Origin of the sequence: Rheinheimera mangrovi (genome assembly GCF_003990335.1) — a bacterium.
GTDB lineage: Bacteria > Pseudomonadota > Gammaproteobacteria > Enterobacterales > Alteromonadaceae > Pararheinheimera > Pararheinheimera mangrovi.
The window spans coordinates 1,011,954-1,242,639 of sequence record NZ_CP034683.1 but is presented as its reverse complement, the minus strand read 5'-3'; the positions used below and the strand labels follow the sequence as shown (position 1 = coordinate 1,242,639).

General features: G+C 46.9%; 187 protein-coding genes and 1 other RNA gene (1 of these 188 running past the window's edge). 84 read left to right on the top strand and 104 right to left on the bottom strand.

The window, feature by feature from the left end; genetic code table 11:
- Window positions 1-37: 37 nt before the first annotated feature.
- Window positions 38-988 carry a carbohydrate kinase family protein gene (locus EK374_RS05635; protein ID WP_127020942.1) on the bottom strand — a complete coding sequence of 317 codons (951 nt, stop codon included), beginning with the start codon at window positions 986-988 and terminating at the stop codon, window positions 38-40.
- Between the two features lie 194 nt (window positions 989-1,182).
- Here EK374_RS05635 and EK374_RS05630 point away from each other — a divergent pair, with 194 nt between their 5' ends.
- Window positions 1,183-3,108, top strand: a complete 1,926-nt coding sequence (locus EK374_RS05630) for an amylosucrase (RefSeq protein WP_127020940.1) — start codon at window positions 1,183-1,185, stop codon at window positions 3,106-3,108.
- Window positions 3,109-3,225: 117 nt separating this feature from the next.
- On the opposite strand, the gene EK374_RS05625 is transcribed toward EK374_RS05630, so the two are convergent.
- Window positions 3,226-4,167, bottom strand: a complete 942-nt coding sequence (locus tag EK374_RS05625; RefSeq protein WP_127020938.1) for a LysR family transcriptional regulator — start codon at window positions 4,165-4,167, stop codon at window positions 3,226-3,228.
- A 116-nt stretch (window positions 4,168-4,283) separates the two neighbouring features.
- On the opposite strand from EK374_RS05625, the gene EK374_RS05620 reads away from it, so the two are divergent.
- A complete protein-coding gene (locus EK374_RS05620; protein WP_127020936.1) occupies window positions 4,284-5,486 on the top strand; it encodes an MFS transporter in 1,203 nt (400 codons plus the stop codon).
- 153 nt (window positions 5,487-5,639) lie between these two features.
- Window positions 5,640-6,524, top strand: a complete 885-nt coding sequence (locus EK374_RS05615) for a sugar phosphate isomerase/epimerase family protein (protein ID WP_127020934.1) — start codon at window positions 5,640-5,642, stop codon at window positions 6,522-6,524.
- Window positions 6,525-6,584: 60 nt separating this feature from the next.
- Here EK374_RS05615 and EK374_RS05610 read toward each other — a convergent pair whose 3' ends face one another.
- From EK374_RS05610 to EK374_RS05580, 7 genes are all read right to left on the bottom strand, one after another.
- On the bottom strand, window positions 6,585-7,343 hold the full coding sequence (locus EK374_RS05610; RefSeq protein WP_127026456.1) for a 3-keto-disaccharide hydrolase: 759 nt from the start codon (window positions 7,341-7,343) through the stop codon (window positions 6,585-6,587).
- A 65-nt stretch (window positions 7,344-7,408) separates the two neighbouring features.
- A complete protein-coding gene (locus tag EK374_RS05605; RefSeq protein WP_127020932.1) occupies window positions 7,409-7,957 on the bottom strand; it encodes a gluconate 2-dehydrogenase subunit 3 family protein in 549 nt (182 codons plus the stop codon).
- Between the two features lies 1 nt (window position 7,958).
- Window positions 7,959-9,650: a GMC oxidoreductase gene (locus EK374_RS05600; protein WP_127020931.1), complete on the bottom strand. Its 1,692-nt coding sequence runs from the start codon at window positions 9,648-9,650 to the stop codon at window positions 7,959-7,961.
- Between the two features lie 109 nt (window positions 9,651-9,759).
- Window positions 9,760-10,662 (bottom strand): hydroxypyruvate isomerase family protein, encoded by a 903-nt coding sequence (locus EK374_RS05595; protein WP_127020929.1) that lies wholly within the window; start codon window positions 10,660-10,662, stop codon window positions 9,760-9,762.
- Window positions 10,659-11,891, bottom strand: coding sequence for a nucleoside permease (locus EK374_RS05590; RefSeq protein WP_127020927.1), 1,233 nt, complete (start codon window positions 11,889-11,891; stop codon window positions 10,659-10,661). The genes EK374_RS05595 and EK374_RS05590 overlap by 4 nt, the downstream gene beginning before the upstream one ends.
- A gap of 51 nt (window positions 11,892-11,942) precedes the next feature.
- Window positions 11,943-13,001, bottom strand: a complete 1,059-nt coding sequence (locus EK374_RS05585) for a sugar phosphate isomerase/epimerase family protein (RefSeq protein ID WP_127020925.1) — start codon at window positions 12,999-13,001, stop codon at window positions 11,943-11,945.
- Between the two features lie 67 nt (window positions 13,002-13,068).
- A complete protein-coding gene (locus EK374_RS05580; protein WP_127020923.1) occupies window positions 13,069-14,235 on the bottom strand; it encodes a Gfo/Idh/MocA family protein in 1,167 nt (388 codons plus the stop codon).
- A 363-nt stretch (window positions 14,236-14,598) separates the two neighbouring features.
- On the opposite strand from EK374_RS05580, the gene EK374_RS05575 reads away from it, so the two are divergent.
- The 6 genes from EK374_RS05575 (at window position 14,599) to EK374_RS05550 (ending at window position 25,043) form a co-directional block, all read left to right on the top strand.
- Window positions 14,599-15,612 carry a LacI family DNA-binding transcriptional regulator gene (locus EK374_RS05575; RefSeq protein ID WP_127020921.1) on the top strand — a complete coding sequence of 338 codons (1,014 nt, stop codon included), beginning with the start codon at window positions 14,599-14,601 and terminating at the stop codon, window positions 15,610-15,612.
- A 32-nt stretch (window positions 15,613-15,644) separates the two neighbouring features.
- The gene (locus EK374_RS05570; protein ID WP_127020919.1) at window positions 15,645-16,538 is read left to right on the top strand and encodes a sugar phosphate isomerase/epimerase family protein; all 894 of its coding nucleotides are present in this window, start codon (window positions 15,645-15,647) and stop codon (window positions 16,536-16,538) included.
- Window positions 16,539-16,924: 386 nt separating this feature from the next.
- Complete coding sequence (locus EK374_RS05565) at window positions 16,925-19,825, top strand: TonB-dependent receptor (protein WP_127020917.1); 2,901 nt, start codon at window positions 16,925-16,927, stop codon at window positions 19,823-19,825.
- Window positions 19,826-20,022: 197 nt separating this feature from the next.
- Window positions 20,023-21,513 (top strand): tryptophan halogenase family protein, encoded by a 1,491-nt coding sequence (locus EK374_RS05560; RefSeq protein ID WP_127020915.1) that lies wholly within the window; start codon window positions 20,023-20,025, stop codon window positions 21,511-21,513.
- 1 nt (window position 21,514) lies between these two features.
- Window positions 21,515-23,020: a tryptophan halogenase family protein gene (locus EK374_RS05555; RefSeq protein WP_127020913.1), complete on the top strand. Its 1,506-nt coding sequence runs from the start codon at window positions 21,515-21,517 to the stop codon at window positions 23,018-23,020.
- Between the two features lies 1 nt (window position 23,021).
- Entirely contained in the window at window positions 23,022-25,043 is a 2,022-nt protein-coding gene (locus EK374_RS05550) for a glycoside hydrolase family 97 protein (protein WP_127020911.1), read from the top strand.
- 69 nt (window positions 25,044-25,112) lie between these two features.
- Here the strand turns inward: EK374_RS05550 and EK374_RS05545 are convergent, their stop codons facing one another.
- A complete protein-coding gene (locus tag EK374_RS05545; RefSeq protein ID WP_206099292.1) occupies window positions 25,113-26,378 on the bottom strand; it encodes an MFS transporter in 1,266 nt (421 codons plus the stop codon).
- Between the two features lie 563 nt (window positions 26,379-26,941).
- On the opposite strand from EK374_RS05545, the gene EK374_RS05540 reads away from it, so the two are divergent.
- Complete coding sequence (locus EK374_RS05540) at window positions 26,942-27,781, top strand: DUF5677 domain-containing protein (RefSeq protein WP_127020909.1); 840 nt, start codon at window positions 26,942-26,944, stop codon at window positions 27,779-27,781.
- Window positions 27,782-28,285: 504 nt separating this feature from the next.
- On the opposite strand, the gene EK374_RS05535 is transcribed toward EK374_RS05540, so the two are convergent.
- From EK374_RS05535 to EK374_RS05495, 9 genes are all read right to left on the bottom strand, one after another.
- Window positions 28,286-29,101, bottom strand: a complete 816-nt coding sequence (locus tag EK374_RS05535) for a c-type cytochrome (RefSeq protein WP_127020907.1) — start codon at window positions 29,099-29,101, stop codon at window positions 28,286-28,288.
- Between the two features lie 72 nt (window positions 29,102-29,173).
- The gene (locus EK374_RS05530; RefSeq protein ID WP_127020905.1) at window positions 29,174-30,028 is read right to left on the bottom strand and encodes an endonuclease/exonuclease/phosphatase family protein; all 855 of its coding nucleotides are present in this window, start codon (window positions 30,026-30,028) and stop codon (window positions 29,174-29,176) included.
- Window positions 30,029-30,069: 41 nt separating this feature from the next.
- Complete coding sequence (locus EK374_RS05525; protein WP_164731936.1) at window positions 30,070-31,122, bottom strand: LacI family DNA-binding transcriptional regulator; 1,053 nt, start codon at window positions 31,120-31,122, stop codon at window positions 30,070-30,072.
- 26 nt (window positions 31,123-31,148) lie between these two features.
- Complete coding sequence (locus tag EK374_RS05520) at window positions 31,149-32,450, bottom strand: sensor histidine kinase (RefSeq protein ID WP_233280340.1); 1,302 nt, start codon at window positions 32,448-32,450, stop codon at window positions 31,149-31,151.
- 6 nt (window positions 32,451-32,456) lie between these two features.
- Window positions 32,457-33,791, bottom strand: a complete 1,335-nt coding sequence (locus tag EK374_RS05515) for a sigma-54-dependent transcriptional regulator (protein WP_127020901.1) — start codon at window positions 33,789-33,791, stop codon at window positions 32,457-32,459.
- Window positions 33,792-34,026: 235 nt separating this feature from the next.
- A complete protein-coding gene (locus tag EK374_RS05510; protein ID WP_127020899.1) occupies window positions 34,027-35,208 on the bottom strand; it encodes an ABC transporter permease in 1,182 nt (393 codons plus the stop codon).
- A 10-nt stretch (window positions 35,209-35,218) separates the two neighbouring features.
- Complete coding sequence (locus tag EK374_RS05505; RefSeq protein WP_127020897.1) at window positions 35,219-36,535, bottom strand: ABC transporter permease; 1,317 nt, start codon at window positions 36,533-36,535, stop codon at window positions 35,219-35,221.
- Between the two features lies 1 nt (window position 36,536).
- Window positions 36,537-37,247: an ABC transporter ATP-binding protein gene (locus EK374_RS05500; RefSeq protein WP_127020895.1), complete on the bottom strand. Its 711-nt coding sequence runs from the start codon at window positions 37,245-37,247 to the stop codon at window positions 36,537-36,539.
- 44 nt (window positions 37,248-37,291) lie between these two features.
- On the bottom strand, window positions 37,292-38,560 hold the full coding sequence (locus EK374_RS05495; protein WP_127020893.1) for an efflux RND transporter periplasmic adaptor subunit: 1,269 nt from the start codon (window positions 38,558-38,560) through the stop codon (window positions 37,292-37,294).
- A gap of 185 nt (window positions 38,561-38,745) precedes the next feature.
- Between EK374_RS05495 and EK374_RS05490 the strand changes: the two genes are divergently transcribed.
- Window positions 38,746-39,042, top strand: coding sequence for a YciI-like protein (locus tag EK374_RS05490; RefSeq protein ID WP_127020891.1), 297 nt, complete (start codon window positions 38,746-38,748; stop codon window positions 39,040-39,042).
- Here the strand turns inward: EK374_RS05490 and EK374_RS05485 are convergent, their stop codons facing one another.
- From EK374_RS05485 to EK374_RS05475, 3 genes are all read right to left on the bottom strand, one after another.
- Window positions 39,043-39,384, bottom strand: a complete 342-nt coding sequence (locus EK374_RS05485; RefSeq protein ID WP_127020889.1) for a YdbL family protein — start codon at window positions 39,382-39,384, stop codon at window positions 39,043-39,045.
- A gap of 12 nt (window positions 39,385-39,396) precedes the next feature.
- On the bottom strand, window positions 39,397-39,558 hold the full coding sequence (locus EK374_RS05480) for a YnbE family lipoprotein (RefSeq protein ID WP_233280339.1): 162 nt from the start codon (window positions 39,556-39,558) through the stop codon (window positions 39,397-39,399).
- An 86-nt stretch (window positions 39,559-39,644) separates the two neighbouring features.
- Window positions 39,645-41,630 (bottom strand): intermembrane phospholipid transport protein YdbH family protein, encoded by a 1,986-nt coding sequence (locus EK374_RS05475; RefSeq protein WP_127020885.1) that lies wholly within the window; start codon window positions 41,628-41,630, stop codon window positions 39,645-39,647.
- A 223-nt stretch (window positions 41,631-41,853) separates the two neighbouring features.
- On the opposite strand from EK374_RS05475, the gene EK374_RS05470 reads away from it, so the two are divergent.
- The 3 genes from EK374_RS05470 (at window position 41,854) to EK374_RS05460 (ending at window position 49,445) form a co-directional block, all read left to right on the top strand.
- Entirely contained in the window at window positions 41,854-44,706 is a 2,853-nt protein-coding gene (locus EK374_RS05470; protein WP_127020883.1) for a M16 family metallopeptidase, read from the top strand.
- Window positions 44,707-45,180: 474 nt separating this feature from the next.
- Window positions 45,181-46,299: an efflux RND transporter periplasmic adaptor subunit gene (locus tag EK374_RS05465; RefSeq protein ID WP_127020881.1), complete on the top strand. Its 1,119-nt coding sequence runs from the start codon at window positions 45,181-45,183 to the stop codon at window positions 46,297-46,299.
- 41 nt (window positions 46,300-46,340) lie between these two features.
- Window positions 46,341-49,445 carry an efflux RND transporter permease subunit gene (locus tag EK374_RS05460; protein ID WP_127020879.1) on the top strand — a complete coding sequence of 1,035 codons (3,105 nt, stop codon included), beginning with the start codon at window positions 46,341-46,343 and terminating at the stop codon, window positions 49,443-49,445.
- A 65-nt stretch (window positions 49,446-49,510) separates the two neighbouring features.
- Here the strand turns inward: EK374_RS05460 and EK374_RS20740 are convergent, their stop codons facing one another.
- Window positions 49,511-50,230 carry a hypothetical protein gene (locus tag EK374_RS20740; RefSeq protein ID WP_206099291.1) on the bottom strand — a complete coding sequence of 240 codons (720 nt, stop codon included), beginning with the start codon at window positions 50,228-50,230 and terminating at the stop codon, window positions 49,511-49,513.
- Window positions 50,231-50,373: 143 nt separating this feature from the next.
- Between EK374_RS20740 and EK374_RS05445 the strand changes: the two genes are divergently transcribed.
- From EK374_RS05445 to EK374_RS05435, 3 genes are read left to right on the top strand one after another with little or no spacing between them, the layout of a single operon-like run.
- A complete protein-coding gene (locus EK374_RS05445) occupies window positions 50,374-53,160 on the top strand; it encodes an Ig-like domain-containing protein (RefSeq protein WP_127020875.1) in 2,787 nt (928 codons plus the stop codon).
- A 20-nt stretch (window positions 53,161-53,180) separates the two neighbouring features.
- A complete protein-coding gene (locus tag EK374_RS05440) occupies window positions 53,181-55,895 on the top strand; it encodes a TonB-dependent receptor plug domain-containing protein (RefSeq protein ID WP_127020873.1) in 2,715 nt (904 codons plus the stop codon).
- Window positions 55,882-57,000 (top strand): cytochrome-c peroxidase, encoded by a 1,119-nt coding sequence (locus EK374_RS05435; protein ID WP_127020871.1) that lies wholly within the window; start codon window positions 55,882-55,884, stop codon window positions 56,998-57,000. The genes EK374_RS05440 and EK374_RS05435 overlap by 14 nt, the downstream gene beginning before the upstream one ends.
- A gap of 29 nt (window positions 57,001-57,029) precedes the next feature.
- Here EK374_RS05435 and EK374_RS05430 read toward each other — a convergent pair whose 3' ends face one another.
- From EK374_RS05430 to EK374_RS05410, 5 genes are all read right to left on the bottom strand, one after another.
- Window positions 57,030-58,892 carry a putative bifunctional diguanylate cyclase/phosphodiesterase gene (locus EK374_RS05430; RefSeq protein ID WP_127020869.1) on the bottom strand — a complete coding sequence of 621 codons (1,863 nt, stop codon included), beginning with the start codon at window positions 58,890-58,892 and terminating at the stop codon, window positions 57,030-57,032.
- A gap of 160 nt (window positions 58,893-59,052) precedes the next feature.
- On the bottom strand, window positions 59,053-61,881 hold the full coding sequence (locus EK374_RS05425; RefSeq protein WP_127020867.1) for a TonB-dependent receptor: 2,829 nt from the start codon (window positions 61,879-61,881) through the stop codon (window positions 59,053-59,055).
- A 339-nt stretch (window positions 61,882-62,220) separates the two neighbouring features.
- Window positions 62,221-63,849, bottom strand: a complete 1,629-nt coding sequence (locus tag EK374_RS05420; RefSeq protein WP_127020865.1) for a M28 family metallopeptidase — start codon at window positions 63,847-63,849, stop codon at window positions 62,221-62,223.
- A 62-nt stretch (window positions 63,850-63,911) separates the two neighbouring features.
- Complete coding sequence (locus EK374_RS05415) at window positions 63,912-65,615, bottom strand: M28 family metallopeptidase (protein ID WP_127020863.1); 1,704 nt, start codon at window positions 65,613-65,615, stop codon at window positions 63,912-63,914.
- A 181-nt stretch (window positions 65,616-65,796) separates the two neighbouring features.
- Window positions 65,797-66,414 (bottom strand): hypothetical protein, encoded by a 618-nt coding sequence (locus EK374_RS05410; protein WP_206099290.1) that lies wholly within the window; start codon window positions 66,412-66,414, stop codon window positions 65,797-65,799.
- An 83-nt stretch (window positions 66,415-66,497) separates the two neighbouring features.
- Between EK374_RS05410 and EK374_RS05405 the strand changes: the two genes are divergently transcribed.
- From EK374_RS05405 to EK374_RS05395, 3 genes are all read left to right on the top strand, one after another.
- Window positions 66,498-66,764 (top strand): DUF3081 family protein, encoded by a 267-nt coding sequence (locus EK374_RS05405; protein ID WP_127020861.1) that lies wholly within the window; start codon window positions 66,498-66,500, stop codon window positions 66,762-66,764.
- Window positions 66,765-66,869: 105 nt separating this feature from the next.
- A complete protein-coding gene (locus tag EK374_RS05400) occupies window positions 66,870-68,807 on the top strand; it encodes an alpha-amylase family glycosyl hydrolase (RefSeq protein ID WP_127020859.1) in 1,938 nt (645 codons plus the stop codon).
- Window positions 68,808-69,182: 375 nt separating this feature from the next.
- Window positions 69,183-69,479, top strand: coding sequence for a hypothetical protein (locus EK374_RS05395; protein ID WP_127020857.1), 297 nt, complete (start codon window positions 69,183-69,185; stop codon window positions 69,477-69,479).
- 41 nt (window positions 69,480-69,520) lie between these two features.
- Here EK374_RS05395 and EK374_RS20860 read toward each other — a convergent pair whose 3' ends face one another.
- The 5 genes from EK374_RS20860 to EK374_RS05370 form a co-directional block, all read right to left on the bottom strand.
- The gene (locus EK374_RS20860) at window positions 69,521-69,733 is read right to left on the bottom strand and encodes a DUF6429 family protein (protein ID WP_456095384.1); all 213 of its coding nucleotides are present in this window, start codon (window positions 69,731-69,733) and stop codon (window positions 69,521-69,523) included.
- A gap of 322 nt (window positions 69,734-70,055) precedes the next feature.
- Window positions 70,056-71,693, bottom strand: a complete 1,638-nt coding sequence (locus tag EK374_RS05385; protein WP_127020855.1) for a methyl-accepting chemotaxis protein — start codon at window positions 71,691-71,693, stop codon at window positions 70,056-70,058.
- Between the two features lie 153 nt (window positions 71,694-71,846).
- Window positions 71,847-72,578, bottom strand: coding sequence for a substrate-binding periplasmic protein (locus tag EK374_RS05380; protein WP_127020853.1), 732 nt, complete (start codon window positions 72,576-72,578; stop codon window positions 71,847-71,849).
- Between the two features lie 18 nt (window positions 72,579-72,596).
- Window positions 72,597-74,711, bottom strand: a complete 2,115-nt coding sequence (locus EK374_RS05375) for a methyl-accepting chemotaxis protein (protein ID WP_127020851.1) — start codon at window positions 74,709-74,711, stop codon at window positions 72,597-72,599.
- Window positions 74,712-74,720: 9 nt separating this feature from the next.
- Window positions 74,721-75,416: a TorF family putative porin gene (locus EK374_RS05370; RefSeq protein WP_127020849.1), complete on the bottom strand. Its 696-nt coding sequence runs from the start codon at window positions 75,414-75,416 to the stop codon at window positions 74,721-74,723.
- A 212-nt stretch (window positions 75,417-75,628) separates the two neighbouring features.
- On the opposite strand from EK374_RS05370, the gene ppnP reads away from it, so the two are divergent.
- The 5 genes from ppnP to EK374_RS05345 all read left to right on the top strand — a co-directional run bounded on the left by ppnP (window position 75,629) and on the right by EK374_RS05345 (window position 82,089).
- Entirely contained in the window at window positions 75,629-75,910 is a 282-nt protein-coding gene (ppnP, locus tag EK374_RS05365) for a pyrimidine/purine nucleoside phosphorylase (protein WP_127020847.1), read from the top strand.
- Between the two features lie 46 nt (window positions 75,911-75,956).
- A complete protein-coding gene (locus EK374_RS05360) occupies window positions 75,957-77,768 on the top strand; it encodes an ABCB family ABC transporter ATP-binding protein/permease (protein WP_127020845.1) in 1,812 nt (603 codons plus the stop codon).
- A gap of 111 nt (window positions 77,769-77,879) precedes the next feature.
- Window positions 77,880-79,232 (top strand): DUF4397 domain-containing protein, encoded by a 1,353-nt coding sequence (locus EK374_RS05355; RefSeq protein WP_127020843.1) that lies wholly within the window; start codon window positions 77,880-77,882, stop codon window positions 79,230-79,232.
- A gap of 221 nt (window positions 79,233-79,453) precedes the next feature.
- Window positions 79,454-80,527 carry a calcium/sodium antiporter gene (locus tag EK374_RS05350; RefSeq protein WP_127020841.1) on the top strand — a complete coding sequence of 358 codons (1,074 nt, stop codon included), beginning with the start codon at window positions 79,454-79,456 and terminating at the stop codon, window positions 80,525-80,527.
- Window positions 80,528-80,760: 233 nt separating this feature from the next.
- On the top strand, window positions 80,761-82,089 hold the full coding sequence (locus tag EK374_RS05345; protein WP_127020839.1) for a hemolysin family protein: 1,329 nt from the start codon (window positions 80,761-80,763) through the stop codon (window positions 82,087-82,089).
- Between the two features lie 90 nt (window positions 82,090-82,179).
- On the opposite strand, the gene EK374_RS05340 is transcribed toward EK374_RS05345, so the two are convergent.
- The 4 genes from EK374_RS05340 to EK374_RS05325 all read right to left on the bottom strand — a co-directional run bounded on the left by EK374_RS05340 (window position 82,180) and on the right by EK374_RS05325 (window position 84,318).
- Window positions 82,180-82,380: a hypothetical protein gene (locus tag EK374_RS05340; RefSeq protein ID WP_127020837.1), complete on the bottom strand. Its 201-nt coding sequence runs from the start codon at window positions 82,378-82,380 to the stop codon at window positions 82,180-82,182.
- A 126-nt stretch (window positions 82,381-82,506) separates the two neighbouring features.
- Window positions 82,507-83,328: an SDR family oxidoreductase gene (locus tag EK374_RS05335; protein ID WP_127020835.1), complete on the bottom strand. Its 822-nt coding sequence runs from the start codon at window positions 83,326-83,328 to the stop codon at window positions 82,507-82,509.
- Window positions 83,325-84,119, bottom strand: a complete 795-nt coding sequence (map, locus tag EK374_RS05330) for a type I methionyl aminopeptidase (RefSeq protein ID WP_127020833.1) — start codon at window positions 84,117-84,119, stop codon at window positions 83,325-83,327. The genes EK374_RS05335 and map overlap by 4 nt, the downstream gene beginning before the upstream one ends.
- A complete protein-coding gene (locus EK374_RS05325; RefSeq protein WP_127020831.1) occupies window positions 84,088-84,318 on the bottom strand; it encodes a ParD-like family protein in 231 nt (76 codons plus the stop codon). Before EK374_RS05325 ends, map begins: the two co-directional genes overlap by 32 nt.
- Before the next feature lie 175 nt (window positions 84,319-84,493).
- Here EK374_RS05325 and EK374_RS05320 point away from each other — a divergent pair, with 175 nt between their 5' ends.
- Complete coding sequence (locus EK374_RS05320; RefSeq protein WP_127020829.1) at window positions 84,494-85,708, top strand: methyl-accepting chemotaxis protein; 1,215 nt, start codon at window positions 84,494-84,496, stop codon at window positions 85,706-85,708.
- Here EK374_RS05320 and nhaR read toward each other — a convergent pair.
- Window positions 85,705-86,616, bottom strand: coding sequence for a transcriptional activator NhaR (nhaR, locus tag EK374_RS05315; protein ID WP_127020827.1), 912 nt, complete (start codon window positions 86,614-86,616; stop codon window positions 85,705-85,707). The two genes, EK374_RS05320 and nhaR, sit on opposite strands and share 4 nt — an antisense overlap.
- Before the next feature lie 264 nt (window positions 86,617-86,880).
- Here nhaR and EK374_RS05310 point away from each other — a divergent pair, with 264 nt between their 5' ends.
- Window positions 86,881-87,234 (top strand): DUF4144 family protein, encoded by a 354-nt coding sequence (locus EK374_RS05310; protein ID WP_127020825.1) that lies wholly within the window; start codon window positions 86,881-86,883, stop codon window positions 87,232-87,234.
- A gap of 52 nt (window positions 87,235-87,286) precedes the next feature.
- On the opposite strand, the gene EK374_RS05305 is transcribed toward EK374_RS05310, so the two are convergent.
- Window positions 87,287-88,858, bottom strand: a complete 1,572-nt coding sequence (locus tag EK374_RS05305) for an ATP-binding protein (RefSeq protein ID WP_127020823.1) — start codon at window positions 88,856-88,858, stop codon at window positions 87,287-87,289.
- A gap of 61 nt (window positions 88,859-88,919) precedes the next feature.
- Window positions 88,920-89,285 (bottom strand): DUF3703 domain-containing protein, encoded by a 366-nt coding sequence (locus EK374_RS05300; protein WP_127020821.1) that lies wholly within the window; start codon window positions 89,283-89,285, stop codon window positions 88,920-88,922.
- 159 nt (window positions 89,286-89,444) lie between these two features.
- Between EK374_RS05300 and EK374_RS05295 the strand changes: the two genes are divergently transcribed.
- The 5 genes from EK374_RS05295 (at window position 89,445) to EK374_RS05275 (ending at window position 95,448) form a co-directional block, all read left to right on the top strand.
- On the top strand, window positions 89,445-89,852 hold the full coding sequence (locus tag EK374_RS05295; RefSeq protein WP_127020819.1) for a hypothetical protein: 408 nt from the start codon (window positions 89,445-89,447) through the stop codon (window positions 89,850-89,852).
- Between the two features lie 83 nt (window positions 89,853-89,935).
- Window positions 89,936-90,502, top strand: coding sequence for a hypothetical protein (locus EK374_RS05290; protein WP_127020817.1), 567 nt, complete (start codon window positions 89,936-89,938; stop codon window positions 90,500-90,502).
- Window positions 90,486-91,874: a TolC family protein gene (locus tag EK374_RS05285; RefSeq protein WP_164731826.1), complete on the top strand. Its 1,389-nt coding sequence runs from the start codon at window positions 90,486-90,488 to the stop codon at window positions 91,872-91,874. Before EK374_RS05290 ends, EK374_RS05285 begins: the two co-directional genes overlap by 17 nt.
- A 12-nt stretch (window positions 91,875-91,886) precedes the next feature.
- Window positions 91,887-93,272, top strand: a complete 1,386-nt coding sequence (locus tag EK374_RS05280) for a multicopper oxidase family protein (protein ID WP_127020813.1) — start codon at window positions 91,887-91,889, stop codon at window positions 93,270-93,272.
- Between the two features lie 394 nt (window positions 93,273-93,666).
- The gene (locus EK374_RS05275; RefSeq protein WP_127020811.1) at window positions 93,667-95,448 is read left to right on the top strand and encodes a S8 family peptidase; all 1,782 of its coding nucleotides are present in this window, start codon (window positions 93,667-93,669) and stop codon (window positions 95,446-95,448) included.
- Window positions 95,449-95,513: 65 nt separating this feature from the next.
- On the opposite strand, the gene cueR is transcribed toward EK374_RS05275, so the two are convergent.
- Together cueR and EK374_RS05265 are read right to left on the bottom strand one after the other, a co-directional pair.
- On the bottom strand, window positions 95,514-95,915 hold the full coding sequence (gene cueR / locus EK374_RS05270; protein ID WP_233280338.1) for a Cu(I)-responsive transcriptional regulator: 402 nt from the start codon (window positions 95,913-95,915) through the stop codon (window positions 95,514-95,516).
- Between the two features lies 1 nt (window position 95,916).
- Window positions 95,917-98,094 carry a heavy metal translocating P-type ATPase gene (locus tag EK374_RS05265; protein WP_127020809.1) on the bottom strand — a complete coding sequence of 726 codons (2,178 nt, stop codon included), beginning with the start codon at window positions 98,092-98,094 and terminating at the stop codon, window positions 95,917-95,919.
- 165 nt (window positions 98,095-98,259) lie between these two features.
- Here EK374_RS05265 and EK374_RS05260 point away from each other — a divergent pair, with 165 nt between their 5' ends.
- Window positions 98,260-98,460 carry a heavy-metal-associated domain-containing protein gene (locus tag EK374_RS05260; protein ID WP_127020807.1) on the top strand — a complete coding sequence of 67 codons (201 nt, stop codon included), beginning with the start codon at window positions 98,260-98,262 and terminating at the stop codon, window positions 98,458-98,460.
- A gap of 28 nt (window positions 98,461-98,488) precedes the next feature.
- On the opposite strand, the gene EK374_RS05255 is transcribed toward EK374_RS05260, so the two are convergent.
- The gene (locus EK374_RS05255; RefSeq protein WP_127020805.1) at window positions 98,489-99,298 is read right to left on the bottom strand and encodes an NAD-dependent epimerase/dehydratase family protein; all 810 of its coding nucleotides are present in this window, start codon (window positions 99,296-99,298) and stop codon (window positions 98,489-98,491) included.
- A 243-nt stretch (window positions 99,299-99,541) separates the two neighbouring features.
- On the opposite strand from EK374_RS05255, the gene EK374_RS05250 reads away from it, so the two are divergent.
- From EK374_RS05250 to EK374_RS05210, 9 genes are all read left to right on the top strand, one after another.
- Window positions 99,542-101,092 carry a cytochrome ubiquinol oxidase subunit I gene (locus EK374_RS05250; protein ID WP_206099289.1) on the top strand — a complete coding sequence of 517 codons (1,551 nt, stop codon included), beginning with the start codon at window positions 99,542-99,544 and terminating at the stop codon, window positions 101,090-101,092.
- A 1-nt stretch (window position 101,093) separates the two neighbouring features.
- The gene (cydB, locus tag EK374_RS05245; RefSeq protein ID WP_127020801.1) at window positions 101,094-102,230 is read left to right on the top strand and encodes a cytochrome d ubiquinol oxidase subunit II; all 1,137 of its coding nucleotides are present in this window, start codon (window positions 101,094-101,096) and stop codon (window positions 102,228-102,230) included.
- An 11-nt stretch (window positions 102,231-102,241) separates the two neighbouring features.
- Window positions 102,242-102,358, top strand: coding sequence for a cytochrome bd-I oxidase subunit CydX (gene cydX / locus EK374_RS05240; RefSeq protein ID WP_053425345.1), 117 nt, complete (start codon window positions 102,242-102,244; stop codon window positions 102,356-102,358).
- Window positions 102,359-102,375: 17 nt separating this feature from the next.
- Complete coding sequence (gene cydD / locus EK374_RS05235) at window positions 102,376-104,094, top strand: thiol reductant ABC exporter subunit CydD (protein ID WP_164731825.1); 1,719 nt, start codon at window positions 102,376-102,378, stop codon at window positions 104,092-104,094.
- Window positions 104,091-105,725 (top strand): amino acid ABC transporter ATP-binding/permease protein, encoded by a 1,635-nt coding sequence (locus EK374_RS05230; protein ID WP_164731824.1) that lies wholly within the window; start codon window positions 104,091-104,093, stop codon window positions 105,723-105,725. The genes cydD and EK374_RS05230 overlap by 4 nt, the downstream gene beginning before the upstream one ends.
- Window positions 105,726-106,059: 334 nt before the next feature.
- Window positions 106,060-107,193, top strand: a complete 1,134-nt coding sequence (locus tag EK374_RS05225) for a porin (RefSeq protein ID WP_127020795.1) — start codon at window positions 106,060-106,062, stop codon at window positions 107,191-107,193.
- A gap of 11 nt (window positions 107,194-107,204) precedes the next feature.
- On the top strand, window positions 107,205-107,618 hold the full coding sequence (locus EK374_RS05220) for a type 2 periplasmic-binding domain-containing protein (RefSeq protein WP_127020793.1): 414 nt from the start codon (window positions 107,205-107,207) through the stop codon (window positions 107,616-107,618).
- A gap of 64 nt (window positions 107,619-107,682) precedes the next feature.
- Window positions 107,683-109,296, top strand: a complete 1,614-nt coding sequence (locus EK374_RS05215; protein ID WP_127020791.1) for a methyl-accepting chemotaxis protein — start codon at window positions 107,683-107,685, stop codon at window positions 109,294-109,296.
- A gap of 154 nt (window positions 109,297-109,450) precedes the next feature.
- Window positions 109,451-110,041 carry a hypothetical protein gene (locus EK374_RS05210; protein WP_127020789.1) on the top strand — a complete coding sequence of 197 codons (591 nt, stop codon included), beginning with the start codon at window positions 109,451-109,453 and terminating at the stop codon, window positions 110,039-110,041.
- A 1-nt stretch (window position 110,042) separates the two neighbouring features.
- Here EK374_RS05210 and EK374_RS05205 read toward each other — a convergent pair whose 3' ends face one another.
- Both EK374_RS05205 and EK374_RS05200 read right to left on the bottom strand, forming a co-directional pair.
- Window positions 110,043-111,926, bottom strand: a complete 1,884-nt coding sequence (locus EK374_RS05205; RefSeq protein WP_127020787.1) for a family 43 glycosylhydrolase — start codon at window positions 111,924-111,926, stop codon at window positions 110,043-110,045.
- A 118-nt stretch (window positions 111,927-112,044) separates the two neighbouring features.
- The gene (locus EK374_RS05200) at window positions 112,045-113,079 is read right to left on the bottom strand and encodes an arabinan endo-1,5-alpha-L-arabinosidase (RefSeq protein ID WP_127020785.1); all 1,035 of its coding nucleotides are present in this window, start codon (window positions 113,077-113,079) and stop codon (window positions 112,045-112,047) included.
- A 324-nt stretch (window positions 113,080-113,403) separates the two neighbouring features.
- On the opposite strand from EK374_RS05200, the gene EK374_RS05195 reads away from it, so the two are divergent.
- The 3 genes from EK374_RS05195 to EK374_RS05185 are packed head-to-tail and all read left to right on the top strand — an operon-like array spanning window position 113,404 to window position 118,174.
- Window positions 113,404-114,789, top strand: a complete 1,386-nt coding sequence (locus EK374_RS05195) for an MFS transporter (protein ID WP_127020783.1) — start codon at window positions 113,404-113,406, stop codon at window positions 114,787-114,789.
- Window positions 114,790-114,834: 45 nt separating this feature from the next.
- On the top strand, window positions 114,835-115,782 hold the full coding sequence (locus tag EK374_RS05190) for a glycoside hydrolase family 43 protein (RefSeq protein ID WP_127020781.1): 948 nt from the start codon (window positions 114,835-114,837) through the stop codon (window positions 115,780-115,782).
- A gap of 55 nt (window positions 115,783-115,837) precedes the next feature.
- Entirely contained in the window at window positions 115,838-118,174 is a 2,337-nt protein-coding gene (locus EK374_RS05185) for a beta-L-arabinofuranosidase domain-containing protein (protein WP_127020779.1), read from the top strand.
- A 1-nt stretch (window position 118,175) separates the two neighbouring features.
- On the opposite strand, the gene EK374_RS05180 is transcribed toward EK374_RS05185, so the two are convergent.
- Window positions 118,176-119,336: an FAD-dependent oxidoreductase gene (locus tag EK374_RS05180; RefSeq protein ID WP_127020777.1), complete on the bottom strand. Its 1,161-nt coding sequence runs from the start codon at window positions 119,334-119,336 to the stop codon at window positions 118,176-118,178.
- A gap of 154 nt (window positions 119,337-119,490) precedes the next feature.
- Between EK374_RS05180 and EK374_RS05175 the strand changes: the two genes are divergently transcribed.
- From EK374_RS05175 to EK374_RS05145, 7 genes are all read left to right on the top strand, one after another.
- Window positions 119,491-120,135: a peroxiredoxin-like family protein gene (locus EK374_RS05175; RefSeq protein ID WP_127020775.1), complete on the top strand. Its 645-nt coding sequence runs from the start codon at window positions 119,491-119,493 to the stop codon at window positions 120,133-120,135.
- A 255-nt stretch (window positions 120,136-120,390) separates the two neighbouring features.
- Window positions 120,391-121,281, top strand: coding sequence for an N-carbamoylputrescine amidase (aguB, locus tag EK374_RS05170; protein ID WP_127020773.1), 891 nt, complete (start codon window positions 120,391-120,393; stop codon window positions 121,279-121,281).
- A 1-nt stretch (window position 121,282) separates the two neighbouring features.
- On the top strand, window positions 121,283-122,389 hold the full coding sequence (gene aguA / locus EK374_RS05165; RefSeq protein ID WP_127020771.1) for an agmatine deiminase: 1,107 nt from the start codon (window positions 121,283-121,285) through the stop codon (window positions 122,387-122,389).
- A gap of 248 nt (window positions 122,390-122,637) precedes the next feature.
- Entirely contained in the window at window positions 122,638-124,926 is a 2,289-nt protein-coding gene (locus tag EK374_RS05160; protein ID WP_127020769.1) for a S8 family serine peptidase, read from the top strand.
- An 18-nt stretch (window positions 124,927-124,944) separates the two neighbouring features.
- Entirely contained in the window at window positions 124,945-125,487 is a 543-nt protein-coding gene (locus EK374_RS05155) for a hypothetical protein (RefSeq protein ID WP_127020767.1), read from the top strand.
- A 162-nt stretch (window positions 125,488-125,649) separates the two neighbouring features.
- Entirely contained in the window at window positions 125,650-125,928 is a 279-nt protein-coding gene (locus EK374_RS05150) for a peptidylprolyl isomerase (protein WP_127020765.1), read from the top strand.
- A gap of 23 nt (window positions 125,929-125,951) precedes the next feature.
- Window positions 125,952-126,473, top strand: coding sequence for a GNAT family N-acetyltransferase (locus EK374_RS05145; protein WP_127020763.1), 522 nt, complete (start codon window positions 125,952-125,954; stop codon window positions 126,471-126,473).
- A gap of 57 nt (window positions 126,474-126,530) precedes the next feature.
- On the opposite strand, the gene EK374_RS05140 is transcribed toward EK374_RS05145, so the two are convergent.
- Entirely contained in the window at window positions 126,531-127,793 is a 1,263-nt protein-coding gene (locus tag EK374_RS05140) for a DEAD/DEAH box helicase (RefSeq protein ID WP_127020761.1), read from the bottom strand.
- Window positions 127,794-127,925: 132 nt separating this feature from the next.
- Between EK374_RS05140 and EK374_RS05135 the strand changes: the two genes are divergently transcribed.
- The gene (locus EK374_RS05135; protein ID WP_233280337.1) at window positions 127,926-128,246 is read left to right on the top strand and encodes a GIY-YIG nuclease family protein; all 321 of its coding nucleotides are present in this window, start codon (window positions 127,926-127,928) and stop codon (window positions 128,244-128,246) included.
- A 40-nt stretch (window positions 128,247-128,286) separates the two neighbouring features.
- Window positions 128,287-129,198: an AEC family transporter gene (locus EK374_RS05130; RefSeq protein WP_127020759.1), complete on the top strand. Its 912-nt coding sequence runs from the start codon at window positions 128,287-128,289 to the stop codon at window positions 129,196-129,198.
- On the opposite strand, the gene EK374_RS05125 is transcribed toward EK374_RS05130, so the two are convergent.
- On the bottom strand, window positions 129,155-129,655 hold the full coding sequence (locus EK374_RS05125) for an HPP family protein (protein ID WP_127020757.1): 501 nt from the start codon (window positions 129,653-129,655) through the stop codon (window positions 129,155-129,157). The genes EK374_RS05130 and EK374_RS05125 overlap by 44 nt on opposite strands.
- Before the next feature lie 104 nt (window positions 129,656-129,759).
- On the opposite strand from EK374_RS05125, the gene EK374_RS05120 reads away from it, so the two are divergent.
- Window positions 129,760-130,335, top strand: a complete 576-nt coding sequence (locus tag EK374_RS05120; protein WP_127020755.1) for a TetR/AcrR family transcriptional regulator — start codon at window positions 129,760-129,762, stop codon at window positions 130,333-130,335.
- On the opposite strand, the gene EK374_RS05115 is transcribed toward EK374_RS05120, so the two are convergent.
- Window positions 130,332-130,514 carry an Arc family DNA-binding protein gene (locus EK374_RS05115; protein ID WP_127020753.1) on the bottom strand — a complete coding sequence of 61 codons (183 nt, stop codon included), beginning with the start codon at window positions 130,512-130,514 and terminating at the stop codon, window positions 130,332-130,334. The two genes, EK374_RS05120 and EK374_RS05115, sit on opposite strands and share 4 nt — an antisense overlap.
- A 12-nt stretch (window positions 130,515-130,526) precedes the next feature.
- On the bottom strand, window positions 130,527-131,378 hold the full coding sequence (locus EK374_RS05110; protein WP_127020751.1) for an SPFH domain-containing protein: 852 nt from the start codon (window positions 131,376-131,378) through the stop codon (window positions 130,527-130,529).
- 167 nt (window positions 131,379-131,545) lie between these two features.
- Between EK374_RS05110 and EK374_RS05105 the strand changes: the two genes are divergently transcribed.
- Complete coding sequence (locus EK374_RS05105) at window positions 131,546-132,094, top strand: MerR family transcriptional regulator (protein ID WP_164731823.1); 549 nt, start codon at window positions 131,546-131,548, stop codon at window positions 132,092-132,094.
- Window positions 132,095-132,146: 52 nt separating this feature from the next.
- On the opposite strand, the gene tyrS is transcribed toward EK374_RS05105, so the two are convergent.
- The gene (gene tyrS, locus EK374_RS05100; protein WP_127020747.1) at window positions 132,147-133,349 is read right to left on the bottom strand and encodes a tyrosine--tRNA ligase; all 1,203 of its coding nucleotides are present in this window, start codon (window positions 133,347-133,349) and stop codon (window positions 132,147-132,149) included.
- A gap of 162 nt (window positions 133,350-133,511) precedes the next feature.
- Between tyrS and EK374_RS05095 the strand changes: the two genes are divergently transcribed.
- A complete protein-coding gene (locus EK374_RS05095; RefSeq protein WP_127020745.1) occupies window positions 133,512-134,819 on the top strand; it encodes a peptidoglycan DD-metalloendopeptidase family protein in 1,308 nt (435 codons plus the stop codon).
- A complete protein-coding gene (locus EK374_RS05090; protein ID WP_127020743.1) occupies window positions 134,819-135,916 on the top strand; it encodes an anhydro-N-acetylmuramic acid kinase in 1,098 nt (365 codons plus the stop codon). Before EK374_RS05095 ends, EK374_RS05090 begins: the two co-directional genes overlap by 1 nt.
- A 31-nt stretch (window positions 135,917-135,947) precedes the next feature.
- Here the strand turns inward: EK374_RS05090 and EK374_RS05085 are convergent, their stop codons facing one another.
- The 8 genes from EK374_RS05085 to hrcA form a co-directional block, all read right to left on the bottom strand.
- Window positions 135,948-137,078, bottom strand: coding sequence for a sodium ion-translocating decarboxylase subunit beta (locus EK374_RS05085; protein WP_127020741.1), 1,131 nt, complete (start codon window positions 137,076-137,078; stop codon window positions 135,948-135,950).
- Between the two features lie 9 nt (window positions 137,079-137,087).
- Window positions 137,088-138,878 (bottom strand): sodium-extruding oxaloacetate decarboxylase subunit alpha, encoded by a 1,791-nt coding sequence (oadA, locus tag EK374_RS05080; protein ID WP_127020739.1) that lies wholly within the window; start codon window positions 138,876-138,878, stop codon window positions 137,088-137,090.
- The gene (locus EK374_RS05075) at window positions 138,875-139,132 is read right to left on the bottom strand and encodes an OadG family protein (protein ID WP_127020737.1); all 258 of its coding nucleotides are present in this window, start codon (window positions 139,130-139,132) and stop codon (window positions 138,875-138,877) included. Before EK374_RS05075 ends, oadA begins: the two co-directional genes overlap by 4 nt.
- Window positions 139,133-139,354: 222 nt before the next feature.
- Window positions 139,355-139,918: an ABC-type transport auxiliary lipoprotein family protein gene (locus EK374_RS05070; RefSeq protein WP_127020735.1), complete on the bottom strand. Its 564-nt coding sequence runs from the start codon at window positions 139,916-139,918 to the stop codon at window positions 139,355-139,357.
- Complete coding sequence (gene pqiB, locus EK374_RS05065) at window positions 139,918-141,672, bottom strand: intermembrane transport protein PqiB (RefSeq protein ID WP_127020733.1); 1,755 nt, start codon at window positions 141,670-141,672, stop codon at window positions 139,918-139,920. The genes EK374_RS05070 and pqiB overlap by 1 nt, the downstream gene beginning before the upstream one ends.
- Window positions 141,665-142,945, bottom strand: coding sequence for a PqiA/YebS family transporter subunit (locus tag EK374_RS05060; protein WP_127020731.1), 1,281 nt, complete (start codon window positions 142,943-142,945; stop codon window positions 141,665-141,667). The genes pqiB and EK374_RS05060 overlap by 8 nt, the downstream gene beginning before the upstream one ends.
- 121 nt (window positions 142,946-143,066) lie before the next feature.
- On the bottom strand, window positions 143,067-143,636 hold the full coding sequence (grpE, locus tag EK374_RS05055; RefSeq protein WP_127020729.1) for a nucleotide exchange factor GrpE: 570 nt from the start codon (window positions 143,634-143,636) through the stop codon (window positions 143,067-143,069).
- Window positions 143,637-143,665: 29 nt separating this feature from the next.
- The gene (hrcA, locus tag EK374_RS05050) at window positions 143,666-144,691 is read right to left on the bottom strand and encodes a heat-inducible transcriptional repressor HrcA (RefSeq protein ID WP_127020727.1); all 1,026 of its coding nucleotides are present in this window, start codon (window positions 144,689-144,691) and stop codon (window positions 143,666-143,668) included.
- Window positions 144,692-144,870: 179 nt separating this feature from the next.
- Between hrcA and nadK the strand changes: the two genes are divergently transcribed.
- The 3 genes from nadK (at window position 144,871) to EK374_RS05035 (ending at window position 147,989) form a co-directional block, all read left to right on the top strand.
- Window positions 144,871-145,764, top strand: coding sequence for an NAD(+) kinase (gene nadK / locus EK374_RS05045; protein ID WP_127020725.1), 894 nt, complete (start codon window positions 144,871-144,873; stop codon window positions 145,762-145,764).
- Window positions 145,765-145,843: 79 nt separating this feature from the next.
- Window positions 145,844-147,511, top strand: coding sequence for a DNA repair protein RecN (recN, locus tag EK374_RS05040; RefSeq protein ID WP_127020723.1), 1,668 nt, complete (start codon window positions 145,844-145,846; stop codon window positions 147,509-147,511).
- 127 nt (window positions 147,512-147,638) lie between these two features.
- Window positions 147,639-147,989, top strand: a complete 351-nt coding sequence (locus tag EK374_RS05035) for an outer membrane protein assembly factor BamE (RefSeq protein ID WP_127020721.1) — start codon at window positions 147,639-147,641, stop codon at window positions 147,987-147,989.
- Between the two features lie 85 nt (window positions 147,990-148,074).
- Here EK374_RS05035 and EK374_RS05030 read toward each other — a convergent pair whose 3' ends face one another.
- Together EK374_RS05030 and EK374_RS05025 are read right to left on the bottom strand one after the other, a co-directional pair.
- A complete protein-coding gene (locus EK374_RS05030; RefSeq protein WP_127020719.1) occupies window positions 148,075-148,425 on the bottom strand; it encodes an RnfH family protein in 351 nt (116 codons plus the stop codon).
- The gene (locus EK374_RS05025) at window positions 148,418-148,861 is read right to left on the bottom strand and encodes an SRPBCC family protein (RefSeq protein ID WP_127020717.1); all 444 of its coding nucleotides are present in this window, start codon (window positions 148,859-148,861) and stop codon (window positions 148,418-148,420) included. Before EK374_RS05025 ends, EK374_RS05030 begins: the two co-directional genes overlap by 8 nt.
- A gap of 118 nt (window positions 148,862-148,979) precedes the next feature.
- Here EK374_RS05025 and smpB point away from each other — a divergent pair, with 118 nt between their 5' ends.
- From smpB to vapB, 7 genes are all read left to right on the top strand, one after another.
- Window positions 148,980-149,462 (top strand): SsrA-binding protein SmpB, encoded by a 483-nt coding sequence (smpB, locus tag EK374_RS05020; RefSeq protein ID WP_008897453.1) that lies wholly within the window; start codon window positions 148,980-148,982, stop codon window positions 149,460-149,462.
- A gap of 167 nt (window positions 149,463-149,629) precedes the next feature.
- Window positions 149,630-149,988: a transfer-messenger RNA gene (gene ssrA / locus EK374_RS05015) on the top strand.
- A 217-nt stretch (window positions 149,989-150,205) separates the two neighbouring features.
- Window positions 150,206-151,189, top strand: coding sequence for a tyrosine-type recombinase/integrase (locus EK374_RS05010; RefSeq protein ID WP_233280336.1), 984 nt, complete (start codon window positions 150,206-150,208; stop codon window positions 151,187-151,189).
- 60 nt (window positions 151,190-151,249) lie between these two features.
- A protein-coding gene (locus EK374_RS05005) for an IS3 family transposase (RefSeq protein ID WP_127019341.1) occupies window positions 151,250-152,397 on the top strand; the annotation gives its coding sequence in 2 pieces (ribosomal slippage) (window positions 151,250-151,487 and window positions 151,487-152,397; 1,149 coding nt in all).
- Window positions 152,398-153,111: 714 nt separating this feature from the next.
- Window positions 153,112-154,254, top strand: a complete 1,143-nt coding sequence (locus EK374_RS05000; protein ID WP_127020715.1) for a hypothetical protein — start codon at window positions 153,112-153,114, stop codon at window positions 154,252-154,254.
- Between the two features lie 764 nt (window positions 154,255-155,018).
- Entirely contained in the window at window positions 155,019-155,702 is a 684-nt protein-coding gene (locus EK374_RS04995; RefSeq protein WP_127020713.1) for a hypothetical protein, read from the top strand.
- 935 nt (window positions 155,703-156,637) lie between these two features.
- Entirely contained in the window at window positions 156,638-156,871 is a 234-nt protein-coding gene (vapB, locus tag EK374_RS04990; protein ID WP_127020711.1) for a type II toxin-antitoxin system VapB family antitoxin, read from the top strand.
- A gap of 87 nt (window positions 156,872-156,958) precedes the next feature.
- On the opposite strand, the gene EK374_RS04985 is transcribed toward vapB, so the two are convergent.
- Window positions 156,959-157,855, bottom strand: a complete 897-nt coding sequence (locus tag EK374_RS04985) for a carboxylesterase family protein (RefSeq protein ID WP_127020709.1) — start codon at window positions 157,853-157,855, stop codon at window positions 156,959-156,961.
- Window positions 157,856-158,079: 224 nt separating this feature from the next.
- Between EK374_RS04985 and EK374_RS04980 the strand changes: the two genes are divergently transcribed.
- Window positions 158,080-158,865, top strand: coding sequence for a dienelactone hydrolase family protein (locus EK374_RS04980; protein ID WP_127020707.1), 786 nt, complete (start codon window positions 158,080-158,082; stop codon window positions 158,863-158,865).
- 150 nt (window positions 158,866-159,015) lie between these two features.
- Window positions 159,016-162,870 carry a PAS domain S-box protein gene (locus EK374_RS04975; protein ID WP_127020705.1) on the top strand — a complete coding sequence of 1,285 codons (3,855 nt, stop codon included), beginning with the start codon at window positions 159,016-159,018 and terminating at the stop codon, window positions 162,868-162,870.
- On the opposite strand, the gene EK374_RS04970 is transcribed toward EK374_RS04975, so the two are convergent.
- From EK374_RS04970 to EK374_RS04960, 3 genes are all read right to left on the bottom strand, one after another.
- Window positions 162,867-164,543 carry a diguanylate cyclase gene (locus EK374_RS04970; RefSeq protein WP_127020703.1) on the bottom strand — a complete coding sequence of 559 codons (1,677 nt, stop codon included), beginning with the start codon at window positions 164,541-164,543 and terminating at the stop codon, window positions 162,867-162,869. The two genes, EK374_RS04975 and EK374_RS04970, sit on opposite strands and share 4 nt — an antisense overlap.
- Window positions 164,544-164,700: 157 nt before the next feature.
- Entirely contained in the window at window positions 164,701-165,960 is a 1,260-nt protein-coding gene (locus EK374_RS04965) for an ABC transporter permease (protein WP_127020701.1), read from the bottom strand.
- Entirely contained in the window at window positions 165,954-166,649 is a 696-nt protein-coding gene (locus tag EK374_RS04960; protein ID WP_127020699.1) for an ABC transporter ATP-binding protein, read from the bottom strand. The genes EK374_RS04965 and EK374_RS04960 overlap by 7 nt, the downstream gene beginning before the upstream one ends.
- Window positions 166,650-166,716: 67 nt before the next feature.
- Here EK374_RS04960 and EK374_RS04955 point away from each other — a divergent pair, with 67 nt between their 5' ends.
- Window positions 166,717-167,274 (top strand): DUF3299 domain-containing protein, encoded by a 558-nt coding sequence (locus EK374_RS04955; RefSeq protein ID WP_127020697.1) that lies wholly within the window; start codon window positions 166,717-166,719, stop codon window positions 167,272-167,274.
- A 70-nt stretch (window positions 167,275-167,344) separates the two neighbouring features.
- Here EK374_RS04955 and EK374_RS04950 read toward each other — a convergent pair whose 3' ends face one another.
- Window positions 167,345-167,917, bottom strand: a complete 573-nt coding sequence (locus tag EK374_RS04950; RefSeq protein ID WP_127020676.1) for a ZrgA family zinc uptake protein — start codon at window positions 167,915-167,917, stop codon at window positions 167,345-167,347.
- Between the two features lie 220 nt (window positions 167,918-168,137).
- Here EK374_RS04950 and EK374_RS04945 point away from each other — a divergent pair, with 220 nt between their 5' ends.
- The 4 genes from EK374_RS04945 to EK374_RS04930 are packed head-to-tail and all read left to right on the top strand — an operon-like array spanning window position 168,138 to window position 173,844.
- On the top strand, window positions 168,138-169,661 hold the full coding sequence (locus EK374_RS04945; RefSeq protein ID WP_127020674.1) for a cryptochrome/photolyase family protein: 1,524 nt from the start codon (window positions 168,138-168,140) through the stop codon (window positions 169,659-169,661).
- Window positions 169,658-171,001, top strand: coding sequence for an FAD-binding domain-containing protein (locus EK374_RS04940; RefSeq protein WP_127020672.1), 1,344 nt, complete (start codon window positions 169,658-169,660; stop codon window positions 170,999-171,001). Before EK374_RS04945 ends, EK374_RS04940 begins: the two co-directional genes overlap by 4 nt.
- Window positions 170,962-172,515, top strand: coding sequence for a cryptochrome/deoxyribodipyrimidine photo-lyase family protein (locus tag EK374_RS04935; RefSeq protein ID WP_233280335.1), 1,554 nt, complete (start codon window positions 170,962-170,964; stop codon window positions 172,513-172,515). The genes EK374_RS04940 and EK374_RS04935 overlap by 40 nt, the downstream gene beginning before the upstream one ends.
- A 60-nt stretch (window positions 172,516-172,575) precedes the next feature.
- Window positions 172,576-173,844, top strand: coding sequence for a pirin family protein (locus EK374_RS04930; protein ID WP_164731822.1), 1,269 nt, complete (start codon window positions 172,576-172,578; stop codon window positions 173,842-173,844).
- An 18-nt stretch (window positions 173,845-173,862) separates the two neighbouring features.
- Here EK374_RS04930 and EK374_RS04925 read toward each other — a convergent pair whose 3' ends face one another.
- Both EK374_RS04925 and EK374_RS04920 read right to left on the bottom strand, forming a co-directional pair.
- Window positions 173,863-174,771 (bottom strand): M28 family peptidase, encoded by a 909-nt coding sequence (locus tag EK374_RS04925; RefSeq protein WP_127020670.1) that lies wholly within the window; start codon window positions 174,769-174,771, stop codon window positions 173,863-173,865.
- Window positions 174,772-174,814: 43 nt separating this feature from the next.
- The gene (locus tag EK374_RS04920) at window positions 174,815-175,990 is read right to left on the bottom strand and encodes a tetratricopeptide repeat protein (protein ID WP_164731821.1); all 1,176 of its coding nucleotides are present in this window, start codon (window positions 175,988-175,990) and stop codon (window positions 174,815-174,817) included.
- 205 nt (window positions 175,991-176,195) lie between these two features.
- Between EK374_RS04920 and EK374_RS04915 the strand changes: the two genes are divergently transcribed.
- Window positions 176,196-176,891 (top strand): flagellar brake domain-containing protein, encoded by a 696-nt coding sequence (locus EK374_RS04915; protein ID WP_127020667.1) that lies wholly within the window; start codon window positions 176,196-176,198, stop codon window positions 176,889-176,891.
- A 37-nt stretch (window positions 176,892-176,928) separates the two neighbouring features.
- On the opposite strand, the gene metH is transcribed toward EK374_RS04915, so the two are convergent.
- The 6 genes from metH to EK374_RS04890 form a co-directional block, all read right to left on the bottom strand.
- Window positions 176,929-179,556: a methionine synthase gene (metH, locus tag EK374_RS04910; RefSeq protein ID WP_127020665.1), complete on the bottom strand. Its 2,628-nt coding sequence runs from the start codon at window positions 179,554-179,556 to the stop codon at window positions 176,929-176,931.
- Window positions 179,556-180,620 (bottom strand): homocysteine S-methyltransferase family protein, encoded by a 1,065-nt coding sequence (locus tag EK374_RS21050; RefSeq protein WP_127020663.1) that lies wholly within the window; start codon window positions 180,618-180,620, stop codon window positions 179,556-179,558. The genes metH and EK374_RS21050 overlap by 1 nt, the downstream gene beginning before the upstream one ends.
- A gap of 2 nt (window positions 180,621-180,622) precedes the next feature.
- Window positions 180,623-181,543, bottom strand: a complete 921-nt coding sequence (metA, locus tag EK374_RS04900) for a homoserine O-acetyltransferase MetA (protein WP_127020661.1) — start codon at window positions 181,541-181,543, stop codon at window positions 180,623-180,625.
- A 90-nt stretch (window positions 181,544-181,633) separates the two neighbouring features.
- Complete coding sequence (locus tag EK374_RS20660; RefSeq protein ID WP_164731820.1) at window positions 181,634-181,801, bottom strand: hypothetical protein; 168 nt, start codon at window positions 181,799-181,801, stop codon at window positions 181,634-181,636.
- A gap of 34 nt (window positions 181,802-181,835) precedes the next feature.
- Entirely contained in the window at window positions 181,836-182,894 is a 1,059-nt protein-coding gene (gene recA, locus EK374_RS04895; RefSeq protein WP_127020659.1) for a recombinase RecA, read from the bottom strand.
- A gap of 66 nt (window positions 182,895-182,960) precedes the next feature.
- On the bottom strand, window positions 182,961-183,452 hold the full coding sequence (locus EK374_RS04890) for a CinA family protein (protein ID WP_127020657.1): 492 nt from the start codon (window positions 183,450-183,452) through the stop codon (window positions 182,961-182,963).
- Between the two features lie 33 nt (window positions 183,453-183,485).
- Here EK374_RS04890 and mutS point away from each other — a divergent pair, with 33 nt between their 5' ends.
- Window positions 183,486-186,071: a DNA mismatch repair protein MutS gene (gene mutS / locus EK374_RS04885; RefSeq protein WP_127020655.1), complete on the top strand. Its 2,586-nt coding sequence runs from the start codon at window positions 183,486-183,488 to the stop codon at window positions 186,069-186,071.
- Window positions 186,072-186,215: 144 nt separating this feature from the next.
- The gene (locus EK374_RS04880; RefSeq protein ID WP_127020653.1) at window positions 186,216-188,063 is read left to right on the top strand and encodes an alkaline phosphatase D family protein; all 1,848 of its coding nucleotides are present in this window, start codon (window positions 186,216-186,218) and stop codon (window positions 188,061-188,063) included.
- 17 nt (window positions 188,064-188,080) lie between these two features.
- On the opposite strand, the gene EK374_RS04875 is transcribed toward EK374_RS04880, so the two are convergent.
- From EK374_RS04875 to xerD, 21 genes are all read right to left on the bottom strand, one after another.
- The gene (locus EK374_RS04875; protein WP_127020651.1) at window positions 188,081-188,962 is read right to left on the bottom strand and encodes a transglutaminase family protein; all 882 of its coding nucleotides are present in this window, start codon (window positions 188,960-188,962) and stop codon (window positions 188,081-188,083) included.
- Between the two features lie 62 nt (window positions 188,963-189,024).
- Complete coding sequence (locus tag EK374_RS04870) at window positions 189,025-191,532, bottom strand: circularly permuted type 2 ATP-grasp protein (RefSeq protein WP_127020649.1); 2,508 nt, start codon at window positions 191,530-191,532, stop codon at window positions 189,025-189,027.
- Window positions 191,532-192,491, bottom strand: a complete 960-nt coding sequence (locus EK374_RS04865; protein ID WP_127020647.1) for an alpha-E domain-containing protein — start codon at window positions 192,489-192,491, stop codon at window positions 191,532-191,534. Before EK374_RS04865 ends, EK374_RS04870 begins: the two co-directional genes overlap by 1 nt.
- Before the next feature lie 3 nt (window positions 192,492-192,494).
- Window positions 192,495-193,946 carry a circularly permuted type 2 ATP-grasp protein gene (locus tag EK374_RS04860; RefSeq protein WP_127020645.1) on the bottom strand — a complete coding sequence of 484 codons (1,452 nt, stop codon included), beginning with the start codon at window positions 193,944-193,946 and terminating at the stop codon, window positions 192,495-192,497.
- A gap of 245 nt (window positions 193,947-194,191) precedes the next feature.
- A complete protein-coding gene (gene rpoS / locus EK374_RS04855) occupies window positions 194,192-195,190 on the bottom strand; it encodes an RNA polymerase sigma factor RpoS (RefSeq protein WP_127020643.1) in 999 nt (332 codons plus the stop codon).
- A 97-nt stretch (window positions 195,191-195,287) separates the two neighbouring features.
- On the bottom strand, window positions 195,288-196,136 hold the full coding sequence (locus tag EK374_RS04850) for a peptidoglycan DD-metalloendopeptidase family protein (RefSeq protein WP_127020641.1): 849 nt from the start codon (window positions 196,134-196,136) through the stop codon (window positions 195,288-195,290).
- A 3-nt stretch (window positions 196,137-196,139) separates the two neighbouring features.
- Complete coding sequence (locus EK374_RS04845; protein ID WP_127020639.1) at window positions 196,140-196,718, bottom strand: YqaA family protein; 579 nt, start codon at window positions 196,716-196,718, stop codon at window positions 196,140-196,142.
- A 22-nt stretch (window positions 196,719-196,740) separates the two neighbouring features.
- On the bottom strand, window positions 196,741-197,379 hold the full coding sequence (locus tag EK374_RS04840; RefSeq protein ID WP_127020637.1) for a protein-L-isoaspartate(D-aspartate) O-methyltransferase: 639 nt from the start codon (window positions 197,377-197,379) through the stop codon (window positions 196,741-196,743).
- 3 nt (window positions 197,380-197,382) lie between these two features.
- Window positions 197,383-198,135, bottom strand: coding sequence for a 5'/3'-nucleotidase SurE (gene surE / locus EK374_RS04835; RefSeq protein ID WP_127020635.1), 753 nt, complete (start codon window positions 198,133-198,135; stop codon window positions 197,383-197,385).
- A 28-nt stretch (window positions 198,136-198,163) separates the two neighbouring features.
- Entirely contained in the window at window positions 198,164-199,216 is a 1,053-nt protein-coding gene (gene truD, locus EK374_RS04830; RefSeq protein ID WP_127020633.1) for a tRNA pseudouridine(13) synthase TruD, read from the bottom strand.
- The gene (ispF, locus tag EK374_RS04825) at window positions 199,216-199,695 is read right to left on the bottom strand and encodes a 2-C-methyl-D-erythritol 2,4-cyclodiphosphate synthase (RefSeq protein WP_127026447.1); all 480 of its coding nucleotides are present in this window, start codon (window positions 199,693-199,695) and stop codon (window positions 199,216-199,218) included. The genes truD and ispF overlap by 1 nt, the downstream gene beginning before the upstream one ends.
- Complete coding sequence (gene ispD / locus EK374_RS04820; RefSeq protein ID WP_127020631.1) at window positions 199,695-200,384, bottom strand: 2-C-methyl-D-erythritol 4-phosphate cytidylyltransferase; 690 nt, start codon at window positions 200,382-200,384, stop codon at window positions 199,695-199,697. Before ispD ends, ispF begins: the two co-directional genes overlap by 1 nt.
- Entirely contained in the window at window positions 200,381-200,665 is a 285-nt protein-coding gene (ftsB, locus tag EK374_RS04815) for a cell division protein FtsB (RefSeq protein ID WP_127020629.1), read from the bottom strand. Before ftsB ends, ispD begins: the two co-directional genes overlap by 4 nt.
- 93 nt (window positions 200,666-200,758) lie before the next feature.
- Window positions 200,759-201,403 carry a hypothetical protein gene (locus tag EK374_RS04810; protein WP_127020626.1) on the bottom strand — a complete coding sequence of 215 codons (645 nt, stop codon included), beginning with the start codon at window positions 201,401-201,403 and terminating at the stop codon, window positions 200,759-200,761.
- A 79-nt stretch (window positions 201,404-201,482) separates the two neighbouring features.
- Entirely contained in the window at window positions 201,483-202,778 is a 1,296-nt protein-coding gene (gene eno / locus EK374_RS04805; RefSeq protein ID WP_127020624.1) for a phosphopyruvate hydratase, read from the bottom strand.
- Between the two features lie 61 nt (window positions 202,779-202,839).
- Window positions 202,840-204,477 (bottom strand): CTP synthase, encoded by a 1,638-nt coding sequence (locus tag EK374_RS04800; RefSeq protein WP_127020622.1) that lies wholly within the window; start codon window positions 204,475-204,477, stop codon window positions 202,840-202,842.
- Window positions 204,478-204,672: 195 nt separating this feature from the next.
- Window positions 204,673-206,199 carry a lysine--tRNA ligase gene (gene lysS, locus EK374_RS04795; RefSeq protein WP_127020620.1) on the bottom strand — a complete coding sequence of 509 codons (1,527 nt, stop codon included), beginning with the start codon at window positions 206,197-206,199 and terminating at the stop codon, window positions 204,673-204,675.
- Between the two features lie 25 nt (window positions 206,200-206,224).
- A protein-coding gene (gene prfB / locus EK374_RS04790; RefSeq protein WP_164731818.1) for a peptide chain release factor 2 occupies window positions 206,225-207,323 on the bottom strand; the annotation gives its coding sequence in 2 pieces (ribosomal slippage) (window positions 206,225-207,247 and window positions 207,249-207,323; 1,098 coding nt in all).
- A 139-nt stretch (window positions 207,324-207,462) separates the two neighbouring features.
- Window positions 207,463-209,193: a single-stranded-DNA-specific exonuclease RecJ gene (recJ, locus tag EK374_RS04785; protein WP_206099288.1), complete on the bottom strand. Its 1,731-nt coding sequence runs from the start codon at window positions 209,191-209,193 to the stop codon at window positions 207,463-207,465.
- Between the two features lie 12 nt (window positions 209,194-209,205).
- On the bottom strand, window positions 209,206-209,913 hold the full coding sequence (gene dsbC, locus EK374_RS04780; RefSeq protein ID WP_127020616.1) for a bifunctional protein-disulfide isomerase/oxidoreductase DsbC: 708 nt from the start codon (window positions 209,911-209,913) through the stop codon (window positions 209,206-209,208).
- Window positions 209,914-209,933: 20 nt separating this feature from the next.
- A complete protein-coding gene (xerD, locus tag EK374_RS04775) occupies window positions 209,934-210,839 on the bottom strand; it encodes a site-specific tyrosine recombinase XerD (RefSeq protein WP_127020614.1) in 906 nt (301 codons plus the stop codon).
- Window positions 210,840-210,932: 93 nt separating this feature from the next.
- Here xerD and fldB point away from each other — a divergent pair, with 93 nt between their 5' ends.
- The gene (gene fldB / locus EK374_RS04770; protein ID WP_127020612.1) at window positions 210,933-211,469 is read left to right on the top strand and encodes a flavodoxin FldB; all 537 of its coding nucleotides are present in this window, start codon (window positions 210,933-210,935) and stop codon (window positions 211,467-211,469) included.
- Here fldB and EK374_RS04765 read toward each other — a convergent pair.
- The 3 genes from EK374_RS04765 to EK374_RS04755 form a co-directional block, all read right to left on the bottom strand.
- Window positions 211,466-212,209 carry a substrate-binding periplasmic protein gene (locus EK374_RS04765; RefSeq protein ID WP_233280334.1) on the bottom strand — a complete coding sequence of 248 codons (744 nt, stop codon included), beginning with the start codon at window positions 212,207-212,209 and terminating at the stop codon, window positions 211,466-211,468. The two genes, fldB and EK374_RS04765, sit on opposite strands and share 4 nt — an antisense overlap.
- 150 nt (window positions 212,210-212,359) lie before the next feature.
- Window positions 212,360-213,553, bottom strand: coding sequence for an amino acid aminotransferase (locus EK374_RS04760; protein ID WP_127020610.1), 1,194 nt, complete (start codon window positions 213,551-213,553; stop codon window positions 212,360-212,362).
- Window positions 213,554-213,605: 52 nt separating this feature from the next.
- Complete coding sequence (locus tag EK374_RS04755) at window positions 213,606-214,295, bottom strand: GAF domain-containing protein (protein ID WP_127020608.1); 690 nt, start codon at window positions 214,293-214,295, stop codon at window positions 213,606-213,608.
- Window positions 214,296-214,445: 150 nt separating this feature from the next.
- On the opposite strand from EK374_RS04755, the gene EK374_RS04750 reads away from it, so the two are divergent.
- Both EK374_RS04750 and EK374_RS04745 read left to right on the top strand, forming a co-directional pair.
- The gene (locus tag EK374_RS04750) at window positions 214,446-214,904 is read left to right on the top strand and encodes a translation initiation factor (protein ID WP_407691853.1); all 459 of its coding nucleotides are present in this window, start codon (window positions 214,446-214,448) and stop codon (window positions 214,902-214,904) included.
- Between the two features lie 39 nt (window positions 214,905-214,943).
- The gene (locus EK374_RS04745; protein ID WP_127020606.1) at window positions 214,944-215,741 is read left to right on the top strand and encodes a response regulator; all 798 of its coding nucleotides are present in this window, start codon (window positions 214,944-214,946) and stop codon (window positions 215,739-215,741) included.
- 39 nt (window positions 215,742-215,780) lie between these two features.
- Here the strand turns inward: EK374_RS04745 and EK374_RS04740 are convergent, their stop codons facing one another.
- The 4 genes from EK374_RS04740 to EK374_RS04725 all read right to left on the bottom strand — a co-directional run bounded on the left by EK374_RS04740 (window position 215,781) and on the right by EK374_RS04725 (window position 224,969).
- On the bottom strand, window positions 215,781-217,454 hold the full coding sequence (locus tag EK374_RS04740) for a M28 family metallopeptidase (protein ID WP_127020604.1): 1,674 nt from the start codon (window positions 217,452-217,454) through the stop codon (window positions 215,781-215,783).
- A 41-nt stretch (window positions 217,455-217,495) separates the two neighbouring features.
- Window positions 217,496-218,794 carry an amidohydrolase family protein gene (locus tag EK374_RS04735; protein WP_127020602.1) on the bottom strand — a complete coding sequence of 433 codons (1,299 nt, stop codon included), beginning with the start codon at window positions 218,792-218,794 and terminating at the stop codon, window positions 217,496-217,498.
- Window positions 218,795-218,805: 11 nt separating this feature from the next.
- Window positions 218,806-221,889 carry an amidohydrolase family protein gene (locus EK374_RS04730; RefSeq protein ID WP_127020600.1) on the bottom strand — a complete coding sequence of 1,028 codons (3,084 nt, stop codon included), beginning with the start codon at window positions 221,887-221,889 and terminating at the stop codon, window positions 218,806-218,808.
- Between the two features lie 86 nt (window positions 221,890-221,975).
- A complete protein-coding gene (locus EK374_RS04725) occupies window positions 221,976-224,969 on the bottom strand; it encodes an EAL domain-containing protein (protein ID WP_127020598.1) in 2,994 nt (997 codons plus the stop codon).
- Window positions 224,970-225,076: 107 nt separating this feature from the next.
- Here EK374_RS04725 and EK374_RS04720 point away from each other — a divergent pair, with 107 nt between their 5' ends.
- Complete coding sequence (locus EK374_RS04720; protein WP_127020595.1) at window positions 225,077-225,529, top strand: c-type cytochrome; 453 nt, start codon at window positions 225,077-225,079, stop codon at window positions 225,527-225,529.
- Between the two features lie 104 nt (window positions 225,530-225,633).
- Here EK374_RS04720 and EK374_RS04715 read toward each other — a convergent pair whose 3' ends face one another.
- Entirely contained in the window at window positions 225,634-226,275 is a 642-nt protein-coding gene (locus tag EK374_RS04715) for a cytochrome b/b6 domain-containing protein (protein WP_127020593.1), read from the bottom strand.
- 60 nt (window positions 226,276-226,335) lie between these two features.
- Between EK374_RS04715 and EK374_RS04710 the strand changes: the two genes are divergently transcribed.
- Together EK374_RS04710 and EK374_RS04705 are read left to right on the top strand one after the other, a co-directional pair.
- Window positions 226,336-228,687, top strand: coding sequence for a penicillin acylase family protein (locus tag EK374_RS04710; RefSeq protein ID WP_127020591.1), 2,352 nt, complete (start codon window positions 226,336-226,338; stop codon window positions 228,685-228,687).
- A gap of 168 nt (window positions 228,688-228,855) precedes the next feature.
- Window positions 228,856-230,022, top strand: a complete 1,167-nt coding sequence (locus tag EK374_RS04705; protein ID WP_206099286.1) for a chorismate mutase — start codon at window positions 228,856-228,858, stop codon at window positions 230,020-230,022.
- On the opposite strand, the gene EK374_RS04700 is transcribed toward EK374_RS04705, so the two are convergent.
- A protein-coding gene (locus EK374_RS04700) for an MBL fold metallo-hydrolase RNA specificity domain-containing protein (RefSeq protein WP_127020589.1) crosses the window boundary here: on the bottom strand, window positions 230,017-230,686 show its final stretch. It continues 737 nt past the right edge of the window; only the last 670 of its 1,407 coding nucleotides appear in the window; the start codon falls outside the window, past its right edge; the stop codon is at window positions 230,017-230,019. The genes EK374_RS04705 and EK374_RS04700 overlap by 6 nt on opposite strands.

Genomic DNA, 230,686 nt, shown 5'->3' with positions numbered 1-230,686 from the left:
CGAAAGTTAGCCCTTTTTATTTTCGAAGAAAACATCATTAGTCCCACTCTTGTGCTGTAGGTAAAGCAGCAAAAGCACCATATTTCTGACAAGTTAACGAGCCTGCCTTAATGGCTTTTTCAATCATTTGCCGGCGCAGTTCTTTGTGGTTGAGTACATTAGCAAAGTTGAGCCCCTGCGTCAGTTGCATAGCCACCTGATTCAACCAGGCGCCAACAAAAGCATCGCCTGCTGCGGTTGTATCCAACACAGGAACTGAGGAAACTGGCACAGAAAACGAATCTATGTTGCTGTAACTTTGTACTTCATTAGCACCAGCTGTCACTACCAGCCAGGCCGGGCGAAACGCCAGAATATGCTGCAACCAGTTCTCTGTACTTTGGCCATCGGCAAGATATTCCAGCTCGTCTTCACTTAATTTCACTAGATCAGCCATTTCCAGCAATTGGATCACCAACTCTCTGCAGGCTTTGCCTTCACTCCATAAGTTGTGACGTAAATTAGCGTCCACCGAAACCAGCCAGCCATGTTGTTGCGCCAGTCGTACCAAAGCAAAACTAGTTTGCGCTATATCAGGTTCGGTCAGACTGTTAGAGCATAAATGCAGAATGCCTTTTTGCAGCCAAAGATCGCTTGGGCAATGCTCTACTTTATAAAGTAAATCTGCGGCTGGCGGTCGGTAAAAAGAAAAACTGCGATCGCCGTGATCATTTAAAGCCACAAAAGCAAGAGCGGTTTTAGCATCCAGAGTTTGACGCACTGCGCTGCAATCGACACCGTAACTTTGCAGCTCCTGCAACAAAAAATCACCGAACATGTCCTTGCCCAACATGCCAATAAATTTGCTATGTCCGCCTAATCTGGCAACAGCTACAGCCACATTGGCAGGAGCACCACCAGCAAAACGATGAAACAAGCCAGGCTGGGCTTTGTCCTGCAAAAAGTCGATCAGTACTTCACCAAAACAACACACAGGTGTCTGCTTCATCTGCATTATTCCTTTTGAGTGAGACCAGAAAATATCATCACATTCTAAAACGTTTCAGTTCGATTCTAGCTATTTAACACCCCGGTGTAAATGTTCAACACAAAATTTAAACATTTCGCCGCTAAAAGCCTTGCCAAAATATGAAAAATGAAGTTTTATTAAGCATATCACACTGCAGTCGCGGAACAGTTCACATGCAAAAAACTACAGCACAGTTACTGGATAATCCAAAGCTGTTGCAATTTGAAAGCAAAAAAACACTTAAACGATTAAGTCAATCTTTAAAAGCTGCAGCAAAAGACAGCTGGCCAGAACTGCATAACAGGCTGGAACAGCAACTGCCCGCTTTGCTTGAGCTTTATCTGAGTTTATATGCTGATCATTACGACTGCTATTATCATCTGGAACAGCTTTTAAAACTGCTGGCTAAAAGTGCAGCTCAGCGTCCGGTTTATTTACGTAAGGAAGATGCTGAACCACAGAACTGGCACAAAGACGCCACTGTTTTAGGCGCAGCTTGTTATGTCGACTTATTTGCTAAAGACTTTCAGGGCCTTTCAGAACGTATTCCCTATTTAAAGCAAAGTGGCATTAACTATCTGCACCTGATGCCACTATTTAAAGCCCCGGAGCCAAACAGCGACGGTGGTTATGCCGTCTCTGATTATCGCAGCACCATGCCTCAACTTGGCTCGATGCAGCAGTTAGCCGATTTGATGCAGCAGTTACATCAACAAGGCATTAAGCCGGTATTGGATTTTGTTTTTAACCATACATCCGACGAACACCGCTGGGCGGAAAAAGCCAAAGCTGGTGATGCAGAGTACCGCGACTTCTACTTTTTCCTAACCGAACAGGAACGTGACCTGTTTGCACCAAGCTTACGTGAGATTTTCCCGGAAATTCGCCGTGGTAGCTTTACTCAGGATAAAGCCTCTGGTTTATGGGTCTGGACTACCTTTAACAGCTTTCAATGGGACTTAAACTACGCCAATCCGGCGGTATTTAATGCCATGGCGGAAGAAATGTTATTTCTGGCCAATCAGGGCGCTTCGGTACTGCGCTTGGATGCGCTGGCTTTTGTCTGGAAACAAGCAGGCACAAACTGCGAAAATCTGCCTAAAGCCCACACCTTAATCAAAGCTTTTAATGCTGTAGCCCGCATCGCGGCTCCGGCTTTGCAATTTAAATCTGAAGCTATAGTGCACCCGGATGAAGTGGTGAAATACATAGCGCCGGAGGAATGTCAGCTGTCGTACAACCCGCTGCTGATGGCACTGCTGTGGGATAGTTTAGCCACCCGCAAAACCAACTTATTAACTGCATCCTTAAGTAAACGTTTTGCAATTCACCCTCACTGCAGCTGGGTGAATTACATCCGTTGCCATGACGATATCGGCTGGACATTCGATGACAGTATTGCCTGGCAACTGGGTATTAATCCGGATCATCACCGCCAGTTTTTAAATCAGTTTTATACGGGTCAGTTCGAAGGCAGTTTTGCTGCTGGTGTGCCTTTTCAGCAAAACCCTGTCACAGGTGATTGCCGGGTAGCTGGTATGTTGTCATCGTTGGCTGGGGTGGAAAAAGCTGAAATAGACAAAAATCCACTGTATCTGGAGCATGCGCTACAGCGGATTTACCTGCTCAATTCAGTCATTTTAAGTATCGGCGGTTTGCCGCTGCTGTATATGGGTGACGAACTGGGCTTAAAAAACGATTACAGCTATGTGCTTGATCCTGCGAAAAAAGACGATAGCCGTTGGGTAAATAGAGTTGCGGTATCAGAATCTCAACTGGCACTGGCGAATACAGCAGACTCGTTATCTGGCCGTATTTATCAGCAATTACAGCACTTGATCCAAACCAGGGCACAGTTACCACTGCTAGGTTCAGGCAGCACAGAAATACTACGGGATGACAATCCACATCTGTTTTTATACCAACGTCAACTGGACGGAAAACGCCTGTTGGCTGTGGTGAATTTTTCTGAACATATGCAGCTTTGCAGCTCATTGGCAGGCCAGTTATGGTTCGACGAACTGACAGCTCAGAAGCTGCCAGCTGGTCAGTTGCAGCTTTTACCTTATCAGGTGCTGTGGTTAACACCAACACACTAAGAGCCGATTCCCTGATAACACCTCCCCGGGTGTTTGACTTTTGAAGCCCCTGCAAAGGGGCTATTTTTCTGGCTACAGCCTTTGTAATAGACAGCTCCTTTCGCCCAATACGACCCGCTATCCAGCCGTAGGTGCTCTGGTCCCGGCTATACCTGGCATAGCTTCACGGATCAGCTGTAAAAATTTACGAAGCCGGGCCGGATAATAACTGGCGTAAGGGTACATCAAATACACAGGTAAAGGCGCGGCACACCACTGGGGCAACAAATGCACCAGCTTGCCTTGGGTTATATCGTCCTGCACTATCCAGGCTGAGCAAACCCCTACTCCCAAACCGGATAAAATTGTGTTGCGCAGCGCAAACAAGCTGTCGGTGCTGAATTTTGGCTGAAACTCCAGCTGATGGCTGGCATTGAGCTGACTACTTTTTAACAGGATATGGCTGCGGTAAAAACTACTCAGCGCCAGCCAAGGCAAAGTGGCAAGCTGCTCTACCCTACTGATCTGTGGATAGCGAGCCAGCAGCTCTGGTGATGCAACAACAAAACGTGGCACCTCGGCTAATAAAACCGCCACCATAGAGGTATCGGTAATTTCTCCGACGTGAATAGCGCAGTCTATGCCATCGTGAATAAAGTTGGGCGAATGGTCATTCAACTGCCAGTCGACACTCATCTGTGGGTATTGATCCAAATAACGCACCAAAGGCTCAATCAACTGCTGTTGACCAAAAGCATGAGGCGCCCTTACTTTCAAAGTCCCGACAGGTTCATCTGACGCTTGTTTTAAATCGTCTTCCAGTTCATTCCAACAGTTGATCAGTGTTTTGGCATGTTGATAACAACGCTGGCCATCGTCCGTTAACTTCATTGCATGAGTAGTGCGCAGCAGCAGTTTTACCCCAAGCAGGCTTTCCAGCGTCTGTAAGCGCCGGCTGATGGTTGGTTGTGTCGTATGCAGCTGAGTAGCTGCTGCAGATAAGCTGCCGCTTTCCACTATACGCACAAAGCTTTGCATCAGGTCTATACGATCGATGCCAGAATTTTTAAAAGTGCTCATACGCTATACGTATATCAGTTTTACTTTGGCTGTGGCTACCACTTGTTATCCCTATGCTGAAAAATACTCGCTCAGAACAATATTCCTCCAGCAAATCTGGATTTTGAGGTTGAGTGATGTCAGCACAAGACGTATTACACAGCGCAGAAATAAAGCCCTTGTCCCGTCAGACTATTTTTACTCTGGCGACAGGCGCAGGTTTAAGCGTCGCGACTATTTATTACAATCAGCCGTTGCTTGGGTTGATGGCTCAGGACTTACAGGCCAGTGTCAGTCGCACTGGGTTTGTCCCCACTTTCACCCAAATAGGCTATGCGCTGGGGATTCTGCTGTTGGTGCCTTTAGGCGATAAATTCAACAGACGATACATTATTTTGCTCAAAAGCCTGTTGTTGAGCTTAGCCCTGTTGATTTGCTCGCTGATGCCAGCTGTTGAAGGTCTGCTACTGGCCAGCCTCGCTATAGGTATTCTGGCCACTATGGCACAGGATATAGTGCCTGCCACTGCAGCTTTAGCCCCAGCTGAACATAGAGGTCGAACTGTAGGCACAGTGATGACCGGATTATTAACCGGCATTTTATTGTCCAGAGTATTAAGTGGCACTGTTGGCGAGTATTACGGCTGGCGTTTTATGTACGAACTGGCAGCTCTGAGTATTCTGCTGATTGGTTTTCGGCTCTGGTGGTTATTGCCTGATTTTGCTGCCGACACCCAACTGAGTTATCCGGCGCTGTTGAAATCTATGGCCGGGCTCTGGACCAAATATACCAATTTGCGCCGTGCTGCTTTATCCCAGGGTTTATTGTCTGTCGCCTTCAGCGCTTTTTGGTCAACTTTGGCGGTGATGCTACACACAGACTTCCAATTTGGCAGCGCAGTGGCTGGTGCCTTTGGTTTAGCAGGAGCTGCAGGGGCTTTAGCTGCGCCTTTGGCTGGTGCTATCGCTGATAAACAGGGGCCGGAGCGTGTCACTCAATTTGCAGCGGCTTTGGTGGCTTTATCTTTCGCTGCTATGTTTTTACTACCACTTCTGCCAGTGATTGGCCAGATCGCCTTGATCCTGCTGAGCGCTATAGGTTTTGATTTAGGTGTACAGGCTGCACTTATCGCTAATCAAACTCTGGTGTATGGACTGGAGCCTCCGGCCCGAGGCCGCTTAAATGCGCTGTTGTTTACCTCTGTATTTATTGGTATGGCTGCAGGTTCAGCACTTGGCAGTACAGCACTTTCGCAGTTTGGCTGGACTGGCGTCATCAGCCTGGCCACTGCAGCTGCACTAGCCAGTTTACTGGTCAGATTAAAGGCTAAATCCGGTTAATTTTATGCATTGGGCTGCATTACTGCAGCCCATTTATTTCATCCAGTAGTTTAATCCGCCAAGAACCTGCCAACTAACGCATTTAGCATTGATCTATAAGCTAAAATCAAGCACTCTGAAACCGCTTCCAATGACAATAAAAAGGACAGGGTTATGCTTTTTTTAAAGAAAAAACTGACAAAAACCGCACAGGTACTCAGCCTGATTTTAGCAAGCACTGCGGCAGGCTTCAGCTATGCCGATACAGCGCCAGTTTCTGCCACAACACCTCAATTGAGTGTGCAGTTATGGTCAGTCAAAGATGCGATGCAAGCCGACTTTGAAGGCACACTAACTAAACTCGCCGCTATGGGTTTTGATGGTGTTGAGTTTGCAGGCTTTTTTGGCAAATATGCCAATGACCCTGCTGGTTTAAAAGCTTTTTTAAACACACTTGGCTTAAAAGCTTCAGGCGCTCATGTGCCTTTTGAAAAGCTTAGCCCGGAGCAACTTGACGCCACAGTGGCTTTTTACAAAGCCATAGATTGCCATTATTTAATTATTCCAATGGATCAGCGTGCTTTTACCGTCGAAGGTGCCAAAGCTGTGGCCGCTGATTTAGCCGCAGTGCAGGAAAAACTGACGCCACATGGCATGCATGTCGGTTATCACAACCACAAACCTGAAATGCTCGGTGAAATGGGCAAAACCCCATGGGATGTAATTGGCAAAAACACCAATAGCAAAGTGATTTTGCAGCAAGATGTCGGCTGGACTGAAGTAGCAGGCAAAGATCCGGTGGATTTTGTCAAAGCTTATCCGGGCCGTACTATCACCACTCACTACAAAGCTTCGGCGCCAGAGCCAGGTAATACTGAAGATCCAATTATTGGCAAAGACACAACTGACTGGAAAGCCTTAATCACCGCCAATAAAACTATAGGTGGCACTCAATGGCTGGTGGTGGAACAGGAATCTTACCCTCAAGGTATGACACCGATGCAAAGTGTGGAAGCTTCACTGAAAGGCTTGCAGGCTATTATTGCGGATATGAAGTAACAACAGGTTTTGCTCATAAAAAAGGCTGGTATCAACCAGCCTTTTGTCATAAAGACACAATTAGTCCAGCTTACGAACCCAGATATTGCGGAAACTGACACTGTCGCCATGATCCTGCAATTTCAGTGGCAAGCAGCCATGCGCTTTGACTTGCGGCGCACCTATCCATTCTGTGGTGCCAGCAATTTCAGTATGGTTTTGCAACAACACACCATTGTGCAGCACTGTGACATAACCAGGCGATAAGCGTTTTTCACCGTCAAAACGTGGCGCTTTGTAGATAATGTCGTATTCCTGCCACTCGCCCGACGGACGGGTTGCATTGGCTAATGGAATAGTCTGTTTGTAGACAGCACCAGCCTGACCATTGGGATAGGTTTTATTCTGGTAGGAATCTAAAATCTGGATTTCGTACATTTCCTGTAAAAAGATACCGCTGTTGTTACGCAGCTGGCCTTCTTTATCCATCCGGTCTTTACCAACACGCCATTCCAGATGCAGCTGAATATCGCAAAACGACTCCTTGCTGCGGATATCGCCGGTACCAGGTTTTACCGTTAACACACCGTCCGTCATAGTCCACTGAGCTGCGGCACCAGTATTGACTGAGGTCCACTGTGACAGGTTTTTATCCAGCAGTTGTATCGCATCTGAAGGCGCCTGGCCTTCTGCTGCAGTGACTACAGGCGGCACTGGAGTCCAGACTTCAGTTTTAGCAGCTAAGGCATGACGCTCGGCATCTGTTAACTTGCTCAGATCCGTGGCGGCCATCACAGCTGTGCTTAAGGATAAAGCGGCGCCAATCCATACATATTTCATCATAGTTACCTTTAAAAAAGGCGGACTAAGCCGCCTGATTAAACACAGGAAAAAGCGAAGCCGGATCAGGTCGCCCAGGCGCGATCGCCTTTTTTATACGGCATATTGCCGTCATAACGGCCTGGTACTGCGACATAACGCAGCACTTCAGTGGCTCCGACTTTAGAGGTGAAAAACACCATCAGTGTCAGCTGTTTTACCAAGATAAAATAATGAGGTGCCGGGCCTGAAGCTTGTTTGGCTTCCTGATCCAGCTTCGACAGTAATTCATGTTTCTGCGCCGCAGTCAGTTGCATAAAGTCTTTGCCAAACTGCTTTTTCGCTAAGGCTTTAATGCTTTTTAAGCCTTCAAAGAAAATAGTTTGTTGCGGCAAATCGTAACAATCAGCCACCATCACCGCCATTGCAGCACCACAGCCCGCCTCTTTGGCACCTGGCGTGTCGGTTTTTGGCAAAATGGTTTCGGCAATTTCATCCAAAAAGGCGATATCTGACTGGGTAAACAGTGCTTTACCCGCATCCGCTGATTTCTGATCTGCAGCCCATAAATCGCCGCCAACCATAGCCATACCGGTTGCGGCCGCTATCATTTTCAAAAGGTCGCGTCTGTCCATATTACAGGTCTCCTTTTTTCAGCGCGTCTACAGCATAAGCCGCAGCACGGGCTGTCAGCGCCATATAGGTTAAAGACGGGTTCACACAAGAAGCTGAGGTCATAGCAGCACCATCTGTGATAAAGACGTTGGGTGCATCCCACACCTGGTTAAAGCCATTCAATACCGAGGTCTTAGGATCGCGACCCATACGTGCAGTGCCCATTTCATGGATACCTTTGCCCGGATGGCATTCACCATTAAAACCCTGAACGTTTTTAGCGCCGCCAGCGGTAAGGATATCGATACCATCCTGCATCATATCTTTACGCATCTTGATTTCGTTGGCTTTCAGTTCAGCGTCCATTGCCAGCACTGGTAAACCCCATTTGTCTTTGACAGTACGGTCTAACGAAATTTTATTGCTGTGATCCGGTAAAATCTCACCAAAACCACTCATACCTATAGTCCAGGTACCAGGTTCAGCTAAAGCGTTTTTCAGATCGGCACCTATGCCCATCTCAGCCACGTTTCTTTGCCAGCCCTGACGACTGGCTGCGCCCTGATAACCAAAACCACGTAAATAATCACGTTTATCACCGCCCCAGTTACGGAAGCGTGGGATATAAAAACCTGTAGGACGACGGCCAAAATAGTATTTGTCGTCAAAACCTTCGATTTCACCAAAAGCACCAGCATTTAAGTGGTGGTCCATCACGTTGTGACCCAGCTCTCCGCTGCTGCTACCCAGACCACCTTCCCAGATATCCGTGGCTGAGTTCATCAGCACCCAGGTCGAGTTAAAGGCGGACGCATTCAGAAATACTATTTTGCTGGTGAACTCGTAAGTCTGCATAGTTTCGCTATCCAGCACTTCCACACCACGGGCGCGTTTTTTGTCTTTGTCATACAACACTTGAGTGACGATAGAAAATGGACGCACTGTTAAATTGCCGGTTTTCATCGCCACAGGCAAAGTCGAAGACTGAGTACTGAAATAAGCACCAAAAGGACAACCCAACCAGCATTTATTGCGGTATTGGCAATTAACGCGGTTTTGTTCAGGTTTAGGCTGCGAAATGTTGGCTGTACGGCCACAGATCAAATGTCGGGTGCCACCAAAAGCTTTTTTCAGTCGTTCAGACACAGACTGTTCCACTATGTTCAGAGGAAAAGCAGGCAGGTACTGACCATCAGGTAATACGTCCAGACCATCCCTATTGCCTGAAATACCAGCAAAACGCTCGACATAGTCATACCAGGGCGCCAGATCCTTGTAACGGATAGGCCAGTCGACCGCTATGCCTTCTTTTAAATTGGCTTCAAAATCAGCTTCGTTTAAGCGGTAACTCTGGCGACCCCATAACAAAGAGCGTCCGCCCATATGATAACCACGGAACCAGTCGAAGCGCTTTTTCTCGACATAAGGCGAATCCTGATCGCTGGCCCACATGCCGTAAGTGCTTTCGTTGAGCGGATAATCCCGCTTTAACACCGGATGCAGTTCCTTCATTTTTACTGTGGCTTTGTCGCGATGCGGGTAGTCCCAGGCCTCTTTAAAAGCATTGGTGTAATCTTTGATGTGTTCAATATCGCGGCCACGTTCTAACAATAAAACTTTCAGGCCTTTTTCGGTCAGCTCTTTGGCGGCCCAGCCACCGCTGATGCCAGACCCGACCACTATGGCGTCGTAATGATTCTGCGCAACTGTCATCTGTTGTCCCCTGTTGGGCGGGTTTTGTACCAGTCATCTCTGAATGACTTTAGCTACATGCCCTGTTTTCATTATGATTGGCGAAGCGGTCAGGCCGCTTCGTCTCGGTTTAAACGTCACAAATACGAATAGCCTGAGCCAATGACTGCGCCCTGCCTTCTTTGGTTTTTGGTGTTGGTACAAATTCCTGCGCCAGATAGCCGGTAAAGCCTATGTCACGAATAGCGCTCGCTATAGCAACATAGTTCAGCTCCTGCGAGTCATCAATTTCATGGCGGCCCGGCACGCCTGCAGTGTGATAGTGGCCAAAATATTGATGGTTATCTTTGATAGTGCGGATAATGTCACCTTCCATAATCTGCATATGGTAGATGTCATATAAAAGCTTAAAGTTCGGCGAGTTCAATCGTTTGCAAAGCTCAATAGCCCAGGCTGTGCCATCGGCCAGATAATCAGGGTGATCGACTTTGCTGTTAAACAGCTCCATTTGCAGCACCACACCCCGCTTTTCAGCATGAGGTAAAATCTGTTTTAAACCAGTGACTGCATTTTGTAAGGCGATTTCTCTGTCCATACCACGGGCATTGCCGCTAAAGCAGATCAGGTTTTTGTAGCCTGCCTCTGCCACTAAATCTATGTGTTTTAAGTAGCGTTTAATCAGCTCTGGGTGAAACTTAGGATCGGACCAGCCATCGACCAGATTCAGCTCTGCGCCATTGCACATGGAGCTGTCCACGCCATGTTTTTTCAACACAGGCCAGTCTTCAGGACCCACTAAGTCTATCGCATTAAAACCTAAAGACTTCACCAGCAAGCAAAGCTCTTCAATGGATAAGTCACCATAAGTCCAGCGGCTGACTGAATGACGGATATTGCCTTTCAGTGTGCCGGCTGTCGCAGGCGCCGCAGCTGCAGCACCTGACAGTAATAAACCTGAACCTAAGACCGAAGCACCAATAGCACCAGCAGCCAGTTGTTTTAACAACTCACGACGTGGAAGTTGTGGCTTCATGGCTGTTTGTCCTCGGCTTGCTGCAATGGCTCGTTTTTGAAAATCAGCGCAAACAGCACCAGCACAACACCAGCAAAAGCAGCTGGGAATAACCAGATGGAAGTCCAGTCTGTGGCTTCAGCACTGGTGTAAGCCTGAGTGATTTGACCTGCCACGCTAAAGCCTATCAGCATACCTATACCGTAAGTCGCTAAAGTGATCAGGCCCTGTGCAGCACTGCGAATTTTAACGCCCGCTTTGCTGTTGGTATAAATCTGGCCCGAGACAAAAAAGAAGTCATAACAAATACCATGCAGTGCTATACCAATGACCAGCAACCACACTCCTTGACCTGCATCACCATAAGCAAACAGCACATAACGTAAAACCCAGGCCGCCATGCCTAATAATAAGGTCCAGCGAATACCAAAACGATTCAGAAAGACAGGTAAAGCCAGCATAAATAACACTTCAGACACTTGCCCTAAGGTCATTTTACCTGTGGCGTTTTCAACACCAATTCCGGTCAGGAAAGGGTTGGCATTCTGGTAATAAAAAGCCAGCGGAATACAAATTAGCACTGAGGCTAAAAAGAACAAGGCGAAGTTACGGTCTTTCAGCAACGCTAACGCATCCAGCCCCAGCAACTCACCTAATTTTAATTGTTGGCCACGACCCGCAGGTGGTGTTGCAGGTAAAGTAAAGCTATATACACCCAACACCAAGGACGCCACAGCACACATCAGGAAGGTATTTTTCAGCGCGCCATCAGCTATAGCCTGCTGAGCATCCCAGCCAAAGGCATAACTGATCACCAAACCAGCAGCTATCCAGCCAATAGTGCCCCAAACCCGGATTTGACCAAACTCCAGTTCAGGTTGTTTTAATTGACCAAAAGAGACTGAGTTCACCAGTGCCAACGTTGGCATATAGGCCAGCATGTAGCCTAAAACCAGTGGATAAAAGGTTGTAAAATCAGCGGCCTGATACATCAGGTACATCAGCACAGCGCCTACCAGGTGCAAAATACCCAATAAACGTTCAGCGTTAAAAAAACGGTCGGCAATTAAACCTACGATAAAGGGCGCAATAATGGCCCCCCAGGATTGAGTCGAAAAGGCCATGCCTGTTTGTGGACCAGTGGCCTGCAGGTTCTGGCTTAAAAAAGTACCTAAAGTGACAAACCAGCCACCCCAGATAAAAAACTGTAAAAACATCATGCTGCACAAGCGTATTTTTATGCTGTTCATTCTATTCGTCTTCCCCGTTATGTAAGAGCGGTGCTTATTGTTTTTATGCGATTACGGCTTTAACCCCAAGATCCGACGATTACGCGCCTCGTCTGTTTTAGCGCCAGCGAAGTCATCAAAGGCTCTGCCAGCTTTTTCAATCAGGTGAGACGCGATAAATGGAGCCCCTTCGCGCGCGCCCTGGGTTGAATCTTTTAAACAACATTCCCATTCCAGCACGGCCCAACCATCGAAATCATATTGAGTTAACTTGCTGAAAATACTTTTAAAATCAACCTGACCGTCACCTAAAGAACGGAAACGTCCTGGTCTGTTGACCCAATCCTGATAGCCGCCATAGACACCGCTGCGACCATTAGGACGGAACTCAGCATCTTTGACATGAAACATTTTGATTCTGCTGTGATAGCGGTCGATAAAATCTAAATAGTCCAATTGTTGCAACACAAAATGACTTGGGTCGAACAAAATATTAGCGCGCGGATGGTTATTGGTGGCGGCTAAAAACATCTCAAAGGTAGCGCCGTCGTGTAAATCTTCTCCCGGGTGAATTTCATAACAGACATCCACACCAGCTTCGTCAAAGGCATCAAGAATTGGCAACCAGCGCTTGGCAAGTTCTGCAAAACCCTGCTCTACCAAACCCGCAGGACGTTGTGGCCATGGATAAACCAAATGCCACAATAAAGCGCCGGAAAAAGTAGCGTGAGCTTTTAGGCCTAAATTCTGACTGGCTTTGGCGGCAAGTTTCAGTTGTTGCACTGCCCATTCGGTGCGCTCTGCAGGTTTACCACGTAAAGCTTCGGGTGCAAAGTTATCAAACAGCTCGTCATAAGCAGGATGCACAGCGACAAGTTGGCCCTGTAAATGAGTCGACAGTTCAGTGATTTCAACACCAGCAGCGCGGCACTGAGCCTGAATATCGTCACAATAAGCCTGACTGGTCGCCGCTAATTCCAAATCAAAAAAGGCCGGATTATTAGTCGGCACCTGAATGCCTTTGTAGCCTAAATCTGCAGCCCATTTGGCCATGCTGACCACGTGGTTAAATGGTGCTTCGTCGCCCATAAACTGTGCCAAAAATATGGCAGGCCCTTTCATTTTACTCATCTGTAGTCCTAGAGCCAGCACACTGGCTAATCAAAAAATTGAACACTGCTTTGCACTCGCGAGCGGCTTAATCTATCGCAGGAATGGACAGCCATTTTTCTTCGCTGTGCTGACTGCTACTGACAGTTTCAATAAATGCCATACCCCGCATACCGGCTTTAATACCAGGCACACCAGTTGGAGTCCCTTTTTCTCCAGAGCGGATAGCTGCGGCAAAATCACGGTATAAATTACCCATAGCTTCCAGATAACCTTCAGGATGACCAGCAGGTAAACGACAACGACGTGAAGCTTCTGCACCTAAACCCGGCTGACCTGCTCCGGCACGCAATAGCTGCACAGGAGCGCCATGAGGTTTAACAAGCAGTGTATTAGGTTCCATCTGGTGCCATTCCAGCCCGCCTTTATCACCATAAATACGGATTTTTAGTGCGTTTTCTTCACCGGCACAAATTTGGCTTGCGAGTAGCACACCACTGGCACCGCCGTTTGTACGGAACAAAGCTGCACCATCATCATCAAGACGGCGGCCAGGCACATGGCTTTTGAGTTCAGCACAAAGCTCGGTGATATGCTGGCCACTGATAAATTCCGCCATACCAAAAGCATGGGTACCAATATCGGCCATACAACCACTGGCCCCTGCCTGAGCAGGATCAGTACGCCAGCTGGCCTGTTTGTTCTGACTGCTTTCTAAATCATCGGTCAGCCAGCCTTGTGGGTATTCAACAAAAATTTTACGAATAGTGCCCAAAGTACCGTTTTGTACCAACTCTTTGGCTTGCCACACCATAGGGTAACCAAGGTAGGTATGAGCCAGACCATATAGACTGTTGCTGGCAATTAGATCCACCGCCAGTTGCTGAGTTTCAGCTAGCGTGACACCAGCTGGTTTTTCACAAAACACATGAAAACCCGCAGCTATAGCAGCACGGCTGATAGGCACATGTAGCTGATTTGGCGTCACTATCACTAAAAGCTGCATCCGCTTATCTTCCGGCAATGCAGCTTCTTTTTGTAGTAACTCTTGCCAGCTGCTGTACAGACGATTCGGATCAACACACAAATCGTCACCAGTACGCTGATTATTGCCGGCATCACGGCTAAAAGCGCCGCATACCAGTTCAATCTGGCCATCTAAAGCTGCAGCATGACGATGTACAGCACCAATAAAGGCGCCTTCTCCGCCGCCGACCATACCCATACGGATTTTTTGCTTGCCTGGGGTTTTCATGGTTTTTCCTTGTGGTTTACAGACACAAACAGACAGTGACTGTAGAACAAAAATTTAAGCTGTAAAAAATGTAACGGATTACATTTTGTGTCGTCAATAGAAAATCCGTTGTTTGTCGCAAATCCTGCACTTTAATTACACAAAAGCTAAAAATGAGCGCACCAAATAAGAGCAATTGCACTAAACCGGATAAGTGCTTTTGTCAAAATCATCTTCACTTTTATAAAAAAGTACTTTATAAATGATATCGGTTACATCCGTATTGAAATAAAGCAACCCGCTGAAGATAAGCGGGTTAAACAGATGCACGGTGTTGAATATACAGATAAAATCCGGAGCAAATCCATAAAATGAAATGCATTCATGTCCAACATTCGTGACGTAGCACAGCTGGCTGGAGTATCAGTAGCCACAGTGTCTCGTGCTTTGCAGCAACCTGATTTGGTGTCGCTGAAAACCCGCACTAAAGTGCTGTCCGCGGTGAAACAGGTAGGTTACAAGCCCAATCTGATGGCTGTGAAATTTCGCTCAGGCAAAACCCGCAATCTGGTCGTGCTTGTGCCTACTGTCGCCAACGTGTTTTTTGCCAGGGTGATCAGTGGTATGCAACAAGCTGCTCACGACAAAGGTTATTCATTGCTGTTATGTAACACGCTAGCCGATGAAGAGATGGAACAAAGTTATGCCCGCATGGTGCATACCTCACAAGCGGACGGTTTAATTCAACTGAGGGCAAATAATCCTTTTGCCCAGTTGGAGATGAAAGCAGGCTCAGTGTTACCTATGGTCAATGCCTGTGAAGTATTAGATCGTATCGCCTGCCCTACGGTGTTATTGGACAACAGAGCTGCAGCCAGTGCTATGACCGAACATTTACTACAGCTGGGTCACAAGCGTATTGCAATGATAAAAGGCCCGGCCCGCAGTCCTTTGACCCGCGACAGGGTGGCGGGTTATCGTGATGCTTTAGATGCAGCTGGTGTCACTTTTGATGAAAGCTTGCTTTATCCTGGTGATTTTACTTTGCAGTCTGGCCATAAAGCTGCCACTGAACTGCTGAACTTACCCAATCCACCTACTGCCATGTTTTGTGAAAACGATGAAATGGCGATAGGCGCTATACAAGGCATAAAACAAAAAGGTTTTGCCGTACCTGGCGATATATCGGTAGCAGGCTTTGATGATATTTCATTTGCAGCCTTTGCCGATCCGCCACTGACCACCATAGCTCAGCCCGCTGAAGAGTTTGGTAGTACAGCAGTTACTTTATTAATAGATTTACTCGAAGGTCGTTTGGGTAAAGCACCTAAAGTCATTTTACCTTTTGACCTTATTCAACGTGCCAGCACAGGTCCTGCTCCGGCAGGGTTAGGCTGACCTTAATCACAGAGCCATCGCAGGAGCAAGCCATGCCATACGACCATTCGACCATAAAACAACAGCCGGAGTTGCTGGATCAGCAGCGGCGACAATTTCTGAAGCTCAGCGCTTTGGGCTTAGGCGTGGCAGGTTTAGGTATGGCATCCCTGCCATTATCTGCAGAACCTACAACCTCAACCGCTAGAGTAGTACCGGGTTTACAGCTCTATACGCTGCGGGATCTGATGGCTCAAAGTGTGGCCGACACTTTAAAACTGGTGGCTGGTGTAGGTTATACCCAGCTTGAATTTGCCGGTTATTACGAACAAAGCGCCACTGAGTTAAAAAAGATTATGGACAGCGAAGGACTCAATGCTCCATCCGCTCATGTCCCTCTGGATGTGATGCAAAAAGATCTGGATAAGGTGATTGAACAGGCTTTAATCATGGGGCACAGCTATCTGGTGTTACCTTATCTGATGGACACAGACCGAAAAACTATTGACCAATACAAAGCCTTAGCGGCGTTTTTAAACAAAGCAGGCGAGAAAATTCGCTCTGCTGGTATGCAACTGACTTATCACAACCACGACTTTGAGTTTGTGAAGTTGTCTGATCAAGTCCCTTACGATGTGCTGCTGAATGAGACAGACGCCAAACTGGTGCAAATGGAGCTGGATTTATACTGGGTGGTCAAAGCAGGCTTAAGCCCACTGGAGTTGTTCGCCAGACAACCTGGCCGTTTCCCACTCTGGCATGTCAAAGACATGGACAAAGCTGGTGGTTTTGCTGATGTCGGCAAAGGTGTGATTGATTTCAAACCTATTTTTGCCAAGGCACAAGCAGCTGGTTTACGCCACGCTTTTGTTGAGCGCGACCAAACCGACAACAGAATAGAAACTATTCGTCAGGGTTTTAGTGCTTTAGGTAAATTATTAAGCTGATGCCACCTTCACACTCATAAAAACAACCGGGCTTTTAGGCCCGGTTATTTTTTATCTGCATTTATTTTTTTACAGTCTTATCTGTCCTCTAGCTGATTATTTTCTGGTCAGACTTGACAGCAGTCAAATTCAGAAGTAAAACGATTAAGAGATGAATTAAAAAACGTCATCCAACGATTTAAAAAAGCAACTCTATAGCCTAACAGCCGACAGTTGCTTTTTTAAAAAGAATAAACTTAATCGATTAAGCTAGTTCGCCAAGTGGTCATCAAAATTGGACCAAAGGCACAGAGCCCTGAACGATTAATGCAACTAAAGCATAGATTACCGTACAGATAATAAAAAAAATTTTGATGCACCATAAATTGACAACAGGATAATTGGATATGAACAGACAAATATTTAAACCAGCTTTGTTATCTTTAGCCGTCTCCTCAGCTCTGTGCTCAGGGCAGGTATTGGCGCAGGACACAGACAAAACTGCTGATAAGGTCGAGGTTATTGAAGTTAAAGGTATTCGTGGCTCTTTAATCCGTGCTCAGGCGGAAAAGATGGGTAATTCATCTATAGTGGAATCCATCTCAGCTGAAGACATAGGTAAATTACCAGACTCATCTATCGCCGAATCTTTGTCGCGTTTACCAGGTTTGTCTGGTGAACGTGTTGGCGGCCGAACTTCAGGTATTTCAGTACGTGGCTTCAAGGAAGACTTTACAGGTACATCGCTGAACGGCCGTGAGCTGATTGGTATAGGCGATAACCGTGGTGTGGAATACGATTTATACCCGTCAGAAATTATGACTGGCGCCACCATCTTCAAAACCACTGACGCCACACTAATGGTACAAGGCATAGGCGGTACTGTAGATTTACGCACAGTGCGTCCGCTGCAAGCCAAAGAAACTTTAACCGTCAATGGCACTTATGAGGCCAATCAGAGCGACTCTGATAACCCTGAATTCGACAACAAAGGTAAACGCCTGGCTTTATCATTCGTTGAGAAGTTTGCTGACGACACCATAGGTCTGGCTTTTGCCGCTGCGACCACTGAATCCCCTAACAACCAACGTAAATACGGTGTATGGGGTTACAGTGAAAATGCTGACGGCCAAATACTGCCAACAGGTCTGGACACTCAATCCATCAGCACCGAATTAGAGCGTGACACTATCTCTGCCGTCTTAGAATTCCGTCCTAACGATAAGCTGGATATTACGCTCGATGCTTTGGATATCGACTACTCAGACTCAGGCGTATTACGTGGTTTTATCGAACCCTTCTCTTCCGCTAACGTAACAGGCTCAGGTGCTAATTCCACAGGCACTCAAATCAATGCCAATCCAGTACTGCGTACAGATCCACTGCAAAAAGACGGCAAGCTGCAGGTCTTTGGACTGAATCTGGAGTATCAACTGAATGACAACTGGTCTGTTGAATTAGATGTCGCGTCCAGTGAATCAGAAAAACACGATTCTCGTGGCGAGTCGTATTCAGGCTTGGCCCGCTCTGGTGCATTGGATTCTTCACAATTAGGTAGCCGTGATTTTGTCATGACTCCTGATGGTATTTTCTTTACCGGCTCTTCAGGCCTGGAAGCCTTTGCCGATCCAGCCTTGTTACAACTGACTGGTCCTCAGGTCTGGGGTGGTGGTATGGCGAATCTTGCCGACCAGTTTACCACTGGCGAATTACAGGCTAACGGCGAGCCATTCAGCTACTTTAATGCGCAGGACGGCTTCCTGAACTATGCCGACTTTACTGAAGAGTTAAAAACCTATCGCTTTGAAACTGTCGGTATTATCGATAGCCCCTTCTTTAACAAAGTGACTTTAGGTGTTAACTACAGCGACCGTTACAAAGATAAGGAAAACAAAGGCTTTTTCGCAACAGCTGAGTCTTATCCATTCTCCAGCGCTATACCTTCTGCCTATGTCTATGGTCTGGCAGATTTAACCTGGGCTGGCTTTGGTCAGGTAGTAGCTTATGATGGTTTTGCCCCTTACAGAGATGGCACCTACACCTTAAATGACGCGGGTTTATTAGAACCAGATCGTTTAGGTGATACCTACAGTGTCGATGAAGAAGTCAGCACTGTTTACGTAAAAGGTGATTTTGAAAACGAAGTTGGCGGTATTCCTTACACAGGTAATATTGGCTTGCAGTATGTCAAAACTGACCAATCATCCAGCGGTTATGTCGGCATAGTAGGTGCTAACTTCGCGGTCTGTGACGCTAACAACGACAAAGCCATAGATACAGATTGTAACGTTACACAAGGCTCCAGCTATAGCCATGTATTACCCAGCTTAAACATCAGCTTTGAAGTGGGTGACAACAAGTATGTTCGTGCTGCGGCCAATAAAACTATCAGTCGTGCCCGTATTGACCAAATGAAAGCTTCTGGTTTTGTGAAGTTCGACCAAAACATCGATTTAATTGCCATTCCTAACACAGTGGCCGATGTCGAAAAATACGGTACTCCCTGGTCTAAATTTGCCGGTAACCCATTGCTAAAACCACTGGAATCCAACAACTTTGACTTGTCCTTTGAAAACTACTTTGAAACTGACGGTTATGTTTCTATGGCATTGTTCTACAAAGATCTGGTGAACTGGACTCGTGACGGCAACAGCTTAATTAACTTCCGTAATGACGAAACCAACGGTGGCGCTGATTACTTTATCCCAGGCTTCCATGACCGTATTATCGATCAGGACGGCACTTATGGTCCTGCCGATATTGCCTACTCCACAGGTGATTTGGTGACACCACCAGATTATGGCTACTACTCTTTCTTCCAGGATGGCTTAAAAGGCAAAGTGAAAGGTCTGGAGTTCACAGCCAACACGCCATTGAGCATGGTACATGACAGTCTGGAAGGTTTTGGTATAGCCGCCTCAGCCACACTGATAGACGCAGAACTGGAAGACGGCAGCCGTATTCCAGGCCAGTCTGACCGCGTGTACTCCTTAACCGCCTACTATGAAATGGAAGGTTTTGAATTCAGGGTAGCAGCGACAGACCGCTCAGACTTCAGCACCTACCAACGTGGTGGCTCGAACAAAATTGAGACAGCTTCACGCAACGGTGTACGTTTAGTGGATGCCCAAATCAGCTATGACTTCACTCAAAGCCCATGGGATATGCTTGAAGGTCTGCGGGTGTCACTGCAAGGCACTAACCTGACCGACGTGGATGAAGAAACTGTGGATGGCAACGGCATTGTCACTACCCGCCGTCAGTTTGGCCCTTCTTATATGCTGAACTTTAACTACTCTTTCTATTAAGAGTAGCTAGACGATATAAGCCCCTGAACTATCTAATGATTGTCAGGGGCTTTTTTATAGCCATACTAGAGAAGTCCGATGACCAAACTCTGGCAATCCGAAATTACCGGATGCGACCAGAAGCGCACAAATGACAAAGTTGCAGCTGCACATAAAACGGGCAGACATAAAACAAAGATTTTTCCAAGGAATAGCGCATGCAAACAGCAGTTCAGAAACTGGTGATAGCAGGAGGTGGTACAGCTGGCTGGATGGCAGCGGCTCTGCTAAAAAAGGTCTTTGCCGATACACTGGTCATAGAACTGGTTGAATCCGAAGACATTGGCATTATTGGTGTGGGTGAAGCAACAATTCCGCCTATACAGATCTTTAATCAGTATCTGGGGCTGGACGAAAAAGAATTTCTGCGCGAAACCAAAGCAACGATCAAATTGGCGATCAAATTCGAAAACTGGCGGGTGCAAGGCGAAAGTTATTACCATACCTTTGGTGCACCGGGCGCCACAATGGGCGTGACCAATTTCCAGCACTATTGGCTTAGGGGCAAAGAGCTGGGTTTAGCGGAGTCCTTATGGGACTTTGACTTAAATTACCTTTGCTGCGAGCAAGGCAAATTTAACAAAATCAAAACCCCTAACCCTGTCTACGACATGCCTTATGCCTATCATTTTGACTCAGCCCTGTACGGCAAATACCTACGCAAACTGGCAGAACAGGCGGGCGTTGTCCGCACTGAAGGTTTGATAGAGCATGTAAGACAAAATCCTGAAACCGGCTTTGTTCAGGCTTTGCAGCTGAAAGATGGCCGTGAAATCGCAGGGGATTTATTTATCGACTGCACCGGCTTACGTGGCCTGTTAATTCGTAAGACTTTGGGTGTGCCCTATGAACACTGGGACCACTATTTACCCGCCAACAGCGCTTTGGCTGTGCCGACAGAACGTTTTGAGCAAACCCTGCCCTACACCCGCAGCATAGCGCACAGCGCAGGCTGGCAATGGCGCATTCCGCTGACGCACCGCAATGGCAACGGCATTGTTTATAGCTCCAACTATTTAAGCGACGACCAGGCCTATCAAACGCTGATGAATAATCTCGACTCCAAAGCTTTGGCTGAACCGAAAAAAATCAGCTTTGAAACAGGCCGTACTACAGAGCAATGGCATAAAAACGTGGTGGCTGTTGGCTTAGCCAGCGGTTTTCTGGAGCCACTGGAATCCACCAGTATTCATCTGATCCAATCAGCCATAGTGCGGCTGATGAAAATGTTCCCCAACCGCGGCATCAGCGAGGCGCAAGTGAAGGCGTACAACGCTGAATCCAAAGATGAATTTGAAACCATCCGCGACTTTATTATTCTGCATTATCACGTCAACCAACGCGACGACTCCGATTTTTGGCGGGATATGCGCCAGATGGCGATACCTCACCGGCTGGAGCAAAAGCTGGCCTTGTTTAAAGAAACAGCCGCTATTTTTAACGACGCCAATGATATTTTCCGCGACTCATCCTGGCTGCAGGTGATGTTAGGCCAGGGCATAGTGCCGACGGATTATCATGCAGCAGCCCGCTCTTACCCCAAAGAGCTGTTACTGGACATGATGCAAAACATCCGCAAGGCCAAGCAGCAACCCTTGCAAAAATTAACCGGCCACGACGAATTTTTGGATCTGTACACAAGGGCCTAAGATGCAGCAAAACCATTCCATACTGATTGCAGGTGGCGGCACAGCAGGCTGGATGACAGCCTGTTTAATGGCCCAAGCCTGGCCTGATGCACAGATTAGCCTGATTGAATCGCCTGATATCGGCATTATTGGTGTAGGTGAAGGTTCAACCCCCAGCCTGAAAGCTTTTTTCCATCAGCTAAATATCCCGGACAGCGAATGGATGAGCGCCTGCAACGCCACTTATAAAACCAATATTCGTTTTATCAACTGGAGCCCTGCGTCAGGCAACCAAAGTTATAGTCACCCTTTTATTTCGCAGCTCGATACTTTTAGTGAAAAAGCCTTTTACTCCAACTGCTTTAGCAGGCGTATGGGGTTGGATTTTGAAACCAGCCCGGACAAGTTTTTCTTTAATAGTTATCTGGCCAAGGCCGGAAAAGCCCCTATTACACCTGCGAATTTTCCGTTTCGCATTGAGTACGGCTACCACTTTGACTCGGCTTTGCTGGGCCAGTTTTTAAAAACGAAAGCGCTGCAACTTGGTGTGACGCATTGGCCACTGACCATAGAGAGCGTAACTCAAGAGCCGGATGGCCGCATTAAAGCGCTGATTTGTAATGATGGCCGCGTGTTGAGTGCCGACTTATTTGTCGACTGCACAGGCTTTAGCAGTCTGCTGATGCAAAAAACTCTGGCTGTGCCCTTTCAGTCCTTTGCCAGCAATTTGTTTAACGATGCGGCAGTGGTCTTGCCCACAGCAGCTTTAGCTGACTTGCCAGTCGAAACTACAGCCACAGCCTTGTCTAATGGCTGGGCCTGGCAAATTCCGTTGCAGCACAGAACAGGCAATGGTTATGTCTATAGCTCAGCCTTTATCAGTGCCGATCAGGCAGAGCTGGAGCTTCGCACTGAACTGGGGTTAGTAGATTCAAAAGTTCAGGCCCGGCATTTAAAGATGAAGGTGGGTCAGCTGCAGCAGCATTGGTACAAAAACTGTTTAGCCGTGGGCTTATCTCAGGGTTTTATTGAGCCTTTAGAAGCCACAGCTTTGCATCTGGTACAAACCTCGGTGCAGATTTTTATCGACCAGTACCAGTTCAGCCAAGCAACAGCCCTGCAACAACAGCACTACAACCAACAGATTTGCGAGCGATTTGAGCGGGTACGCGACTATATAGTGGCGCATTACAAACTCAACAGCCGCGACGATAGCGACTACTGGCGTGCCAACAGAGCCAATACCCAGCTATCGGATTCCTTGCTACAGATCCTCGACTGCTGGTATCGCCGGCATGATCTGGACCAGGAAATCAAACGCCAGCAATTAAGCTCACATTTTGGCACCAGTTCCTGGCATTGCCTGCTGTCGGGCTATGGCGTTTATCCGGCTTTGGTTGCAACGCAAGATCAGCTGGAAAAACGTCCGGATCCTTACCAGACCTTACAGCTGGACGCATTTTTTACCGCTTGCCAGCTGAATTTTATGCCGCAACACGACTTACTTACTATTTATCAAGGAACCTAATATGAAGTGGAGCATAGTTTTAATCCTGAGCTCTGTGCTTAGCCTGCAGGCTATAGCGAAAGAGCCTGCTGACGAGCAAAGCTGGCAGCTGCAATCGCCGGATCAGCAAATCAGTTTAAAGCTCAGTTTGTCGGATAAAAGCTTAAGTTACAGCGTCGACTATAAAAACAAAGCTGTGCTTAAGCCCTCCGCTTTAGGTTTTGCTTTTAAGGATCAGCCGCAGCTGCAAGCCAACTTAAAGGCCAACAAAGTGCAAAAACAAAGCCACAACAGCAGTTGGCAGCCGGTCTGGGGCCAGCGCGCCACCATAGTGGACAACTACAATGAAATCAGTCTGGATTTAAGCGAACAAGGCGACAAAGCCCGGCAAATGCAGCTGGTATTCCGGGTTTACAACGACGGCGTCGCCTTTCGCTATCTGCTGCCTAAACAGCCGCACCTAAACAAAGTGGTGATCAGCGACGAGCTGACCGAATTTGCCTTTGCCCGTAACTTTTCCGCCTGGTGGATCCAAGCTTATCAGGATCAGCGTTTTGAATACCAGTATCTGAATTCGGCGTTAAGCTCGGTCAATGTGGCCCATACGCCTTTAACTTTGCTGGATAACGGCATCGCCATTTCGGTGCATGAAGCGGCTTTAGTCAATTACGCTTCGATGACGCTGCGTCATATCACCGACAACCATATCACGCTCAAAGCCGACTTAGTGCCCTGGGCCAATGGCGATAAGGTCTACACCGAAACGCCTTTTCAAACGCCTTGGCGCACTATTCAAATTGCGGATTCTGAAGTGGCGTTGCTGAACTCAGATCTTATTCTGAATTTAAATGAGCCAGCCGCCAAAGACACAGATGTCAGCTATATCAAACCCGGCAAATACATGGGTATTTGGTGGGAAATGCATATAGGCGAAAAAGACTGGTCACCAGGCCCGAAACAAGGCGCCACCACAGAGCGCGCCATGCAATACATCGACTTTGCCAGCCAGCACAATATCGACAGCGTGTTGATAGAAGGCTGGAACAAAGGCTGGGAAGGCGACTGGTGGCAAAGGCCGCCCACTTTTAGTTTTACTGAAGCGGTCAAAGGTTTTGACATCGAAAAAGTAAATAACTACGCCAAAAGCAAAGGAGTGACTTTAGCTGGTCATCACGAAACAGCGGCTGGCATTAGCTACTACGAAAAACAGATGAAACAAGGTTTTGCTTATTACCAGAAGCTGGGCATTCCGTCAGTCAAAATGGGTTATGTCGGCACCCGAGTTGAGCAAAAAGAGTGGCATCATGGCCAGTTTATGGTGAATCATTTTCAAAAAGTGACAGAAACAGCAGCCCGCCACAAAGTGATGGTAAACGCCCATGAAACAGTAAAAGACACCGGCTTAAGCCGCACTTACCCCAACCTGATGACCCGTGAGTCGGTGCGCGGCATGGAATACAATGGCGGCAGCCCGGATACCGGTAACTTGCCCAACCATACAGTGATTATTCCTTTTACCCGAGGTTTATCCGGCCCTATCGACTTTACCCCTGGCATTTTTAACTTCGACTACCAAAAATACCGGCCCAACAACAGAGTGCCCAGCACTTTAGCCAATCAGCTCGCTTTGTATGTCACTTTGTACAGCCCGCTGCAAATGGTGGCGGATTTACCGGAAAACTATCAGGGCCACCCGGCTTTTGCCTTTATCGACGCTGTGCCCACCGACTGGCAGCAAAGCCAGGCGCTGCAAGGCAAAATAGGCCAGTATCTGGTGATAGCACGGCAGGATAAGCATTCTGACAACTGGTACTTAGGTGCCACCAGCAACGAAGAAGCCCGTACGCTGCAACAGCCGTTAAGCTTTCTAAAAGCTGGTGTGCGTTACCAGATGATTGCCTATACAGACGCCGCCGATTCGCACTGGGAAACCAAGCCGGAAGCCTATGCCATCAAACGCAGTGAAGTCACAGCCAAAGATACCATTCCCCTGGTAATGCAGCCTGGCGGCGGCGCAGCCATTGAGTTTATTCCACTGAAATAAAGTAAGCTCTGACACAGAAACGACAAAGGCAGCCAAGGCTGCCTTTGTTATATCTAAAATATTTATAGCTTAATCATGTCCAAGCGCTAAGCGTCTGGCCGCAGGCTGCACTAAGTGATTCCACCACAGCCCCAGCATCAGCAGACAAGCAAAACCAGTAGCCAGATAAAAACCATAACGCACATCGCCCAAAGCATCGCCGACTAAACCCATCAGTAAAGGCCCTAAGGCAGCCGCTAAGGCGGTAAAAGCCAGAATTAAACCTGCAGCTGCGCCATGCTGCTGCCGCGGGAAACAACTAATGCCTTTGGAATTCAGCGTTGGGTACATCATCGACATAAAAAGCCCTGACAGCGGCATTAGCCATAAGGCCAGAGCTACACCGTAAAACATACTTAGGGCAAAACAGACAAAAATGGCGCTGCCAAACCAGGCCAATAAAACTGTCCAGCTAAATCTCAGCAGTAACCATTCCGCCAGAAAACGGCCAGCGGTACGCAGAATAAAAAATACGGTAATGGCATGAGTGGCCAGCACAGTGTAATTGCCATCGTAACTTTGCAATAAGGTTGGCAACCAGACAAAAATAGCCACTTCGGTCGCCACATAACAGGCGATGGCCAGCGAAAAACCCAGCGCGTATTTGTCTTTCACCAACACCAGACTTTGCCAGATTGAGCTATGTTGCTGTGGCTGGTAAGCCGGATAATCCAGAAAGGACGCCATCATCAGCAACACGGCACAAATCAGCCCAGCCAGCAGATAAAGTTGAGTCCAATCGAGTGATGCAGCTAATAACAACCCCACTAAAGCCGGGCCAAAAATAGCACCTAAACCAAAAAAGCCTTCGACTCTGTTCATCAATCGGGTGTGGCTCTGACAGTCAGCACTAACATCGCCTACTAAGGCCAAAGCACCGGTTTTAAATAAACCAATACTCAAACCACTAACCCCCAACAGTAGCAGGTAATACAGAAAACTTTCGCCAAAAATAAAAGCCACACAAGCCACAGCGTACAAAGCCAAGCCCGCCAATATCACCTTTTTCCGGCCAAAACGGTCGGCATAGCGGCCCAAAAACAAACCGGACAAACCGATAAACAGCATGGGCACATAATGAAAGGCGGCGGCTTCGGTCAGGCTCAACTGAAACTGCGCTACGACCTGTGGAATAATGACGCCGACCGCATCTGTGGTCATGGCAAATACAAAAAACATCAGGCAGGTCATCCACTTCACCTGAGTAAAAGCGCTGGGCGACAGCGCTGCACTACTGATAGCTGGTGAACCAGCAGAAGTTGGTGAACTGGTATTTAAAGAGTGAACTTGTTGCATAGGTCTACCCTGTCGTGGTGCGCTTTAGCAGCGCTGTTTTTTATCAGGATCTTTGGTCTTATTCACCTTAGCGGTTTATACGGCAAGATCCATAAAAACCGGCGCGTTTTCACCCTCCCCAGGGCACTAGAACAACGTTTCCGGTTGGTCAGATTCTGTTCATCTGTTCCTGCGTTAAAACTACATCTTAATCGTTTAAGTGGCAATAAAAAACTTCAAGTATCAGGTAAATTTATTTCAGCTGGGTTTTGGTTGGAGTTGGTTTGTTTATAAGGAGTTTTGTTGAGGCTTGGTGGTGGGGCTTTTGAATGAAGGGGTGGTAGGAGCGAATAGCGGTTGCTCATCGGGTGGGAAATTTCAGTGTGCCACTACAGTCATGGTTTTCTCGATGGACATTGAGGTCTAGAGGTCATCAAGTTATCGAGAAAAGAACCCAATATCCATCTTTTTGTTCAGGATTTCATGGAGTTCGCCCAGTGGACGTCTAGCTGTACCTTAAAGTCTATGCTCCAAGTATTTAATCACACGATATACTAGAGACAAGTTTAGGGAGATATTCACAGATGAAACAATTTAATAAAAAGGGATTCCTTGCTTTGAGCTATCGAAGCAATCTAAAAAAGGTAAAGGAAGAAGTTGAGAAAACCCTTACAGAATTCTTAATAATAATAACAGAGAGGGGCTGGCAACTTCAGTTTGACCTCGAGATCGATCCATCTAACCTGACTCAACTACATTCCGTTACTTTGTATGCACGCATACTAAACTCAATTCAAGCCTCGCATCTACTAGCGGTATATGGTCTGGGAGCACAAAGCTCGAATCAATGTAGGGCAGGACTAGAGTGCCTATTTCAATTAGCTGCGTTAAACAACAACACAGCACTGATGGATGGACTTGTAAGCCAGAGTTTTAAGGATACGCTAACTTATCTAAACAGTTACAAAAGTTATCATTCCCAAAATCCGAATATTGGGCCTGACCGCATTAAAGCATTGGAGGATAAAATTGCTGAGCTGCAAGAACGTCAAAATGTTTTAAATTCCTTGTCTATTGAATCTATAGGAAAGTTAGAGAGGTTGGCAAAGGAGGCCAATATGCAATCTTGGTACGACTTGCTTTATAGACCTCTGAGCAAGGCCACACATTCATCACTGGGCAGTTTACAGGAGCACTTAAAAATCGCTGACGACTTTACACAGGCAAACTTTGTAAATCCCCAGAACTTCAAGCATTACTCGAGTAATACCTATTGTGGAATAAAGATTTTAAATCGCGCCATTGAGGAGGTTTACAAAGCCCTTGGTGAGAAACCTCCGTCCGAGGTGGTCGATTATAATAAGCAGCTTGAAGCACTTCGGTTTGACGAATTTATATTCGAGGACATCAGTTCCTTGAAATAGCCAATCTTCGTAGACCACTTTCGTAGACCTAACGAAACCAGAAACCCATCAAATATTGGATTTAAAGGCTTCCGACACTGAACAGCATAACCTCCCCCCAGCTCCACCATAATGTGAAATCCTAACCCTTATCCGGTTAAGATTTTTTTACTCGTTTCTTAAATGTTTCCAGTTGCACGCCGCCTGCCGGTTTCGGCAGTTGATAGGTGGGGGATTACCGGTTCTCGAAATTTTAGAGCCCCTTGGTTTATTGATTTTCAGTAATGTCTGATTTCAGTGAAAAGCGCTGATTAATCAAATTTCAGTGAATTTCCTCTTTTGGCACAAAACTGAACTTTGCCAAAGCGAGGATGGGCGTAGTGCTAAGCAGACCGTGTTTCGCAGGGATAGCGAAACGCGAGCCCCCAAGGACGGGTTTACGGCGTGTCTGCGTGGACTATGCCCATTCCGCTGCAACCTTACTTGCTACGCCAAAGTAGACTACTCAACTCGTCAACTAAGTCCCTAAGGCAACTGAACTTTATAGCTCTTCATATGCTTTAAATAAGCCACTAAGTGGTCAATATCTTCTGCGCTAAACTGCGGAAAAGTGGGCATTTTGCTTTTGTATCTGTAGCCGGAGGCGTTGGGGATAAAGGCTTTTAGGTGATCGTCAGTCCAGTATTCGGTAACGTTTTTCGGAGCGTTAAGCTCAGGGCCCAGCTCGCCACCTTGCAGGTTGATGGAATGGCAGCTGATGCAGCTTTGTTTAAACAGCAAAAAGCCCTGATATGCCGCTGAGTTTTGTGTTGCGTTGGTTGGATAGAGTTTGGGGTAACGTTGCTGGAAACTAACCAGCTCTAACTTTACTAATTGATAAGGCCAGGGTCTGGTTTTTTCCACCGCTTTGCCTTGTTTCCACACCAGATAAAAGGGTGCAGGTGACACCATAGCTTTGCCCTGGGCGACTAACGCAAAGTCAAAATCCTTTTTGCCGCTTTCAGCAAAGACCAATACAGCCTGATCATCCAGCAAAAACTCCAGTGGCATACTAGGGGCATAGCCGTCAGAGGCGGTTAACACCACTTCATCAGCTGCCTGACCGGACTTGTAACCTGCAGCTTTTAACAGCTGCAGTAAAGACACACCTGCAAAGCTTTTGTCGCTGTTATAGACAGGGTCAAACAGCTTGATCTGCTGCACTGGTACTTTTTGTTTAATCTCGGCCAGCGTCCAGCTTAGCTTCTGATCAGGCAGCTGAATGTCCAGGCTCTGAGCATAAAGCGCTGTAGATAAAACGCCACAAAACAAAAACAACACCGCTGCCAAACCTCTGTTCATAGCTGCTCCTGCCTTTTCTATTGATAACGGCCTGCTCTGCCTTTAAAAGATAATGTGCTGGATTTTCCGAGTTCAGTCTAGCTCTACTACAGCCACCAGCGCCTCATGATCCGAAGGATACATACCGTTGTATCTTCTGTTGTCCACCTGATAACTGCTGACCTGCAGGTTTTTACTTACAAAAATAAAATCTATGGTTTGGCTTGGGCTATTGGACTCGCGGCCAAAACCGTTAAAAGTACCGGCATTTTTGGATAGCTTTTGTTTAGCAACCAAAGCACTGTCGTTTAAGCTTTTGCTCAGCGCTTTGTAGGGCTCGCTGCCGGGCTCGACATTAAAATCGCCGGTCAGTAGCACTTTGCTGTTGGCTGCTAACTTTTCCGCCTCGGCTTTCAGTAACAAGGCACTTTGCAGCTGCGCCTGCTGGCCCATATGGTCAAAATGGGTATTCAAAAAATAAAAGCTTTGGCCGGATTTCAGCGTTTTAAACTGAGTTTTAGTAAAAGTGCGGTTTAAGGCGGCATCCCAGCCTTTGGAGACTTGTTCAGGCGTTTCCGATAACCATAAAGTTTTGGCTGATAACAGCTGCAGTTTGCCTTTACGGTAAAGAACAGCTGTACTTTCGCCCTTGGTTTTGCCATCGTCACGGCCTTTTGCATACCACTGGTACTGCGGCAACATAGCAATTAAATCATGCACCTGAAAGAGTTCAGCTTCCTGCAGGCCAATTAAATCCGGTTGCTGGGTTTGAATTAAATGCGCCAGCAGAAACTTACGCTCTGGCCAGTACTGAGGCGTACCTTCGGCTTCGCATAAACCACAACGAATGTTGTAGCTCATTAGTTTGAGTGATTCGGCATGCGCCCGTTGTGGCAAAACCAGTTGCGGCAAAACCAGCAGAGATAAAAGAAGCAGTAAAAGTTTCATACACTGAGCCTGTTTAAGCAAAAAGAAGCAACCAGACTAACCTAACAACTTTGCCGTATTATTAATTCAGATGGCATTAAAAGGTCAGCGCCTAACTCGCCCGACAACAAGATACGGGCTGCAGTGCGGCCTTTTTCATCGCTATGCTGGGCAATAGTGGTCAGGCTGGGATAAGCGCGTTCAGCTTCATCAATGCCGTCGAAACCAACCACCACTAAATCATCTGGAATATTGATGTCGAGCTCACGGGCCACTGCCATAGCAGCCAGGGCTATACGGTCGCTCATGCACAGCAGTACTTGAGGCCGTGGATATTGAGTTAAAGCTTCACGAGCTGCTATCAAAGCAAAATGGTGGGTATTGACCGGAATATGCCAGACGGCATCGGCAGGTAAATCGCGGCCTTGCTCCTGCACTGCGGCTAAATAACCATCTAAACGGCGGCGCGAAATAGCTTGTTCTGTGCTGTATAGCTCATGCGGCTGAATACGACAAACCCGGTCTGATTCTATTAAACGCAGCCCCAACACCGCCACTTTACCCGGCATTTTTTTCAAGGCGTGTTCGGCAATACGATGGGCAGCCGCATAGTTGTCGACGTTCACCGACATCACATGGTCCAGGTTGCAGTCCACTGTGATCAAAGGCTTACCACTTTTGATAATACGTTGCAGCTGTTCCGGGTTACTGGGCGCGCCATACAAAATAAAAGCATCGGGCACAGCTTCAGCGCTACTGCTGCTGGTATCGTGACGACCAGACAACAACAGCATGTCCATGCCCTGCTCTTGCAGCACCTCAGCCACACCTTTAATAAACTGGTTAGCAACAGGGTCGCTGACTGAATACTCCAGCGTGTCTGACAGCAATATGGCCACTATGCCGGAGCGACCAGTCCGCAAACTGCGGGCTGCAGCGTTTGGGCCGTCGTAACCTAACTCAGTGCATTGCTGCAAAATACGCTGGCGTAATTCAGGGGAAAGTTGGTCGGGTCTATTGTAGGCATTAGAGACAGTTGCGACCGATACACCTAAGTAGGAGGCGACAGTTTTTAAATTCAGTTTTTTTGGTTTTTCAGTTGCCGACACAGCCATAACACCCTGTTTTAGTTCAGGCTTTATCATGCCTGTTCAGCAGCGGAATTGCCAGCGCCTGAAGCCGGTAATGTAAGGCCTACCAAAAGCCCCGCGCCCTGATTTTGCAGGCTTAAACTACCACCATGGGCTTCAGCTATATCACGGCATAAGGTTAAGCCTATGCCAGAGCCATTCTCCTTGCTGGTGTAAAAAGGCACCATGGCATGAGCTAAAGCTTCGCTAGTCATACCGCCACCAGCGTCCTGCAAACGAATAAGCAACTGATCTGGCAGTTCGGTAAAACTAAGCTGAATTTGTTCTGGATCCGAGCCCGATTCATGGGCGTTTTTTAATAGATTTAACAGCAACTGCGACAACTGCAACGAGTCGGCCAACCAGACACGGCGTGGCAAATCACCTTCCAGTTCAAACTCATACTGATCCTGCAATTGGTTAATCAGCCGCGCCCATTGCACTGGAGCCAATACCGGCGTCGGTAGTTTGGCAAACTGAATATAAGACTGTAAAAACTGATTTAAATGCCGCTGACGCTCACTGATGGTCTGGAAAATTTGTTGCAACTGTTTGTGCTGCAGCTCCGTAGCGACCAACTGGCCTGAGTAAGCCAGTGAAGACAAAGGTGCCAGCGTATTATTTAATTCGTGCCCTATCACCCGCAGCAGTTTTTTCCAGGCTTTAACTTCTTCACGGTGAATTTCGCGAGTCATAGGTTTGAGCAAATACAGCTGATGTGGTTTTTGATTCAGCGAAAACGAACTTACCGACAAATGCCAAATCGATACAGGTTCGCCTAAATGCAGCAAACCTTGTTGCCCGCTTTGAATTGCCAAGGCCAGTTCAGGTAGTTTTGCCGTTAATTCAGCAAACAGCAGTCCTTCAAACTTCAGGCCCTGATGCAGTAAAACCCGGGCTGCCGGATTAGTCATCAGCACCCGACCAGTCTGATCTGTTAACACCATAGCACTGGGGCTGGATTGCAATACGGTATCGAGCAGTAATTCACGCTGATACAAAGTGGCGCGTTCCTGCCGCAATTGTGCCGACATTTGCTGCAATACTTCAGCTAAAGGTCTTAATTCACGCAGCAGCTGACGATTGGCGTCGACATTAAAACTACCATCCTGCAGGTTTTGCGCATGTAAATTCAGCGCTTCAATTTCCTGCAGTAAAGGGTTTAACGCCAGGTGCAGTACCAGCAAAATCAGCAGAGTAAAGCCAACAAAAATTCCGAACCAAAACGGTTCCGCCTTCAGATAAGACAAAAGGCCAAAAACCGGCACTAATAAAGCCAGCACCAGCACATAAACACGGCGGATCAGCTGCATAAGAAATTACACTGGTTCAATGCCATAAAACTCCATGCGCCTGTACAAGGCCTGACGGCTAATGCCCAATTGTTTAGCAGCTCTTGCTACTACCCCCTGAGCCTGTTGCAAGGCCTGTTCTATCTGCTCTTTGTCCAAATCATCCAGGGCTTTTTTCGCTGAGTTGTGCTCTTGTGGTAAAGCTAAATCAGCGGCGCTAATTTCATCGGCCAAAGTCAGCAATAAAGCGCGTTGACATAAATTTTGCAGTTCACGTACATTGCCAGGCCAGCTGTACTGCTGGAGTGCCTGTTCAGCAGCTTTGGTCAGGCTTTTTTGTCCTGCTAAAAAATGCCGCGCCAGAGGCACTATGTCATCCACTCTGTCTTTCAAAGCAGGCAAATGCAGCTGTACTACGTTGATGCGGTAATACAAATCCTGACGAAAACCACCTGCAGCTATGGCTTTGGTTAAATCGGCATTGGTGGCGCTGATAATACGGACATCCACTTTACGGGTCTGACTGGAGCCTAAACGCTCAAACTCACCGGTTTGTAATACCCGCAGTAACTTCATCTGGCCTGATAACGACAGGTTGCCAATTTCATCCAGAAATAAAGTGCCGCCATCTGCAGCTTCAAAACGGCCTATCCGGGTTTTGCTGGCACCGCTGTAAGCACCCGCTTCAGCACCGAACAGCTCAGCTTCCATTAAATCGGCAGGCAATGCGCCCATATTTACTTTAATTAAAGGCTGTTGTTTACGACTGGAATTGGCATGCAGCACCTGAGCTATACCCTCTTTGCCTGCGCCGTTTTCACCTGTGATCAGCACAGCGGCATTGCTGGGAGCCAGTTGCAAGGCCATTTGCAGCAGTTGTTCCATGGCTGTGCTGGCAAACACTAAGCCGCATAAGTCTTTACCGGCAAAAAGGCCTAACCTTTCCTGCTGCTTGCGCTCGGCTTTTAAGTTTTGTTCGGTCAGTTGTTTGATTTTCAGTGCGTTCGCCACTGTGGTTAATAAACGCTGGTCATCCCATGGTTTGGCGATATAGTCGGTAGCACCGGCTTTCACCAGCTCCACTACCATATCCAAATGAGTCCAGGCCGTCAGCAGCACCACCGGAATGGCCGGGTAATCAGAGCGCAGCTGATAAAACAGTGCTTTGCCCTGGGCACCACTCATTTCGCCTTGGGCAAAGTTCATATCCTGCAAAATCAGATCTATAGCTTGCTGCTGCAAAATGCTTTTGGCCAGAGCCGGATGCTGCGCAATAAACACCTGATAACCCTGCAACTGAAACAGGGTCATCAGGGCGGTGCACACCGCCTCGTTATCGTCGATGACCAGTATTTTTTTCATCTTATAACCTGAAGTCGGGATAATGAGTGTCGACATTTCAATTTAACAAATAAAATCAATGAGATAAACCATTCAACTTATGAAGATAACTCAGCATTTGACTGAACGTGCAAATTTTTGCGGATCTCAAGGCGCTCTTTCGTACGCCATAGTGAACTATGGCTAGAAAGAGCAACGCAGAGAGGCACAAAAAGATGCCTGTTCAGTGGCGCTGCTTATCCCGAGTTCAGGTTATTTACAGTGTCTTAGTTGCTGTTGCTGGTGAAATTCTGGTTGCTATTCTGGCAGGATACCATGTGGCCAGTGTGACACAAAGCAGCAATAAAACCAGTGTCAGCAGCGGCAGCCAGACTGGTACTGCAGGTATGCTAATCACTTTGGCCAGACTGATATTGAGAGCATAACAAACCAGAATACCAAAACCCGCACCTATGGCTGTGGTCAGCCAGCTTTCACTTAATACATCCAACAACACCCGCGCTTTACTGGCACCCAAAGCCCGTTTTATGCCTACTTCTTTTTGCATTTGCAGCGCGTGGAAATGGGCGTGGCTGTAGGCAGAAATCATAGCCACCAGCAGCATCAGACCACTTAATACGGCGAGTAAAGTGGCTAAACCAATTTCAGAGCGGAATACTTCATCACGATTTTCATCCATCCGCATTACAGTGCCAATATCCATCTCTGGTTCGGCATTTCTGATCACATCTGTGAGTTGCTGACGCACTGCTTCAGATTGACCAGGGGCGACACGGATGATCAGCTGATAGCCCATTTCCGCCCTTGCCATAGGCACAAAATTGATTGCGCCGAACAAAGGATCACTGGCATATCGTTGCGAATAAAAGTCAGACACTACGCCAACCACAGTGCCCTGATTGGTGGATTTTCCCACAGGGTTTTGCTCTGCAAACAGCTGCTTCGCCAGCTTTTCAGTCAGAATAATATTTTGAGTGCCTTTATCCAGCTCGGTCAGCTCTCTGCCTGCGACTAACTGAGTGCCAAGCACCTGAAAAATCTGACTACCCGTATTGTAATATGGCACTGAATCGACATTACTTTCGTCCTGACGGTCCGTTTCAAAGATATTGGAATTTGAGCCGCCCTGCCGTAAAGGGATCTGATTGGTGTATTCAGCAGCTTCAACACCTGGGATAAGTCGCACTGCGGCTAATTGCCGACTGATCACTTCGGATAATGCAGGCTCAACCCGCATCGCTGTACTGGTCGGTTTCACCCTCACAGTCAGAATTTGTTCCAGCGCTAAACCTGTTGGTTGATCCACCAAGTCTTTAGCTGCACTGGCCAACAGCAAGGAATTCACCACTAAACCTAAGGTGACAGCCAGCTGCAGCAGCAATAAAGCTGTCACCACTTTACGGCGTAATAAGGATTTAATAATTAAAAATACCGACATGATGATCTCCTTATTGTTTTAACTGCTGATTCAACGGGCTGAATGAGGTTTTTAAGGCTGGATACAAGGTCACCAGGTAGCTGATTAGCAGCACAAAGAGCGCCATGACGCCTAACATCTGCCAGTCCCAGCTAGCTAAAGCGCGGGTTCCTGGCAATAAGGAGTTAATGGTCCATAAGCCCAGCTGCGCAAAGAATAAAGCTGCGGCAAAAGCTAAAGCTGAACTTAATAACACATCCGCCATAATCTGGCTTTGTAACTGCCAGCGGCTGGCACCTAAAGCCCGGCGCAAACTGAATTCATATTGATTCGCCATATAACGGTTTAACGATAAGTGACCTGCGTTCACTACACAGACCAGCAAGAATAATGAAGCCACTAAAGCAAAAGCATCCAGTTGATCATTGGTTGCACGCAGTGCCTTCTGTACGTTCAGAATATTATCCAGCTTATTGCTTTCTGGACGCTGATGACGGCCAGCAGCTTTTTCGTCAGCCACCAGATTTTTCAGAAATTGTTGGTACTGCTGCACTTTTTCCGGGCTATCTAATTGCACCCAAAACTGCAGCTGATTAGCAAAATTGTTTCTGGCCATTTGTGGGTAAGTGGCCATATTGCCATCCCAGTCCACATCAAAATAAGAATTTTGAGTATTGGACTGAATTGCCAGATCGTAAGCAGTCTCTAATGGGATATAGATATCTTCAGCGGGTTCAGCAGAGCGACGACCATTGACGTCATACAAACGCGGCAACATAGCCCAGTCATTCAGCACGCCTATGACTTTATACAGCTTGTCATCAATCAGCATCTCCTGCCCTACCACATCAGTGCGGCTAAAAAACTTCAACGCGGTATTTTTGCTGATCACTACTTCCATTCGCGCTTTATTATCAGGCCAGGTTTCACCATGTAAAAAAGGCACATTAAACAGCTTAAAAAAATCACGCTGGGTAATACGCAATTCCACCTGACTGGGTGTAGCTTGCTGATTTTCTACAGTTTTAGCATAAGCATCGCTGGAAAACATCGCCGCTTCGGCTGAAGTAATACCGCTGCCACTCATCTTTTGCATATCCATGTAACTCATGACCCGGGGCGGATCAAAACAATCGGTGCAATCTCCTGGTACTGAGTTAATGCGAGCCATAAACAGAGTGGCGCTTTTTTCCGGAATAGGGTCGCGGTTCATCCAGTAATACAAAGTGGCATTACTGAAAAAAGTGCCTAACCCTAAACTTAAAATCAGTAAGGTTAAAGCATAAGGCAAAGGGGCTCTTTTAATGCTGTACCAGCTTAGCTTCAGGTTATGAATTAAGGCTTCCATCTTAAGCTCCTGCGACTAAAGGTTCGTACCCAAGAGGTTCATATAATGTCGCGTCATTCAGCTGTCCATCAACAATCTGAATATGACGGTTGGCACGACGGGCCTGATCCGGATCGTGTGTCACCATTAGAATGGTGCAACCTTGCTGGTTAATTTTTTCCAACAGCTCCATCACCTGACGCGCCATCAGTGAGTCCAGATTCCCTGTAGGTTCATCCGCCAGCAGAATGCGTGGCTCACCGGCAATAGCCCGGGCTATAGCGACACGTTGCTGCTGACCACCAGACAGCTGGCTTGGGTGATAATCACGGCGCGCCGCTAAACCCACAGTTTCCAGCGCCTGTTCCACCCGGCGTTTACGCTCAGCTGCACTAAAACCACGGTAACGCAGCGGCAGCTCGATATTGTCGAACAAGCTGAAATCTTTAATCAGGTTAAAGCCCTGAAAAATAAAACCTATTTTTTCATTGCGAAGTGCTGACAGTTCCCGGTCCGACAAGCCTTTGACAGAGCGGCCGTCCAGTAAATAATCGCCCTGATCAAAACTTTCTAAAGTGCCAAGCACATTCAGCAAGGTAGATTTACCGGAACCAGACGGGCCAGTTAAAGCGGCAAATTCGCCTTCGTTCACCTGCAGATTAATCTGACGCAGGGCATGAGTTTCAATTAAGTCGGTTCGGAAAATTTTGCTCAGGTTATTAATTTTAATCATGATTTTCTCCTTTAGGGCTCAAGCCCAAGATTCCTGTGAAAGCCTTAGTTCAGTTGAACTCTGTCTTGTTGCTTAAATTCATCCAGATTAGAAATGACCCATTGGTCACCTTCTTTGGCACCTTGTAATATTTCGACGTACTGCACGGACGATGCACCTAACACCACCGGGGTTTTCACCGCCAGATTATTCGTCACCTGATAAGCAATACGGCTGGCACCAGAGCCAACAAAGTCGCCACGTTTAATGCGAAGTACATTGTCTTTTTGCTCAATAATGACGCGGGCTGATAAACGCTGGTTTTGACGTAAGCTGGTGCTGTCGTTCTGAGAAAAACGGACACGGGCTGTGACTAAGTTGTCTTTGACTTCAGGCGCTATATGGCTCAGCTCACCTTTGAGTTGCTGATTGCCCAAATTCACTTCAACTAACATACCTACAGCTAAATCGCGGATATAACTTTCCTGCACCGACAGCTCGGCCTCGTAACGGCTTAAGTCGATAACAGTCAATAACCCAGTGCCCGCCACTACATGGCTTTGCTGCTCGACCAGCCAGTTGCCGACCTGACCCGTGACAGGTGCTTTAATTTGTAATGCCGCCAGTTTCCGATCCAGTTCAGCAACCACCAAAGCCTGACGAGCTAAGGCGGACTGACCAGACTTTTTTTCGAAACTCAATTTATCAGTGGCCAATGCGACCTTGCGTTTGGCATGATCAAATTCCAGCTCAGCCTGTAATAATTTGTCTTTGGCGACGTCGTAATCCAGTTGGCGAATCACCCCCATTTTGATCGATTGTTCAGCCCGGGCCAGCTCACGTTTCGCAGCCACTAAATTCACCTGAGCTGTGTTTTGCACTTGTTCCATATCCAGTTGCAGTTCACGGGCTAATAAAGCTGAACGCTCAAAATCGGATTCCATACTGGCGAGCAAAGCCCGTTGTTGTTCCAACTCGTTATCTAAAGCCGGACTGGAGACCACTGCCAGCAAATCGCCTAATTGCACAGCTTCACCAGGTTGCTTCAAGTACTGTACCTGGCCTGCTTCCTGACTAAATAAGGTTGGAGCATTGGCTGCTACGACCCTACCCTGCACTGATAAGTCGCGGGTAAAGCTGCCTCGTTCTACTATAGCCAGTTGCACCTGATCTTTTGGCAAGACTAAAGAAGCCTGAGCCGAGCTGGCCGCCATCAGGCTATAACTGATATAACTAACGCCTGCCATAAACAAAATTGCCACTACAGGGCGACGCCACTGCCTGGTTTTGTTCGGTTGGATTTGAATATCCTGATTTTCTGTACCCTGGATCATCACTGTTCTCCATCATCTGATTAACCAGATATAGCAGGGAACGTGCCATCGCAAAAAATTGGTGTAAGCTATTGTTTTATATTTAAATGATGAAAAACCACTGACTAATTAAAACTGTCCGCGGACAGATAAAGTGTCCGCACAAATCAAGCGGACAGCGGACATAAAGAAACGAAGGAGTAACAATGCATTATTTATTGCAGTATCAAACCTCAGCCGATTATCTGGAAAAACGGGTGTTGTTTCGTGCCGAACATTTGCAATTGGCCTGGTTGGCCGCAGAGCGCGGAGAATTGGTATTAGGCGGAGCAGTTGGCGAGCCCATCGAAAGCGCTCTGCTGCTGTTTAATGTTGCAGATCCGGCGCAGGTTCAAGCCTTTGCAGAATCGGATCCCTACGTGATTAACGGCTTGGTCAGCAGCTACCGTATCCTGCCATGGCATACAGTAGTGGGTGAGCAAGCCGCGAATCCGGTTCGTTAATTATTTTTTCTGCCACTGGCCGTTCAGATAAATAAACTGGCCGGGGTCGGTTTTTTCAATGGCTTTTTTACCTGCAATAGCTTCGACATCAGCTAACTGAATGCCGTTTTTAGCGGCCAGTTTTTGATACTCAGCTTTGCGGGCTTTGTTAATTAATTCCGCTATTTCTTTGGCTTGAGCTGATGAGCCCACTACGCCCAAGTAACCGTTTGGTTGTTCACCAACCAAGCCCTGAGTTTTTGCCGCGCCTAAGGCCGACATAGCTTGTTGTAAATCCATGGACATTACAGGCAAACTGATAGCAAATACAGCTGAAAGGGCTAATTTAGTTAAAGTTTTCATATCTTGGCTTCCTTAAAATAAACCGCTGGAATCACTGATTAATTCGTCCAGTTCTTTGTCCACTTTAATCAAAATTTCATGCTGAATTTTGACATTCAAATTGATATTAATGGGCTCATTTGGCATAGCCACCTGCACTGTGGGTGTACAGGCTGTGGTTACTAAAATGGCCAAACAAAGGCTCAGGCCTTGCTTTACAAGCCTCCCCTGACCTAGAGCCAGCGGCTGTGAACATGGTTTTTCCTGCCAATTTCGCATCATTACTCCTTGCGGGCGTCTTTGGCTTTTTGGGCGGCCAGACGCTGTTGAACCCGTTTTTTAACTACGTCGCTGACCTGACCACTTAACTGTAGGCTGGTGATCATAGCCGGTAAATTCTCTTCTAAATTAATACTGAAATTCACAGCCCGGCCTTTTTCGAAATCCGGGTTATTGCCTTCCAGTTTAAGCGCCAGTACTAACTGACCTTCTTTGCTGTAACTGATTCCAGCCGACAGCACTGAAAAATGAAAATTCTGCAGCGCCTGCATCACAATCTTCATGCCCTGATTCGATGCGGCCATGGCCTGGGCTTTCTCAGACTGATAGGCAATTTGGCCACCAGGCTCTAAAGCCGCCACAGAGCCCTGAGCGACCGTCAGCTTGCCTTGTTCTATGCTCAGAGGCAAAGTTCCGGACAGAGTTCCCTGCCCGGAGATATCGGCGCTTGGATGCTGCTTCAATAACTCTGCCAATTGCAGTTTATCCAGCTGCAGCAGCACTTTAGCATCTTTACTTAAATCAATCTGCTGCCCGGTGCCTCGAACCTGTCCGCCAAATAAAGCCAGTTGCAGCTGCTTCAGATCTAACTTCCCTTTGAACCAATCCGGTGCTGTTGTTTGGTACACCGCATTCAGCTCCAAAGGCCCCATCACCAAACCATGATTGACCTGTTGCAGCTTGAGATCACCAGTCTGAACTGTCCAGACCGCACCTTCGCTGAACAACTTCAGTGTGGTGGTTAAACCACTAAATACAGTTCTGTCGTAAATACCGCTCAAATCCCGCAGCACCAGTTCTGTTTGCTGTTTGGTCAGTGCCATGCTGCCAAGGTCAAACTCCAGCTGGCCTTTGCCTGAGGCTTTACCTTTTTGCAATGTCAGCAGTTCTGGCCAAAAAGGCCCAATTTGTAGCGGGTTTCCAGCCAGAAAAAACAGCTCTGGCAAGGCCCAGCTGACACTGATGTTTTGCTCCGCCAGTTGTACTTTATGCTCAAGCGCCAAAGATAAACTGTTCTCTAACCGACCTTCGATTTGTGCTTGATGCTGCTGGTACAAGGCCGAACCAGCCCAGTTCCAGTCCAGTGTCTTTAGCATCGGATGCTGCAGTTGCGTCAGCTCAAGTTTCAGATCGCTTTTCAGCTGTGCATTTGCCAATTGCGTTGGGTCCAGCTCCAGCTGCAGTGACTGCGCATTCACTACCAACTGTTGGATCTGCAGTTGTGGCTGCTGATAACCGGCTTTCAGATGCAGCGGATTTGTGGTTTCAAATTGCAGCTGATTGTTTTGCCAGACAGCGCGACCACTCAACTTTAGATCCAAATCAGACAGCTGATGCTGCTGCCACTGCAACTTGCTGCTTGTAAGGCTCAGTTCAAACTGTGGAATGTTCAGCTGTTCGGCTGTTGGTGTGATCAAAGCTTTGAGCGCCAACTTTGCATCACCCACACCTTCAATAAATACGGCTTGTTGATTTGCCAGTTGCAGCTGTATTTGCTGGTTTTGTTCGCTGTAGGTTAATGAACCTGTCAGTTGGCAGTCAGCCTTGTCAGTACCGCTGCTATTGCTGAGTTTAGTATTTAAACGGGCACAAGGCAGCGAGACTTCTAACTGTTCAAAGGACAACACCTTCGGCAACCAAAGCGGCAAAGTAGGCACTGACAAGGTCGCGTCAGGCTCTGCTGCTGTGGATGCCTCTAATTGTAAATCCAACTGAGCTTTAAGTGATGTAGCCACAACCCGGTCTAAAGGCCAGGGCAAGCCAGTCCAGCCGAGCTCCAGCTGTTCCAGTTGCACCTGCTGATGACCGGAAAACGGCAACTGTAAGGACAACAGCTCAACACGGGCCGAGCCCCATGACAAGTCCAGGCCTTGCCATTTGGGATTCAATTGAGTCCACCAGAATTGCAACTGGATAAAAGCGAACAAAGCGCCTGCCAGCAACAGTAACAACAGGTTCCACTTTAACCAGGAACTTGATTTCTTCACGCCTGACCCCGTCTTCGCCACGTCATGCCCTTTTTGCTTATTCAAACCTTAAGTCATCAGACTGAACAGTAAGTGAATTTTTACCCTAGTCTGGCGTTAAACTGCGCAGTGGGCCAGTACATTTGAACCTGCTCCAACGGCATTGTATCGTTTTGTTACATAGTTGTATCTTTTTAACCCAAAAGAAACGTGCTTTAATCAGGCGGTTAACAAGGAGGAACATATGAACAAATCTAAACTGGCAATTGCCGTCGCTTTTGCCGTGACCTTAGCAGCCTGTGGCACTCAGACTCAGACTCAAACCCAATCGAACTTACCTGCTGGTGTAAAACTAATAGAACAGTCAGCACCTTCGCAAGGTATTCATATCCCATACAAAAAGTATCAGTTGGACAATGGTTTAACTGTTATTGTTCATGAAGACAACTCAGACCCACTGGTGCATGTTGATGTCACTTATCACGTTGGTTCAGCCCGCGAAGAATTAGGTAAATCAGGTTTTGCCCACTTTTTTGAACACATGATGTTTCAGGGTTCAGAAAACGTTGGTGACGAACAGCACTTCAAAATTATTACAGAAGCTGGCGGTACTTTAAACGGCACCACCAACTCAGACCGCACTAACTACTTTGAAACAGTACCAGTGAATCAGGTCGAAAAAATGCTGTGGTTAGAAGCCGATCGTATGGGTTTTTTACTGGATGCAGTGACAGAGAAGAAATTTGAAGTACAACGCGAAACTGTGAAAAACGAACGCGGCCAGCGTGTCGACAACCAGCCGTACGGCCGCTTAAATGAGCGGGTATCTCAGGCTTTGTATCCTGATGGCCATCCGTATTCCTGGCCAGTGATTGGTTATATGGACGATTTAAACCGCGCTAACGTCAATGACGTAAAAGCCTTCTTCCTGCGTTGGTACGGCCCGAATAACGCAACTTTAACTGTAGGTGGTGCTGTCAAAGCCGAAGATATTTTACCTATGGTACAAAAATACTTTGGCTCTATTCCACGTGGTCCTGAAGTCACGGATGCAACCAAGTCCCTGGTGAAACTGCCGGAAACCCGTTATATATCAATGGAAGACAATGTGCATTTGCCGCTGGTGTATATCGCTTACCCAACAGCTTATGCCAATCACAAAGACGAAGCTGCTTTAGATATCTTGTCGGAAATTTTAGGTGGCGGTAATAATTCGCTGTTGTATAAAAATCTGGTGAAAAATCAGCTGGCCGTTCAGGCTTCCGTTTCACACCCGTGCCGCGAGTTGGCCTGTGAGTTTTCTTTGTATGCATTGGCTCACCCGGCTTCAGGTAAAAACCTGGCTGATATCGAGCAGATCATCCGTGCCAGTCTGACTGAGTTTGAACAACGCGGCGTGACAGACGACGACTTGTTAAAAGTAAAAGCCAAGATAGAAGCAGATAGCATTTTTGGCCTGCAAAGCGTAGCAGGAAAAGTCAGTCAACTGGCAGCCAGCCAAACCTTCCAGGGCAAACCAGACACCATTGGTGACGACATAGCCCGTTATAACGCAGTCACCAAAGAAGATGTAATGCGGGTATACAACACCTACATTAAAAATCAAAACTCAGTGGTGATGAGTGTAGTACCAAAGGGTAAGAAACAACTTATTGCCAAAGCTGATAACTTTACACCTGTAAAACATGATTTTGGTGGCCCGTCGACGACCAAAGCTGAAGATTTGCAAGTGCGTAAAGCGACAGATACTTTTGATCGCAGCAAACAACCTATGGCGGGTATGAACCCTGCAGTTGAATTGCCGGCAACATGGACTACAGATCTCGGTAACGGTATTAAAGTGCTGGGTAGTCAAAGTACTGAAACTCCAACCACCTCTTTATTGTTAAAAATTCCGGTGGGCCGTTATTACGAAACTGCTGATAAAGCGGGTATATCCGCAATGCTGGCTTCCATTCTGAATGAAAGTACTCAAAATTACAGCACAGAACAAATGAGTCTGGAGCTGGAAAAACTGGGTAGCAATATCAGCATTAGCTCAGGTGACAGTTACATTAATGTATTTGTTTCAAGCTTAAGTAAAAACCTGCCACAAACCTTAGTGCTGCTGGAAGAGAAATTACGTAGCCCTGCTTTTAAAGCTGAAGACTTCAACCGCCTGCAACAACAAACCCTGCAGGGTATTCAGCACAGCGCGACGAACCCAGCTTATATAGCAGCAACAACTTACAACAAAATGATGTACGACGGCAGTATTGCTGCGCTGCCAGGCGCCGGTACTCTGGACTCTGTCAGCAAGTTGACACTGGACGATGTGAAGAACTGGTATCAAACCTACTTCAAACCAGCAGGTGGTCAGTTGATTGTAGTGTCCGACTTAACACAGGACAAAGTGGCTACAGAGCTGAAAAACCAATTGTCTGACTGGCAAGGTAAAGGCCCGGATGTGCAGGTCAATACAGGTAAAATGACGGCCAAACCAGGCACTATTTATCTGTTGGATAAACCTGATGCGCCACAGTCAGAAATCCGCATTGGTAAGCGTTCACTGACACAAGATATCACCGGCGAATTTTATAAGGCTGGCCTGATGAACTTTGTATTGGGAGGTACTTTTAATAGTCGTATTAACCTTAATCTGCGTGAAGATAAAGGCTATACCTATGGTGCCCGCGCCAGCTTTAATGCCGACAAGTTTGCGGGTACTTACACCGCATCTGCCGCAGTACGTGCTGACGCAACAGCCGACTCTATCCGTCAATTTATCAATGAAATGAATACCTATCAGCAAAACGGTATTCAGGATGATGAGCTGGCCTTTATGCGCCTGGCTATTAATCAATCTGATGCATTGAAATACGAAACGCCTAACGCAAAATTAGGTTTTATGGCACAAATTCTGGAATTTGATTTAACTCCGGACTTTGTACGTGAACGTAATCAGATAGTTTCAACCATCAGCAAAGAGCAACTCAATGCTTTAGCCGCCAAACACCTGAATACCAAAGAAATGACAATTTTGGTGGTTGGCGATGCAAAAAGCTTAACGCCTGAACTGGAAAAACTGGGTTATCCGGTAGAAAAAATCAGCCTGTAATTCAGGCGAAACCTGATGAGGCCGCCGCCTGGCGGCCTCATTTTTAATTAGGTCTCTGAGCGCGTCCGTCAGCTCAATTGCTATTTGTTAAATTCCCTGCAATTTGGTTACAAATATTTCCGACTATCCCATAGGTGAAACCAGTTTTGCTCGTTACACTATAGCTGTCTTTTTTCTGAGCATTGTTGCTGTTCAAAACAGATAAAACCTACGGAAAAACAGACGCAGGCTTACACAAATCCAGGAGCTTCAGCTTCATCTTTCTTAAATTTTTATTAAGTTATGACTAATCGTCACAATTTTTAATAAAACGTGGCACACTAGCTTGCCCGCTAAACCTGATTGCGGCTGTTCAATAATAAAAAGCTCACTCGGGCTGACTTTTTCCGCACTGCGAATCCGAAAGTGCTGCTAAGTCGTATTCTCAAGACTGAAACTCTTGGGTCAATATTAACTTTTAATCTGGTTACTGTTATGAAAAGATTTAAATCCATACTATTCGCTATTCTTGGCTTGCTCTGTGTGTTTGCGTTACTTGCCGGGATAAAGTTTGACCAGATTTTGACCATGATCAAATCGGGCGAAACCTTTGTCCCTCCTCCTGCCTATGTCAGCACTTTTAGTGTCGAACAACAAAGCTGGCCCAATACCTATAATGCTATTGGCACAGTGCTGGCAGACGAAGGTATTGTGGTAGCTGCCGAAGTACCGGGCCGGGTGAAAAAAATAAGCTTTAGCAATGGCCAGCAAGTGAAAGCTGGTACTGTGTTGATTGAACAGGACGTGACAAACGAGCAAGCTCAGTTGCGTTCAGCCGAAGCCAGCTTCAAGTTGGCAAAAACCAGTTATGAGCGCTTAGTGCAGTTACGCCGCACCAACATTGCCACTCAAAGTGAATTAGACAACGCCAAACAACAACTCGACAGCGCTTTAGCTCAGGTCGACAACTTAAAAGCAACCTTACAGAAAAAAGTCATTCGCGCACCTTTTGATGGTCGTATTGGTATTCGTCAGGTTGACTTAGGTACAGATTTACAGGCTGGTACTGCCATAGTGTCATTACAAGCCACCAACAAAGTACGGGTAAACTTCCCCGTGCCGCAAAACTGGCTGACTCAGATCACTAAAGGTTTACCTGTTGAAGTGTCAGTAGGAGATGGTGCTGTAATAGTCAAAGGTGAAATCAGTGCTATTGGCGCCGAAATTAATACCAGTACCCGTAATGTCATAGTGCAGTCTATTTTAGACAACAGCACTAACGTGTTAATACCAGGTATGGCCGTATCGAGCACTGTGACCTTAACAGAGCCGCATCAGTTGCTGGTGGTGCCAAGCACAGCCATTATTTACGCTCCTTTTGGTGACACTGTATTTGTAGTGGAAAAAGATGACAAAGGCGGCTTAAAAGCCCGTCAGCAGTTTGTCCGCTTAGGCAAAGCCCGTGGTGATTTTGTTGAGGTGATCAATGGCCTTAAAGCCGGTGATCAGGTGGTAAGTGCAGGTGCATTTAAATTATTTAATGGCCAGTCTGTGGTACTGAGCAAAACTCAGCCACCAGAATTTAAAGCTGCGCCAACACCAGCTGATACCTGATTTGACGAACATCATCACCAGCCATTAACAATGAGCAGATTATGAATTTTACCGATATTTTTATTAAAAAGCCTGTGCTGGCCATAGTGGTCAGCCTGCTGATATTGCTGGCTGGTTTCCAGTCGATGAGCAATATGACGGTACGGCAGTACCCACGTTCAGATATAGCTGTGATAAGAATTACCACAGCTTATATAGGCGCAAATGCTGATTTAGTCCGTGGTTTTATTACCACGCCTATCGAACGAGCTATAGCCTCTGCCGGTGGTATCGACTACATCGAGTCGCAGAGCACTATGGGCGTATCGAGCGTTGTAGCGCATTTGCATCTGAACTATGACCCGCTCAAAGCCATGACGGAAATCAGCGCTAAGGTCAACCAGGTGCGTGGTGATTTGCCACCAGAAGCCGAAGTACCGGCTATTGCCATTGAAGCGGCTGACAGTCAGTTTGCCTCAGCTTATTTAAGCTTCAGCTCAGATATTCTGGAACAAAATCAAATCACTGAATTTTTAAGCCGCTCAGTGCAGCCGCGTTTAATTGCGATCAGTGGTGTACAAAAAGCCGATATTCTCGGTGGCCGCACCTTTGCAATGCGGGTCTGGTTAAAACCAGAGCGTATGGCCGCTTTAGGCATTACGGCTTCTGATATCCGTACAGCGCTGACCGACAATAATATTCAGGCCACTATAGGCCAAACCCGTGGTGCTTACACTCAGGTGAATTTACGCGCCAACACAGATATGAAAGGTGTGGACGAATTTAAGCGCATGATTTTACGTCAGAATAGCGACGGTATAGTGCGTTTATCTGATGTAGCCGATGTAGTTTTGGGTGCTGACGATTACAACACGAACGTCAACTACTCAGGTGAAACAGCGGTCTTTATGGGGGTGTTTGTTGCACCTAACGCCAACTCTTTAGATGTCATTAAAGCTGTCACCAAAGAGATGGAACAGATCAAAGCAGACTTGCCCAGCGGTTTAACAGGAGAAGTCTCCTACGATGCGACTAAATACATTGAAGCTGCCATTGACGATGTCATTAAGACGCTCGGTGAAACCTTGCTGATCATCATAGTGGTGATATTCCTGTTTTTAGGCTTCAGCCGTTCAGTGCTTATTCCTATTATCGCCATTCCGCTGTCTCTGATTGGCGCCATGTTTATTATGAAACTCTTTGGCTTCTCATTAAACCTGCTCACCTTGCTGTCGATCGTATTGTCTGTCGGTCTGGTGGTGGATGACGCCATTGTTATGGTAGAAAACATTGAACGTCATATTCAAAACGGCCTGAAGCCATTTAAAGCAGCCTTAGTGGCGGCCCGCGAATTGGGTGGCCCTATTATTGCGATGACAGTGACGCTGATTTCAGTCTATGTGCCTATAGGTTTACAAGGCGGTTTAACCGGTACTTTATTCCGCGAATTTGCCATTACACTGGCAGGTGCTGTAGCTATTTCTGCCATAGTGGCTATTACGCTATCGCCTATGATGGCCTCACGTATGTTAAAACCTCATACCAGTTTAAAAGCGCCACTGGATGGTATTTTCAACCGTTTCCAGCATTTTTACAGCCGTAAGCTGGAAAGCAGTTTAAATAACAGGCTTGGGGTCTATGTGTTCTGGTTTGGCATTATGCTGCTCTGTGTACCTTTGTACAACTATTCGCCGAAAGAGCTGGCACCAGTGGAAGATCAAGGTGTGATCTTTGGTATTGTTGACTCTCCTGCCAACTCGACTGTTGATCAATCGTCTTATTATGGCAAGTACGTTAACGAAGCTTTTATGTCAGTGCCTGAAACCGACTTTACCTTCCAAATCACCACTCCGACGGGCGGTTTTGGCGGTATGGTGACCAAACCCTGGGCAGAACGTGAACGCACCGTGTTTGAACTGATGCCGGAAGTACAACAAAAACTGACTGAAATTTCTGGCGTACGGATTTTACCTATCACTCCACCTTCGTTACCTGGTGGTGGTCAATTCCCGGTCGAGTTCGTAATTGCTTCTACGGCCGAATCCACGGAGATTTACGACTACGCGCTGAAACTGGAAAAAGTAATGCGCGAAAGCGGCATGTTCCCGTTCCAGGTGATTGATATGAAAGTAGATCAACCTGAGTATCAACTGAATATCGACCGCGATAAAGTGGCCGATTTAGGCCTGAATATGAAGGATGTAGTACAGGACTTAGGCACCTTGTTAGGCGGTGGTTATGTCAACCGCTTTAACATGGCCGGTCAAAGCTACAAAGTGGTGCCCCAAGTGAAACGTATAGAGCGTTTAACCCCTGATGATTTAACCAACCTCTATATCAAAGGTCCACAAGACCAGATGATACGGGTCGATCAAATTGCCAGCCTGACGCACAGCACTGTGCCACGCAGTATCAACCGTATGCAGCAACTGAACGCAGTGAAAATCAGTGGTGTGACTATTAAGCCACTGGATGAAACCTTAACCTTCCTTGAAACTGAAGCGAAAAAGTTACTGCCAAGTAATTATTCGGTTGATTACACAGGTGAATCCCGTCAGTTAAAACGTGAAGGCAACACCTTCCTGCCAGCTTTTACTTTGGCCGTGACTATGATTTTCCTGGTGCTGGCAGCTCAGTACAACAGCTTCCGTGACCCTATCGTCATCTTGTTAGGTTCGGTGCCTCTGGCTCTGTTTGGTGCGCTGGTGTTTACCTTCCTGAAAATTCCGGCACCAATGCCGTTTTACACCGACGGCTTTACCAGCACACTGAATATCTATTCGCAGGTGGGATTAGTCACGCTGATAGGTTTGATTGCGCGTAACGGTATTTTGGTGGTGGAATTTGCCAACAAGCTGCAGGAACAAGGCAAATCCAAACTGGAGGCTATTCGTGAAGCTTCAGTGCTGCGTTTACGCCCTGTAATGATGACCAGTATCGCCACTATCGCAGGCCACACTCCGCTGATCTTCGCCGAAGGTGCAGGTGCTGCGGCCCGTAACTCTATAGGTATAGTGCTGGTACTGGGCATGACTATTGGTACCTTTATGACGCTTTTCGTGTTGCCTTCTGTCTATATGCTGATTGCAAAAGATCATAGCCACGACAAGGTAATGGATGAAGACGATGATGCATTGGCAGAGCCAACAGCAAAAAATGCTCATTAATCAGCATTAAAAATTAAAGAAGGCCACCTTGTTGTGGCCTTTTTTGATCCCCCAAAGTCGTCAGCTCAGGAAGCGCTCAGTTCATTAATAATCATCAATTTAAAACGCGGATGCAGCTTAGGCTGCCAGTCTGCACGACCTGGATTGATAGATTTAACCCCCAATTGCTTTAGTACTGAGGAGTTAAAGGTCCAGCCGCGGTAACGCTGCTGTGTTGCAAGCCTGCGTAATTCAGGCTGCAGGCCCAGAGTTAATAAGGCTGGATCAACACCAAGTTGTTGATACAACAAAGCTTCTCTTTGACTCGCTTTTACAATCACCTGATCATAATGAGCTCTGAGTTTCTGCCATTGTTGTTGACGTTCTTCCCCTTTTAAATCTTTCACCATGCCGTCTATATCGGCATCAAGCCAGCGTGCAGATGCAGCATTACCATGCCAACCTAAAACTGCATTTTCTCCCAACCATTTGGTTTTTCCTGCGACAAAAACATAATTAGCACAAGAGGAAAAGCAAAAATCCGGTACTTCCACATCCAGCTGTTGCTGCAACACAAAGTCGGCTAAGTCCATCCCCAAATCGATGTTCCCACCACCACTTTGGATCACTAAACGCTTAGGTTTGCTCTTGGCTTGCTGATACAGCTGCATCAGATGGTTATTATCCTGAGCCGTAATTTGTCCTTTGTAATGAAGAGTGTCAGCCTCCAGCCACACCTTTGCATCAGCAGGAACTGACAGCGATAACACAGCTGCTACAACAGCTGCAGCTTTCCAACTTAACATGTACTTTACTCCCCGGACTTTAGTCTGACGCCTCTGAAAAGCTGCAATAAAATCAATCTTCACCCTCTAAAAACTTAATGATAATTGATCTCATTTAAAAATGCATTTATTATGCGCATCTTTTTCTTCCGGATGTCCTTGTTATGTATGAAGTTATCAGCCTGAGCTTGAGAAAAATCAGTGTAGTCGCCTTGGCTTTATCTGTGTTAACTGCCTGCGGTGGCGGAGATTCAAATTCAGCCCCTGCATTTGGCAATACTGAACTTAGGTTCACGCTAGATGAAGACACTAAGCTGACCGCCCAGGCAGAAGCAACGGATTCAGACGGCGACACTTTAACCTATATGCTTGAGTCTGCGGCCAATAACGGCGTATTTCAGCTACTACAAAATGGCCATTTCAGTTACAGCCCATTTGCTGACTTTCATGGCACTGACCACGTCAGATTGTCTGTCACTGATGGCAAAGACAGAGCTGTAGTTGATTTGACATTTACTATCCACAATGTAAATGACATTCCAAAAATACTCAGTACAAATGTGATAGTGAATAGCTCTGGTATCACCACTGGAAAAATAGAAGCTTTTGACCAGGATAGCGATGCTCTGACCTTTAGCCTTGCCAGTAGCCCGGAAAATGGCACTTTAGAGATCAACAGCTCTACCGGTGAATTTGTCTATACACCTGAAGTACTCAGCATGATTGATGGCTCTTTTCTGGTGGCGGTTACAGACGGCATTATCGAAACACCGGTAACACAGCAGATAGAACTCAGAGCCAGCTATATCACCAACGCAGATAAACTTAATTACTACTACAGCAGTAACAGTTCTCATCTGAAGAAAAGTGAAGACGTTATTGCTCAGTTACCAGACGATAATGCCAAAGACACTGCCAATACAGAGCTGGCCTCAGGCTATTTGATCGCAGGGTTCCAGTCCAAAGCTGAAGAAATCCTTGGTAATGCGATCTCTGAAGCAGGAGCCCAGGCTCTGGCTTACCGAAATGCATCCACTCATGCCGATGCAATCGGAAATACGGCACTGGGTAACCACTACCGGAGCCTTTCCTCACGGCTTTACACCCAAAAATTGCTGGAAAAAGGCATAGCCAATATCACCACAGCCGACGCTAGTTTTATGATGTCTTTGGCAAGATATTACCGACAGGCAGGTGCAGTAAGCGACTCAGCTGCATTGATGAGTCAACTCAAAAGCTTTGCTTTAGCCTCAAAAACCGAAGTTTATAGCACTATCTATGGTAATTTTCTGACTGCTTACCAGTTAAATACCAACGCCTTGATCGACAATTATCTGGCTGAGCCAACCGAAGCTCATCGGCTGGAGGCGTTGAGCGCTATTGAAGATTATGCCGAACTGGCAGAACAAACCAGTTATGAAATTCCAACCAGTGGTGCCTATAGAGGCCAAAAAGTGTATAGGTACCGCGCCTTACATTTATCCTATGTGGCCGAGCGTTTTCAACAAATAAACGCTGTAGAAAAAACCAAAGAGTACTTGGCTAAAACTCTGGCTATTTATGCAGACACCAATTACGACAACAACTACAGCTACAGCAAATCCGCTTATGCGACAGCCACATTGGGTTATTACAGCTTTCCACTGCAATCTTCCGCAGGCTTGTTTCAGTACCACTATCCGACCCTAAGCACAAACCTGCCATTATCACTTTTGCCTGCCACTGGTACTGCTACGGCCAATGCTAAAAATGACATTGCTTTGCATAAAGCATTACAAAAACTACAAGCAGGCAACGACACAGCAACAGTGCTGGCAGAGCTGAAAACCAGTTACAGCAGATTGCGTGATTATTACCCAGTGTTGTTTGAAAATGGTTCAGCCAATCCGGGTTTAGCATGGGATCTGTTTTATTCAGGACATCGCGACAAAGCGCTTGAACTGATGCAGTTAGCCTCAACGCTGCTGAATTCGGAAGAGTATTTTGCTGAGCGCTCCAGCGCCGCTTATATGTTGGGCAGTTATGGCTGTTATCGTCTGGTCAAGGCCTATCAGCAGATGGCAGCTGATGAATTAGCAAACCAACAGGCACTGCACTGTGAAAGCATAGCCACTCAGTATTTCCATCCGGACAAAAAACGGCTGGATATATCACAATCAATCCTTGGGTACCGTTATCTGATTTCAACAGCTCAATTGGCTGGCCGCACTGAAACAGCACAGAGCAGCGCTACGTTACTGACATCGCTACTGGCCTCTTTAACCGATACTCAACAGCGTTTTATCAGCTCGATCAATGCCGCCAGTTTACTGGCATCTGCAGGTTTTTATACTCAAGCTGGCGATCTGCAGGCCAAAGCCTATCAGGATCTGGATAGCTTACTGGCTGGCTCGCCCACTCAGGAGCAACTGAGTGAGTTACTCAAAGCTCTGCTGACTTACAGCGGCGATCTGTATAAAGCGACTGACATCGATACAACCTTTAACCAGCGTAACTATATCAGGGCTTTGCGCTACGCCTCAGCAACAGCTAAAACCGTGGATATTCCAGCTGCTTATCAGGCATTACAGCAAAGGGTTTCTGTGTTCAATGCCAAGATTGCCGAGCTTTCCATTAACGAACAGCAGGAACTGCATGAGAACCAGATTAAGTTAAATCTGGCGTCTGACTTGAGTGAACAAGCTTTGGCCATCATCCGGACCGATGCGGTAGCAGCTGCAGAAAAAGTAAGTCTCAACACCGAAGTCGCAACTCACTATGCACTGCAAAATCATTTCCCCGGCACTACGGTGGCAAACGTCGACACCGACAACGACGGTTTACCTAACTTCTTTCTGCTAAGTGCCACAGCTGAACAGATCCAGGCTTCAGGCCTGACTGCAGATAACGACGCGGATAATGATGGCATTGCCGATCCAGAAGATCTCAACCCCTTGGTTGCAACTCATTAACACTTAGAAAAGGGTTCTGTATGAACTATCGTTATAGCCCACTGGCGCTGCTGCCTTTATTCGCCTCTTGTTACGGCTATGCACAAAGCAGCACTGCAGATACACAGCAACTGATGCGCCACTACAAGCTAAAAGAAGCCGATATTGTGCTTTGCCAGAAACAAAGCAAAGTAGCAGCTGCAGTTCATCAGTGCCTGCAGCAAACTAAAGTGATGGAAAAAATTGAAGTCAAAGGACGGTATACCGGCCCGGAACAGCCTGAAATAGTCGGGCGTTATCATTTGGACCGCAATTTTATTCAGCGCAGTCCAAAATCCACAGGTGATATTAACGAGCTTATTGCCCTGATGCCTGGTGTACAGCTGTCAGAATCGGCCTATGCCTTAAATCAGGCCGCAGAAATTCAGGCAAAAGAGCTATCCATTTCCGGTGGCCAACCCTGGCAAACCGGCTTTTTCCTCGACGGTGTCAATTACAACAGCAGACTAGATCCAAGCGGAAGTTCAGGTGCTTTGTATGAAGCCAATGATGTAAGAGGCTCGGCCCAGGCTTTTACCCTGAACAGTCAGTTAGTAGAATCTATAGATGTCTATGACAGTAATATTCCAGCTAACTTTGGTGATTTCTCTGGTGGTGTGGTCGATGTGAAGTCGCGCTCAGCTTTTGATCAAAATCGCTTTGGCATCAGTTATCGCGGCACTCAAAGTGATTGGGGCAATTACAAACTGATCACAGGTAATAATGATAATGTCAGCCCAGCCAGCACCGGCGATGCGCCTGTGTTTGAAAAAAATAGCTACGGTGTATCAGCAAGCCATCAATTTAACAGTCAGCATGCGCTGCTTATCAATCTGAATTATCTGGAAAGTACGGTCAGTGAGTTGTCTTTAGGTGAGATGGTAGCGACACAAAGGGAAAACACCAACCTGCTGCTGAAGTACTCGCAGCGGGATTTGTGGCTGGACCGCGTCGATTTAACCGCCACCTACGCCCCTTACAAAAATCACAACATACAAACGAACGTCAAAGACAGCGAGTTTGTGGTCGAAGGTGGAGGTTTCAGCACAGCACTGCACCTGGCTAAAGACCTTAGATTAGGCCAGTGGTCTGGCAAACTGAGCTATAGCGGTAGCGAAAACAGCAGAGATGCCGCCGATCACTATTACGTCTGGCTGCAAGCCAAAGGCAAAGACTGGGGCAAGCTGGATCAAGTACAGAATTCCTCTGTCACGCCTGTATCTAAACAAGGAGGCCTTGGCGATCTGGATAAAACCCAAAACAATGCCCGCCTGGAAAGCAGCCTGCAGTTCAATGATTTGAGCTATCTAGGGCTGAACCATCGCTTGTTGCTTGGGATAGATATTGAGTCTGAGCAAATAAAACGTCAGCGTTTTTATGACAGTTATAACTACACAGCTGCCCGACAATATACCAGCACTCAAACACCATTGAACTGCAACGGTTACTTGTACGACTGCGTTGAACTTGAATTTGTCCGGCCACTGGCCGAGCTGGAGCAGGAACTAGGGCGGCCCTTAGATTTAAGCCTGGTTGAGGATATGCTGCTGTACAGCGAAAACGTCAGTAGCACACCTCAGTACTTTGAATCCAGACTAGTGTATCCTTCTGAACTCATTAATGAAAAAGTGCTGAAAAATGCGCTGTACCTGACCGACCAAATCGAGTCCGGCGATTGGGATTGGCATCTGGGTTTGCGCTACAGCACAGACAATTTTTTCAAAAATCAAAATCTGGCGCCCCGTCTGAGTGCTGGTTATCGCTTATTTGGCGATGCGGATTCTTTGCTGACTTTTGGTCTGAACCGCTACTACGACGCAGGTCTTCTAAGCTACAAAATTAAAGAGGCACAACTGCCTTATTATGTGCAGTACAGGCCTATCCGTAACGGTGCACTGCAAGGATGGCTGCGCTCGTCGGCCGACAGCAATACTCGTGTAAGGTACGATAATGTAAAAACACCTTATGACGATGAAGCCACCTTAGGCTTTAAGCAAAATACCGAACACTTTGGTACCTTTAGCATCAAAGCCCTAAAACGCTGGAAAAAAGATCAGCTAGCCGCGGCCTCAGATCCAGTGCGGGAAAGTGACGGCTATTTCTATAAGTATCAAAGCAATAGCGGCAGTGGTTACAGTAATAGGCTATCGCTGGCCTGGAGCAAGCAGTGGCACGATCATAGCTTCTGGTTGAATACCAGTTTCAGTAAAACTTTTAGCAGCACAAATGAGTTCGATGAAAATATCAACAATACAGCAGCAGATGAACTGGTGATTCTGGATGGCCAGCTGACCAGTCTGGATGCATTAAACAGAATTAATACCAATTTTGCCCGACCACTGGTGCTGAATTTTGGCTGGTCATCCGATTGGACAAACAAGCTTAACAGTAGCCTGACCGCAACCTATAAAGCCAGTTACACTGCAGCAGTAGGCACAGGGACTTACGACACCACAGGCAACACCAATTGGTTATGCCCTGAATGCAGCTCCGGCTCAGTATTGGTTCCTGTGTACAGCACAAAGCGACTGGACGGCACTACGCTGGTGAATTTGGCTGTTAACTATCAACTTTATCAATCTGCTACTGGCAATTTGGCACTAAGTGCCGATATCACCAATTTGTTTGACAGTCGCACGCATCAAATACTGCCTGGGGCCAACGGTGTAGAAATAGGACGCCAGTTCTGGATTGGAATTTCATATGACTATTATTAAAAACTCAGCTCACACGTTATTTATAGCTGCACTGCTTTACCCAGTGTTATCCATTGCCAGCACCGACACGATCAAGCTGCGGGCTTTATACAATCAGCCTGTAGCTCAGTGGCCACAAGCTCAACTGGACTCAGAGGTTACCAGGGCAGAGCTAGCGCCTTTGCCTGCCACAGCAAAACCACAAAGTCAGACTGAGCAATTAAAATATCAGCTGGGTGAGCAGCTGTTTTCTGATGTGATGTTGTCGGCCGATAACAGCATCAGCTGCGCCAGTTGTCACGATGCAAAACTACAGTTTTCTGATGCAAAAACCACAGCTGTAGGAGTTCAGGGCAAAACCGGTAATCGCAATACCCCGGCTTTGTTTAATCTTGAACTCTGGCATAGTTACTTTTGGGATGGCCGCACAGCAACCTTAAAAGCTCAGGCTTTGCAGCCCATCAGTAACCCTATAGAAATGGATCTTCCTATCGAAGATGCCGTCAGAAAGCTAAACGCGTCGAAGCACTACCGGACATTATTTTCGCAAGTGTATGACAGCCCTCTGATCGATGCTGAGCAGTTAGCTGATGCTTTGGCTTATTTTGAACTGCAGATCAAAGCCCCACGCACAGCCTACGACGAGTTCCTTGAAGCGGCTTACAGTAAGGACCCACATAAGCACAGTAAAAGCACCGCAGTATTAAACGATCAACAGTTGCTGGGTTTACATTTATTCCGCACCAAAGCCCGTTGTTTAAACTGCCATCAGGGGCCATTGCTGTCTGATAATAAATTCCATGTCACAGGCCTGCATTTTTACGGCAGACCTTTTGAGGATTTAGGACGTTATCTGGAAACCAAAGTCGCCAGTGATTCAGGTAAATTCCGCACCCCAGCTTTGCGCGCTGTGTTTCACACCGGCCCTTGGATGCACAATGGTTTATTTACCCAGTTTGAAGGTATTGTGGCGTTTTATAATAATGCAGGCCTTAAAGCCAGAATGCCGAAAAAAGGCCTGCAGCCCGGTGCTGCGCCCTTTCCAGAGCACTCACCTTTATTGCAAAAACTACAGTTAACCAAAGCAGAACAACAAGCTTTAACTGAGTTTTTAAAAATCCTCTAACTGACAGCGGTTGATCTCAACCGCTGTTCTCAAAGCAAAGTTGAGAACTCATCCGGCGACACAGCTTTTGACCAGAAGTAACCCTGAGCACAACTACAACCAGCCTGCTGCAGCAATAGCAGGCTTTGATTATCTTCCACCCCTTCAGCCACTGTGTGTAAACCTAAGCTGCTGGCCAGTTGAATAATGCCGTTCACTAAGGCCAGGTCTTTGTCATTTTGCCGGATACGGGCCACAAAGGAGCGGTCTATTTTTAAACTGCTCAGACTAAACTGGCTTAAATACCCCAGATTGGAATAACCAGTGCCAAAATCATCGATAGCAAAACGTACACCCAAAGCAGATAACTCATCGATTTGTTGCTTGACTAAGGTCCTGTCATCAATCAACACAGATTCTGTCAGCTCAAGCTCCAGCACCTGAGCGGCCAAACCTGTGTCTTGTAGTACCTGCATGACCACAGCAGGCAAATCGCCTTGCTTGAATTGCATTGCGGAGATATTAACGGCAATGCTTAATGCAAACCCAGACTTTTGCCAAAGCACAGCCTGAGCACAAGCCTGTTGTAAAACATAAAGTCCTAGTTCCTGAATTAAGCCCGTTTCCTCAGCAAGAGGAATAAACACATCAGGTGGAACTGGCCCTAACTCTGCATCAGTCCAGCGCAATAAAGCCTCAGCTCCACGAATGCTATTGTCTTTTAAATCATAGGTTGGCTGATAGGCAACAGTAAAAAGTTGCTGTTTAACAGCCACCCGCAAACGCATCATCAGGTTAAACTTGTTCAGCTGTTGTTGTTCCATATCAGAGTGATACCAACAGAATCTGTTACGGCCCATCTTTTTAGCCTGATACATAGCCGTATCTGCTTTTTTGCAAAGCTGATGAAAATCTGTACCGTCTGCAGGAGCTAAAGTGACACCAATAGAGGCAGATAACTGCACTTTTTGCTCTTGTACATAAAACTCCTGCTGACACAGCTGCAGCAATTGCCGGATCTGAAGTTCCAGCTCGGCCGGGTTTTGCCATTGCGTCAGGATCAGCACAAATTCATCACCACCAAAACGGCTCAATACGTCAGAATCTGAGCATTGCTGTTGCATCAGCTGCGCCAGTTGTTTCAGAACTTCATCACCGGCCTGATGGCCTAAAGCGTCGTTAATAGGTTTAAAGTTATCTAAATCGATAAACAACAAAGCCAATGGCCCATCAGGTTTAGTCGCTAAGGCGCGGTGGAATGATTGCTCACATTGCGCTCTGTTGACTAAGCCGGTTAACGGATCATGCTGAGCCAGACGCTGGATTTCCAGTTGCGAACGCAGCACCCGCTCATTTTCTTCTTTTAGCTGGCGCAGCACATCTTTGGTGTCTCTGGCAATAAGCCGCATACTTAAGCCGCTGACAATTAAAAGAATATTTAAAGAAATAAAAGAGTTAACACTGACTTCAGGAGTGTTGAAACTAATAAAACCATACAACGTAGCTAAGGACAAAGCGGAACAAAACAGCAAAATAAAACTAAACAGCAGCAGGTAAAATCGTCTGCCGCTGTACATAGCCGCGTAAGCCAGCACCAGCGGATAACCCAGCAGCATCAAATCAAACACGCCTAAATTAATACTAACCAGACTACAGATCATCAGGGTGAGCAGCCACAATAAGCTGCCAATAGCAAAATGGACTTTGCGTTGCTGCAACAATACCGCAATACAAGCCAGCCCCAAAGCTACGGTGAACAAGATAGCTGACGATTTTGGTCCTGAGACTAAAATGCCAGCCAGAGTTCCTGTTAAACAAATCCAGACTATTTGCTTCAGTCGATTCAGCTGGGCAGTTGTAAAAGCACTGATATCCGTGCTAACGGAAAAATCAAATAAGGTCCACTGCTTCATGCAACTCCAATTACCTGAGGTATAAAGTTTTATTAAGATCGGTTCATTAGAACAATCAGATTTTATTAAACCTTAAGTTTACCGCGAAAGCGAGAATCTGATAAAAATAAAACACCGGAACAAGTCCGGTGTTTTTGATCTGTAACAACTCACTGTTGTATTACATGCTGTAACGCACGCCCAGGGCGAAAGTACGGCTGTATAAGGCGGTACCAAAGTTACCTGTGGTTGCATCATTGCCATAGTAGCTCTGATACAGCTCGTTGGTCAGGTTGGTGCCGTCCAGCGTCAGCTCAAACTGTTCTGTCAGCTTGTAGCTTAATTGGAAGTCCATGCTGGCTTCGTCTTTACGACGCATTTCCAGCGGGTTAGCAAACAGAGCCGCTTCATAGTTAGCCAGGAACCCTTTACGCCATGCATAAGACAATCTCATATTCAGATCGTTTTTGTCATAGGCCAGCACTATGCTGTAAGACGAATCAGACACGCCAAACAGATCGGTGTCTCTGTAGCCGGTGATTTCGCCTTCACTATTGGTATCAGGTGTAGTTTGTTGCGACGACAAGCGGGTATAACTGGCCTGCACACCAAAACCATCCAATGCTTGTGGTAAATAGTCAGGGAACCAGACTAAACCAATTTCAGCACCTGACAACTCGCCATTAGAAGCGTTGTATGGCTGTGTTAATACGAATTTGTAAGGCGTTGGATCAGTTGCAGATTTTGGTGCTGTTACTGAACGGCGGAAGCCCACCACAAAACCATCAATATCACGTCTAAACACTGTGCCGTATAACGAGCTGGCATCAGCAAAATACCATTCCAGTGAAAAATCATAGTTTTGTGATTCAGTTGGTTTTAAGTCAGGGTTACCGCCACCCGCTGTACCATAACCAATACCTGTTACGTCTTCGTTGTAGATGATCAAAGGATTTAAATCACCAAAGCCCGGATAACGCAGTGTTTCAGTATAAGCCACACGTGCCTGGACATCGTCAGTTAACTGATAACGGGCAGACAAGCTTGGCAAAATTTTACGGGTTTTACTCTCGCCTGCAGTCGACGGCTGAACAGCACCTGGCGCGCTTTCCTGCCAAAACATTGAATCTGTGTCTATGCCAGTATAACGGGCACCAATTTCACCGTTTAACACACGGCCGGCCACTTCAGTTTCAAATTTGCTCTGCAAATACAAAGATAACGTAGTGGCGTCAATATCAAAAGAACGCTGTAAATTCAGCTTGTTCATGCCATACATTGTGCGGAATTGATCAGCATTATCACGAATATAGTGACCATTCGCCACAGCCCATGAGGTAGGTACGTTAGCTTCACCATCCATAAAACCACTGTTGATTGCAGCTAATCCGTCAACAGTGCCGACATTCACAGCGCCACCACAACAACGGTCCTGGCGACTAAAAGAGGTGGTCGCACCACGCTTGTCATAGCGCACACCAGTTTCCACTGTGGTAAAGAAACCATCCAGAGCGTAAGTTAAATCTGAAGTAAAAGTTACTGCGTCACCCACATCGCTGTTGGCATTGTCATACATGCTATCAGTCAGATAGGCTGACGGATCGGCCATACTGGATTCATCCACAGCGGCGGTTGCCGGATTGTCTTCAAAGTTGAAGCCAGGTATACCGCCGTTTTCGTTAAAATCGACATTCAGTTTGTAGTTATTGCCGGGACGTACAAAACGCATGGCAAAAAAGTCGCTGCTGTATTCACTATCCTGATACACCAGTTCAGACTTCAGCGTCATTTCATCAGACAATTCCCACTTGCCGCCAATAGCATGCAGATAACTGTCAGTTTTACCTGTAGATAAATCACCACTGGTAAAGACCCAAGGGTCATTCACTGAGCGGGATTTGACAATATTAGTACCAGGATGCAAAACCACGTTGGCAGAGGCTGCAGCCTGAGCTGGCGTCATGCCGCCATAACTGCCCCACCAGTCAGCAAAAGAGAACAGCAGACTGTTAAAACCTTCGTTCCGGAAACCGTTATAAAATGACTCAAACACATATTCCGATTTATCATTTGGCGCAAACTGCAAAGAGATATTGGCCGCAGGACGCTCACGTTTACCGTTGTAGTCGCTCTGGAAAATAGCATCTCGACCCAGGATATAAGGCGTAGCAACACCATTCACATTTAAAGTGGAACCACTGGCAGATGGCAAACCATTCAGCAAGCCAGGTTGCCAGATTGGATTTTCAGCCACACCAGGTTTATCAAGGAAAATACGCTCGTATGGCGTAAAAGGCGCTGTAGGATTAGCTGTCATAAAAGGCACCATAGCACCGGCTGTGACGCTTTGATCGCGGTATTTCATGCGGGAAAATGACAGGTTGACTAAAGCACCAAAGCGACCTGCATCCAACTCCCAGTTATTGCTGGCAAGCGCACTTAAAGTCGGGTTAGTTTCTTCATTTTGCTCGGTGTAAATACCACGGGCTGTGGCAATAAACTTAGCGCCGTCAAAATCAAAAGGTCTGTGCGTTTTTACATCGATGGAGCCTGCAATACCACTTTCAATCTGGCTGGCAGAACGGGTTTTGTAGACATCAACTTGTTTTAACAAACTGGCAGGAATGTCTTGTAATGCAACTGCTGTACCTGCGGCAGTAAATATATTACGGCCATTCACAGTCGTAGTAATGTCGCTTAAACCACGGATAGATACAGCTGATACTTCGCCTGAACCGCGGTTAGTCACCTGAACACCAGTGACTCGTTGCAGCGACTCGACGACATTGTTGTCCGGGAATTTACCTATGTCTTCCGCCACTATGGCATCGACAATTTGTTCGTTGTGACGTTTTACATCAAGCGCTTTATTCAAACTGCCTCTGATGCCTTTGACTTCAATAATTTCTACACTTGTTGCTTTGTTATCTTCTTGCGCTGCAGTAACTGGCTGGCTTAACAGAACTAAAGCCATAGACACCGCACTGCTTAAGACGGATCGCTTAAACATGAGCTTCTTCTCCCCTTGTCGTGGTTTTATTACACCTTCCCGGTCAAAACACAGCAGACCTTCGAGGCATTTTTTTATCATTTCTCAAATCATGCTATTGTATGATTATTACTCTGTCAACTAACAGACAAAGAAATAAATACGAGCTTCAATTTCCGGCAAAGCAAAAGAAATGTTCGGCAAAATGAGAAAAAAATCGGAGAAAATCAGGAAAAAGAGGCCAATATTCCTCTAGTGAGAAGCGGCCAACTTTAGTGCTATATTTTTAGGACTGGACCGAGTAACACAACAAAATTGCAGAAAAAAGCCAGCTCTAAGGCTGGCTTGCTTTGGGAAAATTTAAGGCTGCAGCGATTTATCCCGTATCGCTTTAAACTCTTTACCGGGCAACCAGTTAGGCCAGCTTTGGCTGTTCGCCACCTCTAAACCTACCTGATAAAACAGGAATAAATCCTGCTGTGAACCTCGTAAATCCCAGTTCGGATCAAACTCGTCGTTCACCTTGTGGTAGTAGTCCGTGACGTAGTTTTTGCGTTGCTGCAGGCCCCAGTCTTTACCATGGGCGACACTGTCGATACCACCACGGGCATACAGCATAGGTACGCCTTTTTTCGCCAGATTAAAGTGGTCTGAGCGGTAATAAAAACCATCCTGTGGTGTAGGTTCTGGTGCTATGTAGCGGTTTTGCGCTTTGGCATATTTAGCCAGAATAGGCTCCAGCTCTGAGCTGCCATAACCAAATACCATCACATCACGCATTGGGCCGTAGACATTCATAATGTCCATATTGATACCGGCTACGGTTTTATGGACCGGAAACAGGGGATGTTCAGCATACCAGCGTGAACCTAACAAACCTCGTTCTTCTGCGGTAACGGCCACAAAAGCGATGGAACGCTCTGGTGCAGGGCCTTGTTTAAATTTCTCAGCCAGCGCTAATAAACCGGCAATACCACCGGCATTATCCTGAGCACCGTTAAAAATTTTGTCATCACTGCGGCTGAAATCCAGACCAAAATGGTCCCAATGCGCCATATAAATTACAGCTTCATCCGGCTTTTTACTGCCAGGGATAAAACCAATCACGTTATTGGAGTCGATTTCGCGCAGGTTGTTTTTGATGCTGATACTGGCTTTGGCATTCAGTGGTATCGCCTTAAAATCAGGCTTTAATGCTTTGGCTTTCATCTCTTTTAAGCTACTGCCATTGGCGGCAAATAAACGCTCGGCAGCGTCCAGAGATAACCAGCCTTCCACCTGAGCTTTGTGCATGTTTTTATTGGCATTGGCCAGTTCAAACCGAATTGGGCTGGTGCCAGAGACCACATTCCAGCCATAACTGGCGGCTTCAGTTTCGTGCACTATCAACAGCATGGCTGCGCCCTGACGGGCTGCTTCTTCATATTTGTAAGTCCAGCGACCGTAGTAGGTCATGGCATTACCGGTAAAAAGTTTTTCGTCCTGAGTGGCAAAACCCGGATCGTTTACCAGCACCACCACTGTTTTGCCTTTTACATCTAAATCTTTGTAATCGTTCCAGTTGTATTCAGGCGCCACTATGCCGTAACCGGCAAATACCATCTCGCTGTTTTCGACCTTAATTTCTGGCTGCATGCGGGTTGACCAGGCCATCATGTCAGTTTTGTACACCAGATTAGCAGCGGTTTTATCGCCAGTTAAGGTCATGCTGGAAACCGCCACAGGATCAATTTGTACCACTGGCACAGCCTGACGGTAACTGCCTTCTTTGTATGCCGTTAAACCTAAACGTTTAAATTCAGTTTCAAGGTAAGCGACAGTGCGCTTTTCACCTTCAGTAGCCGGAGCACGGCCCTGCATTTCATCCGACGCTACTTTTTCAAAATAGCGGGCAAAATTAGCATTAAAGTCGGTTTGTACTAATGCCGGCTCAGCGGCACTGGCGGTAAAAACCAGACTCAAAGCCAGAGTGGTTACTAACTTATTCATAGATTTCCTTTTAAAAAAATAAGGCAGAGTCGATGCTCTGCCTTATGATCTTTGACTCACTTTTACTTAGAAGCCAATGAGGCATCCCGAATGGCGCGGAACTCGCGACCTTCAAACCAGTTTGGCCACTGATCTGAGTTGGCAAGTTCGTTACCTACCTGATAGAACACATTCATGTCCTGCTGCACACCCCGTAAATCCCAGCTGTCGTTAAATTCGTCAGCGGCTTTATGGTAACAGCACACGTTGTATTCTTTCTTCTGGGCTGCGCCCCACTCTTTGCCATGTTCAAAACTGTCGATGCCACCTTTAGCGTACAACATAGGCACGCCAACTTTGGCCAGATTGAAGTGGTCTGAGCGGTAGAAAGAACCATGCTCAGGGCTTGGCTCAGGCGCTACATAACGGCCTTGCTGTTCAGTGTATTTAGTCAGCAGGTTTTCCAGCTCTGAGTTGTTATGGCCCACTACCACCATATCTTTCATCGGGCCATAGACGTTCATCACATCCATATTGATACCAGCGACAGTTTTATTCAGCGGAAATACCGGATGAGCTGCATACCAGGCTGAACCTAATAAACCACGTTCCTCAGCCGTTACCGCCAGGAACGCCACTGAGCGTTTTGGCTTAGGTTGTTTGGCGAAATGTTCGGCTAAAGCAATCACAGCGGCAGTGCCGCTGGCGTTGTCTTGTGCACCGTTAAAGACTTTGTCTTTTGGATTAGAGAAATCCACGCCCAGGTGATCCCAGTGGCCCATATACAGCACCACTTCGTCTGGTTTTTCTGAGCCTTCGATGTAACCCATCACATTGTTTGACGTCAGTTCACTGATATTGTTTTTCACTGAAACCGAAGCTGTTACGCCCATAGGCACTGGTGCAAAGTCTTTGCTCAGTGCTTTTTGGCGCATGGTTTCAATGTCAGTGCCCATAGAGGCAAACAATTGCTGCGCCGACTCAGTAGTCAGCCAGCCTTCCACTTTGGATCTGTCCATATTTTTATTTGGATTAATCAGATCAAACTTAGTAGGCGAACCACCAGCTATCACCTGCCAGCCGTAAGAAGCGGGTTCAGTTTCGTGAATGATCAAAGCCATGGCCGCGCCCTGACGAGCAGCTTCTTCGTATTTGTATGTCCAGCGACCATAATAAGTCATGGCATTACCGGTAAAGAGATTTGGATCCTTAGTGGCAAAACCCGGATCGTTGACAAACATCACCACTGTTTTGCCTTTGACGTCCAGACCTTCGTAGTCGTTCCAGTCGTATTCTGGCGCTACTATGCCGTAACCGACAAAAACTAACTCGCTGTCTTTGACTTCAACCTGTTCAGTGACTTGCGTGGTCCAGGCCATCATTTGTTCTTTGTATTTCAGTTCAGCATTAAGCTTATCGCCCGCCAGTTTAAGGCCAGACACTTCTTTAGGGTCAATACGAACTAAAGACACAGGCTGTAAGTAGCTATCCCCATCAATACCTTTGAGCCCAATACGTTTAAATTGCTCGGAGATATAGTTAATGGTTTTTTCTTCGCCTGGAGTTGCAGGCATACGGCCCTGAAATTCATCAGAAGCCAGAGTTTTTAAGTAGTCTTTATAAGCTGAGTTAAACTCAGTCCCAGCCAAAGCTGTAGCTGCTTTGGCGGGTTCAACGGCTGCGTTGCTGGCTGTTTGTTCCTGTTCAGCTGGTTTAGAACAAGCTGTTAAGGTTAAAGCGGCCATCACGGTCAGCGTTGTGGCTGAAAACCAAAATTGTGGTCTCATAACACTCCCGATTTATTATTGTTTTGTATATTGATATAAACTGACTCTCTGATACTAACCAAGCGCGCTGCACCTGACCAGAGCTGTTATCGCAGCTTTTGCCCCATTAGCGGTGATTTTGCTGTTAATTGCGTAATTAATACCCAAGTGACCTCAAGATGCGAGTTTCAGCTTCTTGAAGTTACTTGGGTATACCAGCACCCCAGTTGGCTTTTGGTAAAGCGACAGCTTTGCTTAAGTCAAAATCCACCCGAAATTCACGGCCTTCGCGGGTTAAACGGTAGCTGAAACTTTCATTCGGGTATAAATACATATGCCAGGTATTGCCGACGGACTGTGGTGTTTTGGTTTTGATAAAGAGGTTTTTAGAATAATCATCCGCAGGAAAACTCTGAGCTTCAGTCCAGCCTGGTGTAGCTGTATGGCCACCGTACAGAGTAGACTCATCATCTGTGCCATCTTCATGCTTATGTTGGTGCTGCAACTGCAGGCCTGAATCAGTTTTGGTAATAATCCAGGTGCGGGAGCGGTTTTCACCAACGACAAAAGGCACCTGAATTTGAGTGTCGCTGCAATCGCGCACATGCATCACCATATCGCCACTAAAGGCCGGGCTGGGTTGGTTATCCACAGTAGTTTTGCCAGCAAAAGCTTTACCACAAAGGGCCTTTAACTGGTCAAAAAATTGCAGTTGTGCCGGGCTTGGTGCAGCAGAAACAGACCATGAAGCAAGACTGACGGTAATAGTAGCGGTTAAGGAAAGGGCGTTGATAAGTAATGTTTTTTTAGTTATTTGCATCCGTGGACTCCTTTTTTTCGTAACCGCACTATACCTTTATTAATCGCCATAACGCAAAACAGCGCGGCTACTCAGGAATACTTATGCAAAATTTAATAGACACAAAATTACTGATGAAAGTATTTAGTAAAGTAGAGCAACAAGGGGTGACTGTGGACACCCCTTTTGGTAAAGGCTTTGAGCTGGACGGCATGACCATTGCCAGTGGCTTTGACGGCTACGACTTGTATTTTGTGGCCGATGAAGTGACAGTCACATTAGGCTTTCACCAGAAATATCATATAGATGCTAAAGACGAAGAGCATATAGATCGCTTTATCCAGCGTTTAAAGCGGATAGAAGCTAACTAGCCAACAGACTCTTTAAATGGTCTGGTTATGAAAACGTATGCAGTAAAAAAGCCAGACAGAGTGGCTGTGTTAGCATAAGGAAAAACGATATGGAAACAGACGAAGATGCAATTTTCCTTTTACTCCACAGCGCCGCAGAAAAAAGCAGTGCTGCTCAGTGCCCTTGCTTTAGCCTTGTTGGCATCCTGTGGTAAAGCGCCAGTGCAAAACCTGACGCAATCAGTTGACGTAAAAAAAGCGGCAGAACAACCAGCGCCGGTAAAACCTCAAGCCGAACAAGCCGCAGGCAAAGTGGTGGTCTACCAGATGTTCACCCGCTTATTTGGCAATAGCAACAACAGCAATCAGCCCTGGGGCACCATTGAACAAAACGGTGTCGGCAAGTTTAACGATATCAACGAAGCGGCACTGAAAGGCATTAAAGAGCTGGGCGCAAGTTATGTTTGGTACACCGGTATTTTGCATCATGCAGTCATTAGAGATTACAGCGCTTATGGCATAAGCCAGGACGATCCAGATGTAGTCAAAGGCCGCGCCGGCTCTCCTTATGCAGTCAAAGACTATTACAGCGTCAACCCGGATTTAGCAGTAGACCCGGCCAAACGACTGCAGGAATTTCAGGCGCTGATCAACCGCACTCATGCAGAGGGTTTAAAGGTCATTATTGATATAGTGCCAAACCATGTGGCACGGCATTATCAGTCCTTAGATAAACCTGCTGGCATTGAAGATTTTGGCGCCAATGATGACACCAGCGTGGAATACAAACGCGACAACAACTTCTATTACGTGGTTGGCCAGCCGTTTCAGGTACCAGTGGCACAAAACGGGTATCAGCCTTTGGGCGGCGAATCGCATCCATTGAGCGACGGCAAATTTGCAGAAAACCCGGCGAAATGGACAGGCAATGGCTCACGTTTAGCTCAGCCTGACTTTAACGACTGGTATGAAACCGTCAAAGTAAACTACGGTGTTAAACCAGACGGCAGCTACGATTTTGATAGGTTACCTGCCGACTACGCCGATAAATCAGTACAAGAACACGCCGCCTTCTGGCAAGGCAAAGACGTACCCAACTCCTGGCTGAAATTCCGCGACATCGCTTTTTACTGGCTGGATAAAGGCGTAGACGGCTTCCGTTTTGATATGGCTGAAATGGTGCCGGTCGAATTCTGGAGCTTTTTAAACTCCAGCATTAAAAGCAAAAACCCTGATGCCTTTTTATTGGCAGAAGTCTATAACCCTGCTTTATACCGCGACTATATTCGCCTCGGCAAAATGGATTACCTGTACGACAAAGTGGAAATGTACGACAGCTTAAAGCTGGTGATGCAAGGCAAAGGCAGTACCGATGCTATTGCCAGCGTGCAAAAAGGCATGGCGGATATTGAACACCATATGCTGCACTTTTTAGAAAACCACGACGAGCAGCGCATTGCCGCGCCTGAATTTGCCGGTGACGCCAACAAAGCCAAACCCGCTATGGTGGTGTCCGCCTTGATCAGCAGCTCTCCTACTATGTTGTATTTTGGCCAGGAAGTCGGTGAAGCCGGTGCTTTAGATTCAGGTTTTGGTGACCCAAGCCGCACTAGTATTTTTGACTACGCAGGCGTCCCTGCTCATCAAAATTGGTTAAACGACGGTAAATACGATGGTGGCAAACTAACACCAGAACAAAAACAACTGCGCGAGTTTTACACCAAATTAATGACCTTATCGGCAACAGAAGCTGTCTTTAAAGGCGCTTATCAGGAGCTGCATACTGTGAACAAAGGCACAGCAGGTTACAGCGATAAAACCTATGCTTTCGCTCGTTTTAACGATAAAACCAAAGTGATAGTGGCCAGTAACTTTGCCAGCATAGCTACTAGCTTTGCGTTAAAACTACCCACAGATTTAGTACAACAATGGAAATTAAGCGGTAGCGGCTTTGAACTTAAAGATCTGTTATCTGAGCGTAAAGCCTCGTTAAAAGTGACAGGTGACCAAGCTTCAGTGCAAATCGACTTAGCGCCGCTGGAGTCTGTAGTGCTGAAGTTTTGATGTCGTGAGTTGGTCTTTATTTTCTGAGTGAAAGGCGCCGCTGGCGCCTTTTTTTATGTGAACTTGCGCAGTTCCCCCAAAAAACTAAATAGGTAAACCAGCGAGAAGTAAGCTTTGGGTGCAACCTAAAGTATCACTGATTACAAGATAAATGGGGACAACGCCTTCCCTCTCAATAAATTTGTACACATTTCAGATAAAACACTGGATCATTTTTAGGTAAATGCTATTTTAGGTACGGACAAATAAAATCAAGGATGGTCAATGCAGTGACAGCTCCCTCTTGGATTTTACTAAGTCAGGCACCTGTTTACGCCTGCGGCAGGTAAGCCTTACAGATGCAAACTGCGGGCTTATCAAATGAGGAACCAAATTATGGCTTCGTGCGATCCGTTTAGCGTTGACTTCCATGGCAGTGCCCAAGATTTATTCAACAAAATATCAACATTAATCCACCAACACGGCGGCAGTGTTTCAGGCGGTCCAAGTGGCGGCACTTTCTCAGTCCCAGTGCCAGTATTCGGCACTGTGGCAGGCACATTTTCTGTGTCGGGACAACGCTGCACTATCCACATCACGCAGCGTTCATTTTTTCTTGCTTGCGGCATTATTGAAAATTTCGTCAGGTCGAATATTCCGACTGTTGAAGCTACTGCTATTACCGCTTTTTGAACCAAGGTTGTGGCCTGCAAAGGCCACTTCTGTTTGCTGCTTTAAAGTTGTTTGCTGAACAGTGCTTTAAACAGCTGTTCTGACTTTTTTAACCCTTCGTCCGTAAGCACGACAGATTTTGTTTTGCTTATCGGGTCGAGAATAAAACCTTTTTCATGGAGTCGGTTTGTTACATTCCAATCCAGTTGTTTCCATGCCCGGCGCTGCTCATGCAAGGTCAGATGAAATAGTAAATGACACAGATTGCAATTCAAAACCAGAAATAGATCCCCACTCAAGTCAGGAAACAACTGCCTTCTGCCCTAGTATAGCCATAGTAATGAGCAGCCAATGGTAGAAGAGCAACGCCGCTAAGTGCAGCCAAACCTCCAGCTACTGCACAATCAGCACTAACTACTGTCCTGCAGTAAGCCCAACGCGAGAGCCGTTATAAAACAGAAAATCACTGCCTTTATCCTCCAGCTGCAACCAGCCTGATGTTTTACTCATGGTTGAATTCCTTTCTGTGTTAAAACTTTTTGCTGCACACTCAATACTTCTGTTTTTAATATGCTATCCGTACATCCCCGGTACAGGTCAGACTAATCGAAAATAATTCACATGGCCTGATAAACGTCTGGCGATTTGCTTGAGTTCAAGGCTGGATCGGGCGACCTGATCGGCAGAGCTGGCGGTGAGTTCTGTTGCGCCTTTAATTTGCATCACATTACGGTTAATGTCTTCTGCCACTATGCTTTGTTGCTCGGCTGCGCTGGCAATTTGTTCGTTCATTTGATTAAGAATGCCAACAAAACCTTTGATTTTACTAAAGGACTCCAAAGCACCAGCAGCAAAATTAGCTGTATGTTCTGCTTGTTTTTGACTGCCAGCCATAGCGCTGACCGTGGCTTGCACTCCTTCATGCAGGCGGCTAATCATAGCTTGGATCATTTGAGTCGAATCCTGAGTCCTGCTCGCTAAAGTTCGTACTTCATCGGCCACTACTGCAAACCCCCGGCCTTGTTCGCCTGCCCGCGCCGCTTCTATTGCTGCATTAAGAGCCAGTAAATTAGTTTGTTCAGCCACACCCCGTATCACCTCCACCACCTGACCTATTTCAGCGCTTTGAGCTGATAACTGCTGTATTATAGCCGTGGTCTGGCTGACGTCTGTGGACAAAGCTTCAATAGAGGCGATGGTTTTAGCCATCACTTCGTCGCTTAACTGCAGATTATTTTCAGTTTCATTGGTTTGTTGTGCTGCACTGACTGCATTTTGGGCAACATCGGCCACTGAGCTGCTCATTTCATTCATGGCGGTAGACACCATTTCTATTTCCTGATGCTGCAGAACAAGCTGCTCTGTGGTTTTTTCACTGCTGACGGCCAGCTCGTCGGCCGCCTGATCCAAGGCGCTGGATGCCAGCTTTAACTCGCCCACTATGCCGGATAACTGCGCAACCATAGTGCGTAAATGATGCAATAAACTTGAGCTATCCTGCCGCTTTAACTCGATCTGAATATCAAGCTCCCCGGCCGCAACTTTACGCACTATCATGGCGACATATTCGGGCTCACCACCTAAATGCCCCAGGGTATGACGTACCACCCAGGTGGCTGCAGCAATAGCGGCCAGTACAGCAATAAGAGTGAACAATCCCATCTGCCACACCTGCTCAGTGTAGAGCTGTTCAGAGGCAACAAATTCCGTTTCAGCCACCTTTAATTGCAAGTTCACCAGTTCGGTAATTTTCTCGCTAATCGGGTCAATGCTGCGATACAAAGGGCCATTATAGTTTTGCAGTTCACCGCTGACATCGCCTTGCTGTTGCTGCAAAAAAGCAACCAGTTGCCTGATATCTGCATCTGCATTCCTGAATAACACTGCAGCCTGGGTAGCCAACTGCTGCTCTTGATCTGTCAGCGTCGTAGCCATATAACTTTTCCATTCTGCAGCGATTTGTTGTTGGGCTGTTTGCACTTGCTCCAGCGCCTGTTCTGCAGTTAATAAACCGCTATGGGCTTTATTTACCGCATCAATCACTGATACTGCATATAAATCCGCAATATTTTTCAGGCCTTTCAGCGGCACAACCCTGTCAAGATACACGGTTTTCAGGCCCTGATTCATACTGTTCATCGCCAGCAAGCCTGTAGCGGCCAGCAGTAACATCAGCAACAACGGAATCGCAAAAGAGAGAGACAGGCGGGCAGCTAAACCAAAATTTTTTTTCATAAAACACTCCGATTCCGTTCAGGCGAATGATGGGCTTATATTTCAGACAACACAGTTCAGATGTGTCGGTTAAATTCCATAGTTGGCACAAGTCTAGAAGTTGTTTGCATTAGCGCAAGAGCTGACTAACTTTTGTAACAAATAAAACATTTATTACTGATAACAGTGATTGCCAAAAGGCGCAGATTTCACCTTCTGTAAATGTTGATTAAATTTCTCTATCAATAGCTGATGAGCAGGTTCACGTCTAAGCGCCAGATGTAAGGTTTTTAACTCAGTTAAACTGGAATTAAATTGCACTTTGTCTGTCGCCAGACGTTTTACCTCCGCATCATGCTCCAACAAATACGTTAAAACCCTAGGGTCTATCACGGCCAGATCCAAACGCCCTAATGCTACTTTGAGAACATTTTGCCGATCAGATAACGCCACCTGAGGTGTCAGTTGGCCTCTGCCAATCATCTGATCCACTACTGTTAAATTGACATAATCCTGCACTACGCCCAGCTGGAACTTGGCTAACACAGCTACACTCAGCTGGCCGAGTGGTTTAGCCGTGGCTTCAACAAAACCCAGTTCACTGACGCCTAAGCTATCGGACAAAATAAACTTTGGGTTTGGGGTTTGATATTCAGGGAAATAACCTGCGTATAAACCGCCCGTTTTTTCACTGGCGCGAATAGCTCTGGACCAAGGCAAGAACTCAGTTTGCAGGTCCTGTTGCATTGCAGCAAATACCTGCCTGAGCAGTACCGTGGTTTCACCTTGTTGCTCAAGCTGATGACCTGTGTAAGGCGGCCAGTCTAAACTGGCCAGCCGCAGAGGTTCAGCAACAGCAGCCCACACAGAAGGTGGCAGAGCCAGGACAAAAAACAACCACTTCATAACACCATTTGCCTCAACTTAGCAGCGCAACTGCGACAGCTGTGCATCCATAGCGCCGGTAATAGTGTCTATTTCTTTGCTGATCAACAGGTTTTGTTTAGCCAATTGATGCAACGCTTTCGTAGCGTCATCTATGGCTGTGATATTACGGTTAATTTCTTCACTAACCTGATTTTGCTCTTCCGCCGCTGAAGCCACCTGAAAAGCGTTGTCCGCTATACTGGAAATGCCTTGAGTGGCCATAGATAACTTCTCATACGAGCTTTCGGCTTCCTGCAAAGTACTGGTCACTTTGGCTGTATTGGTGTGAATTTGTTGTACGGCGGCAGCCACTTGTTGCTGCAAAGCATGGATCAGGTTTTTAATTTCATCGGTAGAGCTGTGAGTGCGGGCAGCCAACGAACGGACTTCATCGGCAACCACCGCAAAACCACGGCCTTGTTCCCCTGCCCGCGCTGCTTCAATAGCGGCATTTAGTGCCAGTAAGTTGGTTTGCTCTGCTATGGCCTGGATCACATCAATAATGCCGTTAATTTTCTGGCTGCTTTGCGCCACTTCATTCACGCCCTGACTGGTGTGGTTAAATTCAACAGACACAGCTTTAAAAGCTTCCACCGTATTTTGGAACAACTGATTGGCCGAGGTTAAAGCTTCCAGAGATTGCTGTGCACCTTGCGCTGTACTGCTGGCCAGATTGGCCACCTCATGGGCTGTTGCAGACATTTCATGCATAGCAGAAGCGACGTTCTGAATTTCACTGGCCTGAATACTGACCGAACTGTTGGTTTGATCTGTGGTTTTTACCATTTGCTCAGACTGGTGTTGCATTAACTTGGACGATTCTTTTAAGTTATTGATCATTGAACGCAATTTAGCTGTAAACAGGTTAAAACCATCGGCCATATCATTCAGTTCCTGATGTTGGCTTTGCTTTAACTGCCGGGTTAAATCGCCTTCAGAACCAGCCAGTTCTTTCATCAATACACTCATCTGTAGAATCGGAGCTGTTGCGGTTTTTAAGCCCAGGGCCATCAACACCACAAAAGCCAATAACAACACTATGCCTAAACCAATCATACTTTGTGTAGTTTGGGCTGAATCTTCATTCAGCTGATTCGCCAATTGAGTCGCCATGGCCAAAGCCGTGGCTTCAGGCACTGCCACTACAACTTTCCAACCCGATTCGGTGCTATCGAGTTTGATGGGTTTGGTGACCAGCATGGCGTCTTTGTATAAACTAACGCCAGCTTGTTGCTGCTGCAAATGCGCTGCTAAATCGGCATCCAAAGTTTTAATCGACTGGCCCAGTTTATCGGGAAATTTATTACTGGCGACCACCAGACCATATTTACTGATCAAATAAAGCTCAGCCTTACCGCCGTACAATAAATCGGCCTGAGCCTGCAACAAGGTTTGCAGTACAGGCAAGTTTAAATCAACTCCAGACACACCTCTGAACTGATCCTGCGTCACAACCGGATACACCAGCGAGGTTAAAAGAACCTGATTGCCTGGTGTAATTTCCCATAAATAAGGCTCCATCAAACAAGCTTTTTTAGTGTCACGACTACAGAGATACCACTCGGCCTCACGCACACCGTATTCGTTTTTGCTGTCTTTGTATTTCACCGCCGGGTCCGGAGTTTGTACAAATTTCAGCTGGTTTTGTTCACGAACCCAATAAATTTCCATAGTGCCGGTTTTAGAACTGTGATCATTGGCAATAGAAAACTGACTGTCGGCGCCATCGTAACCATTGGGTTCAAACTGGCCAAATAAAGATGAAATTCCTTTATTACTGCCCAGGATTTGCCCCGCCATAACTTTGACCTGATCGCGGCTATAAGGCGTCTGACCGCTGCCTAAGGCTGAACCAGACAAGATTGCAGCAAAGTTTTTAGCTGTATCAAAATTGCGATCAAGCACGTTACTTGTTTCCAGCGCTGTGCGCTGCGCTGCTTCTGTCAAAATTTGCTCAGCTAATGTACGCACCGACTGCGTTAGTTTGGTCACTGCTGATTCATTACTGCTGGTCATGGAATACCAGCCAATAAACGCCATACTGCTAATACTGATGGCAAGCAAAAGCGCGACACCAAAAGTAAGTTTAAATCGTAAAGAATTTAACTGCATAACGACCACCTAAAGCCAATTAAAGGTTTTTGCCACAGACAACGAGAAGGTGGGTTCACCTAAATCATCCAGTTCCAGATCGGTATCATCAAATGCAGCAGTCCATTTCGCCCCTAACCATTCGCTGATAAGCGCCACACGCCAATGATGGTAAGTGCCGTCGTTATCGCGCAGAAATTTGTTGGTGTCGGTTGATGTAGAGCGATCACCCGACAGTATTAAGGTCAGTCCTTCCGTCAGTTGAACAGTCTGCGTGAGCATCACTATGTAATGACCACCGCCAGCGCCAAAATAATCTTTGGCATACCAGTAACTTAGTTTGGTATTTTCATAAGACACTTTGATGTAAGCCTCAGGATAGTCAAAAGCACTACTGTCACTGCTGCCATAATAAGTGTAATGCGCCACCCCAAGATCCAGCGCCCAGTTGTTGCCTAAATCCGTGTAATAACCCGTATAAAAATCGATTTCACGATCGGTATTTTCAACAAAGCTGACATTAGAACCCCAGGTACCCAGATACCAACCAGAATCAGACACCCAGTCGAGGCTTGGTTGTAAGGCTGGATCATCCTCGGTCAGCGTAATACCGTTAAATAAATAGTTAGAAGATAAAGTGACAGTGGAGCTTAAATCGGCCAGAGCAACCGGGCTTACCCCCAGCATGAACAAGCCGGGAAGGACAAACTGTTTTGTGATCCGCATAAATACTCCAATGCTGATTAAAGTACAAATTCAATTACTTAGACTCCTTTCCATGACATCGCCTTAAAGGTATAGCACTGTTGTTAAAAAAAGCCCGCACCAGAACCAACATTCCCAATTTAGTTTTTAGACTTCTAAACACCCAGAAATCTCTTTATTTCAAAATAGAAATAGGGTTAACTGAAATCAGTATTTCAAAGGAGAAAAATCAGATGTTTAAAGTAAATAGTTATTTTGACGGAAAGGTGACATCCATCGCTTTTCAGGGTGAACAATTACCAGCGACAGTGGGAGTGATGGCACCGGGCGAGTATGAATTTGGCACCAGCCAACATGAAGTTTTAACTGTGATTAGTGGCGCATTAACCGTATTATTGCCGGGCCAGACTCAGTGGCAAACCTTTGCGCGCGGCGCAGTGTTTGAAGTACCGGCTCAGGCTAAGTTTCAGTTAAAAGTTGAAACTGATACAGCTTATCTTTGCACTTACAATTAAAGGCCGGACGCTTTCAACGCCAGGCCTATTCAGGAAAAACTGATTTATGCGTGGTATGGGAACAGCAGCCAAAAGAGCAGATGCAGCAAAACAGACTGAAGCTCTGAACCTTAAACAAACAGTGCACTACATGTGGCCCTATATCTGGGCCTTTAAAGGTAGGGTGCTATTGGCTTTAGCTGCTTTGCTTGCCGCCAAAGCAGCCACTTTGTATTTGCCTTACGCCCTCAAGCTTATAATCGACGATCTTGATCCCAGCATAAACTCAGCCATCAGCTTACCATTGGCTTTTCTATTGTTTTACGGTGCCTTACGGTTTGGCTCGGTCTTTTTTGGTGAAATAAGAGATGCTCTGTTTAGCCGTGTCACTGAACATGCCATGCGTAAAGTTGGTCTTCGGGTATTTAACCATCTGCACCAGTTAGAACTGAGTTTTCATTTAGACCGCCAAACCGGCGGTATCAGCCGGGATATAGAAAGAGGCACCAACGGCATCAGTTTTCTGATGCGGTTTTTAATGTTTAATATTGTACCTACCCTGCTGGAAATTCTGATGGTGGCGGTGATTTTTGCGCTGCTGTTTTCCTACTGGTATGCGGTACTTACTTTTATTGCTGTGGCTTTGTATGTGGCCTTCACTTTTTATGTCACAGAGTGGCGTAATAAATACATCCGCGAAGCCAATCAGGCCGATTCGGCCACCAACAGCAGAGCAGTGGACAGCCTGCTGAACTATGAGACAGTTAAATACTTTAATAACGAAGCTTATGAAGAGCGCACCTACGATCAGTTTTTAGCAAACTGGGAAAGCGCCAAGCTAAAAAACCGTATGTCTTTGTTAGCATTAAACTCAGGTCAGGCATTGATTATTGCCCTCGCTATTACGCTAATGATGTGGATGGCGGCCAAAGGCGTGCTCGACAAAGAGCTGACTTTGGGTGATTTGGCGATGGTGAATGCTTATATGCTGCAGCTATTTATCCCACTGAATTTCTTAGGCTTTGTTTACCGTGAAATCCGCCGATCTTTAACCGATCTGGAAAATATGCTCGGGCTTTTGAAAAAAGAAGCGCAGATCAAAGACAAAACCAATGCGCCAGAGCTGCAGTTACAGCAAGGCCGCATTGAGTTTAAGCAGGTGCATTTTAGTTATCAGCCTGGCCGCCCTATTCTGAATGGCTTAAGTTTTGTAGTAGAGCCAGGTCAGAAACTAGCGATTGTCGGCGCTTCAGGCGCAGGTAAAAGCACCATAGCCAGGCTTTTATACCGTTTTTACGACATTCAAAGCGGCAGCATTTGCATCGATGGTCAGGATTTGCGTGATGTCACTCAAAGCTCATTACGCCAGAGTATTGCCATAGTGCCGCAGGATACTGTGTTGTTTAATACCAGTATTAGGGAAAACATTCGTTACGGTAAACCGGATGCCAGCGAGGCAGAAGTCGATCAAGTGATTAAACTGGCTCATCTGGACAGCTTTATTCAAAGCTTGCCTCTAGGGGATCAAACCTTAGTGGGTGAGCGTGGTTTAAAAGTATCAGGCGGCGAAAAACAACGTATTGCTATAGCTCGCGTGCTGTTAAAAGGCTCCCCTATTCTGATTTTTGATGAAGCAACTTCAGCCTTGGATTCCCACTCAGAAGCCGCTATTTTAAAGGCATTGCGTGAACTGGCGAAACATCATACCTCTGTGGTTATTGCACATCGTCTGTCTACTATTACTGATGCCGACGCCATTTTAGTACTGCAACAAGGTGAAGTGGCCGAAGCAGGTACTCACCAGCAATTGCTGGCGCAACAAGGACTTTATGCACAGTTGTGGGCTAAACAACAAGAGGCTAAAACCAAAGCTGAGTAAAGCTGACATTAAGTTAGGTTAAGCAGAGTAAATGCCGGGTAAAGAGCTGAACCCGGTATTATTTTTTTGTTCTGATAACGGTATTTATCATCACAGGACAAGAAAACCACTATGTTGTTACGTCAGCTCATCATTCCTATTACCAGTCTTTTTGTATTGACTGCCTGCGGCGGCAGTTCATCAGAAGGCAACGACACCTACCCAAGCAGTTATCTGCAGTTTTACAATGGTTCTTCCAACAGCGCCACAACCACGCTCACCTTAACCGACAGTGATGAACTGGAGACTACCTTAGGAAGTGCGGCCTTTGGTGACGCCACTTCACTGACGACTGTTGCCACAGAAAGCTATGATCTGGCCTTCACTTACACCGACAATAGCGGTGACGTTCAAACTGTACTGGAAGATCAGGTCAGCATGCTGACCAGTCAGAAAACAGTGCTTTTTATGGTGGATGACTACGAAGCACCTCAAGTGCTGAACCTGAGTTTTCTGCGGGATGACGAGCTGGATGATCAGTTTAAAATCTACTTTGCGAACTTACTGGCCGAAAACAAAAGCATGGACTTGTACATCAGCAGCTCTACTGAAGACTTTGATGATGCTGATTTTGTTGCCACTGTAGGCCAACATGCCTTTAGTCAGGCCGTCACTTTTGATACTGGCAGCTACATTCTGTATTTAACCGATTCCGGCAGTAAGGACGTTGTTTTGCAAAGCCCTGTTTACGCCTTTAATTACGAAACAGAATATATTTTGGCCTTGCGTGACAATGCAGGCCCGCTAAAACGCAAAATCGCGCTGGATGTGATAGGCAATACCACTACTGTCTATTCACTGGAAGACGTAAACAGTAATGCCCAATTCCGTGTTTACAACAGCCTGAACGATTTGGACCCGGCACAGATTTATGCAGGCAGCACCAGCGGCACTCCGGTGTTTACTGATGTACCAGCTGACACTCTGACCTCCTATGTAGAAATTCCACATGGTGATTACCGAGTGACGTTAACGGCAAACGAAGGCGCCAGCCAAATCCCGAATGGTTTATTAACTTTAAATCAGGGGCAAAGCAAAAGTCTGGTGTTTTATCGTGATGAAAAGGATCAGCCAACCGTATTAGCCGTAACTGACAGCGCTACACCTCAGGTATACGATTTTGTGTTTAATGTAGTCAACGTAGTGACAGACTTTGACAACGTCAGTATTTATTTTGTACCTCCAGGCAAAACGATGGAAACCACAGCGTATTACATCAGCAGTATTAATGATGCTACCAGTGCCAGCATCACCTTACCTCTGGATAGCTATACAATTTTTTTGGTGCGTAAAGATTTAAACAACAACAAAACCCTGCTGGCTCAAACAGATGAAATTGAATTTATTCAAGGTAGTTCTTATCTGCTGGTCGCGGAAAAAGACCCGGACACTGAAACAGGTTATAAAATCAGTTTGCAGTATTAAACTGTAAATTGGTTTGATGACAAAGGCCCGTCTGAGCAACGGGCCTTTTTTATCAGCTTTTTTTCTGGTGTCCGTCTGGCCAACAGCCATTGGCGCTCATCCGCTGCTCTGCTACAACAGCTGCCAAACTTTTGGCAAGGCTTTCTCCGGCTTCGCCCTTCCCTGTTATTTGTTTTTCCTCTAAATTAGCACCCAGTTAAAATCATCAGATGGAGTAAAGCATGACCTGGGTTTTGTTGGTGGTCGGCCTGGTATTATTGGTCGTTGGCGCGGATTTATTGGTCAAGGGAGCTGCTCGTTTAGCAGGATCTTTTGGTGTTCCTGCTCTGGTTATAGGTTTAACTGTGGTGGCTTTTGGCACCAGTGCACCAGAATTAGCTGTCAGTGTAAAAGCAGCTTACTCAGGGCAAGCAGAACTGGCTATTGCCAATGCGGTAGGCAGCAATATTTTTAACGTGCTGTTTATTTTAGGCGCAGCAGCAATGATTTCACCTCTGATCATTTCGCGTCAGTTAATACGTCAAGATGTACCCATTATGGTTCTGGTGTCAGTCCTGGCGATGGGGATGACCTTTGATGGAGCCATTACACGACCAGAAGCGGCTATTCTGACCTTAGGCTTAGTTAGTTACACTTGGTTTTTGTTTCGTCAGGGTAAAGCTCAGGGTATGGACACCGCGGATGAAGAAGTCGAAGCCATGCTCAAAGCCAAAGTTCCAACCTGGCAAAACCTGTTGCTGTTGGTAGGCGGTTTAGTACTTCTGGTGTTAGGTTCACGTTTCCTGGTCGACAGCGCAGTAGAAATTGCCCGCGCCTTTGGTGTCAATGAGGCTGTGATAGGTTTGACTATTATTGCGGCTGGTACCTCATTACCAGAAGTGGTCACCTCTGTTGTGGCAACTGTTCGTGGTGAACGTGATATAGCTGTAGGTAACGTGGTTGGCAGCAACATATTTAACATTCTGTGTGTGCTGGGTATCTCTGGTCTGGTATCTCCTATCCCCCTGCTGGCTGGCCAACAAATGGCGATGGTCGATATTCCGGTGATGGTGGGCGTAGCAGTGCTTTGTGTACCACTGTTTTTCATCGGCTCAGTACTGAACCGTATCGAAGGCTTGCTCTTTATGCTGCTGTATATAGCTTACACCTGGTATCTGGTGGCGGTGGCGCTGAAAGAAGGCTATCTGCCAGACTTACAACAAGGTATTTTATATGGCCTGCTTCCAGTAGTGATACTTTATGTTGTTGTGTCTTTCATTCACGACAGATTAAAAAACAAACAAGTGACGAACTGATAAAGTCAGCTGCGATTGTAAAAGGCCCGACTGGGCCTTTTTTATTCGCTGCCATCCCTGGCGCTCACCCTTCGGGCCACGTCGCCGCACTCCAATGTTAAAAATTGCTCCGGGCATTTTTTTTGTCGAAGATGAAGCCTGTTGAAGCAAGTCATCAGCAGTCCTCGAACTACCTTGCAGCTTCAGGCAAGACGGGTATAATCCGCCGTAGTTCATAACCTCAATGAGACCCCATGGAAATCTTTATACTTGTTGGACTTATCGTATTGAATGGCATTTTTGCCATGTCTGAAATTGCTATTGTCACAGCAAAAAAATCCCGTTTAACGGCTCAGGCACAAAAAGGTAAATCCTCTGCCACCATTGCACTGAAATTATCAGAAGACCCTACTCAGTTTTTATCTACAGTGCAGATTGGTATTACTTCTATTGGTATCTTAAACGGTATCTTCGGTGAATCTATACTCGCGGAACCTTTCGCCTTGTGGCTGCAAAGCCTTGGCATGGCCCCTGAATTCAGCAGCATTTTTGCCACGGCTTTAGTGGTTGTAGTGGTGACCTATGTGTCTATCGTAGTGGGCGAACTGGTGCCTAAACGTATTGGCCAAATCAGTGCTGAGTCTATCGCCTGCTTAATGGCTAAACCTATGTTGCTGTTGGCCTTAGTCACTAAACCTTTTGTGTATTTATTGTCTGGATCAACCCACGCTCTGATGCGTTTATTTGGCTTTGCCCACAGCACAGAATCCAATGTCACCCATGAAGATATTCAGGCTATGTTGCTGGAAGGCTCAAGCTCAGGTGCCATTGAACATAACGAACATACAATGGTAAAAAACGTGTTCCGTCTGGATGAACGTTCTATTTCCTCTTTGATGGTGCCTCGGTCGGATATTATCTTTTTAGACACAGCCATCAGCATGGAAGATAACTTACATCGCGTCATGCAATCGCCACATTCACGTTTTCCTGTTTGCAGACAAAGTGCAGACGAGATTATTGGTATAGTTTCAGCCAAGCAGCTATTGGCGCAGTCTGTTGCTGGCCAATTGACGGACTTATCCCCCTTAGTGCAACCTTGCCACTATGTGCCGGACAGCTTAACTGGCATGGAATTGTTAGAGCATTTCCGCACAACAGCACGTCAGGTTGTATTTGTTGTCGATGAATACGGCGACTTAAAAGGTATGGTGACCCTACAGGATTTAATGGAAGCCTTAACGGGTGAGTTGAATCCGGATGATGGCGAAGATTTAATGGTCGTACAACGTGACGATGGTTCTTACCTGCTGGATGGCCTGTTACCTATTATTGATTTAAAAGACTGTTTAGGTTTGGATGAATTACCTGAAGAAAATCAGCGTAACTATCAGACGTTAAACGGCTTATTAATGCTGTTGATGGGTAAAATTCCGCAAACGGCTGACAAAGTACTGATCCATAACTGGCTGCTGGAAATAGTGGATATGGACGGTAAACGAGTCGACAAAGTACTGGCTATTCAGCTGAGCCCAGAGCAAATGGCAGAAATAAAAGCCGGTGTCGATGAGATGCACGACTAAGTCTGTGATTCACTTGCCGCGCCATTAATGATTTAGGGTATATCTCTCTGCCCAAAACAAAAACGCCACTTTTTAAGTGGCGTTTTTAGTTTAATCTTTACGGCTTTTATTTCGTAAAGCCAAAGGGTCGGCATCAAGACCAAAACCAAGCAGAGGCAAGAGTTCCGGTATTTCGTCTTCCGGTATGCCTACTTTGTGAAAATGCTTCACCACATACTGCACATCATGGCCTTGCTCTTTGAATTGTTGTGCAGTTTTTAAGTGCACAGTTCGCATAAAGTTGGATGTCATGACAGTCACTCCCTGAAGAAAAGCGACTGTCATAGTGGTGAAATATCCAGCAGCAGGCAAGAGATTTTTGATGAAAATTTAAACAATTTTTCGAATAAATCCTAAGCTATTGATCCAATTCAGAGATTACCTGGACAGCTTAAATTTGCGACTTAGTACTTTATCCAGCCATTTTTGTGGCAATAATCTTGCCAGTAAAGGCAGCGTAAAAGCACCATGCCCTATGCCTACCACACCGCTGCAATCGGCTTTATTCAGCTCCAGTACTAAACTTTTGGCAAAACTTGCTGCTGAAGTAGGCTGATTTTGGCTGGCATTGGCACGCAACATCACACCTTCACGCATTGGCCACCAAAGTGAGTCAGGCTTTAACAACTGCTCTGCTTCCTGTTTAGCTCTGCTGGCAAAACCTGTATCAATAGCTCCGGGTTGCACAGTTAAGACACGCACACCCAAAGGCGCCAGTTCCATCCGCAGCGCATCAGACAAACTATGCAAAGCTGCTTTAGATGCACAATAAACTCCGGCAAAAGGCGTGGTCAGCACACCAGATACGCTGCCTATATTGACGATCAGTCCTTTGTTTTGTAGCAGCAAAGGCAAACAAGCCTGAGTTAAATCCATCACCGCAAATACATTGACTTCAAACTGCTGACGTAAGCCTTTAGCCCCGGCATCCAGTACTGGCCCAATAGCGCCAAAACCAGCATTATTCACCAGAATATCTAAACGCCCGGCTTGTTGTTGCAACTGCAATACAGCTTGCTTCACTGAATCGGGGTTGGTCATTTCCAGCCTGATAGTCTCCAGCCCCAACTGCTGCAGCGCAGCTAAATCCGCCTCTTTTCGGGCTGTGGCAAACACCCGGTAACCTTGTTGTTTGGCCTCTAACGCCAAAGCTTTGCCTATACCACTGGAGCAGCCTGTGATCAGTATGGTTTTGCTCATGGCTGGCCAACCTGCGCAAAATGCAGCTCTTCAGGTCGCAGGGTCAACACCAGAAAACCTGTGTCAGTGACTGCCACTGTATGTTCCCACTGGGCTGATAACTTTTTATCTTTGGTCACCACAGTCCAGCCATCAGATTTTTGTTTTACACGCCTATCACCCTGATTAATCATCGGCTCTATGGTAAAAACCATGCCGGGTTTGAGGGTTAAACCTGTACCAGCTTTGCCATAATGCAAAATTTGCGGCTCTTCATGCATTTCACGACCTATGCCATGGCCACAGTACTCGCGCACCACCGAATAACCATGCTTCTCAGCGTATTGCTGCACTGCTGCGGCTATATCACCTAAACGGGCACCTGGTTTCACCTGATAAATGCCCTGCCATAGCGCCTGATAAGTCACATCCACCAAACGTTGTGCCAAGGGACTAACTTTACCCAGACAATACATCTTGCTGGAATCAGCAATAAATCCGTCTTTTTCCAGCGTAATGTCCAGGTTGACTATGTCGCCTTCCTTTAAAATATCTGTTTGTTTGGGCATTCCATGACACACCACCTCATTGATGGAGCTGTTCAGCACATACTGATAGTCATACTGACCTTTACTGGCTGGCCTTGATGCCAAAGGTCCGCGGATAAAGTCTTCCACTGCGTCGTTAATCTGCATGGTGCTGACACCGGGCTTTACCAGCTCATCCAGCATCAGAAAAACCTGCGCTAATAATTGGCCAGCTTTGTGTTGGATCTCCAGCTCAGCCGGGGTTTTCAGATGGATCGAGTTCATTCAGTAAGTCCTGCAAAGTAGTAGATTTGTTTTTCAGTAATTTACGACACAAGTCCTGGTAGCTTAATTGGGGATTCAGTTCTGCCAGCATGCCCACCCGGATCCAAAATTCAGCTTGCGCATTGATAGAACGCGCCATCACTTTGCTGGCTTCACGCAAGTCTTCATGCAGGTCGTCCGATATTTTTACTATGCCCATAGATACACTTTATATACGTTTCATATACTCATTCTATAAAAACAAACTGCCTGATGCACTTAAAAAAATATGAAAAACTGGTTATGGTATGACATAGAACAATAAACCACCTGTAAAGACGGTTTATAGTTCAACATCAGCAATTGGGTTTGGAACTTAGACTGAGAGTCAGGACATGAGCTTATTTAACGATATCTACAGTGCAATTGAGCGGCAGTTTTTCTACAGCCTGACATTAAAAATTGTTGGCAACATAGGATTTTTAACACTAATTTTCTGGCTGGCGATGTTTGCAGCCTACCCTACCGAAGGCCATGCAGGGCAAAGCTGGTGGTGGATTTTAGTGCTTGGTACCGGTGCTTTTGTGTTCACCATAGGTTATTTAATGCATTTAATAGTCAGGCCGGTTAAAGCTCTGGTCGATGCCTTGCAACAAGCCAATCAGGCGGGCAGCGATTTAAAAACCCGTTTACCGGCTTTTACTTTTGATGAATTCCGTACTTTGTCTGAGCAATATAATTTATTTGTAAATCAGTTATCCGGCATGCTGCGAGACATTCATCAGCAAGCCTCCAGCAATTTTGCAGTCAACCAGCAAGTAGCGGAAGCTGTACACAGCACCAGACAACAGTTGCAGGGTGCAGAACAAAGCAGCCAGCAAATCCGCTCACAAAGCGATCAGTCATTGCAACGTCTGGCCGAGATAGTGCAAAGCAACGATCAGGTGATAGTGGTTGCCAGCAGCACAGTGCACAACGCCAAAACAGCCAGCACTCAGCTTAATCAGCTCACCACACAACTGCATAAAATTGAACAGCTGTTGGCGAACTTTGGTGGCACTGTCACAGGCCTGCAGAAAAATGCTGAAAACGTGCGGCAGATTTTATTGATGGTGGAAAACTTCTCTGATCAAACCAACCTGCTGGCACTTAATGCGGCAATAGAAGCAGCGCGGGCTGGCGACGCTGGCCGTGGTTTTGCCGTGGTCGCCGACGAAGTTCGCACTCTGGCCGCTAAGGTCAATAGTGCCACAGGCCAGATCTCTGGTTTCCTGAATGAAATGGATGTATTAGTGCGCGATACCAAGAATGAGTCGGAGCAACTGCAAGAACAAGCAGGAGCTGCTCAGCAGCAAATACAACAAACCAGTGGCGATTTTAGCCAGTTGGAGCTGCAACTGAAAAATGCCCAGCAGCAGTTGAATCATATCCAACAACACGTGCAACAACTGGCGCATAGCTCAGAGCAAAATCATCATCACCTGACCGAAATAGAACAAGGCACCAATTTGGCTTATCAACAAATGGCAGCTATAGATCAAGCCACCGATCAGCTGCTGTCTGGTACCAAACGCACACAACAGCAGCTGCAACCATTTTCTGCAGCTTAACCCCCCACGCCCTTATCACTCGTCTGGCCATCCTGTTGCAGCGCTTTCACCAGCTGTAACACGGCCGGGTGAGTCAGTTTACGCTCAGGTGATATGGCATAAAAACGTTCTGTCACCCTGTGGATCACCCCTACTTTTAATAAGCGGTAGTTATTTAATAACTGAGTTTCCAGCAATAAAGGCGCAGCAAAAGCCCCAAGGCCTTGTTGAGCAAAAGCCTGCATCAGTGCACTGTCATCAAACTCAGCCACCACATCAGGTTGCACTTCCACTTCATTAAACCAGCCCATTAACTGCTGACGGATAATGGATTTTTTACCTTGTAATAAAAAAGGCTGATCGTGTAACGAACGCGGAAAATCTGCGCTTAACTGCTGTGCCAACGCTTCACAGGCATACACCGCCATTGGCGACTCTGTGACTAAATGGCTATAGGCTTTAACATGACTGCCAGGCTGAATGGGCTGATCGGACAACACCATATCAAGTTTATTGATGGCAAGCTCTGACAAAAGCCCGGCCTGCTCGCCTTCACGGCAAATCAGTTTAATCGGCAACTGCAAAATAGGTTTCAGCATTTCGTAAACAAAAGCTTTAGGCAAAACATCGGTAATGCCGACACTAAAACTTTGCCAGCTGCTGTGCTGACGGGTCAGTACGGCTTTGAGCTCATCCCCCAACTGAAAGATATCTGCGGCATAGCGCTGCACCACCACCCCCAATTCAGTGGGAACCAGCCGCTTACCCTGCCGGGAAAACAAAGCAGTACCGATACCATGTTCAAAAGCGCTGATTTGACCACTGATCGTTTGTGGTGTGATATGCAACAGCTCGCTGACACGGGCAATACTGCCGTGTTCTGCCACCAGATAAAAATAATAGAGTTGGTTGTAATTTACCGGAGTCATATGAATTCAATTATTTACGAACATATAGGCAGTTATATTCGAATTTTACTGACGAAGTAAAGGGCGTATAACGGTATCTGTTGTGAGGTTCCTGCAAAATTTCATAGTAACAGTTTAACCCATAGGCTCATCCGCGCCTTTTGCCCCTTGTTTTTGTTAGCAAGGGGCTTTTTTATGGCTACAACTTTGTTTACTGCACTCTATCACTCGCTGCACTCCACTCTTTTTACAGATACAATGGCACAACGACTTTGAAGAGCGCGAATGATGATCCACTACCCAGCCATTTTTAAATTCGCAGGTCAGGATGAGCTGATCTATATCGCCACCCAGAGTAGCTTTGAGCAGCACTATCAGCTGCAACAGCCCTATTTAACTCCTGACGATCTGCTGATTGATGCGACAGGTCAGGCCTATCTGCTGCAGCAATTTAAACGACATAACAGCACTTTACCCGCATCATCTTTACCTGTTTCAGCCAGGCAGTTTAATCAGCAGGAACTAACAGCTCTGGTACAGGCGCATTTTTTTGCATTAGCCCAAAGTTGTGTTGTAAAAATTCAGGCCGCTTCTATCGCAGCTTTGTTTTATCTTTTGGCAGAGATTGAGGACAACTAACCTTTCATACGGCAGCTTACGCTGCAGAGCTTTGCTGTTTATCGAGTCTTTCTTAGTCGGAGAGCGGAAAGTCACAATAAAATACAGTGCCTTGGCCTGGCACTGAGTGAAAGCCAATACTGCCGCCCATCGACTCAATAATGGCTTTGCTTATCGCCAAACCAAGGCCAGTACCTGAGCGAGCTTTGCTATCCGAACCATCGGCCTGAGCAAAACGCTGGAATATTTTTTCCTGGAACTGCAGTGGTATACCGTCGCCTTTGTCTTCCACCTGAAGGCGTATTTTGTTATCCAGCTGGGCGTAACTCAGAACCACAGCAGCACCGCTTTTTGAGTACTTGATCGCATTGGATAATAAATTACTCAACACTTGCTGCAGCCTGTGGCTATCGAGCTGCATCATGACAGGCTCGTTGTTCAGTGCACAAAGTTGCACTGAAAACTTATCGGCGTAGGGCTGATTTTGTGCAACTGCCTGCTGGCATTCCACAGCTAAATCACAAGGTTGCAGATAGAAATCCATTTTCCCTGCGCTGAGCTTTTCCATATCCAGCAAATCGTTGACCAGTAGCTGCAAGCGTTTACTATTTTGGCTGGCCACCTTCAGCATGGCTAAGGCTTTTTCAGGAACAGGTCCTAACACTTGATTGATCACCAGCTCCAAACCACCACTGATAGCCGTAATAGGTGTCCGCAATTCATGGCTGACGGTAGAAATAAAATCAGTTTTCATCTGCTCCAGCTGCTTTTGCTCACTGATATCGTGCATCAGTACTAAGGCCCCTAACACCTGACCAGAGCGAGTTTTAAGCTGTTCACCACGGCAACGCACCCAACGTGGAGGCTGGTTTTTACTTTTAATACAAATATCCTGACTGAGTACAGTTTCACCATGAAAAGCCCGAAGTAATGGAATTCGTTCAACAGGTAATACCGTCTTGCCGTCTGCTTCGTATAAATTGTAGTGATGGCTCCATAATTCAGCCTCGCAGTGCCGTACATCCACGCCATGCCATTCTCGCGCTACTTTGTTAAATTGTTCTAATTGCCCTTCACTGTCACAGGCTACTAATGCATCAGGAATGGAGTCGAGTAATAAATCTAATAATTGCAGCTTATGTTCAGTTTGCAGTTTGCGTTTATGCTCATTCAGCCTGTCCATCACCATTTGCGCCAGTTGGCGTAATAAGGTTTTGTCGTGCTCTGTCATTTTTCGAGGCACAGAGTCGATTATACATAAGGTGCCTAAGGCAAAACCTTGCTCATTGATCAGCGGACAACCGGCATAAAAACGAATATTTGGAATAGTGCACACCAGAGGATTGTCGGCAAAACGTTCGTCTTTTGAGGCGTCTTCGACAATAAAAACATCAGACTGCAAAATAGCATGAGCACAAAAGGCCAGTTTACGGTCCGTCTGACAAACTTCTAGTCCATGCTTACTTTTAAACCACTGCCGCTGCTCGTCAATCAAAGACACAAGCACAATAGGGACCTTAAAGATGCTGGCGGCTAAGGACGTGACAACATCAAAAGTACTGTCAGGTTCAGTATCCAGGATCTGTAATTTCAGCAGTGCTTTTAATCTGTCTTGTTCATTCTCGGGAACTGCGGCAACCTGCATCTGTGCACTCCTGTGCTGACAACATATTCTTTAACTAAAAACATACCACAGAATAATTAAATCAGCCCTTAAGGCCCTGATCTTTTGTGGTGGACAGAAAATGCTGTAAATCCTCAGGTACAGGCTGAGGTTGCAACACCGGATAATGACTGGAACCCGGGTTACCTGTAGGCAAACGTCCTGTTAAATGCCCCACAGGAGTCAGTAACAAACGCAGCACCTGCCCCCGAATTTCAGCCCAGTTTGATTGGTCAGCTGCAAGTTTTAACATCAACCAATGACTTTGCAGATGCAACATAAACTGCTGCTGTCCCAAAATATGCGCTCGCTCCAAATGCGACCAGGCACTTGACCATTGTTGCTGACGTCGGGCTTTTAAAGCCTGTTTTACTTCGGCATAAAATGCCTGCTCTGCAGTGAATGCCATTTTGCTTAGTTCCGGTCTCTGTAGTGATAGTTACAATGACTCGCCCGGGTCACTCCGTCAAGACTTTGTATTTTTGCTAAAAGCCGTCTTGAACTTGAGTTTTTAGAGGCTTTGTATTAGGGTAGCGCCACTGGTTTATCTGGCACACAGCGAAACGGCATGAACAGAAATCGCGGGAAAATATCCCGTCTGACATTACTGATGCTTATCGGCTTACTCCTTTTTAAGGGAGTGGCAGCAGCCGCTATGTTGTGTTGTGGCCCGGATCATTCAAGCAAGCACTCCCAAATGCCAGAACACCAGATGATGACAGAACACAGTCATCACAGTATGCCTGAGCATTCAGACCATCAACTGGTCCTGAATGATTCCGGCAACCTTACTGTGGATGATCACGAATTGTCCTGTCCCGGCTGTGCTGTCAGTTGTGCTGCGGCAGTACTGATGATCAATCCATCGGACTTTATCGCCGCCCCGCCACAAACTGAGCGGATCATCAGCTTTAATTCTTTAGTTTTACCTCTGACGCTCTCAGGTCTGGAACGACCACCCCGTTTATTCAGCTGAACATGGTAGTTACACCACAACAGCCAATTTGAATGCTGTGTCTGTGGTGTGTTTTTCAGCTTTATTAAACAGGTTATGATTTTATGCATCAGTTTATTTATCCGGCACTCGTCGCTGCCGCCGTGGTGTTTTCCGCTTCGGCGTTAGCCAGCGCAACAGAAGAGACAACAGTTCAGCCTCTTACTACTGTTACCTTGCAAAACAACACCACTGACTGGAAACAAGCCAACCAAAAAGTTGCAGAATTGGGTGGCTGGCAATACTACGCTAGTCAAGCCGCTGGCCATGGGGGCATGGACCATTCCAAGCATTCGATGCCGATGGATCACTCCAAGCACTCCGAGTCGATGGACCACTCAAAACATTCCGAAGCTATGGATCATTCCAAACATTCGATGCCTATGGATCACTCCAAGCATTCCGAAGCTATGGACCACTCCAAACATTCGATGCCTATGGATCATTCCAAACATGCCGAAGTTATGGACCATTCCAAGCATTCGATGCCTATGGATCACTCTAAGCATGCCGAGCCAATGGATCACTCCAAACACTCCAGGCCAATGGACCATTCCAAGCATTCCGAGCCAATGGATCACTCAAAGCACAAGAAGGTAAAAACAGGAGATGAAGATGAACATCATCACTAAGTTTTGTCCGCTGCTGGCAGCACTATTACTGAGTGCCTGTGCCGTCACCACAACACCAGAACAGCCTGAAATCTTAACCCAAACGGCTGCAGCGATGCAGGTTCAGTTGTCAGCCACAGATCCTACGGTAAGAGCAGAAGCAGACCAGGAAATAGCCCGGCTGCTGGCTGAACCTTTAACCGCAGAGAACGTTAGCCGTATTGCGGTATTAAACAATCCGGATTTTCTGGCTGCATTGGCCTCAGTGGCCATCAGCAAGGCAGAATTAACTCAGGCGGGCTTATTACCTAATCCAGGGTTAAGAGTGACCAGAAGCCGGGGAGAAGAAGGCTACAACACAGAGCTCGATTTTTCGCTGAATCTGTTTAAGTTGATTTTTTTAAGCAGGGACAAAGCCATTGCTGCGCAGCAAGCACAGCAACAACAGCAGCAAGTCGCATTACAGTTAATTAATCTGCTGACACAAAGCCGCGGCGCTTTTATTGAAGCGGTTACAGCGCAGCAGCGTTATGACTATCTGCTTACAGTGCAGGAAGCCATAGATGCGTCGGCTGAATTGGCTAATAGGATGTATCAGGTTGGCAATTACAGCGAACTGCAACAAGCACGTCAGTTGAAGTTTGCCGCAGAAATTCGCCTGCAACTGGCGCAAGCGAAACAACAACAGCAACAAAGCCGTGAGCAGCTTTATTTGCTGCTTGGTGTAGACCCAACGACAGACTTGCAGCTGCCAGCCTACTTGCCCGCTATCCCTGCCACATTGCCGTTGCAGGATAATCTGGAGCAGCAAGCTCTGGCACAACGACTGGATCTACAACAAGCCAAAGCCCGCTTAAGCCAATTGGAACTGCAATTAGGCCTCGAGAAAAACAGCCGTTTTGTCCGTGGTTTGTCTGCTGAGATTGCTGGCTCCATGCAACATAGCGAAGAACGCGAAGTAGCCCTGGGCTTTGAACTGCCTGTGTTTGATTCAGGTTCTGCCCGCATCAGCAAAGCTCAGGCTCAATACCAGCAAGCCTGGTGGCAAGCCAAAGCTTTGGAACAAAAGGCCCGCACAGAAGTCCGCCAGGCCTATACTTTACACCAAAGCTCCTACCAAATCGCCCGACACTATCAGGACCAGTTAGTGCCACTGGCGCAAAAAATTAATCAGCAAAACGTGCTGCGTTACAACGGCATGTTAATTGGCGTATTTGAACTGATAGCGGATACCCAGGCTCAGGTCGAAACAGTGACTGGACAAATGAATGCACAGCGCGATTTTTATCTGTCAGAACTGCAGCTGCAACAAAGCTTGTGGGGCAGTCCAACAGTACAGCCTGCAGCTGAATCTGAAACCGCAAACAACACAGCTGCTGCAGCTGGTCATTAACAGGAGAATGTGATGCTAACCCGTCGTGATTTATTAAAAAAAGTCGGTGCTATTACAGCTGCTGTAGGTGTAGCCGCAGTCAGCAGAAGCTCAATGGCCGCTTTGCCTGAACCTGTGATCCAGCAATCCGCTGACACTATGGACCCCTTGGTTCCCAATACTGGCCGGCCTTATAACCCTGTGGTTACATTAAACGGCTGGACTTTACCCTGGCGAATGAACAATGGCGTAAAGGAATTCCATTTAGTGGCAGAACCAGTAGTGCGTGAACTGGCTCCTGGTATGAAAGCGCATTTGTGGGGCTACAACGGTCAGTCACCAGGCCCTACTATTGAAGTGGTGGAAGGCGACAGAGTGCGGATTTTTGTCACCAATAAGTTGCCTGAACATACCTCAGTGCACTGGCATGGCCAGCGTTTACCTAATGGCATGGACGGAGTCTCAGGTTTAAATCAGCGCGCCATCCAGCCTGGTAAAACCTTTATGTATGAGTTTGTTGCCCGCCGTCCCGGTACATTTATGTACCATCCTCATGCTGATGAAATGGTGCAGATGGCCATGGGCATGATGGGCATGTGGATCACCCATCCAAAAGATGCACATCCTCATATTGACGAAGTAGACCGTGATTTCTGTTTCCTGCTCAATGCTTACGATATAGAACCGGGCAGTGCGACACCAAAAATTATGACCATGACCGACTTTAACCTCTGGACCTGGAACAGTCGCGTCTTCCCTGGCATAGATCCGCTAGTGGTGCGCAAAAATGACAAAGTGCGGATCCGGGTGGGTAATCTGACGATGACCAACCATCCTATTCATATCCATGGCCATGAGTTTACAGTCACGGGCACAGACGGTGGTCCTGTGCCCACTTCTGCGCGCTGGCCTGAAGTCACCACAGATGTGGCTGTAGGGCAGATGCGCCAGATTGAATTGCTGGCCGACGAAGAAGGTGACTGGGCCTTCCATTGCCATAAATCGCACCATACGATGAATGCGATGGGTCACGACGTACCGACCATGATTGGTGTGGATCACAGTGGACTGATGCAAAAGATCAACAAGCTGGTGCCGGAATATATGGTAATGGGCGAACGCGGCATGGCGGATATGACCGAAATGCAAATGCCTTTGCCTGCCAATACACTGCCGATGATGTCCGGTGATGGGCCTTTTGGCTCAGTTGAAATGGGCGGTATGTTCAGCGTCTTTAAAGTGCGCAAGGATCAGGCCCCGGGTGATTACAAAGATCCGGGCTGGTATCAACATCCTGCCGGTACTGTGGCGCAGGAATGGACAGGAGAAGTACCAGCAGCCAAGTCGGCAGCATCTGACAGCACTGAAAGTGCTGACACACTGAAAGTGAGAAAACCCAAGGCCCACTCTCATCATTAATACAGTTGGCGAAGCCTGCAAAAGGGCTTCGCCACTTCTAAAACCTCTCTGCATTGTCCAAAAAACGATCTGAAAAAACAGTTTTCTGACAAATAACCCGACAGTTTTTATAACATTTTGGCATAACTAATAACCTTATCAACAAATACACACTTGTTACCAAATGTAATCAAACCCAGCATTTTAGCCGCTCCCAGCATGCAACTTATCGCATTAAAACCAAATAAAACCGAAAAAATGAAAACAAAAGATTAAATTTGATAAATATACACCTATTTACATTAACATTTTATTGACCAATTATCGTACCGCCCACCCACTATATCAACTAAATAAGGGACAAGGGTATCCATGGATGAGGCAAATCCAGATAACAATAATTTGAGAGAATAAAATGCAACATAAAACATTTAACTTATCCAAAGTCTCATTGCTTACTTTGTCCGCACTGTCCTTATTAGCTACTGCAGCGCAAGCAGCACCAGAAAACACTGGTATCCGTTTAGAGGTGAACGAACCCAAAGCTGTCGAGCCACCTACCCGTTTTATCGTGAAATATAAAAATGCCGCGACTTTATCTGCTCAGGGTTTAACGAACACTGCGACAAATTCAGTCAATAAGTTAAAAGCCCATGCCGCAGCTGAATTATCCAGCCGTGCTGGTGAACCTATGAGCTTTGTCCGCTCTTTGGCTGTCGCAGACCGTCATGTAGTAAAAGCTGAACGTCGTCTGTCCAAAGCAGAAACGGCACGCACTATTGAGCTGTTGGCGCAGGATCCTTTAGTGGAGTCGGTTGAAGAAGACCGTATGTTAAAAATTGCCGCCACACCAAACGATACTCAGTACACCAGTCAATGGCATTACTATGAATCTACAGGTGGTTTACGTGCCAACACAGCCTGGGACAATGCCACTGGTGCTGGTGTAGTAGTAGCGGTATTAGATACAGGCTACCGTCCACATGCGGACTTAAACGCCAATATACTGCCTGGTTATGACATGATTTCTGACAGTTTTGTTGGCAACGATGGTAACGGCCGCGACAGCAATGCTCAGGATCCGGGTGATTGGATTTTAGCCAACGAATGTGGTGGCACGCACTCTGCTCAGGATTCTTCATGGCATGGTACACATGTCGCCGGTACAGTAGCAGCTGTGACTAACAATGGTTCAGGTGTTGCGGGCGTGGCTTACGGCGCTAAAGTAGTGCCGGTTCGTGTACTGGGTAAATGTGGTGGTTACACCTCAGATATAGCAGACGGTATTATCTGGGCTTCTGGTGGCACAGTGTCTGGTGTTCCTGCGAACGCCAACCCGGCTAAAGTGATCAATATGAGTTTAGGTGGTTCAGGAGCTTGTGACTCTACCACTCAGGCTGCTATTAACTCTGCCCGCTCTCGTGGCACAGTTATTGTGATAGCCTCAGGTAACGACAATGCAAACGCCAATAACTTCAACCCAGGTAACTGTGCCGGTGTAGTGAACGTAGCGTCGACGAACCGCAGCGGTGGCCGCGCTTATTATTCAAACTACGGTACTTCTATTGATGTCGCAGCACCTGGCGGTGCTATGAACTCGTCAAACGATCCAAACGGTATTCTGTCTACTTATAATACAGGTACTACAACACCGGGCTCAGACAGTTATGGTTACAGCCAAGGTACCTCAATGGCAGCCCCTCATGTGGCTGGTGTTGCGGCCTTAATAGCTCAGAAAAAACCTGGGGCTACGCCGGATGAAATTGAAAGCATCCTGAAAACAACCACCCGCTCTTTCCCAGCCAGCTGCAGCAATTGTGGTACTGGAATTGTTGATGCAGCTGCAGCTGTGGCAGCGGCTTCAGGCACCGGAGGTGGTACAGGCGGTGGAACAGGCGCAACTTCAACTGTAAACAATATTTCTGTGTCACGTAATTCCTGGAAATATTACACCCTGGTCGTGCCGGCTGGTATGAGTGTGTTGACAGTGAATACCTCAGGCGGTACTGGTGATGCCGATCTGTATGTACGCCGTGGTTCACAACCTACCACTTCTGCTTATGATTGCCGCCCATACCTGAACGGCAATACAGAAAGCTGTACTTTTAATAATCCTGTGGCCGCTACTTACCACATTGGTATCCGTGGTTACACCGCAGTGTCTGGTTTGACTCTGACAACCTCCTATCAGCCTTAATCCCTGGGTTTTTAGCGGAAGATCCCGGTCTGTGCCGGGATCTTCTTTTTACAGGAAGCAAACCTTTATTTTTGTAATCCATCCAGAATCGCACACTGGGGTTGATCGTCACCGCAACAACTGTCAGCTAATTGCTGTAAAACTTGCTGCATCTGCTGCAACTCCGTCACTTTCTGTTTAATTTCGTCCAGATGTTGTTCCGCCAGTTGTTTCACTTCTTTGCTGCTGCGGTTTGGATTTTGCCACAGGCCTAGCAAAGAACTTATTTGTGCTATCGAAAAGCCTAAAGTACGAGCCTGTTTAATAAAACCTAACTGTTGCAATTGCAGGCTGTTATACAACCTGTAGCCAGCATCTGTTCTGTTGGCTTTATGCAGCAAGCCTGCTTCTTCGTAATGACGAATCATCTTGGCGGACAGTCCGGTCTGCTTGGCCGCCTGGCCAATAGTCACTAAAGTAGCCATCATTTTACTCCTGTGCTTTCCAGCGCTGTAACAACAGAGCATTACTAATCACGAATAAACTGCTAGAGGCCATAGCTGCACCTGCAATCACCGGATTCAGATAACCTAAAGCGGCTAGCGGTATGCCTATGACATTAAAGATAAAAGCCCAAAACAGATTTTGCTGAATTTTGCGATAACTCAGTCTGGCAATCTGCAAGGCCGCACTGACCAACGAAGGTTTACTGCGCATCAGCGTCATGGCGGAGGCGCTCACCGCAACTTCAGTGCCGCTGGCCATAGCTATGCCTAAATTTGCCTGAGCTAAAGCTGGTGCGTCATTTATGCCATCACCTACCATAGCCACCTGATAGCCTTGTTGTTGCCAGCTGGCAATAGCAGCGGCTTTTTCACCGGGCAGCACTTCAGCTTTCCAGTCGGTTAACCCCAGTTGCTGGGCTATTAAAGCGGCACTCTCTTTGCTGTCGCCCGTTAACATAGCTACAGCTATAGCTTGTTGCTGTAACAACTTCACGGCCTGCACCGCATCAGCTTTTAACTCATCGGTAAAACAAAACAGCGCCAACAACTGATAACTCTCATCTGCTTGCTGCTCCGCCAGCCAGGACACTGAGGCTCCGCCGGTTTTAATCTGTCCGAGCGGCAAGTCTAATCCCAGCTGCTGCATCCAGTGGCTGCTACCGAGCACCAGACTACGACCTTGCACTTTACCTTGTACACCTTTGCCTGCGACTACGCGGAACTCTGTTGCTTCAACTGTTGCAACCTGATGCGATGCGGCATAAGCCAGTAAAGCTTTGGCCAGCGGATGCTCGCTGTTTTGCTGCAACGAGGCAGCCCATTGCAGCGTATCAGCTTCATCAGTAAAACGACTGACTTGCTGCAGCACCGGTTTGCCTTGGGTTAAAGTACCGGTTTTATCAAACACCACCAGGTTCACCGCCTTCGCCTGCTCTAAGGCAATAGCATCTTTAATCAGAATTCCTGAACGCGCAGCAGAACCTGTCCCTGCCATAATAGCAGCAGGTGTGGCCAGACCCAGAGCACAAGGACAGGCAATCACCAATACCGCAACCGCATTGAGAATACCTGTCACCCAATCTTCAGTCAGCAGCCCCCATCCCAACAAGGTCGCCAGAGCTATTAGTAAAACCACCGGCACAAAAACAGCGCTGATTTTATCTACTAATGCCTGGACAGGCGCTTTCGCCCCTTGCGCCTGTTCCACCAATTGAATAATGCGGGACAAGGTAGATTCAGCTCCTACAGCACTGGCTCTGATCTGCAATACACCATCCAGATTGACTGAGCCCCCTGTCACTTTATCTGCCAGTGTTTTACTGACCGGCACAGACTCGCCGCTGATCAGGGCTTCATCTACATGGCTTTGGCCTTGCTCAACCACAGCATCCACCGGAATTCGTTCGCCTGGCTTTACCAGCACCAGGTCCCCTTGTTGCACAGCTTCCGCTTTTACTTCAAGCCAAAGCCCGTTTTGCCACACAGTCGCGACTGCGGGTTTTAAATTTTCAAGCGCCCTTAAGGCGTCAGTAGTGCGTTTTTTTGCTCTGTGTTCCAGATACTTACCCAACAGCACCAGACTTAATACTGCACTGCTGCTTTCAAAATACAAATGAGGCGCGCCATGCCCTGCATGCTGTGCAGCAAAATCCCACCACAGATACAAGGACAAACCATAAGCTGCACTGGTACCAATGGCCACCAGCAAATCCATATTGCCGCTGCCTGCTTTAAGTGCAGCCCAGCCCGCTTTGTAAAAACGCGCGCCAAAATAGAACTGCACCGGAGTAGCCAACAACCATTGCCAGAAGGATGGCAACATCCAATCCAGCCAAAACAGCATGCCAATCATTGGCAGTACCAAAGGCAAAGTCAGCACTATGCTGGCAACAACAGGCCACCATTCCTGCTGATAAAAAGCAGGCTGAGCAACCTCAACTACCGGCTTTTCCTGCGGCAGACTAGCCTGATAGCCCGCCTTCTCCACAGCAGCCATCAATACCTCTGGCGACAGAGCAAGGCCGCTAATCGCTGCGGTTTCAGTGGCCAGATTGACGTTGACTTGCTCTACACCTGCCACTTTAGCTAAAGCTTTTTCAATACGGCCCACACAGGAAGCGCAGCTCATTCCGCTGATATTCAATTGGATCTGTTCAGACATACCATGACTCCAGTCAAAAAAGGGTAATACCCCGATAGCTTCAAAGCTAAAGCTTGCCCTTAGGGTAAGGTCAACTAAAAAGTTCAGCACTAACACTTGACCTTAACACAGGGGAAGCGTTCATCATGTTCGCAAGCTAACTCAACAGTAAAAAGGAAAAATAGTATGAAAGTACAACTAAAAGTCACAGGCATGAGCTGTAACCACTGCATCAGCATAGTGAATAAAGCAGTTGCACAGTTGCAGGCTGATGCCAAAGTGACAGTAGATTTAGCGCAGCAGCAGGTAGATGTTGAAAGCGATTTGGCAGCAGAGGATATTATTGCAGCGCTGGATGAAGCCGGTTACCCGGCTACAGAGCTATAACTTTATAGTTGCTTTGGTTTAGTAAAACTCAGCTACAAAAGGGCAAAGCAGCCAAAGCAGACTCAAACTGGTAGTGAAAGCCAGCAATAGTCTGAGATTTTGCGCTGCTCACTCTGCGACTTGGGGTTGCTGTACTTTTAGTTTCAAACACCGGAGCTGGTAAAGAGGCTAATTCACAGGCGGTCAGATAAAACTCCGCCTTGGAACAAAATTGTGGGCTGGATAAATTAAACAGCTCTGGCCATAACTGTTGCTGGACTATGGCAGAAACTGCAGCACAAATATCACTGCTATGTACCATATTTACAGCCACATCAGCGGCACCAGCCTGTTTACCAGATAAAAACCGCGCCGGATGGCGGCCAGGACCAATTAAACCTGCCAGACGTAAAGTACAGCAAGGCACGGCCACTCTTAATAATTGCTCGCCAACGGCCAGCAATTCGATACGCGGATCGGCCAGTTGTAACTGGCTTTGTTCGTTAACTTCACCTGACAAGCCTTCATAAATGCCTGAACTACTTAAATGGATACAGGCCGCTGCGCCCAATTGCTTCATCAAAGTAGCAAGCTGAGCCAATCCTCTGGTGTAACCCTCGCCATCTGAACGGCTGGCGGGAACTGTACAAATAATCAGCGCATCTTTAAATAACGATTCAAGCTCTGGGGTAGGCCGGATAGATTGGCCTAAATCCAACACAAAATGACCAAACTGTTCAGCGACGGCAGAAGATTTAGTTGTACTACGGCTACTAAGCCATAACTCATGCCCATCTGTTTTGAGCTGTGTCGCCAGTTGAGTTCCCAACCAGCCAGCACCTATCACTAATATTTTCATACCTGAGCCTTCACAATCCTGATGTTGATTTCGATAGTAACAGAATACCATTTGCGATTTTTATCAAATTCCCACTATTTACAACTTATTCATCAATTTTTATTGATCCCCGTCAACACAGCAGACAGACAAAAGGCGTAGCTTAGTGTTCACTCATGCTGACGTATGAGCTTTAGCTACTAACTGGTGCTTTAGCCAAAATAGCAGACCATCCCCACAGTTCCAGATGGAGGAGCAATCCGAATGGATGTTGTAGAACTTTCCAGATTACAGTTTGCCGCTACGGCAATGTATCACTTCTTGTTTGTGCCCTTGACTTTAGGTATGACCTTCCTGTTGGCTATTATGGAGTCAGTTTATGTGATGACGGGTAAAGAAATTTACCGCGATATGACTAAATTCTGGGGCAAATTATTTGCCATTAACTTTGCTTTAGGCGTCACCACAGGCATAGCGATGGAATTCCAGTTTGGCACCAACTGGTCTTATTATTCACATTATGTCGGTGACATCTTTGGTGCACCTTTGGCCATTGAAGGTCTGATGGCATTTTTCCTTGAATCCACTTTAGTGGGTTTGTTCTTTTTTGGTTGGGACAGACTCAGCAAAGTGCAACATCTGGCAGTAACCTGGCTGGTGGCTTTGGCCTCAAATTTATCAGCGCTCTGGATTTTAATTGCCAACGGCTGGATGCAACACCCTGTCGGCGCCGAATTTAATTTCGAAACCATGAGAATGGAAATGCTCAGCTTCAGCGAAGTGGTATTTAACCCTGTCGCTCAGGTGAAGTTTGTCCATACAGTGTCTGCAGGTTATGTCACAGGCGCTATGTTTGTGCTGGCAATTTCTGCCTGGTATATGCTCAAAGGCCGTGACCTGGCTTTTGCCCGCCGCAGTTTTGCCATAGCTTCAGCTTTTGGTTTAGCCAGCGCTTTGTCTGTCATAGTGTTAGGGGACGAGTCTGGTTATGAGCTGGGTGATGTACAAAAAGTAAAGCTGGCTGCTGTGGAAGCCGAATGGAAAACTCACAAAGCACCAGCAGATTTCACTGTATTTGGTATCCCGAACGAAGAGACTCAAAGCACGGACTACGCACTGAAAATCCCAGGAGCAATGGGTCTTATAGCGACCCGATCTTTGGATAAAGAAGTCACAGGTCTGGCTGAGTTAAAAGAAATCCATCGGCAGCGTATTCTCAATGGTCAGATAGCCTATGGTCTGCTGAAAAAACTGCGTGCCGGTGAAAAAACGCCGGAAAATATCGCAGCCTTTGATCTGGTAAAAAATGATCTGGGTTATGGCCTGTTGTTAATGGCCTACACTGACGATCCTGTTAATGCGACTGCAGAACAAGTGGAACAAGCCGTTCAAAACAGCATTCCTAAAGTAGCCCCACTGTTTTGGTCTTTCCGGGTGATGGTGGCAGCTGGTTTTATTATGCTGTTGGTGTTTGCCTTGTCCTTTTATCACAGTGCCAAGCGCACACCGGAAAAACCACGCTGGTTACTCAAAGCTGCGCTGTTTTCGTTACCTCTGCCATGGATTGCCTGTGAAGCGGGTTGGTTTGTTGCCGAATATGGCCGTCAGCCTTGGGCAGTAGGTGAAATATTGCCTACTCATTTAGCCGCTTCTCAGTTGAGTACCACAGAGATTTGGATCAGCTTATTGGCTATTACCGCGCTTTACACAGTGTTTCTGATCATCGAAGTCTGGTTGATGCAGCATTTTGCCCGTAAAGGCCCTGCGTCCATCCATACCGGCAAGTATCACGGCGAACAGGCCCGGGAGGTTTAACATGGATTATGAATTTTTACGCTTTATCTGGTGGTTATTGGTTGGTGTGTTGCTGATTGGTTTTGCCGTGACAGATGGTTTTGATATGGGGGTAGGTGCGCTGCTTAAAGTCATAGGCCGCGACGACACCGAGCGCCGTATTTTGATCAATGCAGTCGCCCCGCACTGGGATGGTAATCAGGTCTGGTTGATTACTGCTGGTGGCGCTTTGTTTGCCGCCTGGCCTCCTGTGTATGCCACAGCTTTCAGCGGTTTTTACCTGGCCATGATGCTGACATTAGCAGCACTATTCTTACGCCCTATCGGCTTTGATTATCGCTCTAAGCTGGATAATGCCAAATGGCGCAGTAACTGGGACTGGGCGTTAACGGCAGGTTCTGCCATACCTCCGATTATTTTTGGTGTGGCATTTGGCAACCTGCTGCAAGGTGTGCCTTTCCACTTTGATGAGCTACTGCGGATTTACTACACAGGTTCATTCTGGGCTTTATTAAACCCATTTGCTTTGTTAGTAGGTGTGCTAAGCCTGCTGATGTTTATTAATCAGGGGGCCTGTTATCTGCAAATGAAAACCGAAGCGCCACTGCGACAGCGCTCTGAAGCAGTGTCTTTAATCAGCGCTACTTTGGCAGCCGTATTATTTGTAGCGGCAGGTATCTGGCTGGCGTCTGCAGGTATGGGCTATAAAGTCACCAGTCTGATCGACAGCAACGCCATCAACAGTGCTGTCACCAAAACTGTGGAAGTCAGCAGTGGCGCCTGGTTTAGCAACTATGAGACTTACCCACTGTTGTGGATTTTCCCGCTGCTGGGTGTGGCGGCTTTCCTGGTATCTGCACTTTGCAGCAAACTGGCGAAAGGCTGGCAGGCTTTTGTCGCCTCTTCACTGGCCATGGCCGGGGTGATTATGACCTGCGGCGTGTCGATGTTTCCTTTTATTATGCCATCCAGCAGCATGCCCAACCACAGCCTGACGATGTGGGATGCAACCTCCAGTGAACTGACGTTAAAAATCATGTTTGTGGTGGCTTGTATTTTTGTACCCATTATTTTGTGCTACACAGCTTGGTGTTACTGGAAAATGTGGGGCCGTTTAAACCGCAACAGCATCAGCGCCAACACTCATTCATTGTATTAAGGAGCAGTTTTATGTGGTATTTCACCTGGATATTAGGCGTATTACTGGCCTGCTCTTTTGGCATTATCAATGCGATGTGGCTGGAGTTTAATGGTTACCCTGGCGAAGAGAACGAGCCATCAGAGTAAATAAGGATTTGATGCCTGTGCAGTCATTAAGGCAATTAGTCCTGTCAGAAAAAAACCGCTTGCACCTCGCAATAGCCCTGGGTGCAGCGGCCTCTTTACTGATGATCTGGCAGTGTTGGTTGCTGGCGACTTTATGTGATCTGGCTTTACACCAGCAGCAGATCCCGACGGATTTGTTGCTGCATATTTTAGTGCTGTGGCTGCTGCGCCCTATGCTGTTGGCAGCCAAAGATCTGCTTGGGCTCTCCGCCAGTCAGAACCTGCGCACATCCATTCGCCAGCAGTTGCTTGGCATCATTAGCCGGGCCGGGCCTCTGCGCCAGCGCATCGCCTCTGACGGCGATTTATCCACCCGTTTACTGGAGCAAGTTGACGCGCTTGACCCTTATATCAGCCGTTATTATCCGCAGCTTTATCTGGTGGTGCTTTGCCCTTTGTTTATCTCTGTTGCCGTTGCCAGTCAAAGTGTGCTGGCCGCCTTGCTGTTGTTAGCCACAGCCCCACTTATTCCACTTTTTATGATTTTACTCGGCAAAAAAGCTGCAAAAGCCAGCCAGCAGCAAGTGCAGGCTTTAGGTTTATTGGGTGGACGTTTTCTGGAGTTTTTACGTGGCGCCCAGCTTATTCGTCAATTACAAGCAGAACCGCTGGTATTAAACCGGCTTAACAACGCCTGTGAAGACTACAGAACCCGCACTATGTCAGTGTTAAGCAAAGCCTTTTTATCCGGTGCTGTACTGGAGTTGTTTGCTTCTTTGGCCATTGCACTGGTGGCCTTGTATTTGGGTTTAGGTTTACTTGGCGAGTTGCCATGGGCTAAAGCGCAAATTCCTGTGTCTTATCAACCGGCGCTGTTTATCTTACTGATGGCGCCTGAGTTTTATGCACCACTGCGGCAATTAGGCACAGATTATCATGCCAAAGCTCAGGCTGAAGCCGCTTTTGCCAGCCTGGCCCCGATTTGGGCTTTGCCTGTTTGTGCAGGCGGCGACACTCCAGCCCCAACAGAGCCGGTCTGTATTGAGTTCCGGCAAGTTAGCCTGCGGGGTTCAGAGCACAGAGCTGCATTAGTGACAGCTATTCAGGCGCAGATTTTACCAGCGCAACGTATTGCTGTAACAGGCCCAAGCGGCGCAGGCAAAACCAGTCTGCTTGAGTCTTTGTTAGGCTTTCAGCAACCGGATCAGGGCCAGATCAAGATAGGAGATCATGACTTAACCGACTTGAATTTAGCCCAGTGGCGGCAACAGCTGGTGTATTTATCTCAGCAAAGCCAGTGGCTGAAGGGGAGTTTGCGCAGCAATTTGCTACTTGCTAAAGCCTCTGCGACAGAAGCTGAACTCAAACTGGTATTACAGCAGGCTTTTTGTGCTGACTTTGTTTTTGCCTTACCTCAAGGTCTGGACACCCAACTTGCAGAAAGCGGTATTGGTTTATCAGGTGGGCAATTGCAACGCCTGGCACTGGCCAGAGCTTTATTAAAACAAAGCTGGTGTTGGTTATTGGATGAACCTGCGTCTATGTTGCCGCCAGCACAACAGCAGCTTTATTTTCAGCAATTAGAGCAGTTAAGCCGCGGCAAAACTCTGTTGCTCGCCACTCATCAATTGCAGCGGCTAGACTGGCTCGATCAGGTATGGCTTATAGTTCAGGGGCAGATTGTTGCCAAAGGCACTGTGGCAGAAATTCAGGCGCATCCGTTGTATCAGGTCAGTTATCAGCAGGAAAGCCAATGAAAGATCAACTGAAACTGTCGGCCTTAATGCGTCCACACTGGCGCTGGTGGTTACTTAGTCTGGCGTTAGGAGCTTTAACCCTGGCCAGTATTATGGGGTTATTAACTGTCTCCGGCTGGTTTATTACCGCCTCTGCGTTGGCAGGTTTACAGCTCGCCAGCGCTGCCAGTTTTAACTATTTTGGCCCAGCTGCCCTTATCCGTTTTTTTGCCATCAGCCGCACCGCCAGCCGTTACTTTGAGCGTTTAAGTTCGCATAACGCCATTTTGTTATTACTACAACAATTGCGGCTGTGGTTTATGCGACGTTTTTTAGCCAGCAGCCTCAAGCCTGATACCAAATCAGCCGATCTGTTACAGCGCCTGATCACCGACATAGATCGACTGGATCAATGGCCTTTGCGTGTGGTCGCTCCGGTGTTCTGGGCCTGCCTGATCAGCGCAGGCTGGCTCTGCGCTCTGTGGTTTTGGCAAGCAGAACTAGCTCAGGTTGCGTTAGTGTATTTGCTTGGTTTGCTGTTGATTCCCCTGCTTGGTTTTGTTTTGGGTTACCGCCGGGCCTGCCAGTTGGTAATACTAGCGTCACAACGTCGACAGGAATTGCTGGAGCCTTTATCAGCCCTTACTATGTTGCAACTGCATCAGGGCTGGGCAGCAGCAGAACAGCAATGGCAACAGACAGAACTTCATTACCAAAAGCTGCTCTGGCGCCAGCAAATACTGGACTTGTGCTGTCAGTTTTTACTAGTCAGCACTCTGGCGCTGATGAGTTTTCATTTGCTGATCACAGCTTTGCCTTTAGCAGCAGAACAGCACATTAGTATTGCCTCATTAGTGGCTATGTTGCTGTCGACTTTGGCCTTACCGGAAATTTGGTTACCTCTGGCTACTTTGTATCGACACCTGGCTGACAGCTTGATGGCAAAACAGCGATTGAATCAAATCCGGCCAGAGCCGGAGGCTGGTACTTTAACCTGTGTAAGTGGGCCTTTAACCCTTGACTTACAGCAACTGTCTGTTGCTTACCCAGGTGCTTTACAACAAACAACGCCAGTGAGTTACAGCTTAAAAGCCGGTGACCTACTGTGGCTGCAAGGACCATCCGGCGTAGGAAAATCTACTTTTCTCGCCACTGTAGCCGGCTGGCTGCCAGCTGTATCAGGTCGTGTTTTGCTCAATGGCACAGAGCTACAGCTTTATACCGACTCAACTCAGCGGGAACAGATCAGTATGCTGTCACAACAAGTCGGCTTATTTAATATGACTCTGGCCGCCAATTTACGGTTGGCAAAACCAAAAGCCAGTGACAAGGAATTGCTGCAAAGCTTAGCTGAGGCTCAATTAAGTGATTGGCTGGCCACTTTACCACTGGGACTTGAAACTGAACTTGGAGAATATGGTGTAGCAGTTTCAGGCGGACAAGCCAGACGTATTGCCTTAGCGCGCCTTTTACTGCAACAAAGTAGTGTGCTTTTACTTGATGAGCCCTTAGTCGGCTTAGACGCAAACACAGCAAACCAGCTTATTCAGACCCTTCGCCGTCGCTGTCAGCAGCAAATCCTGATTATCGCCAGTCATCAGCCTTTGGTTATCGACCAGGGTTGCCATCGAGTGCAGCTAAACTTGTTGTAAATCAAACAAAAATATCAACCAACTCTTTACCTTTGGCTATGTTTAAAGCCAGAGACTAGGTTTTATTACATCAAGTCATAACGAAAATTTGATAAATACGAAAAAATTAGTAATTAAATTCGGTGAGATGTATAATTCGAGCGACAAAATTGGATGACATTGTAAAAGGTACAACTTCAGGCCATTCAAATCTGACAGGGATATCCGACCAGCTGCAGGACCGTGCACAGTATAGAAAGCAAAAACTTAGTCAAGGCTGACTATTGATTTTTATAAGGCTAAACCCCTTTGGCCAGCAAAAAGTACAACACTAAAAAATCGATGAGGATACCCTATGTTAAAACGTAAAATACTGGCAGCCACCATTGCCGCAACCCTGTGTGGTACCAGCCATGCTGAAATCGACATCAATGGTTTTGCTTCGATCAAAGGCGGCATGGCGCTAAGTAACGACGACACTCTTTATGGCTACGACGATGATTTCAGCTTTAAAAACGAGAGTTTAGCCGCACTGCAGGTAAAGTCTGACTTAGGCGATAAACTGTCGGTGACAGCTCAGCTGTTAGGTCGTGGAGCTGATGACTGGGATGTTAAATTTGAGTGGGCATTTTTAAGTTATGATTTAACCGATACCTTGCGCGTCAATGCAGGCCGTTTAAGAACTCCATTTTATAAATACTCAGATTTTCGTGATGTAGGTTATGCCTATGACTGGTCACGCGTGCCACAAAGTGTCTACGGCTTAGGTTTCGATAATATCGAAGGTGCATCTTTGTACCACACCACCACTTTAGGTAACTTCGACTCATCGTTGCAGTTTATTGTCGGTAGTTACGACGGTGATGCTGCTATAGGCAGTTCAGCGGCAGATGCACAAATTGAAAATATTACCGGGATAGCCTGGGAATTAGGTCAGGATGGGTATTCATTCCGTCTGGCTTATCTGACAGGTAAAACCACGTTTTATGTCGATCAGTTGGATAGTCCTGCAGGCTTGTATGCGCAATTAACTGGCTTTGGTTTGGGTGCTTTGGCTAAAGATCTAGATATAGTGGATGAATCAAGTTCTTTTGCCGGCATTGGTTTTAACATCGACAAAAATGATTGGCTGGTGGTGTCTGAAATTACCAAAGCCACAGTAAACGACTCTTTTATCTCTGATCAGGAATCCTATTACATTTCTATTGGTCACCGCTTTGACACTATTACACCTTATGTGTCTTTTGAAAAAGAAGACAACAAAGCTAAAACTGAAATTTATGCTGGTGTACCAACGGCTTCACCTATCTTTGCTCCTGTTGCAGGCTTAGTAAACAGTCTGGAGACTGAACGCAACAGCATCAACGTCGGTGTGCGGTATGACTTCCACCCTTCTGCTGCTTTTAAAGCTCAATATACCAATGCAGACAATAAAACTGCTGATCGTAAAGACAGCGTACTGGTTGTTGGCGTAGATCTGGTGTTTTAAGGAATCAAATCATGTTAAAAAAGTTAATCTTCATTCCTGCCCTGACTCTGAGCTTTATGGCTTTTGCCAATGTTGCAGTAATAGTTCACCCATCCAATGCAGCAACCTTGTCGCAGGATGATATCAATAAAATTTTTACCGGCCGCGCCAAGAGTTTTACCGATGGCAAAGCAGCTGAGCCATTAAATCTGGCTGAGGCGGTAACAGTGCGTGCTGATTTTGACCAAAAAGCTTTGGGCCGTTCTTCCAGCCAGATGAAAGCCTATTGGTCTAAACTGATATTCACTGGCAAAGGAACACCGCCAAAAGAACTGGCATCAGAACAGGAAGTGCTGGACGCAGTGGCGAAAAACCCTGCAGCCATTGGTTATGTCAGTACAGGTGCTGTGACTGGTGCAGTCAAAGTGGCCTTAACACTGAACTAAAGCTTGTCCAGGCAGGTGATCTGATCACCTGCCTTTGTTGTAAGCCATACTCTGGATCCTACTTATGCTGAAATACCTGAGTTTATTGAAAAAAATCTGGCTTATTATTGCTATCGCAATTCTGGCTTTTTTAATAGTACTGACATCGTCCATTTATTTTGCTGCCCGCAATGCTGACAGCATCGTGCTGATTAAAGACAAAATGTATGACAGCTCTAAGCTTGCCTCGCAAATGGTGGTGGAATTTAATGCGGTCGAAGAATTCTTTACTCAATCCGTTTCTTTATCCGATCCAGACATACTCAGTACAGCCAAAGCGACTGAAGAACGAGTAGTCTCCAATCTGTCACAACTGAAAAAACTGGATACGACTAACCTGAAACAGCTAGAGACACTGGAACAGAATTTTAGTGCTTACGCCAAGGCGGCAGCAGAAATTGCTCAGTCCATGATTGACGGCACTTTAGATATAGGCGCAGCACAAAGCATTATTCAAAATAAAACAGCTTTGTATGAAACCGCAAAAAGCGGTTTTGTGGCCTACGAAAAGCAGACTGACCATAACTTTCAACAAATACTGGTCGATATGTCGGCTTCGTCTGAACGTTCTGTGCTGATTATTGTGTTATGCGGTACTGTCTTGTTAATTATTATGGCGGTTGTTGGTCATATGATAGGCCGGAACATCAGCAAAACAGCCAATAGTCTGGCCAGTTCACTGCAGGTATTGGCATCAGGTAAAGGCTCTTTGTCCAGCCGTCTGTCCATCGACTCTGAAGATGAATTTGGTGCTGTAGCCCGCAACTTCAATGAGTTTATCGCTCTACTGCAAAGCTCTTTTGTAGCTATTGCCCATCTGGTAGACCCTGTCAGCCGCACAGCCGATGAACTGGCTAAAGGCATGAGAGAGCTTGATGGCATGACCAGTCAGCAAAAAAATGATGCAGACACTGTGTCGCATTCGATGGAAGAAATGCAAAGTAGCGTCAAAGATATCAGCCAGTCAGCAAATGCAGCATCCGGCAGCGCTAATGATGCCAGCCGTTTAGCTAAACAGGGTTATGAAAAAACTACATCTTCAGTACAGGCCTCTAAAGATTTAGCCAGTGAAATTGCCCATACCAGCACAGTGATCACCGATCTGGCCAAACAAACTCAGGAAGTTGGTGGCATTTTAAAAAGCATTAATGATATTGCCGATCAGACCAATTTACTGGCATTAAATGCAGCTATTGAAGCAGCCAGAGCAGGTGAACAAGGCCGGGGTTTTGCTGTGGTTGCGGATGAAGTGCGTTTATTGTCGTCCCGTACCGCCTCTTCAGTCACTACTATTCGTGAATTGTTAGGCAAGCTGACGCAAAACGTCGACAGCGCAGTACGATTAATGGATCTGGCGGTAACTAAAGCCAATAACAGTGCAGTACTGACGGCTGAAGCAGGTAGCTCTATCGAGCTGATCAATCAGGAAATCGATAAAATTAATATGGTCAATGCGCAAATCGCTACAGCGACCGAGCAACAAACCATGGTGGCCAGTTTAGTGCTAGATAATACTCACCAGATGGCAGATTCATTCAGCCGTACTATTCAGGTTCAAAGTTCAGTGGCAGATATTTCTGATCAATTGCGCGCACTGGCTCAGGAACTGAACACAGTCTCTTCAAAATTCCGCGAGTAAGCAACACTGCTCCAACCAAGCATTTCTACTCCCCCCGGCGACGGGGGCCGGAGTCTATAGAATCTTCTGTTTGCTGTCGTAGTTAATTGATGCATAAAGATTGTTATAACTGCTATCTTATAGCCAGAACAGGTTCAGTCAGACAGGAGTGGGTATGCGTGTTTTTTCTTTTGTGGCCATGTTGGCATTCAGTCCTGCATTGCTGGCGGCAGATTTTCAGGTCGATGCTTATGTTTTAGGCGCCGCAAAAGCCAGCCTTAGTGCTGAGCTACAAAACGAAAAGACTGTAACTTTGTTTGAAGCTGCCGCAAAAGTAGAAACGCAGTGGACAGAGGACAAGTTAAGCGCCTTGCAACTGAACTATTATCAGGGCCCGGATTACACCCTATTGCAACAAAAAACCAGCCTACTTCTTACCCAGCTCAGCTCCAAATTTGGTGCTGTAGCCTGGGTGTCTTCGGAAACAGATGCGACGACAGTTCAAAGCACAGAGCAACATCTTGGCATAGTGGAGCAGGTGATGAAAACTGCGGATAAAATCAGCGCTGACTATAAAACCAGCCATTTAGCCAACACCAGACTGGTACTGGATTTTCAGCCAGAACCACAGCCGGACAACAGCCGTTTACATTTGCAAATCAGTTATTCATCCATTAGTTCTGAATACAGTCTGATGTTATTTGTCGATGAAAAAACAGCAGTGGAACGCACAGCCACTGCTGTAGTTAATCTGGAGGCCTTCTAGCTCAATCAGGGTTTCTGAGCTGAAATTGCTGACAGATAGCATCAGCTGCGGCCGGAGCCTGCTTCAGTGCTACTGCATCAAATAAACTGCAACCAGGTAAGTCGACAGCCTGTTTTGTATGAGCCGAGAATAGAGATACAGCGCCGTTTGTCAGTAGTTGCAGAGCCCACTGGCTGGATTTGGCGGAGCAACTGCCTAAAATCAGATCAGCACCAGCAGCTAAAGCATCCTGTTTGACCTGAACACAAAGCTCTGGGTTCTGACCGTTCTGCAGTTGCAGAAAACCTGCCTGCCCTACTTTCCAGTTCCATTGTTGGCATTGCTGTTGGCTCCAGCTTTGTTGTGTGATCAAAGTTCCATCCTGGCTTGCGCAACCAGCTGTGCTAAGCACTTTTCCACTTTGTCTGCTGCTTAGCACCGTCTTTCCTGTTGGCACCAATAACCAGTCCTGACATAAGCTGTTGCCGTCGGCTTTGCAGTTTGCTGGGGTCAAAGCTGTTTGATCTGCAGCGTTGAACAGCTGGGAATAGCCATCACTGCCAGCTTTTAACTGCCATTGCTGTTCCGGCTGATTTACCCAGGCAGACAGCTGATGATGTGCAGCTAAAAATGCCCCTGAAATTGTCGCCAGCCGGTAACGGCCTTTGGTTGTTGGGTCTAAAATCCACAGGCCTGTACCCTCGCAGGCCTGTTCTGTCAGCCCTTGTGCTGAAGGCGTCAGGCAAAGTCCTGTAGAACGGTTGAGCAACTGCCAGCTCACGCCTTCAGGCACCAGCGTCAGAGGACCATTTTCACCAGAAGGCGCAGCCACAGTTCGCCCCTCAGGCACCGGAGTACCAAAGTCCGGAGTACCATCAGCTTTATAGCTAAAAGGTTGAGCCCTGACCGAACGGGTCGCGCTGCAGCCGTCGGTTTCTTTATTATTGCCGTGATACACCAGCCAGTTTTCTGTGCCATCCGGTGAGGTAAAAAAGCCGTTATGGCCAGGGCCGAACACGCCATTGCCGCGCTCAAACACGGGCTGCTGTGCTTTAGTCCAGGACTTAGCGTCCATTGGATCCTCGCCTGTCAATTCCAGTAATCCCAGCTTGTAATCCGGCGTATCACAAAAACTGGCAGAATAAATGACAAAAGTACGGCCCTGGTGTTTCAACACTTCCGGGCCTTCATTGACCTTTCGGCCTGATTGCTCCCAAGGCAATGAAGGGCGGGACAACACCATACGTTCGCCCGTTAAAGTCCAGGGATTGGACATTTCACTGATCCAGTTGAGCTGTTCATCCCCCACCCACTCGGACCAGAGCAAATACAATTTGCCATTATGTTCCAGATAGTTACCGTCTATGTTCCAGCTATCAGGCATAGGTGAGCCTTTATACTGATAAGGCCCCATAGGATCGTCGCCCGCACTTTCCAACACCGACAAATGCTGACCGTCCAGATTTTCCTGCTTGCCCGAGGTGTACATCATGTACCAGCGTGGTCCATCAGGCCCCTGCAAACGATGAAATTCAAAAGCCCAGAAGTTACAGCAACTTTTGGCATTGGTTTCAGACCAGACATTCACCGGAGTAGCAGTGGCTAAACCCGCCAGAGTGGGTGATTTACGCATCACCAACTGAGAGGTCCAGGTGGTGGTGGTCAGGTAATAATTGCCTTGCCAGTACTCCAGCCAGGGATCAGCACCATTGGCAAATAATGGATTGGTAAAACTTTGATCTTCGACTTCGGTAACCACGGATGCGGCAGGCTGAACAGCAGGTGAAACCTTAACCTCGCCTTTGTGCAGCTCAGGCGAACAGGCGGCTAACAGGCTAAGTAAGCCGATAGCCAATGGGATCCGGTACCCTTTTAAGCCGGGTAAAGGCTTGATGTAAGAAGTCATAGCTAACCCTGTCTGTTTTTATTTATCGTTAAATTTATATTTGTATTACAATAAGACTTTTTGAGTCTAAAACGAAATTTTTTTTAAAACAACAGCAGCGTCGTTCTATCGGCAGAAGTTAGCGAACCAGCTCACTCTGATAACCCAACCAGTCTTTATCATTCACCAAAGGCCAGCCGTTGTTATCCCAGTCCAATGCAGTGATCTTCAACTTTTGCAGGCCTTTGTCAGCCATTTCATAGGCATGAAAGACCAAGTAATCTTTGCCATCCATTGCATAAACAGAGTTATGGCCTAAACCTGGCCAATCTTTATTGCCTTTTAATAAAACTGAACCGCCGCCCATAGCTAAATCTTTGCCCTCTTTATCCAGATAAGGCCCGGTTAAGGTTTGAGAACGCCCGACCACCATATGGTAAGTACTGTCTTTACCACGGCAACATTTTCCATAAGAAACAAAGAGATAATAAAACTGGCCTTTTTTGTAGATAAAAGGCGCCTCCAGCTCAGCAGGTCCTGGCTCGGCATCATCCAAAAATGCTGGTCGCTCTGCTTTGGCCAGCGTATGCCACTGTTCTGGCTGCGCTATACGAGTCAGGCTTTGACCCAGTTTCACCAATTTCAGCCCACCCCAAAAGGAGCCAAAACTCATCCAGGCCTGGCCTTGTTCATCCAGAATGATGGCAGGGTCTATCGCATTCCATAAGTCACGTTGTGGCACAGACTGCAGCACTATGCCCTGATCCACCCATCGATAATTTGGATCCTTCGGATCCAAAGTAGTGTTCACTGTGACCCCTATAGCCGAGGTGTTTTTACCAAAAGCGGAGATGGAGTAATACAGATAAAACTTGCCCTGATGCTGAAAAATATCCGGCGCCCAGATATGACCATCAAAGCCCGGGGATACCGACTTTGCCCAGGCCGGCTCACCTTCAAAAACACGACCGCCTAAACGCCAGTTTGTTAAATCGCTGGATTGATAAAAGGTGATGCCTGGACCTGTGCTGTATAAAAAATACTGGCCTTTTTCTTTCGCCAGTACCGGATCATGAATGCTGACTTGCTCAGCTTGTAATGGGTTTGTCAAAAGCATAGTGCCACTAAAAAGTGCCAACCTAAGTGCAACAGCTCTGAAACTCAGCTTGCTCATGTCGTCTATCCTGTTTTAGTTGAATTTGTATTACAAATAGCATAAGTTCAACTCAGCAAGCAATGAAATGCAGAAACACCACTGCGATTCGTTGTGCTGCCCACAGAGAATAAAACCATTAAATAACCATATAAAACAAATAGATAATTACTATTTCACGGCAATAAATATAGGCCTTTATTCCGGCTTGCCAGCTGAATTCATTAGTAATACTATAAGACTATAAATGATATAAAACAGGTTTTAGCATCGGGATCCACCATGGCTTTGCAGCCAGATGAGAAAAACTGAGCATAAAACTGATGTAAACCACAGGGGAGTCGAATGGCAGGTTATAAACTATCTGTTATGGAGAAAATTGGCTTTGGCGCCGGAGATATGGCCGTCAATGTCGTGATTTCTTCCATGATGCTAATCATCACTTTTTTTTACACCGATATCTTTGGCTTAAAAGCCGCAGACGTCGCCATTTTATTTCTGGTGGTGCGGTTGATTGACGCAGTGACAGACCCCTTGATGGGCATGCTCACCGATAAATTTACCACTCGCTGGGGACGCTACCGGCATTATTTCCTCTTTATGGCCATCCCTTTTGGTATCTCGGTGTTTTTGACCTTTTCGACACCTGATCTGGATTACAACGGCAAGCTGGTGTGGGCTTATGCCACTTACATCTTCGTTACCCTGATGTTTACCGCTGTCACTATCCCCTATATTTCCATTATTGGCGTCTTGACCGATTGTCCAAAAGAGCGTTTATCCGCCAATGGCTACCGTTTGTTTTTCGCCAAAATCGCCGCCTTTTTAGTCACCATCATAGTGCCGGTATTAGCAGCTCAGTGGGGCGAAGGCCAACTGGCGACAGGGTATCAGGCGGCTATGGGTTTGATGGGCGCTATGGCCAGCTTGTTGTTTTTATTTTGCTTTTTTAATACCACCGAACGATTACAGCATCAGGTAGAAACTAAACCTTTTTTCAGTCAGCTCAAACTTTTACTAAAAAATGATCAATGGCTGATTTTATGTGCGGTTTGTGTTACTGGCACTATTGGTTATGTCATTCGTGGCTCAGTGGCAGCCTATTACGCCAAGTACTATCTGGGTGGTGATGCCACTATGCTATCCGCCTTCTTATCGACCGGCGTAGTCGCCGCTATTCTTGCTATGGTGGCGTCCACCTGGATCACCAAACATCATTGCAAAGTAAAACTGTTCCGTACAAGCCAGATTGTAGTCGCTGTGCTAAGTGTGCTGCTGTTTGTACTGGTGAAACCCGGTGATATCTGGTTGGCTTTTGTGTTGTATTTCTTATTGTCTTTTGTGGTGGATTTGCATGCGCCTGTGTTCTGGTCAGCCATTGCCGAGGCCGTCGATTATGGTGAACACAAAACAGGCCAGCGTGTTTCAGGTTTAGCTTTTGGTGGTATTTCCTTTTGCCAGAAAGCAGGTATGGGCATAGCGGGTTTTGTGGTCGGTAGCCTACTAACCTTTTTTGATTATCAACCCGATCAGGTGCAAAGCGAATTCAGCTTATTGGGCATAGCGCTGATGCTATCGGTGATCCCAGGCTTTTTCCATTTGCTGATGGGCCTTTTGATGTACAAATACAAAATTACCGACAACTTTTACCAGGACATGGTGGCAGGCCAAATTGAGCCCCCAAAGCCTGAACAGGCATCAGCTGCGATTCAGTTGGTGAATGCTAAGTAAGTTTTTTCAGACAAAGTTCTTTATCAATAGCGCACTGGAGTTTTTATGCGATTGTTAACGCCGTTAATTGAGCAGCGGGCCGACCCCTGCATTTATCGTCATAGCGATGGATATTATTATTTTACCGCCTCAGTGCCAGCCTATGACAGAGTCGAGTTACGCCGTGCCCGTACTATCGAAGAGTTGCCGCAGGCAACTCCCATCACGGCCTGGTTAAAACCTGATACAGGGCCTTATTCAGAGCTTATTTGGGCACCGGAAATTCATTTCCGTCAGGGCGCCTGGTATATCTACTTTGCCGCAGCACCCAGCCGTGAGATTAAAAACAAGCTGTTTCAACACCGTATGTATGTAATTTGCTGCAAAGACGCCAACCCTGTTGAAGGGCAATGGCAGTTTTTAGGCCAGATTGATACCGGCATCGATACCTTTTGTCTGGATGCGACCACCTTTGAACACCAGGGCCAGCTGTATTATCTGTGGGCGCAAAAAGATAATCAGATCGAAGGCAACAGCAATTTATACATTGCCACTATGGACACACCGGACAAAATCAGCAGCAAGCCTGTATTGTTGAGTAAGCCGGAATTTGACTGGGAAATTCGTGGTTTTTGGGTAAATGAAGGCCCCAGCGTGTTGATCCGTCATGGCAAAGTCTTTATCAGCTACTCCGCCAGTGCCACAGATGAAAACTATGCCATGGGCTTATTGTGGGCCGATGAAAATGCCAACCTGATCGACCCACAAAGCTGGCATAAGTTAAAAGAGCCAGTACTGCAAAGCTGCTTTGAACATAAAGTCTATGGCCCGGGCCACAACAGCTTTACTGTATCCGCAGACGGAAAAACTGACCTACTGGTGTATCACGCCCGCACTTACACTGAAATAGTCGGCGATCCACTCTGGGATCCAAACCGCCATACCTACGTCAAAGCGCTGCGCTGGGACGACAACGGCATGCCGGTCTTTGGCCGCCCTTCTTTACAGGAATAAGCTCAGCAGTAATTACCAGGTCAGAGCCTTGGTTCTGACCTAAGAGGTGTCATTAATGCGACTATTACTCTCTGCATTTTTAATCTTTAGCGTCTATTTACAAGCCGCTGAAACACAAAAACTGACTACAGTACCACTAAGTTCAGTGCGCTTAACCGACGGCCCCTTTTTACATTCTGAGCAAACCAATCTGAAATACTTACTGGCGCTGGATGCTGACAAACTGCTGGCACCACTGCGCCGTGAAGCCGGTATTGAACAAAAAACAGAGTCCTATAGCAACTGGGAAAATACAGGTTTAGATGGGCATATGCTGGGGCATTATTTAACGGCTTTGGCTTTTATGTATAGCGCTACAGCCAATGAGCAGATCAAAAAGCGACTGGATTATCTGCTCACTGAACTTCAGAAAATCCAGCAAGCGCAACAAGGTTATTTAGGCGGCGTGCCCGGCAGCAAAACCTTGTGGCAACAAATTCAACAAGGCCAGATTGAAACCGATTTATTTAGCCTGAATCAACACTGGGTGCCTTTTTACAATATCCATAAAACCTTTGCTGGCTTGCGTGACATTTACCTGCAAACCGGCGATCAGCGTGCCAAAACCCTGTTGCTGAATTACGGCAACTGGCTGAAAAATCTGGTAAAAAACTTATCACCGCAACAAATCCAGCAAATGCTGCTGACCGAACATGGTGGCATGAACGAAGTGCTGGCCGATATGGCTGTCATCTATGGCGATGACAGCTACATGCAGTTGGCTAAAAGCTTTACCGAACTACGTATTCTTAACCCCTTAATGCAAGGTGAAGACAAGCTGACAGGCCTGCATGCCAATACCCAAATTCCTAAAGTGGTGGGTATAGCCCGTATTGCTGAATTGTCCGGTGATCAACACTGGCTCAAAGCGGCTGAATACTTCTGGTCTTTAGTGGTAGAGCAGCGCACTGTGGCTATAGGCGGCAATAGCGTGCGCGAGCATTTCCATCCCAAAGACGACTTCAACCCTATGCTGAATGAAGTGGAAGGGCCTGAGACCTGCAATACCTACAATATGCTGAAACTCTCTATGCTGCTGTACCGCCAGACAGGCCAAAGCAAATACCTGGATTATTATGAGCGGGGTTTGTGGAACCATATTCTGGCCAGCCAGCATCCGGAGCACGGCGGCTTTGTTTACTTCACGCCAATGCGGCCACAGCACTATCGGGTTTACTCCAAAGTGGATCAGGCCATGTGGTGTTGTGTTGGCTCAGGCATAGAAAGCCACAGTAAACATGGTGAATTTATTTACAGTCTGGATAAAAACGCCTTGCAGGTGAATTTGTGGATAGCCTCCAGCATTGACACTCCAGCAATAAAACTGCAGCAGCAGACCCTATTCCCGGATGAAAACAGCACTGAATTGGTATTTGACGCTCCAAGCAAATTGAACCTGCAGCTGCGTTATCCATCCTGGGCTGGTGCCATTAAAATCTGGCGCAATGGTAAAGCCGTTCTTGTCACAGCCAAAGCCGGTGAACATTTTTTGCTGACAGGCCCATGGCAACAAGGTGACAGAGTAAAACTTGAGCTGCAGATGACGTTGAGTCTGGAGCCTATGCCAGCCAAACCTGATTATTTTGCCGTTTTGTACGGCCCTATAGTGTTGGCCAGTCGCAGCACACCTTTTAAAAACGAACAGTTAAATTTTGTCGCGGATGACAGCAGAATGGGTCATATCGCCTCAGGCCTAAGCTGCCCGGTTTCTGCTGCGCCAATTTATATTGGCGAGCCAAAAAACTTCCATGCCAGTGTAAAGCGCCAGCCCAATCAAGCTTTGAGCTTCAACACTGGCCAGGGCTTTTTACAAGGTCAGCCAGAGCTTATTCCCTTTTTCCGACTGCATGACAGCAGATACCAAATCTACTTTCAGCACACCAGCCTTGAAGGTTGGCAACAACAAAAACAGGCACAAGATCAGCAAGATAAAGCCGCAGCTTTACTGGAGCAACAAACGCTGGATAAAGTCTATCCTGGCGAGCAGCAGCCAGAGTCGGATCATTTTTATTTGGGTGAACAAAGCGAAGCTGGTATCAATTCAGGCCGACACTGGCGGCACAGTAAAAGCTGGTTTAGTTATCAGTTAAGCCACAAGGGCCAACACAACCTGACCTTAAGGCTGGAGTATTTTGGCCTGGATACCGGCCGAGCCTTTGAGATCTGGCTGGATAATCACAAGCTGACCGATGTGGAGCTAAAAGATGGCCGAGGCCCGAACTGGTATCAGGTTGATTACCCTATCCCCAATGAGTTGCTGCCGAAAAATGCTGATCACTTCCGCGTCAAATTTGTCGCCAAGCCCGGCAGCATAGCAGGTGGACTTTATCAGGTACGTTTGCTGAAGTTGTAGCTTAACTGATACCAACCGCATAACGGCTGACCCAGTGTTTGAGTGGGCCAGCCTTTTCTGCTACAGCTAAACCGAGTTGACGTAAAAAACGCACAGGAGGCAGGCTGCTGCTAAAGCTTTGATAAAACAGATCCATAGCCGACATCATCAGTGCATTTTCACGCTGACGTGTGTTTTGGTACTGCTGTAATAACTCAGGATTTGCTAAATCTTTGCCTTGCGTAAAAGCCTTTTCCAGCAGCTCAGACAATAGCATGGCATCGGCAAAACCTAAATTCACGCCCTGACCTGCCAACGGATTAATACTATGAGCCGCATCCCCCACCAGCACCAGCCGTCCTTTGACATAGTCTTTGGCATGGACACGAGCTAACGGAAAACTGGCCACTTGTTCCACGGAAATTTTGCCCAGCTTGGCCGGAAAAGCCTGCTGAATTTGTTCCGCCAAAGCGGTTTTAGATAAGGCCGCCAGTTGTTTCACTTTATGATGATGGTCGTACCAAACCAAAGAGCCCTGCTTACCTAGCAAAGGCAAAAATGCCCTTGGGCCTGATTCATTAAATTGTTGCCAGGTGATGTCCTGCTGCTCGCACTCTGTGTTGACTGTAACCACTAAACAGCTTTGCTGATACTGCCAGCCCGACACACCAATTTGTGCTAACTGGCGCAGCTGCGACTGACCTCCATCTGCGGCTATCACCAGTTTAGCTTTTAACTCGCCAAATTCTGCGGTACTGACAGAAGCAAAGTCTGACTGCTGGGTAAAACCTGTCACAGTGGCTGGATAAAACAGTTGTAAGTTGACAGGAAAATTAGCCCAAAGCGCCTGCTGAATAAGATTGTTTTCAATAATATGGCCCAGATGGGTCAAAGCCACTTCATCGGCATGAAAAGTCAGACCGGCTTGTTCGCCTTCAAACGCCTGTAACCTTTTATAAGGGCATAAACGCCATTGCTGCAGTAAAGACCAGGCGCCTAACTCCGTCAGCCACTGTTCGCTGCGTCTGTTAATAGCGGATACCCGAAGATCAGGGCTACTTTGCGGATCAAAAGCGGCAACGGGCTGTTTTTCTATTAAGCCCACGTCTAGACCAGCACGGCTTAACTTCAGCGCCACTGAAGCGCCCACCATACCACCACCTACAATTAATACATCCAGCACAGACACCTCCTGCTCAACTCTGGTTATTCTATCCTGATTTTGTATCTTTACTTTGTGCTAAATCAGCAATTATTCGCCATTTATTCAGCAGCCGCTGAAAGATTATCCTGACAACTCCGGTATCTAAGTTCAAATCACTTAAGGAAAACCCCAAATGAAAATGCAGCATATTCTGTTACTTAGCCTCAGCCTGTTTAGCTTTAACCTGTTGGCAGAACCCCGTATTGCCCAAAGCCCTGAAGATATTAAGCCGCTGTTAAATGGCATGTCGGCCCCTCTGGTCAGCGTACAGGATTCCGAAGGCAAAGCTGTTGAACTTGGCGCGGTACTGAAACAACAAGACACTGTGCTGGTGTTTTACCGCGGCGGCTGGTGCCCTTATTGCAACCTGCAACTGGCGGCTTTGCGTGAGATAGAACCTAAGCTTGAAGCTTTAGGTTATCAGTTGATTGCAGTGACACCAGACAGTCCTGCTGCTATTCAGGCCAGTTTAAAAGACACCAAAGGCGCAGCTATTACTTATACCCTGCTGTCTGACAGTCAGTTCAATTTAAGTTCTGCTTTTGGTGTGGCGTATTATCTGGATGAAAAAACCAGCGCTACTTATCTAAATACCTACAAACTGAATCTAAATAAGGAAGCAAGCAGCGGCAAAGTAGTTCTGCCCGTGCCAGCTGTGTATATCCTGAATAAAGAGGGTTTAGTGCAATACAGCTACCAGCATATTAACTACAAAGTCCGCTTGCAGCCTGAATTGTTACTGTTGGCCGCGCGTCTGGCCAAGCAAGCCAACGAATAGCATTCACTAAAAACCCAATATTTTTGCATATCCACCCAAAGTTAATTCAGGGCAGCACCAACTGCCCTGAAACTCAAGCCCAATAGGGTAAAACTCATTGACGACAGCGCAAAAATACGGCATTTTGCGCGCCCTTGCAGCCCCTGCTTTTGATTGCCCTTGCGCATAAAACTGACTAGAGTAGCTGCATCTTTTTATTTGAATTCTGTTTTGAATTCTATTTTGAATTATAGCCCTGGCTTGAGGAGACTTTGCATGCGTAAGGTAACTGTGGCCGCCACCCAAATGATTGGTGGCTGGAATGTAGAAGAAAATATTGCCCGTGGTGAGCGCTTGGTCCGTGAAGCTGCTGAACAAGGCGCCCAGATCATCCTGCTGCAGGAACTGTTCGAGCGTAACTACTTCTGCCAGAAACAAAAGTATGAATATTTAGAGTTCGCCACTACTGTCGAAGACAACGCGGCTATTCAACATTTCAGCAAAATTGCCAAAGAACTGAAGGTGGTTCTTCCGATCAGTTTTTATGAAAAAGCCGGCAATTGCTTTTACAACACTGTGGCCGTGATTGATGCCGATGGCAGCAACTTAGGTTTATACCGTAAGAGCCATATTCCTGATGGCCCAGGTTACAGCGAAAAGTTCTATTTCACTCCGGGTGACACAGGCTTTAAAGTCTGGGATACCGCTTATGCCAAAATCGGTATCGGTATTTGCTGGGATCAGTGGTTCCCTGAATGTGCCCGCAGCATGGCATTAATGGGCGCAGAACTGTTGTTCTACCCTACGGCTATCGGCACAGAACCTCATGACGAGACCGTCAATTCACGCGAACACTGGCAACGCACTCAGCAGGGGCATGCCGCTGCAAACTTAGTGCCGCTGATCGCCTCCAACCGTATTGGTCGTGAAACCGAAGATGATTACGCTATCACCTTCTACGGCAGCTCTTTTATCGCCAACGAGTTTGGTGCCAAAGTTGAAGAAGCCGACGAAGTCAGCGAAGCCGTATTAGTACACACCTTCGATTTAGACGAAACCGCGAAAAACCGCCGCAACTGGGGCGTGTACCGCGACCGTCGTATCGACTTATATGGCGCACTGTTAACCAAAGACGGCAAAACCATTCCAACCGAAGGTAACAACTAAGATGGCTGTTACCTTAAACAGTACGCCTCGTGCCGATGGCTTTTTTATGCCAGCCGAATGGGCGACGCATAAACAAACCTGGATGGTATGGCCAGAGCGCACCGACAACTGGCGTTTAGGCGCCAAACCAGCACAGCAGGCCTTTTGTGCTGTGATTCGTGCCATAGCCCGTTTTGAGCCTGTGACTGTGCTGGCATCTGCCGCTCAGTTTGCCAATGCTCAGGCGCAGTTGAGTTTAGAACCAACCACTCACCCAATACGGGTGGTTGAAACCTCCACTGACGACGCCTGGTGCCGTGACACTGGCCCTACTTTTGTCACCAATGGCAAAGAAGTGCGGGCAGTCGACTGGACCTTTAATGCCTGGGGTGGTTTAAACGGCGGTTTGTATTTCCCTTGGCAAAGGGATGATCAGGTCGCGCAAAAGATAGCCAATATCGAAGGCACGCCACGTTACCGCACTGAAGGTTTTGTGCTGGAAGGCGGCGCTATTCATGTCGATGGCGAAGGTACCTTGCTGACCACTGAAGAGTGTTTGCTGAATAAAAACCGTAACCCGGATTTATCCCGCGAACAAATCGAACAGATGCTGTCGGACTATTTGAGTATCGACAAAGTGATTTGGCTCAAAGAAGGCATTTTTAACGACGAAACCGATGGTCACGTCGATAATATGTGCTGTTTTGTCGGCCCGGCCGAAGTGCTGCTGGCCTGGACAGACGACAAAAATGATCCTCAGTACGAACGTTCACGCGCTGCTTTAGAAGTGCTGGAAAACAGTACTGATGCCAAAGGCCGTAAGTTCACGGTGCACAAGCTGCCTGTGCCTGCGCCTATGCTGGCCAAAGCGGAAGAATACGCTACTGTGGATTTAACAGGTGCTGCTGTACCTCGTGAGTCTGAAGCCCGTTTAGCTGGTTCTTACATCAACTTCTATTTATGCAATGGTGGTTTGGTGTTGCCGGTGTTTGACGATGCCAATGATCAAGTCGCAATCGACATCTTATCGAAAATCTTTCCACAGCATCAGGTTGTGACTGTGCCTGGCCGGGAGATTTTATTAGGCGGTGGTAACGTGCACTGTATTACTCAGCAGCAGCCTCGCTAATTTACATTCGGTTCTAAAAACGGAGCATTAAGCTCCGTTTTTTTTCATAAAAAAACGAAAACATAAAAAATCACTGTAAAACCCCTTTAAAATCAGCGGCATCTCCCCAGCAAAAAAACACAAATAAATTACTAGTGTTTCATTTTGTTAACATGTTACGATAATTTGTAATTGGTTCAGGTCGCGCGCACGTCAGAACCAGTAAGCCTAAAATAAAAATTCGAAAACATGGAACAGAGAACAACACAATGTCTAAGCTAAAACATTCTGCTTTATCCGTTGCTGTGCTGGTTGCTCTTGCAGCCTGTGGTGGTGATGGAAATAAAAACATTGCTCCACAAGCAACAAATGTCTCATTGACTAACATAGAAGTAAGAGAATGGGTCCCGGTATCAGGAGCTTTTGCGGCAACTGATGCAAATCAGGATCCGTTAAGCCTGGCTACCATTTCAGAAAACGGTACTCCAGTATCAGCTGCTTCTGGCGTTTATACCCTGAGTAAAGGTACTTTAGCGGTCTCAGGTCTGAATTTTGTTTTCACACCAACTGCACCTGGCGAACAAGTGTTTTCTTATACTGTATCTGATGGTGAAGCCTCAGCTACTGCAACAGTCACCATTGCCGGCGCGAGTACTGATCCACTGGCATACCAGCAATGGCATTTAAAAAATACCGGCCAAAAAGCTTATTCAATGAGCGATTCATTGTATGAGACTTATGTGACCTTATTAGTTGAATTTGCAGGTCTGTCAGTAGAGCGGGCTACTGCAATTGTAGAATCGCTGAAGAATCCAGAAATCCTGGTTGCAGGCGAAGACATGAATGTCGCAGCAGCTTATGCAGCAGGCTCAACTGGCTCAAATACCATAGCTGTAGTTGTCGATTCTGGTCTTGAAATCAATCACGAAGATTTACAGGGCAATGTACTGCCAAATCGTTCCATCAATTTTGTACGAGGCGCGACAGACCCTACCAATCCAACCAGTAGATCTTTGTTAGGCGACCATGGCACCAGTGTTGCCGGATTAATAGCGGCACAAGGTTGGAATGGCTTAGGCGGACGTGGTGTAGCTCCTGACGCAAAACTGATTGGCATGAACTACCTGCAAGAACAAAGCAATCTGGCTTTTGTCTTAAGCCATGGCGCTCCTGGTAGCGGCATCACAGTTACAGAACCACTGGCAGTATTCAACCGCAGTTATGGCATGACCATTCCTGCTGCTGTAGCTTATTCTGAATTTGATGAAGGAGTGCAAGAGTTCAGTGCAACTGAACTGCGTTCAGGTTTAGGTGCAGTAAATATGAAATCCAGTGGTAACAGCTTCCTGGATGGCCGCGCCGATTATGATTCAGACTTGTGTGAAGTAAACGGTGCCAATGATTTAGGTTTAACCTGTTACAACGGTAACTTCGAACCTTCTCAGGCCACTCCTTATTACTTCAGTGTTGGCGCAGTAAACAGTGACGGTAAACATACCAGTTATTCTACTGCAGGCGCTAACTTGTTGGTGTCAGCTCCGGCTGGTGAATATGGTGAACTGGCACCAGCTATGGTGACCACAGATCAAATGACCTGTTTACGCGGCTACAGTGGTTTTCCTGCAGCTGACAGCTATGACAATGATTATTTCCAGGGATTTTTTGCGGGTTTCTTCCCCTTTAATAACCCTGGACACCCGGAAAATGCCAGCTGTAATTACACTTCTACCTTTAACGGCACATCGTCTGCAGCTCCAAATGCTTCAGGCGTAGTTGCGCTAATCGCATCAGCCAATCCGGCATTAAGCTACCGTGATATTCGCCACATTCTGGTGTCTACCAGCACTATGGTAGATAAAGACAATGCCCCGGTGGTATTGGACTTAGCTGATGGTGAATTTCAGGCCCATCAGGGTTGGGTAAAAAATGCGGCTGGTTTTAACTTCAACAACTACTATGGCTTTGGCCGCGTGAACGCAGGCGCAGCTGTTGCAATGGCTAAAAGTTACAAAACAAACCTGGCTGCAGCTGTCATTGCAGACTGGACTGGTGTAGGTTCTTATGCTGAAACACCAAGCTCTTTAGCTTTACCTGTGCCTGACAACAGTGTGACTGGCGCTACTGTCTCTATCGAAGTAGCTGATGCTATAGTGCTGGAAGGTGCTCAGCTGAAATTCTCTATTGCCAACCCTGAAATGGCTTTTGGCTTTAATACAGTAGATGGTTATTTCCAAACTACAGCAGGTATTGACTTAGCGATCGAGGTGACTTCTCCAGCCGGTACAAAGAGCGTGTTGTTATCATCAAAACAAGCGCTGATTTACCCGGCTCTGACGGAGGATTTATCAGAAATCCCAGGCTATATACTGCATGACTCAGTATTTTTGACCAATGCATTTTATGGTGAAAACGCCAAAGGTACCTGGACAGTCAAAGTACTGGATGCAGGTGCTTCAGACTATGCTTCAACTGGTGGTTTGCTAGGCGTAGATGGTTACGTCAACAACACTGAACCTTCTGTTATCGAAGGTGTAGCTATCCGTGTATTTGGCCGTTAATAGAGGAAGTGCAGAGTTATGAAAATTAAATTAACCTTAGCCGCTCTGGCCGTTATCGGTACTATGACGGCAGTGCAGGCTGCAGAAATAAATCCTGAACTGAAAAAATTTACTGCAGTGAAAACTGACACAAAAAAAGAAAGGCTGAATGAAAAAGCTGATTTTGGCGTATACAAATTACAGCCAGATCTGGTGCTGGTTCCGTCCAGTATCGCTAGCAGCGCGAATCAGGGTCTGCTGAACGGCCGAGCCATAGTGCAGCAAACAGCTATCACTACTGACGGAAAAGTGAAAGCTGATTCTGTGGTAAGGAACTTACTGACTGGTGAGTTCGGTGTGGTCACGGGCCGAATTTCTATACTTGCCAAAGATCAGGCTTCCTTACAGGAACTGCAACAGCAGTTTGGTCTGGGTCTGGTAAAAACAGTCAACAAACAAATTGCGATAGTGCAGGCACCTGCCGGAGCAGATTTGAGCGCTTTAATAAAGTCGCTCCGTGCATCTGGCTTGGTCAAAGAAGCCCGTCTGGATGTGATTGAGACGCTAAATAAGCCTAACTAATCAGGCCATCATATAAAAGCCCGCGGTTTTCAAACCCGCGGGCTTTTTTTATCCGTGCTTCCATACTAAATAGCCTTGAAGCCATAAAATAATTCCAGCACAGTTTTGCGTGGTTGGCGGAGGGGCTGTACAATGCCGCCACAGTATTTTAGAGATCTCATCATGGCCAAAGCCTGTGCCTGCCACATTCTGGTAAAAACTGCTGAAGAAGCAGAAAAATTAAAACAACTACTGGCCAAAGGTGCCAGTTTTCACGAGCTGGCCAAAAAGCATTCTCTTTGCCCTTCAGGTAAAAAAGGGGGCGATTTAGGTGAGTTTAAGCCAGGCCAGATGGTCAGAGCTTTTGATGAAGTGGTATTTAAAAAAGCCGTGCTGGAAGTGCATGGTCCAGTCAAAACTCAGTTTGGCTACCATCTGATTAAAACCCTGTACAGAAGCTGACAGAAGAAGCGACGGAGAGCCTGATGCGTTTTGTACACTGCAGTTATGACCAACATGCCGAAGCTATTCTGGCTATTTTTAACCACGCCATTTTAAATACTACGGCTTTGTATGAATACAAACCCCGCACTATGGCCACTATGCAACAATGGTTCGCCAACAAAATAGCAGGGAATTTTCCGGTGCTCGGCCTTCTGAATGAGCAGGATCAACTGGTAGCTTTTGGCAGTTATGGCACCTTCCGGGCTTTTCCGGCTTTTAAATATTCAGTAGAGCACTCAGTCTATGTAGCGCCAGACCAGCAAGGTAAAGGGTATGGTGCTTTGATGCTGCAAAAAATTATAGAGCAAGCTCAACTTGAGAATTATCACCTGCTGATTGGTGGTATAGATGCGGCCAACGAAGCAAGCATTGCCTTGCATACTAAACATGGTTTTCGCCACAGCGGTACTATCACTCAGGCTGGCTTTAAGTTTGGTCGTTATCTGGATTTAGCCTTTTATCAGCTGACATTGGCAACACCGCTTGAGCCCAAAGACGATTAATCGTCGATAACGGAAAGGCAGCCTGCGCTGCCTTTTTAATAATGGCTTTCTGCAAAATTACTTTTTATTCAACAGCTGCGAACGTAACTTCGCTTTCTCTTTTGCCAGCTGTTTATTACGGCTTGCCACTTTTTGTACCCGCACTTCTTCTGCATCGGCTTTTTTACTGCTGTGATTCATTTTCGGGTCGTGTTCATAACCAGGAACAACTTGCTGGGTAATCACTTGTTTCGTCAGCTTTTCAATAGCTTGTAGCATGACCAGATCATCTGGCGTAATTAAACTGATCGCCATACCCGAATTGCCGGCCCGGCCTGTGCGGCCGATACGGTGTACATAATCTTCAGCTACCTGAGGCAAGTCGTAGTTCACTACAATAGGCAGTTCTTCAATATCTAAACCGCGGGCCGCTATATCAGTGGCAACCAATACACTTAATCTGTTGTTTTTAAAATCATCCAGCGCTTTAGTGCGGGCGCCCTGACTTTTATCGCCATGAATAGCACCGGCTTCTATGCCATCCAGCCGCAACTGCTTAGCTAAACGGTCTGCACCATGTTTAGTACGGCTGAAAATCAGTACTTGTTTCCATTGGCGTGAGCCAATCAGATAAGACAACATCTCGCGTTTGCGCTGCGAGTCCACCCTATAAGCCAGTTGCTCTACTTTATCTGCAGTGCTGTTCGGTTTCGCTACTTCAATCAGTACCGGAGACTTTAATAAAGTATCCGCCAGCTCTTTGATTTCTTTGGCAAAAGTAGCTGAGAAAAATAGCGTCTGCCGCTCTTTTGGTAAACGCGCCATAATACGTTTGATATCATGAATAAAGCCCATATCCAACATACGGTCGGCTTCATCCAACACCAGAATTTGCAGCTCTGACAAGCTGACCGTGCCCTGATGTAAATGATCCAATAAACGGCCAGGAGTTGCGACCAGAATGTCTAGACCGCGGCTGGCCTGATCGTATTGAGGATTAATAGAGACACCACCGTAAAATACCGCATATTTTAGTGGTAAATCAGCACCATAAGCTTTAACGCTGTCGGCCACCTGCTGAGCGAGTTCCCGGGTAGGCGTCAGCACTAAACAGCGCACCTGCAGATTATTTACTTTGCTGGTGTTTTTACTGAGCAGTTGCAGTACAGGTAAGGTAAAAGCAGCGGTTTTTCCTGTGCCAGTTTGGGCACCTGCGAGCACATCTTTGCCTTCTAAGATCACAGGTATGGTTTGCTGCTGAATAGGGGTTGGTGTGTGGTAACCCTGAGCGGTCACAGCAGAAAGAATACGGGGATCTAAACCAAGCGTGGCAAATGACATGCAATTTCCTTTAAAGTAGCGACTATCAAACCTTTATACCCCAATAACCTAGAGTTGCAGTCAACAAAGCTGCAGCTTCAAGTACGAAGGATATAGATCGTCGCTAGTGTAGCAGAATAGGCAGGACAAGGCATGACTGCAGTATCAACCCCATGGTTTGTTTATATGGTTCGGACCGCAACAGGGGCTTTATATACCGGGATCAGCACCCAACCGGAGCGACGTTTACGCCAGCATAGTGGTGAATTAACAGGAGGGGCTAAAGCACTCAAAGGTAAAGGCCCGTTGCAGTTAGCCTTCACTTACCCTATGCCTTGCCGCTCTTCAGCCAGCAAGCTGGAATATCAGCTAAAACAATGGACGAAAAAGGATAAAGAGTTGTTGCTCAAGCAAGCGGCCAAACAGCTGGACTTGCTGCAACAGCTATCAGGCGAAAGTCGCATAGGCACATAACAGGCTACCGACTACACTGCGCATTGAATAAGGAGCCTTCATGGAAAGTTTTGTTTTAGTTCTGGTGTATTTGTGTATAGGTGCTTTGCTACGCAAGCTACCGCAGTTTCCACAAGAAACAGGCATAGTGCTGAATCAATTTGTGCTTTTTGTGGCGCTGCCCGCTTTAGTGTTGCAAAAAATTCCGTTATTAGAATTCTCAAATCAGCTTTGGTTACCCGCCATCACGCCTTGGGTACTGCTGGTTATAGTGGCGGGATTAATTATTCTGGCTGGGAAAATCTGGCACTGGGAAAAAACCACTGTCGGTGCTTTGCTGGTGGTATTGCCTCTGGGTAACACTTCATTTCTGGGATTTCCTATGGTCGAAGCCTTTTTTGGCGACCAGGCTTTGCCTTACGCCATGATTTACGATCAGGCTGGCTCCTTTTTAGCTTTGGCGACCTACTCCACTATTTTAGCGGCCTGGTATAACCCGAATGCGGCCACACCTACTGCAAGCCAAATAATTAAACGCGTACTGACCTTCCCTTCTTTTGTTGCGTTGGTCGTGGCGTTATGTCTGAAATCAGTTCCTTACCCGGCATTTTTTAGTTTAGTGCTCGACAGCCTGGCCGCTACTTTAGTGCCAGTCATTATGATTGCTGTAGGTTTTCAGTTCAGGTTGCAACTGGACAATAAAGAAGCTAAACCGCTGATCTTTGCATTGGGTGTGAAGCTGGTTTTAATGCCATTGCTTGCATTAGGTTTTTTAAGCCTGTTCAGCTCAGACCCATTATTACTTCAGGTGGTCGTGTTTGAAGCCGCTATGCCGCCTATGGTATCTGCCGGTGCTATCGCTATTGGCGCAGGGCTGGCGCTGCGGTTAGTGCCAGCTTTGGTTGGTTTGGGTTTGCTGCTGAGTTTTATCAGTCTTCCGCTTTGGTATGCACTGCTGCAGCTTTACGTTTAACCAGATGTTGGTGGCCTTTCCTATGGCTTTGATGATAATAATGAGCCACCACTACCATCAACACAGAGCCTGTCAGCACAGGGTTGAGTAAAAACCACCAGTCCGGCGCCGTTAACATAATCAGTAAGGTAGTGGCGCCTGCTGGTGGATGGGTAATTTTCCACAACACCATTAAACCTATAGATAACCCCACAGCAATGGACAAGCTCCATACGGTTAAACCAAAAGCATGTACAAAACTCAGGCCAATCAGCGCCGCCAAAAAATGTCCGGCTATGACATTTTTTGCTTTACCAAGCGGGCTACCCGGCAAGGCAAACAAAATCACTGCTGTAGCGCCAAAAGGTGCGACCAGCCATAACTGCTGCCATTGTTGCAGCAAAGCTAACAACGCCATCACCAGCGCAGCGCCGGAACCAGCTAGCAGAGCTTGCACCCAGATTTTATGTTCAGTCATAGTACCACCTCAGAAAGTAGACCAGTCTGTCTACCAATGAATTGCATTGTAGACAGACTGGTCTACCTGTGTCAAGCTAAGTATCCAATATGCTGAGGGCTTTTATGGAACAGGATAAAAAACAGCAGCTTGTAGAAACAGCCTTAATGTTGTTTTACCGCGATGGTGTGCATGCTGTAGGTATTAATCAGATTTTAGAACAGTCTGCTATTGCCAAAAAAACGCTGTATCACCATTTCGTCAGCAAAGACGAGTTGTTATTGGCCACACTGGAGCTTCGGCATCAGCGCTTTTATCAGTGGCTGGAACAACAGTTAAATAGTACCGAACCAGCAAGTCCGGTAGACAAACTATTTGATGCATTAACCCTATGGTTTGAAGGCAAGGCGCAAGTCTTAGGGCCTTTTTTTGGCTGTTATTTTCAGAACTGTGCAGCTGAATACCATGGACCAGACAGTGCTGTCTTGCAGCGGTGCGCTCAGCATAAACTCAAGGTGAAACACTTAGTGAACACTCAGCTGCAAAGCTATCAGCTGACAGCGGAAACGCAGTCGTTATTGCTTGATGGCTTGATGTTACTGAAAGAAGGTGCCATTAGTATGGCTTTACTGCATGCGGATGCCACTGTAGCTCAGCATGCTAAAAAACAAGCCTTGTTACTACTTAGGGCCTTAAGCTAATCCGGCTCTGCAGCGGGCTCGGCCGGCGGCTTTTTCTTCAGCCGGCCGGCTTGAATTAGCGCTTCGCGTAATACATATTCAATCTGGCCATTTACACTGCGAAACTCATCATCAGCCCAGTGCTGCAAAGCCTGCAGCACTGTTTCATCAATACGTAATGCAAAAGCTTTTTTAGACACTTAGCGCTCCGCTTAATACAAAGTGCCGGTATTGATCACAGGCTGTACCTGATGATCACCACAAAGCACCACTAACAAATTGCTGACCATAGCGGCTTTGCGTTCTTCGTCCAACTGCACCATGTTTTTCTCAGACAAACGCGCTAACGCCAGCTCAACCATACCAACAGCACCTTCAACCAACTGCTGACGTGCCATCACTACAGCTCTTGCCTGCTGACGCTGCAGCATGGCACTGGCAATTTCTGGCGCATAAGCCAAATGGCTGATACGGGCTTCCAGTACTTCTACACCTGCTTTGTCCAAACGCGCCTGAATTTCACCTTTAAGCAAATCTGTCACTTCAGGTCCGTTGCTGCGCAAGCTAATGTCTATATCATCTGCAGCTTCATACGGATAACTTGAGGCTAAGAAGCGTAGTGCTGCTTCACTTTGAATACTGACAAAGTTCTCATAGTCTTCCACTTCAAATACGGCTTCAGCGCTGTCTACGACTTTCCAAACCACAACGGCCGCAATCTCCACCGGATTGCCGCTGTGATCATTCACTTTCAGTTTACCGCTTTCAAAGTTGCGCACTCGCAGCGACACTTTTTGTTTGCTGTAAAACGGATTGGCCCAACGCAGGCCTGTCTGCAAATCCGAGCCTACATACCTTCCAAACAGCTGCAACACAGCACATTGATTAGGCTGCACCATATAAAAACCCAAAAAACCTATACCAACCAAAATAAGCGCCAGTATGGCAATGAGTTTCAGCGGTCCACCTAATACCACCAAAGCAAAACCGGATAATACAAAAACTACCGGGAGCACAGCTAACATCATTAAACCACTGCGGCTTGTTGCCAGATACTCTTTCATCGCGACCCCTTAATTTGATATCAATTTAATATCAAATTAGCTGCATTTAAAAAAAAAACAAGAAAACAAGTATAAAAATCATGCGATCGACGATAAAAAAGAGAGGCAGCATTGACACAACCTCATTTGATAAATATGATAAAAACAATCAAATCAGAAAAGTTATTATGTCAGAGCAACATCAACTTCTTTCCACCCGACAAGCCGCAAAACTTTTAGGCGTCTCAGTACGCACTATCCAGCTTTGGGTCGAGCAAGGCTTGCTCAGTGCCTGGAAAACACCGGGTGGACACAGACGCATAGTGCAGCAGTCGCTACTGAGCCTGTTAAATAAAAGACAGGGGTTGCAACCTTTAGCCCATCTGTTGTGTGTCAACCTTGATGCAGATCTTTTCAAGTTATTACAGTTGTTATGCCAGCAATGGCATTTCCCGGTTGAATTACAACATGCCCGCAACGCAGTTGATGCCTTGCTGATGATGGGCGAGCAGAAACCCCAACTGGTGCTGATGTTGGCCAATCAGCAAGGTATTGATATGCCCATGCTGCAACAGGAGCTGACACGACATCAGGTTAAACTAGCGCTGTTGTCCGCCGAAGATCCACAGCCAGCGCTGGCAATGGAGGTGATTTGGTTAAAGCAGCCTTTTGAGCCTTTGCAATTTAAGACTGAATTACAAAAGCTGCTTTTTGCCCGCTTACGACAAGCAAGCTGATTAAACATAAAAAAACCGGCATCGAAGCCGGTCTTTTAGAGTTAATCAGCGGTTAAACCAGACTGATTTTAGCAAATTTACGTTTACCCACCTGGAAGATATGGCAACTGCCTTTGGCGAATTCCATTTTGCTGTCTTCCACCTTAGTTTCGCCGTCCAGCTTAACCGCGCCTTGCTTAATCATACGCAGGGCTTCCGAGGTACTCTCCACCAGACCCGCTTCTTTTAACAAGTTAGCAATTTGGATGCGGTCTGCTGTTAAAGTCAAAGTCAGTTCAGGGATATCGTCCGGCAAGGCATTTTTCTGAAAACGCTGGATAAAATCCTGCTCCGCTGCATCAGCTGCCGCCGCATCGTGGAACCGGGCAATAATTTCCTTTGCCAGCTCAATTTTAATATCACGTGGGTTACGACCCTCTGCGGCTTGTTGCTTCAGAGCTGCAATATCAGCAATAGGACGGAAACTCAGCAAATCGTAGTAACGCCACATCAGCTCATCACTGATGGACATCACTTTGCCAAACATCTCGCCCGGCGTGTCCGTGATACCAATATAGTTGCCCAGGGACTTGGACATCTTCTGCACACCATCCAGACCTTCCAGCAACGGCACCATAATGATGGTTTGTGGGCGCTGACCTTCGTCTTTTTGCAGTTCACGACCCATCAGCAGGTTAAAGCGCTGATCGGTGCCGCCCATTTCGATGTCAGCTTCTAAAGCAACGGAGTCCCAACCTTGTACCAGCGGGTATAAAAACTCGTGTATAGCAATAGACTGATTATTGGCATAACGCTTTTTAAAGTCGTCACGCTCCAGCATTCTGGCTACGGTTTGGCGTGCTGCCAGTTTGATCATGCCAGCCGCGCCTAACTTTTCCATCCATTCGGAGTTAAAAGCCACACGGGTTTTGGCCGGATCAAGAATCTTAAACACCTGCTCTTTGTATGTCTGTGCGTTAGCCAGCACATCTTCGCGGGTTAACGGCTTACGCGTTACGTTTTTACCTGTTGGATCACCAATCATGCCGGTGAAGTCGCCAATAAGGAAAATGACATCATGGCCCAGCTGTTGAAAGGTACGTAATTTGTTGATCAGAACCGTGTGACCTAAATGCAAATCTGGTGCAGTTGGGTCAAAACCTGCTTTGATCTTTAAAGGTTTTCCTTCCTTTAACTTGGCAATCAGCTCTTCTTCTAACAAAATCTCTTCGCAGCCGCGTTTTATCTCAGCCAGCGCCTGCTCCCAGTGAGCCATGGTCTACTCCTACATCTCTTTGTATTTGGCAAAATTCCAAGCCTGCATTCTACTGAAACATTTCTTTAGATCAAACCAACAAAAGTGTGGCATCGCACAAAAAATCGTTATATGCTCATTTTTTTATTGGTTTGTCTGATAATAATAAGAGATGCGCTTTCTATGATTTCTTCTTTGCCTATCAAACATCGGTTATTAATCGGCGCTTTAAGCGGCATCGTTGCCGTTATGCTGTTGATCCCGTCAGAACAAGCTTCAGCCTCCAGAACTACAGAAACTTCAGAGCTGGAAGTTGGAAAAAGATACAGTATTGATATCCCTTTGGTGGAAGAGAAAATTGCAGCTGAACAGCTGGCCACTCTGCCACACGAAGATAACTCACTGGAGTGGGTGACTGTTGATGTGAAAAAAGGCGACATTCTGTCGGCAATTTTCCGCAAAGCCAAATTAGATCAAGCCGCGATGCTGGAAGTGTTGGAACTGGGCAAGCCAGTCAAAACCTTAACCCGCATTTTCCCTGGCGAACAAATTGAGTTCGGTTTAGATAATCAGGGCAAGCTGCAGGAAATTCGGTATCCAATCAACAACCTTAAAACCTTACGTGTCCAGCGCACTGCCAATGGTAAGTTTGCTGCTGAAGAATTGCTTAAAGAAGTGGAAACACGGACTGAAGTTGTCAGCGGCGTGGTCAATGGCTCCTTCTGGAACGCAGGTTTGGAAGCAGGTTTAACTGAAGCTCAGATGCTGACTCTTGCCAACAATATTTTCAGTTACGACATCGACTTTGGTTTAGACATTAAAGCCGGTGACAGTTTCAGCGTGATTTTTGAAACCCGTTATGCCGACGGTCAGTTTGTTGGTAACGGTAATATTCTCGCTGCACAGTTTAAAAACGAAGGTCAGACTTATCAGGCAGTTCGTCACAAAGACGGCGCCTTTTACAAGCCGGACGGTAAAGGCACTAAACAAGCCTTCTTACGAGCCCCGGTCAGCTTCCAGTATGTTAGCTCCAATTTTAACCCTCGCCGTTTACACCCAGTGTTAAAGAAAGTAAAACCTCATAATGGTGTCGACTATGTTGCTGCAGTAGGTACTCCTATTATGGCGGCTGGTGATGGTAAGGTTATTGCGTCTACACGTAACGGCGTAAACGGTAACTATGTGTTTATCAAGCATAAAAACAATATAGTCACCAAGTACCTGCACTTATCCAAACGTGATGTGAAGCAAGGTGAAAATGTGAAGCAAGGTCAGGTGATAGGTCGCTTAGGCGCAACTGGCCGCGTGACTGGCGCTCACTTGCACTATGAATTTGTGGTAGGCGGTGTGCACCGTAATCCACGTACAGTGAAGTTACCTCAGGCAGATGCTTTATCTACCAGTGAACGTATCGCTTTTGTCAATGAAGCCAAACAGCTGATAGCACAAATGCAGAGCCACGAGCGGATCACAGTAGCCGCTGCTGAGTAATGTCCAGCTTGTATATAGGCATAATGTCCGGCACCAGTCTCGATGGAATCGATCTGGTGCTGGTTCGTTTTGGCGACAGCCGTTTTCCTCAATTAGTCGACTCCCTGCTTTGCCCTTTCCCTGAACAATTACGCCAGCAGCTAAGCCAATTGGCTCAATCCGGCTCGGACGAACTTGAACTAATGGGTTTAGTGGAACAACAACTGGCTTTGGCTTATGCCGATGCAGTCAAACAGTTATTAGCTAAAGCCAAAGTTAGCCCTGAACAAATAAGCGCTATTGGTTGTCATGGTCAAACCATAAGGCATCGCCCTTACGCCAGCTTGCCTTTTACTTATCAGATTGGTGATATGTTCCGCCTGGCGGTAGAAACGCACATTCGGGTTATTGCCGATTTTCGTCGTAAAGATATGGCCTATGGTGGACAAGGTGCGCCGCTCGTTCCGGCTTTTCACCAAGCCATTTTTGCGGAGCCTAACAGCTATCGCGCTATTCTGAATATTGGCGGTATCGCCAATGTCACTTTGCTACACCCCGGGCAGCCAGTGCGTGGTTTTGATACTGGCCCAGGCAATGGTTTAATGGACAACTGGATCCAGCAACAAGGCTTAGGTTTGTATGACAAAGATGGCCTATATGCAGCCTCTGGCGTGATACAACAGAATTTATTAACAGCTCTTTTGGCAGATCCCTACTTTCAGTTACAAGGCCCCAAAAGCACAGGCAGAGAGTATTTCAACTCAGAGTGGCTGGCAGGCAAGCTACAAGGTAAAAACTACAATCCAGCCGATGTGCAGCGTACGCTGACCCGCTTTACCGCCCAAAGCATCAAAATTGCGCTGGTTAATGAAGCGATAACTGAGTTATTTGTTTGTGGTGGTGGTGCATATAACAAAGTACTAATAAGCGATTTGCAGCAGTTATTCCCTACTGTACAACTTCAGCAAACCGCCAGTTTAGGTGTGAAAGCAGACGATGTGGAAGCTATGGCTTTTGCCTGGCTGGCTTATGCTTACGACCAGAAAATTCCGGGCAATATTCCTGAAGTGACAGGCGCCCGAAAAGCCGTGGTATTAGGCGCGGAATTTAGCTGCTAACTAAATTCCACAGCCTTTTTTAACTCAGGCTTTATTGTAAAAGCGCCAGCAAAATACCAGCGGCTACAGCAGAACCTATCACACCAGCCACATTAGGGCCCATAGCATGCATCAGCAAGAAGTTATGAGGATCAGCCTCTAAGCCTACTTTATTGGCAACACGGGCTGACATCGGCACTGCGGATACACCAGCTGCACCTATCAATGGATTGACCGGATCTTTGGATAACTTATTCATCAGCTTCGCCATCAATACACCTGAAGCTGTGCCAATACCAAAAGCCACAGCGCCCAGCACCAGAATACCTAAGGTCTGAGTGGTCAAAAACTTGTCCGCGCTGAGCTTAGAACCTACAGCTAAGCCTAAAAAGATAGTTACTATATTAATCAGTTCGTTTTGAGCAGTTTTAGATAAGCGCTCCACCACACCGGCTTCGCGTATTAAATTACCCAAACAAAACATACCAATCAAAGGCGCTGCGGTAGGCAAAAACAGGAAGGTTAAAATTAGCACCAACAACGGAAACATAATTTTTTCTTTCTGACTGACTTGCCTCAGTTGCGCCATTTTAATTTTGCGCTCTTCCACACTGGTTAAAGCGCGCATAATTGGGGGCTGAATAATAGGCACCAATGCCATATAAGAATAAGCAGCAACCGCAATAGCTCCCAATAATTCGGGCGCCAGTTTTGAGGCTAAAAAAATCGCGGTAGGGCCATCTGCACCACCAATAATGGCAATGGCTGCAGCTTCTTTCATGGTAAAACTTAAACCCGGAACCAGATTGAGCGCTATAGCCCCCAGCAAGGTAGAAAAAATCCCAAACTGAGCAGCTGCGCCTAATAACAACATTTTAGGGTTGGCGATTAAAGCACTGAAGTCCGTTAAAGCTCCGACACCTAAAAAGATCAATAGCGGAAATACACCGGTTTCAATACCCACGTGATAAATGTAATAAAGTAAGCCGCCCGGCTCACTCATCCCAGCCAAGGGAATATTGCTCAGAATGGCGCCAAAACCAATAGGAATAAGCAGCAGCGGCTCAAAGCCTTTGGCAATTGCCAGATACAACAATAAAAAGCCTACGGCCATCATCACCAGTGCAGGCCAGGTCAGATGCACCAAACCAGTGGAATCAATCAGTGTTAATAAAGCGTCCATCAGGTTTCCTTAGCTAAAACTAACCAGCAGCTGTCCGGTGCTGACGGCAGAACCCACGCTGATATGAATTTGACTGACAGTACCGGCCTGACTGGCACGTATTTCAGTTTCCATTTTCATCGCTTCCATCAAAAGTACGACCTGACCAGCCTCAACCTGTTGGCCAACACTGACTTTAAGCGCCAGCACATTACCAGCCAATGGTGAATTTAGCGTGCTGACAGGCTGGATACTGGCCGACTGCGGAATGTTTTCATCCACAGCCGCTTTGATCTGTTGCACAGCGCCAGCTGGCCCTACTTCCACCTGATACAACCTGCCGTCCACTTTGACACTGTAATGGCCGACAGCTGAAGCTGTTGCCTTCAACTGCGTTGTGTTGTCTGGCGTTACTGCGGTTTGCTTTGTTGCTTTGCCAGGCGCTGGCTCAAACTTCGATGCATCGCCTCTGTATTGCAGAAATTTCAAACCAACTTGTGGAAACAAGGCATAAGTAAGTACGTCATCCACCTTCGCCTCTGCCAGCTGCAACTGAAGCTCTGTGGCTTTGCTGTCCAGTTCAGCCGTTAATGCCGCCAGCTCAGGCTGTAGTAAATCAGCAGGACGACAGAGGATAGCCTCAGCGCCAGCTAATACTCTTTGCTGTAAAGCAACATCGACCGCAGCCGGAGTTGTGCCATATTCGCCTTTGAGTACAGCGGCAGTTTCTTTAGTAATAGTTTTATAGCGCTCACCGGAAAGCACATTCAGCACCGCCTGAGTGCCAACAATTTGTGAAGTTGGAGTCACCAGAGGTATATAACCTAACTCTTTACGCACTTTAGGAATTTCTTGCAGCACTAAATCCATTTTGTCTAAAGCGCCCTGCTCTTTCAGCTGACTTTCCATATTGGTCAGCATGCCACCAGGCACCTGAGCCAATAAAATCCGGGCGTCGACGCCTTTGAGCGAACCTTCAAATTCAGCGTACTTAGTTCGCACATCGCGAAAATAAGCGGCAATCTCTGCCAGTAAAACTAAATTCAACCCGGTATCCCGCGCTGTGCCTTCGGTAATGGCCACCATAGTTTCAGTCGCACTGTGACCATAAGTCATACTCATGGACGAAATAGCGGTATCGAGCATATCTATGCCAGCGTCTATGGCTTTCTGGTAAGTGGCGGTACTTAAACCCGTAGTGGCATGACACTGCATCGCAATAGGCAATTTTACCCGCTCTTTTAAACGCGTGATTAGCTCTTCTGCAACATAAGGTTTCAGCAACCCTGCCATATCTTTAATACAAATCGAATGGCACCCCATATCTTCCAGCTGCATCGCCATATCCAGCCAGCCATCAATACTATGAACAGGACTGACGGTATAAGACAAAGTGCCCTGAGCATGAGCGCCAACCTTGACTGCAGCGGCCACAGCGGTGTGCAGGTTACGCACATCATTCATCGCATCAAAAATACGGAATACGTCTATACCATTGGCAAAACTACGTTCAACAAAAGCTTCGACCACATCATCGGCATAGTGCCGGTAGCCTAATAAATTCTGGCCACGCAGCAACATTTGTTGTTTGGTATTCGGCATGGCTTTTTTCAGCTCACGCAGTCGATGCCAGGGATCTTCACCTAAATAACGGATACAGGCATCAAAGGTGGCACCGCCCCAGGATTCCATCGACCAATAGCCCACCTGATCCAACTTGGCTGCTATAGGCAACATATCTTCCAGACGCAGGCGGGTGGCTAATAAGGATTGATGGGCGTCCCTGAGCACCAGCTCAGTCAGTAATAACGGTTGGCTCATTTGCTTTCCTTAGTTTGTTTGTGGTGATGCTCAATAGCAGCGCTGATAGCGGCAACGACAGAAGGAGAAATGGCAGCCTGCGGCGTCGGAACACTCTCTGCCGTTAAAGGCGGGCCCGAATGCCGGAGTAATCTGGACATGCCTTGTACGGCAAATACCAATACCATCAAAAAACCAAATACAACGCCCATACCCACAATCATTAACGCCGCTGCATCCAGCAATAAAACACTGACATCTTGCTCAGCATTCATCCCCCAATCCCCCTTTATTTATCTGTACTGATTAATAGCAGCTTTCACAGCGGAATATAAGCCATAACTTAATCACTTTGTCTGATGCCTGATATTTATACAAAAAATACATAAACTGGTTGACAAATGTCAGATGCAGACGTTTAGACAGCCAAACATCCGAACACATATAAAAAAACCGGCTTACGCCGGTTTGATCTTTGATAGCAAAATACGATGGATTCATGGCTCTTTGCCTGGGGTAACCAATGTGGCGATCTGAGATGCAACCTGACTCCAGCCCTGGCCCAGAGTTTTCACGACTTCGTCATAACCGTCATCTGCAATAGCCAATTGCAGTTCAAAAGGTAACTGTTTCACCACAGAACCGGTCAGCAAATGCGCCTGACCACTGATCAATACAACACCATCCGCTGTGGTATGAAACTGAGTGACCTGCACAGTCAACCTGCTGTCAGCTGGACTACTGACCTGTTGAGTCACACGCCAGTCGGTTAAAGCTGCGGATAAGTGGGCCTGTAAATTACGGGTCAGTTGCTGGTCCAAAGCTTCAGCCCATTGATGACTGCGGGTCAGCTGCAGATTGACTTCGTTATTCTGATACACCAGGGCGTTGCTATTTAAATAACTGGCGACCATCACAGGTTCTATCACCAGTACTTGAGCGCTCTCAACTACGGGCGCTTTGGCTGCCACAGCGGGCAGGCGGTAATATTGCATTTCAGACGGAGAACTGCCACAGCCAGCCAAGGCCAGACTTAAGAATACAAAAGCTAAATAACGCATTAGTTACCCTTCTCAGGTTCTGGATCTTTAGGCAGATCGGCATTAAAAATCAGTGAGTTACTTTGACTGTTCATAGTTTTAATCACAGGCTGCAAGTCACGTAACAATTGGTCCATCGACTGTAAATTACCATTTAAGCGCTCATAAGCTGGTGAACCAGGCGAAAATCCAGCCAGTGTTTTACGCAGTTCTGCCAGGCTCTGCTGAATATCCGCCGGCAATTGCTGTACTGAGTTATGTTTCACCAGTTGATCCAGTGATTGGATCAACTGTTCTGCGTTCTTCAGCATTTTTTCGCTTTGCGCCAAAGTAGCAGAACTTTGTGCCAGCACATCTTCCACCGGCAAACGATTAACCTTATCCAAAACCTGCAGCACTTTTTGTTCAATGTTGGCTAAACCGCTGGGGGCTGTTGGCATAATTTTCAGACCAGCATGATCCGCCAACGCAAAAGGCGCAGGCACAAAACCTTCGCTGGAAAATTCTGGCGGCTGAGCTGTTACCACTTGCACTTTTTCAGAGTCGTCTGCATCCGCAAGAGCTGGCACATCCACTTTTACTTTAGGCGTTTCTATCACAGCATCGGTTTGCACCAGTTCGATATATAAAGCACCGGTTAATAAGCTGCCGGTTTTTAATACAGCTCTTAAACCATGTTGCACTGCGGTTTCTAATTCCTGCGCCAGCTTTTTCAGGCTCATCTCACCTGCCAGACGGCCAGCTTCAACTCGTACCAACACCGGAATACCGCGTTTAAAGGCAACATCCAAAGGGTTATCCATATTAAAGAAGTACGGAGCCATAGCGACAGTACCAATGCGTATGCCTTTGTATTCCAAAGGCGCTCCCGCAGTTAAGCCCCGGATAGACTCGTCAAAGAACATCAGATATTCGTTGTATTCGGTGTACAAACCTTCTTTGATGGCTTTTTGGTTTTTAAACAGCTGAAACTCACGGTTACTGGCTACTTTATCACCCACAGGCCAGCCATCCAGCACATCAAAATGCACACCGCCGCTGAGCAAAGTCGCCACTGAAGCCAATTCAACCCGCACGCCTTGCGCTGATACATCCAACGCCATACCGCTGGCTTGCCAGAAACGCACATTTTCAGTCACTAGAGCATCATAAGGCGCACGTACAAACAACTGATAAGTCATATGGCCTTTTTCAGCGACAAAATTACTGGTCTCTACTGTGCCTACCGCGTAACCGTGATAAAGCACCGGATCGCCAACGGCCAAAGCTGTTGCATCATCACTTAACAAAGTGACTCGTACCCCCGGTGCATCGGCAGGCGCTATAGGCGGACTGTCGAGCAATTCATAATAATACTTTTGTACACTAGCTTTACCTGGCTGCAATTCAATATAGGCGCCGGATAAAAGCGTATTTAAACCACTGACACCACCACGGCCTACCGTTGGTTTTACCACCCATAACTGCGAGTCTTCGTTCAATAAAGCTTCAATACCGGGATCCATCCGGGCTTTGATCAGTACTTTGCTTAAATCTTCAGATAACTGTACAGACTCGACCCGGCCTATATCCACACTGCGGCTTTTGATCTGAGTTTTGCCCGCCACTATGCCTTCAGCATTCAGTGTGACTAATGTAATCACAGGTCCCTGATTTTTTTGAGTGTAGTACAGCATCCAGATGCCAATAGCCACAGCTATCACTGGCACTATCCAGATCGGAGATAATTGTCGGATCTTTTTCACCGCGGCCACCCGGCCCTGCGTCTTAGCCACGCTGCTGCTCCTCTTTTTTATTCCGTTGATCCCACAATAAACGTGGATCAAAACTCATAGCGGCGAGCATGGTGGTGATCACCACAGTCGCAAAAATTATCGCGCCCATACCAGGGTACACGCCCATCAATAAATCAAACCGAACCAGCGCAGCCAGAATAGCCACCACCAGCACATCTACCATAGACCAGCGGCCTATCCAGTCGACTAATAAATACACCCGTGTCGACAGTAACTGTCGTTTATGCCCACTATGACTGGCTAAATAACATAACCAGAACATCACCACTATTTTCACCACAGGTACCACCACGCTGGCTAATAAAATAACAATAGCCACAGGGTAAGCACCGTCTTGCCACATCAATATAATACCGCTGATGATTGTAGACTGAATGCTGCTGCCCAAAGACACCGTTTCCATAATAGGCAACAAGTTCGCCGGGATATACAGCAAGGTCGCAGTGATCAGCCAGGCCAAAGTTTTTTGCAAGCTGGCCGGAATACGGGCCGTCACTTTAGTGCCACAACGACCACAGTGTTTTTGTTCCAGCGGCACTATAGCAGTACAGCAGCTGCAACTGGCTAAATTCAGTGACACTCCTGTGCGTCCGGCAAACTCAGCAGACACAGGCTGAGGAGCCGGAGCTATCGATTCCCACAAGGCATGGCGGTCTATCACCTGAAAAGTGCGCAAATGCAACAGACAAAACAGGCAAAAGGCCCAGAAACTCATTCCTACCGAAATATCGGCATAGACCACCAATTTGACAAAGGCGACCAGAATACCAATCAGGAAAATATCCACCATGCTCCAGGGTTTGAGCATATAAAGCACACGGGCAGTCCAGACCAGACCACGAACACGGCGCACCATGCCTAGCTTGATGTAAATCACCGCCAGCATACAAAAAGCCGGTATCGCCTGAATAAATAACCAGACCAGCACAGCCAGCCATTGCTGATGTTCGTTAAATAATACAGAGGAGGTGTCAAAGAAACTCATGATATGGACGTTACCCGCCACATCCATGCCAATAAAAGGAAAGAGGTTTGCCAGGATCAACATAAACAGGGAACTGGCGGCATAAAGTACCGGACGTAATACAGGATCTTTCTGGCGCATATCAAGCAAGTAACCACAACGGCTACAGGCCGCTTCCTGACCAATAGCCAATAATGGCAATTGCTGCAATAAATCGCAGTGGCGACACAGCACCAGTTCAGCAACAGCTTGCGCCGGGGGCGCTTTACCAGACTCCAGATCAGACAAAAAGATTCCTTTGCAACTGCCTCTACTGTGAATAGCGCTATTGTAAGCAAAAAAAATGGGGTCAGCTCAGATTATTTCTAAGGAATAATCTGAGCTGACCCCACTTTAAATAAATTGCTGTTTATTCAACAGCTTTAGATACACCCACCATAGCAGGACGAACCAGACGGCCGTTCAGCTCGTAACCTTTTTGCATAACAAAAGTTACGGTGTTTGGCGCTACATCAGCGCTTGGCTGAATAGACATGGCCTGATGGAATTCAGGATTAAATGGCTGACCTTGTGGATCAATTTGCTGCACACCGTTTTTCGCCAGCGTATCCAGTAAACCTTTCAGGGTTAAATCCACACCTTCACCCAGAGCTTTCTGGCTGTCGTCTTCACGATTTAAGAAGGTTAAAGCACGCTCGAGGTTATCTACAACCGGCAATAAATCACCAGCGAAACGCTCCAGCGCAAATTTATGGGCTTTTTCAACGTCCATGGCTGAACGACGACGGCTGTTGTCTGCTTCAGCTTTAATTCTAAGCATTAAATCATGCTGCTCTGCCAACTGGGCTTTTGCCTGCTGTAATTCTGCATCCAGCTTTGCAATAAGTTCCTGCTCCGGCGTCAGTTCTACCACTTCTTGCTCTGCCGCTGCTTCCGCAGCCTGTTGTTGTTCAGTTTGCACTTTATCTTGCTCGCTCATTAGTTACTACTCCACCATAGGTTGGCTTATTATGGGGATTGATTAAGATGATTCAAGTTAAAAAACATTTGTTGTGCTACAGCTTCAACTAAAGGCACAAAACGACCATAGTTCATCCGGCGGGGTCCAAGCAAGGCAATAAAGCCATGTGGCTCCGACCGGTAGCGTGCACAAATCAAACTCACCTTGGCTAAAGGTTCAATACCAGACTCACGCCCCAGTATTAATTTTGGTTGTTCATCCTGAGTTACTGGCGTCAATAATTTCACCAGACAAGATGGATTGTCCAAAAGTTCGATGACTTGCTGCAACTCCGGGTCACGATGATAATCAGTGGCTTGCATCAGTTGATGCTGACCATAAATCAGCGGCTGATGTTGCTGCATTTCATCCAGACTCAGTTGCGTCATAGCAGTTTTCACCAAAGACTGCACTGTACCGCATTCCTGCTTTGCTATTAAAGCTAAACGCGAAATACCATCCAGCCAGTCCTGACCACATAAAGCTGCATTGAGTAAACACAAGACCCGGCTTAACGTTTGATTATCAATTAAATCGTCGTGAAACAGCACCCGATGTAAAATGTCACCGTCTTCGTCTATCACCACCAGCAACAATCGCTGTGTGGCTAAACGCACTAAATCCACCTGCCGAATCACCCTGCCCTGACTTTTAGGCGCACTGACAATACTGACCATACCTGTTAAGTTGGCCAAAAGCTGTCCGGCTTGCTGACATAATAAAGAGACGGGCAATTGTGGTGGTAAATTTACTTGTATAGCGTCCAGCCACCGGCCTGTTAAAGGCTCCAGCTGCAGCATTTTGTCAATAAATAAACGGATACCCGAAGTGGTAGGCACACGCCCTGCCGAGGTATGAGGAGAGCGGATAAACCCCTGCTGCTCCAATAACATCATGGTATTGCGCACTGTGGCTGAACTGACACCAAGCTCTGACTGCTCACACAACAGCTTAGACGACACCGGCATGCCGTCCGTCAGGTACTGCTCGACTATGAGTTTTAATATCAGTTCTGGTCTGCTTAACTGAACCACTACGGCTGTTACTCCGGTTAAAAAGACGGTGCAGAATACTGCTCATTTATACTGGTAGATATTGTGGGGTCATTATTTAAAAATTCAAGCCTGGCCTTCGTCACAGCTCCGTGCGCACAAAGCCTGTTCGCTATCCGAAACTATGGGTATACTCAAACGGCATTTTGAAAGGAATACTCATGAGTCAAAACCCTGACAGCGCATTTCAAACCATAGGCCTTATTGGCAAGCCTAATCATCCGGGCGCCAACACTACTCTTATTAGCCTGTATCAGTTTTTAACAGCACGAAAGTTAAAGGTGTATGTAGAAGAAAAGGTGGCCGAATCTTTAGCCTTGCCTGACGTGCAGGTGATGGATTTAGTCGCGCTGGGTAAAAACTGCGATCTGGCCATAGTAGTAGGTGGTGACGGTAATATGCTCGGTGCTGCACGCGTATTAGCGCGTTTTGGTGTCGCAGTCTTGGGGGTAAACCGTGGTAACTTAGGTTTTTTAACCGACTTATCACCGGAAGATTTTGAAACGCCATTAGCCGCTGTGTTAGCCGGGAACTTTGTCACTGAAAAACGCAATCTGCTGGAAGTGGAAGTCTATCGCAATGACTGCGTGAAAAGCAGTAACAGTGCAGTAAACGAAGCGGTATTACACGCCGACAAAGTGGCACATATGATTGAGTTTGAAGCTCATATCAATGGCGAATTTGTGTTTAGTCAGCGCTCTGATGGTTTAATTGTTAGTACACCTACAGGTTCTACCGCCTATTCATTATCAGGTGGCGGCCCTATTCTGACGCCTGAGCTGGATGCGATGAGTTTAGTACCTATGTTCCCCCACACCTTAAGCAGCCGCCCTTTGGTGGTGTCCGGCACCAGTGAAATAGTCTTAAAAGTATCACCAAGTAATGACGCGCATTTACAGGTCAGCTGCGACAGTCATGTGATATTGGCGGTCATGCCTGGCGATGAAATCCGGATTCGTAAACATCCTAAGCCGCTGAAACTGGTGCATCCACCTGGTTATAGCTACTTTAACGTGCTGCGCAACAAGCTTGGTTGGGGCAGCAAACTCTACTAAAAAATCTCTGCACCACTCCCTTGCTAAAACCAGAATTACTGTATAAATTAACAGTTATTCAGTATAAGGGAGTTGGACCATGCTCAACCATCTGCATATTAGCAACTTTGCCATAGTACGCGCGCTGGAACTCGACTGGCGTGGCGGCATGACCACTATTACAGGCGAAACTGGCGCAGGCAAATCTATTGCTCTGGACGCCTTGTCTTTATGTTTGGGCGACCGTGCCGATGGTTTAGCTGTAAGGCCCGGTTGTGATAAAGCCGATATAGTGGCCACTTTTGATATCAGCCAGTTGGGTGCTGCTCAGCACTGGCTGGCAGAGCAAGACCTTGCTATGGGCAACGAATGTATAGTGCGCCGTGTGGTGGGTAGCGAAGGCCGCTCCCGTGGTTATATCAATGGCGTACAAGTGCCGGCTCAACAACTGAAAGCTTTGGGACATCACCTGTTAAGCATTCATGGTCAGCATGCGCATCAACTGTTGTTAAAGTCTGATCACCAGCGCCAGTTACTGGACGCTTATGCCAATACCCAATCCGCTTTAGCCGATTGCCGGCAATACTGGAAAGCATGGCAGCAATTGAAGCAGGAATATGGCGAACTACAAAGCAGTCAGCAGCAACGTGAAGCACAACGTCAGTTGCTGGAGTATCAGGTGGCAGAACTGGATCAGTTTGCACCAGGAGCAGATGAATTTGCCGAACTGGAAACTGAACATCAGCGCTTAAGCAACAGCCACAGCCTGATCCAGGCCAGCCAGCAAGCCTTGCAACTGGCTTATGACGATGAAGACGCCAACAGCTATCGTTTATTAAGTCATGCCTGTCAGCAACTGGACGACTATATAGAAGTAGACCCGGCTTTAGCCCCTATTCATCAAATGCTGAGCGAAGCTTTAGTACAAATTGAAGAAGCAGGCCGCGAACTACGCCGTTACAGTGAAAAAGTAGATATAGACCCGGAACGTTTAGCAGAAATTGATCAGCGCCTTGGGCAGTGGCTCAGTTTAAGCCGTAAACATCAAATACCAAACGATCAGCTGGCGCTGTTCCATCAGCAATTATCCCAGCAGTTATCAGAACTGGCTGGTGATGATGATCGCATAGTACAGCTGCAACTTGAAATTCAGCAGGCGCAGCAACTCTATTGTCAGGCCGCAGAAATAGTCTCCGAACTGCGTAAATCAGCCGCTTTAGAACTGTCGGATAAAATTGCCCGCAGCATGGCCGAATTGAGTATGGCCAACGGTAAATTTTATATAGCTGTTGAAAGCGCCGGTATAGATAAAGCCAACGCATCCGGCTGGGATCAGGTCGACTTTCTGGTCAGTACCAACCCAGGCCAACCTTTACAGGTTCTGCATAAAGTAGCATCAGGTGGTGAGTTATCCCGTATCAGCCTGGCCATTCAGGTGATACTGGCAGGAAAAGTTACTACTCCCACTCTTATTTTTGATGAAGTGGACGTTGGCATCAGCGGCCCTGTGGCAGCTGGTGTAGGCCGATTATTACGCCAGTTGGGTGAATCTACTCAAGTGATTTGTGTTACTCACTTACCTCAAGTCGCCAGTCAGGGCCATCACCAGTTATTTGTCGAGAAATACACCGACGGTATTGCTACAGAAACCCGCATTCGCGAGCTGGCAGACGAAGAACGGGTGCAGGAAATAGCACGCTTACTGGCAGGTGAAAATGTCAGCGCTAATGCGATTGCCAACGCCCGCGAGCTGTTATGTGCACCTTAAAGCTGATTTCAATGAATTATTTTTAGCAGGCACGAACTTAGCTAACACACTTAGGTCTGATTAAGGCTTTAATTTCAGCCCATGCTTGCGGTATGATGCCGACAGACTTATTCAGATGAAGAGACAGATGAAAGCAGTAGTGAAAACGGCCATTGTGTTGGCCACAGCATTGACTCTGGGTGCTTGCAGCAGTTGGATTTACCGGATTGACGTGCCACAAGGCAACTTTCTGGAACAAAAAGACATCGACAAACTGCGTGTTCAAATGACCAAAGAACAGGTTCGTTTTGTTTTAGGCAACCCTGTTGCTGAAAACGCTTTCGACGATGACATCTGGCACTATTTTTATGCGCTAAAAGGTGGTCGTGGCGACAACTTTGAGAAGCAAATAATCGTCAATTTTAAAGACGACAAACTGGTTGATATCAGTGGTGATTTCACCAAACCAGCTAACTTTAATACTCCGCTGGATAAATAACTTTTACAGGGGGTCGAGCTTCCGCTCTGCCCCCTGCTCGTAACTTCAGTGCAATAGTTCTGCTTATTTATCAGCCGTCAAATTATCAGTCAGAGTTAGCACTCTGCCCCTGTTGCGGCCTGCCACCCGTGGTTTTATTTGCTCTGCCTTCGTCTTTGGCTTTTTCAGCACGGCGACGACGCATATCTTTAGGATCGGCAATCAAAGGCCGGTAGATTTCAATTCTGTCACCCGCCTTTGGCACTTCATTTAATTTACAGGTCCGACTCCAGATCCCAACTTTATTCTGACTTAAATCAATGTCAGGAAAAGCAGCCAGCATGCCTGATTGTTGAATAATCTGTTCGACAGTGGCTGCGGCATCCACAGTTAAACTCAACAAACTTTGTCTCTCTGGTGTAGCGTAAGCCAATTCCACCGCTTTAGTTTCAGCCATGTTGCTCTCCGTACACTTGTTTAGCTCTTTGGGTAAAAGCACCCACCATAGCCGCGGTTAATTCGTTGAATATTTTACCAAAAGCAAACTCGACTATTTTATTGGAAAACTCAAAATCCAAAGCCAGCACCACTTTACAAGCCTCATCACTCAAGGGCACAAAAGTCCAGCCACCGGATAACTTTTTAAAAGGCCCAGACTCCAGTTGCATCTGAATCTGCGAGTCAGTCACCAGGGTATTGCGGGTGGTGAACTCCTGACTGATACCAGCTTTTTTCACTTGTAACTTAGCCAGCATCTGATCTGCAGACTGCTGCAAAATCTCTGCTTTGGCACAACCGGGTAAAAATTCCGGATAACGTGGTACATCGTTCACCAGCTCAAACATCTGGCGCGCGCTGTAAAAAACCAGTGCGCTGCGCTCAATTTGTGGCATACTCTCTCCCCTTAATGCAGGCGGCGATTGTAACAGAATTAGCCGCAGCCTCAATGTCCCAGGCGCAAGCCTTTTGCCATTAAATTCCTTGGCTTTTAAGAGTTATTCGTTCGCAAAGATGAGCAAAAAACAAAGCAGCAAAAATCAGGGCGGCACCATAGCCCAAAATAGAAAAGCACGACACGACTATTTCCTCGAAGAGCGTTTCGAAGCAGGTATGTGCCTGCAAGGCTGGGAAATAAAGAGTATTCGTGAAGGCAAAGTCAATTTGTCCGACTCATACGTCATTTTAAAAGATGGCGAAGCTTTTTTAATTGGTGCACAAATTCAGGCGCTGCACAGCGCATCCTCGCACGTGGTCTGCGATCCAGAGCGCTCGCGCAAGCTGTTGCTGAACAAACGTGAACTAAACAAACTGGTCGGTAAAAAAGAGCAAGACGGTTACACCTTAATAGCCACGTCCATGTACTGGAAAGCCTGTTGGGTGAAGCTGGAGTTCCATCTGGCCAAAGGTAAAAAGCACTTTGATAAGCGTGACGACATCAAAGACAGAGATTGGTCGCGTGAAAAAGAACGCATGATGAAACACAGCAAAAGATAATTGCAGCCGGGTTCTTACCCACTGCAGCTTGAGATTGTTCAATTCGTCACCATATAGAGTAATAACAGCCAAACGCAGCAAGAAAAGACCAGTTCTCAGCTTGCTGCCTTGAACTGCAGAGCGTAGAATGCGCTCAACACAGAAGTGTTCAGAAGACAAAAGAATTCGGGGCCGATACTGGATTCGACGGGATTCACGAACTCTTAGGTGCATGCCGAGGTGCGGTAGGCCTCGTAAAAAAGCCGCAAACTAGTAGTCGCAAACGACGAAACTTACGCAATCGCTGCCTAATAAGCAGTAGATGCTCTCCCCCCCGCGCATGCCTGTAAGCCGGGATTTTGGGAGATCACCCCTAACAGGATCGCATGGAGGCTTTGTCCGGAGCCAAGATGCTAAAACCAATCGGACTCGCCCGACGATAGCCTGCCAGCTGGCGCTCATAGGGTTAACCAAATAACTGGATAAGCATGTAGTACCGACGATCTAGGTTTTTCGGACGGGGGTTCAAATCCCCCCGGCTCCACCACATAGAAGACTAAGCAAGTCTATAACAGGCTACGAACCCCGCGCCAATGCGGGGTTTTTTATTGCCCGCCATTCTAACGTGGTCTAATATGGATTAACTGATACCCCCTGCTTTTAGGGGTATTAATGGGGGTTCTTTGCTATGTCAGCAGATCAGTACCCCCAAACCAGATACCCCTATGACTTCCGGCAAGTCCGGTGAACGCGGAGCAAAGCAGATGCCTTTATCAGCCACACAGGTAGACAAAGCCAAACCCCAGGACAAAGACTATAAGTTGTCCGATGAAAAAGGTTTGTTCTTACTGGTAAAACCGTCTGGCTCAAAATACTGGCGCTTAAAGTACCGCTTTGTTGGTAAAGAACGCCTGTTAGCAATTGGCGTTTACCCTGATGTTTCCCTGAAAGATGCCAGAGCAGCCAGAGACGAAGCCCGCAAACTTCTGGCGCAGGGCATAGATCCGAGCGCAGAGAAGCAAGCGCGTAAGCTGGCCAGCCATCAATCGGCAGCAAACAGCTTTGAGGCTGTTGCCAGAGAGTGGCTATTAGTCAAAATGTCCGATAAAAGCAAAACCCATCAGGACAGAACCCGCAGCGCTTTAGAAAAAGACCTGTTCCCCTACCTGGGCAGCAAACCCATTGCAGATATAACACCTATTGAGCTGCTTTCTACCCTTCGCCGCATAGAACGCCGTGGGGCCATTGAGACAGCGCACAGAGCCAAGCAAACGGCTGGGCAGGTTATCCGGTTTGCAATTGCTACGGGCCGCGCAGAACGCGATATAAGCGCAGATTTAAAAGGGGCATTGAAAAACCCAGTAGAGACTCACTTTCCCGCCATTACAGATCCGGCTGATGTTGGCCGCTTAATGCTGGCAATAGACGGGTATAACGGCACCAGCATTGTTAAATCCGCTTTACTGTTATCCCCTTTGCTATTTTGCCGCCCTGGTGAATTAAGGCAGCTGGAATGGGCAGAGGTTGACTTTGCACAGGCTCGGATCGAGCTACCGGCAGAAAAGATGAAAATGCGTCAGCCCCATATCATCCCGCTAAGTAAACAAGCATTGGCTGTACTGGACGAATTAAAACCTTTAACCGGGCATGGCAAGTATGTTTTCCCTTCGCCCCGTGGTGCAAGCCGTCCACTGTCTGAAAATGGCGTTAGAACAGCGCTTAGGGCTATGGGTTACGACAATGACTGAATCGCCACTAATTTCCTAGACACCTTTCAGTTAGATAAACTAACTCAAAGAGAGGTGCCTATGAGCAGTAAACGTTACCCCGAAGAATTCAGAATCGAAGCAGTTAAGCAGGTCGTTGATCGCGGCCATTCAGTTGCGGATGTTGCCAAACGGCTCGATATCACCACGCACAGCCTGTACGCCTGGATTAAAAAGTACGGTCCTGACAAACAACAGCATAATGATTTGGCTGACGCTCAGGCCGAGATTAAGCGACTGCAAAAAGAGCTGAAGCGAGCCACCGAAGAGCGCGACATTCTAAAAAAAGCCGCGGCGTACTTCGCAAAGCTGTCCGACTAAGATACGCCTTCATTAAAGAACACTGCGACAGCTGGCCGGTGCGCTGGCTTTGTAACATGTTGGATGTGCATCCCAGTGGATACTATGCGTGGAGTAAGGCATCGCTGTCGAAACGCGATAAAGCAAACCGGCGGCTGACAGGATTAATAAAACAGTTTTGGCTGGAGTCTGGTTGTGTGTATGGCTACCGTAAAATTCATTCTGATTTACGTGATTTCGGCGAGTCTTGCGGCATTAACCGGGTATACCGGTTGATGCAATCCGAAGGGCTTAAAGCACAGGTTGGATATCGCAAACCCAGATCACGTAAGGGGGACAGCCATATCATTACGCCGAACCGCTTGCAGCGGCAGTTTAATCCGTTAGTGCCTGACGAGGTATGGGTAACTGATATCACGTACATCCGCACGCATGAGGGGTGGCTGTATTTGGCTGTGGTTGTGGATTTGTTCTCGCGCAAGGTTGTTGGCTGGTCGATGCATTCCCAAATCAGCAAAGATATTGTGCTGAACGCATTGCTGATGGCCGTGTGGCGACGTCAGCCTAAAAAACAGGTGATGGTTCACTCCGACCAAGGGAGCCAATACACCAGCCATGACTGGCAGGCATTCCTGAAAACTCATGGCTTACAAGGCAGCATGAGCAGACGCGGAAACTGTCATGACAATGCAGTGGCAGAAAGCTTCTTCCAGTTGTTAAAGCGAGAGCGGATCAAGCGGAAAGTCTACACGACGCGTGATGAGGCCAGAAGTGATGTGTTTGATTACATTGAAATGTTTTACAACAGTAAACGGAAACATGGTTCCAATAATCTGCTGTCACCGGTAGAGTATGAAAACCGTTACCAAGAACGGCTGGGAAGTGTCTAGTTTATTGGTGGCGATTCATCTTAATAGTTAATTAAGAGAGTAATAGAGTGTGCATTACAAGCAAAAGCACCGGCCAAGCAGAACCGTTTTACCATACTTACGGAACAACGGTTCCAGACACACGGAACAGCAGTTCCACACTTACGGAACAACGGTTCCAAACAGGCAGGATCAGGCAGCCATAAAGCAAAAGGTACTGTGCAATACCCCCTCTTTGTCTGCGGGTGCGAAGCGCGCAGGGTTCCATACATTGATCAGAAAATAGTTTTGAAGCCTTTTCGTTTTCGCTATTGAATACCCACACGAAAGCAGCACCAGCAAGGCTTGTGCCTGTTTAGAAACACGAAACGACCTTAAACAACTGACTTTGTTGGGCTGCCTCAACCTGATTTCAGAAAGCATATGAGCGGGAGAACAGAGCTGATGGTAGACGTGGTGCCAGTAGCTGATATCTGGCATTGTGGCAATGCCTCCGTAATTTCCAGATTCCTCTTTTAAATAAGTTAAAAAATAACCAGTGTACTGACTGTATCAGTTTTGTCTGATATCAATTTAGAGATTTCAGATAAATTTATTGTAATAGGGGTACATCAGAGTTAGCTTGATATAAGTAAAAATTGTTAAACAAAGCATAAAAACTTCCGTAATGCGAGCGGACTACTTTGGAACATAGGTTATTAGGCAAAAGTTTCAGCTGGGAGAAAGTTAACGGTTATGGAAAAGGTATGCAGTCAGATAATAAGCTTTTTAATGGGCCGACCGGCTTATATTGAAATTATTGTAGGGCCAAGGATACAAGCTAGGCTGGAGCTAGACGAATTTACTCACGCATTCCCGCTTGTACCGACAGGCAATTCTCTGCACGTCGATTTCGGTTGCCAACTCTTAAATTTCCTTGGCATTCCGTTTGATGACGGTTTCGTACAAATGGCAATAAACCAAGGTTCTCCGTTCAATGACGCTACAGCGGTAGTGTACTCTAATTTATCCAGCGAAGATTTTGAGCTCGCAGGTCAGGGTCTTCTTAAGAAAGTTGGTCGTTACAGGGCTCTCCTTGCACTTTACGCTGGGGGGCCATTTTCGCCGATTGTGAAAATGAAATGGAATGAACCAGGTCTAGCTCATGTTGAGTTCCAGGCGCCACCTTATCGTCGCGGACTTATTAGTCGGTTGGAAGATGATCCAATTTCATCAGACTTTCTACGGTTATGCGCCGGTGAACGTAACGATGATGATCAGCTCCACTACTACATTAGCCTGCTGCAACAAGCAAGTGAGTTGGCTGACGAGCACTTTAGAATCGCTCGGATGTATTCTCTTTTGGAAACAATGGCATCAGGTATTTCGTCTCAGTTTGAGCGAAGAGCAAAGAAACCAATGACAAGAGCTGCTATCCGCTTTATGACAGGTTACTTCATTGATTTTGATATTCCCCGATTCACACTTGGAAAAAGTGATGATTACGAGTTCGACCATATTGAGCTCGCAGGTCAAGTGCGGCACAAGATATTTCATGGTGGTGGGCAACTTAAAACCAGTGACGTCTCGGCGAAGCTTAAGCCAGGTGTCGAGTTACTCAACAGGCGGCCTGATCTTATCGCTAATGTTTTACGCCGTGATTGCGAGAGTCAATTGACAGGATGGGCACGAAGAACCAGTCGCGCATGGCAGGCGCAAAATGGCATTGAATTCGAGCTACCCTCTAGAGATCCAAACTACGATGGAAGAACATTAACAAAGTGCTTGATTTCGAGCCCCGAGCCAGCTGGCAGTTCCATTGGATCAGTGAATGTTCGAGTCAAAGGTATGGATATAGGCAGTGTTCGACTTGAGATGGTTAACAATGCATGGAGCTGAGGCGTTAATGTTCACTTCGCTTACATCCGACTTTCAAGATTTGCGAGGTTTATCGTAGGAGAACATCAGATTTCAGGATCCCAAATTCGTGCTATCAAAGTATGTGATAAACCCAAACCTTACGGCCAACTAATGGAGGACTACCTTAGTTATATAAACTGAAGGACTCTTTATTAGATATGCATAAGTAGGGAATATCTTGACTAGACACAATTAATCCTATTACTAAAAAAATATCTACGGGGCTTGGCGTTCGAAAGACTCGCGATTAAATCGGTATAGTTCGGGAGTGCCGATAAACACCATAGACTGATCAAATGCTCAGCCGTTGCAGATAATGACCGCCAACACCAGGCGCCGGAGGGGGGATCTAAATCTCTATGACGTATAGGCCTGGACACCGATCCCTCCATCAGATTTTTATTTTCGCGAAAAATAAAGTTAAAACCGGCCTCCGCACTTTGCTATACCACTAAAGTGATGACCAGAGAGCAGGTGCAAGGGGCTTAAATTGAAACAGCTTAAAAAGCAGCTGCAACAGGAGCAGCCGAAAGGGTTTAGCGCTACATTATCGACCGCCAGATTAATAAAGTAGGCAAGAACGCAAATGTGCCAAGAGCAGCCTGTTGGAAGGTTAACACACTTTCATATCTTGTTGATTTTTAAAAAATGTTTTACATTCTAAATGTATGAGCTACATGAATTACTGAATCTACTTGCAATCTATGTGCGGTTAAAAAACATACTTTTAGGTCTGACATGCTATGAATGGGTATTCGAGATATCAAAAGCTAATGGTTGAATGGGCTTCTAAAACATTAAGTCCACTTTACACAGCGCAACAAAACCCCTCTGGCCAAAAGCCGAAGCCTCTTGATAGTTTTTTCGAAGAGACATTTAAAGGTTTCAATGAAATATCTAATACTTTGGATGCTCTACGTTTAACAAATCTATTTATCTCACTCTCGCCTCCAAGGAGTCGTCGTGTTCAAAAGCCTGAGTATTTGAAATACCACGTAAGTGTGCATCTTCAGGAGGTGTACATTTTGAAAGAGCGTCTCAATTCATATGCTACAAGAATTATGAGGGCATATTCGAAAAGTTCTCATAAAGCCTTTGCAGAGGCTCGTATTAAACCGCTTTTTGGTATTGTAGGTACATCTTTAGAGCAAGCGGTTTCATCTCGAAGTAAACATGTCCATGCCACTAGATACAATGATGAAGCCCTAGACCAAGCTTCAATGTTTTCATTTGTCGATATGTTTGGTGATAGTCAAGACTTTAAGGAAATATCCACACTTAGCTACTTAGTAGCAAAAGAAAAGTGGAAAAACACAACAAAAAGCAACATTGATGAAATAACCAATCTCTTGGATGACTATTTCGATGCACTTTTTGAAGTTATCACCGTCAATGGTGTGATCCATACTCCGCAAAAACTTATGTGAAAGCCTAAAACGCAGATGCTATCGCTGAAAAAAAGGCGTTGGCTGAGACATCAACTCTCTGCGCTATTGGGTAATTAAGTCCACTATCCGCTCAAAACTACCTGCCTGGGTAAATTGGAACCTCTCAACTAAATTGCCAGATCAGATATGAGCTACAACAATTAAAGGCCACTCATTAACCAACAGCGAAAAGTTGCTGCTTTATGCTGAAATAGAGCTGACCGAAAAAATAAATTTTGAACTGAGCAGCGGGGGTAACACCGGATAAATGGGGGTATTTATGGGGGTATTAGCGACCAACACCAAACACATAATCAATAATAAACATACAGTTACATCTCCACTTCAATAGACCCCGGCCCAATAAAGCAAAAGGCCACCGCAAGGTGGCCTTTTGCTTTATTGTGGTTTCGCGGCGGACGCGAAGCACCGTTCGGGGTTCAGCCGGAGCTTGCGCAGCAAGCGTAGACAACGCCCAAAGGGCGGCCTCTCGTTGAAAACGAGAGGTGAGCGGCAAAGCCGCGAATAAATCCCCCCAAGTACCTAGCCACCGCAAGGTGGCCTTTGCCATCAGCCGCAGCAAGAAATTGAGTTGCCACCACTAAATGCCAAGTACAAAAACAGGGGGCAAAGGGCAAGACCTGTCACCATTTTCCCCTATGCCTTCAGTCGCAGCAAGAAATTGAGTTGTCACCACTAAATACCAAGCACAAAAACAGGGGCAAAGGGCAAGACCTGTCACCATTTTCCCTTACTTTTGAGGATGCAATCAGTAATACGATGCAAGACCTTATGCTGCCTATGATCTGAGCCGTGGCACGGTAACCCCCTACCGCAAGATGGCCACTTTAAGACTCACATTAAAATATTTCCGTAACTTGAGTCACTAAGCATTCGGGTATATGTTTTCAGTATCAGTCAGTGGAGAACACACAATGAAAACAGGTACTGTATTTCAACACAACAACTCTCAGGCCGTCCGCTTACCAGCAGAAGCTCGTTTTCCAGAACGTATAAAAGAGGTCAGCATCAGGGTTGTTGGGCAAGATCGTATTCTCACATCTGTAGCAAGTACATGGGATTCATTTTTTCTGCAAAGCGAAGGAATTACTGAAGATTTTGCCTTAGAGCGAGCCAGCCAGAAGCAACAAGAGCGGGAAATGTTTTAGCTATAAATAGTTACAGCCCCAACAAAAGCAAAAGGCCATCAAACGACAGCCTTTTTAGTTTAATCAAATGCCGAGATTAATATCCCCCTACTTCCCCTGCCCCAGCAACCAACCATAAATATCCCAGCCTTCGTACACTTGGCGCCATGCGTCGTGTTCTGCTTGTTCCAGCATACTAAAACGCACATTGGTGTGGCCTAACTGGCGCAGCGTCTCTATACCTGGGTAGATATTATCTTTATTGATAGCAGAATCCCGGCCTGCTGCTATCACCCAGAGTGGTAGCTTAGCTTTGGCTATAGGCGGCATTAAATCCGGGTGACCCCAGGCGACTACAGGAGCTGCGGCTGCAAATAACTCAGGGTGTTTGCTGGCCATATACCAGGTGCCAAAACCACCGTAGCTAATGCCGGAGATATACAGCCGTTTGGTATCTGTGTTGTAATTTTTCTGCACAGTCGCAATCATGGCTAATAGATCTTGCTCTGCCTTCTCCCAACCATTTGGCAATAACACTGGCACTTTTGATATATCAGCTACAGCTTTGGCTGGCGCTATGGCTTTATCGGATGGAAACATCACAGGGCGTGGCGGTACGCCATCGGCTAGGCGCTTCGGAATATCGGCTTTACTGCGGTTGGCAATATAAGGCAGCTTACGCATATCAAACATCTGCAATTGCGGCACTATCATAATAAAAGGCAGGTCGCGTTTTTGCACCCAAGCCTCATACAAAGGGCCGTGCACCATAGTAAAATCCAGCTCGTCCAGACCATTGCCACGTTCGCCATTGCCGTGTAAAAACAGCAACACTGGCCATTTTTGCGCCGCTTTTTGATCATAACCTTGAGGCAAATAAACAAAATACTGTCGGTTTAAGCCATCTACAGTGCTTTTATAATCTGCTCTTAACAGCTTTGCTTCTGAAGCCACTGCGGCACCTGACAGCAACACCACGCACAAACATAGAATTCTGAACACCATCACTACTCCTTTTTCTTATTGAGTTGCAGGACTGCACACGTCAAAAGCTCAGCTCGGATCCAAAGAGCCACGCCCCATGCTCGCTGACTTTGTACTTTTTGTCACCACAACACAAAGTAATTTAAGCTAAATACCCCGTAAATTCAGTTGGTTCATCAATTCGACAGCAATAAAGCTGTTCACTATGCTTAGCGGCGAATAAACAACCAAACCGGGGGACTTTTATGAAATGGCTTTCCTGTATTAGCCTGTCAGTGCTGTTGATATTTACCGCTTCAGCTTTTGCCGCTGTAACCGAAAAAAAAGTGCAGTTGCCTGACAAGCTAGGTAGTGCGGTGATTTACGGCAATGACAGTATCAAAAATCAAGGCACGGGAGTTATAGTGATCCACGAATGGTGGGGCTTTAATGACTATGCCCGCAGCAGAGCTAAAATGCTGGCCGAACTGGGCTACACCAGCATTGCTGTGGATATGTACGGCACAGGCAAAGTGGCTGACCATCCGGACAACGCTATGGCCTTTATGGAAGAAGCAATGAAAGATCCGGAGAAAATTAACGCCCGTTTTGAAGCTGCTATGGCCTTATTAAAAGCAGAATCAGGTGTCGATGCCAGCCGAATTTACGCTATGGGCTATTGTTTTGGTGGTGGTGTGGTACTGAATCAGGCTCGCATGGGTAAAAACCTGGCCGGAGTAGCCAGTTTCCATGGCATGTTAACGTCAAAAAAATTCAAAGCGGACGCTACAACTCTGAAAGCAAAAATTCTGGTGGCCCATGGTGGCGCCGATCCTTTTGTACCGCCAGAGCAAGCCAGCAGCTTCGTTACAGAAATGCTGGAGGCCGGTGCTGATTTAGATTTTCGGGTGTACCCTGGCGTTAAACATAGTTTTACCGTGCCTGATGCCAGCGCCAAAGGTGAAGCCTTTGGTATGCCTTTTAAGTATGACGAGCAGGCTGATAAAGACAGCTGGGCGGCACTGCTGCGTATGCTGGAGCAAAAATCATAATGGCGCCTGAGGGCGCTTTTCAAAGACTGTACCGCTGTTAACTCCAGTACAGGCTAAATCACTAAATACCTGCTTTGTTTCAGCTTTTTATTTAAAAGCTTTTAAAATTGCAGTTACACTCAATTTATATCTTTTGTCTGGAATTTTTGTATGCGGGCAGTTTTTCCACCCAACGAAGCGGAACGTTTAGCTACGCTCTACTCGCTGAATATTCTTGATACTGCACCTGAAGCAGCCTTTGATGCTTTGGCGCAACTGGCCAGCCATATCTGTCAGACACCTTATGCAGTGCTGACGCTGGTGGATAAAGACAGACAATGGTTTAAAACTAAAATTGGCTTTGAACATCATCAAACCTCAAGAGACATTTCTTTTTGTGCACACAGTATTCTGCAACCAGATCAACTGACCTATGTCGCAGATGCCAGCCAGGATCCGCGCTTTTGTGATAACCCTGATGTAACCAAAGCCAACGGTATCAGGCTCTACGCTGGCGCACCGCTGAAGTTAAGTAATGGCGTTGTACTTGGTACTTTATGTGTGGTGGACACTAAGGTCAGAGAACTGACAACAGAGCAGCAGCAGGCTTTAAGTTTACTGGGTATGCAAGCGGTACAATTGTTGGAAGCCAGACAAAAAGCCGAGCTGTATTACCAGCAACAACGCACTCTGGCGACAGTTATCAGTCATGCCCCAGTGCTGTTGGGCCAGATAGATACCCAGTTTCGTTATATATTCTGCAATCATAAGTACAGCGAATGGTTTGGCATTGATGCTGATTTTGCTGTGGGTAAAACTATTGCAGAGGTTTTTGGTGACGCCCCTTATGCACAAGCTAAACCCTCACTGGATCTTTGCCTGACAGGACAAACAGTCTCTTTTCAGGCTAAACCTGCCAGTGGTCAGATTTTTGATGTTAATTTTGTACCACAAAAAAACCATAAGGACGAAGTCGAAAGCATCATTATCATTGCTGCCAATGTGACCGAAGTTCACCAGCAGCAACTGCAGATTAAACAGGAACACAACAGGATGGATGCCATTATCAATGGCTCTAACCTCGGCACCTGGGAATGGAATGTTCAAAGCGGTACCACCATTTACAACCAGCGGTGGTTCGAATTATTAGGCCTGAAACCCCAGCAGACCAGCTCGATTGAGCTTTGGGCTAACTTATTGCACCCGGATGATTTAATCCAGTCGAAAAAAATACTGGCGCAACATTTTTCGCAAGCCACTCCCTATTACGACAGCAAGTTCAGAATGAAGCACAGCAAGGGGCATTGGGTTTGGATCCATGCCATTGGCAAAGTTATGAACTGGACCAGTGATGGCCAGCCTCTGCTCATGTTTGGTATTCATGCGGATGTCACCAAGGCACTGGAAAAAGAAACCGAAATTTTAGAAACACGCTCCTGGTTACAGGCCATTATTGACTCGTCTACAGAAGTTGCACTCATTTCTGTGGAGCCGAGTGGAATCATCAGGCTGTTTAATACCGGCGCTGAACGCATGTTGGGGTATAGCGCTGAGGAACTTGTAGGTAAACATAGTCCGGCTTTGTTTCATGATCCGACAGAAGTTACAGCCCATGGTCAGTTACTCAGTAAGAGACATCAACAAAACATTCAGGGATTTGATGTCTTTGTGCACCAGGCCCGACAAGGCCAAAGCGAAACAAGGCAATGGACCTATATCTGTAAAAATGGCGACCGCAAACAAGTCAGGTTAAGTGTGTCGGCCATGCGGGATGAACACAATGCAATTCGTGGTTTTTTGGGTGTGGCCATAGATATTACCCAGTTGGAGCATTTAAATCATGCCTTGCTGATGAGCGAACAACGCTACCGCTCTATGCTGGATAACTTACCTGGCGTTGTTTATCGCTGCCGGAATGACGAACACTGGACTATGCTGTTTATCAGTGACGAAGTGTTTGCGCTAACAGGTTACAAAGCCCATCAACTGATCCGCAGTAAAGAAATCAGCTTTGCAGAACTAAATTACCCTGACGATACAGAGCATACTAATAATGCCGTACAACAAGCACTAAAAAATAAACAGCGCTTTCAGGTCGAATACCGGCTCAAGCATAAAGACGGTAGCTTACGCTGGGTGCAGGAGTTGGGTCAGGGAGTTTATGATGACCACGGCGAACTGTTGTATATCGACGGTTTTATCTGGGATGTCACTCAGCAACATGAAGCACTGCAGGCTTTAAGTGCAAGCGAGCAAAAGTTATCTTCGCTCTACAAAATGGCACCACTTGCGATAGTGCTGAATCGCTTTAGCGATGGTGCTTTTATTGAAGCCAACCCTGAATTCTATCGTATGCTGGGCTATAACAATCAACCTGATTATTCCCAAATTTCATCCAACAGGGGTTATGCCACTATGGCACCCGATCAGATGACTCAGCTACAACACAACGGACGTTATGGCCCTCAGGAGCAGGAGTTGCGGCACAATGATGGTCATATGGTGCCTGTGTCCGTGACAGGGGTACTGATCCAAAACCATGAAGGTGAACAGCAGATCTGGTCCATTATTCAGGATATTACTGAGCGCCGCCGTATTGAGCAGATGAAAAACCAATTTGTCTCTATGGTTAGTCATGAACTGCGCACCCCACTGACTTCTATTTCCGGCTCTTTGGCATTGGTCACTGGCGGGGTTTTAGGTGCAGTGCCCGCAGCTATGGTGTCGATGTTAGATATAGCGAAAGACAATAGCTCCCGACTTAGCCAGCTTATCAACGACCTGCTGGATATAGACAAACTGGTGGCTGGTAAAATGCATTTTAATCTAAGTCTGTGCCTGATCACCGATCTGCTGGCAAAGTCAGTACAAATTAACCAGCCTTACGCTGATAAGTATGAAGTGCAGTTGCAACTGGCTGAACAACAAGACGCGATGGTGATGGTCGACGCCATGAGATTTCAGCAAATTATGGCCAACTTATTATCCAACGCCGCTAAATTTTCACCTGCAGGTTCCATAGTTAAAGTACGCTCCCTGTTAGTTGATGGCCAGGTTCAGGTGGAAGTGGAAGACCAGGGCCCAGGTATACCTGACGAGTTTAAAGCTCATATTTTCGAAAAATTTTCACAAGCCGATGGCGCTGACAACAGGCAAAGTGAAGGTACAGGTTTAGGCTTATCTATAGTCAAAGAGCTGGCCGAGCATATGGCTGGTAAAGTCGGATTTTATAATCTGGATCCTAAAGGCTGCTGTTTTTATCTCAACTTTGCGCAAGCAAAACAAGCCAGCCTGAATCAGCCCAAAATACTGGTAGTGGAAGATGATCTTGCTGTTGCCGGATTTATTATGCGGCTGTTGCAGAGTCAGGGTTATCAAAGCCACTGCGCCGCGAGCCTGCAGGATGCCATAGTAGCTTTAGATCAGCATTTATATCAGGCTATTACACTAGATTTGAATTTACCTGACGGTCACGGTTCAGCTTTGTTTGCTGAACTGCGCAGTCGAAGCCAGTATAAAACCACGCCGGTATTGATCATCAGTTCAGAGTCCAAAGACAACCATACTCAGTTACTCGGTGGAGTCCATGCTCTGGATTGGCTGGATAAACCGGTATCACCATCGTCTTTGCTGGAAAAAGTAGAGCTGCTCTTAGGCTCAGATACACACCGGAATACCAGGATCCTGCATGTGGAAGATGATCCACATTTAGGCCAAATCCTGGCCTTACATCTGGCAGACTTTGCCACATCTGTGCAAGCGACCAGCGTAAAATCAGCATTGCAGCTGCTGAACAGCCATCGCTTTGATTTAGTCATACTGGATATTGGTTTACCTGACGGCTCAGGGCTGGAGCTATTGCCTGAACTGGCACTACGCCAACCTCAAACTCCTGTGGTGATTTGGTCAGCGCAGGAGTTAAGTCCGGCACAGCGGCATCAGGTGGATTTAGTCTTAGCAAAAAGCCGCATCGATTTGCCAGCTTTGCTGCAACAATTGAAGAAGTTATTGCCTCCAGCTCTTTAGCTCATATTAAGCGGGATTTGGTCAGTTGGCTGAAAAAACTGGGTTTGGTTTCGCCCGCCATGTTTGGAGCAATACAAGGCTTTATCAGCCTGATCAATCAGTTGATCGGTTTCATCTGTGGATTTTGCCTGGCTAATGCCAGCGCTGAAACTACAGTGGAAATTATGATGATCAAAACTAAAAGGCAAACTGGCAAAGGATTGGCGAAGTTGCTCTACCAAGTCAAGTGCTTGTTGCTGATTGCAATCAGGCAAAATCAGCAAAAACTCTTCACCGCCATAGCGGCCGATAATGTCGGTTTTACGCAATTGCTGTTTTAACAGGTTGGCTAAACTACTGATCACCTGATCGCCGATCAAGTGACCATAGCTATCGTTGACCTTTTTAAAGTGGTCTATATCCAGCATCACTACACTCAAAGGCTCGCCTGTGCGCTCACAGCGTTGCAATTCATGACTTAAGCGCTCTTTAACTCTGGCATGTTGCAATAAGCCGGTTAAGCTGTCTTTGGTCATCATATCAGCCAGTTGCCTGGCTCGCTGCGCTCTGGCAAAAACTGCCACGATCAAAGCAGTATCTGTGATAGGTTTGGTCAGGAAGTCATCACCACCTTTCACTAAAGCTGCCAGTTGGCGTTCACTGTCTGTTTCTGAAGACAAATAGATAATAGGCACACTAAGCCATTCATCCTGCAAACGGATCAGTTGCGCCAACTCAGGCCCTGAACAACCAGGCATCAGCACATCCAGCAGCACTACGTCTGGACGAAAGCGGTTCAGGCCATCATAAATTTTTGAAGGGTCCAGTAAAATTTCGGCACGCAAGCCAGCACCTTGCAGCACCAGTGCATAATGTTCAGCCAGTAACTGATCGTCATCAACAATCAATACCCGAAAGGGCTCACGGCGGCGCACCGCTAGTAAGCGCTGTAAGCGGGCTTCCAACGCTGTGGTATTTAAAGGTTTTATAAAATAACCACGGGCGCCAATACGCACAGCCTGCAGATGGTGGCCAAAACTGTCGTGACTGGTTAACACCAATACAGGTAAAGCCTCAACTAAGCTCTTCTGAAAATCTGCTATATACTCCAGCCCGGTTTGCTCTTCATCCGGCAAAGAAATATCCAGTATTAAAGCATCTGGTAAGTGGGTTTTCAGCGCCTGATCCAATTCTGCAATACGTTTATAGCTTTGGATCTGATAACCAAAGGTAGCCAGTGTCAGCGTAAGATGTTGTGCTGTTTCTTCATCGTCTTCCAGCACATAAATCAGTGCTTTCTGATCATGCAACATATCCAGTCTGGCAGAGGTTAGGTTCATCACCTGATGTCCGCTTTGATGAGCGTATTGCACCTGCTGGAAGATGGTCATAAAACTGTTAATTGCTGGCATATCCGGAGCTGACTCTTCTGCCATCCAGTCTTTTAATTGCAACTCAAGATTTTTAGCCAGCTTACCCAATTGTGGCAAACCAAAGGTACCGGCTGAACCGGCCAACGTATGAAACTTATGCTTTAACGGCAGCACTATAGCACGCCAGTTCGGCTGGCCTGGCAATGTAGCCAAAGCGCTGACCTCAGAGGCGAGCAATGGAATATCTGCTTGCAGTCGCTCCATATATTGTTGGTGAAGCTTGGCAAGTTGTTGCTCTAATTTAGACTGTTCTGCGGTCATGCTCTGTCATTGTTCGTTGAAGGTGCTGATCTACTATAACAAAGGATGCAACAAATCCCAGTAGCAAATACACTTTTGCTTAGAATAAATTAATGCTATGTGCTTAAAACCACAGCATAAAATGGGCGAAGCTATATCTGGCTTTGCCCGACTTCAGTTATAACCGAACCATAAGTCCGGAAGCCAGGGCTTTGCGGTAAGCCAGAAAAGCCGGAATAGCTCCCAATAACATGGTTAGGCCCATCACAGCGCCAAGCAGCCAACCAGTTTGGTCATGCCATGGATTGATACTGATAAAGAGTCCATATTGGCTGGCTAACAACTCACGAAACCCCCAAAGCCCAGCCACTAAAATAAGTAATGCAGCACCAATGGACAATAAGGCCATTAGCAGTAATTCCAGTTCTATCAGCAAAAATACGGTGGAAGCCGGAGCTCCAACAGCACGTAAGATCGCCATTTCGCGCTGACGCTCTTTTAATCCTGCCAGTAAGGTGGTGACTATACCCACCAGTGTCGCCACTATCACCAGGGCTGTGATGAGCAACAACATATTCTCTACCATACTGAGCATTTGCCAGAGTTCCGCCAAAGCCACACCGGGCAGAATGGCAGATAGCGGCTCAGCTTTAAATTCATTAAGCTGACGTTGCACTGCAAAAGTTGCCATTTTCGATTTTAAACCCAGCATGTAAGCCGTAATGACTTTAGGTTCTAAATCCATAGTCAGGCTTTGCTCGGCACTAATGCCCTTACCTGGCGCCGGCATGCCGCCACTTTGCCAGCCTAAATGGATAGCTTCGATCCCCTGCAGCGGAATATGGACGCTTTGATCCACAGGTGTACCTGTTGGGGAGAGAATACCCACTACTTCAAAGGGTTTATCTTTATGCTGGGTAAAACTGATACTACCAACCCCATGCGATAAAGTGATTTGCTCGCCCAACTGATAGCCCAGTTTTTGTGCAACCACTGAGCCTATAACCGCCTGATACACGCCGGCAAACACTTTACCCTGTGCCAGCTTCAGTGGTTGCTTTTCACCATACTGATAAAACTTAAAGTAGTCTTCGTTGGTGCCTAACACACGATATCCACGGTGCGAATCTCCCAGAGAAATTGGAATACTCCAGGCCACTTGCGGATGAGTTTTTACCGTCTGATAGTTCTTCCAGCCGATATTATTGGTGGCGTTACCAATACGAAATACCGAATACAACAATAAATTCAGCTGGCTGGAACGGGCACCCACAATCAGATCCGTGCCTGATACCGTGCTGGTGAAGCTGCTTTTAGCCTCATGACGAATATGATCAATACCTAATAACAAGGCGATACTAATGGTCAGTGAAATTACCGTCATCAGCACTGTGCCTTTGCGGTTCCATAAACTGGCTCTGGCCAACTGCATTAACATGGCTGAACTCCCTGCTGTAACTGCTCCATATCCAGCTCGAATTTGAAATACGAGCGCAATGCCGGATCATGACTGACAAAAACCACTGTGGTGCCACAAAGTTCAGCCTCACTCAGCATCAGCTGCATAAAGCCATCTCTGTGTTTATGATCCAGCGCCGAAGTTGGCTCATCAGCAATCAGCAAAGCGGGCTGAGTTAATAAAGCGCGGGCTATCGCCACACGCTGCTGTTGGCCAACACTTAACTGATTCGCCGGGGCTTGCCATAACAGCTTATCTAAACCCAGCTTCTGCAATAAGTAACGGGCACGCTGCTCTGCCTGTGGAATTTTTTTAGCAAAAGCACTGACCAGTAATACATTTTGCAATACCGACAAATACGGAATTAAGTTCAGTTGCTGGAATACCACCCCTATTGAAGAGGCTCGTAATTGGTCTCTTTTCGCAGCGGATAAAGCGGCCATCGACTGACCAGCAATCAAAATATCGCCCTGTTTACAAGGGTAAATACCGGCCAACAAATTCAGTAAGGTGGTTTTACCTGAACCTGATGAGCCATAGATAAATAAATGCTGCCCCTGCTCGAGTTGCAGTTGTGGAATATTCAATAAAGGGGGTTGGCCCGGCCAACTGAACACTAAAGATTTGAGTTCAAGTGCCGGAATTTTCAGGTCTGTGTACTCTGACATTACAAGGCTCATGTTATGATACGGCTTCTTTTGTGACCTTATAACATATGCAGAGGCTGAGGCTCCAATGGTAAAATCGTTATACATGGCGTTAATTCTGACTTTGGTCGCATTTACTGCGATACCGGCAAAAGCAGAAGACTATAAGGCATTGGAATGGACAGATTTACTGCCGGAAGAAGATTTGAAAAAGATGGAACTGCTGCCGGAAATTAACCATGAAGGTGGCGAAGCCCCGGCAGGCGGTGCCTTAAATCAGGCTTTTGGTAATCAGGATCCCGCAGCTGCTGCCTGGAACGAGGTGCTGATGTCAGCCAATGTCAAAGGCGAGCTGAATAACCAAAAAGTAAAAGTGCCTGGTTTTATTGTGCCGGTGGAATACGATGCCGATCAAAACGTGACCGCATTTTTTCTGGTGCCTTATTTTGGCGCCTGTATTCACGTACCGCCACCACCACCAAACCAGATTATTTTTGTCACCACCAAGCAAAAAATTAAAGGGGATATGATTTATTCACCATTCTGGATAAGCGGTACTTTGACTACAGAATCCATGAGTCATGATTTAGCAAAATCAGCTTACTCGATGAAAGCCGATAAAATCGAAGAATATACCTACGAGTAAGTGATTTCTTATACCCAATAAAAAATCGGCAACTGCCGATTTTTTATTGGGTAATTAATGCTTTATTGACTTACTGTGCTGTCAGTGGCAAAGCCCCGCTCCCCGCAGCCCAGTCTGCCGCCCCCTGCTCACCATTCACTATCCACTGCACTGATACTTTTTCTACACCAGCGGCAATAGTGGCTAAATCCAATGTCAGCGCCTGTAAGCGGGCCGGGTTTTGACAGACCAGAGTGTAATTAGCATTTAAATCCGCATGTTGTGGCTTAGTGGTGCGCTCCGCTGTTAAATCTGAGCTGATGTCGGTTCCTGTCACTGTGCAATTGGCTTCTGCGTCAAAGCTAAACCAGTTAGCAGAAGTAAAGTCAGCAATCATTTTTTGCACCAGTTGTCGCTCTGCATCATCTTGAGCCTGATGTTCAAAGCCAACAATATTGGCGGTAGGGGTCGCAAAGGCGAGTTCAGCTTCATTGCCTTCCAGTACAAAAGTCAAAACAGCCTGTCCATGAGTATGACTGCCGTGTTCTTCATGCTGATGCTCCTCTGCTGTTGCAGAGTTAACCAACAGACTAGCGCCAAGAAACAAGCCTGATAGCCATGCTTTTGTATTCACGGTTTTTGTATTCACGGTTTTTGATTGCACAACAAGCCACCACTTCAAAGTAAAAATTCTTCCTTATCATAACCCCAGCATTCGCAAGATATGTGCTTTGATTTTGCCTTTTATCGCAGGTTTTTGTTAATCCAACGGTCCCCCCCTTCTTCATTGAAGCGGCAGCTTCGTTGACCGCGTGCTTTCGCACTGTCACTGATCTGTTCCGGCGCTAGCGCCGTATCAAAAAACAAAATAATGGTAATCCACGATGGCAAAGTTAATTCTGGTATTAGGTGATCAGCTCAGTCCTGCTCTGTCATCCTTACGTGACCTGCAACCTCAAGACCGTGTTTTGATGGCTGAAGTCGCTAGTGAGGCCAGTTATACCCCTCATCACAAGCAAAAAATCATTTTAATCTTCAGTGCAATGCGTCATTTTGCTGCTGTATTGCAGCAGCAAGGCATCAGTGTCAGCTATATCGATTATCAGCAGAAAGTCAGTAGCCTGACGGAAGCTGTAGCTATAGAGCTTTCACGTCATCCAGAGCTGGAGCAGATTTGTGTTACAGAATGCGGTGAATACAGGCTGGAGCAAGAAATTTTAAGCTGGCAGCAGCAGTTCCAACGCCCACTGCTGATGCTGGAAGATGACCGCTTTATTGCCAGCAAAGCCATGTTTCAGCACTGGGCTCAAGGTCGAAAACAATACAGGATGGAGTATTTCTACCGCGAAATGCGCCGCTATACCGGCCTTTTGATGCAAAACGCTTTGCCAATAGGCGGGCAGTGGAATTTTGATGCCAGCAACAGAAAAGCCATGTCGGCTAAACAGCAGTTACCAGAAGTCCTCAAGTTCGAACCCGACGAAATAACCAGTCAAGTCATAGCTTTGGTTCAACAACAATTTCCAAACAATATGGGCAATGCCGACAGTTTTAGTTATGCAGTGACAGGTAAACAAGCACGGCAGGCGTTTTTACATTTTGTTGAGCATCAATTGCCACTCTTTGGTGATTATCAGGATGCAATGCAATTGAACGAGCCTCATCTTTTTCACAGCATTTGTTCTATGTATTTAAACTGCGGACTGTTGGATGTGCGCTGGGTCTGCCAAAAAGTGGAGCTGGCGTATAAAGAAGGCAAAGTGCCATTGAATGCCGCCGAAGGTTTTATCCGTCAATTGATTGGCTGGCGCGAATATGTGCGGGGTTTGTACTGGTTACTGATGCCAGAATACAAGGAGCGTAATTTTTTGAAGGCGAGTACGCCTTTGCCGTCCTATTACTGGACGGGCAAAACAAAAATGCGCTGTATGCAACAAGCCATCAGCCATACCATTGTTCATGCTTATTCGCACCATATTCAGCGCTTAATGATCACAGGTAACTTTGCCCTGTTGGCAGGCTTGTCCGTCGAAGAAATCTGCGATTGGTATCTGGCGGTTTATGCTGATGCTTACGAGTGGGTGGAACTACCAAATACACTCGGCATGGCGTTATTTGCCGATGAAGGCGTACTGGCGTCTAAACCTTATGCAGCCAGTGGTAAATACATTCAGCGGATGAGCAACTACTGCAAAAGTTGCGCTTACGATGTCACTGAAACTACCAGCCCCACAGCCTGCCCTTTTAATGCCTTGTACTGGAACTTTCTCGAACGTAATCAGGCGCAGCTGTCTGGTAATGCCAGAATGCAGCTGAGTTATCAGAACTGGTACCGTAAATCAGATGAAGAGCGGGCTCAAATCACGGAAAAAGCGCAAGCCTTGCTGATCCATCTGGAGCAGCTATGAAACGCGCTTTGGTGCTGTTGAATCAAGCGATGCGCTGGCACGATAATCGGTTGCTGTCAGAGCAAGCAGATGTTGATCAACTGATAGCTGTCGTAGTACTGGACCCTGTTGAGTACTTAACCACGCAATACGGTATAAAGCGTGCCAGCCTGCAGCGTTTGCAGGCTCAGCTAAAACTCATGTTGGACTGGCAACAGCAATGGCAACAAAAGCAGCTGCAGCTGCATATTCGCATTGGCGACACGTCGGAGTGCCTGCAGCAGCTGGCACAGCAGTATCAGGCACAGAGTTTAATAGCAGCAGAACCCACAGCACCAGAGCAGTACCAGCAACTGCAGCGCACAGGCTTAAAACTAGAGCTGTATGATATCAATAGCTTGTTGCAGCATGAGCTAAGACCGGATTTGGTCACTTTGCCAAAAAGCTTCTCTGCCTTCAGGAAAATGCGCGAGCCAGAGCTTTTGGTGCAGCAGCCACAGCCTTATGCGGTTTCTTCGCAGTTTTATGGCGAAGCTGAACAGCTTTTGGATGCAGCAACGGCCAACTTTATCAGCCAGTATCACAATCCAGCTGCAGCTTTGCTGAACGAAGCCGCAGCCTTAGAGCGCCTGATGCAGTTTATCTGGCAACAAAAAGCAGTCCGCCACTACAAACAAAGCCGCGATGCTTTGGATGGCGAATGGAACAGCAGTGTATGGTCTTTTTATCTGGCCAATGGCTGCTTGTCGGCTTGTTATGCCTGGCAGCAGGTATTGGATTTTGAACAGCAACAGATCGCCAATGAATCTACCTATTGGATCCGCTTTGAACTGCTGTGGCGGGAGTACTTTCGCTGGCAGATGCGCCAGCACAACAGTGCCTGGTTTAGTAAAAATGCTTTTCGGCCACCGCTGGATTTCTCTGCACCAGTTCCTGAGCAGCGCTTTGACCTCTGGTGCAAAGGCCAAACAGGACTGCCTTTTGTCGATGCCAATATCAGGATGTTGCTGCAAACGGGCTGGATGTCAAACCGTGGCCGGCAGAATGTCGCCAGTTATCTGATTTTTGAACTGCAGCAGGACTGGCGTTTAGGGGCAGCCTTTTTTGAGCAGCATTTGCTCGATTATGATTGTGCCAGCAACTGGTGTAACTGGGCTTATATAGCTGGGGTTGGCAATAGTGGTGCCCGGCAATTTAACCAAATCAAACAGGCCTTAACGCACGATCCACAAGGTGACTTTGTCCGGCGTTGGCTACCGGAAAAAACAGCAATTGGCGCCTTGGTGCATCTGCCGGACGCTAAAGTGCCTGTGCAGGATTTTTGGCGGCCTTTTTTGCAGCAGTTGACGACAAAAACATGATCAGTCTGGTCTGGTTTAAGCGTGATTTGCGCATTGATGACCATGGCCCTTTGGCAGAAGCTGCACGGCAAGGTGCTGTATTGCCTTTGTATATTGTTGAATCTGACTATTGGCAACAACCTGATACCTCGGTACGACAATGGCTTTTTATCGAACAAAGCCTGCAGCTGCTGGACCAACAACTCACAGCCTTAGGCCAGCCTTTGTTGGTGATCAAAGGCCCTGCAACCCAAGTACTTCGACAGTTGTGTCAGGAGTTCCCGATAAGCCAGGTCCTCAGCCATGAGGAAACCGGCAACCTATGGACTTTCCAGCGTGATCTGGCGGTTAAACAACTACTGAAAGAACTGGCTATCCCATGGCGGCAATACCAGCAACATGCGGTGTTTCGGGCTTTAAAAGACCGCGACTTGTGGGCGGAGCAAGCGGATCTGTATTTATCAGGCGCTTTGTACCACACACCAGCCACTTTGCCTTTTATCTGCCATGGCCGTCAGCCAACGCAGCCTTTTCGCCCTCAAAGGGGATTGGATTTGCTTCCATGCAGCTCAGCTCAGACTGCTTTTGCTCTGCCAGATACAGTACAAAGCTTTTTTAATTACAGAGCCAAAGACTACAGCCGGCATATTTCGTTGCCTGATAAAGCGCAGCACAGCAGCTCACGCCTAAGTCCTTATCTGGCCTATGGCCAATTAAGTTTAAGAGCTGTGCAACAACAAACTTTGCGCTCTATCAAGCAACAACCTGCTTTAAGTTTTGGCTTATCGTCGTTTTACAGCAGATTGCGCTGGCATTGTCATTTTATCCAGAAGCTGGAATCCGATCCGCTGATTGAAACCGAAGCACTGCATCCGGGTTATGCCCGTTTACGTAAACAAGATTTTAATAGCGACAGGTTTTGGGCCTGGGCTCATGGCTACACGGGTTATCCGCTGATTGATGCCTGTATGCGCAGTCTGCTGGCTACAGGTTGGCTGCATTTCCGCGCCCGCGCTATGTTAGTGGCTTTTGCCTGTTATCACTTATGGCTGGACTGGCGGCCTGTAGCTTTACACCTGGCGCAGTGTTTTGTCGATTACGAGCCAGGTATTCATTATCCACAAATTCAAATGCAGGCTGGCACTACAGGTATAAATCCAAACCGGATCTATAACCCCGTATTACAAAGCCAGCAAAAAGATCCGCAAGGGCATTTTATCCGGCGTTGGTGCCCTGAACTGCGTTTGTTACCCGATAGCTGGCTGCACCAGCCCTGGCTGATGCCATTGTCATTACAGCGCCAGTATGGCTGTGTGCTGGACAGAGACTACCCTATGCCTGTGGTGGACCTGCAACAGGCGATGCGACTGGCTAAACAGCGTCTGACTGAATGCAAACAGCAGCAAGACCCGCTGTGGTGGCGCGAGCAAAAACGTCTGGTCGTACAGCGCCATGCCAGCAGAAAAAGACCATCAAGGCGCGGTGCTAAGGTTGTAAGCTCGACAGGGCAACTTAGCTTGGATCTGAACGAATAAAGCACTGAAAGGTCTATTTAAGTTATGCTGAGTTCAGTTACCTTCAAAAGGATTTTTTTTATGACCATTACTGTCAGCCAACATACACCGGGTCAATTACGCCAGACCATTCAGATCAGCAGCCACCAGATTAATGCCGATCTGACTGAAGCTGCAGGAGGCACTAACACAGGGCCAGATCCACATGATTTATTTGACGCTGCGGTAGCTACCTGTAAAGCCATGACCTTGCAGCTGTTTGCCAAACGGAAAAATATTCCGCTGCAAGAAGTCAAAGTAGAAATCAACCGGGATGACAGAGCCGAAAACAAAGGCTTGTATCAGTTGCATGTCAGTCTGGAACTGATTGGTGATTTAACAGCAGAGCAGCGCGAGCAGTTACTGACCATTGCCGACAAATGCCCTATCCATAAATTAATGACGCAAACCGAAGTTCAGGTGCATACCAGCCTCAAAGCAGAACCAGCAACAGTGGATAGCAGCGAGCCTTTGATTATTCAACCGCAGGCCCGTGATATTGGTTTTATGATCAAACGCTTATTACCGGCCAAAGCACAGCGCCGTGTGGGCCCTTTTATTTTTGTTGATCATATGGGCCCCGCTGCTTTTGCTGCTGGCAACACTGAAGGTGATGTGCGTCAGCATCCGCATATTGGCCTTGCGACCGTCACCTACTTATTTTCCGGCGCTATGTTACACAGTGACTCGCTGGGCACTAAACAGCTGATTGAACCCGGTGCTATTAATCTGATGCGCGCAGGTCGGGGTATAGCGCACTCTGAACGTATTCCGGATGATATCCGGAAGGAACAGGTTCAGGTTGAAGGCATGCAAATTTGGTTAGTTTTACCTGAAGATGAAGCGGAATCTGAACCTTCGTTTCAACATTATCCGGCGGCCTTGTTTCCTGCAATTCAGGTACCTGGCAGTGAAATTCGGGTGTTGTTAGGTGAATATTTTTCTCAGACTTCAGTGGTGAGTTTTCCATCCCGCTGCTGTTATGCCGAATTAAAACTGGACCCATGCAGCAGCTTAGCCTTACCTAAGTCTGAACAACAGTTGGCAATTTATCTGGCCAAAGGCTCGTTAAAACAGCCTGTACTGAATGCAGGACAAATGCTGGTGATGACAGAGGATTTAACAGTAGTTGCAGGCGACGACGGCGCGCACTTTATGGTATTGGGTGGCGATGAAGTTGCAGACCCTGTGCTACTAAGCTGGAATTTTGTTGCACGTAACACTGAGCGTTTAGCCCAAGCCAAAGCAGACTGGAACAGCGGTAACTTCCCTCGTTTGACTGATGACGCCGAGTGGATCCCAGCACCTTAGCACTGATGACCTTCGCTATTATTTTGTTTTCCGCGCCGCCCGATACCATTCTGGCGGCTGCTGATCAAGCCACAGCACCACTTGACTCACACTGGTAAACACACGTTGCAGATAATCAGGATTGATCCTTTGCCAATCATCCTGTGGCGTATGGTATTGGCTGTGACCGTCCACACCAAAAAATAAAAACGGAATACCTGCACGGCGAAATGGAGCATGGTCACTGGCATTCGCCCAGTCTATATGCTGCTGTCCTCTTAAACCTTTACTTCTGTTACGTAATTTAAGATTAACCGCAAAATCCTTAGTTTTCAGATAATCAGCCACTCCTGGCAGTGAGAAAGCCCCGTAGAGGTATAATTTATTCTGACGCTCGCCGCGACTGAGCATGTCTAGGTTAAGATTTAACACCACTTGCTGCAGTGGCACAGGCGGCGATGCCACAAAAGCTTTTGCACCATAAAGGCCGTCTTCTTCCGCGTCCGTGGCAACAAAAAGATAGCTGTAATGAGGACAGGGCTGAGTTTTTAACAACGCAGCTAAAGCCAGCATAGCTGCAACGCCAGAGGCATTATCGTCTGCACCATTATATATTTTGCCCCGAATAATACCGAGATGATCGTAATGCGCAGTCATCACTATATAAGCCTCTGGCTGTGAGCAGCCTTTAAGCTCAGCGATCAGATTAATGCCTTGGTTGTCAGAAAAGCCTGAGCGGTAATGAAAAGGATGTTGAAAATCTGCTTTTAACCTGGTTAAACCTAAAGCGAAAAAGCGCTGTTGAATATAACTCCGGGCCTGATCTGCACCTGAAGTTGCAGTTTTCCTGCCCGACATCCGGTCATCCGACAACTGCTGTATGTCATGCAACAAATCAGACGCAGCATGCAGACCAAAAGTAGCGACACTGCAGACCAAAAGCAGCATAAAAAAAATCACACGACAACTCAAAGTAACCACCAGACGCTTGCTAATGTTTCACTGCTGCAGTGGTCAGCAGTTTTAGTTTATGTTGATAGCGTGTGCGTTCATCACGATTTGAGGCCGATTTTTCCGCAGACTTCAGATACTGCTCTGCCTTGTCGGTTTGCCCTATGGACAAGTGAGCTTTCGCCAGACCAAACATGGCCTCAGAAGACTTATTATTTAAAGCGAGGCTTCTTTTGTAATGTTCAATCGCCTGCTGGGTCATGCCTAAAGCCAAAGATTCATTGCCTAGCATGATATGGTAAAAAGGATTTTGTAGTCTTTTTGCATTAACAATCTGTGTTAACTGAGCTGCTTTTTCCGGTTCTCCCATCACTTCATAAAGTAAAGCCAGGTTTGCTTTAGAGTTGAGTTGCTCGGGAGCCAATTGCGTAGCCAGTAGATAGGCTTTCTCAGCCAGAGCATATTGCCGTTTCTGCCGGTATAAAACAGCAAGATTATTCCAGCTCTCCGCCGAGCCTGGGTCAACAGAAATAGCGGCTTTCAGGTAAGCATAAGCCAGATCATCTTTGTCATATACCATAGCTTCAGCGGCTTTATTGTTGTAGAACATTCCAATAATCTGCATCTGCTTCAGCACAACAGAAGGAAAATGATTTTTGTTATTTTGCATATCAAAATCAACTACATAATTGAAAACACTGTAATGAATACCTCCGTTCTTTCCTATACTTTTTCCACCTACAATACTCAGATTCACATGACCATTCAGCAAGCTTTGGCCATTATTCTGAGTCCAGTATTCCGGGATTTTTATATCTCTGAATTCAGCATTCAGATCCATCTCTTGCGCAAGGCTGTAGGATAAAATCGTTAAAGACAAACAGTTCGCTTGCCTGGCGGTTAAGGTTTGTGCAGCTGTTAGTGTTGCATCGTTTTGATACAGTAAACTGCTGCCTTTTTTCTCAAACAAATAATTCAGTAACAAATCTGTTTTCACCCGAGGTGAATCGGCAGAGCGTGTTAACAACCGAACATCGGCTTTGGTTTGTTCAGGCAAAGCAAAAATCTGTTCCGGAGTCTCAATGGCTTCAGCGATAGGATTAAACAAGTGGTCATGCAGTAAGGTTTGTGGGGCTGTTGCCAGCATATTATTTTGCTGGCATGCAGTTAAAAGCACAACCACACAGATGTTCAGAATAAATCTCATGTTCGTCATCTGCATTAATCTTTCATGCTTAAACTATAGGGTATATTTCTCAGAAGCTGTGCTTTGTCTCACACCTCTCACCCCATTTTTTCACCCTCTTATAAATTTGATAAATTCAGTCTCCAAAACAGAAAACATCTTTGCATTTTTATCATATTTGCACTAATAATCAAAGATGATAGTTTGTTCAAATTTCAACCAGAGGTAACAATCGATGGAACAATCGTTACTTTCACCCGTGGTGCATGAAAAAATCCGCCATTTGCATCCAGGCTCACAGGTAGACCTGCAGTTCTCACAGCCCAGTAGTTTAAGGATCAGAACTTCTCTGGTTGGCTATGAAAAAAACCGTTATCTGGTATTAAAGTTGCCACAACAAGTGGTAGATGGTGGTTACAAAGATGTGTTTGTTGAAGGCAATATGACTGTGGTGCGTTGTCTGTTGGAAGGAGATTTGGGAGAGTGTATTGCCTTTCGGGCTATGATCAAAACCATCTCCCATCACCCTGTGCATCTTCTGTTTTTGGAATACCCGCAGCATATAGAAAATCGCTCTTTACGGGCTAAACAACGGATCAGAGCTTTTATTCCTGCTTATATCAACCCGGTAGAACAAGGCACCCTGCCCGAAGCTTTTTCGCTGTATAACGGCTTTGTTATTGATATATCACCTTGTGGTTGTCGCTTTACAATGAAACTGCATGCGGACGCCAATCAAATTGACAAAGTAGCGGTAATGATGGAACTGCTGGTACCAGGCGAAGAATTGCGGATCCAGATCCCTGGTGAAATTATGAATTGCCATGTTGAATTGCAGGAGCTGTCTTTGGGTATTAAATTCGAATTGCCGGAGCGACAGGTGGCGAAAATGCTGCAGCGTTTTATTGTCGACCCGGCCATCGCCAGCTGAATACAAGGTCAGAGCCTTGGCCCTGACCTTGTCATCGTTAGCCTAAATTAGGTGCTAACCAGCTTTCAGCCTGCTCTGCAGTCCAGCCTTTTTTGGCGGCATAGTCATCTTTTTGGTCTGTGCCAATTTTACTGACCGCAAAATATTTGCTATCCGGGTGGGAAAAATACCAACCACTGACCGCAGCGCCAGGCCACATGGCATAACTTTCAGTCAGCTGAATACCGGTTTGAGCTTCGACATCAAGCAACTGCCATAAAGTGCCTTTTTCCGTGTGTTCAGGACAAGCCGGATAACCAGGTGCTGGCCTTATGCCCTGATACAACTCACGAATAAGCTGCTCGTTATCCAGCTGTTCATCCGGTGCATAACCCCAGAATTCACGTCGCACTTTCATATGCAGGTATTCGGCTAAGGCTTCAGCCAGTCGGTCGGCCAGAGCTTTGACCATGATGCTGTTGTAATCATCGTGCTGGGCAGCAAATTCGTCAGCCAGCTCATCAGCACCAAAGCCAGTGCTGACAGCAAAACCGCCAATATAATCAGCAATGCCAGACCCCACAGGAGCGACAAAATCAGCTAAGCAGCAGTTTGGATTGTCGTTACGCAGCTGTAACTGCTGACGTAAATTTAACAAACGACAACGCTCGACAGTGCGGCTCTCATCGGTGTAGACAATAATGTCATCGCCTTGGCTGTTGGCAGGAAAGAAACCAAATACAGCTTTGCCCTGCACTTTTTTCTGCTGGATCATTAAATCCAGAATGGCATTGGCATCTCTGTGCACACGACGTGCTTCCATGCCCACTTCAGGGTGATTCAGAATTGCCGGGAATTTACCGGACAACTGCCAGGTCAGGAAAAACGGCGTCCAGTCGATGTAATCCCGCAGCACCTCTAAATCCACGTCCTGCCATAAATGCACACCCGGCTGTTTCGGTGCTGCGGCCACTTTGGCTAAATCCAGCTGGAATTTATTTGCTCTGGCCTGCTCCAGCGTCAGTAACTTCTCACCTGGACGACTGCGGGCATGCTGGTCACGGGCTCTGTCGTATTCGTCATTGACCCTTTCTAAAAAGGCGGGTTTGTGTTCTTTGCTTATCAGCGACTGCACCACTGAGACACTACGCGATGCGTTTGGCACATAGACCACGCCATGCGGATAATTCGGTGCAATCTTAATAGCGGTATGAGCTTTGGACGTGGTAGCGCCACCAATTAACAGCGGAATATCAAAACCTAAGCGGGTCATTTCTTTGGCGACGTGCACCATTTCGTCCAACGAAGGCGTTATAAGGCCAGACAAGCCGATAATATCCACATTCAGCTCTTTGGCTTTTTGCAGCAAGGTGGCGCAAGGCACCATGACGCCAAGGTCTATCACTTCATAGTTATTACACTGCAGTACTACACCGACAATGTTTTTACCTATGTCGTGCACATCGCCTTTGACTGTCGCCATCAGTACTTTGCCCTGAGCCTGAGCACCAGTACCGGCTTTTTCCAGCTCAATAAAAGGCTGTAAATAAGCCACAGCTTTTTTCATCACCCGGGCGGACTTAACCACCTGAGGCAGGAACATTTTACCTTCACCAAATAAATCGCCGACCACGTTCATGCCGTCCATCAGCGGACCTTCAATCACATGCAAAGGCCGCTCGACCGTGAGACGGGCTTCTTCAGTGTCCTGATCGATAAAATCTGTGATGCCTTTGACCAACGCATGTTCAAGACGTTTATTCACAGGCCAGGCGCGCCAGGCTTCGTCTTCTTTGACGGCAACAGACCCATCACCTTTAAACTCGGCGGCAATATCCAGTAAACGTTCTGTCGCATCTTCACGGCGGTTTAAGATCACATCTTCAACCCGCTCACGCAGCAGTTCAGGAATATCGTCATACACAGCCAACTGGCCGGCATTAACTATGCCCATATCCATACCAGCCGCTATGGCATGGTACAAAAATACCGAGTGCATGGCTTCGCGCACCGGGTCGTTGCCACGGAACGAAAAAGAGATATTAGAGACACCACCAGAGATTTTGGCGTAAGGGCATAAGCGCTTGATTTCACGGGTGGCTTCAATAAAGTCGACCGCGTAATTGTTGTGCTCTTCAATACCTGTTGCCACAGCAAATATATTCGGGTCGAAGATAATATCTTCTGGTGGGAAACCAATCTGATTGACCAGAATGTCGTAGGCCCGCTGACAAATTTCGACTTTACGGACTTTGGTGTCGGCCTGACCTTTTTCATCAAAGGCCATCACTACGACTGCAGCGCCGTATCGGCGTAACAATTTCGCCTGATATAAAAACGGCTCTATGCCTTCTTTCAATGAAATAGAATTGACGACAGGTTTGCCTTGAATACATTTCAGCGCCGCTTCAATCACGTCCCACTTCGAGGAGTCGACCATAATAGGCACACGGGAAATGTCTGGCTCTGATGCCAGTAAATTCAGGTAACGCACCATGGCAGCCTTGCTGTCGAGCATGGCTTCGTCCATGTTGATGTCGATGATCTGCGCACCGTTTTCAACCTGTTGACGTGCGACATCTAAAGCTTTTTCGTATTCGCCTTCTAAAATCAGCTTTTTAAAACGGGCTGAGCCTGTGACGTTGGTGCGTTCACCTACGTTAATAAAACGGGCTTGTTGTCGCATTACCACTCCAGACCAAAAGCTTCTAAACCAGACAAGTGAAACTGGTGTGTTTTCTGTTTCGGCTGACGGGCTGGCAAGCCTGCAACTGCATCGCTGATGGCTTTAATATGTTCAGGCGTAGTGCCACAACAACCACCGACAATATTTAAAAAGCCCTGCTCTGCCCAGTCAGCAATTTCTTTGGCCATCTCTACTGCACCTAAATCGTATTCGCCAAATTCATTAGGTAAGCCCGCATTTGGATGCACTGAAACATAACATTCTGAAATACCGGATAAAGTCTCTACATAAGGCCGCAATAAATCCGGCCCTAAAGCACAGTTCAAACCAAAACTGACAGGCTCAACATGTGACAGTGAATGGTAAAAAGCTTCTGTGGTCTGGCCGGACAAAGTGCGGCCTGAAGCGTCGGTAATAGTGCCAGAGATCATCACGGGTAAAGCGTAGCCTAATTCATCAAAGACTTTCAGTACCGCAAAAGCAGCAGCTTTGGCGTTTAAGGTATCAAAAATAGTTTCCAGCATAATGATGTCGGCACCGCCTTCTATCAGCGCGTGAGTGGACTCAGAGTAGGCGCTGACTAAGGTATCAAAATCTACATTACGGTAACCCGGGTCGTTCACATCAGGTGAAATTGAAGCTGTTCTGTTGGTTGGACCTAATACACCAGCGACAAAACGAGGTTTGTCTGGCGTACTGAATTCATCACAAGCCTGACGCGCTAAAGCCGCTGATTCTCGGTTGATGCGGGCTGATAAATGCGACATATCGTAATCGGCCATAGCGATAGGCGTAGCATTAAAGCTATTGGTTTCGAGAATATCAGCACCAGCTGCTAAATACTGGCGGTGGATGTCCAGAATAAGTTCAGGTTTAGTCAGCACCAGTAAGTCGTTATTACCTTTCAGATCGGTAGACCAGTCGGCAAACTCTGTGCCGCGGTAATCTGCTTCCTGCAATTTATACTGCTGGATCATAGTACCCATGGCACCATCTAACACCAGAATACGCTCCGCCATCAGAGCTCTAAGAGCGTCCGGAGTTAACACACTGCGATTGGTCATTACTACTGCCCTATCTGCTGAATATCAAATGGTGTGGCCTGATACACATAATAATTCAGCCAGTTGCTGAAGAGTAAAAAGGCGTGGCTTTGCCATAACTTATGTGGACCCTTGGCCGGATCGTTTTGTTTATAGTAGTTCTCTGGAATTTTTGGCTCAAGACCCGCCGCCAGATCACGCTGGTATTCATCGTTTAACGTCGTTAAATCATACTCTGGATGGCCAGTGACAAAAACCCGGCTGCCGCTGCTGTTTTGCAGCAAGTAAGCGCCAGTTGCATCTGCTTCTGCCAGCACATGCAAATCCGGATGATGTTGATACTTTTGTTTTGGCACCTGAGCGTAACGCGAATGTGGCACTAAAAACTCATCGTCAAAACCGCGCACCAAAGGGCTTAAAGGCTGCGACACATTTTGCCAATACACACCAGATAATTTCTCACCACGAATCTCACGTTGCAAACCATAGTAATGATACAAAGCGGCATGAGCAGCCCAACATAAAAACAAGGTGGAAGTGACATGACGATCAGCCCAGGTCAGAATTTCTGCCAACTGCGGCCAATAACTGACATCTTCGTAATTAACTAAACCTAAAGGCGCCCCCGTGATAATAAGGCCGTCATAATTCTGCTGCTGCACGTCAGAAAAATAGCGGTAAAAGCAGTCCAGATGATTTTGGGGCGTATGTTTGCTGACATGGTTATCCAGTCGTATCAGCTCTACGTCCACCTGTAATGGGCTATTGGCCAACAAGCGTAATAACTGGATTTCTGTCGCCACTTTATTCGGCATTAAATTCAGAATGGCAATTTTCAGCGGCCGGATATCCTGAGATAAAGCCCTGCTTTCCGTCATGACAAATACATTCTCCGCAGAAAGGGCTTCCACAGCAGGTAACTGATCAATGACTTTAATAGGCATAGCATCTCCGACAAGGCTGAAAAATGAGGTTACTCTGGCTTAAAGCAGCGGAAATGTCAACTTCTACACGTTTAGACGTCTAAATAAAAGTTAAGATGGCAGGTGGATCAATACGGCTAGTTCATGCACCAACATCATTAGCTTTTGCTCTTGAAACATATCGCGGTAGAACAAGAGATAAAACCAGAGTTTCTTCAAATTCCACACTGTTAAAAACAACAAACCCAGCCTGAGCTGGGTTTGTTTGGGATCTCGCACTTAAAGTGCTGAGTTAGAGCTAAGTCACTGCAGCCTACAGATCCACTTCCATATCTTCCGGCACCATACCAAAATCTTCAGCTGGGGACGGCGCACCTTTAGACGGTTCCAGTAACAGCATACGGCGTAATTCAGCTTCAATTTCTTTAGCTACAGCAGGGTTTTCCTGCAGGTACTTCATGGCGTTGGCTTTGCCCTGACCAATTTTGTTGCCTTTGTAAGCATACCAGGCGCCAGCTTTGTCGATCAGCTTATGCAGCACACCTAAGTCGATCAGCTCACCATCTTTGCTGATACCAGCGCCGTACATAATAATAAATTCGGCTTGTTTAAAGGGCGGTGCTACTTTGTTTTTCACTACTTTAACGCGGGTTTCGTTACCTGTGACTTCGTCGCCATCTTTGACAGAACCAGTACGACGGATATCTAAACGCACTGAAGCATAGAATTTTAACGCGTTACCACCAGTGGTGGTTTCTGGCGAACCAAACATCACACCAATTTTCATCCGGATTTGGTTGATGAAAATACATAAGGTATTGGAACGTTTGATATTACCTGTCAGTTTACGAAGCGCCTGAGACATTAAACGCGCCTGTAAACCTACATGGCTGTCGCCCATATCGCCTTCAATTTCAGCGCGTGGTGTCAACGCTGCAACAGAGTCGACGATGATCACGTCTACCGCAGCAGAACGTACTAACATGTCACAAATTTCCAGTGCCTGTTCACCTGTATCAGGCTGAGACACTAATAAATCGTCAACATTTACGCCTAATTTTTTCGCATATACAGGGTCAAGAGCGTGTTCAGCATCGATAAAAGCACAGGTTTTACCCATACGCTGAGCTTCAGCCACAACCTGCAAAGTTAAGGTCGTTTTACCTGAAGATTCAGGACCGTAGATCTCAACAATACGACCACAAGGTAAACCACCTATACCCAGCGCTATGTCCAAACCTAACGAACCTGTAGGGATAAAGTCGATATCAAGCGCTGTGCTGTCGCCCAAACGCATAATTGAACCTTTACCAAACTGGCGTTCGATTTGACCTAAGGCTGCGGTCAGTGCTTTTTGTTTATTGTCGTCCATTGCTCTCTCCGGTGGATTCTTGGATGCACTCAAAGTGCTGTATGCTCATACAGTAGTCTTTTTGCTTTAGTCTGTCAATAACAAGATCAGCTGCTGCAACACAAAATCGATCGCCTGTTGGCGCACGCTAGCTCGTTCACCATCAAAGATGCGATGCGACAATACCTGATGGCCCTGAATTTCAAAACAAAAATGCACAGTACCCACAGGTTTAGTGGCAGAACCACCATCAGGGCCCGCAATACCAGATACAGCCACAGCTACTTCAGCACCAGCAGCTTTAGCTGCACCTATGGCCATTTCCAGCACAGTTTCTTTACTGACGGCACCGTATTGCAACAAGGTTTCGGCTTTTACTCCCAACAGTTGTTGTTTTGCTTTATTACTGTAAGTTACAAAAGAACGGTCCAGATAAGCAGAGCTGCCGGGCACTGCGGTTAACACATAAGCAATACCGCCACCAGTGCAGGATTCTGCAGTGGTGATACTGAAGTTTTTCCGCAATAATAGCGCTCCAAGATCCGCCGCCAAGTTGTAGGTGGTTACTGGAATTGTCATCTTTGGTCCAACGCAGGAATTATTAAAGCCATTATGCCGCCAGAACAGAAAGACGGGCAAGCCCTAAGCCCGCACACTCCGATGATGCAACAGTACCTTGGCCTGAAATGCCAGCATCCTGATATTTTGCTGTTTTATCGTATGGGTGACTTTTACGAGCTGTTTTACGATGACGCCAAAAAAGCCTCTGCTCTGCTTGATATTTCTTTAACCAAAAGAGGCCAGTCGGCAGGACAGCCTATTCCTATGGCAGGTGTACCTTATCATTCGATTGAAGGCTACCTGGCCCGTTTAGTGCAACTGGGTGAGTCTGCAGCTATTTGTGAACAAATTGGCGACCCGGCTTTAAGTAAAGGACCGGTTGAACGTGCTGTGGTGCGGATAGTGACGCCGGGCACAGTTACAGACGAAGCCCTGCTGAATGAACGTCAGGACACCCTGGTGTCAGCTTTGTACCAGCACAAAGGCAGTTATGGTTTTGCTTACCTGGACCTGAGCAGCGGCCGCTTTTTAGTCAATGAAGTTTCTCATTTAGATGACTTATTGGCCTTATTACAACGCTTAAACCCGGCAGAAATTTTATATGCCGAAGAGCAGGACTGGCCGGACAGCATAATCAACCGCAAAGGCGTGCGTCGCCGCCCAGTCTGGGAGTTTGAGCTAAGCAATGCCAAGCGTTTACTGGCTCAACAATTTGGCACCCGGGATTTACAAAGTTTCGGCGTGGAACAAGCCCCAGTAGCTTTAATGGCGGCCGGTTGCTTAATGGGTTATGTCAAAGACACTCAGCGCGCTCAGCTGCCGCATATCCGCTCTATTGCTCTTGAACGTAACCAGGACTGTATAGTTCTGGATGCAGCAACACGACGTAATTTAGAACTCACCCAAACCTTAGCAGGTCAGTTTGATCACACCCTTGCAGCAGTACTGGATCAATGCCAGACCGCTATGGGCAGCCGTTTACTCAAACGCTGGATCCATGCGCCGCTGCGCGATCAGTCCTTAGTGTCAGCTCGTCATCAGGCTGTGGCTGAATTGCAGCACCATCACCAGAATTTACAACCGCTGTTTAAACAAGTAGGTGATACAGAGCGTGTCATAGCCCGTTTAGCTTTGCGCAGCGCACGGCCCCGTGATTTCTCGCGTTTACGTGCCGCTTTGCAGTTGTTGCCGGAGCTGTCGCCTGAACTGACCATGTTACAAAGCCCTTTATTGGCGCAGCTCTCTGCTAAATGCCAGCCACTGCCAGAGCTTTGTGACTTGTTAGAACGCGCTATAGTCGAGACTCCGCCAATGCTGATCCGTGATGGTGGCGTGATAGCTTCAGGTTATAACGCCGAACTGGATCAATGGCGGGAACTGGCGACAGGGGCTACGGATTATCTGGAGCGGTTGGAGCAACGTGAAAAAGAACGTACTGGTATAGCGTCACTCAAAGTTGGCTTTAACAGAGTCGCTGGTTATTACATTGAAACTGGCCGCAGTGCTGCCGATCAGGTACCGGCCGATTATATTCGCCGCCAGACCTTAAAAAACAACGAACGTTTTATTATTCCTGAGTTAAAAGAATACGAAGACAAAGTGCTTGGCAGCCAGAGCAAAGCTTTGGCGCTGGAAAAGCAGCTCTACGATGAGTTGTTTGATTTAACAGCGCCTTATCTGGCTGACTTACAGCAACTTTCCGCAGCTTTGGCCGAACTGGATTTGCTGACCAACTTCGCAGAGCGTGCTGAACAGCTGAACTACCATCAACCTGAGCTAACTTCTGAGCCAGGTATACAGATTGAAGCAGGCCGTCACCCTGTGGTGGAACAGGTGATGACGGAGCCTTTTATCGCCAACCCGCTTAAGCTATCGCCAGAGCGACGTATGCTGATGATTACAGGCCCGAATATGGGCGGTAAATCGACCTATATGCGTCAGAACGCTTTAATAGTGTTGATGGCTTATATTGGTTGTTTTGTGCCTGCCGACAAAGCTGTGATAGGCCCGATCGACCGGATTTTCACCCGGGTGGGTGCCTCCGATGATTTGGCATCTGGCCGTTCTACTTTTATGGTTGAAATGACAGAAACCGCCACTATTTTGCATCATGCCACAGCCCAGAGTTTAGTGTTGATGGATGAAATAGGCCGTGGTACCAGCACTTATGATGGTTTATCTTTGGCGTGGGCCTGCGCTGAATACCTGGCACAGCAGCTCAAAGCCATGACCTTGTTTGCCACTCATTATTTTGAACTGACCGAGCTGGCTTCGCAGTTACAGGGCTTAGCCAATATTCACCTGGATGCGGTCGAACACGACGAACACATCGTCTTTATGCATCAGGTGCAAGACGGCGCTGCCAGTAAAAGTTATGGTTTACAAGTAGCACAGCTCGCTGGTGTGCCACGGGTGGTTATCCAAAAAGCCAAACAAAAACTGGCTCAGTTGGAACAACAATCTGTGATCAGTGCCAAAGCACCAGCAGCGACTAAAACAGCAGAACCGCTGCAACAACAATTATTTGTCGAAGCCGAACCTCATCCAATACTGGAGCAATTGGCCACACTGGATCCGGACCAGCTGTCAGCCCGCCAGGCTTTGGATTTGTTGTATCAACTGAAAGCCAGCTTGTAGCATTGGGGTTGAAAAAGGAGTGTTGTTATTTCTGAACTAAGTTTGCTCAAAGCAGCCAGTTGTATTCCCTTGGTCTGGGCTGGCCCTATGCTACGCCGCTTGACACCAAAGCGGCTATGTCTCTGGTTAGCCAGCTCCGAGCCAGTGGAATTGAAACTTAAGCTTCAACCTGAGCAAGCTGAACCGCTCGAGTTTGACGCAACACAGCTACAGCCCTTTGTGCAACAAATACAACTTGCTGGCAAATTGTATTTGTATTTTTTGGATTTGGAACTGAACGACGCCCTGCCAACTGAACGCTGGATTAGTTATGATCTGCAGTTAAAAACCAGCAGCAGCGACTGGCAAAACTGGCGGCAGTGGGCGGACGATTTAGTTTATCCAGGACGGGATTTGCCTGGTTTTGTTCTCAAACCCAAAGTGCATTCAGTCTTGCACGGCTCCTGTCGCAAACCGCATTTTGCTTCGGCTGATGCCTTAGTCCGTGCCGATCAGCAATTAAAAGACACAACACCGACGCAATGGCCATCCTTGCTGATGTTAAGTGGTGACCAGGTCTACACAGACGACGTGGCAGCCCCTACGCTTTACGCTATTCATCAGCTGATAGCTAAACTGGATTTTGCTGACGAAGCATTACCTTGTTCCACCTTAAGCTCAGCTCATGAACTGCATAGCAAAACGCCATTTTATTACCAACGCGAGAAACTTCTGCCGGCCACCGAAGCCAGTTATCAGGTATTAAAACAGCTGTTTCAGGGCGCAAAAAAACCGGTATTTACCTCAGACAGCGCTCACAACCATTTGATATCCATGGCTGAAGTGTTTTCGATGTACCTGTTGGTCTGGTCGCCTGCGCCGTGGCAAGGCCTCGACTTGCAGATGCCTGAAGACTTGCTCAACAGTTTTAGTCAGGAGCGCCAAAAGCGCAGTGCCACATACACCCAAAACCTGGAAGAATTTAAAGCAGGTTTAGGCCAGGTCAGGCGTTTAATGGCCCACCTGCCAGTCGCCATGATGTTTGATGACCACGATGTTACCGACGACTGGAATTTAACTGCAGAGTGGGAAAAAACTGCCTACGAACACCCGTTCTCACGCCGTATTATTGGCAATGCACTAATGGGATACCTGCTATTTCAGGGCTGGGGTAATGCGCCAGAGAAAGTGCAAAAGCTGCTGCCCTTGTGCCAACAAGCCCTGAGCCAACCCGGCACTGAAACTCATGATGAATGCATCAATAGCCTGCTTAAATTCTCTGAGTGGCATTATAGTTGGCCAACCCAACCTCCTTTGTTGGTATTGGATACCCGCACTCAGCGCTGGCGCTCAGAGCTTGCGATGGAAAAACCTTCGGGTTTGATGGATTGGGAATCTATTACCGAATTGCAGCAACAACTGCTGGGCCATGAAGCTGTATTGCTGGTGTCCCCTGCTCCTGTATTTGGCGTCAAACTGATTGAAACTATTCAGCGTATTTTTACCAGTTTTGGTAAACCTCTGATGGTAGACGCTGAAAACTGGATGACCCATCCTGGTTCTGCTTATGCGCTACTGAATTTATTCCGCCATCCAAAAACACCACGCAACTTTGTGATTTTATCCGGTGATGTGCATTACAGCTTTGTATTTCAGATCAAACTACGCCACAAAGAGCAAAGCCCATCTATATGGCAAATCACCAGTAGTGGCCTTAAAAATGAGTTTCCACATCGGCTTCTGGCCATTTTAGATACGGCCAACCGTTGGCTTTACGCCTCCCGCTCGCCGCTGAACTGGTTTACCAAAAGACGCCGCATGAAAATCACCCACCACAGGCCTATAGGCGAAACCAAAGGCCGCCGTTTGGTCAATGCTGCTGGCATAGGGTTGTTGGAGCTCACGCCTGAAGGAGTGCCCTGCAAAATTCAGCAACTTTGCGCCGATGGCGACACAGTCAGTTTTGAGCTGGAAAAAGGCGATGACGAACTGATGCAGGATTTTAGTTTGTAGCTTGATCTGACCCAACATCAAATCGGCACTACATCCACTTCCACCTCTAACTGATGCACACCGTGGCCCTGCAGCAAGCCTTTCAGTGGCACTACATCGGCATAGTCGCGGCCATAAGCGAGTGTAATATGACGTTCTGCCGGCATCAGGTTATTGGTGGGGTCAAAATCGACCCAGCCCAGTTCCGGATCGTACACAGCAAACCAGGCATGAGAGGCATCAGCTCCGATTAAACGTGGCTGGCCTTCTGGTGGTGAGGTTTCCAGATACCCACTGACATAACGCGCAGGTATTCCTAAAGCGCGCAGACAGCTGACTGCCAGTTGGGCGAAATCCTGACAGACACCTTTTTTATGCAGCAGCACTTCAGACACTGGAGTAACCACTGAGCTAAATTCAGGGTCGTATTCAAACTGTTGAAAAATCAGATCTGTCAGTTGTTGTGCCAGCTGTAATACGGTCAAAGCCGGGTCGGCTAGGCCCTGGATCAATGCCTTTGTTTCATCCAGCACTGGGATCATGCGGCTTGGACCAGTGCACAACAGTGCCTTGAGTTGGTCTGGCGAATAACCTTGTTGCTGGCGGAAAAAAGCTGCGACTTGCGGCCAGGGCTGAGTTAAATCCAAAGCCAGACTCTGTTGGCGCGGTAAAACTTCAACCACAGAGTTTGCTGTCACAGCCAATTGCTGATGCGGCGGCTGCAAGTGAATAAAATGCTGAGTATTACCAAAAGTATCTGTTCTGGCATACACAGAAGAAGCCGTAGGCAAAACCTCTAAAGAAAAACTACATAACTCTTGTGTCGGCAATTGTCGTGGCTGCAAACAAGCCAGATTGTAACTGTTCGCCACTGGATGCTGGTAACAATAACGGGTCAGGTGACGGATCTGGTACTTCATAAGTTTGACCTTGTAGGGGCGGGTCTTGCATCCGCCCGTCCGGTGTTCATATCAATGCCCATTTAAAAACTCTGCCAGGATTTGCCCGCTTCCGCATGGCTGAAATACGACAAGGTAATGCTGTCGGACAATTGCCTAAGCACAGCATGCAACTGCTGTAATAAAAGCCTCAGCTCTGGTGTTGCCTGTAACTGATCATCAAAGAGTTGTTCTGGTTCAGCAAGTTGCAGTAAAGACACCAGCTCCACTGCCAGTTTTTGCTCGCGGCTCAGCACCACAGCAGCACCTGGTTTAGGCAGTTGCTGAATTTGACTAGCCAGGCGGGCACACTGATAACCGACAGAACGAGGCGTGCTGTCATCCAGTAGCAGCAAATCAATCACCGCCAGCGGGTGCAGCTCGGTTTTATAACGGCGTCTGTAGGTCATTAAAGTATCCGTCATTCTCAGTACAGACTCCATCAACGAAGCACTGCAGCTGTGGCCCTGATCAAATACAAAAACTTCCTGCAGCAGAGTGACACTTTGCAACGCCCTTTCCAGATGCTGGCCTAAATCCATAAACCTCAGAGTTTGGGTTCGGCTCATGGTTTCGTTATTCAGACCATAAATAGCGGTCTGCAATAATATGACTTCATCCAGCAAACGTACCATTTGCTGCGGCTGCTGCCAGTTCAGTGGATTCGGCCATTGCGTCAGCGCCAGCTGTAATTTATCCAGCACATACCAAGTGTCTTCGCTGAAATATTCCCGCACCGACTGCGCGTTAAAGAGTAAGTTTTTCAGCACCTGCGCTAAACCGGCCGGATGCTGCAGCGAAAACAATTCGCTTAAGGCTTGTTGCAAGGCGCTGGTCTGCTGTATTGAACTCAGCGCAGCTGAGTCTGGCAAGGTGCCATTTGCTTGCAAGCAAAACCGAACTAAAGCTCTGCTGTCATTTTGTTGCCCAGTCGTCACTTGGAAACTGCTGTTTTGAAAGCTGATGGCCCCGGCACTTGTTAAAAGCGGTACTGTGTAACGTAAAGCCCGGCAGACTAAATTCAGCCGCTCGTTATAACGGCCCAGCCAGAATAAATGATCGGCGACACGGCTTGGCAGCAAGCCACTATGACGGGACAACAAGATGCGTTTTTGGGTATTTTGCAGCAGGCTGACCGCATGGTCCTGATCGGCCAGCACCCAGACATCTTTGGCGACAAAGCCCATGCTGTAGTTATGCTGCAGGCTGTTTGCGTCGATGCTGATACGAGCCAAAGCGCCAGGCATCACTGCCGGACTATGCTGCTCGGACAACAAACCAAATAAACGCAACACGCCATACTGTTGATGCTCGCCTTGAATCGCGTTCCAGCAAGGTACAGAGCACAATGGCAGCAAGCGGATAGCAATAAAAAGCTCAGGACAAGTCGCTAATTGCTGCTGTAACTCTTGTTGTTGCTGCAGGTCCAGTTCAGTCCAAAGCCAGCTTTGGGCTGTATCAATACGGCGGAATCTGTACAGGCTTGCATCAGATAAAACCTGTTGCAACTGCTCAGGCTTACCACACCAATAAGCGGCAGTAGTAGGCAATTGCAATTCTTCATTTAAAAGTGCCCGACATAATTGGGGCAAAAAGGGTAATAACACACCGGAGTCGAGTAATGCAGCTCCTGGCGGATTGGCGCAAAACAGCTGCTGCTGACGAATACTTTGTAATAGACCTGCAGTGCCTGTGGAGTCCGGATCCAGCTCCAGCGCGTCACAACGGGCATCTGGTAAATAGCGCATCAGGCTGTCGACCTGCTGCAAACCTGTGACAGTTTTTAGCCACAAGGCGCCGTCTTTAAACATCAGATCGGCGCTGTGCATCAGGGCTATATCTAAGTAATTGGCTAAAAAGGCATGTTCAAAATAAGCAGCGTCGCGTTTGCCATGGGTTAATAAACCACAAAGCGGTCGTCGCCCTTCAGCGGTATGGCCGGTGCCCTGCGCAAACACCAACTGCAGTTTACGGAAAAAACCGGCCAGTTGGCTTTTGCCAATACTGTGATTCAGCTCACCAATACAGTGGTTAAACGCCAGCCTGTGTTCTAATACAAAACCTAAGCCTGCCGGCATCTGGCTTTGATCGGCATAAACGCAAAATGCGCCATCTGCATCACGGCCTATATCCACAGCCAGTAAACTCAGCCATTGCTGATGACTGGGCACCAACTGATGGCAAGGCAGCAGATAGTCTTTGTTCTGGAAAATAAGTTCAGCAGGCAACAGCCCCTGCTGGATCAGCAGCTGAGGACCATACAAATCCTGCAATACCATAGAGAGCAACAACTGACGCTGCTTTACCCCGGTCTGCAACTCTTGCCACTCTTTATCACTGACCAGCCATGGCATTAAATCCAGCTGACGTTGTTGCTCCAGCCAGGGATCAAAAGTAGCACCGTTTTCCCGCAGCTGATGTTGCAAATCCGTATGCAGCTGCGCTAAATGCTGCTGGCTTTGCTGCTGCCACCAGAGCTGCAACTGCTGCCATTGCGGCAGATCAGTCCATTGCAGTTGCTCTTTCAACACCTGACTATCCACAGTCATCATCAGGCTGACATTTGCTGACTAAGATCTGTGGAGAATTCAGGTTTTGGCGTACTAATCACCTCATGCAATTCAATGATCCCTGTTTGAAATTGGTCAATCAGCTGATGCAGCTGACCTGTGGTCAATTCGGATAAGTTTTGTGTTTTTAATAAGTCCTGCAACTGCCAGACCCGTTGCAATATAGCAGCACTATGAGGCAAAGCTTTAGCTGATGCAGCCACTCTATGCAAACAGTAGGCAATGGAGCGCGGAAAGTCAGCGTAGGTCAGCAAATAATCCACTGCGTCCACTTCGGTATTTTGATGCGCCAGATAATAATGGTAGGACTCTATGCCGCCCAAAGCATTCAGAATAGATGTCCAGCGAAAACGTGGTCTTTTGATATCGGTAGGTTGCAGCTGCTGCAACACCATCACATCCATAATGCGGGTCGTCATATCTGCCCGCTCTACATGCCGGCCAATATTAAATAAATCAAAAGCGTCACTACGCAGCATAGTGCCATCCAACACCCCCACCACCATCTGACAACGGCGGCTGACCTCCGTCATTAAACGGTATCTGTGCTGGCGACCTTGTAACTGCTGGCAATGTTCCTGTAAAAACAAATCCAGTGAATTTAGCTCTTCCCACATATCGCGTGGGATCAGTTGCCGCACTGTTCTGGCATTTTGTTTCAGTGCGCTACAAGCCGAACGGATAGAGACTTCACTGTCGGCATCCGTAATTAAAAAGCTCATCACCTGCTGCTCGACCGTCAAATCGCTTGGTGGTAACTGACTTAACAGTTCAGCGCCATTCTGACCTAATACATCCAGTAATAAGGGCCAGCTAAACTGGCTGTCTTTGTGACTGTCGATCAGCAAATGGCTGGTGGCATTAATTAAACGGGCCGTGTCATCCAGACGCTCCAGATAACGGCCTAACCAGAATATATGATCCAAAGATTTTAATAACATAGATCAGACCTCATCGTTGATGATCCAGGTGTCTTTGCTACCGCCGCCTTGCGACGAATTGACCACCAAAGAGCCTTTTTTCAGCGCCACCCGGCTTAAACCGCCCGTGGTGCAGTACAAATCTCTGCCCTGTAAAATAAAGGGCCGTAAATCCAGATGACGTGGCTCAAGCACACCGTCACATAAAGTTGGGGCCGTGGATAACGCCAGAGTCGGCTGAGCAATAAAATTACGCGGATTGGCTTTAATAGCTTCCGCCATTTGTTGTTGCTCTTCTTTGGTGGAACGTGGGCCTATCAAAATGCCGTAGCCACCGGATTCATTGGCTGGTTTCACTACCAGTTGACCCAGATTCGCTAATACATACTCTCGTTGTTTGGGATCCAGACACAAATAGGTAGGAACGTTGTCGATCAGCGGCTGTTCGCCCAGATAATAATTGATGATTTCAGGCACATAGGCGTAAATCACTTTATCGTCGGCAACCCCAGAACCTGGCGCATTTGCGATAGACACATTGCCTTTGGCCCAGGCTTTGATCAAACCAGGAATACCTAAGACTGAATCGGGCCGGAAAGCTTGTGGGTCGATAAAAATATCATCCACCCTGCGATAAATCACATCCACCCTTTGCAGGCCATGCAGAGTTTTTAGATACACAATGTCGTCCTGCACCAGTAAATCGGTATTTTCGGCCAGCTCAACGCCCATTTGCTGGGCCAAAAAGCTGTGCTCGAAGTAAGCCGAGTTATAGACACCAGGTGTTAACAGAACTATGCAAGGAACATCGCCAGGACGAGGCGATAAAGAGGCCAACATACGCCAGAGTTGATGTGGGTAGTCGTCTACAGGGTAGATAAAAGAGTCGGCAAATAATTCCGGGAATACCCTTTTCATCACAGTGCGGTTTTCCAGCATATAAGACACACCGGACGGTACCCGTAAGTTATCTTCCAACACTAAAAATTTGCCAGAGCCATCACGCACCAAATCTGTCCCGCAGATATTGGCCCACACCCCATAACGGGGCGAAATGCCCTTACATGGTGCAAGGTAGTTGCGAGAGTCCAGCACTAAATCAGCCGGTACTTTACCGTCCTTCAGAATGCGCTGGTCGTGGTACAAGTCGTCAATAAACAGGTTTAAAGCGGCTAAACGTTGCTTCAGGCCAGCACTGGTTTTTTGCCATTCTGAGCTTGGGATAGTGCGTGGCATTACATCTAAAGGCCAGCAGCGGTCGATATTATTACCGTCTGAATACAAGGTAAAGCAAACGCCCATAGCGCTAATCGTTTGATTTAACTGCTCTTGTCTTTGGATCAGCTCAGCGGAGCCGTGGCGATCAATAAAACGTGCTATAGCCGCAGCCGGTGGTCGTATTTGTCCATCCGCCTGCACCAGCTCATCAAAACACTGGCTGATTTGCTGATAGTGCCCAAAACTTTTTGCACCCATTGGCGACTCCTTCCCGTCCGATACGACCCGAACAACATCAGTTCAAGGCCTGCCTTTTTTGTTCTGTATCAGAAAAGAGCAAGGGTTATGCCAGTGCGGGTCAAAGCTCAAACTTTGGGTTACAAGTTGGTGACATAAAGAGAAAGTTAGGATTTCAGGTTTAAAACGGAGGACTAAAATGGGCTATAGGATTTTGCTATTAAACCGGATAGCAGGGTCAGAGCCAAAGCTCTGACCCTGCTTCACTATTCCTGAAATAAGGTTTCGATATTCAGCCCCTGATGAGTGACAATTTCACGCAGTCGGCGCAGTGCCTCTACCTGAATTTGTCTTACTCTTTCGCGGGTTAAACCAATTTCTTTACCTACATCTTCCAGCGTCGAAGGCTCATAGCCTAACAAACCAAAACGGCGGGCTAAGACTTCTCGTTGCTTAGCGTTTAGCTCATCCAGCCAAATCACCAGATGCTGACGAATATCGGCGTCTTGCAATTCAGTTTCAGGGCCAAGTTCTTTTTCATCGGCTAAGACATCAAGCAACTGTTTTTCCGAAGAACCAGCCACTGGTGTATCTACTGAAGTGATTTTTTCATTCAGCTTTAACATCTTGCGGACTTCTTCGACTGGCCTGTCCAGCGCTGCTGCAATTTCTTCCGGCGTTGGCTCATGATCCAGCCGCTGTGATAACTCACGGGCAGCACGCAGATAGATATTCAGCTCTTTCACCACATGAATAGGCAAACGAATAGTGCGGGTCTGATTCATAATGGCCCGTTCTATGGTCTGACGGATCCACCAGGTGGCGTAGGTTGAAAAACGGAAACCGCGTTCTGGATCAAACTTTTCTACGGCGCGGATCAGACCTAAGTTGCCCTCTTCTATCAGATCAAGCAAAGCTAAACCACGGTTGATATAACGACGGGCAATTTTAACCACTAAACGTAAGTTACTTTCGATCATACGTTTACGAGCGGCTTTATCGCCTTTTAGCGCAAGGCGGGAAAAATACACTTCTTCTTCGGCGGATAATAAAGGGGAAAAACCAATTTCACCCAGATAAATCTGAGTAGCGTCCATAGCACGCTGACTATCATTGGCTGTAAAAACGTCGTCTGGAGTATTGTCTTCTTCCGCGGCTAAAGCGGCTAAATCAGGTTCTGCGTTATCATCATCTGCTAAAATAACGTCATCCGTTAATTCGGCATCTTTAAATTCGATTACATCATCATCATCTTTATGGCCCATTTCCTTCTCCCAGTTCTACAAGCTTTGGGTATCACCTGGACTGCCCGGTATCCTTACCTATTCGCCCTTTCAGGGTGACATTTTTTATTTTATTTAATTATTTTAAGTATCGTTTTGGATCTACGGACTTACCACGGAAACGGATTTCGAAGTGCAGCCTGACTGAGGTTGCATCTGTGTTACCCATTTCAGCTATAGTTTGTCCGCTTGCGACAGTATCACGCTCTTTCACCAGCAATTTACGGTTATGCGCATAAGCACTTAAGAAGTCGTCATTGTGACGGATAATCACCAGATTGCCGTAGCCTCTTAGTGCATTGCCCGCGTAAACCACTTCACCTGCTGCTGCAGCTTTTATAGGAGTACCTGCTTTTCCTCCTATATCTAACCCTTTGTTACCATGTTCTGCGTTGGAGAAGCCAGCCAATACAGGTCCTCGAACCGGCCAAGCCCAACGTACTTTAGAACTGGAAACTGAATTTTCTGTTGAAGTTGCATTTTCCTTTACCGCCTGCTTTCGAACATAACCCGTTTGATTGTTACGCGCAACAGCTTTGTTAGCACTTGTTAATTTAGCTTGGCTTTGTGAAGGATTTTTTACAGTACTGGGGACTGATTTTGACACTTTAACTGAAGAAACCCGCTGTTCATCGCGAGTTGATATGTGTTTTTTGTTATCAATTCGTAAATATTGACCGACAAAAATGCGATACGGAGGTGAAATATTGTTTAGTTGTGCCAACTCCCGGTAATCCAGCCCGGCACGAAAAGCAATGGAGTATAAGGTGTCTCCAGACTGAACCATATGGCCAGCACCAGGTTCACCTTTCGGATATTTTTTATAATAATTTTTGATATCGTTTAATGTAGTGACGGGTGCTGGCGATTCTCTTGAGCTACAAGCGCTTAAGACCAACACCAGACAACTGACACTAAAAAGTTTCATTAGTTAGCGATATACCAGATATAAAATGCCGCCAAGGACTACAGTTCCCCACCCAAGCCAATCCACTATATCCCGTAACTTTTGCTGCATTTTTTCGCCACCCCAATACATCAATCCTGCGACCAGAAAAAACCGGCTGGCGCGGCCAATAAAAGAAGCAATGACAAAAGGAAAAAAGGCCATATTCATCAAACCAGCTCCCACAGTAAATAACTTGTAGGGAATAGGAGAAAAACCAGCAATGAAGACCACCCAAACCCCGTAGGTTGTAAACCAGTGCTCTACTTTAGCAAAGGTCTCCTGATACCCCATGTATTCGACTACTGGCAATACCACGGGTTCATACAACCATAAACCGAGAAAGTAGCCACAAATACCACCAAATACCGAAAATAAAGTGGTGATCCAGGCAAAACGCCAGGCTTTATCAGGTTGAGACAATGCCATAGGTGCCAACATCACGTCTGGCGGAATAGGAAAAATAACTGATTCAGTAAAACTTAAGCCAGCTAAATACCGCTCGGCATGACGATGTTTTGCCCATACTATGGCTTTGTCATACATCCATTGGAAAACTTTCAAGTATTCTTCCTTTTTACATCAATTAAGCCAGCTCGCCAGGCACCAAAGGCACAAAACGTACTGCCTCTACATCTTTTTGTTCAAACTCATCACCCACCCTAGTAAATACTCTTAACACTTGTTCCTGAGCACCAACGGGGATCACTAAACGGCCTCCTTCAGAGAGTTGCTGCAGCAAGGCTTGTGGCACTTCATGCGGTGCTGCCGTGACTATAATGCAATCAAAAGGCGCTTTACTGGCCCAGCCGAGCCAACCATCACCATGTTTCATCGACACATTATGCAAATCCAACTGCTGCAAACGACGTTTGGCCTGAAACTGCAACGACTTTATCCGCTCTACGCTACAAACTTGTGAAAATAACCTCGCTAGTACAGCGGTCTGATAACCAGAGCCTGTACCAATTTCCAGCACCTTTTGGCACTGCTGGGATTGCAACAATAACTCGGTCATTTTCGCCACTATATAGGGCTGCGAAATAGTCTGACCTTGCCCAATAGGCAAGGCGGTATTTTCATAGGCTTTATGTGCCAATACAGCTTCGACAAATAAATGCCGTGGTGTCTGGGCGATAGCAGATAAAACCCTGCTGTCCGAAATACCATCCTGTTGAAGCTTTTGTGCCAAAACAGCGGCACTACGATGGGTAACTACAGCCATAACTTAACACTCGATTCCATCTAACCAGTCCGTTAATAATTCCATACTGCGATAGGCTGTCATATCGACATGCAAAGGCGTAATGGACGCATAGCCCTGAGCTACCGCATAGAAATCAGTGCCAGGCCCTGCATCCAGCTCAGGCCCTAAAGAGCCATACCAATAAATTGGCCGCCCCCACGGATCTGTTGAACTTTGCATGGTTTCGGCTTTATGCCGCCGACCTAAACGAGTGACCTGTATGCCACGTAATTGCTCTAACGGGACAGCCGGTACATTGATATTTAAAATTTGATCCGCAGGCAGTGGATGAGATTGTAATTTTTTAATCACCTGCACTGTGACATAAGCAGCAGTGGCAAAATGCTGTTCGTCCCGACCTGCCAAGGACACCGCTATAGCAGGCAAACCTAGATGCCGACCTTCGGTAGCGGCTGCTACTGTGCCTGAATACAACACATCGTCACCTAAGTTGGCACCATGGTTAATACCAGCCACCACCAGATGCGGGGCATCAGCCAATAACTGGCTAATAGCTAAATGCACGCAGTCTGTTGGTGTGCCATTAACAGCAATAAAACCATTATCCAATTGCTGAGTACGCAACGGATTCAGTAAAGTCAGGGAGTTACTGGCTCCGCTGCAATTGCGATCTGGCCCTACAGTGGTCACTTCTGCAATTTCAGTCAGAGCTTTCTGCAGCACCTGTATACCTTTGGCGTACACACCATCGTCGTTACTTAATAAAATACGCATTTATGATCTGCCCTCGCCTCTGTGGTAATTAATCCAAAGTGGCGTAATTACGTTGTACATCCTGATAATTTACCAGCTCCCGCAGTACGGAAGTGGCAAAACAACCTGAATAGAGTTTAAAGCTAATTTTCACGTTGAAGCCTTGTACTTCAGCCTTTAATTCTGCCGGCAGAACCCGGATAGAACGACGTTCGGCCCTGACATTTAACTCAGCCAGTTTGTCGACCCAATGCTGCCAGGGCTGCAGACTTTGTTGCTCAAAAGTCAGCGCATCGGCGGTGATTAGCGGTTCACCTAAACCAGGCAGGCCAGCCGTAGGATGAATATCAGCCTCCACTAAGCGCTGACGTAAAGTATCATCGACTTGCGGTACTTTAAAAATCGAACCTGAACCATCCAGTTGCACTACTTCGCCAGTCAATAATTGGTTAAAAGTACCAGCTTTTACCCGCGCATCGACCTGCAAATTAAACAAAAAAGAACGGCTGGCCGATAAAGCTAAACCGCGTATTTTCCGATCTTCAATACCACCGCCGGAAAACAACTGTTCGGCTAAACGCAAATTACCGCCCTGAATACCAAAACGTTGTTCGCCGTAATAATTCGGCACGCCTTTTTTTACTAACTCTAACCGCTCTAACAGAGCAGGAATATCACTGACATCCCGTAAGGTCAGGCTAAATTCGTTGTATTTTATTGAACCTAACTTTAACCGGCGCTGATGGCGGATACTGTCGAGAATTTTAACGCCTTCGATGTTCCATTCATGCCAGTTCAGTTGTTGTTTGATAGGCACTGGCACACAAAACCACTGACGAGTGACCGCATGGCGGTCTTTTAAACCTGCATAACTGACCTGACGGGCTTTACAACCAACCAATTCCGCTAGTAGCTTGGCAACATACTGAGTATTCTGGCCAATTTTTTCCACCAGCAGCAACATATGCTCGCCTGCGCCTGTCGGTGTAAAACTCAGCTCCTCAACCACAATAAAATCATCAGGTTGTACACGTAGCAACGCAGTAACTTCAGGTTGACCGTAAAGGTAACTTAGCTTTGGCAGCTCTGCTATCAACGCCATTAAGACTTCACCAACAGCACTACGGCTTCTACGGCTATACCTTCTTTACGACCCACAAAACCCAGTTTTTCAGTGGTTGTTGCTTTCACATTCACTTGCGATAAACCACAGACCAGATCTTCGGCAATACAGGCGCGCATCGCATCTATATGAGGAGCCATTTTTGGTGCCTGCGCCATTATGGTCACATCCAGATTACCGACTTCATAACCTAAAGCTTTGACATCAGCAAACACCTTGCGTAATAAAATACGGCTGTCGATGCCTTTAAAGGCGGCGTCAGTGTCCGGAAAATGATGGCCAATATCACCTAAGGCCATAGCGCCTAACAAAGCATCTGACACGGCATGCAGCACCACATCACCATCGGAATGCGCTAGTAATCCTTGCTGATAGGGGATTTTCACTCCACCTAAAGTAATAGGGCCTTCGCCACCAAAAGCGTGTACGTCAAAACCATGACCAATACGAAACGGCATCATATAGAATGCTCCAGATAAAAAGCGGCCAAAGCTAAATCTTCAGCCTGAGTAATTTTTATATTGTCGGCATGCCCTTGCACCAAAAGCACAGGTAATCCTGCCCATTCCATAGCACTGGCCTCATCGGTAATGGCCACACCCTGGGCTAAAGCCTGTTGCAATGCATCTCTGAGCAAAGCTGTAGGAAACAATTGCGGCGTATAGGCATGCCATAAACCTGCTCTATCCACAGTGTGCTCGACCCTGTCAGAACCACGTTTCATGGTATCGCGTACTGGCGTGGCTAAAATGCCGCCCTGATTGGATTCGATGCAGCTATCAATTAAAAGTTCGATATCACTAACCCGCACTACGGGGCGAGCCGCGTCATGTACCAGTACCCAAGGATAGACTTTCGCATCAATCTGAACCAGAGCATTCAGCACTGAGTTGGCGCGTTCAGGGCCACCATCCACCCGTTGAATGCCTGAGTCAGTCGCTAAAGGCAATGTTGGAAAATAGGGATCGTCCGGGCTTAACGCCAGATAAAACTGCTGTAAAGCAGTAACTTGTTTTAAGCGACGCAGAGTCTGCTCCAGTACAGTTACACCGCAAAGTGGCAGGTACTGTTTGGGCTTATCCGCCTTCATTCGTTTGCCAACACCAGCGGCTGGGATCACAGTCGCAACAGCAGGAATAGCGGTCATTTTTTGTCCAGCGGGGTAATAATCCGGAAAAATACTTCGTCGTGCCTAATCAAACCCAGTTCGTTACGGGCCCGTTCTTCAATCGCATCCAAACCTATTTGCAGGTCGGTGACATCGGCCTTCAGTAATTTATTACGTTTAGCCAGCACTTCATTTTGTTGTTCCATCTTGGCAAGCTCAGTTTTATGTGCCCAATACTCCATCACGCTATGTTGGCCGAGCCACAAGCGGTGTTGAAGAGCTGCAAGCAGCGTGAGTAGCAATAAAACCAGCAGGCGCATAGAGAACCAAAAAATAAAGAGATGAAAGTATTATGAAGCTTATCGGCCAGAGTGGAAAGCCGAAAATAAGGGCTTATTGCGGAAAAATGCCACTTAGGGCTGAAAAGGCTTAGCAAAGTTCTGCCAATTCAGCCGGCTTGCTAGCAATAATTCTCTTAAACTCAGCACCCGCGGGCTTTTACGTTCGCTGTTTAGCCACTGATGACCACAACAAGCAGCGGTCATTAAGCTTTTTGTTGGCTTGAGCAGGAATTTATCACTGTTTTCATCAGTAAGGGGGGTGCCGTTAAAACTAAACCAGCCATGTTCGTTGCAGTGCAGCCTTTGTCCTGTCAGATCAACTTCATCCACCGAATCCAGAAAGACAGTTTCGAGAGACTGTTGGTTTTGATACACAGGCACTATCAAAGCCAATTTACTGTGTTTTAAATAAAACTGCTCAATTTGCTCTATACCCTGCTCTTTGGCCGGACACTGTGGGCTCTGACGTCCCATCCAGCTGGCATTCTGACTATCGATTTCAAGCGGAGACTTATGTGACAAAATACTGCTGGCAGCGCGGCGGATATAAAATGGTAAACTGGCTAAACGTTTTTGCAGACTGGCTAAAAATTCGGGCGGCATTTTGGCATAACGCATCAACTCCCGTTCATACAAAGCGTTACAAAGCTCTGTATAAGTCAGGTCCTGCGCTGGGCCTTGCCACAGCTGATGTTGATCGGCTGAATGTTTTTTCATCCGTTGATGGTAATCAAGGGAGCAAAACCAATCAAGGGGTCAGACGAAGATACCCCTTGATTGGTTTATCTGGCTTGGCTTACGCCTGGCCTTTAATTTCTACACGACCACGGTACGGGGCTTTAGCACCTAATTCCTGCTCGATACGCAGTAATTGGTTGTACTTAGACACGCGGTCTGAACGGCATAAAGAACCAGTTTTGATTTGACCAGCAGCAGTACCTACAGCTAAGTCAGCAATAAAGGCATCTTCAGTTTCGCCTGAACGGTGAGAAATAACCGCAGTGAAACCCGCATCTTTCGCCATTTTAATGGCTGCTAAAGTTTCAGTTAAACTGCCGATTTGGTTAAATTTGATCAGGATAGAGTTACCAATGCCCTGTTCAATACCACGGGTCAGGATCTTGGTGTTGGTCACGAATAAATCGTCGCCGACCAGCTGGATTTTGTTGCCCATTTTATTGGTCATGTCTTTCCAGCCATCCCAATCTGACTCATCCAAACCGTCTTCGATTGAAACTATAGGGAAACGGGTCGCTAAACCAGCCAGGAAGTCGTTGAATTCATAAGAAGTGAATTCTTTGCCTTCGCCAGACAGCTTGTATTTACCATCAACATAAAACTCAGAAGCTGCACAGTCTAATGCCAAAGTGATGTCTTTATTCAGCTCGTAACCTGCAGCGGCTACAGCTTTAGAGATCACAGTTAAAGCTTCTTCGTTAGACTTCAGATCCGGCGCGAAACCACCTTCATCACCTACAGCTGTGTTTAAGCCCTGACTGTGCAGTTCTTTTTTCAGCTGGTGGAAAATTTCGGCGCCCATACGCAGAGCTTCAGCGAAGGTCTTGGCGCCAACAGGCTGAACCATAAACTCCTGAATATCCACGTTGTTATCGGCATGCTCACCACCATTGATGATGTTCATCATTGGAACTGGCATAGAGTAAACACCAGGGGTGCCATTTAAGTCCGCAATGTGCTGATACAGTGGGATCTTTTTATCAGCAGCTGCTGCGCGGGCTACGGCTAAGGACACAGCCAGAATAGCGTTAGCACCTAATTTAGATTTAGATTCTGTGCCATCCAGATCGATCATGATCTGGTCAATTTCTGCTTGTTTATACGCATTTTTGCCGATTAAGGCCGCTTTGATTGGACCATCGATATTGGCCACAGCAGTGCGAACACCTTTACCTAAATAACGGCTTTTGTCACCATCGCGCAGTTCTAAAGCTTCACGGGTACCAGTAGAAGCACCAGATGGCGCACAGCCACGACCCATAGCACCACTGGCCAGGAAAACGTCAGCTTCTACTGTTGGGTTACCACGTGAATCCATGATCTCACGGGCGATGATATTGACGATCTCAGACATGTAAATCCCCTTCTATGCTGCATAAACAAAAGCCGGACTTTGTGGCCCGGCTTTAATCAAATTAAACGAGTTGCTGTTTCTGATATTTATAAGCGGCGGCCACGAAGCCCTGGAATAACGGATGTCCGTCACGTGGTGTAGAGTTAAATTCCGGGTGGAACTGACCCGCCACAAACCATGGGTGTGTAGGTATTTCAATCATTTCAACCAACTGGTTGTCCGCCGACAAACCAGAGATTTTTAAGCCAGCCTCTTCGAGTTGAGCAACAAAATTGTTGTTCACTTCATATCTGTGACGATGACGCTCGCTGACGATGTCACTGCCATAGATCTCACGGGCTTTGGTATTGGCTTTGAGGTTACAGTTTTGGCTGCCCAAACGCATAGTGCCGCCCATATCAGACTTGTCAGTCCGCTGTTCAACATTACCGTCAGCATCCAGCCATTCTGTGATGAGACCCACCACAGGGTAAGGCGTGTTTTTATTAAATTCGGTTGAGTGCGCATCTTTCATGCCAGCAACATTGCGGGCATATTCAATCAGCGCCACTTGCATACCTAAACAAATACCCAGGTAAGGCACTTTGTGTTCACGGGCATAACGGGCAGCCATAATTTTGCCTTCCACGCCACGTTCACCAAAACCACCTGGTACCAGGATCGCATCCACACCGGCCAGAACATCTGTGCCTTTGCTTTCAACGTCCTGCGAGTCGATATATTTGATATGCACTGTTAAACGATTTTTTAAACCGGCATGATTTAACGCTTCGTTTACTGATTTATAGGCATCTGGCAGTTCAACATATTTGCCGACCATACCAATAGTGACTTCACCTGTCGGGTTCGACTCCTGATACAGCACCTGTTCCCACTCGGTCAGGTCAGCTTCAGGGCAGGTCATATGGAAACGACGCACCACTAAATCATCCAGCCCTTGTGATTTTAACAAGGCAGGAATTTGGTAGATGCTGGACACGTCTTTTAACGAAATTACAGCGCGCTCTTCCACATTGGTGAAGAGTGCAATTTTGGCTTTTTCATTGGACGGAATAGCACGATCAGAACGACAGACCAGAATGTCTGGCTGAATACCTATAGAACGCAGTTCTTTAACAGAATGCTGAGTCGGCTTGGTTTTGATTTCACCGGCAGTGCCCAGGTAAGGCACTAAGGTCAGGTGCATAAACATGGCGCGTTCTCGGCCAATTTCAGTACCCAACTGACGAATAGCTTCTAAAAATGGCAGTGATTCGATATCACCTACAGTACCGCCGATTTCAACGATGGCAATGTCATAGCCTTCAGCACCAGCCACAACGCGGCTTTTGATTTCGTTGGTGATATGAGGGATCACCTGAATAGTGGCACCTAAATAATCGCCACGACGTTCACGACGTAATACGTCTGAATAAATACGGCCTTGGGTGAAGTTATTACGTTTGGTCATTTTGGTGCGGATAAACCGCTCATAGTGACCTAAATCGAGATCGGTTTCTGCGCCGTCTTCTGTGACGTACACTTCACCGTGCTGAATTGGGCTCATGGTGCCCGGATCCAGGTTAATGTACGGATCCAGTTTAAGGATGGTCACTTTCAGGCCACGGGCTTCTAAAATAGCAGCTAACGATGCAGCAGCAATGCCTTTACCTAAGGATGAGACAACCCCACCCGTCACGAAGATGTATCTTGTAGTCATGAGACCCCTGAGACGCCATTGGCAATAAAGAATTTACGAACTTAGGACGGGGGAAAATTATAACAAAGGGCGGCTTGGTGCTCAATCAAAAGGCAGGATAAAAAAATAATAAATCAGTAAAGCACAGCGAAAGGCGCTGTTTTCGCTTAAGGGCAGAAGAAAAAGGCAGCTTACGCTGCCTTTAAAATTCAAAACTTAAGAACCCTGCTTGTCGCTATGACGCATATGCGGGAACAGAATGACGTCACGGATGCTTGGCGCGTCGGCCAGTAACATCACTAAACGGTCAATACCAATACCCTGACCAGCTGTTGGCGGTAAACCATGTTCCAATGCTGTGACAAAATCTTCGTCGTAGTACATGGCTTCGTCATCGCCGGCTTCTTTTTGCGCAACCTGTTCACGGAAACGTTCAGCCTGATCTTCAGCGTCGTTTAACTCGCTAAAACCATTGCCTAATTCACGACCACCGATAAAGAACTCAAAACGGTCAGTGATTTCCGGATTATGGTCATTACGACGGGCCAGCGGAGAAATCTCTGCCGGGTATTCAGTGATAAAAGTAGGTTGTTGTAACTTGGTTTCGACCAGTTCATCAAAAACTTCCATCAGAATACGGCCATGGCCATAGTTGGCTTTGACTTCAATGCCTAAAGACTTAGCCAATTCAGCTACCGCTTCACGGGTCGTTAACTGCTCCAGTTTAACGTCCGGGTTGTAATGCAGAATAGATTCAGTCACTGACATACGGGCAAAAGGCTTGCCGAAGTCAAATACGTTGCCCTGATACTGCACTTCAGTGGTGCCTAACACGGACTGTGCCAGACCACGGAATAACTCTTCAGTGATATCCATCAGGTCGTTGTAATCAGCATAAGCCCAGTAGAATTCCAGCATAGTGAATTCTGGGTTATGACGGGTTGAAACGCCTTCGTTACGGAAGTTACGGTTCAGCTCAAATACTTTCTCAAAACCACCCACAACCAGACGCTTTAAATACAGCTCTGGAGCTATACGCAGGAACATTTGCATATCCAGCGCATTGTGGTGCGTCTCGAACGGGCGGGCTGAAGCACCACCTGGAATGCTTTGCAGCATTGGGGTTTCTACTTCTAAAAAGCCTTTGCTGTTAAAAAACTGACGGATATAAGCCACAGTTTTTGAACGGATTAAAAAGGTTTTACGTGACTGGTCGTTGACGATCAGATCCAAATAACGTTGACGGTAACAGGCTTCCTGATCGGTTAAACCGTGGAATTTATCCGGCAACGGGCGCAAGGCTTTCGTCAGCAGACGAACTTCATCCAGCCAAACGGTCAGCTCACCGGTCTGAGTTTTAAATAACACACCGCTACCACCGATGATGTCACCTAAATCCCACTTTTTAAACCCTTCTTCATACACGCCTTCCGGCAGGCTTTTCAGCGCAACATACAGCTGAATTTTGCCGCCAACGTCCTGAATAGTGGCGAAGCTGGCTTTACCCATCACACGGCGCAGCATAATGCGGCCTGCTACAGTGACACGGATTTTTTTCTCTTCCAGCTCTTCTTTACTGAACTGCTCGTACTGAGCCAGGATCTGGTCCGAAGTCGCATCGCGGCGGAAATCATTCGGGAATGGGTTGCCTTGCTCACGTAAGCCAGCCAGCTTATGTTTACGCTCTGCAATCAGTTTATTGACGTCCTGATGTTCTTCGATAGGCGTATTTTGTTCAGACATGATAAGTTCCTGATAATAAACTAAATTACAAACCGGCTTTTAAACTGGCTTCGATAAATTTATCTAAATCCCCGTCCAGTACGGACTGAGTGTTCCGGGTTTCAACGCCGGTACGTAAATCTTTAATGCGTGAATCATCCAGCACGTACGACCGGATCTGGCTACCCCAGCCGATATCGGACTTGGTGTCTTCCAGCGCTTGTTTCTCTGCATTTTGCTTTTGCAATTCAAACTCATACAACTTGGCGCGTAACTGCTTGTAGGCATTGTCACGGTTTTTGTGCTGCGAGCGATCGTTTTGACACTGCACCACTATATTGGTCGGTAAGTGGGTAATACGCACCGCAGAATCTGTTCTGTTGACGTGCTGACCACCGGCACCGGATGCACGGTAAGTATCTATCCGTAAATCGGCCGGGTTGATTTCGATTTCAATGTCGTCATCGACTTCAGGCGATACGAACACAGAGGCAAAAGAGGTATGGCGGCGGTTGCCTGAGTCAAATGGACTCTTGCGGACTAAACGGTGCACGCCCGTTTCAGTACGTAACCAGCCGTAAGCGTATTCGCCGGTAAATTTGATAGTACAACCTTTAATACCCGCCACGTCGCCGTCTGTCACTTCGTACAGTTCAGGTTTAAAGCCTTTGGCTTCGCCCCAGCGTAAATACATCCGCATTAGCATGCTGGCCCAGTCCTGAGCTTCAGTACCACCAGAACCGGATTGAATATCCAGGTAACAATCGGCCGGATCGCTTTTGCCAGAGAACATACGACGGAATTCCAGCTTGGCCAGCTGAGCTTCCAGGCCGGCTAATTCGTCCTGAGCCTCAATAAAAGTACCTTCGTCTTCGGCTTCAATAGCCAGTTCAATTAAACCGGCCACGTCTTCCAGGCCCTGATCCAGTTTGTCGATCGTGCCGACAATCTGCTCCAGCGCTGAACGTTCCTTACCTAAAGACTGAGCATACTCAGGGTTATTCCAGACGGCAGAATCTTCCAGCTCACGGCTGACTTCTTCTAGCTTTTCTTTTTTGGCGTCGTAGTCAAAGATACCCCCGAAGCACGTTGGTGCGTTCAGTCAGGTCTTTGATGGCGTTGTATACCGGATTTACTTCAAACATGATTTAAGGCGCTTAGAAAAAAATTGGTGGCGATTGTAGCAATTTTTCTGCAGACATGCAGCCATCCCGACGATTTTCTGTTGAAAGAGTCAAGACGGACCTAAGCCCGAAAGTCCGCGTTCACTCTTTATCTTCAGGCTTACCCTATTTTTTCAATCAACCGGACAATCAACTGCACAGATTGTTGATCTCTGTAGTCGTTGATATCCAGCTGATAAGCCACGCGGATTTTTTTGACGTTGGCATCAGGCCAGGCTTTGTTGTCGGCATTAAACCAAATGGCATCAACCAGATTACCCTCACTGGATTCCAGCATCAGTTTCAGGTGTTTATCCGCCAGCAGACGTTGTTGCCGGATAATAAATTCACCTTCAAATACCGGCTCAGGAAAGGCTTGTCCCCAGGGGCCAGCTTGTTGTAGCAGCCGGGCAAAAGGTACAGACAAACAGTCACTGCTCAAATCACCGTCTGTATAAAGCACAGCGGTCAACAGCTCCGGCGTCAGGTACTTTTTCGCAACAAAGTTCAACGCCAGCTTAAAGGTTTCAAAACGCTCTTCGGCAATAGTTAAACCAGCCGCCATGGCATGGCCACCAAACTTTTTAATCAGGCCCGGGTATTGAGTAGAAACTTCATCTAATAAATCGCGGATATGCAGACCAGGAATAGAGCGGGCCGAACCTTTAAGCTCGCCTGCATCGCCTTGTGCAAACACCAGTACAGGTCTGTGGTATTGCTCTTTAATCCGGCCAGCCAAAATCCCGATCACGCCCTGATGCCAGTCACTCTGGTACAAACACAAAGCGTCCGGCAACTCTTCAGCAGCGAAAGACAAACGCTGTAAATAAGCCTGAGCTTCCTGCTGCATGCCCTGCTCTATTTCACGGCGCTCGACGTTTAAACTATCAAGTTCTGCAGCATACATACGGGCACGGGGCAAATCAGGCGCTAATAAACAGCTGATGCCAAGGCCCATATCATCTAAACGACCGGCCGCATTTAAACGTGGCGCTAACGCAAAACCAAAATCCTGGGCTGTTAGCTTTTCCGCTTTACGGTTGGCCACGTCAATCAGCGCCTGAACGCCGGGTCTCGCCTTACCACTGCGAATACGTTGCAGGCCCTGATGCACCAGAATTCTGTTATTGGTATCCAGTGGCACTACGTCAGCTACTGTGCCTAAAGCCACCAGATCCAACAGGTCCGCCAAATTAGGTTCGGGTTGAGTTTCAGTAAAATAACCTTGAGTACGAAGTTCAGCACGCAGCGCCAGCAACAGATAAAAGGCCACCCCCACACCAGCAAGCTGCTTACTGGGAAAGTCACAACCCGGCTGATTTGGATTGACTATAGCGTCAGCATCCGGCAGCTCATTGCCTGGTAAATGGTGGTCTGTGACCAGTACTTTGACGCCCATTTTTTTCGCCAGCGCTATGCCGTCTATCGCTGAAATGCCGTTGTCTACTGTCACTATTAGTTGAGCGCCCTGAGCTACTGCAATTTCCGCCATTTCAACCGACAAGCCATAACCGTATTCAAAACGGTTGGGCACCAGATACTCCACATGCTTAAAACCCAGGCTTTTTAAGCCGGTCAGCAAAGTGGCTGTGCTGGTGGCGCCATCTGCATCAAAATCGCCGACTATGACAATATGTTGTTGCTGCTGCAAAGCATCAATCAACAAAGTCACAGCGGAAGAAATGCCTTTCAGTCTGGTAAAAGACAGCAGTTGAGCAGCGCCACGAGCCAGTTGCTCTGAACTTTCAATACCTCGGCTGGCATAAATACGCTGGATCACCGGATGGTACTGCGCCAATTCAGCCGATATAGCCGGCACAGACCGGCGTTGTAATTCTTTTGTGATACTCACACTAAAACCTGCTTATGGCGTATTTTGACTCAGGACGGCCACCAAAGCTGCAGCGGGTTGATAACCAGGAATTAAACGGCCATCAGGCAGGATCAGCGCAGGAGTGCCAGTAATACCAAAGCTTTGGCCTAACTCGAACTGCTGTGCCACTTTGTTTTGACAACTGGCTTGTTTTACCGCTTTGCCACCTTTTGCATCGGTCAGCGCCTGTTTTGTATCTTTAGCACACCAAATCGACTGTAATTCGTCATAAGTTGCTGACTGAATGCCACCACGTGGGAAAGCGAGGTAACGCACCGTAATACCGGCCTTGTTCAGATCCGCCATTTCGTTATGTAACTTGCGGCAATAACCACAACTGGTGTCAGTAAATACATGGATCACGTATTTTTCATCAGCGGCCTTAAACTCAATCACTGAGTCATCAAAATCCTTTACACCTGCTTTACGGATATCTTTCAGAATGTCTTCATTGACCAGTTTTTTATTTTTTAAATCGTAAATATTGCCTTCAAACAAATACTGTTTATTTTCCGACATAAAAAATAAACCTTTGTCAGTTTGCACTTGCAACATGCCAGGCACAGAAGAATCTGCCACAGCTTTTACTTTCAAACCCACTTCAGAAAAGGCTTGATTCACTTCAGGCAACACAGCCTGAGCTGACAATCCGGTACTTAAAAATGCTGCCATAACAGCGAGATAACTAAACTTCTTCATCTTTATTCCTGCACCGCAAGTTAACCACGCGGATGATGTTGTTGATGTAAACTTTGCAGACGCGCCTGCGCCACATGGGTATAAATTTGGGTGGTCGATAAATCGCTGTGCCCTAATAACAACTGTACGACCCGTAAATCCGCACCATGATTTAATAAATGGGTGGCAAAAGCATGTCGTACCGTATGCGGTGACAGCTCTGCACTAATGCCTGCCACTTTGGCATAAAACTTAATCCGGTGCCAGAAAGTTTGTCGGGTCATTTGCTGGCCTCTGGAACTCGGAAATACCACATCACTCTGACCGCCGAGCAATAATCCGCGGCCCTGGCGCAGGTAATTGTCCAACCACTCCACCGCGGTTTCCCCCAAAGGCACCAGTCGTTCTTTTTTGCCTTTGCCTGTGACCCTGACCAAACCCTGACGCAAATTAATTTGCTGCAAGGTTAAACCTACCAGCTCTGATACCCGAAGACCGGCTGCATACAGAATTTCTAACATCACTTTGTCGCGAAACTGAATTAAATCACTGACATCTGGGGCAGACAGCAATAAATCCACATCCTGCTCTGACAAAGTTTTAGGCAAAGAGCGGCCAATTTTTGGATTAAATACGTCGGATAAAGGGTTTTCACTCATTTGTTTGGTTTTGTGCAGGTGACGATAAAAGCGCCGTAAGCTGCTCAAAGCCCTGGAGGTACTACGTGGACTAAAGCCCTGATCAACCCGGTACGCCAGATAACTATTCAGCAGCATTTGATCCACAGCTGTCAGTTGCTGGCCTTGCTGCTGCAAAAACAAGGCAAATTTACTCAGATCGGTGCCATAAGCGCTTAGGGTATGTTCACTGACACCTTTGTCCAGCCACAGTTGATCTAAAAAGGCTTTAATCAGTTGCTGTTCTGAGATGGCCAACACTACTGCCACTTAGTACTCCCGGGTTAATTTACCTTGTCTGACTTTGTTGGCTCAGACGCTTCTGCTACACTGCCGGCCACACAAAATGCTGAGTCATATCAGATGAAAATTGGTCTTTTTTACGGTTCAACCACTTGCTATACCGAAATAGTGGCAGAAAAAATTCAGGTACTTTTAAGTGCTGACCCAAGTTTGCCGGATGGCAGCAGTGTAACACTTCATAATATTAAAGATCAGCCTCTGACGCTGATGTCTGACTACGATTTGCTGATTTTAGGTATTTCAACCTGGGATTTTGGTGAGCTGCAGGAAGACTGGGAAGCACACTGGGACGACATCAAAGACGTTGATTTAAACGGCAAAATTGTCGCGATTTACGGCATGGGTGATCAGCTGGGTTACGCGGAGTGGTTTCAGGATGCAGTAGGCATGCTGCATCAGGCCATAGCCCCCCAAGACTGTGTGCGCATTGGTTTCTGGCCCACCGAAGGCTACGACTTTATCGCCTCTAAAGCGGCAACTGAAGACGGTGAATGGTTTTATGGTTTAGCGTTGGACGAAGAAAATCAATACGATTTAACAGACCAACGGCTGAATGATTGGCTAACGCAGTTAATGAATGAGCTGATAGCCCTCTAAAAGCGGCCTGTCATCACATCCTGATACAGCTGAGTTTTTTGTACTTCAAGATGGGCCTGCTGCAGTTTTTTAACCAGTTCAGGTTCTGTGCCTTTACTGGCCGCCAGATAGGTTTGTTGTTCCAACTGCGGTATGGCTAACACAAAACGAGCTATGCCCTGCGGCTGCAGAAGCTGTTTCTCCATCAAGGCTATTGCCGCTTCATCATCCACCACATAATCCACTTTGCCTTTGAGTAACAAACGCCAGGATTCCAGAATATCCGCAGATAAAAGCAGTTCTTTACCAATTCTCAGGCCCTGTTGCTGCAGATACAAAGAAGAAAAATCTCCTCGTTGCACTGCAATAACGGCTGAGCCTAAATCTTTGATATGGTTTGGAGTTAAATCAGTGCGGTCTGTTAAGCGTACCAAACCCAACCGGTAATTTGCCACGGGCCCAATCCAATGAAACTCATTTTCCCGCTCCGGTGTTCTGGCTATGTTGTAGATCAGCACATTAGGCACTGAAGTGGCAATATAATAGGACCGAGCCCAGGGATAAACTTCAATATGGCTATCAAGCCCAGCCTGTTTAAGTGTTGCGATGACAATCTGAGTGCTAATGCCGTCTACTTTGCCATCTTTGATTGTTTGGTGAGGTGGTGATAATTCGGTGACTACTCTAAAAGCAAGCGGCTCCGTGTTTGCAGCAGTAGCGAAAGATAGATACAACAGAACTGCTAATAAGCTTTTTGCCACTACTTCCCCCTACTGCTGTAATACTTTTTGTACAAGACTTTGTTTATCCTAGCTTAGTTAGGCAAAGCCCTTCTGGCAACAGGTGATTTTTTCGCTGGAAGATCAAAAAGGGCAGCCTAAGCCACCCTTGTTCCAGTCAAGCCTGAGCACTTAACCTTTTAACACTTGCGCCATAGCTTTAGCGAAGTAATCAATATTGCTGTGGTTTAAACCAGAAATACTGACACGGCTTGAGCCAACCATATAGATGCTGTAGTCCTTACGCAGGCGTTCAATTTGTTCTTTATTAATGCCAAGGAAAGAGAACATACCGTGTTGTTTAGTGATAAAGCTGAAATCCTGTGTGATGCCTTCAGCCGTAAATTTATCGATGATCAGCTGACGGTAGTCGTTGATACGATTACGCATCACAGCCAGTTCCTGATGCCACAACGCCGTTAATTCCTGGCTATCCAGAATATGACTGACGATAATAGCGCCATGGGCAGGCGGCATAGAATAAATACTGCGCACTACGCTTAACAACACAGATTTTGCTATATCAGTGGTTTTGCTGTCAGCAGTGACAATACTTACTGCACCTATACGCTCGCGGTATAAACCAAAGTTCTTCGAGCAGGAGCTGCACAGCAGCATCTCTTCGACTTGATCGGCCAGGTAACGTAAACCTTGCGTATCTTCTTCCAGGCCCAGACCAAAACCCTGATAAGCCATATCGACCAGCGGCGTAAAGCCTTTTTCTTTGGCTAAATGGGCAAATTGTTTCCACTGCTCAAAGTTTAAATCCATACCACTTGGGTTATGGCAACAGGCATGCACCAGCACTACGTCACCAGCAGGAACCTGCGCCAGTTCAGTCAGCATGGCATCAAATTTCAGGCCTTTGGTATCCCAGTCGTAGTAGCTGTATTCTTTGACTTTCAGACCAGCGGCCTGAAATAACGAAATATGGTTAGCCCAGGTTGGGTTGGTCACCCAGACTGTGGCATCCGGATTGGCCTTTTTAATAAATTCAGCAGCAACCCGCAAAGCACCTGTGCCACCAGGGGTATGAGCTGTAGTCACACGACCAGACAACAAGACTTTATGCTGACCAAAAGCCAGTTTTTCGATGTGGCTGTTAAAGGATAAATCACCCGCCATACCAATATAGGTTTTACTGTCTTCGTTTTTTAAACGCAGCGCTTCGGCTTTTTTCACACAATCCAGCACAGCCGTATGGCCTTGCTCGTCTTTATAGACACCCACCCCAAGGTCCACTTTCAGTGGATTTGGATCTTCTTTATAAGCGGCCATTAAACCTAAAATTGGATCGATAGGGGTCGGCTGTAAGTGCGAAAACATAGTTTTTACCTGTTAGTTTGCGGTGTTAAAGAATCAATTCGGTTTCATCTTATCATGCAGGCAGTAAGTCTGGCAGCACAAGACAGATAGCCACTAAACGAACCAGAGCATCTGTATGGTAGGCCTGACGTTTAAATGCCTCAGCGTCAATAATACCTGCCAGTTCACCTTTGCTATTGAATAAAGGTAGACAAGCTTCGGATAATACTTTGGGATCGCAGGTGTAATATTCGCCACCTGCTGTTAAATAAGCAGTGACATCGTTAATCACTTTGGCTTTACCCGTTAGACCTACGGTGCTGTTATTGCTGATTTGGGCAAATTCGGCTGTTAACGGAAATTCAGCACGGGAAGCCGCACCAAAATAGGCCAGCTTCACCAGTACGGTTTCGCCTTCTGGGTTCTGACGCTTTTGGTAAATACCAAACCAGTCACTGTCGTTGCTTTGTTGGTAGTTCTGCACTACGGCGGTTAACTGGCTTAAAGCAGCTGCTGTTGTTTCGTTTTGGCCCAGAGTGGCAGCCAGATCATAAGGTTCATCGGCCAGTTGGCCAAACAGCGAACAAGCTCCACCTTCGCCTAATTCAGGCACCTGATAAGACCAGGTCACAGCAGGCGCAACGACTGCGGCAAGTTGGTTTTTTAATGCAGCCACAGCTTGTTCTATCGCTGTTTCCTGCCCTTGCAATAACACAGACAATCCTGACTGTTCCAGATATAAATTAATAGACACTTCAGCCATCCAGATTTCTAAAATTGACGATAGTTTACCAGAAGCCTTTTATTTGCCAATGGCTTTTTTAGCCCTTTATTTATACACCTTACTTCACTGCTCTTTGCAGCAAAGCCTGAGATCACAGAGTATAAGCTCAGGGAATAGCAGGTATAAGGCTTGCTGTTTTTAATCTTGTTGTTTATCGTGCGCTTTCTGACGACTTACACAGATTGTTTTATGAGTGGCAAAAAAATCTCGTTAGCCGACTGGCAACAACAATTGGGGCGACCTGCTGAAGAAGCAACAGCGGCAGCTGCGGATGATTTGGTCTACAGTACAGATTCAGGCCGTATTGATAAACCCAAACCACAAAAAGCTGTGGCACAAAGTTTTACCGACGGTCATGCCCGGTTAAAACGTGAAACTAAAGGCCGTAATGGCAAAGCGGTAATCACTATTTCAGGCCTTGCTGAAAGTGCCGAAAAACTGGCAGAAATTGCAGCCTTATTAAAGAAAAAATGTGGCTGTGGTGGTTCGGTCAAGGACGGCGTCATTGAAATTCAGGGTGATCAACGCGAACTGGTGCAGCAGGAGTTAACTAAACTGGGTTACAAACATAAATGGGCAGGTGGTTAACCCGCCCCTTTATACCCAGATGGATCAAGCGAGCGTCTGATGCAACAACTCTCCCCTTCTGACTTATCTATTCTGCTGATTGAACCTTCTGATGTTCAACGCAAAATTATTATCAGACAACTGGCCGCAGAAGGAGCAACCCAGATCAGTACGGCCGACAGCATTGCAACAGCCATGCTGCAGCTCAAACAGCATAAAGCCGATCTGGTGATCAGCAGTTTATATTTTGAACAAGGCACCAGTCTGGAACTGCTGGCCAAGCTGAAAAACGACTCAGATTTAGCAGAAGTACCTTTTGTACTGATTTCCTCAGAAACAAAAAAAGCCCAGCTGGAGCAATTTAAGCAATCAGGCGTAATAGCGATTTTACCTAAACCTTTTAATTCAGTGCAGTTGGGCAAAGCCTTAAATGCCGCCATAGATCTGCTCAGTCCGGCCGAATTGGAACTGAGTTTATTTGATGTGCACGATGTGCGGGTCTTGGTGGTCGACGACAGCCGTCTGGCCCGTAACCATATTAAACGTGTACTGCAGAACCTGGGAATTCAGCATTTAACTGAAGCAGAGGATGGGCAACAAGCCATTGAGCTTTTGAAAAACAATATGTTTGATTTGGTGCTGACAGATTTTAATATGCCGGAAGTGAACGGTCAGGAGCTGACGCAGTATATCCGTGAACACAGCCAGCAAAGCCATATCCCGGTCTTAATGGTGACCAGTGAAGCCAACGAATCACATCTGGCCAATATTGCTCAATCTGGTGTCAATGCCTTATGTGATAAGCCGTTTGAACCTGAAACAGTACGGGCATTATTAAGCCGCATTATGGAACACTAGAGAGAAGAAGGGTCAGAGCGCAAGCTCTGACCCATTAGATTACTTCTGTTGGTTATAGTCTTTGCCAAAAATCTTGCCAAAGAAACTGTCTTTTAACCAGACTGGACGTTGTGGATTATTCGCCACTTCAGTGGCAATACCGAAGTTAATGTCGGCGAAAGTCGCACCAGCATCATAACGAATAGCACCAAAGTCAGCCGTTAAACCCGCCTTGTCATCAGTCGGCTTGTGGTAATGCTTGGCAAAAAACTTACCCCAGACTTCGCCACCTTTTTGAGCAGGATCTTTAGAGGTAAAGCCTGTCATCAGAAATACAGATGGCACACCTTGCTGCACTAAAGTGTAGTGATCTGAACGGGTAAAAATAGCTTGCTCCGGCATTGGATCCGGACTTTGGCTAATACCTACAGCAGCTGCAGCTGTATCCACAGTTGCACCTAAACTGGAGTGATTGGCGCCAAATGCCACTATGTCAGCGAAAGGATACAACAATACCGGCATATCAATATTGACGTTCGCCACCAGCTTGTCGATAGGACGGGTTGGGTTATGCGCAAAATAGTCTGCTCCCAACAAGCCTTTTTCTTCACCTGTTACGGCCACAAATAAGATAGAACGTTTTGGCCGCTCTGCCTGCTGGGTAAATAAACGGGCAGTTTCCAGCATAATGCTAACACCAGCGGCATTATCCATCAGACCGTTGTTAATTTTATCTTTGCTGCGCACATCGTTGGAAAATCCAATGTGATCCGAGTGGGCCGTTACCACCACATATTCATCTTTAAGCTTTGGATCAGAACCAGGTAACACCGCAGCCACGTTCGGGCTAGTGATATCTTCAGTCGTTGACTCACGTTTTAAATTCACAGTGCCTTCCAACGCAAAACCTGTTGGCACTTTTTCTGCGGCTAAGTCAGCAAAAATATCGTCCAGAGAACGACTGGCTCCGGCAAATAACAACTTAGCTGCATCAGGGTGCAGATAGGCAGAACCAGTTAAGGACTCAAACTCACCTTCAGCTGTGCCGTCTTTATGTAACCAGCGCATACGTGGATTGGTCAGATACATCAAGCTATTGGCATAAGGACGTACTTTTTCTTCTGAGGGCGTATGCAGAGTAATGACACCTACAGCACCACGTTCAGCCGCATTTTCCGCTTTTAAACTTTGGATATGAGCAGCTTCTTCGCTAGGCAAAGATTTAGGGCGGCCGCTCAGCATCACTACTATTTTGCCTTTCACATCCAGATTAGCGTAGTCGTCCAGATTAAACTCTTTGGAGACCAGGCCATAACCGACAAACACCAAAGGCGCTGTGACATCGACCTTGGCATGTGAAATGCTAGGGCCAGTGAAGAACTGCTTTGGATAATCAAAATTTGTAGTTTTACCATTTTTAGTCAATGACATTTTGGCGCTGCTTTGCACCAGCAACGCTTTGCGCATAGGTACTGACTGGAAATAGCCCTGCTCACCTGCCGGCTCTAAACCTAAAGCTGCCAGTTGAGTAGCAATATAGTTAGAAGCAATTTGATGACCACGACTGCCGGTATCACGACCTTCCAGACTGTCATCGCCTAAAAACGTCATATGAGCTTCAATGGCTTTGGCACTCGCCCTTGGCTGAGCTGCCACAGAAGAAGGTGTAGTTGTACTTTGACAGCCCGCCAGCACCAGCATGGCGGATAAAGCACTGATTGACATCAGTTTCATAATGTTTCCTTAAAAATTCAGGGGCTTTCGCCCCTGATCACTTAGTTTTTAGCCTGGTAACGCTGCTGATATTTATCATGCAATTGCTTATGGCGACTGTTCAAATCCACAGCACGACCATCAATCCACATGTAGCGAACCTTGTGCCCAAGGTAATCAAAAATATCACCATCAGACACAACCAGAGTGGCTGCTTTACCCACTTCGATGCTACCGATTTTATCAGCTACACCAGCAATAGCGGCGGCATCAAGTGTAACAGAACGTAACGCCAGCTCCGGGCTTAAGCCGTAGCTAATGGCTTGTCCCGCAGCAAAGACCACGTTACGGGTATCCCAGTAGCCATCCAGTGATAACGCAAACTTCACACCAGCTTTTGCCAGTTGTGCAGGCGTCTGGAACGACTGGCTGGTCGCTTCATCGGCACGTTCAGGAATGCCATAAGGTGAGGTATAAATCACAGACACATTAGCTGCAGCAAGCTGTGGCGCAATACGCCAGGCATCACGTCCGCCAACTATGGTCAAAGAAAAACCGTACTGCTGGGCAAATTTCATCGCCTGTTCTATCTGACGCTCATCATTGGCGTGCACAAAAACCGGCAGTTCCCCTTTAAACACAGGGATCATCGCCTGCCAGCGAGAGTCCACAGGCAGTTTGACACCTTTGTCGACAGCGTCGGCATAGGCTTTTGCGGTTTTAAAGTAACCTTCCAGTTCTGCCAAAGCTTTCTGACTGGCTTTGCGAATATCTTCAGGTTTTTGCGGACGCCATGGGTTTGGCATTACATCAGCTCTGGGCCATTTGAGATGCAAAGCCACTGAATCGACCACTGTTGCGTCTTGCCAGTTCCAGGCATCCAGTTGCATCAGTGCCGACTGCCCCATAATTAAAGAACCATTTGGATACACCAGGCTGTAACTAAAGCCATTAGCACGAATCGTAGGGACCACTTCTGAATCGGCGTTGTAGGCCACTTGAGCTTTGATATCCGGATTGGTTTGAGTGACTTCAGTGGTATCGTCCGTTGAGCGTACCGCTTCAATTTCGGTTAACCCCAGCTGATTGGCTAAAGCAACCAGGCCCGGATACAGCTGTTTACCTTGCAAGGACACCACCTCTGCACCAGCAGGCACAGCTAAATCTGTACCTATGGCACTGATTTTACCGTCGACCAGTAAGACGTCAGTGTCTTTTAATACGCCGTTGGTCACTGTATGCACAGTGGCATCCTGCAGCAATATGGCCTGGCTTTGTTTTGGTGCAGGCACTATATCGTTGGCCTGAGCTGTTAAGCTCAGAGCCGCAGTCACCAGTAAAAAAAGTTTTGAATGTTTCATTGATGACTCCATTAATGCTGGTGATCAAAAGCAAGGGATAACACATCATGGTTATCTTCACAGTGCCAAACCGGGTTGTTGGCTTTATAGGACGCACCTGAACCTGCTTTTTCGTCATCAGAAGACTGTAATACCTTCTGGATCAGCTGTTGTTTTTCACTGGCAACCTGTTGCTGCAATTGCTCGTCTTTTGTCAGTTGATAATAAGGGGCACCTTCAATCCAGGTTTGTTGGGCACGGGCGTACACAGACAATGGATGAGCAGACCATAAAACGAAGTCGGCTTGTTTGCCTTCTTCAACTGAACCTACTTTAGAATCAATTTTCAGCTGTTTCGCCGGGTTAATGGTCACCATATTTAACGCTTGTTGTTCGTCCATGCCACAGTAAACCACGGCTTTGGCAGCTTCCTGATTCAGACGGCGTTGTAAATCCGGGCTGTCTGAGTTGACGCTGACCAATACACCTTGTTGTTGCATTAAACATACGTTGGTTGGAATGGCGTCCTGCACTTCCATTTTATAAGCCCACCAGTCAGCAAAAGTTGAAGCACTGGCACCATGGGCTTTCATCTCGTCAGCCACTTTGTAGCCTTCCAGAATGTGCGTGAAAGTGGTGATGTTAAAGCCCATTTCGTCTGCTAATTTGATAATCATCAGAATTTCAGAAGCAACATAAGAGTGCACATGGATAAAACGTTCTTTATCTAAAATCTCAACCAGAGCTTTTAAACGATAATCCAGTCGTGGCGGAGCGGTTTTGCTTTGTTCTGAGCCGGATAGATCCTCATATTCAGCCAATTGAGCTTTGTATTCTTTAGCGGCCTGGAAGGCATCGCGAATAATAGTATCCACACCACTACGGGTTTGTGGGTAGCGGGTAACAAAGTCTTCACCCCAGTTGGATTGCTTGACGTTTTCACCCAAAGCAAACTTAATGCTTTCTGGTGCGCCTTTAAATTTCAATTGATCGGAGTTATCGCCCCAGCGCAGCTGGATAATTTGCGCCTGGCCACCAATAGGATTGGCACTGCCATGTAACAATTGAGCTGTGGTGGTACCACCTGCTAAACCACGGTAAATATTGATATCGTCAGCATCCAGCACATCACCGATACGCACTTCGGAGGTCACAGCATCTGAGCCTTCGTTGACGCCCTGATCAATAGCGATATGCGAGTGCTCATCGATAATACCAGCCGTTAAATGCATGCCAGTGGCATCAATAGCAACATAGCCTGACGGTGTAGATAAGCTTTTGCCAATTTTGACAAACTTGCCATCTTTCACCAACACGTCGGTATTTTCTAACTTACCAGCTTTAGCTGAAGTCCAGACCGTGGCGTTTTTAATATGTACATTTTGCTGTTTGGCTTTTTCAAGCACACCAAAAGCCCGGTTAGGCGTAGTGAGTTTCGACATCAACACAGGTTTTTCTGTGGCTTTTTTCTGGTCGGCTTTTGCAACCAAAGGCTGCTGCAAACTGCTAATGGCAACAGTATTGCCCTCTGCTGTGACTAACTTACCTTGCAAAGTTTTGCCTTTGAGTTCGCCACTAAATTGCGCAACACCCGAGCCCTGGCCCATAGCCTTTAAATCCACGACAAACTGCAGCTGATTTTTTTGCACAGCCACATGCTTCAGCTTGCTGGTTTTGTCACCCAGCTTCACTGAACCTTCAATTGTGCCTTTTTTATCTGTCAGTTCCAAAGGTAAGCTGCTGCCATTCACAGCAAGCTGATAAGTTCCGGCAAAAAGTGGTAAATCCATGGCTTTAAATTGCTGTTGCTGGCCACGAACCCAGGTCGCCACTATTTCGCCGTCAGCAAATAAATCACCTTTACTGACCACTAAATCAGCTTGATAGCCCACAGCAATTTTACCAATCTGGCTATCCATACCCAGCCATTTGGCAGGTTCAGTGGTTAAGGCAGCTAAAGCTTTTTGCTGGCTTAAGCCATAGGACACAGCTTTACGTAAGTTAGGCCAGAATTGTTCTGGTTTTTCCAGTTTATGCATGGTTAATGCAAAAGGAACTTTGGCCTGCTCCAATACCGCAGCATTGGATGGCGCTCTTTCCCAGTGGCGTAATTGAGCCAGCTCAACATCCAGTTGATCGTTCAACTGTTGTACTGCTGGAGCCGCCGGGAAAGCCAGAGGTAAAATTAACGGACGGCCTGTGGCTTTGACTTGATCTATACGGCTGTATTCATAACCCGATGCCACCAGCGTTGCTTTATCCAGACCAAATTCTTTTAATAGGCTATCAGCCCGTAACAAGGCCTGATCGTCTGTCGCTTCAAATACCACACCCTGAGTTTTTAACTGGCTTAAGGCCGCTAAGTCGGCATTAAACTCAATGGCCTGATTGTAAAAACGCCAATTGCCTTTGCCATAAGCCTGACTGTACCAGTTGGCATCCGCTAAGGTCTGGCGAATAAGGGCTATGCTACCCATCAAGGACGATGGATAACTTTGCACTGAAGTGCCTTTACTAAAAGCCATAAACTGATTGGCCTGAGCGCGCATCACAGCTTCGTTTGGTAAGCCAGGCACTAAGGACGCAACAAATGCCTGACCACGGAAAATGCCGTCGAAACGGGCAGATTGTACTGTGGTAAAACCCTGCTGCTGATAGCTTTTAGCTTGTTCAGCGTTAGGTTTAAATTCATTCACCCACTGTTGGCGGGCATGAATAGCGGCGTTGCTGGCGTTGCCACCTTTACGATCATTGCTGTAATTTGGCTTGCGGCCAAAACCCGCTTTCGCATCTTTTTCTGTTTTGGGCAGACCATACTGGCTGTATAAATCGATAAAGCCCGGATAAATAAAATAGCCGCTGGCATCTATGGTCTGATAGCCAGCAGGTACATCGGCCTTATTTTGTATTTTGCTGATTTTGCCGTTGCTAATCAGTACAGTGGCGTTATCCAGACGTTTACCTGGCTCAGTGATAACAGTGGCGTTGGTCAAAGCGAATAACTGGGGAGATTTATCGCGTATGCCTTGTACCGGCGTGGTTTGATCCGCCGAAGCTGCAGGCAATAGCGCGCAAAGCATTGCCGTACTGCACAAGGACAGTCTTAGTTTGATCATGGATGTTTCCTGGTTTTATTGGGGTTTTGCCCTGTTAACTGTGTGAGAAAAAGCATGCAGCAAGCGGGCTTAGTTCCAACGGCAGGTTACAGTGATGCAGCCCCTATTAGTAATGGTTGATAACTCAGGTTATATAAGTCCTGCTCTGCCCTTGGCATGCTGAAGTAATAACCTTGTACCAGGTAGCAAGCATTGTTTTTTAAGAATTCAACCTGTTCTATGCTTTCCACCCCTTCAGCCACCACACGCAAGTTCATCTTTTGCGCCATCGCAATAATGGCCGCCACTATGTCCATGTCGTTGGTGTCATTCGGAATATCTTTGACAAAAGAACGATCAATTTTCAGCTCGTCTACCGGGAATCGCTTTAAATAACTCAGCGACGAATAGCCTGTACCAAAGTCGTCAATAGATAAAGTCACCCCCAGTCCTTTTAACTCATTTAACTGGGCAATAGCCGCATCAGTGTCACCCATTAACATCGACTCGGTAATTTCGAAAATAAGTTTATCTGGTTGAGCACCAGTACGTTGCAGCACTCTCTCCACTATTTCGGTCAGGTTTTGATCGGTAAATTGCCGCGCCGACAGGTTAATAGAAATAGTTACATCGTGTCCCTTGGACTGCTGGCGACTGATAAACCGACAGGCTTCCCAAATGATCCATTCGCCAATTTCGACAATCAATCCTGTGCTTTCAGCCACAGGAATAAAACGCAGAGGCGGGATCATTGAGCCATCAGGCCGGATCCAACGTAACAAAGCTTCGTACCCTATCACCACATTAGTGCGGATATCTATTTTGGGCTGGTAATACAACACAAACTGATGCTCACGTATGGCTTCGCGCAGCTGGTTTTCAATTTGTAATTTCTCTTTGGCCGCTTCGTTTAAGTCCTGGCTGAAGAAGTGATAGGTGTTGCGGCCCCGGGCCTTGGCTTCGTACATCGCCAGGTCTGCATGTTTGAGCAGCAGTTCTTCATCAGCCGCATCTTCAGGCGCTATGGTGATGCCAATACTGGCGCTGATCGCTACTTCCTGGCCTGTCAGTTTGACCGGAGCTGCAAAACTCTGTTGCAGGTTTTCCGCAATCAAAGCGGCATGTGCCCTGTCTTTAATGCCACTTAAAATGACTGCAAACTCGTCACCGCCTAAACGGGCAATAGTGTCTTCTTCCCGCAGCCGGCTGATGAGCCGTCTGGCCACTTCCTTGAGTAATTCGTCACCTGCATCATGGCCCAGCGTATCGTTAATCCGCTTAAACTCATCCAAATCAAAATACAACAAAGCAAAGTGATAATAACCACGCGACGACATCGCAATGGCTTTACGCAACTGGTCACGGAAATAACTGCGGTTGGCAAGGCCGGTTAACATATCGTAATAAGCCAGCTGTTCCATTTTTCGCTGACTTTCTTTAATAAAAGAAATGTCCTGCATAGCACATACGTAATTGCTTATCTCGCCCTTTTCATCGCGGATGGGTGCAATGGCCAATGATACCCACAGCTTACGCAGCACATGTTGCAATAACATATCACCACGCCAATGGTGGCGCTCTTTCAGGGTCTGAGATATTTCTTCGCCAACAAAAAACATCTCGGCAGCAAACAATGAAGACAAGGGCTTTTGCATCATATGCTCAGCAGTACAACCCATCAGCTCCAGCATAAAAGGATTCAGATATTCAATGTGCAGCTCTTTATCGGTCAGCAAAATACCAGAGCTGGAAAAGGCGACAGCTTTGGTCAGTTTACGGGTGGCTCGTTCGGCTTCTTCTTTTTCAACAATCCGGGTATTTAACCCCGAAATCAGTTGATGAATTTCCTCTGCCATGCCATTAAAAGCTCTGTTGAGCATGCCTATTTCATCATCGTTTTGATCCAAAGCTATTTGCTGTAAATCGCCACGACTAATACGTTGTACGGCTGAAGATAAACGGGTTAATCGTTTTAAAATAAACAGGTAAATAAAAAACTGCAGTGACAACGCAACCACAGCGGCAACAGCGAAGAATATCAACATCACATTGTCACGAAAATCCTCCAGACCACTCATCACCTCCTGTTTATCCTGATACAAGGTCAGATACCAATCCAGGCGCTGAACTTTGGCTGCTGACACCAGGTAGTTTGCCAAATCAGCTTGCAGTGCATCCGGATCCCCCGGCTTTGTTGCCACCTGCTGAATAAAAGCAGCCAATTCAGGCTTCCTGGGTGTCACTGAGCTGTAGCGCGCATCAAAGTTTTGCTCTTCGGTATTTTGCAACTGCACAGGTTTTTTGCCATCCAGCAGTAAGTTACCTTGGGGGTCAAACAACATACTGCGCAAACCATCAGAGGATTGTTCAATACTAGCCAAATCGAGAAACAATTCATCGAGAATGTAATCGCTGGCCGTAATGCCCAAAAACTCGTCCCCCACGTACACAGGGATCACCAGACTGGTCATCCATTTTTGCCAGATTGGGTCGTAATAAATCGGTGTCCAGCGAGGCAAACGGCTGGGGTTTTGTTCAGGAGTGGCAATATCAAAAAAGATATCTTGGGTGAAATCATGGGTGACCGGCACTTCCAGCGCCCAATCTGCAGGCGCTATCCGAATCAGGCCTTGTTTGGAAATAAAATAAAAATTAAAAAATTCTTCCAGCATCAAAGGGGCTAACTGCTGCCACAACTCTTCAGTTTGAACTAACCAGGCCGCTTGCTGAGCATCTAATTTTGCATGTGGGATAAAGGCTGCGGATAAATCATCCTGACTACGTACACTACCATCGGCTTGCATCGCAGGCGAGGGCGCAGCAGCAACTGTGGCTTTAGTTAAATAACGCACCACAATATTATTGGCACTAATGGCCTTTTTTTCACGGGTTAAAAATCCTGCATCCAGCTCTCGGGCATATTTTTCAGATTGCCGTTTTAATTGTTGTTTTTCCTGTTCAATCAATACATTTTGTTGCAGCATTAGCACCGCATAGGCGATGGCAGCGCTGGCGACTACAGTCAGCATAAAAACCAGCAGCGCAAACCTGATGCTAAGGGAATTCATACCTGTAGGTTTGTGAAAATTAACTTCCTTCACATGATTTCCTGAGTTGACAGCGATGGGGTTCAGTTGTAATGCTACTGTGACATACAAAAGCATCAAAGCATTATTGCATCAAAATCAAACAAATGAGAATTAAGCTAATGAAAAATCTGTTTATCTTGCTATCTTTGGGTTTGTCTTCTGCCGCAGCTCTGGCTGGCAGCGCCTTTACCGACGCCGAAGACTCTGTGACTTACCGCCAACATAGCTTCCAATTAATCCGCCACAATTTCGTTGATTTGGGTGACATGATGCGTGGAAAAGTACCTTTTGACGCGAAACGTGCAGAAAAGCGGGCAGACGCTCTGGCTACACTGACCACCTTGCCATGGGAAGCTTTTGAAGTGCCAGGTGCTGATAAAGTAAAAAGTGAGGCCAAAGCTGAAATTTGGAAAGATCTGAAAGACTTTAAACAAAAAGCGGAGCAATTTCAGGCTGATGCTTTAGCTTTGCAAACAGCGGCAAAATCGGGCGATCAGGCAACTATTAAACCTGCTTTTGGTAATTTCGCCAAAAATTGCAAAGCTTGTCACGACCAATACAAAGCCGACTGATATCTATCCTTATCACAGAAACCGCAGGATACGGGTGGGGATAAACCCTATCTGAGATTGGATTGTAGTTTTAGACGGGCGGGTACAAGACCCGCCCCTACAAATCACCACTGCTGATACAAAGCCATAGCTTGCCAGAGTGCAAAAATCGCGGCGAAAATCAGCACCAACAACAGATACCAAAATGTTGATTTCACTGCGGGTTGCTCTGCTTCGCTTTGTAACTTGCCATGCATCATAGCTCCCAAAACACCATCTTTTTTCAAACCATGAATTAGCGCTGCGCCTATGTGCACTGCAATCAGCGCCAGCAACAGATTAAAATTATTATGATGAAACCAGGATGCAAAAGAAGACCAGTCAGAGGATACCGAGCTATACAGCGGGCCTTCGGTCATCACATCATCTGTAGTCATTAATCCTGAGATAAACTGTAATAAAATCAGCGTCATCAAAGCCAGGCTCATATAGCCGGATAAGCCTCTGTGTCCTATGCCATTTTTAGCTTTATTCCACATCTGCACCAGCTGAGCCGGACTTTGTAGAAAATGACTAAAACGCGCGGTATCACTGCCAACAAAACCCCAAACAAGACGGCTGATTAAAAGTGCAGCTAACGAATACGCCAAAACCTGATGTACAACCAAATACCCTTGCTCAGCGGTAAACCACAAACCGGCCAGCAACAGCAGTTGACTCCAGTGGTAAATACGAATGGCTTTATCCCATAACTGAATCACTTTCATCTTTTCATCGTCCTCTATTATGATAAGTTATTGATTTTACCCCATTGGAAGTAAAAACCTATGCTTTGGTTCAAACGGATTTCTGTTGTGTTATTGCTCCTGATACTGCTTGTGGCTGGTTTTTTATATTTCGCCCTGCGCAGCAGCTTACCTTTGTATGAAGGGGAATTGCCTGCAGACGTCAGTCAAAGCGCCGAGATCAGCCGCGATGCTCAGGGTTATGCCAGCATCAAAGGACAAAATCGCAATGATGTGGCTTACGCCTTAGGTTTTGTGCATGCACAAGAGCGGTTTTTCCAGATGGATTTACTGCGCCGTAACGCCTCTGGTGAGTTGTCCGAACTTTTTGGCGAAATAGCACTGGAGCTGGATAAAAAACGTCGGATCCACAGATTCAGAGCCAAAGCGGAACGAGGTTTTTCCGCTTTACCTGCGGAGCAAAAGTTACTGTTGCAGCGTTATACCGCAGGAGTGAATGCCGGCTTAGCTGAACTGGGCTGGCCTCCTTTTGAATATGGTTTATTGGCTCAGACTCCGCGCAACTGGGTTGAAGCTGATTCTTTTTTAGCGCTCTACAGTATGTATCTGGATTTACAGGGATCTGAAGGCAAAGACGAATTAGCCATGGGCTTAATGCAACAAAAGTTACCCCAGGACTGGTACGACTTTTTGTTTCAGCACAGCCCGGAATGGCAAGCCGCTATGGATGACAGCAAAGTCAGTCTGACGCCTATGCCTAAGTCCAGCTACCCAGCCGTATTAGCTGGACAAAAAGTTGCCTGTACAGACTGTACCTTGCATGACAGTACCGACATTGGCAGCAATAACTTTGCGGTATCAGGTAAAAGAACAACAGATGGCCGCGCTATCCTGGCGGACGATATGCATCTGGGTATTCGTGTGCCAGGCACCTGGTTTAAAGCTCAACTGAAATGGCAGGAGAACGGAGAAGCTTTTGAAGTAGCAGGCGTCAGCTTACCAGGCACACCAGCTATAGTGGCGGGCAGTAATGGCCATATCGCTTGGGGTTTTACCAACAGTACCGCAGATTGGTCTGATGTGATCGCACTAAAATTGGATGAGAAAGCTGAAAAATACCAGACAGCGGACGGCTGGCAGGAGTTCAGTTATCAGAATGAGGTGATTAAAGTCAAAGGTCAGCCCGACGAATTAGCACTGCAAAAAGAAACCATCTGGGGACCGGTATTAACACCTCCTTTTCAGAATTACGCATACCGCTGGGTGGCACATGATACCCAGGGTGCCAATTTTAATTTGCTGACGCTGGAAAAAAGCAAAGGCGTAAAAGAGACGCTAAAGCTGGCTGCCAGTGCCGGGGTTCCTGCCCAAAACCTGTTGGTTGCAGATAAAGATGGTGCTATTGGCTGGACTTTAATTGGCGCTTTACCCGATCGCAAAGTGCAGCACATGGATAGCCCGCAGGATTGGAGTAATGGCCAGAATGCCTGGACAGGTTATTTAGCTCTACAAGCCTATCCACAAATTTATCAGCCCGCTTCAGGCCAGCTTTGGACAGCGAACAGCAGAATGATTGGCGGTAAAGATCTGGAATTGATTGGTAATGGCGGATACGACTTAGGTGCTCGAGGCCTGCAAATCCGTGATGCATTAACGGCAACTTCGCAACACAACGAACAAAGTCTGCATGCCATTCAGCTGGACCATCGTGCTTTAATGTTGGCTCGCTGGCAGCAGTTGCTACTCGATACTGTGCTGACCAAAGATTTTGTTGCTGAGCACAACCTGAAGTCTTATCTGGACTATGTGATGAAAGATGCCAGCCATGCCAGCATAGGCTCTGTTGGCTACTCACTGATTCGTGCCTTCCGGAGTAAAACTTTGGAACTGACTTTCGCGCCTTTAACGGCTTTGCTTGAGCAAAACAAGTTATCAGGCCGGGATTTAAAGTTCTCTCTGGAAACCGCAGGCTGGGAAATGCTCCAACAACAACGCACCGACACTCTGCCTGCAGATTTCAGCTCTTGGCGCACCTTGTTGCAACAAGCTGTGCTGCAAAGCAAACAAAAGCTGGAAACAGATTATGGCAGTTTAGCCAGCGCCAGTTGGGGCAACCTCAATCAAAGCGCCATAGTGCATCCACTGTCAGCTGCTGTGCCCTTCTTTGGCGACTGGCTGAATATGCCTGTGATGCCAATGAATGGTGACAGCCATATGCCAAGAGTGCAGAACAAGGTACATGGTCAGTCGGAGCGTATGGTAGTGTCTCCAGGCAAAGAAGCTGAAGGCATTTTAGTGATACCTGCAGGTCAGTCTGGCCATCCGTTATCGCCTTTTTATGACGCCGACCACGACTTCTGGTTAAAGGAACAGCCTTTAGGCTTTTTACCTGGTGAGCAAAAATACTTGCTGAAGTTGCAACCTAAAGCTTGACTTTAGACGTCCAGACTTACTATTGTGGTGGCCATGAAACAAATTCAGATCGCTCGCTTTTTTCGCCTCTTTACCACCCCAACGGGGAGGCGGTAAGTCGCGCGCGCGTGATAAACCAAAAAACCTCCCAGCATCGGGAGGTTTTTTTTTAGCTTAAAGGACGCTTTTATGAGCATAGATTTAGACTATATTCGCCAGCAAATCAGCAGTACAGATAAAGACTTGCTGCAATTACTGGCCACCCGACGCCAGCTCGCCTTAAGCGTAGCTGATGCCAAACTGGCACAAAACAAACCTATTCGCGATCAAAAGCGGGAAGAAGAGTTGCTGGTGTCACTGATTGAACGCGGTAAGGTATTAGGCCTGGACGCTCAGTACGTCACTAAAATTTACCATGTAATTATTGAAGACTCGGTGCTACAGCAGCAAGCGAAAGTACAAGGCCAACTGAATGGCGACAATGGCCCTGTCTGCCGAGTCGCCTTTTTAGGTCGCCAGGGGTCATACAGCTACTGGGCAACGCAAAAGTACTTCACGCGCCGTGCTGAAAAGCTGATTGAAATTGGCTGCGATAGCTTTAACGAAATAGTACAAGCTGTAGAAACAGGCCATGCCGACTATGCAGTGCTGCCAATTGAAAACACTTCATCCGGCAGTATTAACGAAGTGTACGACTTATTGCAGCACACCCGCTTGTCGATAGTCGGCGAACTGACCCACCCTATCGAACACTGTTTATTAGGTGTTGAAGGTACTGAACTGAGTAAAATCCGTCAAATTTGCGCTCACCCTCAGGTGATAGCCCAGTGCAGTAATTATTTACAAGGCTTATCCAACGTTAAAATTGAATACTGTGACGCCTCCTCTGATGCCTTTGAACGGGTGCGTAAAGCTCAGGACAAATCTGTAGTGGCTATTGGCGGTGAAGAAGGTGGCAAGTTGTATGGTTTAGAAGTCTTAGGCCGTGGTTTAGCCAACCAAAAGGACAACGCCAGCCGTTTTATTGTGGTGGCGCGCAAAGCAATAACTGTGGCGAAAGCCATACCAGCCAAAACCACTTTTATTATGTACACAGGCCAGCAACCCGGCGCATTAGTCGATGCTTTAACAGTGCTGAAACAGCACGGCATCAGCATGGGTAAACTAGAATCCCGCCCTATCCCGGGCAATCCGTGGGAAGAGATGTTTTATGTGGATGTATTCGCCAATTTAGGTGATTACGCCATGACCCGCGCTTTGGATGAACTCAACCGCATCACCCGTTTTGTGAAGGTATTAGGCTGCTATCCAAGTGAGGATATCAGCCCAACTGTAGTGAGTGTGGATGCTTTATAGTTTAATTTGCTGACCTTTTTCAGCTATCTGGCAATGCAGACCGTAGTCCATCATACGGCTCTGCAGCGCCTGCTGAGCTTTAGGCTCCCCATGCACCAGATAAAACCGTGGTTGGCCGCCAATCATTCTTGCCCAGCCCACTAACTCATCCTGACCAGCGTGAGCAGAAAAACCACCTATGGTATGCACAGTGGCTTTGACTGCTATATTCTGCCCAAACAACTTCACTCGTTTTTCGCCATCTACCAGTCGCCGGCCTAAAGTACCTTTGGCCTGAAAACCAACAAAAATCAAATGATTGCTGCTTTTCCATAAGTTGTGTTTTAAGTGATGCACTATACGGCCCCCATTACACATGCCAGAACCTGCAATGACAATAGCGCCGCCACTGACGCGGTTTAACGCCATAGACTCTTCCATACTGGACGCCAGTCGCAGGATAGGCAAAAAGGATTGCAAGTCACGGGCACCATACCCCTGCAACACTTTGGTGTCCTTGCGATCAAACTCAGCCATCAGTTCACTGTAGATTTTGGTGATCTCTATCGCCATCGGGCTATCCAGCACCACCATTTTTTGTTTCAACCGCCCTTGATGGTACAAGAGTCCGAGGTAATACAAAATTTCCTGACTACGGCCCAAAGCAAAAGCTGGAATAAACACA

Bases quoted from the DNA above. Each gene is read 5' to 3' on its own strand.
- EK374_RS05555 (WP_127020913.1), top strand. From the start codon at position 21,515: ATGCAGCAAAACCATTCCATACTGATTGCAGGTGGCGGCACAGCAGGC.
- EK374_RS05395 (WP_127020857.1), top strand. From the start codon at position 69,183: ATGGCTTCGTGCGATCCGTTTAGCGTTGACTTCCATGGCAGTGCCCAA.
- EK374_RS04975 (WP_127020705.1), top strand. From the start codon at position 159,016: ATGCGGGCAGTTTTTCCACCCAACGAAGCGGAACGTTTAGCTACGCTC.
- EK374_RS04720 (WP_127020595.1), top strand. From the start codon at position 225,077: ATGAAAAATCTGTTTATCTTGCTATCTTTGGGTTTGTCTTCTGCCGCA.
- EK374_RS05525 (WP_164731936.1), bottom strand. From the start codon at position 31,122: ATGGCTGTGTCGGCAACTGAAAAACCAAAAAAACTGAATTTAAAAACT.
- EK374_RS05490 (WP_127020891.1), top strand. From the start codon at position 38,746: ATGCATTATTTATTGCAGTATCAAACCTCAGCCGATTATCTGGAAAAA.
- EK374_RS05135 (WP_233280337.1), top strand. From the start codon at position 127,926: ATGACTGCAGTATCAACCCCATGGTTTGTTTATATGGTTCGGACCGCA.
- EK374_RS04840 (WP_127020637.1), bottom strand. From the start codon at position 197,379: ATGGCTGTAGTTACCCATCGTAGTGCCGCTGTTTTGGCACAAAAGCTT.
- tyrS (WP_127020747.1), bottom strand. From the start codon at position 133,349: ATGGCTCACTGGGAGCAGGCGCTGGCTGAGATAAAACGCGGCTGCGAA.
- EK374_RS05150 (WP_127020765.1), top strand. From the start codon at position 125,650: ATGGCCAAAGCCTGTGCCTGCCACATTCTGGTAAAAACTGCTGAAGAA.
- EK374_RS04755 (WP_127020608.1), bottom strand. From the start codon at position 214,295: ATGGCTGAAGTGTCTATTAATTTATATCTGGAACAGTCAGGATTGTCT.
- EK374_RS05545 (WP_206099292.1), bottom strand. From the start codon at position 26,378: ATGCAACAAGTTCACTCTTTAAATACCAGTTCACCAACTTCTGCTGGT.
- EK374_RS05285 (WP_164731826.1), top strand. From the start codon at position 90,486: ATGAACATCATCACTAAGTTTTGTCCGCTGCTGGCAGCACTATTACTG.
- eno (WP_127020624.1), bottom strand. From the start codon at position 202,778: ATGTCTGAGATCGTCAATATCATCGCCCGTGAGATCATGGATTCACGT.
- EK374_RS04800 (WP_127020622.1), bottom strand. From the start codon at position 204,477: ATGACTACAAGATACATCTTCGTGACGGGTGGGGTTGTCTCATCCTTA.
- EK374_RS05360 (WP_127020845.1), top strand. From the start codon at position 75,957: ATGCGTGGTATGGGAACAGCAGCCAAAAGAGCAGATGCAGCAAAACAG.
- EK374_RS05125 (WP_127020757.1), bottom strand. From the start codon at position 129,655: ATGACTGAACATAAAATCTGGGTGCAAGCTCTGCTAGCTGGTTCCGGC.
- EK374_RS05155 (WP_127020767.1), top strand. From the start codon at position 124,945: ATGAAAATTAAATTAACCTTAGCCGCTCTGGCCGTTATCGGTACTATG.
- EK374_RS05250 (WP_206099289.1), top strand. From the start codon at position 99,542: ATGGATGTTGTAGAACTTTCCAGATTACAGTTTGCCGCTACGGCAATG.
- EK374_RS05130 (WP_127020759.1), top strand. From the start codon at position 128,287: ATGGAAAGTTTTGTTTTAGTTCTGGTGTATTTGTGTATAGGTGCTTTG.
- EK374_RS05070 (WP_127020735.1), bottom strand. From the start codon at position 139,918: ATGCGTTATTTAGCTTTTGTATTCTTAAGTCTGGCCTTGGCTGGCTGT.
- surE (WP_127020635.1), bottom strand. From the start codon at position 198,135: ATGCGTATTTTATTAAGTAACGACGATGGTGTGTACGCCAAAGGTATA.
- EK374_RS05295 (WP_127020819.1), top strand. From the start codon at position 89,445: ATGAACAGAAATCGCGGGAAAATATCCCGTCTGACATTACTGATGCTT.
- EK374_RS05215 (WP_127020791.1), top strand. From the start codon at position 107,683: ATGCTGAAATACCTGAGTTTATTGAAAAAAATCTGGCTTATTATTGCT.
- EK374_RS05190 (WP_127020781.1), top strand. From the start codon at position 114,835: ATGCGATTGTTAACGCCGTTAATTGAGCAGCGGGCCGACCCCTGCATT.
- EK374_RS05000 (WP_127020715.1), top strand. From the start codon at position 153,112: ATGGAAAAGGTATGCAGTCAGATAATAAGCTTTTTAATGGGCCGACCG.
- EK374_RS05425 (WP_127020867.1), bottom strand. From the start codon at position 61,881: ATGTTTAAGCGATCCGTCTTAAGCAGTGCGGTGTCTATGGCTTTAGTT.
- EK374_RS04850 (WP_127020641.1), bottom strand. From the start codon at position 196,136: ATGAAACTTTTTAGTGTCAGTTGTCTGGTGTTGGTCTTAAGCGCTTGT.
- EK374_RS04705 (WP_206099286.1), top strand. From the start codon at position 228,856: ATGAGCATAGATTTAGACTATATTCGCCAGCAAATCAGCAGTACAGAT.
- EK374_RS05195 (WP_127020783.1), top strand. From the start codon at position 113,404: ATGGCAGGTTATAAACTATCTGTTATGGAGAAAATTGGCTTTGGCGCC.
- EK374_RS05385 (WP_127020855.1), bottom strand. From the start codon at position 71,693: ATGAAAAAAAATTTTGGTTTAGCTGCCCGCCTGTCTCTCTCTTTTGCG.
- EK374_RS05400 (WP_127020859.1), top strand. From the start codon at position 66,870: ATGCAATTTTCCTTTTACTCCACAGCGCCGCAGAAAAAAGCAGTGCTG.
- EK374_RS05325 (WP_127020831.1), bottom strand. From the start codon at position 84,318: ATGGGCATAGTAAAAATATCGGACGACCTGCATGAAGACTTGCGTGAA.
- EK374_RS05090 (WP_127020743.1), top strand. From the start codon at position 134,819: ATGTCCAGCTTGTATATAGGCATAATGTCCGGCACCAGTCTCGATGGA.
- EK374_RS05095 (WP_127020745.1), top strand. From the start codon at position 133,512: ATGATTTCTTCTTTGCCTATCAAACATCGGTTATTAATCGGCGCTTTA.
- EK374_RS04945 (WP_127020674.1), top strand. From the start codon at position 168,138: ATGGCAAAGTTAATTCTGGTATTAGGTGATCAGCTCAGTCCTGCTCTG.
- EK374_RS05260 (WP_127020807.1), top strand. From the start codon at position 98,260: ATGAAAGTACAACTAAAAGTCACAGGCATGAGCTGTAACCACTGCATC.
- EK374_RS05175 (WP_127020775.1), top strand. From the start codon at position 119,491: ATGAAAATGCAGCATATTCTGTTACTTAGCCTCAGCCTGTTTAGCTTT.
- nadK (WP_127020725.1), top strand. From the start codon at position 144,871: ATGAGTCAAAACCCTGACAGCGCATTTCAAACCATAGGCCTTATTGGC.
- EK374_RS04930 (WP_164731822.1), top strand. From the start codon at position 172,576: ATGACCATTACTGTCAGCCAACATACACCGGGTCAATTACGCCAGACC.
- EK374_RS05120 (WP_127020755.1), top strand. From the start codon at position 129,760: ATGGAACAGGATAAAAAACAGCAGCTTGTAGAAACAGCCTTAATGTTG.
- EK374_RS04865 (WP_127020647.1), bottom strand. From the start codon at position 192,491: ATGTTATTAAAATCTTTGGATCATATATTCTGGTTAGGCCGTTATCTG.
- EK374_RS05205 (WP_127020787.1), bottom strand. From the start codon at position 111,926: ATGACTTCTTACATCAAGCCTTTACCCGGCTTAAAAGGGTACCGGATC.
- EK374_RS05105 (WP_164731823.1), top strand. From the start codon at position 131,546: ATGTCAGAGCAACATCAACTTCTTTCCACCCGACAAGCCGCAAAACTT.
- EK374_RS05470 (WP_127020883.1), top strand. From the start codon at position 41,854: ATGAACAAATCTAAACTGGCAATTGCCGTCGCTTTTGCCGTGACCTTA.
- EK374_RS04710 (WP_127020591.1), top strand. From the start codon at position 226,336: ATGCTTTGGTTCAAACGGATTTCTGTTGTGTTATTGCTCCTGATACTG.
- ispF (WP_127026447.1), bottom strand. From the start codon at position 199,695: ATGCCGTTTCGTATTGGTCATGGTTTTGACGTACACGCTTTTGGTGGC.
- EK374_RS05145 (WP_127020763.1), top strand. From the start codon at position 125,952: ATGCGTTTTGTACACTGCAGTTATGACCAACATGCCGAAGCTATTCTG.
- EK374_RS05505 (WP_127020897.1), bottom strand. From the start codon at position 36,535: ATGGAAGCCTTAATTCATAACCTGAAGCTAAGCTGGTACAGCATTAAA.
- EK374_RS05320 (WP_127020829.1), top strand. From the start codon at position 84,494: ATGAGCTTATTTAACGATATCTACAGTGCAATTGAGCGGCAGTTTTTC.
- EK374_RS05085 (WP_127020741.1), bottom strand. From the start codon at position 137,078: ATGGACGCTTTATTAACACTGATTGATTCCACTGGTTTGGTGCATCTG.
- cydX (WP_053425345.1), top strand. From the start codon at position 102,242: ATGTGGTATTTCACCTGGATATTAGGCGTATTACTGGCCTGCTCTTTT.
- EK374_RS05025 (WP_127020717.1), bottom strand. From the start codon at position 148,861: ATGCCACAAATTGAGCGCAGCGCACTGGTTTTTTACAGCGCGCGCCAG.
- EK374_RS04925 (WP_127020670.1), bottom strand. From the start codon at position 174,771: ATGCTGCTTTTGGTCTGCAGTGTCGCTACTTTTGGTCTGCATGCTGCG.
- EK374_RS20740 (WP_206099291.1), bottom strand. From the start codon at position 50,230: ATGTTAAGTTGGAAAGCTGCAGCTGTTGTAGCAGCTGTGTTATCGCTG.
- EK374_RS05580 (WP_127020923.1), bottom strand. From the start codon at position 14,235: ATGAAAACCCCAGGCAAGCAAAAAATCCGTATGGGTATGGTCGGCGGC.
- recN (WP_127020723.1), top strand. From the start codon at position 145,844: ATGCTCAACCATCTGCATATTAGCAACTTTGCCATAGTACGCGCGCTG.
- EK374_RS05575 (WP_127020921.1), top strand. From the start codon at position 14,599: ATGTCCAACATTCGTGACGTAGCACAGCTGGCTGGAGTATCAGTAGCC.
- EK374_RS04955 (WP_127020697.1), top strand. From the start codon at position 166,717: ATGGTAAAATCGTTATACATGGCGTTAATTCTGACTTTGGTCGCATTT.
- ftsB (WP_127020629.1), bottom strand. From the start codon at position 200,665: ATGCGCCTGCTGGTTTTATTGCTACTCACGCTGCTTGCAGCTCTTCAA.
- EK374_RS05345 (WP_127020839.1), top strand. From the start codon at position 80,761: ATGGAAATCTTTATACTTGTTGGACTTATCGTATTGAATGGCATTTTT.
- cueR (WP_233280338.1), bottom strand. From the start codon at position 95,915: ATGATGGCTACTTTAGTGACTATTGGCCAGGCGGCCAAGCAGACCGGA.
- EK374_RS05275 (WP_127020811.1), top strand. From the start codon at position 93,667: ATGCAACATAAAACATTTAACTTATCCAAAGTCTCATTGCTTACTTTG.
- metH (WP_127020665.1), bottom strand. From the start codon at position 179,556: ATGCGACAACAAGCCCGTTTTATTAACGTAGGTGAACGCACCAACGTC.
- EK374_RS05515 (WP_127020901.1), bottom strand. From the start codon at position 33,791: ATGAAAAAAATACTGGTCATCGACGATAACGAGGCGGTGTGCACCGCC.
- EK374_RS05430 (WP_127020869.1), bottom strand. From the start codon at position 58,892: ATGAAGCAGTGGACCTTATTTGATTTTTCCGTTAGCACGGATATCAGT.
- map (WP_127020833.1), bottom strand. From the start codon at position 84,119: ATGAACTCGATCCATCTGAAAACCCCGGCTGAGCTGGAGATCCAACAC.
- EK374_RS05220 (WP_127020793.1), top strand. From the start codon at position 107,205: ATGTTAAAAAAGTTAATCTTCATTCCTGCCCTGACTCTGAGCTTTATG.
- grpE (WP_127020729.1), bottom strand. From the start codon at position 143,636: ATGAGCGAGCAAGATAAAGTGCAAACTGAACAACAACAGGCTGCGGAA.
- EK374_RS05460 (WP_127020879.1), top strand. From the start codon at position 46,341: ATGAATTTTACCGATATTTTTATTAAAAAGCCTGTGCTGGCCATAGTG.
- EK374_RS04715 (WP_127020593.1), bottom strand. From the start codon at position 226,275: ATGAAAGTGATTCAGTTATGGGATAAAGCCATTCGTATTTACCACTGG.
- EK374_RS04985 (WP_127020709.1), bottom strand. From the start codon at position 157,855: ATGGTGTTCAGAATTCTATGTTTGTGCGTGGTGTTGCTGTCAGGTGCC.
- EK374_RS04915 (WP_127020667.1), top strand. From the start codon at position 176,196: ATGGAACAATCGTTACTTTCACCCGTGGTGCATGAAAAAATCCGCCAT.
- EK374_RS05560 (WP_127020915.1), top strand. From the start codon at position 20,023: ATGCAAACAGCAGTTCAGAAACTGGTGATAGCAGGAGGTGGTACAGCT.
- EK374_RS05435 (WP_127020871.1), top strand. From the start codon at position 55,882: ATGACTATTATTAAAAACTCAGCTCACACGTTATTTATAGCTGCACTG.
- ppnP (WP_127020847.1), top strand. From the start codon at position 75,629: ATGTTTAAAGTAAATAGTTATTTTGACGGAAAGGTGACATCCATCGCT.
- nhaR (WP_127020827.1), bottom strand. From the start codon at position 86,616: ATGACTCCGGTAAATTACAACCAACTCTATTATTTTTATCTGGTGGCA.
- EK374_RS05420 (WP_127020865.1), bottom strand. From the start codon at position 63,849: ATGAATAAGTTAGTAACCACTCTGGCTTTGAGTCTGGTTTTTACCGCC.
- EK374_RS04890 (WP_127020657.1), bottom strand. From the start codon at position 183,452: ATGACAATTCCAGTAACCACCTACAACTTGGCGGCGGATCTTGGAGCG.
- EK374_RS05010 (WP_233280336.1), top strand. From the start codon at position 150,206: ATGCCTTTATCAGCCACACAGGTAGACAAAGCCAAACCCCAGGACAAA.
- EK374_RS04970 (WP_127020703.1), bottom strand. From the start codon at position 164,543: ATGACCGCAGAACAGTCTAAATTAGAGCAACAACTTGCCAAGCTTCAC.
- EK374_RS05355 (WP_127020843.1), top strand. From the start codon at position 77,880: ATGTTGTTACGTCAGCTCATCATTCCTATTACCAGTCTTTTTGTATTG.
- EK374_RS05300 (WP_127020821.1), bottom strand. From the start codon at position 89,285: ATGGCATTCACTGCAGAGCAGGCATTTTATGCCGAAGTAAAACAGGCT.
- EK374_RS05570 (WP_127020919.1), top strand. From the start codon at position 15,645: ATGCCATACGACCATTCGACCATAAAACAACAGCCGGAGTTGCTGGAT.
- EK374_RS05210 (WP_127020789.1), top strand. From the start codon at position 109,451: ATGCGTGTTTTTTCTTTTGTGGCCATGTTGGCATTCAGTCCTGCATTG.
- EK374_RS05535 (WP_127020907.1), bottom strand. From the start codon at position 29,101: ATGAACAGAGGTTTGGCAGCGGTGTTGTTTTTGTTTTGTGGCGTTTTA.
- EK374_RS05140 (WP_127020761.1), bottom strand. From the start codon at position 127,793: ATGTCATTTGCCACGCTTGGTTTAGATCCCCGTATTCTTTCTGCTGTG.
- EK374_RS05465 (WP_127020881.1), top strand. From the start codon at position 45,181: ATGAAAAGATTTAAATCCATACTATTCGCTATTCTTGGCTTGCTCTGT.
- lysS (WP_127020620.1), bottom strand. From the start codon at position 206,199: ATGTCTGAACAAAATACGCCTATCGAAGAACATCAGGACGTCAATAAA.
- cydB (WP_127020801.1), top strand. From the start codon at position 101,094: ATGGATTATGAATTTTTACGCTTTATCTGGTGGTTATTGGTTGGTGTG.
- EK374_RS05340 (WP_127020837.1), bottom strand. From the start codon at position 82,380: ATGACATCCAACTTTATGCGAACTGTGCACTTAAAAACTGCACAACAA.
- EK374_RS05610 (WP_127026456.1), bottom strand. From the start codon at position 7,343: ATGAAATATGTATGGATTGGCGCCGCTTTATCCTTAAGCACAGCTGTG.
- ispD (WP_127020631.1), bottom strand. From the start codon at position 200,384: ATGACCGCTATTCCTGCTGTTGCGACTGTGATCCCAGCCGCTGGTGTT.
- EK374_RS05370 (WP_127020849.1), bottom strand. From the start codon at position 75,416: ATGCGGATCACAAAACAGTTTGTCCTTCCCGGCTTGTTCATGCTGGGG.
- EK374_RS05565 (WP_127020917.1), top strand. From the start codon at position 16,925: ATGAACAGACAAATATTTAAACCAGCTTTGTTATCTTTAGCCGTCTCC.
- EK374_RS05185 (WP_127020779.1), top strand. From the start codon at position 115,838: ATGCGACTATTACTCTCTGCATTTTTAATCTTTAGCGTCTATTTACAA.
- EK374_RS05630 (WP_127020940.1), top strand. From the start codon at position 1,183: ATGCAAAAAACTACAGCACAGTTACTGGATAATCCAAAGCTGTTGCAA.
- EK374_RS05405 (WP_127020861.1), top strand. From the start codon at position 66,498: ATGCAAAATTTAATAGACACAAAATTACTGATGAAAGTATTTAGTAAA.
- EK374_RS04995 (WP_127020713.1), top strand. From the start codon at position 155,019: ATGAATGGGTATTCGAGATATCAAAAGCTAATGGTTGAATGGGCTTCT.
- EK374_RS05310 (WP_127020825.1), top strand. From the start codon at position 86,881: ATGATGATCCACTACCCAGCCATTTTTAAATTCGCAGGTCAGGATGAG.
- EK374_RS05305 (WP_127020823.1), bottom strand. From the start codon at position 88,858: ATGCAGGTTGCCGCAGTTCCCGAGAATGAACAAGACAGATTAAAAGCA.
- EK374_RS05225 (WP_127020795.1), top strand. From the start codon at position 106,060: ATGTTAAAACGTAAAATACTGGCAGCCACCATTGCCGCAACCCTGTGT.
- rpoS (WP_127020643.1), bottom strand. From the start codon at position 195,190: ATGGGCCATAAAGATGATGATGATGTAATCGAATTTAAAGATGCCGAA.
- EK374_RS05160 (WP_127020769.1), top strand. From the start codon at position 122,638: ATGTCTAAGCTAAAACATTCTGCTTTATCCGTTGCTGTGCTGGTTGCT.
- EK374_RS05265 (WP_127020809.1), bottom strand. From the start codon at position 98,094: ATGTCTGAACAGATCCAATTGAATATCAGCGGAATGAGCTGCGCTTCC.
- EK374_RS04735 (WP_127020602.1), bottom strand. From the start codon at position 218,794: ATGAAACATTCAAAACTTTTTTTACTGGTGACTGCGGCTCTGAGCTTA.
- EK374_RS05255 (WP_127020805.1), bottom strand. From the start codon at position 99,298: ATGAAAATATTAGTGATAGGTGCTGGCTGGTTGGGAACTCAACTGGCG.
- EK374_RS05615 (WP_127020934.1), top strand. From the start codon at position 5,640: ATGCTTTTTTTAAAGAAAAAACTGACAAAAACCGCACAGGTACTCAGC.
- oadA (WP_127020739.1), bottom strand. From the start codon at position 138,878: ATGAGCCAACCGTTATTACTGACTGAGCTGGTGCTCAGGGACGCCCAT.
- EK374_RS05635 (WP_127020942.1), bottom strand. From the start codon at position 988: ATGAAGCAGACACCTGTGTGTTGTTTTGGTGAAGTACTGATCGACTTT.
- EK374_RS05290 (WP_127020817.1), top strand. From the start codon at position 89,936: ATGCATCAGTTTATTTATCCGGCACTCGTCGCTGCCGCCGTGGTGTTT.
- EK374_RS04760 (WP_127020610.1), bottom strand. From the start codon at position 213,553: ATGTTTTCGCACTTACAGCCGACCCCTATCGATCCAATTTTAGGTTTA.
- EK374_RS05230 (WP_164731824.1), top strand. From the start codon at position 104,091: ATGAAAGATCAACTGAAACTGTCGGCCTTAATGCGTCCACACTGGCGC.
- EK374_RS05600 (WP_127020931.1), bottom strand. From the start codon at position 9,650: ATGACAGTTGCGCAGAATCATTACGACGCCATAGTGGTCGGGTCTGGC.
- EK374_RS05590 (WP_127020927.1), bottom strand. From the start codon at position 11,891: ATGAACAGCATAAAAATACGCTTGTGCAGCATGATGTTTTTACAGTTT.
- EK374_RS05075 (WP_127020737.1), bottom strand. From the start codon at position 139,132: ATGAATGCTGAGCAAGATGTCAGTGTTTTATTGCTGGATGCAGCGGCG.
- EK374_RS05030 (WP_127020719.1), bottom strand. From the start codon at position 148,425: ATGGCTGAAACTAAAGCGGTGGAATTGGCTTACGCTACACCAGAGAGA.
- EK374_RS05620 (WP_127020936.1), top strand. From the start codon at position 4,284: ATGTCAGCACAAGACGTATTACACAGCGCAGAAATAAAGCCCTTGTCC.
- EK374_RS04810 (WP_127020626.1), bottom strand. From the start codon at position 201,403: ATGAAAAAACATTCAGCCGATCAACATCAGCTGTGGCAAGGCCCAGCG.
- truD (WP_127020633.1), bottom strand. From the start codon at position 199,216: ATGGCGTTGATAGCAGAGCTGCCAAAGCTAAGTTACCTTTACGGTCAA.
- EK374_RS04980 (WP_127020707.1), top strand. From the start codon at position 158,080: ATGAAATGGCTTTCCTGTATTAGCCTGTCAGTGCTGTTGATATTTACC.
- EK374_RS05445 (WP_127020875.1), top strand. From the start codon at position 50,374: ATGTATGAAGTTATCAGCCTGAGCTTGAGAAAAATCAGTGTAGTCGCC.
- EK374_RS05415 (WP_127020863.1), bottom strand. From the start codon at position 65,615: ATGAGACCACAATTTTGGTTTTCAGCCACAACGCTGACCGTGATGGCC.
- aguA (WP_127020771.1), top strand. From the start codon at position 121,283: ATGGCTGTTACCTTAAACAGTACGCCTCGTGCCGATGGCTTTTTTATG.
- mutS (WP_127020655.1), top strand. From the start codon at position 183,486: ATGCCGCCAGAACAGAAAGACGGGCAAGCCCTAAGCCCGCACACTCCG.
- EK374_RS05375 (WP_127020851.1), bottom strand. From the start codon at position 74,711: ATGCAGTTAAATTCTTTACGATTTAAACTTACTTTTGGTGTCGCGCTT.
- EK374_RS05605 (WP_127020932.1), bottom strand. From the start codon at position 7,957: ATGGACAGACGCGACCTTTTGAAAATGATAGCGGCCGCAACCGGTATG.
- EK374_RS05595 (WP_127020929.1), bottom strand. From the start codon at position 10,662: ATGAAGCCACAACTTCCACGTCGTGAGTTGTTAAAACAACTGGCTGCT.
- EK374_RS05540 (WP_127020909.1), top strand. From the start codon at position 26,942: ATGAAACAATTTAATAAAAAGGGATTCCTTGCTTTGAGCTATCGAAGC.
- EK374_RS05440 (WP_127020873.1), top strand. From the start codon at position 53,181: ATGAACTATCGTTATAGCCCACTGGCGCTGCTGCCTTTATTCGCCTCT.
- EK374_RS05520 (WP_233280340.1), bottom strand. From the start codon at position 32,450: ATGCAGCTGATCCGCCGTGTTTATGTGCTGGTGCTGGCTTTATTAGTG.
- EK374_RS04920 (WP_164731821.1), bottom strand. From the start codon at position 175,990: ATGACGAACATGAGATTTATTCTGAACATCTGTGTGGTTGTGCTTTTA.
- EK374_RS04960 (WP_127020699.1), bottom strand. From the start codon at position 166,649: ATGTCAGAGTACACAGACCTGAAAATTCCGGCACTTGAACTCAAATCT.
- EK374_RS04940 (WP_127020672.1), top strand. From the start codon at position 169,658: ATGAAACGCGCTTTGGTGCTGTTGAATCAAGCGATGCGCTGGCACGAT.
- EK374_RS04730 (WP_127020600.1), bottom strand. From the start codon at position 221,889: ATGATCAAACTAAGACTGTCCTTGTGCAGTACGGCAATGCTTTGCGCG.
- vapB (WP_127020711.1), top strand. From the start codon at position 156,638: ATGAAAACAGGTACTGTATTTCAACACAACAACTCTCAGGCCGTCCGC.
- EK374_RS05625 (WP_127020938.1), bottom strand. From the start codon at position 4,167: ATGAGCACTTTTAAAAATTCTGGCATCGATCGTATAGACCTGATGCAA.
- EK374_RS05280 (WP_127020813.1), top strand. From the start codon at position 91,887: ATGCTAACCCGTCGTGATTTATTAAAAAAAGTCGGTGCTATTACAGCT.
- EK374_RS05035 (WP_127020721.1), top strand. From the start codon at position 147,639: ATGAAAGCAGTAGTGAAAACGGCCATTGTGTTGGCCACAGCATTGACT.
- smpB (WP_008897453.1), top strand. From the start codon at position 148,980: ATGAGCAAAAAACAAAGCAGCAAAAATCAGGGCGGCACCATAGCCCAA.
- aguB (WP_127020773.1), top strand. From the start codon at position 120,391: ATGCGTAAGGTAACTGTGGCCGCCACCCAAATGATTGGTGGCTGGAAT.
- fldB (WP_127020612.1), top strand. From the start codon at position 210,933: ATGAAAATTGGTCTTTTTTACGGTTCAACCACTTGCTATACCGAAATA.
- EK374_RS04965 (WP_127020701.1), bottom strand. From the start codon at position 165,960: ATGTTAATGCAGTTGGCCAGAGCCAGTTTATGGAACCGCAAAGGCACA.
- EK374_RS05510 (WP_127020899.1), bottom strand. From the start codon at position 35,208: ATGTCGGTATTTTTAATTATTAAATCCTTATTACGCCGTAAAGTGGTG.
- dsbC (WP_127020616.1), bottom strand. From the start codon at position 209,913: ATGAAGAAGTTTAGTTATCTCGCTGTTATGGCAGCATTTTTAAGTACC.
- EK374_RS04860 (WP_127020645.1), bottom strand. From the start codon at position 193,946: ATGGGTGCAAAAAGTTTTGGGCACTATCAGCAAATCAGCCAGTGTTTT.
- EK374_RS04740 (WP_127020604.1), bottom strand. From the start codon at position 217,454: ATGAAACTGATGTCAATCAGTGCTTTATCCGCCATGCTGGTGCTGGCG.
- EK374_RS05550 (WP_127020911.1), top strand. From the start codon at position 23,022: ATGAAGTGGAGCATAGTTTTAATCCTGAGCTCTGTGCTTAGCCTGCAG.
- EK374_RS05500 (WP_127020895.1), bottom strand. From the start codon at position 37,247: ATGATTAAAATTAATAACCTGAGCAAAATTTTCCGAACCGACTTAATT.
- EK374_RS05380 (WP_127020853.1), bottom strand. From the start codon at position 72,578: ATGAAGTGGTTGTTTTTTGTCCTGGCTCTGCCACCTTCTGTGTGGGCT.
- EK374_RS05335 (WP_127020835.1), bottom strand. From the start codon at position 83,328: ATGAGCAAAACCATACTGATCACAGGCTGCTCCAGTGGTATAGGCAAA.
- EK374_RS05530 (WP_127020905.1), bottom strand. From the start codon at position 30,028: ATGAAACTTTTACTGCTTCTTTTATCTCTGCTGGTTTTGCCGCAACTG.
- EK374_RS05485 (WP_127020889.1), bottom strand. From the start codon at position 39,384: ATGAAAACTTTAACTAAATTAGCCCTTTCAGCTGTATTTGCTATCAGT.
- EK374_RS04875 (WP_127020651.1), bottom strand. From the start codon at position 188,962: ATGAAGTACCAGATCCGTCACCTGACCCGTTATTGTTACCAGCATCCA.
- EK374_RS05200 (WP_127020785.1), bottom strand. From the start codon at position 113,079: ATGAGCAAGCTGAGTTTCAGAGCTGTTGCACTTAGGTTGGCACTTTTT.
- metA (WP_127020661.1), bottom strand. From the start codon at position 181,543: ATGCCTATTAAAGTCATTGATCAGTTACCTGCTGTGGAAGCCCTTTCT.
- EK374_RS04745 (WP_127020606.1), top strand. From the start codon at position 214,944: ATGCAACAACTCTCCCCTTCTGACTTATCTATTCTGCTGATTGAACCT.
- EK374_RS05495 (WP_127020893.1), bottom strand. From the start codon at position 38,560: ATGATCCAGGGTACAGAAAATCAGGATATTCAAATCCAACCGAACAAA.
- EK374_RS21050 (WP_127020663.1), bottom strand. From the start codon at position 180,620: ATGACCAATCGCAGTGTGTTAACTCCGGACGCTCTTAGAGCTCTGATG.
- EK374_RS04870 (WP_127020649.1), bottom strand. From the start codon at position 191,532: ATGATGACTGTGGATAGTCAGGTGTTGAAAGAGCAACTGCAATGGACT.
- recA (WP_127020659.1), bottom strand. From the start codon at position 182,894: ATGGACGACAATAAACAAAAAGCACTGACCGCAGCCTTAGGTCAAATC.
- EK374_RS05350 (WP_127020841.1), top strand. From the start codon at position 79,454: ATGACCTGGGTTTTGTTGGTGGTCGGCCTGGTATTATTGGTCGTTGGC.
- EK374_RS05585 (WP_127020925.1), bottom strand. From the start codon at position 13,001: ATGAGTAAAATGAAAGGGCCTGCCATATTTTTGGCACAGTTTATGGGC.
- EK374_RS05110 (WP_127020751.1), bottom strand. From the start codon at position 131,378: ATGAAAGAGTATCTGGCAACAAGCCGCAGTGGTTTAATGATGTTAGCT.
- EK374_RS05410 (WP_206099290.1), bottom strand. From the start codon at position 66,414: ATGCAAATAACTAAAAAAACATTACTTATCAACGCCCTTTCCTTAACC.